Raw genomic sequence first — 230,686 nt, 5'->3', positions numbered from 1 at the left:
GTACTGTTCGCGCAGTTGCCGGACCCGTTCCTGCTGCTCTTCATTCAGGCAGCCGCTGTCGCGCTCCACCAGACGAAAATGCCAGGGCATCTCCCGATGCAGATTCAGGTGCGCGCGGATCAATTGGTTGAGTCTGTCGCGTTTTGCCGGGGCCGCGTGTTCGATGCGCCCCAGGGTGGCTAGCAGCTCTTCGTAGAACTCCTCGATCAGGTCGAGCAGCATGTGCTGCTTGCTGGGGTAATGGTGATACAGCGAGCCCGGGGCGAGCCCCAGGCAGGTCGCGAGCTCACGCATGCCGACTTGGCCGAAACCCTTGCTGGCAAAGAGCTCCAGCACCTTGTCCCGGTATTCGGCGAAGCGCGAGCAACGCTCAGGCGTAGGCATGGAAGCCACGCCCTGTTTTGCGTCCCAGGTAGCCGGCGGCGACCATTTCCTTGAGCAGTGGAGCGGGGCGGTATTTGCTGTCGTTGAAGCCGTCGTAGAAGGCTTCAAGGATTGCCAGCACAGTGTCCAGACCGATCAGGTCCGCCAACGCCAGCGGGCCGATCGGCTGGTTGCAGCCCAGGCGCATGCCGGCGTCGATGTCTTCGGCGCTGGCCAGGCCTTCCTGAAACACCAGGATCGCTTCATTAATCATCGGGACCAGAATCCGGTTGACTACGAAACCCGGACGGTTGCCGGCGGTGATCGCGGTTTTGCCGAGTGTGGTCGCCATGTCCAGCGCCAAGGCGTGGGTAGCATCGCTGGTTTGCAGGCCACGAATCACTTCGATCAGGCCCATGACCGGCACCGGGTTGAAGAAATGCAGACCGATGAAGCGCTCAGGCTGACTGACACTGGCAGCGAGTTGAGTAATGGACAGCGACGACGTGTTCGAGGCAATCACACAGTCGGCGCTGACCTGCGCGGCGATTTGTTGCAGCACGCGCAGTTTCAGGTCGAGGTTTTCGGTGGCGGCTTCGATCACCATCTGCACGTTTTGCAGGCTGTTGTAATCGGTACTGGTGCGAATCTTGTCGAGGGCAGCGAGCTTTTGCTCATGGGTCAGCGTGTTTTTGGCGACCTGCCGATCGAGGTTTTTATCGACGGTCGCGATTGCCTTTTGCAAAGCACTCTCGCAGATGTCGATCAACGTCACATTGATGCCGGCCAGGGCGCAGACTTGTGCGATGCCATTGCCCATGGTGCCGGCGCCGATGACGCCAATGTTCTGAAGATTCATGCGCATGTCCTTATCAAACCCGTTCGAACAACACGGCGATGCCTTGGCCGCCGCCGATGCACATGGTCGCCAGGGCATAACGGCCTTGGCAACGATGCAGCTCGTGAATGGCTTTGGTGGCGATGATCGCGCCAGTGGCGCCCACCGGATGGCCCAGCGAGATGCCCGAACCATTGGGGTTGACCTTCTGCGGATCGAAGCCCAGTTCTTGCGCTACGGCACAGGCTTGGGCCGCGAAGGCTTCGTTGGACTCGATCACATCAAGGTCGGCAACGGTCAGGCCGGCGCGCTTGAGCACCAGACGGGTGGCGGGAATCGGTCCCAGCCCCATCATCGAAGGTTCCACGCCGGCGTGGGCATAACCCACCAGTCGGGCCATTGGCTTGAGGCCTTGTTCCTGAACAGTTTGGCCCGTGGCCATGATCAGTGCGCCGGCACCATCATTGAGGCCAGATGCATTGCCGGCGGTGACGCTACCGTCCTTTTTGAAGGCGGGTTTCATGCGGCTCAATTGCTCGACGTTGACCTCGGCCCGTACATGCTCATCCGTCGCAAAAGACACCGTCCCTTTGCGGGTCGCTATTTCGATCGGCACGATCTGCCCGGCAAAACGCCCTTCGGCAATCGCTCGGGCAGCACGCTGCTGGCTGAGAAGCGCCAATTCATCCTGGGTCTGGCGCGTGACGCCATAGTGCTCGGCGATATTTTCAGCGGTGATACCCATATGGAAACCGGCAAACGGGTCTTGCAGGGCCCCAAGCATGTAGTCGACGGCCTGCATGTCGCCCATGCGTGCGCCCCAGCGCGCCTGCGGCAACAAGTACGCGCCTCGGCTCATGGACTCGACGCCACCTGCCAGCGCAGCGCCCGCATCCCCCAGCATCAAACTTTGCGCGGCACTGACAATCGCCTGCAAACCCGAACCACAAAGACGGTTGACGTTGAAGGCGGGAGTCTCTTTCGTCAGGCCGGCATTCATCGCTACGACCCGGGAGATGTAGGCATCGCGCGCCTCGGTCGGGATCACATGTCCCATCACCGCATGGCCGATGTGCTCGGGCGCCAGGCCTGATCGTTCGATAGCGGCGCGGCAAACGTCGGTTGCCAACTGAATAGGCGGCACATCCTTGAGTGAACCGCCAAAGCTGCCAATGGCAGAACGGACGGCGCTCACTACAAAAATATCGGAATGGTTCATGTTGGCTCTCTGAATAGGTCTTTTTTGTTGAGCACGAGTCTAGAATCAGCAGCGCCACAGGCCTATGCCAAAACTGTTCAAGGGTGATGGCGTTTTTTGCCATATTCAGATGTGACGAGAGAGGCATTCAAATGCGGGAAACGGATTCAGTGGCGGTTTACTTCATGTACCCCATGATCCATGCGCTACGTGAGGAACCGCAGCGCCTGCGGACAGTACTTGAGCAGGTGGGAATTGATCCGGCACTGATGGATCAGCCGACGGCACGGGTGCCGGCCACGGCTTTCGCCGCGTTGTGGCTGGTGCAGATTCGTGAGTTGAACGACGAATTTTTCCGGTTGGACTCCCATGGAATGCCACCAGGCAGTTTTGCCTTGATCTGTCGGGCATTGATTCAGGAACCGACACTGGAAAAAGCCATGCTTCAGTGCCTGGCCAATTTCGCTCTGTTCCTGCGTGATTTTCGCGGCACGTTGAGTGTGCGTGGCAAGCGCGCGGTCATCAGCTTGCAGACCCGTTCGCAGAACAGCGAGGTCAGCCGGTTGGGCGAAGAAACGTTTCTGGTGTTGATGATCAGTCTGCTGTGTTGGCTGGGCGGGCGGCGCATTCCTATCGATCGTGCGGACTTTCGTCATCAGCGTTTGTCGCTGCGAGATGATGCCATGCTCTGGGGCCCCAACCTGACCTTCGGCACCGAACGCACCGAAATCGAGTTCGCCAGTCACTACCTGCGGTTGCCGGTGGTTCAAGACCTTGCCTCGCTGAAAGTGTTTTTACGCACCGCCCCGCAATGGCTGGTGATCCGTTTCCGCAACCAGCATGGGATGGCGTCGCAGGTTCATCAGCGCTTGCGCCACAGCCATTACAGCGAATGGCCGACCTTGCAGGCCTTCGCCCAGGAGCAGCACCTGAGCCCCAGCACCTTTCGCCGGAAACTGGGACGCGAAGGCTGTTCGTATCAGGAAATCAAGGATGAAGTGCGGCGCGCGGTGGCGTTTGAACGGTTGCGCCAGAGCAAGGCGAGCATCAGCGATATTGCCGAACAGTTGGGATTTCAGGAGCCGAGCGCGTTCCATCGGGCATTCAAGAAGTGGACGGGGGAGAGCCCGGGGCGGTATCGGGCGCGGTTTCAGGAGGGTTCTGAATAAGCCCTGCTCGATAGGTCACGGCAAGACTTTATCAGCCCCGAAAAAGTAGTTTTTCAGTGCCGAGCCGTGCAAGGAAGGAGCGCAGATCGCCGCAGATTGGGTTCGGTGATCATATGACTATGGTTGAGCAAGATACCTGGCGTCACACCGGGAGAGTTGGAAGCTCGCCGACCCACATAGCCCTGGTTATCTGGATTAAATCAGAATCTAGGCGAGTGACCTTTGAGACAGACGGCCATTTCTCAGATTGACAGCGCGGTATTGGAGTCGATATAAAAAGCACAGTTGTACGACGACAGACGATTTATCGACTGCTCAACCCTAAAAATAAAAAAGTGTCGGCCCCATCATGAATTCATCCCGTTTACCCATCTCCCTAAACGCCCATTCCAAAGCTGCGATCTTGGCTGCTTGCCTTGGCGCGGCCTCAACGCGTTTCGACGATGCTCTAAGACCCAATTGATCTCGTTTAAAACCGAGAGATCATCACCCTAATCCAACAATAAAGTGATGCCATGAATCTGAACGAGCCCATCAATGCTCAGCGAGTCGGCCAGGCCGTCGGCAAATATCGCTGGACGATCTGCGCGCTGTTGTTTTTTGCCACCACCGTCAATTACCTCGACCGCCAGGTATTGAGTCTGTTGGCGCCGGACCTATCGACGCAATTTGGCTGGAGTAATAGCGATTACGCGAACATCGCCTCGGTCTTTCAGTTTGTCTACGCGATTTCCATGCTGTTTGCCGGCCGGGTGGTCGACAAGATCGGCACCAAGACCGCCTATGTAGTAGCGATCGGCATCTGGTCGACTGGCGCGATCATGCACGCCTTTGCGGTGCCGATGGGTGAGGGGATTGGTGCCGTGTTCAGCGCGTTCGGCATTGCCATGATTCCGGTTTCGATCGCAGGTTTCATGGTGTCGCGCGCCGTGCTGGCGATAGGCGAAGCGGGAAACTTCCCGATCGCAATCAAGGCCACCGCAGAATACTTCCCGAAGAAAGAGCGTTCCTTTGCCACCGGCATTTTCAATTCCGGTGCCAATGTGGGCGCGATCCTGGCGCCGATCTGCGTGCCGCTGATTGCCAGCCTATGGGGCTGGGAAGCGGCTTTCATCGTAATCGGTATGTTGGGCTTCGTTTGGGTGGGTGTATGGATTGCACTGTACGAGAAGCCGGAGCAGCAAAAACGCCTCTCGGCGCAGGAACTGGCCTACATCCGCAGCGATCAGGTCGTGCAGGTGGTCACCCGCCCGGTACCGGGTGTCGCCGATAAGAAAGTATCGTGGTTCAAATTGCTGACCTACCGTCAGACTTGGGCTTTTGCTTTCGGTAAATTCATGACCGACGGTGTGTGGTGGTTCTTCCTGTTCTGGCTTCCCACCTATCTATCGGCGCAATACGGCATGAAAGGCGAGGCCATCGTGATGCCGCTGGCCGTGTTGTACAGCATGACCATGGTCGGCAGTATCGGCGGCGGCTGGTTCCCCAGCTATTTCATGTCACGCGGCGATGCGCCGTATGACGGTCGCATGAAAGCCATGCTGGTGATCGCTTTCTTCCCGCTGCTGGTGTTACTGGCGCAGCCATTGGGTTACATCAGTTTCTGGGTGCCGGTGCTGTTGATTGGCGTGGGCGCATCGGCGCACCAGGCATGGTCGTGCAATATTTTCACCACCGTGTCGGACATGTTTCCGCAAAAATCCATCGCTTCGGTGGTCGGTATTGGCGGTTTGGCCGGCGGCTTGGGCGGTGTAGTGATGACCAAGATCGGGGGTTGGGTGATCGATCACTACAAACTGATCGGTGATATTCATACCGGCTACATGATCATGTTTGCTATCTGTGCGTTGGCTTATCTGGTGGCATGGAGCTTCATGAAGGCGCTGGTACCTCGCCATAAGGAAATCACCGATCTGTAAATGACTAGCCCCCGTCAGTCAGCGAGCGCTACGCACTGCGATGGATTTTGTCGCAGTGCGTGGGCTTGACTGCCTTCCTCTGAGCCTCCGCAACCCGCTGAACATGTTGATTTGGTCGACGAAGTACGGCCTGTCGGTGCCGACCATCGGATTGCCATAAGTGAAGGAGGGCGCACGACCAAAGCAGCGCTTGCCTGGAAATCCTGCTGTTTGGCCGGTAACCCTGCACCAGAAACCTCTCATCAGCCCGCGATAAGGGCGACAGCTCGTCAGAGCGCATCCTGGCCTCGTCGCCGATAGCTTGGCGCTCCTCACCGCCGGGTAGTTGCAGGGGGAGGTGATCCGGCCGATGGCTACACACAGTCGTTCGGCATGATCTAAGCTCCAAAAGATGGTTTTTGCGAGCAGGGGTTTCAATGCGAAGCACACCTGAAAACAGCCTGAAAAATGCGTTGAAAGCCTGTAGAGATAGTTTTATTTCTGTTGGTTTTTTCAGCTTTTTCATCAACGCGCTCATGCTCGTGCCTACCTTCTATATGCTTCAGGTGTATGGGCGAGTGATGGCCAGCGGAAGCCTGACAACCCTGGCAATGCTGACGCTGATCATGACCGGGCTGATTATCACGCTCGGTTCCCTGGAGTGGATTCGTTCGCGCATCATGGTTCGGGTCAGTACCCGACTGGATGTGTTGCTCAGTCGCCAAGTCTATAAGGCCAGTTTCAAACGGGCTCTGGACAGTGGCGGGATGGATGCCTCGGCCCAGTCGCTCAACGACTTGACGGGCTTGAGACAGTTTCTCTCCGGTAACGGTTTGTTCGCCTTTTTCGATGCGCCCTGGTTGCCTATCTATATCGCCGTGATGTTTATGTTTCATCCCTGGTTTGGCTGGGTAGCGACGGGCAGTGCGCTGCTGTTGTTATTGCTCGCGTTTATCAATGAGAGGCTGACGGGGCCGGCGCTGGCCCAAGCGAACAAGGAACATATTGGCGCGACGCTCTACACCACGAAAAATCTGCGCAACGCTGAAGTCATCGAATCCATGGGCATGCTTGAAACCCTGATGGACCGTTGGGGACTTCGTCAAAGAAACGTTCTGTTGCTGCAGGCCGAGGCGAGCGACAGAGGCGCCATAATCAGCACGCTTTCCAAGACCTTCCGGATCCTGGTGCAATCACTGATCCTTGGCCTGGGGGCGTACCTGGCCGTGGACCATCAAGTGGGGGCTGGCCTGGTGTTTGCCGGGGCCGTGCTGCTAGGGCGCGCATTGGCCCCCATCGATCTGATCATCGGCAGTTGGCGGGGCTTTATTGCGGCCCGCTCGCAATACCGCCGTCTCAACGACATCCTCGACAAACAACAGGCTCAGCCCGAGCGTATGTCATTGCCGGCGCCTCAGGGGCACGTGCAGGTGGAGAGTCTGGTTGTTGCGGCACCTGGCTCGAAAACGCCGATCATCAACAACATAAGTTTCAGCGTACCTGCCGGCTGTGTTGTCGGAATCATCGGTCCAAGTGCCGCGGGCAAGTCCACGCTGGCCAGGGCACTGATGGGGGTATGGGTGCCGCTGCATGGTGTGGTCCGGCTCGATGGCGCGGACATCAGCGCGTGGGATAAACATGAACTGGGGCCGTATATAGGTTACTTGCCCCAGGACATTGAGCTATTCGAAGGCAGTGTCAGCGAGAACATTGCCCGCTTCGCCGAGGTCGACTCGGCAAAAGTCATTCAGGCTGCGAGGACCGCTGGCGTTCACGAAATGATTTTGCTGTTGCCCGATGGCTACGACACCGTCATTGGCAGCGAGGGCCTCATGCTGTCGGGTGGGCAGCGCCAGCGCATCGGGCTGGCCCGTGCCCTGTATGGCAACCCGCGGCTGATTATTCTCGACGAGCCCAATTCCAATCTTGACGAAGTCGGTGATCGCGCCCTGGTGGCTGCCATCCAGCAGCTCAAGCAGACCGGCGCGACCCTGTTCGTCATTACTCACCGAACCAACATCGTGTCGCAACTTGACCGGCTCATGGTGATGAACGCAGGGGTTATCAGTCTCTACGGGCCACGCGAGCAGGTGCTCGCCGAACTCAACGCGCAGAGACAACAGGCGCAAAAGCACGCCATGTCGGCAGGCGCCAGCATGGCTTCGGTCAAAACCAGCAAGGGCGATGCCGATGAACCCTACGATGCCCAGTCGTCAAATTGAAAGCTTCGCCGGCCTGCCGATATCTGATCGTAAAGCACGCCGCCTGGGCATTGGTATTGTAGGGGTGACCTTCGGCCTGTTCGGCACTTGGGCGGCGCTCGCGCCCCTCGACGGTGCCGCTTACGCGCCGGGAGTGGTCACCGTGCAGACTTACCGCAAAACGGTCCAGCACCCTGAAGGGGGCATCGTCAAAGCGGTACTGGTCCATGACGGTGACATCGTCAAGCGCGGTGATCCGCTGATCATTCTTGATGATGCCCAGTTGCGCTTCGAATACGAGATAACCCGAGGCCAGCTGGTTGCGACCAGAGCCATGGAGGCAAGGCTCAGAGCCGAGCGCGACACACTGTCGGCGATCAGCTTTGGGGAGATAGCCGATTCCGAGAGTCTGCGAGGAGTGGAAGCGCGTCAGGGCGAGACCCAGGTATTCAACGCCCGGCAGGGCTCGCGGCTGGGCCAGATCTCGGTGTTGCGCGAGCGCATTGGCCAGTTGAATCAACAGATCAAGGGGCTGGAGGCGATGATTGGCGCCAAGGTTCATCTGGAGAAATCCTACAGCGGTGAAATCGTTGAATTGACCGACCTGCTCAAGCAAGGGTTCGTTGACAAACAACGTCTGCTCGAGCAGGAACGCAAGCTGGGGATGCTCAGGTCGGAGGTGGCTGATCACCGTTCAGCTATCAACAAGACTCGTCTGCAGATCAACGAAACACAGCTGCAGATTCTGCAAATCGACAAGGATTTCAGTACCGAGGTGGTCAAGGAGCTGGCCGAGGTGCAGACCAGGATGTACGACCTGCAAGAGAAAACCTCCTCCCTGGAAGACCGGCTCAGTCGTATCGTCATCCGCGCACCCGACGCGGGCATGGTGATTGGCATGACAGTGCACACCATTGGGGGGGTCGTGAGCCCGGCGACGCCGCTGCTGGATATCGTGCCCTCGGTTTCCGAGCTGGTCATAGAGGCCCAGGTGGCGCCGGTGGATATTGATCGTGTCGCCATCGGCAAGCGTGCCGATATCCGTTTCGGCGCGTTCAATAGCTCGACCACTCCGGTGATCGAAGGCGAGGTCAGCAGCGTATCGGCTGACCGGCTGGTCAACGAAAAGGCCGGGACGGCCTATTACCTGGCGCGGGTGCGGGTAACCGAGGAGGGTGCGCGCACCTTGGGTGAGCGCAAGTTGTTGCCGGGGATGCCGGCGGACGTATTGATCATCACCGGGCAACGCACGTTGTTGCAGTACTTGATGCAGCCGGCTCGCGATGCCATGGCTCAATCGATGATCGAGGAATAACCATGAACGCATCGGCAGTTCTGCTGGGCGGTGCGTTCATGCTTGCAGCGGGAGCCGCCCTGGCGCAAACCCCTGCAGCCACGCCAACCGGGGTCAGCGCCTCGACGTTTTCCACCGACCTCATGCAGTTGTATCGTGAGTCACGGCTGGAGGATCCGCGGGTGTTGGCCTCCTATGCGCAAGCGCAGGCGGGTAAGGAACATCAGCGCGAGGCTATGGGTGCGCTGTTCCCGCAAGTATCGCTCAACGCCGGGAACAATCGGATTCATCAGGAGAGCGACTTGGTGCAGCGCAGTTACGACAGCGAAAACTACAGCCTGGTGCTGCGTCAGTACCTCTACAACAAGGCCGCGTGGGAGAACTACCAAAAATTCAAAAGTCTGGCCAAGCAGTCCGAATCGCAAGCGCTGGACGCCCAGGCCGAAGCCACGGTGGACTTGGCGCAGCGTTACTTCACCGCGTTGGCGGCCGAAGATGAACTGGAGTTAGTGAAAGCGGAGCGTCGAACCACGCAAAAGAGTCTGGACCGAGTCAATGCGTTGTACGAAAAGCAGCTGGCAATGATTACTGATCAGCTCGACCTCAAGGCCCGGGTAGATTTGCTGGCGGCGCAGGAGCTGGATGCCCAGAACCAGGCCAGTATCAGTCGCGAGGCACTGGCGGAGATCGTCGGCCGGCCGGTCAAGGAAAAGCTCAACCGGATTCGCGATGACGTGCAACTGCGGGTTTCAGCGCAGAGCCTGGAAACCTGGGTCCGCGACGGTATAGCGCTAAACCCGGCGCTCAAGGCCAACGAGAGCAGTGTGGAAGCCGCGGGCGCAGCGTTGCGTAGCGGCAAGGGCGGGCACTATCCGACCCTGAGCCTTACGCTGAGCGCGCAGCAGACCAACGAGGGCTACAACAATACCCTGCAGCCGCGCACCGACAGTTATGTCGCCGGTATCGGCGTGCAGGTGCCGCTGTACAGCGGCGGCTCGACCTCGGCGCGGGTCCGTGGGCTTTACCAGGATCAGATTACCGCTGAGCAGGAGCTGGAAGCGATCCGGCGCCGGGTGGTCAAGGAGATCACCAGCGCTTACCTGACCGCCAATTCGAGCGGAGAAAAAATCAATGCGAGCCGCAATGCCCTGGCCTCGGCACAGCTGTCCAGAGTGGCGGCAGAGAAAGCCCTCGATTACGGAATGGTCAATGCCGTCGATGTACTGACCAGCGTACGCAACGAATTCCGGGCTCGTCGTGACCTGCTCAAGGCGCAATACGAGTTCGTCACAAATGTCCTTACTCTCAATCGCTGGGCGGGAAAGCCGCCTGCCGAGGGTGTCGAAAGCGTTAATGCCTGGTTGAGTCCCGGCAGCTCTAGCCAAAGCCTCACATCCCACTGATTCTGCCGCACTATCGATCCCCGTCCCGACTTGCTCCCTCATTTGGACCATAACCTCCAGCAGTTCAGGTGTTGGTTGCTATGTGTTGTCGCCAGAAAATCGAGCACCGCAGTCATGTGGCTACCCAAGCGCACTTGGTAGGTAAAACCAGCGGCAAGACCTGGAACTGCAAGCATTATCATGGATCGAGGAGGCGAGTCTCGCCGATAAATTGACGCCAGTGTTACGGTTGTTCTTGTACGCAAACCATTTGTCGGTTAATTGACGATTTTGATCGCTGTCAGACGTTGGTCGGAGGTCGCCCTTGGCGCTCATAAACCATTGAATTTATAGGGAGTATTTATCCTTTTAAACATCGGCCGAACGACTTGCATCAGGCTTGAATCGACGACTGGCGGATGTGCAGGCTGGCAGCGCCTTGGGCTGGCCTAGACTCAGTTGAACAGCTCGAGGGAGCACATCAATCATGCGCAAGCTATTGATGATTATTCCTATTTATGTTGCCTCGATGGCTTTGCCCGGTTTTTGGAAACGCCTGCAGTCTCTGTCGGTGAAGCCAGTGGAAGTGTTGCCCGAGTGGGCACGGTGAAGGCCTGCCAGCGTTCGCATCTGTCCTTCGATCACGGTGGTCAGGTGAGCGAGCTGCTGACCCAGGAAGGCCAAGGGAGGGAGGTCAGAGTTAATTCTTCAAGGGAGTCAGGAAAGTAATGACGACCCACAGAAAAACAATACGCGTGATGCTGATCGATTGTCGTCCCCTCGTTCTCATGGGCCTTCAAGATTTGATCAATGCCAGGAAGCCTCAGATGGAAGTGAGCGGCCAGGCCACCACCTATACCAATGCGCTGGATCTTGCCGATCAGTTGCGTCCCAATGTGATTTTTTTCAGTTTCTTTCCAGATGCGCTGAACCCACTGGAGGTCGTTGCGGGGCTCACCCGCAACGCCGAAATGAAAGTGCTGGTGCTCAAGGGCCTGTACGAAGCCGTCCCCGTTGCCCAGGCAATAGAGGCGGGCGCACGGGGTATCGTGCTGGCGGAAGATCCGACGGAATCGATCATCCAGGCCATCATCACGGTCCACCACCGCGACACCGGAAAGGATAGAGCCTGGGCCGGTGGGCTTTCCGGCTATTCCGCGACTGAGCATATACACTTGAAATGCAATCTGGAGCAGGCGAAACAGGCGCGGCTGACGCTGCGCGAGAGGGAACTTATTCGCGCCATTGTGGGGGATCCGTCCGCCAAATACATGAGCATCGCCGGGCGCCTGGGCATCAGTGAACACACCGTGCACAACCACCTCAGCAACATTTATCAAAAGCTTAATCTGATCAACCGTATCGATTTGCTGATGTATGCGCTGAAGCACGGGCTCACCAACAACGAAAAGCCACCCGAGTCCTCGTGGGTGGAACTGGATTTGGTTTCACGTCAAAAAAAGACGCTCTGACATCCTCTGGCGCGCTTGGGCCGACACTGTATCGCCGTCCTTGTCGGTGGCTTGCCACTGGGTACCCAGGTTGATGCGAGCGTGCGGATCTCCTATTGGAAGTGCAAAAAAATGCGAGGGTGGCTTGCGCCACCCTCGCATCTTTTTACGCGCGTTTCTCAGACGCTGCCGTAAACAATATCGCTACTCAGAAGATCGACCCCGACCAAGGTGATGGTCGTGACTTGTCCGCCCGTTTCGGCAACCGTCACGATGCTGTCTGCACCGCTGATGTCGATCGATTGGACAACCGCGCTCTGGTCGCCGTTGAGCACCAGGGCGTCTCGCAGGTTTGCGCTCGCATCGAAGCCAGTGACCTGGTACAGGTTCTCATCGACTGACAAATCGATGTTGAAGGCATCACGCTCACCGCCTGTGCCCACCAGCGAGAAGTCGAAGAGGGCATCCTCCGAGTCGTTGGCGAACAGGTTGGCGTCGAAGGTACTCGTCGCCGAGTCCCCATCCTTGTCCGTCAGCGTCGCGTTGAACGTCAGCTGGACATCGCTGGCCAGGCTCTCGCTCTCCTGAATGAACTGGATCGTCGGGATCTTGATCTCGCCTCGGGCCATCGTGAGCTGAACAGCGTCAATCAGATTCGTGCCATCGCTCTCAATGAGGAAGGATACCTGTCCGCCTGCCTCCGGAGTCAGGGTGTTCACTTCGATGAGGTTCGAGAACGTGCCATCCTCGTAGAAGGCCCTGTAGTACAGGTCCTCGGTCGCCGTGTTGTAACCTCCCACGGAGTTGTCGATAAAGACCCTCATGCCCGTCAGCAGGCTCTCTGGATTGATGACGAAACTTTCGTCGTCAACGCCGATTGCCGCCAGGTTATCTCCCTGGAACAGGTTATTGGCGACGCCGATGCCGGCCGTGCTGACGTTCATGGCCGACGGGTCGATGTACGAGGGCAGGGGGTTGGTCTGTAGCGTGGCTTCGGTGGGGTCGGGTTCTCCGAGCCCGATACCGGTCAGGATGTCCGAAGTGGACGCAAGCGCCTTCGCGGAGAAGAAGACAACCTCCTCAGATGGCGAAGGAATAGTCGGCGGATCCTGCTCCGGAATTAACAAGGTGCGCACGGGATCCGGGCCGCCGGCGCCGAGCGCGCCGTCGGCAGTGCTGAGCACGATCTCCGAACGGAAGCCTTGCACCAGATCCAGTGCATAGCGGCCATCGGCATAGGCAGTCAGCGTGTAGTCGACGCTGGTATCCGCGGTTGCGGCGTTGTTGTCGAAATCACCCGTCAACGTCCCTGCGAATTGGTACGCGCCGTTGCCGTCCGGTGAGGGCGACTGCTCGGTGAGCGTGGCGGTCCCGGTGGTGGTCGTGTTGTCTGGCCTGACGAGGGTGAACTGGCTATTCACAGAGATATCCAGACCAGCCGCACCCAACCCGTCGGCGCCCGCCGAATTGTCCCAGAACCCGAATTGCGGCAGGACGCTACCGGTGCCGATCAGGTTACCGAATGCAAGCGATGGACCGTCGTCCTTGAATATCAGGTTCTGTCCGATGTTGAGGGTCGCCTGGACGCTATCGCCGTCCTTGTCGGTTGCGGTCCCTATCAGCGTCACCAGGTTGTCCGCCGACAGCGTCGTCGAATCATCTGGATTGGTGGCGTCGGGATGCACCACTGCGCGGAGCTGGTCGAGTGTGACGTCACCATTGGCGGCGACGCTGGCCGTGAACACCAGCAGGTTGGTCGTGGCCGTGCGGCCTTCCACCACGCCACCGTTGCGTGACAGGTTGACCGCCTCGCCGGTGGCCGTGTCGGTCAGCCCGGAGGCCCCCGCCACCACGCCCAGCGCGTAGGTCAGCGTACCCGCACCATCAGCACCAAATGCGGAGCTGAAGTTGGCGGCAAAGTTCTGGGTGGCGTTGGTTGCCAGCACCGTTTCGTCCACCGTCAGCGTTGGCTCGGTGCCGGTGGTGCTGATGCTTGGCCCGTCGTCCTTGAACACCAGATTCTGGCCAATGTTGAGGGTCGCCTGGACGCTATCGCCGTCGCCATCAGTTGTGGTCGCCGTCAGCGTCACCAGGTTGTCCGCCGACAGCGTCGTCGAATCATCTGGATTGGTGGCGTCGGGATGCACCACTGCGCGGAGCTGGTCGAGCGTGACGTCACCATTAGCGGCGACGCTGGCCGTGAACACCAGCAGGCCGGTCGTGGCCGTGCGGCCTTCGACCACTGTGCCGTTGAGCGACAGGTTGACTGCCTCGCCGGTGGCCGTGTCGGTCAACCCGGAGGCCCCCGCTACCACGCCCAGCGCATAGGTCAGCGTACCCGCGCCATCAGCGCCAAACGCTGAGTTGAAGTTGGCGGCAAAGTTCTGCGTGGCGTCGGTCGCCAGGAATGTTTCGTCCACCGTCAGCGTCGGCTCCTCGCCAGTGGCGCTGATGCTCGGTCCGTCGTCCTTGAACACCAGATTCTGCCCAATGTTGAGGGTCGCCTGGACGCTGTCACCGTCGCCATCGGTTGTGGTTGCCGTCAGCGTCACCAGGTTATCCGCCGACAGCGTCGTCGAATCATCGGGATTGGTGGCGTCGGGATGCACCACTGCGCGGAGCTGGTCGAGCGTGACGTCACCATTAACGGCGACGCTGGCCGTGAACACCAGCAGGCCGGTCGTGGCCGTGCGGCCTTCGACCACTGTGCCGTTGAGCGACAGGTTGACCGCCTCGCCCGTGGCCGTGTCGGTCAGCCCGGAGGCCCCCGGTACCACGCCCAGCGCATAGGTCAATGTACCCGGGCCATCGGCGCCGAACGCCGAGTTGAAGTTGGCGGCAAAGTTCTGGGTGGCGTCGGTGGTCAGGACTGTTTCATCCACCGTCAGCGTCGGCTCCTCGCCGGAGGCGCTGATGCTTGGTCCGTCATCCTCGAACACCAGGTTTTGCCCGATGTTGAGGGTCGCCTGAACGCTATCGCCGTCGCCATCGGTGACGGTCGCCGTCAGTGTCACCAGGTTATCCGCCGACAGCGTCGTCGAATCATCGGGATCGGTGGCATCGGGATGCACCACTGCACGGAGCTGGTCGAGCGTGACGTCACCATTAGCGGCGACGCTGACCGTGAACACCAGCAGGCTGGTCGTGGCGGTGCGGCCTTCGACCACTGTGCCGTTGAGCGACAGGTTGACCGCTTCGCCCGTGGCCGTGTCGGTCAACCCGGAGGCACCTGCCACCACGCCCAACGCATAGGTCTGCGTGCCGGCGCCATCAGCGCCAAACGCCGAGTTGAAGTTGGCGGTAAAGTTCTGCGTGGCGTTGGTTGCCAGCACCGTTTCGTCTACCGTCAGCGTTGGCTCCTCGCCGGTGGTGCTGATGCTCGGTCCGTCGTCCTTGAACACCAGGTTCTGCCCAATGTTGAGCGTTGCCTGAACGCTGTCGCCGTCACCATCGGTGGTGGTCGCCGTCAGCGTCACCAGATTGTCCGCCGACAGCGTCGTCGAATCATCGGGATCGGTGGCATCGGGATGCACCACTGCGCGGAGCTGGTCGAGCGTGACGTCGCCATTAGCGGCGACGCTGGCTGTGAACACCAGCAGGTTGGAGGTGGCCGTGCGGCCTTCTACCACGCCACCATTGAGCGAAAGATTGACTGCCTCGCCCGTGGCCGTGTCGGTCAGCCCGGAGGCCCCCGGCATCACGCCCAGCGCATAGGTCAGCGTACCTGGGCCATCAGCGCCAAACGCCGAGCTAAAGTTGGCGGCAAAGTTCTGCGTGGCGTCGGTCGCCAGCACCGTTTCGTCTACCGTCAGCGTCGGCTCCTCGCCGGTGGTGGTGATGCTCGGGCCGTCATCCTTGAACACCAGGTTTTGCCCGATGTTGAGGGTCGCCTGAACGCTATCGCCGTCCTTGTCGGTCACGGTTGCCGTCAGCGTCACCAGATTGTCCGCCGACAGCGTCGTCGAGTCATCGGGATCGGTGGCATCGGGATGCACTACTGCGCGGAGCTGGTCGAGCGTGACGTCACCATTAGCAGCGACGCTGGCCGTGAACACCAGCAGGTTGGTCGTGGCCGTGCGGCCTTCGACCACTGTGCCGTTGAGCGACAGGTTGACTGCCTCGCCGGTGGCCGTGTCGGTCAACCCGGAGGCACCTGCCACCACGCCCAGCGCATAGGTCAGCGTACCCGCGCCATCAGCGCCAAACGCCGAGTTGAAGTTGGCGGCAAAGTTCTGTGTGGCGTCGGTCGCCAGTACCGTTTCGTCTACCGTCAGCGTTGGCTCCTCGCCACTGGCGGTGATGCTCGGGCCGTCATCCTTGAACACCAGGTTTTGTCCGATGTTGAGCGTTGCCTGAACGCTGTCGCCGTCGCCATCGGTTGTGGTCGCCGTCAGCGTCACCAGATTGTCCGCCGACAGCGTCGTCGAATCATCGGGATTGGTGGCATCGGGATGCACCACTGCCCGAATCTGATCGAGCGTAACGTCGCCATTGGCGGCCACGCTAACCGTGAACACCAGCAGGCTGGTCGTGGCCGTGCGGCCTTCGACCACTGTGCCGTTGAGCGACAGGTTGACTGCCTCGCCGGTGGCCGTGTCGGTCAGCCCGGAGGCCCCCGGTACCACGCCCAGCGCATAGGTCAGCGTACCCGGGCCATCAGCGCCAAACGCCGAGCTGAAGTTGGCGGCGAAGTTCTGTGTGGCGTCGGTCGCCAGCACCGTTTCGTCTACCGTCAGCGCCGGCTCGCTGCCGGTGATGCTGATGCTCGGGCCGTCGTCCTCGAAGATCATCTTGGAGCCGATTTCGGCGATCGAAGTAGAGGCTTGGCGCAGCGTGAAGCCGCCGATATCAAAATCGGCGTGGTCATTGCCTCTGGCGTCAATGGCCGCCCCGTTCTCGATGAGCACGCGGTTGTGGTTCGACGTTGTGGTGTATTCAATCTGGTAACCGGCCAAGACGCCGGTGATGGTTGCAACCCCGGCAGCAGAAAAGCTGATGGTAATCGCCGGATCATTCACTGTTCCGTCTGAATTCTCGATCACTAGCCCGGTGCTATTGTTGATGACGCGAACATTGGTGATGGCAACCGGCGTATCGTTCGCATAGCCGTTGATGAAGTTCACGCCAGGTTCAGCAGCGGTACTGAATGCGCTGATTTTTACCACGGCACTCTTGCCGCTTTGCAATTGCACGACGTCGAAATTGGCCGAGGTCGTATTGTAGACGCTGGTAAAGTCAATGTTGGACTCAACGTCTGCTTCGGTCTGACTAAGGTTGGGAACGGTCACATCCTGCCTGGCGCCTGTGACGAACGAAAAGCGGATGCCTTCCTGTTCCACAATCATCTGATTGTTGGTGCCGATGGTGGTCGAGCCACCCCCCTGGCTGGTATTGACCGTGTCGCCAGTATTTATATTGGCACCGCTTGACTGGTCTGCGGGGTCCTTACCGGTGGCGATGATGGTGGGAACCGTGATCCGCACGACACCATTGACAGTTTCAGTTGTCGGGTTCGCTTTCGTGAACATCAGGAACAGGTTCTGACCGGAGGGCGCACCGGCAAGACTGAAATCCAGGTCCTGAGTGGCTCCGATGAACACCTTATCCAGCAGATTGAGCGAATCATCGGGGTTCGTAGCATCTGGGTGCTTGAGGGGTTGGTACTCCACGGTCCAGATCTTGCCGCCGGTGACCGGTGATCCGGTTTCTTCAATGTAGGCAGCGAACACGATCGCGCCATCCGCGCCTCCGGCTCGGCCCAGAAGGATGTTGTTGTTCGTGTCCGTATAGAGAAGGATGCTGGTGCCATCAAGGGTGTCCAGTCCGCTGTCCACGCCATTGAGGGGGGCGCCAGCGCTGTCGACGAAGCGGATATCGGTAATGCTTCCGCCGCCGTTGATGGTGAACGCATTGCTGCCCGTGTTGCCCGCGACACCGGTGTAGCCACTCAAGGCCGCACCCGTTGCGGTACCTGCTCCAAGTGCGGTCAAACGGGTAGAGAAGGAAGAGGGCAGGGATGCCACCAGAATGTCGTTGTCGTCAGCGTCTCCTGCAGGGGTTGGCGTGGCGGTGGCGTTCTGTAACCCGGCCGTTTCGTCTAGCACAACGTCCTCGCCGGTGATTGCAATAGCCATGATTTTTCTCCCGAGCAATTGCGGTCATGAGGTCTGACCATTGACCTCTACAACTATGACCAAGCGCCGGGAATTGCGCATCGGCCGAAACTCCCAAGCGGGATGGGAGTTTCGGCCTAGTCGTATTCGTAGGAGGTCTGTCGCAGGGTGCCCAGGTTGATGCGAGCGTGCGGATCTCCTATTGAAACTGCAAAAAACAATGCGAGAGTGGCTTGCGCCACCCTCGCATTTTTCACGCACGCGACGCCTCAGACGCTGCCGATAACGATGTCGTTGCTAGTTAGAAGATCGACCCCGACCAGGGTGATGGTCGTGACTTGTCCGCCCGTTTCGGTAACCGTCACGATGCTGTCTGCGCCGCTGGTGTCGATCTGGACATCAGCAGTCTGGTCGCCGTTGAGCACCAGAGTGTCTCGCAGTCCGTCCGCATCGAAGCCGGTAATCTGGTACAGGTTCTCATCGAATGACAAGTCGACGTTGAAGGCATCAAGCTCACCGTCCGTGCCCACCAGCGTGTAGTCGAAGGCGCCGGTCAAGTCGTTAGCGAACAGATTGGCGTCAAACGTACTTGATACCGAGTCCCCATCCCTGTCCGTCACCGTCGCGTTGAACGTCAGCTGGATATCGCTGGCCAGACTCGCGGTCTCCTGAATGAACTGGATCACCGGGATCTTGATGTCGCCTCGGCCCATCGTAAGCTGAACAGCATCGATCAGCAGCGAGCCCTCCTGTTCAATGAGGAAGGACACCTGTCCACGGGGCTCTGGCGTCAGGGTGTTCACCTCGATGAGGTCCGAAGTTGAGCCGTCCTCGTAGTAGATCCTGTAGTACAGGTCCTCGGTCGCTGTGTTGTAACCCGCCACGGAGTTGTCGATGAAGACCTTCATGGCCGTCAGCAGGGTTTCCGGATTGACGACGAAACTTTCATCGGTACCGCCGATTGCCACCAGGTTGTCTCCCTGGAGGACGTTATTGGCGACGCCGATGCCGGACGTGCTGACGTTCATGGCCCTCGGGTCGATGTACGAGGGCAGGGGATTGGTCTGTAGCTGGGCTTCGGTGGGGTCGGGTGCTCCAAGCCCGATACCGGTCAGGATGTCCGAAGTCGACGCAGTTGTTTTTACGGAAAAGAACACAACCTCCTCAGATGCCGAAGGAATAGTCGGGTCATTCGTATCTGGAATTAACAATGTGCGCACCGGGTCCGGACCGCCGGCAGCGAGCGAGCCATCGGCACTGCTGAGCACGACCGTTGAACTGAAACCTTGCACCAGATCCAGTACATAGCTGCCATCGTCAAAGGCGCTCAGCGTGTAGTCGATGGTGGTATCCGCCGTGTCGGCGTTGTTGTCGAAATCGCCGGTCAACGTCCCGGCGAATTGGTACGCGCCATTGCCGTCCGGTGAGGGCGATTGCTCGGTGAGTGTGGCGGTCCCGGTCGTGGTGGTGTTGTCTGGCCTGACGAGGGTGAACGGGTTATTCACCGAAATATCCAGACCGTTCGTATCCAGCCCGTCGGCGCCGGCTGAATGACTCCAGTAGCCGGTTTGCGGCAGGACGCTACCGGTCCCGATCAGGTTGCCGAAGGCGAGTGCTGGGCCGTCATCTTCGAAGATGATCTTGGAGCCGATTTCGGCGGTCGTAACAGCAGTTTGGAGCAGTGTGAAACCACCGATGTCAAAATCGGCGTGGGTATTGCCCCTGGCGTCGAGGGCCGCCCCGTTCTCGACGAGCACGCGGTTGTGATCCGAGGCTGTGGTGTATTCAATCTGGTAGCCGGCCAAAACGCCGGTGACGGTTGCAACCCCACCAGAAAAGGTGATGCCAATGGCCGGATCATTCACCGATCCGTCTGAATTCTCGATCACCACCCCGGCGCTGTTGAAGACGCGAACATTGGTGATGGCAACCGGCGTATCGTTCGCATAGCCGTTGATGAAGTTCACGCCAGGTTCAGCAGCGGTGCTGAATGCGCTGATTTTTACCACTGCACTCTTGCCGCTTTGCAACTGCACGACGTCGAAGCTGGCCTTTTTCGCATTGACGACGTCGGTAAAGTCGATGTTGGACTCAACATCTGCTTCGGTCGGACTAAGGTTGGGAATGGTCACATCCTGCCTGGCACCCGTGACGAACGAAAAGCGGATGCCATCCTGTTCCGTAATCATCTGACTGTTGGTGCCGAAGGTGGTCGGGTTAGCCGCCTGGCTGGTAATGATCGTGTCGCCAGTGTTTATATTGGCGCCGCTTGACTCGTCTGCGGGGTCCTTACCGGTGGCGATGATGGTGGGATCCGTGATCCGCAAAACGCCACCGACGTCGACTACTGTCGGGTTCGCCTTCGTGAACATCAGGAAGAGGTTCGCCCCGGAGGGCACACCGGCCAGACTGAATTCCAGGTCCTGACTGGTTCCGATGAACACCTTATCCAGCAGATTGAGCGCATCATCGGGGTTCGTATCATCTGGATGCTGGAGCGGTTGGTACTCCACGGTCCAGATCTTGCCGCCGGAGACCGGTGATCCGGTTTCTTCGATATAGGCCGCGAACACGATCGCGCCGGTTGCGCTCCCGGCTCGGCCCAGGAGAATGTTGTTGTTCGTATCTGTATAGAGAAGGATGCTGGTGCCATCGAGGGTAAACAGTCCGCTGTCCGCGCCATCAAGCGGTGCGCCAGCGCTGTCGACGAAGCTGATATCGGTAATGCTTCCTCCGCCGGTGATGGTGAACGCATTGCTGCCCGTGTTGCCCACGGCACCGTTATAGCCACTCAAGGCCGCACCTGTTGCGGTACCTGCCGCAAGTGCGGTCAAACGGGTAGAGAAGGAAGAGGGCAGGGACGCCACCAGAATGTCGTTGTCGTCAGCGTCTCCCGGAGGGGCTGGAGTGGCGGTGGCGTTCTGTAACCCGGCCGTTTCGTCCAGCGAAACGTCCACGCCAGTGATTCCAATAGCCATGATTTTCTCCTGAGCATGCGGTCATCGAGGCCTGACCGTTGACCTTGGCCGTCACTATGGATAAGCCCCGGGGATTGCGCATCGGCCGATACTCCCAAGCGGAATGGGAGTTTCAGACTACTTGGATGGGGGAACAGCACGAGGGCGTGAAGGAACGGTGCCGCCTATTCCGTTTGTGAATGAGGACATGCCGCAAGGCTCGTCTGGCCTTGGCTCAGGGACCGCAGTGGCCCAATAAAAAAACGGCCTGACCCCTTGTGGGAGCCAAGCCGTCCTGTCTCGCGCGTTTACTCTTCTTAGCGGATCAAAGCACCAAATCTGTCGGTGCCAAGTTAGTAACTCCCACCAGTTCGACCACGACAGGATTTTCGATATCAATCGTCTGGACAGCGGTGAAATCGCTATCTCTATCGACGACCTGGAAATCCAGTTCTAGATCAAGGGTAGCGGGTGTAGTCGTGGTGGTGGAGAAACCAGCATCGATGATCTTCAGCGGATTCGTACTCGTATCCTCCGCAATCGTGTTTCCAGGCCCGACGAGACCACTGACCGGCTGTGCGGAAGTGCTGCTTGCGCCATCGGCACCGACATCGCGATTCAGATTTATCGCGCTGCCCGTAAGGCCAGCATCATTCGAAAGAATCTGAATACCCTTGATGAGCCAGTTATCACCGGTCTGAATGTTGAAATCATTACTTTCAACAATCAATAGAGCATCATTATTGTCCAGGAACGGGTCGTTCGGATCGGCTGGGTCGTTGACGATAAGGGCCTCGTACTTGGTTCCAACAAGATCTGTATTGACCGTATCGTTCTCGTACACATCGCCTTGGTCGACGTAGATGGCACGTGTTGTAGTGATGGAAGGATCATTTGCATCAGCAAGACTGACGATAAGCAAAAGATCATCGCTTTCAGTCTCATATCCATCGAACTTGATAAAGAAATCGGTCGCGTAACTAAAATTGTCGGCGCCCAGATCTCCTTTCGGATCAGTCTGGAAGAAATTGATGTTGGCCGCTTCACCTGCCTGGATCGTATTTCCGGAGACGCCCAGAGCAGTGCTGGACAAGGTTACAGGGGCCAGCGTGCCGCTCACAAGCTCACCATCCGTCACAACAGTATTGCCGTCGGCACTCAGTGGTGCCTCGAAGCCCGTGATCTGGATGAAGAAACCTTCCCCAAGCTTCCCAGTGGCCACATTTGATGGGCCACTGGAAGGGCTCGTACCATCCACGTCATACGTTTCGTATCCAGTGCCTTCGCCCAGCGTGACGTCTTGCGTCGTTTGCAGCGCATCTATCTCGAAGGTATAGGTGTCATTGACTTTGTCAAACACCAGCGTGCCTTCCACCAGTTCAGGATCGGTGGTAGCGTTCCGATCGTGATCGTATTTGAACGACACGTTAAACGTGGCACCGTCGGGATCCTCTGAATCCCAGATGACCGTTGGATCAACGATCGCAACATCGTTCGCCAAGCCAGAGAGGGCGAGTTCGGCAAAATCACTGTCCGCTGCCGAAGAGTAGGTCGGCCCGCGCTTGTCCGCACCTATCGAGTAGGCGAAGTCACCCGAAAAGGTCCATGACGTCGCACCCAAAGTGGGGTCGACATCCTGCACAGGGGCTGTCCCTATAACGGGCGTATCGTCGTCGACGTTGATCCCCAGCGTGCCATCGGCCGTATCGCCATCACCATCGGTCACCCGGTAGTTGATGGTGAACGCCTGGTTGTTCTCGGTCAGGCCTGCCGCATGGAGGATCGGGTTGTTTTGCGTCACCGTGTAGGCGCCCGTTGTTGCGACCATCGTCAGCGTCAGCACCGTGGTCGTGCCCTGTTTGACCAACAGATTGGCGCCGTCGGCCACATAGGTGAAGCCTGTGGGCGCTCCGCTGGTCAGATAGGCCACCGTGCCGGCCCCGTCCTGCCCAAAGTCGTGACCCAGAGTGCCGCTTAGGTTAGCCGAGTCTACATCGTCGTCCGTGCCGCCAGGATTGCCACCCGAGAGCGCATCGTCGTCGAGCAGCACCGTGCTGTTGGCTGACACCCCCGGTCCGTCGTCGTCGAAGTTGATGTCGTCGCCGATGCCGACGCTGTCGGTGCTGGTGTCGCCGTCGCCGTCGGTCACCGTCACCACCGCGTTGATCAGGCCCGCCAGATCAACGCGGTCGTCGTAGGCTGCCGCCGAGCTGCCGGCGGTGGGGTGCTTGAGCGAGACATATTGCGCCACCGCCACATTGCCATCCTGCTGCAGCGCAATCGCGAACGCCGCCGGATCGTCAACCGTGACCGTGCCATTGGCCACGTCATACCGGCCGACAATCAGATCGCCTTCCTTGAACAGTTTGATGTCCTTGCCATCGGTGGTGTCGAGCAGCGAGTCGGTGCCGTCGCCGCCGACAATCGCCAGCGACAGCACTTTCGTTGCACCCTCCTGGTCCTGGCCAAAGCTGCTGAGCGCCGTGGAGACCAACGACGTGGTACTGATCGCGTACTCCGTTGGATTCAAGTCCGTGCCCTTGTTCACCACTTCCGTGTCGAACAGTGCCAGAACCGCCGCCGCGTCGCTGTCGTTATCCTGGTTGCCGGCCGTCTCGTCGATCGTCACCGCGCCGCCGCCATCGGCCACATCCGCGCTCGGCCCGTCGTCGTCAAAGTTGATGTCGTCGCCGATGCCCACACTGTCGGTGCTGGTGTCGCCGTCGCCGTCGGTCACTGTCACCACCGCGTTGATCAGGCCCGCCAGATCGATCCGGTCGTCATAGGCCGCAGCCGAGCTGCCGGCGGTGGGGTGCTTGAGCGAGACATACTGCGCGACCGCCACGTTGCCGTCTTGCTGCAGCGCAATCGCGAACGCCGCTGGATCGTCGGCCGTGACCGTGCCATTGGCCACGTCATAGCGGCCGACAATCAGATCGCCTTCCTTGAACAGAATGATGTTCTTGCCATCAGTGGTATCGAGCAGCGAGTCGGTGCCGTCACCGCCCACAATCGCCAGCGACAGCACTTTCGTCGCACCCGCCGCGTCCTGGCCAAAGCTGCTGAGCGTCGTGGTGGCCAAAGGTGTGGTGCTGATCGCGAACTCCGCTGGATTCAAGTCCGTGCCCTTGTTCGTCACTTCCGTGTCGAACAGCGCCAGAACCGCCGCCAAGTCGCTGTCGTTATCCTGGTTGCCGGCCGTCTCGTCGATCGTCACCGCGCCGGCGCCATCGGCCACGTCTGCGCTTGGCCCGTCGTCGTCGAAGATCATCTTGGAGCCGATTTCGGTTGTCGAAACAGAGGCTTGGACCAGCGTGAAACCACCGATATCAAAATCGGCGTGGTTATTGCCCCTGGCGTCGAGGGCCGCTCCGTTCTCGACGAGCACGCGGTTGTGATCCGACGTCGTGGTGTATTCAATCTGGTAGCCGGCCAAAACGCCGGTGATGGTTGCAACCCCACCAGAAAAGGTAATGCCAATGGCCGGATCATTCACCGATCCGTTTGAATTCTCGATCACCACCCCGGCGCTGTTGAAGACGCGAACATTGGTGATGGCAACTGACGTATCACCCACATAGCCGTTGATGAAGTTCTCGCCGGGTTCAGCAATGGTACTGAATGCGCTGATTTTTACGACGGCACTCTTGCCGCTTTGCAACTGCACGACGTCGAAGCTGGCCATCTTCGCGTTGAAGACGCTGGTAAAGTCGATGTTGGACTCAACATCTGCTTCGGTCGGACTCAGGTTGGGAATGGTCACATCCTGCCTGGCACCCGTGACGAACGAAAAGCGGATGCCGTCCTGTTCCGTAATCATCTGGTTGTTGGTGCCGAAGGTGGTCGGGTTAGCCGCCTGGCTGGTAATGATCGTGTCGCCAGTGTTTATATTGGCGCCGCTTGACTGGTCTGCGGGGTCCTTGCCGGTGGCGATGATGGTGGGATCCGTGATCCGCATAACACCACCGACGTCGACAACTGTCGGGTTCGCCTTCGTGAACATCAGGAAGAGGTTCGCACCGGAGGGCACACCGGCCAGACTGAATTCCAGGTCCTGACTGGCTCCGATGTATACCTTATTCAGCAGATTGAGCGAATCATCGGCGTTCGTAGTCACTGGATGCTTGAGCGGTTGGTACTCCACGGTCCAGATCTTGCCGCCGGAGACCGGTGATCCGGTTTCTTCGATATAGGCCGCGAACACGATCGCGCCGGTCGAGCCACCGGCCCGGCCCAGAACGATGTTGTCGTTGTTCGCATCCGTATAGAGCAAGATGCTGGTGCCGTTGAGGGTATCCAGTCCGCTGTCCACGCCATTGAGCGGTGCGCCAGCGCTGTCGACGAAGCTGATATTGGTAATGCTGGCGCCGGGGTCAGCGGTGACGGTGAACGCATTGCTGCCTGTGTTGCCCACGGCACCGGTATAACCACTCAACGCTGCACCCGTTGCGGTACCTGCCCCCAGTGCGGTCAAACGGGTAGCGAAGGTCGAGGGCAGGGAGGTCACCAGAATGTCGTTGTCGTCAGCGTCTCCCGCAGGGGTTGGAGTGGCGGTGGCATTCTGCAATCCGGCCGTTTCGTCCAGCGAAACGTTCGCGCCGCTCGCCACGACGCTCATAGCGCTGGCCGTAATCGATGAATTTTGCTCAATAGTCATGACTTTTTCCTGGGCAGTTGCGGTCATCTAGGCCTGACCGTTGACCTTTGGTCGCAACTATGGATAAACGCCGGGGATTGCGCATCGACCGATACTCCCAAGCGGGGTGGGAGTTTCAGACTACTTGGGAGGAGGAGATGGAACGGCGCGAAGGAGGGAGTGTCATATTCCGTTTTTAAATTGTTCAGGCCTGAGATAAATCCCAACGAATAAGCGGTCAACGAACAGGCACGTATAGCTCTGTAACTGTCCCTGGCGGAGTGGTCTTCTCGCGTTTAATGATGCGTGTTTAAAGACACTCCGTGTTACTTCCCGAAGGGCTACAAGACCTTGCGCCGTTACCTACGGTTAAGACAGAATCCGCCGGCTTGTGCGCCGATGGCCCGGGCTCTATCGTTTCCCTGTCACTGAAATCAGTGATCGGGTTTGGTAGCCCGGTTTCGTATCACGGCGCATCGCGTCACCTATTATGGTGGTCATGCGCGGGGCCCTTTCGAGGGCGCCGGGAACTGATACGACCGGTCTACCAACCCGCGTATGGCCACCACCTTCGTTTGGTAGCGAGCGTGATGGCTCTTTTTAATAAACTCGTATCAGGAGTTTGATTTATGTTCAAAGTTACACCCAACCCACCGGACACCGATCCGGCATCCCCGTACGAATCCCTCGATTCAAAAAAGCTCAACGAAGCCGCCGAGCGCGCCCTCGATTTTTACCTCAACCCGGCAGCGATCATGAACAACACCCCACGCAAACCCAGCACCATGTACATGGTTGCGCCGGATGTCGACCATGAAGCCTTGCTGGTGCAAACATGCGAGAACCTGGCGTCGGCCAGTGTCATGGCCAGCGACATTGCTGCATTGGTGGAAGGCACCCACCGCAATACCCTGCTGGCGCTTCAGCAGGTCATCATGCTGGGGGAGCTGGCGGTGAATCGAATGCTGGATAACTTCGTTCCGCCTAAGTAATCACTCAGCAAATCGGACCTGTAGGAGCCAGCGGTGCGGCGATCCGACTTACCGCACCGCTGGCTCCTACGAAAAGCGGTTTACTTACGCAGAATCTCGATGGGCGGCTCGATTAACTGCGGTTCGAGCGCACCCGAGGCTGGCACGAAGCGCGGGCCAGTGCTTTCAGGCGTTGCCCGCAATCTCCAGGTGCGCTGCACCTTCGCCAGTTTGGCGACTCCTGATGCCACGGACCAGCGCCGGCAGACCTTCTCCAATTTGAGCGGGTAAAGGGTGAGTTGGTCGCCTTTGAAGTGCATGCGCAGGAAGCATTTGTGGTCGGCGATGCACTGCGAGGAAAAAACCGCCTCGCTATGTAGCCCCCAAAAAGTGTTGCCCATCACCATCCATGCGCCGAACAACAGGCCTCCCAAACTGCCGCCGAGCACCAGCGTCTCCGCCAGGAACAACAAAACCTGGTGCAGGTTTTCTACCTCGAGCTGCAAGTAGTGGATGTTGACACGGCCCATCAGCCACAGCAGTCCGATTGCCAGTCCCAGATGAAGTACCCCGTGAGCCGCTCCAATGGCATAGGCGAGCTTTCGGGTACGCTTGACCCCGGCGGCTGAGAACACTGCGCAACCCAGCACAATGATCACGGCGAACATCACCGACGAAGGACTGTGTGACAGGACCAAGAGCAGGTGTCGCCAAACTTCGCTGATGTTGGGAATAGACGCTTCGAGGTCAGACAACACGTCCATCAGGCTGCGGTTGCCTCGTGCCGGGTGGGGCACCGTGCTGGCGCTTTGTACCATCCAGTCGAACAGCAGGTACAAAATGGCCAGCATGCCGCAGAACGAGCGATTGCGGGTAGGTAGCCGCCATGCCCGGTTACGCAGTTGCTCGGAGGTCTTTTTGTCCGGGTAGACCGCCGCCAGTTCGTAGTGCTGCCGGGTGCCGCCAACGTTGATCGGCTTGGGCGGATCGGGAAGCTGATGTGTGGCATTCAAGAAGGCGCCACCGCCTCCGCAGGTGATGCGCTGCGGCGCCTGGGTGCCAGCTTTTGGCTGGTAGCGCGCGTAGTGGTGCGAGTCTCCGGCCAAGACTACCGCGAGGTGGTCACCCAGGAGTTCCTCGATCTCGCGCAGGCTGCGAAAGCGCGGCGTCTGGGTTTCGATCGAGGGCAAGGCCTTGCTCTCCTCGCGTGCTAGCCGTTCGGCTTCGTCCACCCAACTCGGCTCGGGCGTGCAGAGGATCACGCGATCGCCGGGCTGCAATTTGGCGTGCATCTGCTCGAAGTATTGCTTCTGCTGTCGGTCGATCATGGATTCAAACTGCAGATCCAGGCCCCAGATCCACCAGCCATTGGGCAACTGCAGCACGTAGTAACCGGTGCGCTGGCGGGTTTCCCAAGCGCCGATGGGCTTCTGCTCGCAAAACAGTTGGGAGAAACCGCGCAGACCGTCATACCAATCGTGGTTGCCGGGCGTCGCCAATATCCACGGTGCACCCGGCTGCCGCACGGGCTGGTCCTGGTCATTAGGGCGCTCCTTGGGTACCGGCGCGGGAAATGCGGCGCGGAAGGGGTCCAGGAAACGGGTGCGATAGCCGTTGCGGGCCGGTGTGGGATAGACCTGATCGCCGCCGAGCAGCAGCACGTCGCCGCGCGGCAACGAGAGCTGGTGTTCCGGCAACTCGACAGCATGGCTGACGCACAGCGCCATCGAGTAGGTGGAGTCCCAGCCATCGCCGGTATCGGCCAGATAGTCGATCCACACGTCACCGTCGGCAACCACCTGGATAGGCGGGTTAGAGTCCCGAGGGTTGAGCATGGCCAGCACCTCACGTGGGTCCGCGAAGGCACCCATCGTGGTGGCGACAGCCGTTTGTAAGCCCGTGCGCATTAGCTGCAGCGGGCCTAGCCAGTTGACCATTGCCTCCTGGGTATAAAGCTCGATGCGGCTATTGAGCGTGGGAGAAGGGGTGGAACGGGTCATGGCGAGGGGCGCAGAGTGCGGCGTAGGCGCCTCTCCAGCGCGAAACTCAATCGATTGCTCCTTCATCATCCAGCCTCCATTGCTGTAACGAGTTCAGGTACCTCAAAAGGGTGATCTTTTGTCGGTCGATTCAGAATAGGTCAGTTAGGCGATAGCCGCCGGTTCATAGCCTGAAGGAGAGGCTGTCGTGAACAGTTCCCGAAAACGTTGTCTCTACCGGCCCGATGAGAAAGACAGGCCCCACGCCATCCCATTGAACCGTTACGGTTCCGCCATCACATTCAACCTCAACGCGAGGGTCTAACAAACCACGACGAATTCCGTTAACAGCGGCGCCACACGAGCAGGAACCGGAACCGAGCGCAATACCACCCCCGCGCTCCCAAATGCGCAATCGAATGTGCTTTCGGTTAATGATCTGGACGAAATGCACGTTCGTCTTGAGGGGGAATAGAGGGTTGGTTTCAATGATCGGTCCGATGGTCGCTATATCAACGGCGTTCAGATCATCTACAAAATAGGTGCAGTGCGGATTGCCCATGCTGGTAGCTGCTGGGTCACCCGCCAGTGGTAAAACAGCAGTATCCAGTTCCAGGGCCAGGGGAATATCCGACCAGCCGAAAAGCGGTTCCCCCATGTTGACGGAAATCGCACCGGTTGAGGTTCGTTCACACGTGAGTAGGCCACGATTGGTTCGCAGCGCTATCGAAGTCATATTTGATTCGCGCATCAGCATATCCGCGGCACCGCGCGTTGCGCTGCCACACACATCCAGCGTGGAGCCATCTGCATTCCAGAACATCAAGCGCGCAACGGCATCATCGCAATCGAGCACTACGGCGAGTTGATTGAATCCGACTCCTCGGTTTCGATCACCCAATCGCCGAGCCAAGGTGCTTGTCATTGGATTGGCCGAGTTTCGCAAGTCCACAACAACGAAGTCATCGCCATTGGCGTGCATTTTATGAAAGCTCAGCGGCATCAATAGATCCTGATAACGAGTGAGTTGACGTTCGCATAGAAGCGGACCCGCCAGAATAGCGGGTCCGAAAGGGGGAGATCAGAGTTTCGGCAACTGCCCTATGCGCCCGAACATTTCGGTCACGATCTGCAGGTCCAGCAGGAACTGGTCGACGGTCTTGAACTCGTTGTCGTTGTGGCCGGTGTATTTGACCTCGGGCCTGGCCAGGCCGAACTGCACGCCATTGGGTAGCTCATGGACCGAAGTGGCGCCGGCAGAGGTGCCGAACTTGTGTTCCATGCCGAGGTTTTCGCTGGCCACGGCTAGCAGAGCCTTGACCCATTCACCCTCAGGGTTGCGGTGCATTGGCTCGGCGATCGAGTAGTCGAAGGCCGGCTCAATGTGGGTCTTCTTGCTCCAAGCGCCAATTTTTTCCGCGATTTCGGTCTTGAGCACTTCTGGGGATTTGCCCTTCGGTACGCGCAGATTGACGGCGAGCTTGAAGGCTTTTTCATCCATCCCGACATAGGTCAGGGAGGTGGTCAGCGGTCCCATGAAGTCATCGGAAAAGCCGACCCCCAATTTGCCACCCAGGTAGTCCAGCCCCCAGTTGTCAGCGGCGTAACGGGCGGCGTCGGTAATGTGGTTGTGCTTGAGCGCGACCTTGCCGTCGAGGCTGTTGATGAAGTCCAGCATTCTTGCCACCGGGTTGACGCCTGACTCGGGCTCGGAGGAGTGGGCGGATACGCCGGTGACCGTCAGCAAGACGTCCTTGCCGACGACCTTGGCGATCACCTCGAAGTTGCCACCATTGCGCTTGGCATAATCGCTACCTGCCTTCTGCAGGCTGGCGGCCAATTCAGCGGGCTTGTCAGTCACCAGGGTGGCGACTGACGTCGATGGGATCTGATTGGTTGCCAGGCCGCCGGTCATTGAGATGATTTCGGCGCCATTGCCTTCTGCCTTACGCCGGGCAAAGTTCGCCATGACAGTGCCGTAGCCTTTCTCGGCAATCACCACCGGGTAGCCGCCATCCAGCGCCAGGTTGTAGTTGGGTGTCGGGTTGTGTTCGAAGTAATAGGGGATGGCGTCGCCGGTGGTTTCTTCAGTGGTGTCTACCAGCAGCTTGAAATTCCTGGCTAGCGGCAGCTTCTCTTCCTTGATGATCTTCATGGCGTAGAGCGCCACCACAATGCCGTTCTTGTCATCCTCGGTGCCCCGGCCATACAGGCGGTCGCCGACCAGGGTGACCTTGAACGGATCGAGTCGGGTGCCGTCCTTCAGGACCCAGTTCTCTGGTGTCACGGGCACCACATCGGCATGCGCGTGAATGCCTACGACTTCGTCGCCGTTGCCTGCGAGGGAGATTTCATAGACCCGGTTGTCGATGTTGCGAAAGTTCAGGTTGAAGGCCTGGGCAAGGCCCTTGAGCTTGTCGGCGATCTTGATGAATTCGGGATTGTCGTGCTGAGCAACGCCGTCCACGCGGAAGGTCGGGATTGCCACCAGTTCGCGCAGGGTCTCAGTGGCAGCACTGCCGTATTTCACCCGTGCATAGAGGCCAAGCAGGCGATGGATCTCGTTCTGCTGTTCAGGGGTAAGGGTCTTGTTGCTCTGGAAGGCACTGATTGCCGGGCCGAGGTCGTTGGTTTTGGCAAGGTCGCTCTTGGCCAGGCGACTCAGGAACTGCCGGAAATCGGTTACCGATGCGTCACTGAAAGTCTTGAGGATGGTGGCGCTCTGTTGCGGGGTGATGTTGGCGTGCGCTGACGTGGTGAACGACGAAAGGCTGGCCAGCATCAGGGTTGTCGCGGCCAGGTGCTTGAGTGATAAATCCATTGTTGGGCATTCCTTTGCAGGCGGTTTGTGAGAAATTTCTGGTCGATTAGTCAGAAATGTTTCCAAATTAACATGCCCAGAGGCACCTACCAACGCAACACGAAGGCATTTTTCGCGCCCGGATGGATGCTGCTGCCCAAGCGTGCGCACTCGCGAGAAAGGGTGTCGTGCAGCCATTGACGGTCATCCCCTTCGGCGCGAGAGAGGCGAAAGCGACAGAGGCGGGTGGGTATCAGGTCCAGCGACTGCAAATGCCCGCTCGGTTCCAGCGAGGCAAAGTACAGAAGCCCCAGGTCGCCGCGAAAATCTGTGTGGCCCTCGATGCCTTCATAATCGTTCAGCAGATCACCGCAGCCATAAAGAATCAGGCGTTCGCGGTACACCTCGATGCCCTTGATGTGGTGCGAGGAATGTCCGTGCACCAGGTCAACTCCAGCCTCGTCGATCAAGGCATGGGCGAACCGGACTTGTTCGCGCGGGATATCGAACCCCCAGTTGCCGCCCCAATGAATGGAGGCGACCACCAGATCCCCCGGTTTTTTGCTCTCGAGAATCCGTTTGGCCACAGGACGCAGGCTTTGCATCGTCAGATCTTCCAGCCGCGCCACGCCCGCGCGCCTATCCGTGGCGGCCCAGTCCGACGGAATGCCGCTGTCGGGCGCGCCGAGGCCAAACACCAGCAAGCGCCGCCCGCCAGGCTGTGGCAGCACGGCGGGTGCTTCGGCAGATTGTCGGTTGTGGCCGGCACCGGCGCTGCACATGCCGTTGCTCGACAAGGTGTCCAGCGTATCGGCCAGGCCGGCTGCTCCCCAGTCCAGCACATGGTTGTTGGCCAGCACGCAACAGTCGATGCCGGCTGCGCTGATGGCCGGGAAGTTCTCCGGGGTCATGCGGTAATTGATGCCCTTTGGCTCTGGTCGTCCACGGCGGGACACCGCCGTTTCCAGATTGATGATGCGTGCGTGTGGCTGGCGAAGTTCAAACTCATCCAGCGCAGCGCCCCAGACATAGGTGAAATCGACGGGGAGGGGAATCGGGCCATTGAGTCTTTCCGCCAGCCGGACGTAAACGCCGGCATTCTTGACGTAGTCTTCGTAAAGCCGCGGATCGCCAGGATGCGGCAGTACTGAATCGATGCCGCGGGCGGTCATGACATCGCCTGCGAGAAACAGCGTCAGTGTATCGGTAACAGTTGCCATGGCACCCTCCAGGATCAGGAGTAAGCATCTGTTTTAAAACAAATATATTTTTGTGTTGGCCTTCCCAGACGAAGCGAAAGTTGATAAATTCCCGCCCGTTCTTGCAGAGGCCCTTACAGGGGGCTTGTAGCGCAAGGACTCAGCATCTCGATGTTGCTCGCAGCAACAGATACAGGGGCGTCGCCAAGCGGTAAGGCAGCAGGTTTTGATCCTGCCATGCGTTGGTTCGAATCCAGCCGCCCCTGCCATTTTCCTTATACTCATCCAAGTATGGCCTCCGCCGGCAGGTAGTGCGGAAGTCCCGGATGATTGTCTTTACAGAAAACGCCAACGCCGATCCGGCCCGGCGTTTTTTTATGCCTGTAAATTCCTCTTGGTCACACCTTTAACATTCAGCCGTCTTGCGAGCGCAGCGAGCGCGGCGCCGTAGCGGCGCGCTCGCAAGTCACTCAGTGGGGCGCGCGAGGGATGGTCTTGAGCAGGTCTTCAGGGCTGATGTGGCCGACGACTTGCTGCACCACGCTGCCCGGTTGAGGCAGGTCGAGGATGTGCCCCTTCATCTTGCCGATCACGTGCATCTCACAAGGCTTGCAGTCGAACTTCAGCGTCAGCACCTAATCACCGTGCACCAGTTGCATCGGCGCGACCTTGGTGCGCACGCCGGTGACGCCCTTGGCCTGCTTGGGGCAGAGGTTGAAGGAGAAACGCAGGCAGTGCTTGGTGATCATCACCGGCACCTCGCCGGTCTCCTCGTGAGCCTCATAGGCCGCGTCGATCAGCTTGACGCCGTGACGGTGATAGAAGTCGCGGGCTTTCTGGTTGTAGACGTTGGCGAGGAACGACAGATGCGACTCCGGGTACACCGGAGGCGGCTCGGTTTCGGCCTTGCGACCACCTCGTGGGTGGGCTTTGATGCGGGCTGCGGTCAACGCTTCGATGACTTCTCGGCGCAAGGCCTTGAGCTGCGAGTTGGGGATGAAATACGCCTGCGGTGCATCCAGCTCGATCGCCGTGGCGTGGTACTGCGTGGTGCCCAGTTGGCCGAGCAGGTCGTGCAGTTGCTCCAGGGCCTGTTCCGGCTTGTTGGCCAGACCGAATGGACCGTCCAGGGCAACACTGGCGCTGACACCTTCCTCGCTGGTGGCGGTCAGCTCCAGGCGATCCTCACGCAGGCGAGCGACCCAGGCAAGACCCACCCGGCGCTCGGCGGAGGTCTTGACCAGGGCCTGTTGCCAGTTGTGGTCAAGGTTGCGGCTCAGCGGGTGATTCGGGCGCAGCTGGTGCAACCCCTTCGGCATCTCATTGGGCTCCACGCGATAGCGGTAGCGCTTTTCCCCGTCCTCTTCGAACTCGCCCTTCGGCTCGGCGATGTTGGTGCGCCAGCCCACCACTTCACGCTTGACCAGCACGTTTAGACCGTCGCCGTTGGACAGCGGTTCGTGGGTGACTACCAGCAGGTCGCGCTTGCCGACTTTCTCCACCACGCCCACCGGCAGGCCGGTGAAGGTGGGTGTGTCGAAGGCGCCGATGTCGATCTTGCGATCGCTGACGAAGTAATCGGTGCTGCCGCGGTGGAAGGTCTTTTCCGGATCGGGCACGAAGAAATGCGCGGTGCGGCCGCTGGATGCGCGGGCCAGGTCCGGGCGATCTTCGAGGACCTCGTCCAGGCGCTGGCGATACCAGGCGGTGATGTTCTTCACATAGCCCATGTCTTTGTAGCGTCCCTCGATCTTGAACGAGCGCACGCCGGCTTCAACCAGCGCGCGGATGTTGGCGCTCTGGTTGTTGTCCTTCATCGACAGCAGGTGTTTTTCGTAAGCGATCACACCGCCTTTTTCATCCTTGAGGGTGTACGGCAAGCGGCAAGCCTGGGAGCAGTCGCCACGGTTGGCGCTGCGGCCGGTCTGCGCGTGGGAGATGTTGCACTGGCCGGAGAATGCCACGCACAGCGCACCGTGGATGAAGAACTCGATCGCCGCATCGGTTTCGTCGGCGATCGCGCGGATTTCCTGGAGGTTCAGCTCGCGGGCCAGTACCAATTGGGAGAAGCCGGCCTGGTCGAGGAACTTCGCCCGCGCCAGGGTGCGGATGTCGGTCTGGGTGCTGGCGTGCAGTTCGATCGGCGGGATGTCCAGTTCCATCACGCCCAGGTCCTGGACGATCAGCGCGTCGACACCGGCATCGTACAGTTGGTGGATCAGCTTGCGGGCCGGCTCCAGCTCGTTGTCGTGCAGGATCGTGTTGATGGTGGTGAACACCCGGGCGTGGTAGCGACGGGCGAATTCCACCAATTGGGCGATATCGCTCACCTCGTTACAGGCGTTGTGGCGAGCGCCGAAGCTCGGGCCCCCGATGTACACGGCGTCGGCGCCATGCAGGATGGCCTCGCGGGCGATGGCCACGTCGCGGGCGGGGCTGAGCAGTTCCAAGTGATGTTTGGGTAGGGACATTTTTTTTAGTCTGGCTTGTCACGGTCAAGGTGCGCATTGTAGCGGCGAAACGTTTGACCGGCACCCGTGTGGTGCCCGATGGCGAGCGGGGCCGCCGGATGAAGCTGTGGCTAGCCCCTGCCAGGCATGTCGATGTCATGTTGATGCACCCGTCGATACAGCGTTGCCCGGGAGATGCCCAAAGCCTTGGCCGCGGCAGTGGGTTTCCAGCGATGACGCACGAGGGCATCGATGAGTGCCTGGCGTTCCGGGCTGGCGCAGTGTTCCACGGTGTCAGCTGAAGCCGGATCATTGAGTCGATGGCCGAGCAGTTGCTCAGGCAAGTCACTCAACAGAATCAAATGGGTCTCGCACACCGCGCAGGCGTAACGCAGCACGTGCCGCAGTTCGCGCACATTTCCCGGCCAGCGATAGCCGAGCAGGCATTCCAGTGCGGCGCTTCCCAGTTGCATCTCCATTGCGCAGCTCGACGATTCTTCTTCGAGTATCCGGTTGATCAAGGCCAGTCGATCACTGCGTTCGCGCAACGGCGGCAATTGGAATCGCGCGCCACTGAGGCGAAAGTACAGGTCCTCGCGAAACTCACCAGAGGTCACCCGTGCTTCCAGATCGCGGTGGCTTGCGCAGACGACCTGAATGTCGATCGCTTTGCTTCGTGACGCCCCCAGGGGCGCCACTTCGCCCTCGGCTAAAACCCGCAACAGACGGGTTTGCAGAGGCAGAGGCATATCGCCGATTTCATCGAGAAACAGAGTGCCGCCATCGGCCTGTTCCAGCAGACCTCGCATACCTTTATTCGATGCACCGGTGAAGGCGCCGGCCACATAACCGAACAGCTCGCTTTCGATCAGGTTTTCGGGAATCGCTGCGCAGTTCACCGCGATAAAAGGCCGCTCACGGCGCAGACTAGCCTGATGCAACTGGCGGGCGAAGACTTCCTTGCCAGAACCGGTTTCACCCTGGATCAGCACGGGTAAATTGCGATCTTTGACCCGCACCGCAAGGCGCAGGCTTTCTTCCAGTCGCGGGTCGAGTTCGGCGGGTGACAGCACCCGGCGCGCAGGGTTGCGTTTGACCCGCCGTGGCGCGCTGAGTCGTCCATGCAAGGCATGACGGCCACCTTGGCCGTGAAGCAGGCAGAGCGATTCGTCCCTGGCCCGATGCAATAACTGCTGATCGAACACTTGGTCGATGTGTTCCGGCAGCTGGCCAAAGCTTTGCAACAGCCACTGCCGCGCCGCGGGGTTCAGCGCCTGCAGTCTTCCGTCATCGTCCCAGGCGAGCAGGTAATCGGGTTGGCTGTCGACATAGCCCGGGCTGTTGTGGGCCCGCAGCACCCAGTAACCCTGGGCACTGCTCATGAAAAACGCTTGTTCTATTTCCCGTGCGCTCTGCACCACCATCTGCCGGATCAGGTGTTGCGAACGACGGTCGTCCGGAGAGCGCACCGCGGACACATCGAGCACCCCGAGCAGTTCGCCCCGAGGGTCGAAGACTGGCGCTGCAGAGCAGGTGAGTCCGATAAAGGCGGCGCGGAAGTGATCTCGCTTATGCACCGTGACCGGTGTTCGTGCGGTCAGCACCGCGGCCACCCCACAGGTGCCTTCCTCGCCTTCAGACCAGCAGGTGCCCAGGTACAGACCGGCTTTGCGGCAGTCATTGCGGATCGAGGTTTCCACGCGGTAGTCGATGGTCTGGCCCTGGGCATCGGTGAGCAACACGCAGTAGTCGGCATCGCGCACGCGACCGTGGAGGCGGGCGACTTCTTCGCTGGCGATGCGCAGGAACAGTTCGGAGCGTTCTCGACATTCCTTCAGCACATTCTGCGAAAGGATCCGTGGCCCTTGTAATGAGCCGGGGTCCAGGTGGTGTTGCTCCATGGAGCGACGCCAGGAGTCCAATATCAAGTCCGACACAGGCAGTTGCGGCAGGTGCGCTGCGTTCTTCAAAACACGGCTGACGCAATCCACGTGCGCCTTCGAGTGTGCGGAAAGCATTTAAGGTCTCCGGTTCGATCTTCTTTTAGTTGTGCGGCTATTAAGCGCCGTTCATCGATGGTCGACAAGCGTCGATTCACTCACGGCGAAGGTGAGACGCGACGTCTCAAGGTCTCACCACAAACCCGTGCAGGCTGACATGAAACGTCTCAATCGAGCGTAATTCCAACCCTCATAGGCTCAGGTCATGGCCGCTCTGGAACAGGCGTTCTGGCGCTTTTGTGCGGATCTGGCACCGGCCTTGCTCTAGCCCCTGCAACCAGTGCGACTGGCAACCCGATAATAAAAAGAGGTGCCCTATGTTCTCCTGCCGAGGCCTTTTCCTTGTTCTACCTGTGGGGGTGACATGAGTCGCTTGCCCCTGACCGTCGGCATCATTGCCAACCCGGCGTCCGGCCGGGACGTACGGCGCCTGACGGCGAATGCCGGGCTATTTTCCAGTACCGACAAGGTCTCGGTGATCCAACGGTTGCTGGCGGCTTTTGGCGCCACCGGTGTCGAGCGGGTGCTGATGCCCACCGACATGACCGGCATCGCCGCTGCGGTGTTGAAGAACAGTCGTGGCCGCCAGGCGCGTGACAGCCACTGGCCAACCCTGGAGTTCCTGGACCTTACCTTGCGCCAGAGCGTGGCGGACACTCGCCAGGCCGCGCGCTGGATGGCTGAACGCGGCGTGTCGCTGATCGCCGTGCTCGGCGGTGACGGCACCCACAAAGCGGTGGCCGCAGAAGTCGGCGACATTCCACTGCTGACCCTGTCCACGGGCACCAACAATGCCTTCCCGGAACTGCGTGAAGCCACCAGCGCCGGGTTGGCCGGCGGGCTATTCGCCAGCGGGCGGATTCCACCCGAAATCGCTTTGCGCCGCAATAAACGCCTGCTGGTGCGGATTCCGAGCCGCGACCTGTGCGAAGTGGCATTGGTGGACGTGGCGGTGTCCTCGTTGCCCTTTATCGGCGCCCGTGCAATCAGCCGTGGGATCGATCTGGCGGAGGTGTTTGTGACCTTCGCCGAGCCTCAGTCCATTGGCATCTCGGCCCTCTGTGGCTTGTGGTTTCCGGTGTCGCGCCAAGCCCCCAACGGCGCCTGGATGCGCCTTGATCCGCACTCTTGCGAAGCCTTGCTGGTGCCACTGGCGCCCGGCCTGTTGCAAGGCTGCGGCGTGCTCGCCGCCGCTAGCCTTGAACCCGGCGTTGCCCATCGTCTGTGCCTGAGCAACGGCACCCTGGCCCTGGATGGCGAGCGGGAGATCGAATTCAGCGCCCATGACTTACCCACCGTTACCCTCGATGCCGGCGGTCCGTTGAGCATCGATGTCAATGCGGCGCTGGCCTATGCAGCGCAAGAGCGGCTGCTGGCCATCGGCCGTGAACATCCGCAACACCCTCTGAACCTTGAGTATCAAGACACCCTGGAGAATAAAAATGTCGACACAACTGACCGCTGATCAATTGCTGCATGCCTATCGGGTGATGCGCACCATCCGCGTTTTTGAAGAGCGCTTGCACGTGGAGTTCGCCACCGGCGAGATTCCCGGTTTCGTCCATCTTTATGCCGGCGAAGAAGCCTCGGCCGCCGGTGTCATGGCTCACCTGGGGGATGATGATTGCATCGCATCCAACCACCGAGGCCACGGTCATTGCATCGCCAAGGGCGTTGATGTGTACGGGATGATGGCCGAGATCTACGGCAAGAAAACCGGGGTCTGTCAGGGCAAGGGCGGCTCCATGCACATTGCCGATTTCGAGAAGGGCATGCTCGGCGCCAACGGCATCGTCGGTGCCGGTGCACCACTGGTGGTCGGGGCGGCCCTGGCAGCCAAGCTCAAAGGGACCGACGGTGTCGCCGTGGTGTTCTTCGGCGATGGCGGCTCCAACGAAGGGGCCGTGTTTGAAGCGATGAACATGGCCTCGGTGTGGAACCTGCCATGCCTGTTCATTGCCGAGAACAACGGCTACGCCGAGGCCACGGCCTCCAACTGGTCCGTGGCTTGCGATCACATCGCCGACCGCGCAGCCGGCTTCGGCATGCCCGGGGTCACCGTCGATGGCTTTGACTTTTTTGCTGTTCACGAAGCCGCCGGTGCCGCAGTGGAGCGGGCCCGCGCCGGTGAAGGACCGTCGCTGATCGAGGTCAAGCTGACCCGCTACTACGGCCACTTCGAGGGCGACGCCCAGACCTATCGGGCACCGGACGAGGTCAAGTATTTCCGCGAGCACAACGACTGCCTGATGCAGTTTCGCGAACGCACCACGCGCACTGGTTTGATTGATGCCAGCCAGTTGGACCAGATCGATAGCGAAGTGGACCTGCTGATCGAAAATGCCGTGCGCAAGGCCAAGTCCGACCCCAAGCCGAGCGCGGCCGACCTGCTCACCGACGTCTACGTTTCCTATCCCTGAACGCCCCCTATAACAAGAATCGAGACCTTTATCATGGCGAGAAAAATCAGTTATCAGCAGGCAATCAACGAAGCCCTGGCCCAGGAGATGCGCCGCGACCCCAGCGTGTTCATCATGGGGGAAGACGTTGCCGGCGGTGCCGGTGCTCCCGGTGAAAACGACGCCTGGGGCGGCGTGCTGGGCGTGACCAAGGGCCTCTATCACCAATTTCCCGGACGCGTGCTGGACACGCCGCTGTCGGAGTTGGGTTATGTCGGTGCCGCCGTCGGCGCAGCGACCTGTGGCGTACGCCCGGTGTGTGAATTGATGTTTGTCGACTTTGCCGGTTGCTGTCTGGACCAGATCCTCAATCAGGCGGCCAAGTTTCGCTACATGTTCGGTGGCAAGGCCTCCACCCCGTTGGTGATTCGCACCATGGTCGGCGCGGGCCTGCGGGCAGCCGCCCAACACTCGCAAATGCTCACATCGCTGTGGACCCACATCCCCGGGCTGAAAGTCGTCTGCCCGTCATCACCTTATGACGCCAAGGGCCTGTTGATCCAGGCTATCCGTGACAACGACCCGGTGATTTTCTGCGAACACAAACTGCTCTACAGCATGCAAGGCGAGGTGCCGGAAGAGCTCTACACCATCCCGTTCGGTGAAGCCAACTTCCTGCGCGATGGCAAGGACGTGACCCTGGTCTCCTACGGGCGCATGGTCAATACAGCGATGGACGCAGCCCGCAGCCTGGCAGGGCGAGGCATTGATTGCGAGGTCATCGACCTGCGCACCACCAGCCCGCTGGACGAAGACAGCATTCTCGAAAGCGTTGAAAAGACCGGACGCCTGGTGGTGATCGACGAAGCCAACCCGCGCTGTTCCATGGCCACTGACATCTCGGCCCTGGTGGCGCAAAAAGCCTTCGCCTCGCTCAAGGCGCCCATCGAGATGGTCACGGCGCCGCACACGCCGGTGCCATTCTCCGACGCCCTGGAAGACCTCTATATCCCTGACGCGGCGAAGATCGAAAACGCCGTTCTCAAGTTGATCGAGTGGAGCAAGCGTTCATGAGCCAGATCCATACCCTGACCATGCCCAAGTGGGGCTTGTCCATGACTGAAGGCCGGGTCGATGTCTGGCTCAAGGAGGAGGGCCAGGCGATCGCCAAGGGCGATGAAGTACTCGACGTAGAAACCGACAAAATTTCCAGCAGCGTCGAAGCGCCGTTTTCCGGTGTGCTGCGTCGACAGATCGCGCGCCAGGATGAAACCCTCGCGGTCGGTGCGTTGCTCGGCATCGTGGTTGACGGCGAAGCCAGTGAGGCCGAAATCGATGCGGTGATCGAGCAGTTCCAGGCTGCGTTCGTGCCGGGTGACGGCGCTGAGGAAGACAGTGGGCCGAAGCCGCAGAAGGTCGAACTGGACGGGCGGCTGATCCGTTACTTTGAGCGCGGCGAAGGCGGGGTGCCGCTGGTGCTGGTGCACGGGTTTGGCGGTGACCTGAACAATTGGATGTTCAATCATGAAGCGTTGGCCGCCGAACGCCGGGTCATAGCTCTGGATCTGCCGGGCCATGGCGAGTCGACCAAACAGCTGGAGCGTGCAGATCTGGATGAGCTGAGCGGGGTGCTGCTGGCGCTGCTCGATCATCTGGATGTTCCCGTGGCGCATCTGGCAGGTCATTCCATGGGCGGTGCGGTGGTGCTGAACACTGCGCGTCTGGCGCCCCATCGGGTGCGTTCCCTGAGCTTGATCGGCAGCGCTGGTCTGGGCGCGGAAATCAACGGCGATTACCTGCAAGGTTTTGTCGATGCAACCAGTCGCAATGCCCTCAAACCACAACTGGTGCAACTGTTCTCCGACCCCGAACTGGTCAATCGGCAGATGCTCGAAGACATGCTCAAGTACAAGCGCCTGGAAGGGGTGGACACAGCCCTGCGCCAGCTGGTTTCGGGGTTGTTCAAAGAAGGGCGGCAACAGCTCGATCTGCGCGGCGTGGTGCAAGACGGCCGGCAGCCGGTGTTGCTGATCTGGGGCAGTGACGACGCGATCATTCCTGCGACCCATAGCGTTGGCCTGACAGCCCAAATCGAAATCCTGCCGGGCCAGGCGCACATGGTGCAGATGGAAGCGGCCGAGCAGGTCAATCGGTTGATCCTGGACTTTGTGCAACAACACTAATGCTCCCTTGGCGACCATTTGCAGGTCGCCAAGGCCAACGACTTCAAGGAGATTCCAGCATGAGCCTTTTGATCAACCCGACCCGCAGCATGCGTGCCGCTGTCTGGCATGGCCGTCACGATATCCGTGTCGAAGACGTTCCGTTGCCCGTGTCGCCACCCGCGGGCTGGGTCCAGATTCGTGTGCAATGGTGCGGTATTTGCGGCTCCGACCTGCATGAATACGTGGCCGGGCCGGTGTTCATCCCGGTGGATGCGCCGCACCCGCTGACCGGAATCAAGGGGCAGTGCATTCTCGGTCACGAGTTCTGTGGCGAGATCGTCGAAATCGGCGCCGGTGTCCAGGGGTTCAACGTTGGCGAACCGGTGGCAGCCGATGCCTGTCAGCACTGTGGCACGTGTTATTACTGCACCCATGGGTTGTACAACATTTGCGAGAACCTGGCCTTCACCGGGCTGATGAACAACGGTGCGTTCGCTGAGTTGGTCAACGTGCCGGCCAATCTGCTCTACAAGTTGCCGGCCAACTTTCCCGCTGAAGCCGGGGCGTTGATCGAACCGTTGGCAGTGGGCATGCACGCGGTGAAAAAGGCCGGAAGTTTGCTGGGGAAAAATGTGGTGGTGGTTGGCGCGGGCACTATCGGCCTGTGCACCATCATGTGTGCCAAGGCTGCTGGAGCGGCGCAGGTCATCGCCCTGGAAATGTCAGGAGCGCGCAAGGCCAAGGCTCTGGAGGTAGGGGCGAGCCATGTGCTAGACCCCAATGAATGTGACGCTCTGGCAGAAGTGCGGCGGCTGACCGGTGGACTTGGGGCGGATGTCAGCTTCGAATGCATCGGCAACAAACACACGGCCAAGCTCGCTATCGACCTGATCCGCAAGGCCGGCATGTGTGTGCTGGTGGGCATCTTCGAGGAACCCAGTGAGTTCAACTTCTTCGAGTTGGTCGCCACCGAAAAACAGGTGCTGGGTGCGCTTGCCTACAACGGTGAGTTCGCCGATGTGATCGCCTTTATTGCCGACGGCCGGCTGGACATCACACCGCTGGTAACCGGGCGCATTCAGCTGGAACAGATCGTCGGGCAGGGCTTTGAGGAATTGGTCAACAACAAGGAGCATAACGTGAAAATCATCGTGTCACCTGCCCGAATCTAAGGCCACCTGAAGCGTGCTGCCACGAAAACATACGTGTGAGGCCCACTCTGGACTACGCTTTGGCATCCAGGCTGGACGATCAGGCCCTTTCAGGGCACTGAAGAAACCTGATCGTTCGCCAAGTGCTACAGGGAGTTATCACCATGATGTTTTTGCATTGCACGCAGACCTCCTCACATCCCCGTTGGGCCAGTAACGACACGCTGCCAGGCAAGAAAACTCGGATGCAGCGCGATAGGGGCATTCTCGCCCGTATCGGCATCCTCAGTGTTTTTTCGCTCAGTCTGTTACCCACTCCGGCTATTTCAGCTACCTCCACTGCAACCTTCACCGTTTCCGCAAGCATCGTGGCCGGTTGCGGGATCACTGCCTCTCCTTTGGCTTTCGGCGCCTATACAGGTGTGCAAGCCGATGCCGAGTCCAGTCTATCGGTCAACTGCACCAACACGACGGCCTATAGTGTCGGCCTCGGTGCCGGGACGAGTGGCGGCACCGCGACAGCCCGGCAGATGTCCGGCACTCCCGCAGGCATTCTGTTCTATGCGCTGTACTCGGACGTCACTCGGGCGACCAATTGGGGTGACACCGGTGGCACCGGTCTCATCACTGGAACCGGCAGCGGCGCCGTCCAGGTCATCCCGGTCTATGGTCGGGTGGTGGCGGGGCAGCTTAGTCCGCCGGGCACCTATGCCGACACCATGACAGCCACCGTCACCTTTTGACCTTGAAGACCGTGGTCAAGCACGGTTTTTTCCTTCTGAAATCCTGCCGATACCCTGATAAACACGAAATATGTCCCTTCGTCGCAAAGGTGCGGATTTGACGTATTGTTTCCCCCTTGAATGCTAACCTCAGCCTGCGAATAACCCCTTAAAGGGAATGGGAATTTGAACGGACTCGGGGTTTTGGCAGTCATGAGCACAATGCTCAGTGCGACAGCGCTGGCGGCGCAGCTTCAGGTTGAGGTCCGGGTCAATGTGCAGCGCGGTTGCCAGTTGGTTGGCCAACAGCGTGAGGCGGGTATCGAGCAATTGGGCGTCCTCGACTTCGGCACCACCGCCCGCCTGGACGATCCGGCAGGGCCATTGAGTGCCGCATTGCTTGATACACGCCTGCCACGTCTGGAATGCAATCCCGATACCCCATACCAATTACAGGTCGACGGCGGCCTGCATGGCGGCGTCGGCGAGGTCCGCTATCTGGCGGGCAGTGCAGAGCACAGTAAACCCATTCCTTATCGCCTCTATCAAGACGCCGCACGGCAGATTCCGCTGCCGGTGAATGTGCTCTTGAGTGGGCGGGTGCCGGATTCAGGCACGGTGGATTTGCCTCTGTATGCCCGTATCGAACGGCTGGCCGAGATCCCCCGCGTCAGCCGTTATTCCGATCTCTTGAAAGTGACCGTGAGCTGGTAGCAAGGCAGCAAGGCATTGAGTGACACCTGCCCGATGGATTCGGGCAGCACAAGGAACGTCGTTCGCAAGCGGACGGCCAATGTTTGAATCCTGATGGAATTAGGATCGGTGCAAGACGATGAAGAGTTGGGTGGTAATGACCCTTGGCACAGTTTTACTACTGGCTGAGGAGGCGCAAGCGGCGATCAGCGGTCAGATTGATGCGCGGCTGACCATCATCGCCAGTTGTGCAGTGACCAATGACATTACCAACAGCGCCGGCAGTCCGGTCGGTGATTTCAGCCTGTTGGATTTCGGCTCGCAAGGTCCGACCTGGACCAACCCGATCAACGCTAACCTGAGTGATGCCGGCAACGGCACGCTGGAAGTTTCCTGCAACCCGTCGGTCACCGGTTTCACCGTGACCATCGATGGCGGCACCCATGGCGACGGCACCACGCGGCGCCTGAGCAATGGTACCCAGACCATCCCTTATCAATTGTTCCTCGATGCTTCCGGTGGCGACAGCTACAGCATCGGTCAACAACGCAATTTCGCGGTTACCAATGAAGGTCAGGTACCAATCCCGGTATTTGGTTCGGTGGTCGCGAATACCCGCGCGGTTCCGGCAGGGGTGTATACCGACACCCTGACGGTCACGCTGGATTGGTAAACCCAGAGGATGGACATCATGCATAAGCTCGTATCAAGGATTGGTTTATCAGCGCTCGTTCTGGCGCTGGCCGGCAATGCTCAGGCAGCCACATCTGCCGGCCAGATCACCACCAGCATGACGCTCAGCAGCAGCTGTGAGATCAACGGTGCCCCCGGCGGGGCTACCGGGGTGGACTTCGGTGTGCTGGACTTCGGCACCACCGGCAGTCTGTTCACCACCGCGAACGGGGCGGTGCTCGCTGGCGGCGGTGGCGCACTGTCGATTCTCTGCTCCAGCGGCACCTTACCGACCGTCACCGTCGGTGCTGGCGCCAATGACGGCGGATCTGTCGGTGGCACCCGCGCACTGACCGATGATGGCACCAACTTCGTGCCTTACGACCTGTACACCGATTCTGGTCGTACGCAGGTCCTGGCGATCGACGGAGTGATCACACTCGCAGAAAGTACCGGGGTAGCGCAGACGGTGAATATTTACGGCAAGGCCGTGGGCAAGGCCGGCCTGCCCGCAGGCGTCTACTCGGACGCTGTCGCCGTTGTATTGACCTTCTAGTGCAATGGAGTCCTGCCGCGCTGATCCTGATCGGCGCGACTGGTTTGCCTCTGCCGCTGGCGGCGGGCACCAGTCAGAGTTTTCAGGTTAGCGCGACAGTGACAGCGGCATGTCAGGTGATGGGCGGGGTTTCCACTTACGGCAACCTCGATTTCGGCACTCAATCGGCGTTGGCGACCAACACTGTTCAAGTGCAATTGAGCGACGGCGTGCAGTTGCAATGCACGCCGGGCGTGAGCCTGAACATGAGCGTCGATGGCGGCCAGTACAACAGCAACGGGCGGCACCTGCAGCTTGATGACGGCAGTGCCCGTGTGGCCTATCAATTATTCAGTGACGCCACCTTGAGTGAGAGCTTGGGCATCGGTCAGAGCGTGGCCGTGGCCTATAGCGATGCGAACAACATCCGATTGCCTATTTACGCACAAGTGCAATTACCGGGTGATCAGCCCGGAGGAATTTATAGCGACGTACTGCAGGTGCAGCTGTCGTGGTAGCTCGGTCGTTCGGGCATAAGGAGTAGGGCCTATGTATTCACCTTTGCGCAGGTTACCGGTCGCGCGTTGCGCTGTGCTGGCGATGGTATTGCTGGGCGGGGTCAAGGTGCAGGCGGCCAGTTCGGTGCTGATCTGGCCGATCGATCCGGTGCTGGAGGCCGATCAACAGGCGAGTGCGCTGTGGCTGGAAAATCGCGGCAACGAGACGGCGAATCTGCAGATCCGGGTGTTTGCCTGGAGCCAGAGTGGTTTCAGCGATCAGTATCAGAACCAGCGCGATGTCATTGGCAGCCCGCCGGTAGCGAAAATCGAACCCGGGCACAAGCAACTCGTGCGCCTGACCCGTACCCGCGATATACCGCCGGGGCAAGAGTTGGCCTATCGCATCATTATCGATGAAATCCCGGCGGCCCGACCGGTGACGGCCGAGGATGGCAAAACCGCTGCGGCCATCCGGTTTCAAATGCGCTATTCGGTGCCGCTGTTTGCCTATGGCGCGGGTCTGTGGAGCAAGGAAGACATGAACCGTAAACGCGACCCCAAAGGCGCCGGTGTGCCTGATCTGAGCTGGCGCAAAGTGGCGGTTGATGGCCGTTCCTACCTGGAGGTGCGCAATCAGGGCGCGGTGCATGCCCGGCTGACCGATGTCGCGTTCAAGCAGGGCGGTCAGACACGGCCGCTGGTTGAGGGATTGCTCGGTTATGTGCTGCCGGGGGCGATCATGCGGTGGCCGACACCGGGACCGATCAGTGCGGATCAGGCCTTGCAAGTACGGGTCAATGGTGCGCCGCAGGTTCAGAGTATTGCGCCGGCGCGGTGATAGCCCGGTGATGGGAACAGTGTGGCGAGGGAGCTTGCAAGCGCCCTAGCCACAGGTGTTGTGCGCGTCTCTTGATCGCCACAGTAAGGAATGTCCATTGACGGACGTAAAGCGGTGATGAGCCAGGATCGGGCTCGTGGTATCAAGCGTCCGCTGTGGGCCGCGATTGGAATGTGCTGTCTGGTATTCGCCCGCCACGGCTTGGCGGGAGACCTGCCGGCGGCCCCCAGCGGCATGGAGGCGATTGTCGATGCGCAATTGTTTCTGGAACTGGTCGTCAACCAAATGAATACCGGGCGTGTGGTGGCGGTGGAGCAGCGCGGCGGTCGCTTCTTTATGCCGGTCGCGGTGTTACGTGAAATTGGAATGAAGCTGCCGGAAAACCTTAGCGCCGAGGTCGCCCTCGACAGTCTGCAAGGTTTGCAAAGTGACTATGACAGTCAGGGGCAGCGGCTGTTATTAACCGTCCCGCCGGACTGGTTGCCGGAGCAGTTTGTCGGCAGCCGTGAGGCGTATCCACGCACCGTGGCATTGAGCAGTTTCGGCGCCTTGCTCAACTACGACCTGTACCTCAACGACACCGATGACAGCGGCACCTACCTCGCGGCCTGGAACGAGGTGCGGCTATTCGATAGTTGGGGCACGTTGTCCAACACCGGGCAATACCGACGCACGATTTCCGGAATCAGCAACGGCACACTGAACAACGGTTATCGGCGTTACGACACCACTTGGCGTTACTCCGATGACGAACGTCTGCTGACTTACGAGGCGGGCGATCTGGTCAGCGGCGCCTTGCCCTGGAGCAGTTCGGTGCGCCTGGGCGGTGTGCAAGTGTCGCGCGATTTCGGCGTGCGCCCAGACCTGGTGACCTACCCGTTGCCGCAGTTCGCCGGGGAAGCGGCGGTACCTTCATCGGTCGACCTGTTCATCAACGGCTACAAGTCCAGCAGCGCCGAGTTGCAGCCCGGTCCCTACACGCTGACCAACATTCCGTTCATCAACGGTGCGGGCGAGGCGGTGGTGGTCACGACCGATGCCCTCGGCCGACAGGTCTCGACCACCGTGCCGTTCTATGTCACCAGCAACCTGCTGCAAAAAGGCCTGATGGACTTCTCGGTGGCCGCCGGTAGCCTGCGCCGTGACTTCGGGATTCAGGATTTCGGTTACGGCCCGGGTGTGACCTCCGGCAGCCTGCGTTACGGTCTGAACGACAGTCTGACCCTCGAAACCCACGCCGAAGCCTCGGACGCGCTGGCCCTTGGTGGCGTTGGCGGCAACCTGCGCCTGAGCAATTTCGGTGTGCTCAACACGGCGGTCAGTCAAAGCCGGTTCGACGGTAATAGCGGTCAGCAAGTCAGCCTTGGTTATCAATACAGCAGCCAGCACTACAGCGTTTCTTATCAGCGCATGCAGCGCCGCGACCAATACGCCGACCTGACTGTTGTCGACAGCCCTTATCTCAGCCTCAGCCAGCGTAGCGAGCAGTTGACCCTGAGCGTGAGTCTCAACGGCTGGGGCAGCCTCGGCGCGGGCTATTTTGATGTGCGGGCGGCGGATGATTCGCGCACCCGGTTACTCAATCTGACCTGGAGCAAGCCACTGTGGCGCAATACCAGTTTTTACTTGTCGGCCAATCGCGAGATCGGCGATAGCGACTGGGCGATGCAGGCGCAACTGGTCATCCCCTTCGACCTGCGTGGCACCTTGAGTGTGAGTGGCGAGCGCAGCAAGACCGGCGTAAGCCGCCAGCGCGTCAATTACAGTCGTGCTGTGCCCAGCGCCGGCGGCGTGGGCTTCAACCTCGGTTATGCCCACGACGAAGGCCCGGATTATCGTCAGGCCGACCTGACCTGGCGCCTGCAATCGGTGCAGTTGCAGGCTGGGGTTTACGGCAGCAGTGATGCCCAGACCCGCTGGGCCGATGCCAGCGGTTCGCTGGTGTGGATGGACCATCAAGTGTTCGTCGCCAATCGTATCGATGATGCCTTTGTCGTGGTCAGCACCGGTGGATTTGCCGATATTCCGGTGCGTTACGAGAATCAACGGGTGGGCCAGACGGATAAAAACGGTCATCTGCTGGTGCCGTGGAGCAGCGCCTACTATCGCGGCAAATATGAAATCGATCCACTGAACCTGCCGACCAATGTGCAGAGCTCGAATGTTGAACAACGCGTGGCGGTGCGCCGTGGCAGTGGCTACCTGCTGGAGTTTCCTCTGAGCCGGATCATTGCCGCGAGTGTTGTATTGGTGGACGCGCAGCAACACGAATTGCCCTTGGGCAGCCGCGTGCGGCACGAGCAGAGCGGGACGCACGCGGTGGTCGGTTGGGACGGGCTGGTCTATCTGGAAAACCTGGAAGCGCATAGCAGTTTGCAGGTGACCCTGGCCGATGGCCGGACTTGCCAGGCGCAGTTCACGCTGGACATGCAACAGGATCAGGTGCCGTTGATCGGGCCGCTGCTGTGTCAATGAATCGCCAATAGAACAGGGAGATGGGTGTGCAATTTTCTGATGGGTGGCCGGGTAAAGTGATCAGGCTGATGGCGATTTTTCTGCCGTGTGAGGCCTATGCCTTGTGCGAAGTGGCCAGTACTTCACCGGCCGGTTTTGGCTCGCTAAGTTCGATCGCGGTGCGTACTACTTTGCAAACCAGTTCCACCTCCCATGCCGGTTTGAGTTGCACCGGTTCGCTGGCGTCGTCATTGGTCAGCGATGATCATTTTTACGCCACCATTACGTCGGCCACTGCAGGAGCGGTCGGGCCAACCAGTGATGTGATTGGTTACACGCTGTTTGCCAACAACAGCACCAGCTATCCGATCACTCGCGGCGTAGCGTTCGACTTTGCCCGACACTCGATCATCGATGCCCTCGGCCTGCTTTCCAATCCAGCGGTTGCCAAGGCCGCACCGATCTACCTGAATACGATTATCGGCAGCAACGTGGCGGCCGGGATCTATTCTGAAACCCTGAATATTTTCTGGAGCTGGGATTATTGCCATGACTACGGTGGCGGTGGCAGTTGCCAGGGGCGAGACATCAACAGCGGTTCCACCAGCCTGACTGTGAATATGACCGTGGACAACGACTGCACGATCACTGCGCCGAACATCAGCTTTGGCAGCGCTTCGGTAATCAGCTCCTTCGCCACCGTCACCGGCCAGACGATCAACCTGGCCTGCACCAAGGGCAGTGCGTACACGGTGGGGCTGGACGATGGTCAACATGCTGACGGCGTGGGCGGGCGCAGGCGGATGATCTCAGGCAGCAATTACCTGGCTTATGACCTCTTCAAGAGCGCCGGAACCACCCGTTGGGGCAGCGTCGGCACGGCCCGTCGCACCAGTTCCGATGCCGAGGTCAACCCCGGCAACGGCTTGGGCACGGGCAGTCAGATCTTCAACTACAACGCCAAAATCTACATAGACCAGAGCACGCCGTCACCGGGAACCTATCTGGACAGTGTGGTGCTGGATGTGGGGTTTTAATCCCTGCTCCAGGTATAAAAAAAGGACCTCTGAAAAGAGGTCCATTTGTTTTCCATGCAACGATTGCTTAGTTCTTCACTGTTTCTTCAAGAGAGAAACGTCCCAGCGGATTCTGCTGGAAGTTTTCTATGTTCTTGCGCGAAATGTTGATGTACGGGCTGTAGTAAAGGTCGATCCAGTTGACGTCCTGTTTGGCGACCTTCTGTAGGTCGACGTACATCTGTTCACGCTTGGCCGGGTCCGCTTCCACTCGGGCGGCTGACACCAGATTCTTGACCTTGTCGTTCTTGTAGCGGGTCATGTAGTTCATGTTGGTGTCGTGGCCCAGAACGAAGGTGGTCTTCTGGTCCGGGTCAAGGATGTCGTTGGTCCAGTACATCACAGACAGGTCGTAGTCACCGTCGACCAGCATCTGCCAGCTCTGGGTGGGGTCGACCTTTTGCAGGGTGGCGGTCACACCGACGGCCGCCAGTTGCTGTTGAACCAGCACGGCAATTTGCTCATCGGCTTCGTTGCCGGCGTTGACCACGTAATTCAGCTTCATGCCCGCTGCGCCGGCATCGCTCAGCATCTGCTTGGCTTTGGCCGGGTCGAATGGACGCTTCAAGTTGTCGGCGTAGTGGTAAAGCGAGCCCTTGGGAATGTAGGAGTAAGCCTCCTGACCATGGCCGAAGGTGACGGTATCGACCACCGATTTTTTGTTGATCGCCATGTCCAGTGCCTGACGTACTTCAGGCTTGCTCAGCAGACCGTGCTCATGGTTGATCAACAGGTGATCTTCCCGAGTAGAAGGGTCGGAGTGGATAGTCAGATTGGGATCCTTGCGCAGCGCATCGACTCGCGAAAACGGTACGAAGATCGCTGAGTCCAGCTCACCTGCCTGCACCTTGAGCATCCGGGTATTGTCGTCAGGGATGGAAATCCACTCCACGCCATCCAGGCTGACTTTGTCGGCCTGCCAGAAATGCGGGTTCTTCTCCAGCTTCACGCGGTCGCCGCGCAGCCACTCTTTGACAAAAAATGCCCCTGAGACCACAGGCTCTTGCGCATAGGCATCTTCGCCCATACGGGTCATGGCCTTCTGCGAGAGAACCGACACGGTCGGCGAGGCCAGTTGCGAGAGGAACGGTACCGACGGGGTGGTCAGGGTAACGACCAGGGTACGCGGGTCGGCCGCTTTCGCCGTGTCGATCAGTTTGTAGGCATCGCTCCACAGCGAGGCCTTGTTATCGCGAGTGCGCAACAGACTGAATGCCGCATCATCGGCCGTGATCGGCGAGCCATCGGAGAACTTCGCCGCGCGCATTTTGAAGGTGTAGGTCAGGCCATCGTCGGAGACTTTCCAGCTTTCAGCCAGGCCGGGTTCCATCTTGCTGCCGGCCTTGTCGACCCGGATCAGTGTGTCGTAGACATTGGAAAACACCCAGGTATCGCGGTTTTGCGCGCTCTTGATCGGGTCGAACGTGGTGCTTTCTTCACGGCAACCGATGGTGAGTACACCGGCCGCCTGAGCAATGCCGCTGGCAAGGGTGCAAGCCGTCAATGTGGCCGCGGCGAGCAATTTCAAATGCCTGGATCTCATGGTCAAACTCCTTCTTGATGAGTACGTGGTTTTTTAAAACAGAGGCTCCTCGAGCACGCAGTCATAACGGCGAGCTTCGAGTTGACGGGTAGGGGGCGCCACCTGGCTACAAGCGGGACGAACGTAGCGACAGCGCGGGTGAAAAGCGCAGCCGGATGGCAGCTGCAAAGGGCTGGGCGGTTCTCCGGGCAACGGGTCGATGGGTAGCGCCCGGGCCGGATCGATTTCCGGAATCGACTGGATCAGCGCGGCGGTATAAGGATGTCGCGGGGCGCGAAATACTTCCTCCACGGGGCCTTCTTCGACGATCTTGCCCAGGTACATCACCGCCACCCGATCACAGAGCCGGCGAACGATCGCCAGATCATGGGCAATGAACACAATCGCCAGGTTCATGCGCTGGCGCAGCTCCAGCAGCAGGTTGATGATCTGCCCCTGGATGGACACGTCCAGCGCGGCCACGCATTCATCGGCGACGATCAGGCGCGGCTCCACGGCGAGCGCGCGGGCGATCCCGACACGCTGGCATTGGCCGCCGCTCAAGGCGTGCGGTTTGCGGGCGGCCAACTCGGGACGCAGGCCGACCAGGGTCAGCAGTTCATCGACTCGGGCGGCAATCAGCGATTGTGGCACCTTGCGTTGTACCCGGAGCACTTCCGCAAGGGTCTCACCGATGCTCAGGCGTGGGTTGAGCGCGGCGTAAGGGTCTTGAAAAACCATCGCCGTCTCATGACGCAGCCGCTCGATATCGATCTTCCCGGCATGGGCCATGTCGATGCCGTCAAACAGCACCTGCCCGGCGTAGATCTCGTTAAGGTGCAGAATCGCCCGCCCCAGGCTGCTTTTACCGCTGCCCGACTCGCCGACCAGCCCGAGCGTTTCCCCGGCCGAGAGGGTCAGCGAAACGCCGTTGACGGCTGTCAGCCATTGCCGGTTCATGCCCAGCAGACCAGTGCCCGGCGCCGCGAAGCGAACCTGCAGATCCTTGACCTTGAGCAGGGTCATGAGCGGTCTCCGACGGCCAAGGGGTAATGGCAAGCGATGCGGTGTCCATGGCTGACGGGCTGCAAACTCGGCATCAGTGATGTGCATTGGCTGCCGGTTTGCTGGCAGCGCGGATTGAAGCGACACCCTTGGGGCAGGGCATCAAGCAGGGGCGGTTGCCCGGCGATGGTTTTGAGCAATGCGTGACCGTGACTGGTGGCCGGCTGACAGTCGATCAATCCAGCAGTGTAAGGGTGGCGTGGATGGGCCAGCACCTCGTGTTTGTTGCCGTGCTCGCACAAGCGTCCGGCGTACATCACGGCAATCGAGTCGCAGGTCTGGGCAACGACCCCCAGGTCATGGGTGATCAAGATGATTGACAGGCCACGCTGGTCACGAAGATCGAGCAGCAGGCGCAGGATCTGCGCTTGCACCGTAACGTCGAGGGCGGTGGTCGGTTCGTCGGCGATCAGCACGTTGGGGTTGCAACCCAGTGCCACGGCGATCATCGCTCGCTGACGCATACCGCCGGAAAATTCGTGAGGGTAACAGTCGACTCGTTGCTGCGGATCGGGAATGCCCACTTGCCGAAGTACGTCGATGGCCTGGGCGCGGGCTTCGCGCTTGCTGGCGCCTTGGTGCAGACGAATACCCTCGCCAATCTGCTCGCCGATGCGCATCAACGGGTCGAGATGGCTACTCGGGTTCTGGAAAATCATCCCTAATTGGCGCCCACGCATGCGGCGCATGCCGGCCTCGTCCAGATGCAACAGATTTTCCCCGGCCAGTTGCACGGTTGTGCCTTCGACTCGCAGGTTCGGCGACGGCAGCAGCCTCATCAAACCGCGACAAGCCATGGTTTTGCCGGAGCCGCTTTCCCCCACCAGTCCGAGTACTTCACCCTCGGCCAGGTCAAAGGACAAGCGATCCACCAGCGTTACCTCGTGCTCACCCTTACGGGCGATGACGCTGAGCTCTTCGACCTTCAGCACAGGCGCACTCATGAGCGTTCACCCAGATGTTCGGCAACAGCGTCAGCCAGCAGGCTGAAGCCCATGGCCAGGGTGACGATCGCCAATCCCGGAAAGGTGCAGATCCACCAGGCGGAAGTAATGAAACTCTGGCCTTCGGCGACCATCGTGCCCCACTCGGCAGTCGGTGGTTGAACCCCGAGGCCGAGGTAACTGACCGCCGCGCCGTTGAGCAATACCAGCACCGCATCGGACATGGAAAACACGATCGAGCCGAACATCGCGTTCGGCAGCAGGTGCCGAAACAGAATGCGCCCATGACTGAAGCCGAGGCTTTTGGCGGCCAGGGCGAAATCGCTTTCCTTGAGGATCAGGATCTGCGAGCGGATCAACCGCGCGTAGGACACCCAGCCCACTAGGGCCATGGCGATGTAGAAACTCATCAGGCCGGGGCCGAGGATCGCCATGATCGCCAGCATCAACACCAGGAACGGGAAGGCCAGGATGATATCGATCAGGCGCATGCAGAACGTATCGAAACGCCCGCCAATATAGCCGGACAAGGCCCCGACACAGGTGCCGATCAGAAACGGAAAAATGACCCCGATCACTGCCAGCTGCAAGTCGATGCGGGCCGACCAGATCACTCGAGACAAGACGTCTCGGCCAAAATTGTCGGTGCCGAACGGGTGGGCCAGATGCGGGGCCAGCAGGCGAATATCGGTGTTCTGGGCGATGGGATCAAAGGGCGCGATCCAAGGCGCGAAGATCGCCAGCACTAGCCAACCGAGCAGGATTGTCAGGCCCAATCCCATTGCCAATCGAGGGTTGCGCAAACCCAGGCGCAGGTTCAGTCGGGGAACCGTCGTTGCCTGACTGCTCATCGGATTTTTACCCGTGGATCGATGGCTACCGTGATCACATCAGCGAGGAAGTTTACCGCCACGGTGGCGCAGGCCAGCACCATCGCCACGCCCTGGACCACCATGTAGTCACGAGTAAAGATACCTCGGACCAACAACTGGCCGATCCCGGGAATGGCGAACAGACTCTCGATGACCACTGTGCCGCTGATCAGCCAGCCGATGTTCACCGCCAGCAGGTTGACGGCGGGTACGAGTGAGTTGGGCAGCACATGCCGACGAAACACCGCGTCTTCAGACAGACCGCGAGCCCGGGCTGCCGTGACATGGTCGGCTTGCAACTCCATCAGCATGCTTGCCCGCAGATTGCGTACCAGCACCGCCGATAACGCCAGGGCAATGGTCAGGCAGGGCAGGACCATGTGGTGCAGTTTGTCCAGCCAGGAGCGGCCGTAGCCGGAAACCGGGAACCAGCCCAGTTGCACACTGAATAGCAGGATCAACATGATCCCCAGCCAGAACGCCGGCATGCCGAGCCCGGCGGTGGTGAACAGGCGGATCAGGTTGTCGCCCCAGCCACCCTTGTTGCGGGCCGCAACGGTGGCCATCGGTACCGCGATCAACATGGCCAGCAGCACACTGCCAAGCACCAGAAACAGCGTGGGCTCGATGCGCGTGCTGATCAGCTTCAAGGCATCGACTTTGTACAGCAATGACTGGCCAAGATCGCCGTTGAACAGGTTTTTCAGGAAGTAGAAGTACTGCATCCACAGCGGCTGATCGAGGCCGAACTGAGCGCGAACCCTGAGCAGCCCTTCCGGCGTACTGCGCGAGCCGAGCAGCGCGCGCGCCGGGTCGCCGGGAATCGAGCGCACCAGCACAAACGTGATGAGACTGATGCCGAACAGCACCGGCAGCAGCTGCAGGGGGCGTGACAGGATGAAACGGTAACGCGACAGATTCATCGACTAACCTCGGTGCCGCTGGAGGAAATCCAGCAACACCGGAAAGTAGGCGTGAGGTTCTTCGTAGAAGGGCATATGGCTGCTGTTGGGGAACACATGCAGCGCAGCATCCTTGAGCGCCATTTTCATGCGCATGGCACAGGCGGGTGTGAGTTCGTCGTGTTGGCCGGTGGTAATCAATACCGGCATGGTGAAGTCGGCCATTTCCTGCAGACGGTTCCAGTTTTTCAGGTTGCCGACATAGAGAAACTCATTCGGCCCCTGCATGGTTGTGTAGGGCCCCATGTTCCAGTCGCCCAGAGAGCGCGTGACCGGTGCCGGCCACTCGTCCAGGCGGCAGACGTGGCGATAGTTGAGGAGGGTGATCGCCGCTTGGTATTGCGGGTGATCGAGGGTGCCCATGGCTTCATGGCGCTGCATCATGGCCACGGTTTCGCTGCCCAGCGCGCCACGCAGACGCTCCAGTTCCTGAGACAGGTGGGGGATATCGCCTACCGTGTTTTCCAGAATCAGGGTTTTGAGTGCGTGAGGGTGGTAAATGGCGTATTCGATCGCCAGCCAGCCGCCCCAGGAGTGCCCCAGCAAGTGCACCCGGCCCAGGTCGAGGGCCTGACGGACGGTTTCCACCTCAGCGACATAACGGGTGATGTCCCATAGGGACGGGTCTTCGGGTCTGTCAGATGCCCCGGTGCCGAGTTGGTCGAAGGCGACAACGCGCAACCCCTTGTCCTTGAGCCAGCCATGGGCGTCACGCAGATAATCGCAGGGAAGCCCCGGGCCTCCATTGAGGCACAGTAGGACCTCATCGCCCTCGCCAAAGCTATAAACCACCAGATTGTGGCCATCGACCTTGACGTTATAGTGCTGGTCCGGCTCGATTTCACGCCACATCGCAGCTCTCCCTTTATGATGCTGACCGGTTCGCAGGCAAACTAAATGGCCTACCTTACTGAGTAAGTCATGTGCCCAAAAGCTAGTATTTGTTATAGGTTTGGTCTGGCAGTCCCTCGCCGAGGCGTGGCATTCTACGTGCTGAATTTCAGGATTGAAATTAATTAGGGAGGGCAATGGATGCAGACGAAGCTATCAGACCTCAATCCCCGTCTGTTGTCGGGCAAGAGCCTGGATGAGCTGATGGACAACGCCTTGCTGTTGGCCGAAGAGCTGGGCTTTGAGGCCTTGGTGTACGACTACAGCCCGGTGCCGCTGGACCATGAAGGCAAGTTGATCACGCCCGCGGTGCTCAAACTGCGCAACACACCAGCCGATTGGCATGCGCGTTGGTGTGCAGAGGGTTACTACCAGATCGACCCTGTCCAGCAGGTAGCACTCAATTGTGTTTCACCCTTTGTCTGGTCTTACAAACCCGGGACTGACACCGTGCTGGAGCCGGTCATCAGTCAGTGCCATGCGCCAGTGGTGAATTATCTGGAAGACGCGCAGATGACCTGTGGTGTGTCGGTCCCGATTCATCTGCCCAGAGGCGGCTTTGCCTCCTTGACCGGGCTGCGTACCGCCAGCAGCAGTGTCCTTTGCGATGCCCGGCGGACCCTGGCGGATTTCAGCCTGATTTCCCATGCCTTGCAGGAAGCGGCCTATCCGTTGCTTGGCAAAGAGGCTCACACGCCTCCCATTCACCTGACCAAACGTGAACGCGAGTGCCTTAAATGGGCGGCTGAGGGCCTGACCGCCGCCGAGATTGCCAGTCATCTGAATCGCTCATTGGCCACCATCAGCCTCCACCTGACCTCGGCCATGCATAAACTCGGGGCCAAGAATCGGGTCCAGGCCGTGGTTCGGGCTACCCACTATCGATTGCTCGATAGCTGAAATAGGGCAGAAACCTATTTGTTTCTCTAGTTATTTCGAAAATCTGATCCCGGTATCGTGTGCCGTACGGTTTTTCAGGGGCGGCAAAGAGAAATGGAATCTATCGGAATACGTGAAGGCTTCGCACCTTTTGGTCCTTATCAGACCTGGTACCGCGTCACGGGTCACTTCGACGGTAAAAACACGCCGCTGGTGATTCTGCATGGCGGCCCGGGCTGCACGCATGATTACGTCGACGCTTTCAAGGACATCGCCGCGAGTGGCTATCCGGTGGTTCATTACGATCAACTGGGTAACGGTCGCTCGACCCACCTGCCGGAAAAAGATGCCTCGTTCTGGAACGTAGCGCTGTTTCTCGATGAACTGGACAACCTGCTGGATCATCTGGAAATCAGCGACAATTACGCGCTGCTGGGGCAATCCTGGGGTGGCATGCTCGCCAGTGAGCACGCCGTACGGCAACCTGCGGGGCTGCGGGCCTTGATTGCCGCCAATTCCCCTTCGGATATGCGCGTCTGGGTTGAGGAAGCTAACCGTTTACGTCAATTGTTGCCTGTCGGCGTACATGAAACGTTGCTTGAACACGAACGGGCAGGGGATTTTCAAGCGGTCGCCTATCAGGAAGCTTCGAGGGTCTTTTACGACAACCATGTGTGTCGCGTCCTTCCCTGGCCGGACGAAGTCGCGCGTACGTTTGCCCAGGTCGATGCCGATCCCACCGTTTACCATGCCATGAGCGGGCCGACGGAGTTTCATGTGATAGGCAGCCTGAAAAACTGGACCATTGTCGACCGCTTGCGGCACATCAACGTGCCGACGCTGGTGATCTCCGGTCGCTACGATGAAGCAACACCGACGGTGGTCAGACCTTATCTGGAGCAGATCCCGAACGTGCGTTGGGCGTTGTTCCAGAACTCCAGCCATATGCCTCATGTCGAGGAGCGGGTCGCCTGCATGGGGACGGTGGTGAGGTTCCTGGATGAGTGTATGCACGGGGCGATGGTTGGCAATCGCAAGCTTGAAGCGCTGATGCCCTGACCCGGGTGCCGTTACTGCAGACCAAACAAGCGCAGGGCGTTGCTGCGGCCGATTTTCTCCCATCGTTTTCGCTGATCAGCGCCTGGTCGGCCCCATTGCCGGATCGAGTCCAGCGGCCCTTGCTGTGGAGATCGCAGACACCATTCGTCAATTGCGCTGCACTCTGGCACTGACAGTGTCTCCAAAGAAGTTCCATTACCTCGTATTGGAGACTGATATGAAACCCGATCCTTCTACCACCAAAGATGAGCCCACCGAGGATTTGAGCAACCCCAATGACGACGGCTGCGTGCTCGGTACCGCTGGCCGCGATGAAGACCCGAACACCACCACAGACTGGGACAAGGAAAGGAACGCTGAAGACCATCGCCAAGGCCCGAGTGACGCCCGAGGGATGCCCGGTTACCCGCGTGAAGCGCCTGATGTACAGGCGCCATCGACTACCAAAACCCGGCCACAAACAAGCGAAGTAGAGCCCGGCATCGAAACGCCAGAACAGGACAACGACAAGGCCGGTTGATCTGCGCAGTGATCTTAAGCCGCAGGTGCCGCTGCAACTTCAGGTTCACTCATCTCCACTGAAGACCCCGCAACCACAGCCTCGCTCTTACGGGAATTGGATCAAACCGAGCGCAGCCAGCGGCAGCGGGATCCACGCGGTCGCACGATGATCACGTGCATCGGAAATAAAGAACTCCTGAGCGCAAACGGAGCCATAGCCTTAAGAACGTGAATTTTGGAATCCGGCGATGGCGCAGATCTTCAGCCGCTCGGCCGATACCTGGCTGCGCCTGGGGTTGCTGGTGCTGTTCGTCGGTCTCACGGGAGGCTTGCTCGTGGCATTGGCCCTGGACCGCTCCGACTACCGAACCGGCCGTAACTGGGTGGTCGAGCAGCCGCTGCCGTTCAGTCACGCCCACCATGTCGGCGAGCTGAAAATCGATTGCCGTTACTGCCACAGTTCCGTGGTGTCCTCTGCGATGGCCAGTCTGCCGCCCACCGAAACCTGCATGACGTGCCACTCGCAAATCTGGAAAAACGCCGACCTGCTCGAACCTTTGCGAAAAAGTCTGCGTGAATCACAGCCGTTGCATTGGCGGCGGGTGGTCGAACTGCCGGATTACGTGTACTTCCATCATGGCGTGCATGTGAATGCGGGCGTGGGCTGCAGCGAATGCCACGGCGCGGTGGACCGCATGCAACTGATGTTCAAGGCCGAACCACTGAGCATGGGCCAGTGCCTGGCCTGTCACCGCGATCCGGCGCCGCACTTGCGCCCCGCAGGGCAAGTGACCCGGCTGCAATGGCACACCGATCAGGATCGTCGGGCGCTGGGTGAGCAATTAATGAAGGATCGACGAATCGATCCCCGAGGCCTGAGCGATTGCGGGATCTGCCATCGATGAGCGCCTCCTCGCTGGACTTCGCCGCATGGCGCGAGCAGCTCGCCGGGCTCAAAGGCTCCGCGTACTGGCGTGGCCTCGAAGCGCTGGCGGCGACGCCCGAGGCGCAAGCGCTGATCGAGGCGGAGTTTCCCGGCGCCGCGCCCTTGTTGGACCGCCGACATTTTCTGCAATTGATGGCGGCGTCCTTGGCCATGGCAGGCTTGGTCGCGTGTGGCAAAACCCCTGAGCAAGCCGTGCCGGCGATCCGACAAGCCACGCAACTGACGCCCGGCGTTGTGAGCTGGTATGCAACGGCCATCCCGTTTTGTGGCATCGCCCAACCCGTGCTGGGCAAGACGCTTGCCGGGCGCCCGATCAAACTCGAAGGCAATCCGCAGCACCCGATGTCCGGTGGCGCGTGCGATGCCTTTACTCAGGCGGCAATCCTGCAACTGTATGACCCTGACCGTTCCCAAGCGCCGCGCTTCAAGGGTCGGGAAACCAGTTGGGACGAAGTGCGTGGCGCGCTGGCTCGACAACGCCTGACGCTGGACACCACGCGAGGCAAAGGCCTGCATATCGTCTGCGGGGCCAGCAGTTCGCCGACCCTCGGGCGGCAACTCGAAGCGCTGCGTCGGCGCTGGCCCGAAGCGCAGCTGTATCACGCCGAACCGTTCGCCGAGACTCAGGCTCTACGCGTCAGCGAGCGGGTATTCGGTCAGCCGCTGAATGCCCGGCGTTATCTGGAAAACGCTGAGGTGCTGGTTTGCCTGGAAGACGATCCGCTGGGTAGCGGCCCGCGCCAGACGCTGTTGCAACGTGGCTGGGCAGAGCGTCGACGGCAGGCGGCGCAAGGGCAGGGCGCGGCGTTGTCGTTTGTCGCCGAAAGCATTCCGACGCTGACCGGGGCTGCGGCCACGCGACGATTGGCGATTGCCCCATCGCGACTGCCTGATCTGGTGCTGGCGCTGAGCCGCGCCTTGGGTGACAACGTGGCCGACCAGCCGCGCCTGAGTGCGCGACAGCTCGACTGGGTCGATGAAGCCGCCTCGGCGCTCAAGGCTCATCCCGGCCGTGGCCTGATCTGCGTGAGCAAGCAAGCGGCAGAAGATGTGCAGGCGCAGGTGATGCGGCTCAATCAGCGGCTGGGTGCGCACGGCCAGACGCTGGATTGGCAGACGCCGACGTTGCTGGGTTACGAACGCGGACAGTTCTGGGCGTCGCTGGAGCAACTGAGCCAGCAATTGGCGGGTGGCAACGTCAGCCAATTGTGGCTGCTCGATTGCAACCCGTTGCACACCTCGGCGCCGGATCTGGGGCTGGAGGGGTTGCTGCAGAAAGTTCCGTTCCGACTGCATGCGGGGCTTTACTACGACGAAAGCGCCGCGCACTGCCACTGGCATTTGCCGCTCAATCATGCGCTCGACGGCTGGAGCGATACACGCGCGGCGGATGGCAGTGCCTGCATTGTGCAGCCGCTGATTGAGCCAATGTACTCGACCCGAACCCTGCATCAAATTATCGAACTGCTGCTGACCTCCGCCGACAGCGACGCCCTGGATCAGGTGCGCATCACCTGGTCCCATGTTCCGCAAAGTCAGTGGCGCCAGGCCTTGGCCGATGGCTGGATCGAAGCCTCAGCACCGGCGGTGGATGTCGCTGAAGCGGCGACATTGGTGCTGAACCTGATCGATATCGATGGCCTTGAAGCCGTGGTGCGCCCGGACCCTTGCGTATGGGACGGGCGTTTCGCCAATCTGGGCTGGTTGCAGGAATTGCCCAAACCCATCAGTACCCTGACTTGGAGCAACGTGGTCGGGCTGTCGCCACGGTTGGCGGAACAGGTGGGCGTGCGCAATGGCGACGGCGTTGAAGTGGCGCTGCCGGGGCAATTATTGCGCGGCGCGGCGTGGATCGAGCCGGGGCAGGCCGATCAGGTCATTGCGCTGTACACCGGTTACGGGCGTAGCCGCGCCGGGCGGGTCGGTAACGGTTTGGGTTATGCGGTACGGCCGATCCAGTCATCGTCGGTAAGTGCCTCGGTACGCTCCAGTGGCGAGCACCATACCCTGGCCGTTACTCAGACTCATCACCAGTTACCGGACGATGAGGCACCGCCGATTCGTGTGGTGCAACGCCGGGCTCCGCAGTTGCCAGCGCAGCAGATTCCGGCATCGCTCTACAGCCCGGTCGTTGACAGCGGCCCGCAGTGGGGCATGGTCATCGACCTCGACTTGTGCACCGGCTGCAATGCCTGCGTCACGGCGTGTCAGGCGGAAAACAACATCGCCGTGGTCGGTGCCGAACAGGTGGCCAACGGGCGCAACATGCACTGGCTGCGCATCGACCATTACTATCAGGGATCACTGGATGCGCCACGCTCGCGTTTCCAACCCTTGCCGTGCATGCACTGCGAACAGGCGCCGTGTGAAACCGGTTGCCCGGTGAATGCCACGGTGCACAGCCGCGATGGCTTGAACCAGATGGTCTACAACCGCTGCATCGGCACCCGCACCTGCGCCTCGTATTGCCCGTACAAAGTACGCCGCTTCAACTGGCTGGACTGGAGCGCCGACGCCGCTCCGTCGATTCAGGCCCAACGCAACCCCGAGGTCACCGTGCGTGCCCGGGGGGTGATGGAAAAGTGCACCTATTGTATTCAGCGCATCAGCGCCGCGCGCATCGAAGACAAGCAACAGGGCACCGACTTCGACACCACAAAAGTGCTCACCGCCTGCCAGCAAACCTGTCCGAGCCAGGCGATCCGTTTCGGTGACATTGCCGATCCCGCCAGCGCGGTCAGCCATGCCCGCAAGGATCCACGTCATTACCGTTTGCTCGAAGCCCTCGGCACGCGCCCGCGCACCACCTATCTGGCGCGGATCGAGGAGGGGGAGAGCAGCGATGAGGCCTGAACCGCTGCTGCACGATACCGGGCATTTTCTGCCACGGGACCTGAGCGATCAGCAGGTGTCGCGGCAGGTATTCGGCCCCCTGCAACAGTTTCCCCGGCGGGTGGCGTGGCGCTGGTTATTTGGAATCGCCATCACGCTGTTGCTGATGTACCTGGCCTCGGCCACGGTACTGCTGGCCAACGGCGTGGGCATGTGGGGCAACAATCAGCCGGTGCACTGGGGCTTCGGCATTCTCAACTACATCTGGTGGCTGGGCATCGGCCACGCCGGCACCTTCATCTCCGCGTTGCTGTTGCTGATCGAGCGGCCGTGGCGACACACCCTCAATCGCCTGGCAGAGTTGATGACACTGATGGCGGTGATCTGCGCCGCGCTGTACCCGATCCTGCACCTGGGGCGGCCCTGGCTGTTTTACTGGATCTTGCCGTACCCGAATGAAATGGGCCTGTGGCCGCAGTTCAAGAGCCCGACGGCCTGGGACATGTTTGCGATCCTGTCGTATTTGACAGTGTCGCTGCTGTTTCTGTTGGTGGGGGCCATTCCTGATTTCGCCACGGCGCGGGATCGTGCCCAAGGTGCGCTGAGGCAAACGCTGTATGGCCTGATGGCGCTGGGCTGGCGCGGTTCGCAGCAGCATTGGGCGTTGTGGCGACGTACCACCCGCGTGTTGGCGATGCTCGCGATCCCATTGGTGTTCGCCGTGTCCAGCGGCTATTCGTTCCTGCTGACCATGGGCCCGCAAAGCGGTTGGCATTCGACGCTGTTCCCGCCGTACTTCGTGGCCGGCGCGGTGTTTTCCGGATTTGCCTTGGTGGCGTTGCTCGCCATCGGTGTGCGCTGGTTGCTGCACATCGAAGCGCTGATCACTTTGCGTCATCTGGATATGCTCGGGCGCCTGCTGTTGGCCACCGGTTGGCTCACCGCCTATGGCTATCTGATGGATCTGTTCATACCGTTTTACAGCGGCGATACCCATGAGATCGAGGTCTTATTGACACGCCTGAGCGGCCCTCACGCCTGGAGTTTCTGGCTGGCCATCGTCTGCAACGTCGGCGTGCTCCAGGCGTTGTGGTGGCGTTCGGTGCGCCAGCGTCCGGGTGTATTAGCAGCCGTAGCGCTGGCGGTGCTGGTGGGCATGTGGGCCGAGCGTTTCATGCTGGTGATCCCGCCGCAGACCCGCGATTTTCTAGTCTCGACCTGGGGCGGCTACACCCCGACGATTTGGGACTGGACGTTGTTCATCGGCAGTTTCGGTGTGTTCCTGCTGCCCTACAGTCTGTTTCTGCGCTACGTGCCCATGGTCTCGGCGTTCGAGGTCAAGCAGGCGCTGCATCAGGAGCGCGGCGATGACTGAATCCCTGGGGTTGCTGGCTGAATTCGATGCGCCGCAGCCGTTGGTTGAAGCCAGCCTGCACGCCTGGGCCATCGGCTATCGACGCCTCGATGCGTTCGCGCCGTTTCCTCTTGAGGCGCTGCAACCGTTGTTGAAACCCAAGGCTTCCAGGGTATCGAGCATGGTCTGCATCGGCGGATTACTCGGCATCGGCCTGGCTCTGTTGATGCAGATTGGCTCGGTGTGGAGCTATCCGCTAAACGTCGGCGGTCGGCCGTTGATCGCCCTGCCGTTGCTGATGGTGGTGACCTTTCTATTCGCCGTGGTCGGGGCGGCGATCGCTGCGGTATTGACGCTGCTGGTCAGCAGCCACCTGCCACGTTTGCATCACCCGTTGTTTGGCGCTGAGGGTTTCGAGCGGGCCAGTGACGATGGGTTTTTTCTGTTTATCGAGGCCGGTGACCCGCTGTTCGACGCGCAGGCTACCCGAGCCTGGTTGGCCGAACGAGCGATTAGCGTGCGCGAGGTGCGGCCATGAACGGCTGGCGGTGCGCGCTGATAATCGCCGTGTTGTGCAGCGGCTGCGATGACATGTCGCGCCAGGCCAGGATTGAGCAACAACGGGCCGGAGCCTTGTTCGAAAACGGCTTGAGTAGCCGTCAGCCACCCGTCGGCACCGTCGCTCGCGGGCAACTGGAGCGTGAAGCGATTTTGCAGCAGCGCCCACCATTGACCGATGCGTTGCTCACCCGCGGCGAAGCGAGCTATCAGACATTTTGCACCCCGTGCCATGGCTTGAGCGGGCGAGGCGATGGTCTGGTGGTCGGCCGTGGTTTTCCGGCACCGCCGGCGTTGACCGAACCGCGGTTGCTCGGCGCCTCTGACGCTCAGCTGATGCAGGTCATCGCTCAGGGCAAAGGCCTGATGTACGGCTATGAATCACGCATCCCGCCGGCAGAACGCTGGGCCATCGTTGCTCATGTGCGCTTGCTGCAGTTAAGCCAGCACGCGCCTCTGGAGGGCCTGCCAGCCGAGTTGCGTCAGGCGTTCGAGGAGAACAACCAATGAGGCGGTTGTCGGGAGCCTTCGCCATCGGCGCCGTCGGCGTCATCCTGCTCGGGGTTTGGCAGCCGGCCTGGGTGGGCGCCGGGGCGTTGGCGGCCGCGATCAACGGCAGCAACATCGTGTTGGGCTGCCTGCTGCTGGCGCTGCTGACACCGTTGATTAGTGGCCGCTGGCAAATACTGCTGGCGCCGGGCAGCGGACTGGGTCGCAGCGCGGTGGTGCTGATTGTGCCGATGCTGTTGCCGGTGCTACTCGCCATGGCCTGGCTGTACCCGTGGTTCCACGTCGACGCGCCAGGGTTTCGCGGGCTGTGGTTGTCGCCGTGGTTTTTCGTGGTGCGCACGCTGCTTTACGCTGGGCTTGCCCTGGCTCTGCTGTGCTGGTCGCAACGTCCGGACGCCGAGCGCAGTGCCCCGGGGCTGATCCTGTATGGGCTGATGGTCAGCCTGGCGGCGGTCGACTGGTTGATGTCATTGCAGTCGGGGTTTGTGTCCAGCCTGTTCGGTGTACTGCTGATCGCCCGGCAGTTGCTCGATGGCCTGGCGTTTGCCGGCCTCTGCGTGCTGTGCTGGAACCTTGTGCCGCTGCCGGCTCCACAGCGTCAGGTGCTGCGCGGATTGCTGGTCAGTGCCCTGGCGTTCTGGGCCTACGTGCATTTCATGCAGTACCTGATTATCTGGTCGGTGAATCTTCAGCATGAAACCCAATGGTATCGCGTGCGTGAGGGAGGCATCTGGGGCGGGGTCAGCGGGTTGCTGATGGCAGGGCAGGTGGCGTGTCTGCTGGCGTTGGCCTCTCCTTGGGGCGGTCGACCACAGGTTCTGATTTGGGGGTGCACGGCTATTCTGCTACTGGGCAGTGTCGAGTCGATCTGGATGAGCTTGCCGTCGATCTTCCCCGACGTTGAAATCGGAGCCGGCCTGATGGCCGTGCTCTGCCAAGGGGTTTACGGTCTCGGCCTGTGGGCATGGTGGCGTTGGCAATGGCAACGGAGGCGCCATGAAATCTGAAAAACCGCTCGGCTACGAACCCAACGAGGTCGACAGTGGCAAAGTCTGGAGTCTGGTGGCGCTGTTTTTGGCGGCGGTTCTGCTGTGCCTCACCGGCGTGGCCTGGTGGCTGATCAGCTATCAGAATCGCGCAGAATCGCGGCAGCCACCCTTGAGTGCCCTGGAACGCGAGCGCCTGCTACCACCGGCCCCACGCTTGCAATCTCAGCCTCGGCAGAACGCCGAACGACAGCTCGCCGCCGAGCGTATTCACCTCGACAGCTTCGGCTGGGTCGACCGCGAGCGCCGCATCGTACACTTGCCACTGGAGCAGGCGCGGCAGGTGCTGTTGGAGCAGGGCTGGCCAACACCCGAGGACGCCCCCCCATGAACCGTGAACGGATCTCGCTGGTGCTGGCGTTGCTGTGGCTGATGACATTGCAACACAGCGTCGCGCAGACGTTCGACCCGTTTTCCGCCGCCGGAATCGACACGGCCCAGGTCGGCCAACGCTTGGCACTGGACACACGATTTACCGATCAGCACGGCCGCTCGGTACGCCTCGGCGATTTGCTTGGCGGCCAGCCAACGCTGTTGGTGCCTTTGTATTACCGCTGCCCGAACGTCTGTGGCGCGGCGCTCTCGACGCTGTTCAGTCAATTGACCCATCAGCCTTACCGCTTGGGCCGGGATTTTCAGGTGATTGCGTTCAGTTTCGATCCGCGGGAAGACAGCCATGCCGCCCGCGAGGAGCTGGCCAAACTGAGTCAGCATTGGCCGTCGCTGGCGGTTGAGCCGGGCTTGTATTTGCTGACCGGCGACGCTGCTGCGGGTCAGGCCCTGGCCCGCTCACTGGGCTTCGGCTATCGCTTCGATGAGCAACAGCAACAATATGCGCATAGCTCGGCGGTGGCGGTGTTGACCGGCGATGGACGCCTGTCGCGCTGGCTCTACGGCCTCGGTTATCAGGCCAGCGATGTGCGCCTTGCATTGACCGAGGCGGGGCAGGGCAAGCTGGGCGCATTCAAGGAACAGCTTCTGCTGCTGTGTTACCACTACGACCCGCAGAGCGGCACCTATAGCAGTCGGATCATTGTTTTGCTGCAAGTGGCGGGGATGGCGACCGTGCTGGTGTTGGGCCTGTTCATTGTTCTGGCGTTGCGCCGCGATCGGCAGAGGCCGCCATGAACGAACACTTCCTGCGCTTGTGGCCCGTGCAGGGCTCGGACTATGCCGTCTCGGTCGATTGGCTGGTGATCGGCTTCACCGGAATGATGGCGTTGTTTGTAGTGCCAGTGTTTGTAGCGCTATGGATGTTTATATGGCGCTATCGACGCGGGCGCGAGGCGGATCGGGATCATCGGGCGCAGAGCAATCTACCGATCGAACTGGCCTGGATCATCTTGCCGTTCATTGGCTCGCTGGTGATTTTTCTGTTTTCGGCACGGCTGTTCTTTTTCGCCCGCACGCCTCCCGCCGATGCTTTGGAAATCCAGGTCACGGCGCGGCAATGGATGTGGAAGTTTCAGCATCAGGGCGGGCAGCGTGAGATCAACACCTTGCACGTCCCGGCACGACGCCCGGTGAAGCTGACGATGATTTCCGAAGACGTGATCCACAGCCTGTTTTTCCCCAGCCTGCGGATCAAGCAGGACGTGTTGCCGCAGCGTTACAGCATGCTCTGGTTCCAGGCCGAACACAGCGGCACCTATCAGGTGTATTGCGCCGAATACTGTGGCACCGATCATGCGGCGATGCTCGCCCGGCTGGTGGTGCTCGATCCGGGAGACTATCAACATTGGCTGCAGGACAACGGCAGCGCCGCCGACCTGATCAGCCAGGGCGAGACCTTGTACCGACAATACGGCTGCGGCAGTTGTCACGATTCCGGTAACGCGCCGCCCTTGGCTGGCGTGTTCAATCGAACGGTGCGTCTGGCCGACGGCGGCCAGGTTGTGGCGGACGACGCCTACCTGCGCGACAGCATTGTGTTGCCCCAAAAACACCTGGTGACGGGTTACCTGCCGATCATGCCGACTTACAGCAATCTGTTGGACGAAGAAGCCGTGCAACGCCTGGTGGCTTACCTGCGCTCGTTGCCTGCCACGGCTTCCGGGGATCCGAAATGAGCGCACCCAGCTATTTGCATCAGCAAGGTTTGCTCTCGTGGTTTCTGACCCTGGACCACAAGCGCATTGCTGTGCTGTACATGGTCACGGTGACCTTCTTCTTTTTCGCCGGCGGGTTGGCCGCGACCCTGATCCGCATCGAATTGGTCACGCCCCAAGGCGATCTGTTGACCGCCGACGGCTACAACCGTGCGTTCACTCTGCACGGGGTGATCATGGTCTGGTTTTTCCTGATTCCGTCGATCCCCAGCGTGTTCGGCAACTTCCTGGTGCCGATCATGATCGGTGCCCGGGACATGGCGTTTCCGCGTCTTAATCTGTTCAGTTGGTACCTGCTGCTCGGCGGTGGGTTGTTCACGTTGCTGGCGCTGCTGCTTGGCGGGGTCGACACCGGCTGGACCTTCTACACGCCGCTGTCGACGATGTTCAGCAACGGCCACGTGGTGGCGGTGATCTGCGGTGTGTTCATCGCCGGGTTTTCCTCGATCTTCACCGGCATCAACATCATCGTCACCGTGCACACCTTGCGCGCGCCGGGCATGACCTGGATGCGTCTGCCGCTGTTCATCTGGGCGATCTATGCCACCTCGATCATTCTGGTGCTGGCGACGCCGGTGCTGGCGATTACCTTGTTGCTGGTGGCCGCCGAGCACCTGTTCAACATTGGCGTATTCGACCCGCGCCTGGGCGGTGATCCGTTGCTGTTCCAGCACCTGTTCTGGTTCTACAGCCACCCGGCGGTGTACATCATGATCCTGCCCGCGATGGGGGTGGTCAGCGAGCTGATCACTGCGGCGGGGCACAAGCGCATCTTTGGTTATCGTTTTGTCGCCTGGTCCAGCGTGGCGATTGCGGTGATCGGTTTCCTGGTCTGGGGGCATCACATGTTTGTCGCCGGGCAGTCGATGTATGCCAGCCTGGTGTTCTCGCTGCTGAGTTTCCTGGTGTCGATTCCGTCGGCGATCAAGGCCTACAACTGGAGCGCGACCCTGTACAAAAGCGACTTGACCCTGCATGCGCCGTTTCTGTTTGCCCTGACCTTTATCGGGTTGTTCATTATCGGCGGAGTCACCGGGTTGTTCCTGGCGCTGCTCGCCGCCGACCTGCATGCCCATGACACCTATTTCGTGGTCGCGCATTTCCACTACATCATGGTCGGCGCGGCAGTGGCCGGGTACTTTGGCGCGCTGCATTTCTGGTGGCCGAAAATCACCGGGCGCCTGTATTCGCAGCTGTGGGGCAAGATCACTGCGGTGCTGGTTTTTTGCGGTTTCAACCTGACGTTCTTTCCACAATTCCTGCTCGGGTATCTGGGCATGCCCCGGCGTTATCACGCCTATGACCCGGATTTTCAGTTCCTCAACGTACTGTCCTCGGCCGGGGCCTCGATTCTGGCGCTGGCCTACGTATTGCCGTTCTTTTATTTGCTCGGATCCTTGCGCTGGGGCGAGCGGGCGCCGATGAATCCCTGGGAGGCGGCCGGCCTTGAGTGGCGCGTGCCGTCACCGCCGCCGCTGCACAACTTTGAGGAACCGGTGACGGTGGATTTCGAAGCCTATGATTATTCTCCCGAGGCGCGCCGTGATCCGGTCTGACGAGAAGCCCGCCGAGCCCTTCGTGGCCTGGGCGCAGCAGCGTGAGGCCGCGAGGCTGGGTATATGGCTGTTTCTGGCCACCGAAGCGATGATGTTCGGCAGCCTGATCATGGTGGCGTGGTTGTACCGACTGCAGCACCCCGACGGCGTGGCGGAAGCGGTGGCGGGTTTGCACTGGCAGCTGGCAACGGCCAACACGTTCATGTTGTTGACCAGCAGTTTGCTGATGACCCTGGCGCTGGCGGCCAGCGAGCAGGGGAATGCGCTGCGTCTGCGCCGCTGCCTGCTGGGCGCGGCGTTGCTGGGAGTGCTGTTTCTGGCCTGCAAAGGCGTGGAATACGGTCTTGAATACCGCGAAGGGCTGCTGCCGGGTTTCGCCGAGGATTCACCACTGCATCTGCCGTCAGCGCACTTATTCATGAACCTGTATTTCATCGCTACGGCGCTACACGCTGTGCACGTACTGGTGGCGGTCGGTTTGGGGCTGTGGCTCTACATGCGACTCGCACCAGACAACCTGTCAGCGCGTGGGACGCGTACGCGTCTGGAAATGGTCACCCTGTACTGGCATCTGGTGGACGGGATCTGGATCCTGTTGTTTCCAACCCTCTACCTGGTGGGGCGCTGAGATGAGCACGGCGAACGCATTGAAAGTCTACGTCGGCTTGCTGCTGCTTCTGGCGGTAGAGGTGCTGGTCGCGCTGTTCTGGCCGCGCAACAGCAGCCTGATCATGCTCGCCGCTGCCGGGCAGTTTTTGCTGCTGTTGATATTTTACCTGGGCCTCTATCGCCATCAGGGCTGGGTGCGGCTGTTCGGTTGGCTGTATCTGCTGTGGCTGCTGATGATGATGGTGTTCATCCTCGGTGAAACAGCAACTCGCTGAGATCAAATGTCGTCATCATTCCTCAGCCGAAACCTGCGGCTGATGGATTGAGTGCTCAGCTGATAAGAGATGCTCAGGGTACTCAGCCATGATTAATCGCAAGTGCTCGATGGCTTCCAGGTATTTAAGATCGGCCTGCTTTCTTTTCTTCTGATACAGCGTGAACTTTTCTATGTCCATGTGGGGCTGATCTAGAAGATCAAGGGCGGCGTGGCTCAAGTGATAGGCTTCGCTGAACAGTTGTTTATTACGTTCAAGCGCCAGGTTTAGGCAGGCTATCGCTTGATCGGAAGTCATCGTACCGTTCATTGCTGCGACCTCTTTTATGGGTGTGTTTCTGGATTTTGGGTAATACCAGGCGCCTGAAAAAAGTGGCTGGCGGCTATTTACCGCGGCGCCAAACCTTGAGGTAGTCCACGCGGAAGGTGGAGGGCAGATCGGCGTCGTCGACAACGCCGAACCAGTTCCACATGGCCTCGCTGTCAAAGTTGATCTGCATCGGGAAAAACCAGTGGGTGTTCTTTGCCTCGCGCACCAGGACGCCATCTACGTACCAGCGCAACGTGTCGGGCTGCCAGTCAAAACCGTAGACATGGAAGTCGCTGGCCAGCCGCCAAGGGCTGATCCAGTTGCTGCCATCGCTCAAATGCTCGGTGCTGTGCGGCGTGGCCCAAACGTGGGCGTTCATGTTGTACATGCGGTCGAAGGAGGCGTTTTTGGTTTTGCCGCCAATTTCGAAAATGTCGATTTCCGTGGCGTTATCGGCAAGCCCCGTCCACGCGAGCCAGAAGGCGCTGGAACCTGCCGAGTCCATCGGTTTGGCGCGGGCTTCGTAGTAGCCGTAAAAACTGCGCTCGATCGTGCGCACCATCGCCGAGCTATAGCCTTCATAGCCGAGTCGTACGTATTTTTGCGGCAAGGTTTCCTTGCGGAAAACGATGTTCAGATGGCCATCGCTCAAGTAGGCATTGTCCGGCTTGAACAGTGCCGGCTTACGCCCGAGCGATTCAGTGCCTATGGCATTGTTGACGTGCCAGCGATTGGCGTTGAGGGTCGCGCCATCGAAGTCATCGGAAAATCGTGGGTCCAGCCGCCATTGGCCGACATTGCCTTGATCGGACAGCGGCAGGTGGGCGTTGATCTGTTTCGGTGTTGTGCCCAGGGGGCCGGCACGGGTCCAGGAATTGGCAGCCTTGGGCATGGCGACAGACCACTTGTTCGCCAGGTACTGAAACACGCGCTGCCGTTCCTCGAGCGAGGCCAGGTGGCGGTCGTACACCAGTACTTCGGCGATGTCGCCGCGCAGGTCTTCGACGCTGCCGACCACGTTGCGCCCAACCGCATAGGGGCCGATAGGCACGTCGTTGAGCTCCAGAAAAAACAGGGTCGGATCGTAAGCGGTGGTCTGTTGCACGCTGATCGCGAAATTCGGTGCCACATTGTCGTTATCGACGATCTGCGGGCGCGAGCTGAACAGTCGCTGCCAGGTCTCACTGCTGCTTTGTTCGGTCAGTCTGCGTGATACGACCAACACGGTAACGGGGCCTTTTGCCGCGCGAATGGTCTTGCCGAGGAACGCCGAAGCACCACTGAAACGCACCACCGCATGGCCATTCATGGCGTTTTCCACGCGCAACGGCAGCGAGGCGCTTGCTGCATCGTCTACGGCAGCGTCGTTGGCTTTGCCGGATTTGTCATGCCAGCGCAAGGGACGGGCGTGGGCATCGAGGGTCATTTTCGAAGCGTCGGCAGCGTCGAGCCACAGCACCAGACCGTCGGCAAGCGGCTGATTCTGGGACGCGCCAGGTGCGTTGCAAACAACCGCTGCCAGGACGATTAGCAGCACATACCTGGACATGGGCCTTTTGCTCATACCCGTTGCTTTGACGTAACTGATGCCAGTGAATCGGACTGGGCGTGGTATCCATGCGGATTACGCAGCTGCCATCGCCAGGTGTCGATGATCATCCGCACCAGGTCGCGCTGTGCGTACCAGCCCAGATCACGCCCGGCCTTGGTGGGGTTGGCCCAGCATTCAGCGATATCGCCGGCGCGGCGCGGCGCGAATCGGAAGGGGATGCTAATGCCGGTGATGTCCTCGAAGGCGCGGATGATCTGCAGAACGCTGTAGCCAATACCGGTCCCCAGGTTCCAGGCATGGATGCCGTTCCTGTTCTGCAACGCTTGCAGTGCTTTGAGATGGCCATCGGCAAGGTCGACCACATGGACGTAATCGCGCACGCACGTTCCGTCGACAGTGGGATAGTCGCTGCCGAACACAGTGAGTTCGGGCACTCGCCCCATCGCGACCTGGGTCAGGCAAGGCAGCAGGTTATTGGGCCGGCCATTGGGGTTTTCCCCGATCAGCCCGCTCTCGTGCGCGCCGATCGGGTTGAAGTAGCGCAACACAGCGATGTTCCAGCGCGGGTCCGACAGGCACAGGTCGGTGAGCAATTCTTCGGTCATGAGCTTGGTGCGACCGTACGGACTGACCGGTTTGCCGGTGCCCAGGTCTTCAATGATCGGTATCTGCCGGGGGGCGCCATACACGGTGGCCGATGAGCTGAACACCAGTTTGAAGACTTCGTGTAGGGCCATCGCATGGCAGAGATTGAGTGTGCCAACCACATTGTTGGCGTAATAATCCAGCGGCTTTCGAACGCTTTCCTCGACGGATTTGAGGCCGGCAAAATGCATCACGGCATCGATGTCGTAGCGGCTGAAAATATCGTCGAGCAGCTTCGTATTGCGAATATCGCCTTCAATGAAATCGACCTGTGTAAGGGTCAAACGCTCGAGACGCGTGAGCGATTCACGGCAGCTGTTACACAGATTATCGAGGACCAGCACCTGTCGACCGGCGTCAATCAGGGCAAGGGTGGTATGGGAGCCGATGTATCCGGCCCCGCCGGTAATCAACGTGGTTTTGTGCATGATGAGGCGTTCCTGTCACAAGGAAATTGCACGAGTCAGGAGAATGTGATCCGGGAAGGGAAAAGGTTGTCGGGTGCGTCCTCTCAGCGGGTGGTGAAAACCGATTTGAATTCTTGCAGCCAGCGCGGATGCATCACGCTATACGCCACGGCATAACTCAGCGCGCCAACCACGATGCTGCAGATCAGGTGTAAGTAGCCCTGAACACCCAGGCGGGAAGAAACCATCAGGACGATCGCTGCCATGACGAACGAAGCAATCACGCTGCGATAATTGGTTTCGAAAAATCGCCGCCAGCCATAGCCGATTGCACTGTTCAACCCGCGGATTTGCAGTGGCGTGATGATCGCCATCCGGGCCAGCAGGGCGAGGGCGGCGGCCATGCCGCCATAGAGGCTGCCGAAGCCATAGACCAGCGCCAGTGCCAATACGGTGGTTGCCACTTCGGCCTTGATGGTCAGGTGGCTGCAATTGACCGCGACCAGTGCGGTCGTGGCGTACATGGCGGTATTACCGATGGCTGCCGTGCACGCAAGCACTTGCAGCAGGGGAATGGCCTCGGTCCATTTGGCGCCGAAGATCAACAGGATCAGGTCGTGCGCCGTGAGTGCGATGCCGATGAACAGGGGCGTCAGCAGGAAGCAGCTGACGGCGGTCGAATCGCTGATGATCGCGCGCAACCGCGATGGATCGGCGCTGCGTCGGGCAAACACCGGCAGCGCATAGCTGATCAGGCCGTGATAGATCGCCGTGCGGGGCAGATCGATGATGCGCATCGCCATGTTGAACATGCCAACCGCGTTGGTGCCGGCCGTCATGCCCAGGATGACGGTGACCCCGCGCTGTAGCGTTTGCGAACTCAGCGCGTTGACGGCAACCGGTGCGCCGGCTTTCAACAGTTCGCGCAAGAGCGGGCCGTCAATGTAAAAGGCAATGCGGCGCGGGTCTGCGCGCATCAATACGATAATGGACACGAACTCCATGATCAGTGCCTGGGCAATGACCGCCCAGGCGCCCAATCCCCAGAGCGCGACAGCGATGCCGCCCACGCCACCACACACCTTGCCCAGCAGCGTGCGTGACGCCAGCATCCTGAAGTTGCCGCTACGGCGCATTTGCGCCACATAGACCCGCGCCATCATGGTGAACAGGATTTTTACCGAGGCCACCGCCGTCATCCATTGCAGAATCGGGTCGGGCGCGTACAGAATCGCTGCGCCCGAGATGACGACGATGGACGCCAGGCTGACGAGTACCGACGCCCAGAAGGCTGTGGCGATGTGTTTGTCTTCCAGCCGCTCGAGTCGTACCAGCGGGTCTTCCAGAACCGAGGAATAAATCATGCCGATCAACTCGACGATGGCAATGATGACCGTGCCCACACCCAACTCTGTGGGCGACAGCAGCCTGGCATACGCGACAAAGGTAATCATCGACAGGAAAATCAGGCCGAATTTTTCCGTGAAAATCCAGATCAATTTAACCAGTCGGTGATTGGCCATGGCGGATACCGGCTCAATGAGCGGTGGTTGACGCAGCTGGCTTGCGCAATGATCGGACGCACGCGTAGAGGAAGCGCAATGTCGGTTTGCCGTTTCTGAAGATCAGCGTTTGCCAGGAATACTCCAGCATTCGCCGGTACACACCGATCACCTGGGCATGCTCGCCTCTGCGGGAAAACAGTTCGAGAAAGTCGCTGTGGCTGCCCAGCGCGAAATCGATCCGTTGCTGCTTGCTGAGCTGCGCGCCATAGAGGGCGAGGAACGCTTCGATGAACCTGATCTTGTACGGGTAGTACCTTGTCGGTTGCGCGGTCATGTTGGCGCTGTTGACCATGCGCTGCAGCAGCACCTCCGGCACCGTGTGGATCTCCCAGTGTTCGGCGATCCGGGTCCACATGAAGCGGTCTTCGGAGTAACGCAGGCTGGCATTGAAGCCGCCGAGTTGCATGATAACGTCGCGTCTGACCATCGCGGAGGACACGCCATTAAGGACATTGGCGCGGATGAAATCGTCGAAATGCCTACCGTTTTTTTGCCGGTTTTCCAGTATTCGCTTGCCGTCGCTGTAATCGTTATGCACGTAGCAATCGACCAGCCCCACCGGCCGTCCCTGACGACTCAGTTCGTCAAACAGTGCCACTTGTTGCTCCAGTTTTTGCGGATACCATCTGTCATCGGCATCGAGAAACGCCACAAAAGTCTCTTCAGAGTGCTGCAGTCCGTGGTTGCGGGCGCTGGCCTGGCCTTCGTTGGCTTGGTGCAACAGCGTCAGGCGAAACGGCGCCGCGAAGTCCTTGACCCGTTGGGGGCCATCATCGGTGGAACCATCGTCGATGACGATGACGTGATCGGGCAGTCGCGTTTGCCCGGCCACGGACGCCAGTGTTTGCTCAATGCTGTCGGCGCCGTTGTACATCGCGATTATGACGCACACTGAATGGGGTGAAGGGAGGGCTTGGTCTGGCACGGTTATTTCTCCTCTTGTTACGCCTTGGCCGAGTCGCGTGGTAATGCCTTGCCAGGCGGACGTTGACGCAGGGTTGCCGGTGACAACTGGGGGTATGTCACGTGGTGATGCCGGAAGGACAGGGCCAGGACACAGAACACCATGAACTCTGCCGAGCGGTAATTGGGAATGACATACGCCACATAGTTGGTGAGCATGAACGATCCGATGATGATCATTGCGCTGGCGTGAAACCGTGCCGACTGATCCGCCACCACGGCCCGGTAGTGTTTACTCAGCGCTTCGATCAGCATCAGGATCAGAGCCGTGAGCTGAATGACACCGCCGTTGAGCAAGGTCTCCATGTAGCCGCTGTGGGCATTGCCGATGTAACCCCAGCGGTTGATGAATGTCTCGGCGCCCGGGCTGGACCAGAAGGCGCCGAAGCCGTAACCCTTGAGGAATTCGGCGTCGATCAGCGGTGTGAGCAGCTCCCAGATCAGCGTGCGATCGGTAAGTGACGCGTCACGACCCATCAGCTCCAGCAGCAGCGTGTAATTGCCGTATAGAAACAGGCAAATCAGAAAATAGATGATTGTCGTACCGAGGAATGCTGTCAGTGAGCGGTTGATGTGCAAGCGGATCAGTGTGAGGAAGTACCAATAGCTCACTGCGCCAGCAACAATCAGCGCTACTGCCGTGGCAGATTGGGCCAGCGCAATCGCGATCAGCGAGAATAACGAGCAGATGATGGCCCAGGGATTGCGCTGACGGATCATCGGCAGCAGTAACAGAATGGCGATCGCGTTGAGCCGGGCACCGGCATTTTTTTCCGGGAAAATCCCCTTGAACGCACCATCGCGAATACCGCCGTCAATGAAGGCGATGTCCGGCCTTACCAGCGCGAATATCAAGCCGAAAAACGCGGCGGCACCGATGGTGCAGCCGAGCATGAAGGCGATTTTCTCGAGGCTGTAGTTGTAGGCGATGAACCCTGCAAAGAACACCATGCTGATCAACGCCACAAAACGTTTGAAACTCAACATCGGGTCGTAGGACCAACTGATCGATACGGCCAGGCTGAGCATGAATATCAGCAGGAAGGCGTTATTCCTGTAAAAGCTTTTGCTGATGAAGACCCTGTTGCGGATGAAGAAGAACAGCGGAACCAGCAGGGTGATCAGGCCGCAGATCTGGTTGACCACGTTGCCTTCGAGATCTTTTTCGGCTGCGCCCAGATTCGACGTATCCGCCAACCCGAAAAAAAATCCGATGACCTGGATATAGAACAGCACGCCGAACAATGTAAAGGCGTCGCGCAGGGTGGTGTACCTGACTTCCAGTTTGTTCATGACGACTGGCTCCCAAGTAACGCATCGAGATAGGTCTTCGCCGCGCAGGCGCTCACAAAACGGGCAGCCGCATCGATGCGCGCCTGACGGTTTGCATTACGCGACAACGTCAGTTCTACAGTGATGGCCTGTGCCAGTGCGTCAGGGTCGTCGACCGCCACCAGCGGGGCGATCGCGCCATTGTCGAGAATCTCTTGCGGGCCATAGGGGCAGTGGGTCGATACCACCGGGGTGCCCGTGGACATGGCCTCCACCAGCGCGTTGGGGCTGCCCTCGAAACGCGACGACAGCACAAAACAATCGGCCGCTGCCACTTCCGCCAATGGGTCGCTGGTATAGCCCGGCAGATCGAAGCGGTCGGCCACGCCCAAGGCGACTGCTTGCTCGAGCAACTCGGTTCTGAGCGCGCCTTCGCCGAAAATGATCAATCGGACCCTGGGATCGGCTAATCGGGCAAAGGCATCGATCAATACATCAAAGCCTTTTTGCCGTGCCAGACGACCTACGGCGACAATCACCGGGGTGGTTTTTTTCGACAGCCAGCGGTGCTTCGGACGTCCCGGCGCCTTGTCGCGAAAATCGTTGTCGAGCACCGGGTTGTCGGCGATGGTGACATCCTGCGCACGGGTGATGGTGGTATCGACCAGGTCCTGGGCGACACCGCGCGAGACGCAGATCACCGGATTGGGGATGAGTCGATACAGCAGCGGTGCCAACAGATACGCGGTGCGCACCGCCAACGCGGGGTTGACGTGTTTGTCATGAGAAAACGCATTGCGCTCACTGACATGCAGGCGCGCCAGAGTACCGGACAGCATGGCCGCGGCGATGGCCACCACGTTGACGTGGGTGAGGGCAGCCAGTAGCGCGTCAAAGCGGTTTTGGCGAAGAAAGCGTGCCAGCGCCGGCACCGCCCTGGAGCTGCGCGCACTGTGCAACTCGACGCGCTTGACCCTTGGGTCGATGCACGCCGAGTTCACACCTGTATCGGTGAGCATCAGTAAGGTCACGTCATTGCCTGCATCAGTCAGCGCAGTGGCGAGGCGCACCATCATTTTTTCGGCGCCACCCCCGCGCAAGTCCTGCAGGATAATCAGCAGCCTTTTCATTGATTCCATACCTGGTAGTACGCCTGCGCGGCGCATTGGCTGGTGTACTGTCGGACAGCGTCAGCGGCCACTTGGCCGCTTGGCGCAGCATGGCGTTGCGAGGTCACGCTGCGCAGCATCCCTTCGGCCAGCGCCGGTACGTCATTGACCTTGACCAGATCGCCGAGACGACCGTTATCAAGCAGCTCCCTGGGCCCTGTTTCGCAGTCGCAGGCTAACACTGGCGTACCCAGCGCCAGGGCTTCGATCAGGACGGTCGGCAAGCCTTCATGAAACGAGCTCAAGATCAGCAGTCGTGCCTGCCTGATCAAAGGGTATGGATTGCTCAGAAAACCGGTGAAATGCACTCGGTCCTCGATGCCCAGGCGACTGGCCTGTGAGGTCAGCGCGGCGAGTTGCGGGCCATCGCCGATGATCACCAGATCCGGCAGCGCGGCACTGCTTGAGGCCATGGCATAGGCGTCGAGCAGCAGGTGGAAACCCTTCGGCTCCACCAGCCGTCCCACCGCTAACCAGAAATCGGCTGGCAAACCGGTGAGCATGGGCGTCTGTGCGGCACTGAGCAGTTGTTCGGTGACCACCGCATTGGGGCAATAACGGATGCGCTCGCGACCCCAGGGCACCAGCTCGGCGAGGGACTGACGCAAGCCGTTGGAAACCGCCACTACCCGACCGTTGCCACAGAGGTACAACGCATAGAGCAGACGCAGGGTGGTGGGGGTTATTTTTTGCTCGCCGCAATCGAGTGCCGCGTGACGGGTGTAGATGACCTTGCATGGGCTACCCAAGGTGGCAAACCAGGTGCAGAGGTTGGCTTGTTCCTTGGCGGCGATGAGGTGGGTCACCTGTTCGCGACGAATAATCCGGCGTAGCAATACGATGGACTTGATCAGACCGACGATTCCATTGCCGCCGCCATTGAGCGTGGCAGCTCCTTCATCGCCCGGCGTATCGCCGTTCATGACGAAATAACTGACACGCTGGCCATCCTTGAGAAACTGCCTGGCCAGGCGTTGCTGAACACGCTCGAGGCCACCATCGGGCTTGAAGTCCTTGAGGATGAACAGGATATGCATGGTCGTTGCTCGGTGCTGGATGCTCAGGGATAAGTGATATTGATGGTCACTTCCCGCCGAACGATCTTCACCAATAGATGAACAAAATTGGTCGGGTAGTCGATCAGGTAACGTTTGATGGTGTGCGGTTCGCGGTACATCCGATAGAACGCGCGCAGATGCAGGCGGTTGATCAGCTCAGGGTAATAGTGATGAGTGGCCGTGGCCTCTTGGCGAATGAAACCGCCACAGGTAAATGCCGCCCCGGTGAAGCCGGCCCGCAGGGCATCCTGCTCGAACTGCTCCTGCAGCCCGGCGCCCAAACCTACGATCAGGATGTTCGCTTCGCTGTGGCAGATGTCTGCCTGGATGCACGCGGCCTGTGCTGCATCGAAATAGCCATTGTGATGACCGGCAATAATCAGCGCCGGGTAGCGAGCCTTGATCTTATTGAGGAACAGGTCTAGTTCGGCTTGTTGGGCACCGACAAAATAGAGGCGTTTGCCTTGTTTCTCGGCGCAACTGAACACAGCGTCGGCGATGGACGTGAAGTCGAAGCTGACCCGGCCGACCGTGCGGCCGGTGATGCGCGACATGAAGGTCGACATCAGCATGCCGTCGCAAAAATAGGCGATGGACGTCGGGTCCCGGTCGAACAGACTGCCGACGGACGCAAAATTGATGAAGGAAAATGCCTTGTTGGCATCCAGCAAATTCGGTGCGTAATGCCCGATTAATTCCAGGTCGATCATTGCCTGACTCCTCAATAAGTGTCTTTTGAGAACAACGTGAAAGGGGTCTTGACGAGAATCTTGATGTCGAGCCACAGCGACCATTGGTTGATGTAGTTGAGGTCTTGGGCGACGCGCTGCTGCATTTTTTCCAGCGTCTGTGTTTCACCACGATGCCCGGTGATCTGGGCCAATCCGGTGATTCCCGGCTTGAGGCGATGACGGGCCATGTAGGCGCGGACCTTGCCGGTGTAGTAGATGTTGTGCGTGACCGCATGCGGTCGCGGGCCGACCAGGGCCATTTCGCCGCAGAGCACGTTGAACAGTTGCGGTAGTTCGTCGATGGAACTACGGCGCAAGAAACGCCCAAGCGGGGTGACGCGGTCGTCCTCGCGGGTGGCCTGACGGACTTCGTTGTCGTCGTGCACACGCATCGACCGGAACTTCCAGACCTTGATCACCTCAGCGTTACAGCCGTAGCGATTTTGTTTGAACAACACCGGGCCGGGCGAGGAAAGTTTGATGGCTACCGCCACGATCAGCAGCAAGGGGCTGAGCACAATAATGCCCACGGCGGCCAGGCTACGTTCGAACAGCTCTTTGCAGAGCAGGCTGCCGGGGTGCGAACTGATGAGGCTTTCATTGAGGTAGATGGCCGGCATTCGCTCTATTTCCGAGATCGAATGATTGAGCAGCACCATGCTGCCGAAATCGGGGATCCAGACCACGTCGACATTCATGTCCAGAAGATCGATGTACAGCGCTTCGATGATGGCGGCTTGTGCCATCGGCAAAACGATATAGACGCGACGTATATTCAGGCGGGTGATGATTTCGCGAACCTCGTCGATGCGCCCCAGCAGCGGCAGAATGCTCGGGGCCGGGCCGGTATGTTCGGCGGTTGCAATAAAACCCAGCAGCGGTACGCGATTGCGTCGGGACAGTTTTCTCGCCAGCGTATGTGCGGTCGGACACGTCCCGATGATCACCGCGCGGCGCTCGTTGCAGAGCTTGTGCGAATGCAGTCGGGCCAGGTAATGCAGGGGCAAAAAGCTCGCCGCCTGGACCAGGTATCCCAATACGGCCCAGACAATGATCACCTGACGCGAGAAAATCACGCTGGTCTGGGTGACGAAGGCAATGCTGATCAGAACGGCCAGCAAGATCATCCAGGCTGCCAGCAGCCGAGCAAGCCCTGACAACCACTCATGACGCTTGTGGTAAACCTGCATGACGCTGTAGATCGGCACCGAACCGAGAACGGTAAGAATCATCAGAACGCGGTATTCACTGGTCAGGCTGCCGACTCGCCCGTACACGAGCAACATCAGCAGCAGGTTGACCAGGGTGAGTGCGCACAGCCATTGGCCCCAGAAGGTCAGACCTCGGCGGTGCGTCATTTGAGCGGTGTAGAGCGATGTCATCGGCGCAACCTCCGGGCATGGGTTGGACATCGGCGCCGAATAGTGCACGCCCTCGTTCCCGCACGCTGGTATAGCTCGACTGGGATGAAGCAGCTTTTGGTAGATGTTTGGAGGGAACTACGGATGAGGCAGACGCAAGGTTTTACCGGGACATGTAGTCGTAGTTCTGAAACGTATCGGAATGGCTGTAGCCCTGTTTGCGGGCCTTGCTCAGGTCAACCTGGTTGAGCACCACACCGAACACCGGCGCATGACTCTGCTGCAGTATCGCAAGGCACTTCTGTACCTGGCTGACAGGCGTGCTTTCGGCCTTGATCACGTAGATCACCGCGTCCGAATGCTTGGCCAGCAACAGTGCATCGCTGACCATTTGTGCAGGCGGGGAGTCAATGATGATGCGTTGATACCGCGACTTCAGCGCCTCAAGCATGGGGGCCAGGCGCGACGAACTGAGCAGATCCAGCGGTGGCGGCGACAGCTTGCCGGCCGGCAGCATGTCGAGATTGCCGACAGAACGGATACAGTCTTCGAGCCGCGCAGTGCCCGCCAGGACGTTGGCCAACCCCGGGCCGTCAGCCGGAAAATCGAAATTGAGCGACAGGCTGGGTCTGCGCATGTCGGCGTCGATCAGCAGCACACGTTCCAGCTTGGCGAGTGAGTAGGCCAGGTTGTTGGCGATGGTGCTTTTACCTTCATCGGCCATGGTCGAGGCAACGAGTACCACGTGTGACGGCGTGTCGCCGCTGTGCAGCATCAACCAGGTGCGCAGGTTGCGGATGGTCTCGCAAAAACGCGGATGGTCGTTGTCGTCGAACAGTCGCGCCAGTTGTCGGCGGCTTCTCTTGGTGACCAGCGGCACCACGCTGAGCAGAGGAACATCAAGTGTGCTTTCGATCGCTTCGTCGGTCTTGAAGGTTTTGTTCAGGGTTTCGGACAGCAATGCCAGTGCTACACCGATCAGCGCAGCCACGACGGCGACAATCGCCAGAATCAGTGTTTTACGTGGCTTGCTCGGTTCCAGAGGAACAATCGCAGGGTCGACGATGCGTGCTTTGGTGGAGTCCATGTCGGACGTGGCTGCGGTTTCCTTTAAACGGGTGACGAAGGTTTCATACAGCGCGCGGCTGCTGTCAACTTCACGCTGGAACTCACGCAGTTGAAACTCCTTGCGCGAAATATCCTGTAGCTGCGCCTTGTTGCTGTTGAATGATTTACGCAGTGAGTTTTCATTGGCCCGGGATAGCTGGTACTCATGTTCAATCCCGGCAACCACCTGCTGAACCTGCACACGCAAACTGTCGGTGGCCATTCGCAACTCGGCGCGAGCGGCGGCAAGGGTCGGATGTTTTGGACCGTAGCGCCCCGACAACTCTTCGACCTTGGCTTGAGCCTTGGCCTGTTGAGCCTGGAATTTCTGCACCAAAGGGTTGCTCAAGACGGCCGGCACACTGGAAAGGTTGCTCAAGTTGCCATTGCTCAGGGCCTGGACCTGACGGAACTGGCTCTCGGCCTCTGCCAGATTACGGCGGGCATCGATCATGCGATTGCCGGTCAATTCCAGTTCATTGGCGCTGATGGTGGCGACACCGCCGACGTCGACCAGGCCTTGAGCTTCCCGGTAGCCCTGAAGTTTGTTTTCGGCACTGCGCAGGTTATTGCGCAACTCGATCAGGCGTGAGTTCATCCAGCTGGTATTGGTCAGCGAGGACTTCAGGTTGTTGTCGAGCTGGCTATCGATGAAGCCCTGGGCAATCGCATTGGCGGTAGCGGCCGCCAAACCAGGGTCGGGCAGCTCCACCTCTATTTTGATCAGCTGGCTCTTGCCGACGAATTTGACGCTGGTACGCCGCATGAGGTTCTGCGTGACTTGATTGAAGATCTCGGCTTCGGAGGGCATTACCTCGATGGGTGTCAAACGGCCTAGTACTGGCAGCCATTGGCCTAGCTCAAGCGTTGCCAACCACTTGCGCGGCGTGAACCACGACTTCGGTTGCTGGCGCGGATCGGTCACCGGGTGCGTGGTCAGGTTCAGCTTTCTGACTGCCCGCTCTGCGAGGTCCCGCGATTGCAGGAGTGCCAGTTGCGTTTGCAAATAATCGACGGTACCGGCGCTCGAATCCGTGACTTGCTGAAAGGTCAACAACGGTGGCGTTTTTTCTTTGATCAGCAGCGTGGTGCTGCCGATGTACTGCGAGGGAATGAACGACAGCGTGGCCATCGCCAGCGCACAGCCAAGCAGTACCAGCCAGCCGATTTTCCAATGGGCGCGCCAGATCACCCTCCAGTATTTGAGCAGGTCAATGGTGTCCTTTTCCTCGCTGTACGGCTGATGCTGCGGCACATGCGGCTGGAGTGGACGTTCGACATATAGGCTAGGGCTGTTGTCCATGATTAGAAAAAGCCTTGTGCAATGGAAATGGTGTCACCGGGGGCGATGGCGGTGCTGCGCGTGACCGTGTCGGTCAGTGGTGGGGAGCCATCGCCGCGCACGATGGTCACCCGCTTGATCGAGGCTCGCTCGGTCAGGCCGCCGCCCAGAGCGATGGCTTTCTCCAGTGTCAGCCCGGGCTCGAACGGATAGCTGCCGGGTTTCTGTACCTCTCCATTGATGTAGAACGAGCGGTAGGCAATCAGGTTGAGGCTGACCTTGGGGTCGACCAGGTACCCTTGCTTTAGCCCGTCGACGATGATCTTTTCCACCTGATTGGGAGTGAGCCCCTTGGCGGCAATATCACCCAGAAATGGATAGGAAAACATTCCGGCATCATTGAGACGGATTTTCTCGAAGCTCAGATCCCGCTCACCGAACACGGTGATGCGCAATACATCGCCGGCTGCCAGTTTGTACTGGGCACCGGTGTCTGCTGCAAAAGTCACGGGCAACAGCCACGGCACGAACAACAAGCCAAGCATTCGCGAGTTCATGGGGAAAACCTCTTAGAGACTTACGTTGAAGCTGAGCAGGAAGATGTTGCGTTCAAAACTCTGATCGTCCGCATCGGAGTCATCGTTGCGGTAGCGATAGCCCAGTTCGATATCCAGCCAGCGGCGCATTGCGTATTCCACGGCGAGGTTGTAATCACGAAGGTCATCAGTGCGCTCCTGCCCTTCGTACTCATAGCGGGCCAGCCCGACTTCGGCCACCGTGGTGATGCGTTCGGTCCAGCCATGACGCCAGCCGACCAGGGCCGAGGTGGTTTTGACGGCATCAGCACCGTCGTCGCCCTCGGCCATGGCTTGGCGGGCAACAAACGAGAAGGTCGAATAGGTTCGTGGTTTCCATCGCAGATCCACCCGCCAGGTCGGGTTACTGAGGTCATCGACACTGCTGTCATCGAAGTTCTTGCGCTCATAACCCACACGGACTTTGCCGGAGGTGCGTGCGGTGAAATCCCATTCGGCACCGGCGAGGACCGCATCGGATGTGCTGTTGAGACGGTTGTTGGACCGGTAATCAAAGTCGGTATGGTCGTATTCCAGCAATCCACGTGTGTTGCTGCCGATGCGGTGGTACCAGGTGCTGGTCAGGCCAGTGGTATCGCGCTCTTTGTCGTCGTTGATGCCGCCTGAATTGTCGTAGCGAAGTTGAGCGTAACTGGCGCCCAGATCGATCTGATTGGCAGCGCTCCTGGCGCCGTAGGTATAGAGACCATTGACGCGGTTACTGCGAATCTTGTCATTGATGCCATCGACTGCGGTCGACGTCGTACGCTCGTATTTACGTGCTTCCGCTTCAAGTTTCAGTCGATGGCGATCGGTGAATTCCATGATGCTGTTCAGGCGCACGCGTTGTGCCGTATTCGAGGCATCCGAATCGTCATGATAAATGTACCGTGTAGGCTGCCAGATAAGTCGGGTGGCACTGTTGCGGTCTTCCGCCTTGAGTTCGAAAGTGGGTGCCACTTTTGTCACCATGGAAGACTGCGCCCGCTCCAGTTCGCGGAAATTGTCATCATAACTTTCTGAAAACAGCAGGGTGGGAGTGAAGTCGAATCCATAGATATCAATGGACTGGGGATCAAGACTCCAGGCCGTTCCGGGACATAAATAGATCATGAACAGTGCGAAAGGGCCACGGGTCTTGAGAGTCATATTATTGCTCCTGGGGGTGAGTTCAATGACTATAGACCGGAAAAAAAGTGGGTGAATGTGGTTGTGTAACGCCGATAGCTATCAATAATTTGTTCATGGGGAGGAGTTTATAAGTTCAATCAAATAGCTGTGCAGAGTGCAATAATTCAAAAGAGTGCTGGCAATAACGGCGATGTATTTGGAACTGTACAGATTGTTGCAAGGCGCGCTAGTTAAAAAAGACAATGATTTATTTATAAATTAGGCCGGGGCCGCTCAATGTCAGTCAATGGCACGCGAACCTGATGTTCTCTATTCAAGAAGTGCAGAAGAATCATGACGCGTTCGTCACCTAACATGCTCAGGAAAATACCTTCAAGTGTCGATAATGGTCCTCGGGTTATTTGCAGCGTTTCCCCAGGCTTGAACGGTTGGGGTGTGTGCAATTCTGGTGGTTTGAAACACCGGATACGCAGATGCTCGATGACGTCGTCCGGGACCGTTGCCGGGCCATGATTGAAATCGACGATGCGGCTGACCCCGCGGGTAGAACGCAACGGAGCCCATTTGTCGTCACGGCTCAGCTGAATGAAAAGATACCCGGGGAACAGAGACTCAAGCGATTGATGGGGTTTGCCATGAATCAGGCGCTCGCTAATGATTTGCGGGCAAAATATGACGTAGTTTTGTCGCAATAAATTGATTTGTGCCCGTTCGTCCTGACGCGGCTTGCACTGCAAAAGATACCAGTTGGAACCTTGGGTACTCGTCAGCATTCTGGCAGGCTCCGAAATATTGGTTAAACATGCCTGTTCGCGCTTCAGCAATGCCACTGCGCTTCCAATGAACTCTATAGAGAATGTGGAATCGCGAAGGTGTTAAGTCATTGGAACAGGTGTATTAATAATGAAGCATGTAATGCACAAGTAACGATGACAATAAAGGTTGAGTCAATAATCTGGCGTAGGCGCTGCCTAGTGCGGGAAGATTCTCTTGTCGGGGCTGCGCTCAATCAAAACTCTTGATAGAAAGTGTAAACGTTACTTAACGCTATAAGTGATGTCGTCGTGTCATCAGAGGAAGGGTGTTCTTTTGCGATGGCCAAAGCTACCGCAGGGTCCGAACGCACGGTCCTTTGAAAAACAAGCACTTTCGATCGTGAACTTAAACGCAGGGGCAGCGTATATCTATTAATGGAGTTACATCTTTTGTTATACGTCGACCCACTTAGGTATCGACCACTCCAGACGGCCTGTCAAATGTCACTAGTCAAAAATATAGCCTTCTGTCCAATAATCCACTCGCTGACTTCAATCTATTGTTTTTAAAGTGTTTTATTGAATCTGAATTGGCGCGCGATTTGGTAAAGGGCAAGGGGATTGCCCACTACCGCGTTGCCTCCAGAGCGTAAGCGCCTCAGGTTACGAATGGAATGCGTCAATCGCTTCATAGCGACGCCCTGACCACCAATGGACAATCGACTGGCTGAGCTCCCGATTCTTCGAGGGCCTCGATCAGGTGCAGGGCCGCATTGCGACCGATCTCGTAGTACGGCAGTTGCACGGTGGTCAGCGGCGGGATGAACAGTTCGGCGATGCCGATCATGTTGTCGTAACCAAGCACGGCGACATCGTCGGGAATTTTCAGGCCACGGCCCAACAACAGCTGATAGGCACAAAAGGCAATGCGGTCGTTGCCACAAATCAGAATGTCGAATTCTGGGCGACCGTCAATAATGTGCCGGTCGAGGATGGCTGCGGTTTCACCATAGGCATCATGATCGGAAAGGTCGTATTGCAGGAGTGCGTCAGGCGCAAGGCCGAATGCCTGACAGGCACGCAGCAAGCCCTTGTGTCGCAGGTCCCAAGCCAGACTCTGTTTTGGCAGATTGATACAAAGAGGGCGCCGATAGCCTTGGCTCAACGCGTGATGTACGGCGCGATACTGCCCCGTTTCGTCGTCTGGCACATAACTGACCAGGCGACTGTCATCCGCCAGGCAATTGGCGAGTACCAAGGGTTTGCTCTTCAAGCGCTCGGGAATGCTCACCTGGCGAAACCCCATGGCACTGAAGATCAACCCGTCGGGACGGTGCGACAACATCAGGTCGATGTTCTGGTCGGTGGGCGGGTTGCTCAACAGGTTAAGAATGAACACATTCCAGCCAGCCTGCTGCGCGGTCTGTTCGATGGACAGCAGCAGTTCGACCGCGAACGGTGTGGTCGCGGTGTCCAGTGCGAACACACCGATGGTGCGCGACTGGAGGTTGTCGCCGCGCATCTTGCGCGCCGACAGGCTCGGTACGAATTGCAGTTCGTCAATGGCGCGACGCACCCGCTGAAGGGTTTCGGGGCTCAGTTTTTCCGGATTATTGAGCGCTCGAGAAACCGTCATCAGGGACACGCCGGCCAGCTGTGCAACGTCTTTCACTGAAGTCATGCGAGGCGAGGCCGGTCAGGTTGACGCAGGATCATGACACAGGGCCCGGGCTTCTCGCGACACGAATGACGCCGCTCATAGCCATCCCTCGCTCATAACCATCCAGAATCGAGAGGCCATGCCTTGGGAATCGAGACACGCCCGCCACTCCCGCTGGCAAACAGCTTCACCCCCAGACTGTCTGGCCGCGGATAGAGGCGACTGCTGAGGCTGAAGCGCCCGTTTTCGTCGAACACCTCGATGGACGAGCGATCAAGAAACACGCGCAATTCCAGTCGCTCTTGTGTCGGGTCTATCAACACGCTGCGTTGACCGGCGACTTGCGCACCCGACCGGTTGCGGTCGAGCACCAGTCGCTGCAGCGACGCATCGTAGTAGAGCAGGGTTTCTTCATGGTCATCGTCGCTGCAACGCAAGGCGATTCCGAGGTGGCCATCGGTGCAGCCGCGCAAATCCAGATGCACATGGATTTCGAGCATGTCGCCATTCACTTCCGGCACGCACCGGGTTCCCGACTCATCCCACCAGGATGTGCCCGGCAATGGCGCCATGCGCAGAGCGGTGAGCTCCCGTGCCGGGTACACGCAGAGGCGATCGGCGTGCAGTTCAAGTTCGCGCGGCAAACCGAGCATGCCGCACCAATGATGGGCCTGGCTCGGCATCGGGCTTTCCCACATGTCGAGCCACGCCCACACAAGGCGCCGGCCATCGGCGGCCAGGAGCGTTTGCGCGGCATAGAAATCGTGGCCGTTATCCAACTCGATAAAAGGCCCGCCGGTGAAGTGCCATTCGCTGTCGAGTCGGCCCACTCGATAACCGGTCTGGTACTTGTTGAGCCGTTCGTAACCCTCGGGTTGCATGCCCTGGGGGGAGTACAGCAGCACATCGCGTCCGTTCAGTCGGAACAGATCCGGGCACTCCCACATATAGCCATCGCCCGCGCTGCCGCTGGACACATAGTCGAGGAATTCCCAGCTATGCAGATCCGTGGAACGGTACAGCGGCAGCAACGGCACATCGCCTAGACGTGCGCCGGCAATCAGGTACCAATAGTCATCCTCCTGCCATACCTTGGGGTCACGAAAGTGCATGATCGTGTCTTGCGGCGCGGTGTCGATGACGGCGCCATGCTTGACGAACCGGATGCCGTCGGTGCTGGTGGCCAGGCACTGGACTTGACGGATCGAGCGCTCGTCCCCCACGTCCCCCAGCCAGGTGTGCCCGGTGTAGATCAGTGCCAGGGTGTCGCCACACACCACCGCGCTACCGGAAAAACAACCATCGCGGTCGAAGTCATCGCCGGGCGCCAACGCAATGGGCAGATGCTGCCAATGGACCAGATCGGCGCTCTTGGCATGCCCCCAATACATCGGGCCCCATTTCGCGTCGAAGGGGTGGTGTTGATAGAACACGTGGTATTCGCCACCAAAGTACACCACCCCGTTAGGGTCGTTCATCCAGCCCGCTGGAGGGGCAAGATGATAACCGGGCCGATAATCATCGATGACGCGAGACAGGCCATCACTCAGCGCACACTGCGCAAGGTCAAGGGCGCAAGACATTGGGTCGTTCATGGGATTCAAATACACAGTCATAGGGCGCTTGCTCGTGCCGAGCGCAGAGGGACGCCATCCGGCAGGGTTTCAATGGCGTGTGGATGACGGTTCAAGGCCGCGCCGTCGGCGTCGAACAGGTGCAGGTTGTCGATGTCCAGCAGCAGCTCAACCCGATCGCCCGCCTGCCAGCCGGCGCTGACTTCGCAACGACAGATCAGTGGCTCGTCCAGACGTGTATCGAGGTGCACATAGGTTTCGCTGCCCAGGTATTCGACCGCGGTCACGACGACGCCGGCGGTTCCCTCCGCCGCCTTGAGCGACACGTGCTCCGGGCGAATCCCCAGGGTCAGCTGCGTGCCTGCCGCCAGATTCGAGCTGTCGAAGGGGAGGGAGGTGATACCCCATACGAGGGTGTTGACCAGGCTGGTTTCGCCTGGCGTCTGCAGGCGCACTGGCAGAAAATTCATTCTGGGCGAACCGAGAAAACCCGCGACAAAGCGGCTGGCCGGGCGTTCATAGAGTTCGCGCGGTGAGCCGACCTGTTCTACGCGACCGCCATTGAGCACGACAATTTTGTCGGCCAGGGTCATCGCTTCAACCTGATCGTGGGTGACGTAGATCATGGTCGAGCCGAGTCGATCATGCAGTCGGGCAATTTCGTTACGCATCTGCACCCGCAAGGATGCATCCAGGTTGGAGAGTGGTTCATCGAACAACAAAATGTCCGGTTCCCGCGCCATGGCTCTGCCCATGGCCACACGCTGACGCTGCCCTCCGGACAGTTCCTTTGGCTTGCGTTGCAGCAGCTTGTCCAACTGCAGGATTTGCGCCGTTTTCAGTACGCGCTCGCGCAGGCTGGTCTTTTCCGTCTTGGCCAGTTTGAGACCAAAACTGATGTTGTCGTAGACGCTCATGTGCGGGTACAGCGCATAAGACTGAAACACCATGCCGACGCCACGCTCGCGTGGCTCCAGGTCGTTGACCCGACGCCCGTCGATCAGCAGGTCGCCGCCGCAGATCGAGTCCAGTCCGGCGATCAGTCGTAGCAGGGTCGATTTTCCGCAGCCCGAAGGGCCAACGAACACCACGAATTCACCCGCCGCGATTTCCAGGCTGACGTCGCGAAGAATCCGCGCGCCGCCCAATTGTTTGTTCACGTTGTCCAGTTTCAATTTGATCACGATGCTGTTCCTTGTCTTTGTTGGGCATCAACCCTTTAACGCGCCGGCAGTGAGGCCGGAAACGATTCGGCGCTGGAAGATCAGCACCAGAATCACCAGTGGGACGGTGACCAGCACCGATGCGGCCATCAATAACCCCCAAGGCAACTCATGGGGGCTGCCGCCGGAAATCAAGGCGATGGCGACCGGCACCGTGCGTTGGGTGTCGGTGAGGGTGAAGGTCAGCGCAAAGAGGAACTCGTTCCACGCTGCGATGAAGGCCAATAAGCCGGTGGTGACCAGTGCGGGCCAGAGCAGCGGCAGCAGCACTCGGGTCAGCGTGACCCACGGTGAAGCGCCATCCATGATTGCCGCTTCCTCCAGTTCGTGGGGCAGTTGCCCCATGAACGTGGTCAGCACCCAGACGGTGAAGGGCAGGGTGAAAATCGTGTAGCTCAGGATCAACGCCCAGGACGTGTTGTACAGACCCAGGGCGCGGATCACTTCGAACAGCCCCGACAGCACCGCGACCTGAGGAAACATCGACACGCCAAGGACCATCATCAAGACCGTGCCACGCCCACGAAACTTCACCCGGCCCAAGGCATAGGCGGCGGTCAGGCTGAGGAACAGCGCCAGTGTTACCACGCACAGCGCAACCACCAGCGAATTACCGATAGCCCGCAGGAATGAAGCTTGATGGAGTACCGCCGCGTAATTGGAGAAGTCGGGGTTATGGATCCAGTAGCTCACCTCGAACAAGGCGCTGGACGGCTTCAGCGAAGTCACGATGGCGTAGTAGAAAGGGAAAACCGCATACAGCAGCAACACCCCGATCAGACACCAGAACCCGAGGCGCAACAGTGCTTTTTTCAGTAGACGAGGGCTCATGAGCGGACCTCCAGTTGACGGCGTCCGAGGTAGAGATAAAGCAGGGCGATGACCGCAACCACCAGAAACAAAAGCGTCGAGGCCGCGCTGCCGTAACCGACGTCCTGGAACTCCACGAGGTGTTGGCGGGCATACACCGACATACTCATGGTGCTCGACGAGTTCGAGGTCAGCACATAGATCACGTCGAATACCCGCAGGGAGTCGAGGATGCGGAAGATCGCCGCCACCAGCAATGCGGGCATCAGCAGGGGAAGCGTGACACGCCAGAACACCTTCAGCGGATGAATGCCATCGACCCTGGCAGCTTCGTAGCAATCATTCGGCAACATCTGCAGGGCAGCCAGCATCAGCAGCGTGACAAACGGGACGGTCTTCCAGACGTCGACGATGATCACCGCCCACATCGACAGGTCCGCATCTGCCGTCCAGGCCAGGGGCGCGTCAATCAGGCCGAGGCTCAGCATCAGGTGATTGATGATGCCGAACTGGTCGTTAAGCATCCATGACCAGATCTTTGCCGAGACAATGGTCGGAATCGCCCAGGGAATCAGAATCAATGCACGCACCAGGGAGCGTCCGGTGAACTTGATGTTCAGCAGCAACGCCACCAGCAGTCCCAGTACGACTTCCAGTCCCACCGACACCACGGTGAAATGCAAGGTGTTGCGCACCGCGTTCCACCATTGTGGATCGACCAGAATGCCCGACCAGCTGGAACCGTTGTGGAATAGATAATTGCTAAAACCTATGAAGGTTCCGCCACCGGTGTCCGCCAGGTTGGCGTCGGTCAGGCTGAACCAGAATGTGCGCAGTAGCGGCCAGGCTGCCACCAGGGCCAGACACAACAGCATCGGTGTCAGAAACAGCCAGGCGGCGCGTACTCGGCGACGTTGTACGGGCGTTTCCCTGGTGAGCAGAAGCTCCTCACAGGGGGCATGGGTAGAAGAGACAGACATGGTGATTTCCTTCCTTGTGACTTACCAGTTCCGGCGTTTGATGCGCGTGAGTTCGCTTTCCAGTTCCGCCAGCGCTTGATCGACAGGCAACTCGCCCGCCAGCACGCCATGCACTCGATCGAAGAACGCATTGGAGACCCGTGGATAGCGATCGGCAGTGATGGAGGCGGGGCGCATCACCCCATCGTTGAGAATGCTGTGCAGCTGAGCGTAATAAGGCATTGCCGCGAGCAATTCGGGGTCTTGATACAGCGACTCGATAACCGGGTTATAGGCGCCTATCAGGGAACGACGTTTTTGCTCTTGGGCACTGGTCAAGTAGCTCACCAGCTCTGCGGCAAGTTTTGGATGGGCGCTATAACGCGATACCGCCAGGCCCCATCCACCGAGGGTGGATGCATGGCTGCCGGTCTCGCCGCCGCGGGGCAGGGGAGCGACCCCGACCTTGTCTTTTACCGCACTGTCCTTGCCTTGCACCAGGGCCCAGACATAAGGCCAGTTACGCATGAACAGCGCATTTCCCGACTGGAATACGCCACGACCTTCTTCCTCGGTGTAATTGAGTACGCCACGCGGGGAGATGTCTCCCACCCAGCTTTTCGCCAGGGTCAAAGCCGTTCTTGAAGCCTGACTGTTGACCACGATGTCGCCTCGTGGATTGACCAGTCCGCCTTCCGGCTGGCTGCTGATCCACTCCAGCGCATTACACGTCAGGCCCTCGTAGGCGCGTCCTTGAAAGATGTAACCCCATGCATTGGGATTCCCGGCAGTGCGCTCGGCCTGTTGAATATTCCTCGCGGTAGCGGTCATTTCTTCCCAGGTCTGGGGAACCTGCTCGTTGTACTTCTCGAGCAAGTCCTTGCGGTAATACAACAGGCCCGAGTCGGTGAACCACGGCATCGTCACCAGCCGTCCGTTCACCGTGGCGTTATCCACCTGTGCCTGGAAGTAGCCCTGGGTCGCGTTGGCGGGAAGCACCTCGCGCAGATCCATCAAATGTTTGGCCAGCATCCCCGGCCACACCATGTCGATTTGAATGATGTCGATGTCGCTGGACTGCGCACTGAGGATCTGTTGATAGAACGACAACCGCTCGGTCGCCGAGTTAGGCGTGGAAACCACCTCGACGTTGTTGCCGGTCTGTTTCGACCACGCCTCGACAGCCTCTTTGCAGAGTTGTAACTCCGCACCCACCGCCCCACACGAGATCGTCAAATCGGCTGCGCTCGAGAGGGATGGAAGCCCGGCACAGAGGGTTAGCAGTGCTGCTGGAAGGAGAGATTTCAGCTGTTTCATAAAGCCCTCTTTATTTTTGTTTTTAGAAAAGTTAACGTTAACATCGTCAATGTAGCAGCGTATTTGCGATGAGGCATCCTTTTTTTTGTCGATTTTGGCAATCCGCGAAACACGGAAAAAAGGCTCGGCCACTGGAACAAAACAATAAAAACAAAACAGGAAATCCCCCATGCAGAAAGCATCAAGCTGGCTACTCGCAGGCGTGCTCGGCACCTCGGCGGCGACCACTCAGGCCGCTACTCTGGAAGAGCGCATGGCCGCGTTTGAAGCCCGTGCCAGCGCAGCGGAAAAACGCGCCGCCGCAGCCGAACAGCAAACCCAGGCACTCGCCAGGGAATTGCAGCAAATCAAACTTTCCACTTCCGCCTTGCAGCCCGCTGCGTCTACTGCAGCAGCCATGTCGGCGCCTGCTTTGGACACCCGACTGGCAAAACTTGAAGCCCGTCAGCAAAGCATGGAAAAGCAGGGCAGCAGCGGACACCTCACTGACGGTTTCAGCTTCAAGGGCTACGCCCGTTCCGGATTGCTGATCAACGATGGGCTGGGTGGTGGTCGTGGCGGCCCTTATACAACACCGGCCGGTTCAGTCGGTGGCGCCGTCGGGCGACTCGGTAACGAAGACGACACCTACATGCGCATAGACCTGTCGAAAGAAGCCTACGCGCAGAACGGCACCCGTTCCAAATTCACGGTGTCCATCGCCGATGGGGTGGAGAGTTCCAATGACTGGACGGCGGACGAGAGCAACCTGAATGTGCGTCAGGTATTTACTGAACTCGATCATCTCGCCGCCTTCAAGGGCAATTCAGTGTTCGAAAATTCCACCCTGTGGGCAGGCAAACGATTCGACAGGGACAATTTCGATATCCACTGGCTGGACTCGGACGTCATCTTTCTGGCCGGCACCGGGGGTGGTATCTACGATGTGCAGATGAACAAGAACTGGCGCTCGAATTACTCCTTGATCGGGCGTAACTACGGAGATTTCAGTGAGGGCGGTGTCAACGCCGATGTGGAAAGCTACATCCTGACCTCCAACCAGTTCTTCGATAATGGTCAGTGGCAGTGGATGTTCAATGGCATTGGCTCGAAGAAAAACGACTTTGGCACTCGCACCAATGAAGCGGGCCTGACGCCTGCGGATTCCGGCTTGCACAGCATGCTGGCCAATCACCAGAAAAACTTTTTCGGCAGGGAAGGCTTCTTCAAAACGGCGCTGCTCTATGGGCAAGGTTTGGGGGCAGAGGTCAAGAACATCGGTTCGGATGGCGAACTGATCGACGACGCCCGGGCTCTGCGTCTGGCCCTTTATGGCGAGACACCCATTGCACCCGGCTGGCGCATCGGCCCCAGCTTGTTGGCCGAACAGAGCAAGGACAGATACGTCAAGGGTGACGACTACCGCTGGATGACCCTGAACGTGCGGTTGGCCAATGAAATCAACAGCAATTTCGAGATGGCCTACGAAATGAGCTGGCAAACCATGGACCTCGATCCCAAGGGTTACATGCAACGTAATGCGGTGGACGGTAACTTCTGGAAATTCACGGTCGCTCCGACATTCAAGCCTGACTTTGGAGACCTGCTCACACGCCCCGAATTGCGAGTGTTCGCAAGTCTCATGAACTGGTCTTCAGATCTGGACAGATACAGCTCCACAGACAACTTCGGCAAGACGGACTTCAACGCCGGCGGTGTATGGCAGTACGGCATACAGATGGAAACCTGGTTCTGATATCTGCTTCATCACTACCCGCTCCACGCATTAAAAAATGGATCCCTGAAAAGAGATCCATTTTTTTTGGCCAGCAGCACGGTAGTGCTGTCCTGGAACATTAAGCATCAGGAACATGCGCGGGTTCGGTAAGGTGTTGGTGGATACCGGAATCGGCGCCGTTGTCTCCGATATGCTGCGTACCACCGGTCTGCCGGTACCCGCCCAGGGCTTTCTGCTGACCCTTGCTCGGCACGTTGGGTTTCGGTATTACCTTGTTGATCTGGCCGTTTGTCTAACCTTCTATCCAAGGAGCTACCATGCCTCGTTTTGCTGCAAATCTCAGCATGCTCTACCCGGAACATGAGTTTCTGGACCGCTTCGCCGCCGCTGCCGCCGATGGTTTCGAAACCGTGGAATACCTGTTTCCCTACGATTACAGCGCTCAGGAACTCAAACAGCGCTTGAGCGACAACGGCCTGGTGCAGGCACTGTTCAACGCACCGCCCGGCGATTGGGCGGCGGGCGAGCGGGGCACGGTGTCGTTGCCGGGGCGGGAGAGTGAATTTCGTAGCGGTTTCGATCGCGCGCTGGAATACGCCGCGGTGCTGGGCAACTCGCGCATCCATGTGATGGCCGGCTTGCTGCCGTCGGAAAGCGATCGCCCACGGCATCACGGCGTGTACCTGGAGAACCTGGCTTACGCCACCGCGCAGGCCGCCAAGGCTGGCATCACGGTGCTGCTGGAGCCGATCAATACGCGGGACATGCCGGGCTTTTTCCTCAACCGGCAGGATCAGGCCCAAGCCATCTGCAAGGAAGTGGGCGCCAGTAACCTGAAGGTTCAGTTCGACTGCTACCACTGCCAGATCGTCGAAGGTGACCTGGCGACTAAACTGCGTCGGGACTTCGACGGCATCGGCCACATCCAGATCGCCGGCGTGCCGGATCGACATGAGCCGGACCTGGGAGAAGTCAACTATCCCTATCTGTTCGAGCTGATCGATCAGTTGGGTTATGACGGCTGGGTAGGGTGCGAATACCGGCCGCGTGGTAACACCTCGGCCGGCTTGCAGTGGTTGCGTGACTGGAAGGCGCGCTAACGCCCTACGCTATTCAGGCTCCAGAATGAAGAAATCCGCCAACAGGGAAAGCGGGGCAAACATAGTCGCGAATCTACGGCCAACGGACGAGTTGTTGCGGACCGTTATGGCGACAAATAGCTCTGCTGGATACGCGCCAAAGTGCCGTCATCGCGAAGCGTTTCAACCGCCTCGCGCAGGTCTTGCACCAGTTGAGCGGAGCAAAGCCTGGAGCAAGCCAGATAGAGCTCCGCTCTGTTCATGACGGGGCTCATGAACAGCTTGCGTTCAGACATTTTCGGCCAGATGTATTGACTCTCGGGAACACCGTTGAACCAGGCATCAATGCGACCTTTCAAGAGCATCTGTGCGGGATTGTCGCCAATGGTCAGCGGGTAAATCTGTTCGTCGCTGAAGCCTTGTGCACGCAGGATTTCCTCCTGTGCACTACCGAGGCCGACGCCGATCACCCGGTAGGTTTTTTTCGCTTGGGCGAAGCTGCTCACTGGCCGGTCGAGGCTGAAGAAGGCGCGCTCCATGGGCATGATCGACGCGATCCAGGTGAAGCGATCTTCGCGTTCCGGCGTGCGAGACAAGGGGGCTATCAGGATATCCTGCTTCTCGCTGACGTGTTTCTGTGATCGAGCCCAAGGAAGCACGTGGACATGAGCGACATAGCCGGCGTTGGCAATGGCCGCCAGGACGGCTTCTCCGACCATTCCATGACCCTTGGAGTCATCGACAAACGTCAGTGGCGGCGCGTCAGGGATATACAACTCAAGCGGCAATGGCGCGCCTGAGGCGTTACCGGCAATAAGCAACGATACCGACAGACAAAACCTGCAAAGCACTTTTGTATTGGCAATTAATACCCATGAACTCTCGCTCATGGTTGATAGGTCAGGCATTGAACGTAGAAGGGCGCCACAAGTCACCAGTGGTGTTGATCACAAGGATGATGAGTCTGCCGACCGTTTTTTGTTATTGAATTCAGTATCGACACGGCATTCTACGCAAACTTGAAGTCAGGACACATCTTCCCCCAGGTGCCGAAGCAGGAAGGCGCTGATCTGGTCCAGTGCCCTGCGGGCTTCTTCGAGTTGATCGCTCATGGTCTGGAAGACATGAATCATTCCCGGCCAGACGTCCAGGTGTACCGCCACTTCGGCGCTGGCCAGGCGGCTGGCGAGCCGGGTTGAATCATCCAGCAGGCATTCCCGGCTGCCCACCTGGATCAGTACTGGCGGCAGACTCCTAAGGTCGCCGTATAGGGGGGAGGCCAGCGGATTCAGTGGTTCGGCGCCCTGCAGATAGGTGTCGGCCATAAGGGGCTCGCCAGCAAGCGGGCCGAGCAATGGATCTCGAGCTTTCTGCAAATTCCAGGACTCTCCTGTCTGAGCCATGTCCACCCAAGGCGACATCACTACCGCAGCCGCGGGCAGCGGCAAACCAGCGGCCTTGGCAGCCAACATCAGCGCCATGCACAGACCGCCGCCGGCACTGTCGCCGGCCAGCACCAGGTGCTCGGCGTTCACACCGTTTTCGAGGAGTACACGGTAAACATCCAGAGCGTCCTCTACGGCGGCCGGGAAAGGGTGTTCCGGGGCCAGGCGGTAATCGATGCACAGGGTACGAATCCGGCTGCGGGCGGCCAATTGGCTGGTGAGCGGGCGATAGGCCCGGGCACTGCCGAATGAGTAGCCTCCGCCATGCAGATACAGCAACACGAAGTCAGGCCGGACATCTGTGGGAATGGTCCAAAGCCCGCTGACGCTGGCCAGATTGGCGGCCTCAAAGGTCACGCCCTCGGCACAGGAGCCGGCGCCGAAGAGTAGTTCGGCCTGTTGACGCTGCTGATCGACAGTCAGCGAGCTGAGGGGAGGTAGTTGGGCGAGTTGTTCTATGATGCCGTCGATGTTGTTGTTATTGGGCATGTGGACTCCGGGGCGCGTGTTATGGGGAAAACAAGTTAACTTCAAACATAGTTAATTGTCATAACTATATTGGCAAGATAATTTCGTTTCATCCTCATCTACGACGGGTCGTCGTTGCTACGCTAACCTCCGTGCCTCAACAAGAACAGGGCTGCTCCTATTGAGGTGGGCCTGCATTGACTCAGCCTGAGTCAGGCCGATGCCTGTCGGTACTTCTTCAGTCGGTAGGCAAACTGCGCACGACTTAACCCCAGCAGTCGCGCGGCGGCGGCGAGGTTGCCTTCGCTCTTTTGCAGCGCTTCGTCGATCAAACGCGACTCCAGACCTTCAATGGAGAAGCCGTGTTCCAGACGAGCCAGGGTTTCCAGCAAGGCTGGACGAGGCTGCGTGTTGGCGGGGCTCGGGTCAGTGGCTGCGAGGCTGCCATTGCCGTCCAGAGAGTACGCCTCCTGTGGCATGGGTTCGTTGCGAAACAGGTGGACCAGATCGATGGCTTGACCGTCTTCGCTGGCGATCAAACCGCGCTCTACCAGGTTCTGCAATTCCCGCACGTTGCCGGGAAAGTCATAGCGCAACAGCACTTTGAGCGCGCGCATGGTCAGCCCGGCGGGCTTGCGGGCGTAGGCCTGACAGAAGCGCCGCAGGAACGCGTTGACCAGCAACGGAATGTCATCACGACGTTCGCGCAGTGGCGGCAACGTGATGGGGTAGACGTTCAGGCGGTAGAACAGGTCCTCGCGAAAGTCTCCGGCCGCCACGGCTTTGCGCAAGTCGACATTGGTTGCCGCCACCACCCGGACATCGACCCTGATCGGCTGGCTTGCACCGATGCGCTCGATCTCACGCTCTTGCAATGCACGCAGCAGCTTGCCTTGGCCCGGCAGGCTGAGGCTGGCGATTTCATCGAGAAACAGGGTGCCACCGTGAGCCCGTTCGAAGCGTCCAGGACGCGAATGGGTCGCGCCGGTATAGGCGCCGCGTTCGACCCCGAACAGTTCGGCCTCGATCAGATTGTCCGGGATCGCGGCGCAGTTGAGGGCCACGAAAGGTGCTTGATGGCGTGGGCTGAACTGGTGCAACTGACGGGCGAACAATTCCTTGCCGACTCCGGACTCGCCGCTGAACAGCACTGTGGCCGGCGTCGGCGCAACCCGCTGCAAGGCGAGGGTCGCGGCGTTGAAGGCGGCGCTGGCGCCAATGGGTTTTTGCCCGCCGGGTAATTCGCTGTCGTCGTCCTGGGGCGCCGGCGCCGGGGCCGGGCGCTGCTTGGGGGCGACGCTGGATGGCGTGGCGGTGAGATAACTCAGGTCCTGTTCGACATCGCCCCATTGCTCGGCGGTCTTGCCGATCACCCGGCAGCACTCATGACCCATGCCTCGGCATTCGGTCTCACGGAAGATCACCAGGCGGCCGAACAGCCCGCTGACGTAACCGATGGCGTAGCCCAGTTCGGTCCAGCACACCGGATCCTGGCCGATCCCGTGGGCGGCGATATGTTCGTCGGCCTCACAGGAGTGGTGCCAGAGGAATTCACCTTCATAGAAGCCCGAGTCGGCGTCGAATTTGAAGTGCAGGGGTTCGACCTTGGTCATGCCTTCGAGTGTATGCAGACGAGTGCCGGCCGAGAAAACCGCCGCGGCATCGGCGTCTGGCCAGCGCTCGCGGATCAATCGCGCATCACGTGCACCGGACAAATAGCCGGTGCGGGTAAACAGGCCGCGGGTCTGTTCCAATCCCTGGCGCTCGATAATCTCCCGCCGCAGCGCGCCGAAGGATGAACTGTGCAATAGCAGCATGCGCTGGTCGTTGAGCCAGATACGTCCGTCAACCGGGGAAAAGAACAGGCATTCGGCTAACTCGGCCAGGGTCGGTGAGTTGCCCTCGGTCAGTTGAGTGCTGTCTCCTCGGGGCGAAAAATGTTCCTCCTGCACCGCGAGATGAGGAAGCAGCGAATGGGGATTATTCATTGTTATATGCCCCTGAGCGAGTCGACTGATCGAAATGATCAATTAGCAAAACAGTTATTAAACATAACTTTATCATTTGGACAAGTGGCCGGGTGTCGGCCGAGCGCCAAACGCCTTGCCCTATTCGTCGGTGCTTCTCTCAAACCTTCAGACCAGAGCCTTCGCCACCTAAAGCGCGTGGCAACGGAAGAAATCGGCACAGCCCTTGCTCTAGTGCTTTCACGACGCTGCATCGTTTTCGCGAGGCTGCGTCAGGCAATTACAAACACAAGAGCCGGGAGACTGAAATGTCGGTAAGTGAACCATCTGATTTTCTGCGGGACGCACTGTGGTGCGAACGCATCTTCAATGGCGACTGGATACGCCCATTGGGCGGCGTCAACAGAGTCATCGAGCCGGCCACCGGCGAAGTACTGACCGTCACCGGTTTAGCCGATGCGGCGGACATCGCATTTGCCACCCTGACCGCCGCCCGTGTTCAACCGGCCTGGGCGGCATTGGGGCCACGGGAACGCGCAGAGATCTTTCGCAAAGCCGCAGACCTGACCCAGCAACATTTTGCCGAACTGGCGCTGTACATCGCTCGGGAAAGTGGCGGCAGCCTGTTCAAGGGTGAACATGAGGTCCGTGAGGCGATCGTCTTGCTGCATCAGGCAGCCGGTCTGCTGTCGCAACCCCATGGTGTGGTTCTCCCAAGCGAAGCGGGGCGTTTGTCCTATGCACGCCGGTTGCCCCATGGCGTGGTCGGAGTGATCTCGCCCTTCAACTTTCCCCTCGTGCTCTCCCTGCGTTCGGTGGCACCGGCGCTGGCGGCCGGTAATGCGGTGGTGCTCAAGCCCGATCCGCAAACCCCGGTCAGTGGCGGTTTCATCATTGCCCGGTTGTTCGAGGCGGCCGGTTTGCCAAAAGGGTTGCTGCAGGTTTTACCGGGCGCAGCAGTGGCCGGTGAGGCCCTGTGCCGCGATCCGCATGTTCGGATGATCGCGTTCACCGGTTCTACCGCAGCCGGGCGCAAGGTTGCGGAGGTGGCTGGGCGTCATCTGAAAAAAGTCGCTCTGGAACTGGGCGGCAAAAACTCGTTAATCGTGCTCGAAGATGCCGATCTTGAGTTGGCGGCGAGCAATGCTGCCTGGGGGGCCTGGCTGCATCAGGGGCAAATCTGTATGGCCACCGGACGCATTCTGGCCCATGAATCGATCGCTGAAGAACTGGTCCGCCGGCTGGCAGAGAAAGCCCGGGCGATCACGGTCGGCAATGCCGCTCGTGGCGAGGCGGTATTGGGGCCTTTGATCAACAAGCGACAGTTGCAACGTGTGCATGAAATCGTCACCGAGAGTGTGACGGCCGGGGCAACACTGCAAGCCGGTGGCGAGTTTGAACGGCTGTTCTACCAACCTACGGTGCTTTCCGGTGTGCGCCCGGGCATGCGCGCATTTGACGAGGAGATCTTCGGCCCGGTCGCCACGGTGGTGAGTTTTACCAGCGACGATGAGGCCATCGACCTGGCTAATCGCACCGAATATGGCTTGTCCGCAGGGATCATTTCGCCTTCGGTCGGGCACGCGATGGCGATTGGCGAGCAACTCAATTGCGGTCTGCTGCACATCAATGATCAGACGGTGGCCGACGAATGCATCAACCCGTTCGGTGGGCGCGGCAGCTCGGGCAATGGCGGCAGCGTGGGCGGCCCGGCCGACTGGGACGAATACACCCAATGGCAATGGGTGACGATCAAGGATAAGGCGCCACGCTACCCGTTCTGACGGAAGGACCAGACCGACGAGGTCGGGCGAGTACACAAAAATAATAAGAGGACTCAACATGAAACTCGACAACAAGATTGTGCTGGTGACCGGGGTCTCCTCGGGTATCGGCGCCGCTACTGCAAGCCTGTTGCGCGCCCACGGCGCCCACGTGATTGGCGTCGATCTGAAGGCCCCGCACATGACCCTGGACGGTTTTGTCCAGGGCGATCTGAGCAGTGCCGAGAACATCGACCGGCTGTTGCCGCAGTTACCGGCACGGATCGACAGCCTGTGCAATATCGCCGGGGTGCCGGGCACGGCAAACCCGCAACTGCTGGCGAAGGTTAATTACCTGGGGTTGCGTCACCTGAGCAGCGCGCTGCTGCCACGTATTAGCGCTGGCGGCAGCATCGTCAATATCGCCTCGATCCTCGGCGCCGAGTGGCCGTTACGTCTGGAACAGCACAAGGCGCTGGCACGCATCGAAGGTTTCGCCGCCGCGCAAGCCTGGCTGGCCGAGCACCCGGTACCGGACGCGACCTGCTACCAGTATTTCAAGGAAGCCTTGATCGTCTGGAATTACCTGCAGGCTCAGCCCTGGTTTCTCGAACATTCAGTGCGCATGAACAGCGTGGCGCCGGGCCCGGTCTTCACCCCCATCCTCGGCGACTTCGTGAGCATGCTCGGTGAAGCACGAACCCAGGCCGATGCCCATCGCATGAAACGCCCCGGTTATGCCGATGAGGTGGCGGCGGTGATCGCTTTCCTGTGTGCCGACGAGTCGCGCTGGATCAACGGCGTCAACCTGGCAGTCGATGGCGGATTGGCCTCCACCTACATCTGAAACGCACACCTATAGACAGCGGCGCAAGCCGCTACCTGAGCATGCTGGCTGGTGCCATGCGTGCAAAGCCATGCCAAAAATAAAAATAATGAGGAGCGTCCATGGACAACGTTAAACGTTGCTTTCGTTTCAAGCATTGCGCCCTGTTTCTGGCGTTATGCAGTGCCGGCGTGATGATCGAAAGGGCCGAGGCCATGCAAATGGACCTGGGGGATTCGGACTGGAAACTGCGTTGGGACAACACCATCAAGTACAGCCAGGCTTGGCGTCTGCAAGGTCAGGACAGCCGATTAGTCAACGCACCGACCGCCAATGGCCTGTACCCCTCGATCCAGAGTCAGGGCGATAAAAACTTCAGCCGCGGTCTGGTCTCCAACCGTCTGGATCTGTTTTCCGAAATGGACCTCAGCCGGCAAAACTATGGGCTGCGTGTGAGCGGCGCGGCCTGGTACGACGATATCTACAACCAGGACATCGACAGCCGCGAGCAACCGCATTTCCTCAGCGAAACCCGCAAGCTCCACGGTCGCGACGCTGAAATTCTCGACGCCTTCGTGTTTCTGCGCGGTGACCTGGGCGAAGACTCCCAGGGCGTGGCGCGTCTGGGCCGGCACAGCCTGATTTACGGTGAAAGTCTGTTCTACGGTGGCAACGGCATCGCCAATGCCCAGGGCCCGACCGATGTGGTCAAGTTGCTCAGCGTGCCGGGGACTCAGTTCAAGGAGATCCTGCGCCCGGTCAATCAGATCTCCGGGCAGTTGCAGATCAACCCGCAGTTGTCGGTGGGCGCTTACTACCAGTTCGAGTGGGAACGTTCCAATCTGCCAGGCGCCGGCAGCTACCTGAGTGATGTCGATGCCATCGGTTATGGCAGCGGTTCGCTGCGCGAAGTGTTTGGCAACGACACCGTGAATGGCGGCGATCTGAAACCGAGGAACTCGGGGCAGGGCGGCATGCAGATTCGCTTCAAACCGACCGGGACCGAACTGGAGCTGGGTTTCTACGCCGCGCAGTATCACGACAAAGCCCCGATCGGCCTGTACTCCTACCTCGACGGTGCAGCCGCGGCGACCACCGGGCTGCCGATCCTGAGCTCCTATCGTCAGGTCTACGCCGAAGATATCAAGACTGCCGGCGTCAGCTTCTCCACTGCCTATGGGCCGTTCAACTTTGCCGGTGAAACCTCCGTGCGCTGGAATGCGCCGCTGGTGAGCAACCTGCAAGTGGTGACCCCAGGCATGGAGGCCGATGGCGGCGATGACGCACTGTTTGCCCGGGGCAAAACCGCTCACGTCAACCTGTCGGCGATTTACCTGCTATCGCCTGGTGCTTTTTGGGATGGCGGCTCGGCACTGGCCGAACTGGCGTGGAACCGCACCCTGAGCGTCACCGAGAACGCCGCGGCCCTGGATTCCAACACCACCCGCGATGCCACTGCGTTGCGGGTGTTGGTGGAGCCTGCGTACTTCCAGATTGTCGACGGGATCGACCTGACCGTGCCGATCGGCATGGGCGTGGTGCTCGATGGGCGTTCTTCGGCCGTCAACAAATCGGGCTTCGGCAATACCCATGCCGGCGACTGGAGTGTCGGGCTCAAGGCGACCTATCTGCAGCGCTGGGATGTCGGCCTGAACTACGTGAACTTCTTCGGGGCCCCGAAAGCCGGACTGCGCGAGGACGGCAATTTCAGTTACGGGCAGTCGCTGGCCGACCGTGACTTCGTCTCGCTCTACGTGAAAACCTCATTCTAATAAGGTGGATTCGCCATGCAGAACAACGCTTTCCTGAACACTTGCGTCCTTACCCTGGCCCTGGCTGGCATCAGCCTGGCGCAGGCAGCGGTGTCGCCTGAACAGGCTGCACGTTTGAAGACCGAGCTGACGCCCCTTGGCGGCGAGCGCGCCGGCAATGCCGATGGCAGCATCCCGGCCTGGGACGGCGGTTACACCAAGGTAGCTCCCGGCTACAAACCGGGTGACAAACGTGCCGATCCATTCGCCGGTGAGAAACCGCTGTATTCGATCAAAGCCTCGAACCTGGAGCAGTACGCCGGCGTGCTGGCCGAAGGCTCCAAGGTTCTGTTGAAGAAATACCCGGACTATCGCCTGGACATATACCCGACCCATCGCTCGGCAGCGGCCCCGCAATGGGTGTATGACAACACCGGCAAGAATGCCACCCGTGCCACGCTGGATGTGGAAACCGAGAAAGTCGCCAGCGCCTATGGCGGCATCCCGTTCCCGATCCCGGACAACGGCGCGCAAGTACTGTGGAACTACCGGTTGTCCTGGCAGGGCGGCGAGACCATCAGCTCGCCGTTCGATACCTGGCTGATGACCGCCGGTGGCAAGAAGGTCCAGGCGACCCGAGCCCTGTTCAGCTATCAGTTTCCCTATTACTCCGAAAGTGGCAGCCTGGCAAATTTTGCCGGCAAGTACCAGGTTGGCAAGCTGCTGACCGAACTGCCGTCATCCAAGGCCGGCGAAGGCTTGATGACCCATTGGGACATGGACCCGGCCAACCGTGCGGCCTGGCAGTATCTGGTCGGTCAGCGCCGGGTACGCCGAGCGCCGAACATCGCCTACGACACCCCGGACTTCGTCACCTCTGGCGTCGGTCTGTTTGACGAAGCGTTCATGCTGTTCGGGCCTACCGACCGCTACGATCTCAAGCTTGCGGGCAAGAAAGAACTGATCGTCCCCTACAACAATAATCGTGCCGGCCTGGCCAAGAGCGACGACCTGGTCAAACCGAATTTTCTCAATCCTGATCTGGTGCGCTGGGAGAAGCATCGGGTCTGGGTGGTCGAGGCCACGCTCAAATCCGGCAAGCGCCATGTGGTGCCGCATCGGACCTACTACGTCGACGAGGACTCCTGGCAGATCCTGATGGTCGACGGGTATGACGCCCAGGGCAAACTGGGACGGCAGATGTATTCGCTGACGCTGCTGGCGCCAGACCTGCCGGCGCTCACTGCGCAAGTCATGTGGGGCAGTTACAACCTCGATACCGGCGCCTACTTCCTTAACTCTTCGAGCAACGATCTGGCGGTCCAGTACCAGACGATCGCAAAACCTTCAGCTTCCTATTACACACCGGATGCCATGGCCAACGAAAACATGCGTTGAACCATGGAGCGCCGTGACGAGCGAAAAGCTCGTCGCGGTCGCTGGCGATTTTCCAGGCGGGATAAAGACATGAACGTTGAAAAAATCTTTGCGAGTTTTGGTCTGCGATGGAGTGCCTGCGCGCTGGCGTTGTGTCTGTTGGCGAGCACGTCCATGGTTGCGCAGGCTGCGACGTTTGCTGTGCTGCAGCAGCCGGCACTGCCTACCGCCAAGGCCGCGCGTGCGGTATTGCTTGGGTTGGCCCGGGCTGGCGAACGCCTGGTGGCGGTCGGCGAGCGTGGCATCGTGCTGCTCTCGGATGACTCTGGAATGACCTGGCGCCAGGCCCGTGTGCCGGTCAGCGTCAGCCTGACCGCGGTGCAATTTGTCGATGCCGAGCAGGGCTGGGCGGTCGGTCATCTGGGCGTGGTGTTGCACACCGAGGACGGTGGCGAAACCTGGTACAAGCAACTCGACGGTGAGCGTGCCGCCGCGCTGGCGGTGCAGGCCTCGGAGCGCGATGCCGATCAACCGGGTGGCGCCAGCAACCTTGCGCAGGCACGGCAGATGGTGGACGACGGGCCGGATAAACCGTTTCTCGACCTGTACTTCACTGACCGCCTGCATGGCTACATCGTTGGCGCCTACAACCAGATTTATCGCACCGACGACGGCGGGCGAAGCTGGCGGCCGTGGATGCAGCATGTGGACAATCCGCAGGGCCTGAACCTGTATGGGATCCGCGCTTCGGGTAACGACCTGCTGCTGGTGGGCGAGCGCGGCTTGCTGTTGCGTTCGACCGATGCCGGGCATTCGTTCCAGCCTCTGAAATCACCTTATGAAGGCAGCTTTTTCGGTCTGCTCGGCACCCGCGGCGGAGCGTTGATTGCCTATGGATTGCGCGGCAACGCCTGGTGGTCCGAGGACCGTGGCAGCAGTTGGCGACGCCTCGACACCGGCATCGAATCAACACTGGCGACAGCCATCGAGCTGCGTGACGGCAGCCTGCTGTTGGCCAGCCAGAGCGGTGAGTTTTTGTTCAGCCATGACCAGGGTCGCAGCTTCGACAAGCGCCAGAGCCGCAGCGGCGGGACGGTCGCTGCCGTGCAACAGACAGCCGACGGGGGGCTGGCCAGCGTCGGTTTGAGTGGCGTGGCCACTGACCAGGACCCACGGGCCTCCGCCAAACCTTGAAACTTCACGGTGTAGCGCTATCGGGCCATGGCCCGTGCAACAGGAGTCAGACTTTGAAAGACGACAAAACCCAAACCGTGATCGGCCGCCTGGAAGACTTCGACCAGGCGTCGGGAAATTTCGCCGAGCGAATGATCTTCAACCATCGACCGCTGGTGATCCTGCTGTGTCTGCTGGTGACGCTGGTGCTTGGTTGGCAAGCCACGCGCATCGGTATCAATGCCAGCTATGAGAAAACCATCCCTACGGGGCACCCCTATGTCGCCAACTTCCTGGAGAACCGCAGCGAGTTGAGCGGTCTGGGCAACTCGTTGCGGATCGCCGTGGAGGTCAAACAGGGCAGCATCTTCACCAAGGATTACCTCGACACCCTGGCCAGGCTCAATGACGAGCTTTATCTGCTGCCGGGTGTCGACCGGCCTTACATGAAGTCGTTATGGACCCCGACCACGCGCTGGACCGCTGTGACCGAGGAGGGGCTCGATGGCGGTACCGTGATCCCCGATGACTACGACGGTTCGGCGGCCAGTATCGAGCAGGTGCGAACCAACGTCGCCCGCTCCGGTGAGGTCGGCCAATTGGTCGCCGGTAACTTCAAGTCCAGCGTGATCTTCGTGCCGTTGCTCGAAGTCAGTCCGCAGACCGGCAAAGCCCTGGACTACGGTGAGTTCTCCCGGCAGCTGGAGGCGCTGCGGGACAAGTACCAGACCGATGAACTGCGCATCCACATCACCGGTTTCACCAAAATCGTCGGCGATCTGATCGAGGGGCTGACCCAGGTCTTGTTGTTCTTCGTGATGGCGGTGTTGGTGACCGTGGTGGTGCTTTACGGTTACACCCGCTGCGCGCGCAGCACTCTGGTGGTGGTGACTTGTTCGTTGGTGGCGGTGCTCTGGCAGATGGGCCTGCTCGCGATACTTGGGTATGAACTGGACCCGTACTCGGCGCTGGTGCCGTTTCTGGTGTTTGCCATCGGCATGAGCCATGGCGCGCAGAAGATGAACGGCATCATGCAGGACGTCGGTCGTGGCACCCATCGGGTAGTGGCCGCGCGTTATACCTTCCGCCGACTGTTTGCCGCCGGCATGACCGCTTTGCTCTGCGATGCGGTGGGCTTCGCCGTGTTGCTGCTGATCAATATCCGGGTGATTCAGGACCTGGCGATCACCGCCAGCCTCGGCGTGGCGGTGCTGATTTTCACCAACCTGATTCTGCTGCCGATCCTGCTCAGCTATATCGGTGTCAGCCCGACAGCGGCGCAACGCAGCCTGAGTTCGGAAACCGCCGAGCTGCAAGCACAGATCAAGCATCCGTTGTGGCGTGTGCTCGATTTGTTCACCCAGCGGCGCTGGGCCATTGGCGCCATGCTGGGCGGCCTGCTGCTGGCAGCGTTCGGTTTTGCCGTGAGCCTGAACCTGAAAATCGGTGATCTCGACCCTGGCGCGCCGGAGTTGCGGGCCGACTCGCGCTACAACCGCGACGCGCTGTTCATGACCCAAAACTATGCGGCCAGTTCGGATATTTTTGTGATCATGATCAAGACGCCGGAAGATCAGTGCACGCGCTACGCCAGCCTGTCTGCGGTGGACGCGTTGGCCTGGCAACTGGAGCAATTGCCTGGTGTGGAGTCGACCACTTCAATGGCGGCGATGAGCAAGATCGCCACGGCTGGTTACAACGAAGGCAACTTCAAGTGGTATGAGCTGATCCCCAATGACGGCGCGCTGGGCGCCGTGCAGACCCGGGCTCCGCGGGAACTGTTCAATCAGGGCTGTTCGATGCTGTCGCTGTACGTTTACCTGTCCGATCACAAGGCCGATACCTTGAATCGGGTGGTGGAGGCGAGCGAGGCCTTCATCGCTGCGCATCAGGTGCCAGAGGTCAAATTCATGCTGGCCGCCGGCAGCGCCGGCATCGAAGCCGCGACCAATATCGTGGTGAAAAAATCCATGCACGAGATGCTGTTCTGGGTCTACGGCGCAGTCAGCCTGCTGTGCCTGCTGACCTTCCGTAGCTGGCGTGCAACCCTTTGCGCGATGCTGCCGCTGATGCTCACCTCGATTCTTTGCGAGGCGCTGATGGTGGGTCTGGGCATGGGCGTAAAAGTGGCGACACTACCGGTGATTGCACTCGGGGTGGGGATCGGCATCGACTATGCACTCTATGTGTTGAGCGTGATCCTGGCGCGAATGCGTGCCGGTGACACTCTGGCCCAAGCCTATTACCAGGCGCTGTTGTTCACCGGCAAAGTGGTATTGCTGACCGGCATGACACTGGCGGTCGCGGTATCGACCTGGGCCTTCTCGCCGATCAAATTCCAGGCCGACATGGGCATCCTGCTGGCCTTCATGTTCCTGGTGAACATGCTTGGCGCCTTGATCCTGCTGCCGGCTCTGGCCTGGCTGCTGCTGCCGCAGAAGGTCTTCGCAAAAAAGCCTGAGGCGAGCGTGCTTGTGCAGTGGGTCAAGGAGGGCTGAAGAGCTCGGCACGTTGGACCCTGTGGGAGCGGGCTTGCTCGCGAAGGCGGAGTGTCAGACGACATCAATGTTGCCTGTGCCGCCGCCTTCGCGAGCAAGCCCGCTCCCACAGGTCTCGCGTTAACTGACAGGCATCAGGCTTTGGCCTTTTCCATCGATACAGTCAGTGGGGCTGAACGGGCAATCACGCTGATGATGGTCAGTGCTGCAATCACCAACCCGGGGGAGGTCGCCAGCAATACCCCGGTGGTGCCGGCTCCGGCTGCCAGAATCTGCCCCGCAGCCAAGGGCCCGGCGACTGACCCCAAGCGACCGATGGCCACTGCCGCGCCGACGCCGGTGGCACGCACCGAAGTCGGGTACGACGGCGGTGCCAGCGCGTAAAGCACCAGTTGCGCAGCCATCACAAACAACCCCGCGGCAAACCCGGCGATGCCCATCGGAACAATGCCCACCGACAGGCCGACCCCGGCCAGCGCCACCAGCAACCCGGTATAGACAAACAGCACCACCTTGATGCCGTTGCAGCGATCCAGCAGCAGTCCGCCGAGCAGGGAGCCGAGGGCGCCGCCGAAATTGAACAGCATCTGCACCAGGCCTGCCTGAGGTTTGCTGAAACCCTGTTCCAGCAGCAGTGATGGCAGCCAGTTGAGCAGCATGTACATCACGGTCAAGGTGAAGAAGTAGCTCAACCACAACGCCAGGGTGACGCGAGCCCGGCCTTCGCCGAACAGTGCCTGGCCGGTTGAGGCGCGCGCCACGTTGACGGTGCCTTGTTGCTGGCGAAAGGCGCTGGACTCGGGCAGCAGCAGAACCATCAGCGGCACCACCAGCAACGGCGCGAGACCGCCGATGATGAAGGTCGCCTGCCAATGATCGGTGAACAGCATGGCGACCACCGCCGCCAGCGCTCCACCCAACGGCACGCCGGCATACATGATGCTGATGGCAGTACCTCGGCGCTGCTCACCCACGGCTTCGGCGCACAGGGCGATCAGGTTGGGCAGGGCGGCGCCCAGGCCCAGGCCGGTCATGAAGCGCGCCAGCAGCAGGCCGGAGAAAGTGCTGACATAGGCAGTGCTGAGCGAGAACACGCCGAACAGCAACACGGCGCCGATGAGGATTTTCTTGCGACCGATGCGATCGGCAATCCAGCCGCCGAAGAAGGCGCCCGGCAGCAAGCCGATGATGCCGGCACTGAACACCCAGCCCATCATTTTCGGGTCCAGGGCAAAGGTCTGGCGCAGGCCCGCGGCGGCAGTGCCGGCAGCTTGCAGGTCGAAGCCTTCAATCAGTGCAACGATAAAACACAGGGCGATGGTCAGCGTCGTACGACGTGATGGGGTGTCCATGGCGAACCTCATTATTGTTTTTGTTGGTGTGCTGACGGGGGAACGCGAGCCTGCTCGTCTCAAGCGATGACAGGCTGGAATTAAGATTAACAAAGATAACTAAAAAATGAACGACCAAGGTTGTTGGCCAAAAAATGGCATTAATCTCATTAAAATCAACGTCATGACTCATTGAGTAAGATGGATCTAAAAAATAGATAATAATATTAATGTTCGGTTATCGGTCATTGTGGATTGACGCCACCCCTCGGCTGTTTCCATTCTCTGGCCTGAGATCCTTGGAACAACCCTGGCGATCCCGTTCAAAAAACAACAACAATAAGTGGACATCGAACATGCCAAAGCTCCCTTGGAACGCCCTTGCGGCGACTTCAGCCTTACCTGTTCGCGCACCTTGCCTGGTCCTGTTGGGCTTGAGTGTGATTGCCACCCCGGCGCTGGCCGAAGGCTTCATCGACGACAGCCACGGCACCTTCACCTTGCGCAATTACTACCTGGATCGCGACTACAAGGATGACGGAGCGAAAACCGCGGCCAGGGAATGGGCTCAGGGTTTCATCATGAATGTGGAGTCGGGCTTCACCCCGGGAACTGTCGGCTTCGGCCTGGATGCCCGCGGACTGATGGGGGTGAAGCTGGACTCGTCGCCGGACCGTAGCGGCACCGAGTTGCTGCCGGTGTCCAGCAGCGACAAGCGCGCAGCGGACGAATATTCGCGCCTGGCCATGACCGCCAAGATGCGTTTTGCCCAGACCACGGTGAAGTCCGGTGATGTGTCGATCTTCCTGCCATTCGCTTTCGCCAGCCCGTCGCGGCTGTTGCCGCAGACTTTTCGCGGCACCACCCTCAGTTCCAAGGACATCGACGGGCTGACCCTCAACACCGGTTACATCGATCGCATCAACAAGCGTGATTCCACCGACTACCAGCCGATGAGCATCGCCTCGCCGAACCGGCGTTTCAATGGCGCGGCCACGTCATCGCACATGGCCTATGTTGGCGGCGATTATCAGGTGAACAAAGACCTCAGTCTGCGTGCCTATCACGCCGAAGTGGCGGACCTGTACCAGCAGAACACCCTGGCCTTGCTGCACAATCTGCAGGTGGGCGAGGGCACGCTGACCACCGATCTGCGCAGTTTTTTCAGCGACGAAGATGGCAGCGCCAAGGCCGGCAAGGTGGACAACCGCAACCTGTCGGCGCTGTTCGGCTATCGCTTTGGCGGCCATCGCCTGAGCCTGGGCTATATGCACGCCAGTGGAGATACAGCGACACCTTATGTGTCGGGTACCGAGTTGATGGGCATGAGTGAGCTGACCATGAGTTCGGACTTCCTCAATGCCAAGGAACGGACCTGGCAAGCGATGTACGACTATGACTTCACCGCCGTCGGGGTGCCTGGCCTGAAGAGCCGGCTGCGTTATGTGCGCGGTGACCATATCGAGCTGACGGCGCTGAATGCCGACGACCGCAAGGAGCGAGAATTCCAGATGGAGCTGGGGTATGTGATCCAGAGTGGCCCGCTGAAGAACGTCGGGCTGATGGCGCGCAAGTCGATCTATCGCAATGACTTCCCCGCCGGCGCGGCATTTCGCGATGAAAACCAGACCCGCTTTCTGGTGCTCTACACCGTGCCGATCTGGTAAGTCGTTTACCTGTCATGAAGCCGGCCGTTCCCCAGGAACGCGCCGGCGTTGGCGTTTCAGGCCTGATAGACCTTCTTCAGCAGCCTGAGCAGGTCTTCGCGTTCCTGGCTGTCGAGGTTGGACGTTGCATCCATGTCGCTCTCGGCAGCGATCAGTTTCAGCTCCTTGAGCAGGGCCTCGCCGGTCTTGCTGAGAAAAATCCCATAGGAGCGCTTGTCCGGTTTGCAGCGCACCCGCACCGCCAACGCCCGACTTTCCAGTTTGTTCAGCAGTGGCACCACTTGCGGTGGCTCGATGGTCAAGGCCTTGGCCAGGTCGGCCTGCATCAGCCCGGGGTTCTGATCGATGATCGCCAGCGCCGAGAACTGGGCCGGTCGCAAGTCGTGGGCCGAGAGCCGACCAATGAGATTCTGGAACAGTTTCAGCTGCGCCCGGCGCATGGCGTAACCGATCAGATCGTCCAGGGCGGAATCCAGCGGCGCCTGGGTTTCGGCGCTGTCGACAGGGGCCTCGGGGGCGGCGGCAATCTTGGAAGACTTGGCCATTACAGGGTGAATCCTCGGCTGGCGGTTAAGAAGACTATCTAGTTTGCCGAGATTGGCCGGGGATAGCCATGACCTCTTTCAGATCTCTGGGCGTTGCGCCTGTTTTCGTGACGAAAAACATTTGGTTAATTTGATTAATAGTTAATTGACATAACTAATATTCGGGTTTAGTTTTTACCCATCGTCAAGCCAAGAACAAGAGAGCAACGCCATGAGCAATTACGAAGGTCGCTGGACAACGGTCAACGTGGAAATCGAGGAAGGCATTGCCTGGGTCATCCTCAATCGCCCGGAAAAACGCAACGCCATGAGCCCGACATTGAACCGCGAGATGATCGACGTTCTGGAAACCCTGGAGCAGGATCCAGACGCCGGTGTGCTGGTGCTGACCGGTGCGGGCGACGCCTGGACCGCCGGCATGGACCTCAAGGAATACTTCCGCGAAGTAGACGCCGGCCCGGAAATCCTTCAGGAAAAAATCCGCCGCGAAGCCTCTCAATGGCAATGGAAACTGCTGCGCATGTATGCCAAGCCAACCATCGCCATGGTCAACGGTTGGTGCTTCGGTGGCGGTTTCAGCCCGCTGGTGGCCTGCGACCTGGCGATCTGCGCCGATGAAGCGACCTTCGGCCTGTCGGAAATCAACTGGGGCATTCCGCCAGGCAACCTGGTGAGCAAGGCCATGGCCGACACCGTGGGCCATCGCCAGTCGCTGTACTACATCATGACCGGCAAGACCTTTGGCGGGCAGAAAGCCGCCGAAATGGGCCTGGTCAACGAAAGCGTACCCTTGGCGCAACTGCGTGAAGTAACGATCGAACTGGCGCGTAACCTGCTGGAGAAAAACCCGGTGGTGCTGCGGGCGGCCAAGCACGGCTTCAAGCGTTGCCGCGAACTGACTTGGGAGCAGAACGAAGATTACCTCTACGCCAAGCTCGATCAGTCGCGCCTGCTGGACACCGAAGGTGGCCGCGAGCAGGGCATGAAGCAGTTCCTCGACGACAAGAGCATCAAGCCCGGTTTGCAGGCTTACAAACGCTGAACCCCGGCATTGAATCAGGGCGAGCTGGCCGGGCGATCGAGCGTCCGCCAGTTGTTCGCCCCGGCGCCCAGGCGCTACTGTGAGCCCCTCGAATGTATTCCCGATAAAGACAATAAAGAGGAATCACCATGCTGGACGTGCCCCTGCTGATCGGCGGCCAGTCGTGCCCCGCCCGAGACGGACGAACCTTCGAACGGCGTAATCCGGTGACCGGCGAAGTCGTGTCGCGGGTTGCCGCCGCCACCCTGGAAGATGCCGACGCCGCCGTGGCCGCGGCCAAAGCGGCATTCCCCGCCTGGGCGGCCTTGGCCCCCAATGAACGACGCACCCGGTTGTTGCGTGCGGCCGAGCAGTTGCAGGCCCGCAGCGCGGAATTCATCGCGGCAGCCGGCGAGACCGGCGCCATGGCCAACTGGTACGGTTTCAATGTGCATCTGGCGTCCAACATGCTGCGCGAAGCCGCGTGCATGACCACTCAGATCACTGGCGAAGTCATTCCCTCCGATGTGCCCGGCAGCTTCGCCATGGCCTTGCGTCAACCCTGCGGCGTGGTGCTGGGTATCGCGCCCTGGAACGCTCCGGTGATCCTCGCCACTCGCGCCATCGCCATGCCGTTGGCCTGCGGCAACACCGTGGTGCTCAAGGCGTCGGAACTGAGCCCGGCGGTGCACCGGCTGATCGGCCAGGTGTTGCAGGACGCAGGCCTCGGGGACGGCGTGGTCAACGTCATCAGCAATGCGCCCCAGGATGCCGCGGCGATTGTCGAGCGGCTGATCGCCAATCCGGCGGTGCGTCGGGTCAACTTCACCGGCTCGACCCATGTCGGGCGCATTGTCGGTGAATTGTCGGCACGTCATCTCAAACCGGCGTTGCTGGAACTGGGAGGCAAGGCGCCGTTCCTGGTGTTGGAGGATGCCGATCTGGATGCAGCGGTGGAGGCTGCAGCCTTCGGCGCCTTCTTTAATCAGGGGCAGATCTGCATGTCTACCGAGCGCCTGATCGTCGATGCCAAAATGGCCGATGCCTTTGTCGCCAAACTCGCGGCGAAGATCGCCACCTTGCCCGCCGGCAACCCCAACGCCGAAGGTTCGGTGCTCGGTTCACTGGTTGACAGCAGCGCCGCTGAACGCATCAAACTGTTGATCGACGATGCCCTCGACAAGGGTGCCACCCTGGTCACGGGTGGCCAGCTGGAGGGCAGCATTCTGCAGCCGACCTTGCTCGACGGCGTCACCGATGCCATGCGCCTGTACCGCGAAGAGTCCTTCGGCCCGGTGGCGGTGGTGTTGCGCGGCGAGGGCGATGAAGCACTGTTGCGCCTGGCCAACGATTCCGAGTTCGGTCTGTCGGCAGCGATTTTCAGCCGCGATACCGGGCGCGCTCTGGCCTTGGCCCAGCGAGTCGAGTCGGGCATCTGCCATATCAACGGCCCGACCGTGCACGACGAGGCGCAGATGCCCTTCGGCGGAGTCAAGTCCAGCGGCTATGGCAGTTTTGGCGGCAAGGCGTCCATCGAGCATTTCACCCAGTTACGCTGGGTGACCTTGCAGAACGGACCGCGGCACTACCCGATCTGAGTATCCGCCGCACTGTCGGGCGAGCGAACGCTTGAAAGCAATCGCTGCCCGGTGCAGGCAGACATAACAATAACAAGGCTGCAGCCACAGGCTGCCATGCCCCGGTTGAACGCATTGCTGCGAGCCGGTGGCGTGCCTTGACGGAGGACAAGCACGTGAGTTCCGAATTCAGATCGCCACCCCAGACCGAAGCCAATGCGCCGCGCTATCGCCAAGTGTCCATCGGTCATCCTGCGGTCGAGGTCAGCGAAGAGCAGGGCATCCTGCACATGCGCTCCCTGGAACCCTTGGCCAAGTTGCCTGTACGTTTGCTGGATCGCCTGGTGCATTGGGCCCATGTGCGCCCGCAGCAGACCTTTATCGCTGCTCGCCAGAACGGCGGCGACTGGCGCCGGGTGAGTTACGCCGAGATGCTGACCAGCGTCCGCGCCATTGCCCAATGCCTGCTCAGTTATGGGCTTTCGGCCGAACGACCGCTGGCGATCCTCTCGGGCAACGACATCGAGCATTTGCAAATTGCTTTGGGTGCCATGTACGCCGGCATCCCCTATAGCCCGATCTCACCGGCCTATTCGTTGTTGTCCCAGGATTTCGCCAAGCTGAAGCATGTCTGCAATCTGTTGAAGCCGGGCCTGGTGTTTGTCAGCGACGCTGCGGCCTATCAGCGGGCGATCGATGCGGTGCTGCCGGCCGAAACACCGCTGATCACCGTGCGCGGTCAAATTCCTGGCCGCCATCAGGTGAGCTTTGCCAGTCTGCTGGAACAACCCGGCGGTGCCGAGGCCGATTGCGCTTTCACGGCTACCGGGCCGGACAGCATCGCCAAGTTCCTGTTTACCTCAGGCTCCACCAAGCTGCCCAAGGCAGTGATCACCACCCAGCGCATGCTCTGCGCCAACCAGCAGATGCTGTTGCAGACCTTCCCGGTGTTCGGCGAAGAACCTCCGGTGCTGGTGGACTGGCTGCCGTGGAATCACACCTTCGGCGGCAGCCATAACGTCGGGATCGTGCTGTACAACGGCGGCACCTTTTACCTGGACGACGGCAAGCCGACCGTCCAGGGTTTTGCTGAAACACTGCGCAACCTCAAGGAAATATCGCCCACCGCGTACCTCACCGTGCCCAAGGGCTGGGAAGAACTGGTCAACGCGCTGGAGCAGGACGGCGAGTTGTGCGAACGTTTCTTCTCGCGCATGAAACTGTTCTTTTTCGCCGCCGCCGGCTTGTCCCAACGCGTTTGGGATCGCCTGGACCGGGTCGCCGAACAGCATTGTGGCGAACGCATTCGCATGATGGCCGGGCTCGGCATGACTGAGGCGGCACCGTCCTGCACGTTCACCACTGGGCCATTGTCCATGGCCGGCTACATCGGCCTGCCGGCACCCGGTTGCGAAGTGCGGCTGGTGCCGGTGGACGGCAAACTGGAGGGGCGTTTTCGCGGGCCGCACATCATGCCGGGTTACTGGCGTGCGCCACAGCAGACCGCCGAAGTGTTCGACGAGCAGGGCTTCTACTGTTCCGGCGACGCGTTGAAACTGGCCGACGCCCGCGATCCGCAACTGGGGTTGATGTTTGACGGGCGCATCGCCGAGGACTTCAAACTGAGCTCCGGTGTGTTTGTCAGCGTCGGCCCGTTGCGTAATCGCGCGGTGCTCGAGGGCTCACCCTATGTTCAGGACTTGGTGGTGGCCGCGCCGGACCGCGAGTGCCTGGGTGCGCTGGTCTTTCCCCGTCTTTACGAATGCCGACGTCTGGCCGGTTTGAGTGCGGACGCCAGCGATGCCGAAGTCCTGGCCAGCGCGCCGGTGCGTCAGTGGTTCGGAGATTGGCTGCAACGGCTCAATCGCGACGCTACTGGTAATGCCAGCCGCCTGGAATGGATCGCGCTGCTCGACGAACCCGCCTCCATCGACCGCGGTGAAATCACCGACAAGGGCTCGATCAACCAGCGCGCGGTGCTGCAGTGGCGCGCCAACAAGGTCGAGGCGCTGTATCGCGGCGAAGAACCTTCCATCTTGCGTGCCGGACCTCTGCCGTGAGCGGTGCGGGGCAGTATTCGAGCTTTGACGATGTGGCCATTTTCGAAGCACTGCGCACGCCTTGGGTCGATCTCGGCGGGGCCTTGGCCCAGGTTTCGCCGATCGACCTGGGAATCAAGGTGGGGCGCGAGGTGCTGGCCCGCGCTGCTATCGACCCATCCTCGGTCGATAGCGTGCTCGCTGGCTCCATGGCTCAAGCCAGTTTTGACGCCTACCTGCTTCCCCGACATATCGGCATTTATAGTGGCGTGCCGCAAGGGATCCCGGCACTGGGTGTGCAGCGCATCTGCGCCACCGGTTTCGAACTCTTGCGGCAGGCCGCCAGGCAGCTGGATGACGGTGTGCAGTTGGCCCTGTGCGTGGCGGCCGAATCCATGTCGCGCAACCCGATTGCCGCCTACACCCACCGAGGTGGCTTCCGGCTCGGTGCGGGCGTGGAATTCAAGGACTTTCTCTGGGAGGCCCTCTACGACCCGGCCCCGGGCGTAGACATGATCGCCACCGCCGACAACCTGGCCCGGCGGCATGGCCTGAGCCGCGAAGAGGTGGATCGCTTCGCCCTCGACAGCCATCAATTGGCGCTGCAGGCCCAAGCTGAGGGCTGGTTTGAACCGGAGCTGGTAGCGCTCGGCAATGAGCGCTTTGAACTGGCCGGCTATCAGCCACGCAGTATCCGGTTGCCACGGGGCGTAGACCGCGTGACTCGCGATAGTCATCCGCGACCCACCGATCTGGGCACCTTGGGTCGGTTGCGGGCGGTGCATGTCGGCGGTGTGCAAACGGCCGGCAACAGTTGTGCGGTGGTTGATGGCGCGGCAGCCGCGCTGGTGGGGCGAGCGTCTGCCGCCCGGCGTCCGGCGTTGGCCCATTTGCTGGCCAGTGCCGTGGTAGGCGTGGCACCGGAATTCATGGGGATAGGGCCGGCGCCAGCCATCCAGTTGCTGTTGCAACGCAGCGGGCTGGCCCTTGGTGAAATCGGCTTGCTGGAAATCAATGAGGCCCAGGCCGCTCAGGTGCTGGCTGTGGCTCAGGTGCTTGAATTGGACGGTGACCGGCTCAACCGGCGGGGCGGTTCGATTGCTTTGGGACATCCTTTGGCCGCCACGGGTTTGCGCCTGGTGCTGACCCTGGCCAGGCAATTACGTGAGGGTAATCTGCGTTATGGCATTGCGGCCGCGTGTGTCGGTGGCGGCCAGGGCATGGCTCTGCTGATCGAAAACCCGGCGTATCAAGGCTGAAGCAGAACCCCAAGGTCTTTGCTGCAGTCAGCCTAATCCTTGCGTCACTGTCTTGCGTTACTATGCAGACCCACCTTTTCTGGAAATTGCCTGGATGAGTAAGCCCGGTCAAACGGTGCTGGTCGCGTTGCGCAAGATGATCGCCTCGGGCGAGCTGGCGGCTGGCGAGCGCTTGATGGAAATTCCCACGGCGCAATTGTTCGGTGTTTCGCGAATGCCGGTGCGCATGGCGTTCCGCACACTGGAGCAGGAAGGCTTGCTGGTGCGCTTTGGCGGGCGCGGGTTTCAGGTGCGCTCGGTCAGCCCCGACGACATTGCCGGTGCGGTTGAAGTGCGGGGTGTCCTTGAAGGCCTGGCGGCGCGTCAGACCGCCGAGCGCGGGCTATCGGACGAGGCCCGCGCGACCCTTGAACAGTGCCTGATGCAGGGCGATCAGCTGTTCGACAAGGGGTTTGTGACCATCGAGGACCTGGAGGTCTATCACGATCTCAACATGCGTTTTCACGAAGTGATTGTTGAAGGCAGCCACAACCCGGCGATCGCCGATGCACTGGCGCGCAATGATCATTTACCCTTCGCTTCGGTAACAGCTCTGGCAGTGGACCGCAACGACATGGTCCGGGAATACCGACGCTTCAACTACGCCCACATGCAACACCATTCGGTGTTTGACGCCCTGGTCAACCGCCAGGGTGCGCGTGCCGAAGCGATCATGCGCGAGCACGCCAACGCCACGTTACGTTATGCCGAGATCTTCGGCTCGGCGACGGCCGAAGAGCGGATGAAGGTCATTCTCCGCTCGGAATAGGCGCGATTCTTTCAGATATCCAGCACCAGCAGCGGCGTTTTCGAGCGCGAGCAGCAAGGGGTGAATTGGTCGTTACAGGCCTGTTCATCCTCGGTGAGGAACAGGTCACGGTGCTCCGGCACACCCTCCAGAACCCGAGTCAGGCAGGTGCCACAAATACCCTGTTCGCAGGAAATGGCGATCTCGATGCCCTGGTTTTGCAGCACCTGAACCACGCTCTTGTCGGCCGGCACCTCGAAGACCTGGCCGCTGCTGGCGACCTTGATCGAGAAACTGCCATCGGCGCCTGTGTCGACGGGATTGGCGGCGAAGTACTCGCGATGCAGGCATTGCTCCTGCCAGCCTTTGGCCTTGGCCGTGTCCAGCACATGCTGCATAAAACCACCGGGGCCACACACATATAAATGAACGTCATTGTGTGGCGTGGCCAGGACCTTGGCCGCGTCCAACGCAGTGTCGGGCTCCTGATCGAAATGCAGGAACACCCGGTGGGCAAAAGCCGAGTGTTGCAGGCGTTCGACAAAGGCCGCGCGCTCTCGCGAACGGGCGCAGTAGTGCAGCTCGAAATCTGCGCCGCTGTGGGCCAGGCGCTCGGCCATGCAGAGGATTGGGGTAATGCCGATACCGCCGGCGAAGAGCAGGCTGCGCGTGGCTTCATGGGTTAACGGAAACAGGTTGCGCGGCTCACTGATAGACAGCCGCGTGCCGGGGTGGATCTGCTCGTGCATGGTAAGTGAGCCACCGCGAGAGGTCGGGTCCTTGAGCACGCCGATCAGGTAGCGATGACGTTCTTCGGGGTGGTTACACAGGGAATATTGCCGGATCAAGCCGCCAGGCAGATGCACATCGATATGCGCGCCGGCACTGAAGGTCGGTAGCGGTCGATCATCGACACTGGCCAGCTCGTAGCTGCAGATGTCCTGGGCTTCGTTGTTGCGGGATACCACCAGCACTTCGATCATGCCATTGACTCCTGCGGCGTTTGTTCCTGGGCGATAAGGCGCTCCAGAACACGGCGCGACTGCACGCCGCCGGCGTCGATATTGAGCTTGAGCAAGTTGCGCTGGGGATGGCTGAGCAGGTTTTGTTGCTGGCGTTCGAGCATCTCCAGGTCCTCGCTGAAAATCTTGCCCTGACCCTCGCGAATGCTCGCGGTCAAGGCTTCATCCTGCGGGTTGAAATTGCGCGCCATGCCCCAGAAGTACCAGATCGAGGTTTCGGTTTGCGGCGTGATGAAGTCGACGACGATGCTCGACGCCTTGAACGGTTGAGGGGCGTGATAACCACCTTTTCCGGCATGGGCCACACCGACTTCGATCAGCACATGACTGGGCGGGGTGAAGCGGCAGATCTGCCAGCGGTCCACCGGTACATCGTCGGCCAGATTGTTGCCGCGCAGGGCCATGCGCCAGAAGGGCGGGGCCATGATGTTTTCCATGTGACGGGCAGTGACTACCTCGTCGCCGTCGACCGTGGTCACCGGCGGTGCTTCGTCGATTTCCTTTTGGCCGATGCTGGACGCGTGGACGTAGGTTTCGTGAGTCAGGTCCATCAGGTTGTCGATCATCAGGCGATAGTCGCACTGGATGTGGAACAGGCCGCCGCCATAGGCCCACTCATCGCTCACCGCCCATTCCAGATGATGGATCAGCACCGGGTCGGCCAACGCCTGATCGCCGGGCCAGACCCAGATAAATCCGTAACGCTCGACCACGGCGAATGTCTTGTTGCACGGAAAGCCACGAACCCGTTGCCCGGGCATTTCCACGGTCTTGCCGTCGCAGCCCATCACCAGGCCGTGATAGCCGCACACCAGATTTCCGTTTTCCACATAGCCCAAAGACAGCGGTGCGCCGCGATGGGGGCAGAAGTCCTCGACAGCTGCCACCTTGCCTTCATGCCCGCGGTAAAAAACCATCTTCTCACCACAGATCTGACGGCCAAGCGGCTTGTCGGCGATTTCATCGGGCGTACAGGCGACGTACCAGGTGTTCTTGGGGTACATGGAGATTCTCCAAGGCTGTTTGTTGTTATTTAGTGGATCCATTAATGGTGATTTATAGGGTGTTTGTCAAACTGATTCTGTTTGTTAACGATTTAGTGGATCCATTGGTCGGCTTGTGACGATTGGTCGGTCGATCAGATGGATACCGCAGAGGAAGGTTGTTTTTTTCGGCACGGGCCTTGTCGAAAAACGCTCCGGGCTTGAGTTGATGCTGACGGTTGGTGACTCACAAACCATCATCCAGGGGGCGGATTAATAACTCGTTAGTTAATAATACTGAGGGTATTTACTGGAAATACGTCGCATCATACAATGAGAATCATTACTACTAACTCATTGAGCGCGACGTCTTGAGCCATCCTCACCCCTTTGCCCGCCGCAAGGTCTTCATGAAACACGCGTTGCCAACACTCTCCTGCGTCATGTTTGCCAGTCCTTTATGGGCACAGGAAGCCATCGAACTGCCGACCACTGATATTCAGGCGAGCCGCGTCAGCCAAGACACTAGCTACACCACTTCTCAAGCCAGCACGGCGAGCAAAAGCAATGTGCCGATCAAGGAAGAGGCGCAATCGATCAATGTGGTCACCCAGCAGACCCTGGCCGACTATCAGGTGCGCTCGCTGGCCGACGCCATGAAGTTCGTCAGCGGCGTCAGTCAGGGCAACACTCTGGGCGGCTCCCGGGACTCGCTGGTCAAGCGCGGTTTTGGTACCAACGATGACGGCTCGATCCTGCGCGATGGCGTGCGTTCCAATCTGGGGCACAACTTCAGCGCCACGACGGATCGTGTCGAAGTGCTCAAAGGGCCTGCTTCGATGCTGTACGGTGCGCTGGAGCCCGGCGGATTGATCAACGTGATCAGCAAGAAGCCTGAATACACCCAGAGCACGACCCTGAGCGGCTCGGCCTATAGCGAAGGCGGCGGCACCATGGCGGTGGATACCACCGGGCCGATGGGAGATACGGGCCTGGCCTATCGCCTGATTACTGAACGCGGCCATGAAGATTACTGGCGCAACTACGGCGTGAATGAGAGCACTTTGGTCGCACCGTCGCTGAGCTGGACCGGCGACCGTGCCAGCTTGACGCTGAGCTACGAGTACAACGAATACTCCAATCCCTTCGACCGCGGCACCGTGTTCACCAACGGTCATCCGGCGGACATCGACTACGACAAGCGCCTCGACGAAAAATGGGCCAAAAGCGTCGGTATTCGTGAAGTGGCCACCGCGCGTTTCGAGTATCAGTTGAATGACGATTGGAAAACCCGCGTTACCTACGGCTGGAACAACGACCGCTACAGCCTCTCGATTGCCCAGCCGAGTTCGTTGACCGGCAACAATCTGCGACGTGCTGCCAACGGCGCTCACTACGACGATGAGACCCGCTACGCCAGTTGGGATTTCATCGGTCAGCAGGAACTGTTCGGCCAACGCCATGACCTGCTGGTCGGCGCGGATACTGAAGCGTCCGACCAATTCCGCGGCAAAACCTACCGTAATACGGCTCGGTCAGGCTTCGACATCACATCGCCGGTTTATGGTCGTCTGGCCGAGCCCAGTCTCGTCAGTGCTGCCCAAAGCGACTTGAGCAACCAGCTGACCTCAAGCTCCGTGTACTTCAAGGATAACTGGCACCTCGATGACCGCTGGATCCTGGTCCTCGGTGGTCGCCAGCAACATTACGATCAGTACAGCGATCAGGGCCGTGGCAGCAGCTACACCGTGAACCGTGACGATAACGGAGATGCTTTCGTTCCGTTTCTGGGCCTGGTCTACAAAGCCACCGATACCTTGTCGCTGTACGGTAACTACAGCCGTTCATTCAAGCCCAATACCGATGTCGACGATGCCGGCCACACCTTCGATCCGGAGGAGGGCCGCAGCTACGAGGTCGGCGCGAAGTACGACCCGCTGCCGGGGCTGAACATCAATCTTGCGCTGTTCGACATCGTCAAGAAAAACGTCGTGACCAGCCAGACGATCAATGGTGTCAGCCTCTCGGAGGCGGCGGGCAAGGTCGGTTCGCAGGGCCTGGAACTGGACATCACCGGGCGTGTGGCCGAGCGCTGGGACCTGATCGGCACCTACGCTTACACCCACACGGAAATCCTCGACGATCCAGATGACGAAGGTCACCGCCTCGCCAACGCGCCGAAGCACACCGCGAGCCTGTACCTCACGCATCACCTGAACGTCCCTGCGGAATTCGGAGCCTGGCATACCGGTGCTGGCGCGCGTTACGTCGGCGAGCGTGCGGCGAACAACGCCAACGATTTCTGGTTGAGCAGCTACACCGTGGCCGATGCCTTCGTGCGTTGGGAATCGCCGATGTTCGGGTACAAGACTTCGCTGCAATTCAACGTCGACAACCTGTTCGACAAACAGTACTACCCGTCCTCCACCGGCAGCCAGTTGCAGGTTAATGTCGGCGAGCCGCGCACGGCACGCCTCAGCGCCAGTGTGACATTCTGACCCCTGTGCATTGACGGCGATGCTTGGGCTGTGTGTCGAGCCCAAGTAGCCGGCGCAACCCAATTCAAAATGTGGGAGCGGGCTTGCTCGTGAAGGCGATGTGTCAGTCACCATCAGTGTTGGCTGACCTGACGCTTTCGCGAGCAAGCCCGCCCCACAGGTTCCGTACCATCAGGCTTCGACCTCTTCTTTCGTTCCGGTGACTCAGAAGTTGATCGAGGCACTCAGCCGCGCGGTCAATGGCGCGCCCTGGAACAGGTAGCCATCGCCCATGTACTCACCGGCATCACGCCAGTAGCGTTTGTCGAACAGGTTGTCCACGGTCAGGCGGAACACCGTGTCGTAACCGTCGATGCGCGTGCTGTAGCGGCTGCCGATGTTGAAGATGGCGTAGGCGCTGGTCTGCACTTCACCCTGGCGGTTGGCGTACTTGCTGGCGCTGTACTGCACTCCGCCGAGCAGCGCCAGGCCGTCGAACCAGGGCAGGGCATAGTCGCCGTAGAGGCTGGCGCGCAAGGTCGGAACGTTGATCGTCTGGTGGCCTTCATAAGCTGGCGTGCCGCTGTCGGTGACCCGCGCGCGGATCGCCGCGACACTGGCAGAAATCTGCAGACGCTGGCTGGCCCAGCCATTGGCCGAGAGCTCCAGCCCGGTGTTCTTCTGTTCGCCCTGTTGGGTGAACGTGAACGTGCCGTCGTCATTCGGTCGCGAGTACTGATAGGCCTGACGGATCTGGAACAGCGCCGCGGCCAGGCTGATGCGCTGCCAGTCGTATTTGATGCCGGCCTCGATTTGTCGCGACACGGTGGGCGCTAGGATTTCAAAGGCATTGGTGGTGAACCACGCCGCTTCGCCGCCCAGGGACAGGCCCTTGCTGTAGCGAGTGTACAGCGACAGGTTTTGCAGCGGCTTGTAGATCAGTGCGGCCTGGGGCAGGAACACATAGCGCTGGGTGTGCCGGGTGGTGTCGCCCTGGCTGTCGAAGGTCTCTTCATCCAGGCGCACTTCGCGCCCGCCGAGCACGGTTTGCCATTGCTCGTTGAAGCTGATCCGGTCATTGAAGAACAACCCGTACTGACGGCTGTCCAGACGTCGATAGGAATCGTTGAGCGGCCCGTCGTAGCGAGCAAAATCAGCCGGCTCGCTGTTGATGTTGGCACTGCCGATCATCTGGTTGATGGCGTCGCGTTTGTCCACCACGCGGCGGAACGCGCTGGTCCCGACGCTGAGTTCATGGCCCAGGCCGGCGGTTTCGAAGCGGCCGCTGAGGGTGGCCTGCACCTCGTCGTTGCGGCGGGTATCGTCGGGGCTGCGGAAATCGTAAATGTCGTAGTCGCCCTCGGGGCTGAAGTAGTTCGGCACTGCCGCGCTGGCGCAAGTGGCGGAGCCATAGCAGCCCCAGGCGAACGAACTGTAGTCATCGATCACCACCCGGCTGCGCGAAGCGCTGAGATTGCCTTTCCACTGGTCGCTGAAGCGGTATTCGAAGTTGCCGTTGAGGTTCAGCGCGTCGGTGGTAACCGGCTCCGAACCGCTCTGGTGTGCCAGCAGCTTCTTCGGCGAGGCATGGTGCGGCAGGCTGGAACCGCCGAGCAATTGATAACCCGGTGCCGAGCGCTGTTCCTTGGTCTGGTACTCGGCATCCAGTTGCAGCAGCGCATCGGGGCTGATGTTCCAGTCGAAGGCCAGCGAGGCGAAATCGCGCTGGCCATTGGTGTGTTCGACGTAGGAATGCAGGTCTTCATGGGCCACGTTGGCACGCAGGCCGAACTGTTGTTCGCTGCCGAACCAGCCACCGACGTCGGTGGCCAGGTAACCGCTGCCGCGATCATCGGTGGATACGGTGACCGAACGCACATCAGCGGGCCGCTTGGTCACATAGTTGACCAGCCCGCCGGGCTCGCTGACGCCGCTTTGCAGGCCGGAAAGGCCCTTGAGCACCTCCACCTGCTGTTTGTTTTCCAGCCCGACGTTCTGCTCGCCGGTGATGGTGCGGCCGTTGATCTTGTAGCTGCTGGCGGAGTTGAGGGAAAAACCGCGCACCACGAAGTTTTCGTAGTAACCGACCGGCGCGTAGCTTTCACCCACCGAGGCGTCGTTGCGCAGAACTTCGCTGAGCAGGCGCGCTTGCTGATCCTTGATCAAGGCTTCATTGACCACCGAAATCGAGGCCGGCGTATCGAGCAATGGCGCCGCTTCGAAACCACCGACCGAAGCGCTTTCGACCTGATAACTGGAGGTGTCTTCGCCGGTGACGGTCACCGCCGGCAGTTCGGTGGCGGCCCAGGCCGAAGGCATCGCGCTGGCCAGCAGCAGGCCCAGGTTCAGGGGATTGAACGCGAACCGCGGGGCGGGCACTCCCTCGCGGGAGGTCCGGTAAAGCATATCCATGAAAACTCCTCGACGACTGCGCTCCCGGGCTGGCGAATACCGGGCATAGATGCCCGGGTGCGCTTCAGGAAAGAGTCGGTTAAAACTGGAAAAGGCGATGTGTGCCCTGGGGGCTGGTAGTGCATGGCCCCTGGCGCATACGGCAATTATCGCGCAGGGGCGCTTTACGGTGGGTCAATGTTCTTTGGCTTTCCTGATCCTGATCAAAATAAACAGCAGGACACAGAGCGCGATCGGGGTCATGGCCAGCATGGCGTCTCTCGCGGAAATGTCCGCGCCCATGACGTGCAATCCCGAGTAGAGCAGCTTGAACAGGCTCAACAAGTAATAGGTGATGGCGATAATCGACAAGCCTTCGACCGCGCGCTGGATTTTGATTTGAGTATCGGCGCGGGCGTTCAGGCTCTTCAGGATTTCCGAGTTCTGCTCTTCCATTTCGACCTGCACACGGGCCTGCAACAAGTCCCCGAGGTTGGCCACGCTTTCGGCCAGTTGCTCCAGGCGTTGTTCGGTGACGGCGCAGTATCTGACCGTGGGTTTAAAGCGTCTTTCGATGAAGATACCCAGTCGCTGGCAATCACCCACGTGGCTTTCGCGCAGTTCGCCCAAACGTTCGAAAACCAGTTGTGCATAGGCTTGGGTGGCGCTGAAGCGGTGTCGGGTTTTTGCGCTGCTGCTGACCACCTGCGCTGACAGGTTGGCAATGTCGGTCAGCAACGCTTTCGCATTTGCGGTATCGGGGCCGGCGTTACGTTCCGAGAGGTTTACCAGAGTTTTGTCGAAGACGTTGAGCTGAGTGCTCAAGGCTTTCGCGGTGATGAGTGAAAGCGAAGCCATCATTCGGTAGGTTTCGATTTCCAGCAGGCGGCGGATCATCCGTCCCAGCCGATACGCATTCAGGCGTTTGTTAATGAACAGGAAACGGTTGGTGCCGTCGGCGCTCAGGCGAAAATCGCTCCAGACCGTCGCATCGCCACCACCGATGCAAGAGCCGCTAGGATCTTTGAATCCATAAACAGACAGATTGCCAGAGAAGGATGTATCGGTGCGCACCACAATCTGCACAGCGTTGATCATGTGCTGCATGAAGGGTTCGACCCGGTCCATCAAGGCTCTGGGTGGCGGGCTCCAGCATGGCTCGTGACTGGAGGAGGGCACCACCAGCGTCAGCGTCAGGAACTCCGCGTGCCGCTCCCACTTCAAGGCATGGCCCTCCAGCTCGGTGATGCCCTGGGCCGCATCCGGGTCGACCGGGCCGGGGCAGCAGCGACTCAGCAGAGTGTCGCACTGCCCGTCATTCGCCAGAAACGCCATATGAAATACATGGGCGGGCTCGTCGAAATACAGAGAAGGGCGCGCGTGCAACTCGTTGTGCAGGATCAGTCTTTGCGGATGCATGCTGTTTGGGCCATGTTGGAGTTGTTTGTTCTTGGGACAGGATGACGAATACCTGAGTCACAAACAAAACCTGGCGGTGCCCAATGCCAATCAGCCAAGCACGGAACCTGTGGGAGCGGGCTTGCCCGCGAAGGCGGAGTATCCGCCTACATCAGCGGTGCTACCTTTTCAGGCGAACGGCCATCACGGATGAGTCCGGCACGAGATGCACAGCACCGTTGTGAACTATTCTTCTCAAGTGGCCCCTGCAATGCCTCATTCAAGGAATTGATATAAATCAACGCTTAAGAGGCTTTAATGGCGGAGTCTGGGCCTGATGCTGGATTCTCGAGCCGGCGTCGAGGATCAACCTGTCTGGAGTCAGATCATGAGCCAGTATCAACGGTTATTGCTGATCATCAACCCGCTGCTGCGCCATTCGCCTGCGATAAACCATGGCGCCGCCCTGGCCAAGGCCAGCGGGGCGAGCTTGCACATTGCCGGCCTGATTCCCTCGTTGGACATTCTGTCGCTGCTCGAAGAAGGCGACCGCAAAATGGCCCGGGCGACCTACCTGCAGGAGCACCGCGACTGGCTCGATGAGCAGGCGGAAAAGATGCGAGGCCGGGGGATCGAGGTGACAACCGAAGTCGCATGGGCCGATAACATGCGTCAGGACATCCTTGACCACGTCACGCAAATGCAGCCCGATCTGTTGATCAAGCAAGTGCAGCATGAACCCGTGCTCAAGCGCGCGTTCTTCACGCCGCTGGATTGGCGTTTGTTGCGCCATTGCCCGGTCCCGGTTTATCTGGTGGGGGGTGAATGCCATGCCTTGCCGCAGAAAGTGGTGGCCGCGGTTGACGTGTCAGACACCGAGCCTTCGAACAATGAACTCAATGACCGGATCATCCTGCAGGCGTCGAGCCTTGCGCTGCAGTGCAATGCCGAACTGCATCTGCTGTACGCGTGTGACATTTCGGCAGCCTTTCTGGCGGATATGGACGGCGGTCTGACGCTCGCGGAGCTTACCCGAGAGTTGCGCAGCGACCTGGAAAAGTCTTTTCTCCAGTTGGCCGCTCGGTTCGGTGTGACCGCTGACTGTCGGCATTTCATCATGGGGAACCCTGTCTCAGTACTGAGCGAATTCACCAATGAGCATCAAGTGGATGTGATCGTGATGGGCAGAGCTCAATACCGTGGTCTGGAGCGGCTGCTTGGCAGCACGACGGAACATATTCTGTACCAGGTGCCTTGCAGCATTCTGGCGGTCTAGGGGCGGACGTCCCTATTGGAATGATGGCCGCCGTCAAACGAACGCCCGTTTTTTGGGGCTCCCGCCCCAGGGAGGTTTTCAAATGACTAGTCCTTCATTGCAAACCATCTTGCATGACCGGGTTGATGCCGGCCGAGGCCTGGTGGAACCGTTGCTTAAATACGCTAAAAGAGCCGATGTCATCGTCCTTGCCTTGCCCCGTGGCGGCGTTCCGGTCGCCTATGAAGTGGCCACGGCCCTGGAGGTTCGCCTGGACCTGATGCTGGTGCGCAAGCTGGGAGTACCGTCTCATCAGGAACTCGCCATGGGCGCGATTGCCAGCGGCGACATACGAATTGTCAATGACGATGTACTGAGGGCGAACGGTATCGATCAACGCACGCTCGATGGTGTTACTGCACGAGAAACCCAGGAATTATTGCGTCGCGAGCGTATATACCGGGCATCGCGCGCACCTGTGGCGCTCAAGGATCAGGTGGTGATTCTGATCGATGACGGCCTGGCGACGGGGGCTACGATGATGGCCGCGATACAGGCCGTGCGCCTGCAAGCGCCTTCTCGCATCGTCGTTGCCGTGCCGGTGGCACCTCTTGAGACGGCAGAGGCGTTGCGCGACGAAGTGGACGAGCTGATCTGCCCGCTGATCCCTGATTGGCTGATTTCGATCGGCTATTGGTACACGGATTTTTCGCAGACATCGGACGAAGAAGTCATCGATCTTCTGCATCGGGCGTGGCAAAGAGAGTCCGGTTCGGGCGACTCATTTCAGAACGGTTCCGGTATTTGAGCCGTTGCCTGGCGTGGAATAAACCACGTCAGGCTTTCAAGTAATCCTGACGTTCACGAATTGCCATGGATCGGATTCATCGGTCTGCTCGGGCATCAGTGAGTGACGTCCGGTAAGCGGCGTCCAGTCGGAATAAATGCCTTCTACAGTTCCCAGGTAGGGCAGGCAAATCTGCAGAATTTCCCTGAAGGGCAATTCATCCGGTTCGACAATGCCGCGTTGAGGATTGCGAATCGCCCAGATCACGCCGGCCAGCACTCCCGCCGTCACTTGCAGGCTAGTGGCGCTGTTATAGGGGCATAGAGCCCGGGCTTGCTGGATCGATAGGCGCGAGCCATACCAATAACTGTTTCTGGCATGCCCCATCAGCAGCACGCCGAGTTCGTCACTGCCGTCGAGGATTTCGTCGTCGAGCAGGCGCTCGCCGCTCTGGGGGTTCCAGTTGCGCTCGGCAAGTTCATACATCGATAGCAAGGCATCGTCACAGGGCCGATAGGCGTAGTGGACGGTCGGACGGTAAGTCGGCTGCCTTCCCTGGCCAAGGGTGAGGTAGTTGGCAATCGACAGGGCTTCGTTGTGGGTCACGAGCAGCCCATGGGTTGGTCCCGTCGAGGGTGTCCAGGTGCGAACCCGCGTGGAGGCACCGGGGCGTTGCAGATAGATCCCGGCCTGGCACCCGAAGGCGTGGTAATAGCCGTCCTCGGGAAGCGCCTTCTCATGGCTGCCCCAACCCAACTCCGCCGGTTGGCTGCCTTCACTGATGAAACCGTCCACGGACCAGGTGTTGACGAATTCATCGGCGATTTTATGTTGCGATGAATACTGCGAATCGCGTTCGGCGATGTGGATGCAGCGGATATTCAGTCGGCTGGCCAGTTGCGCCCATTCTTCACGAGAAGCGGGCAGGGGCGTTGTGTCACCCAAATCTTCAGCGAGGTTGACCAGTGCCTGTTTGACCAGGTGGGACACCAGCCCCGGATTGGCACCGTGGGTCAACATGGCGGTGGACAGACCTTGCGCACTTTCACCCCGAAGCTGAAGCGCCGCTTCCCTCAATGCATAGTTGGATCTTTCGGACAGGGATTTATCGGGGTCGACATAACCGCCTTCCCACGGCTCGATACAGGTGTCCAGATACAGCACACCTTTACGTTGGGCGAACTGAATCAGGGACAGGCTCGATACACCTACCGAGAGGTTGAGCAGGAAATCGCCAGCGCTCAAAAGAGGGTCCAGCACCGCCTCGTAATTGCTCTGGTCCAGTTGCTCGGCTTGGTGGGAGACGCCAAATTCCTGCGCGAGCAAACGTCCATCGTCATCGGGGCTGAGGATCAACAGTCGCTGCGGTTCAATCTCAAGATGGCGCAATAGCAGCGGGAGTACGCCTTTTCCGATACAGCCAGAGCCGATCATCACCAACCTGGCATTAAAGGGCTGAATGACATGCTCAAGATCTGACATCGATGCCTCCACCGCCTGACCGCGCGTTCGCCGCAAATGACCTGTCGATAACCACGCCGCTCTCAATCTAGAGACTGCAAGGCTCGGTTAAAGCTCAAAAAAGTTTCGGGCACCGTCAAGAAGACTCTGCTGTGCCGATCGAGAACAAAAAAACAGATGAGAATGAGGCGAACTGCTGGCCCCCCGATGTCCGTTTCGTTGTCAAACTTGCTTTCTTTTCAGAAGGTTAGGCATTGGCGATATGCGGACTTTGGTATGGATGGCTGCAACGTTTGTCCTGGTGACTCTCTCGCTTGAGGCTCAGGCAAAAGACCTGAGCAAGAACAGTCGTTTCGTCTGCAGCTGGGGCTCGGACATAGCTGCCGGCGCACAAGCGTCAAAGCTTTCCGGGCTCACGCTTTACGGGGCACGCAGGAAACTGCAAGCGCGCAAATTTCCCCGGCCGTGGATGCGCATGACAGCCATGGGGATCACGGAACAAACCTATAACAGTCCCTCACGCCTCAAGCCTTCCGACATCAAGCAAACGTATTACGAGCAATGCATCAAGCATGAACTGGCGCAACGGTAGCCTGGAGGGCGGCTAATTTGTAGGAGCTGCCGAAGGCTGCTCCTACGGGGGGTCCCTCGTAACATACGCCGACAACTCACAATCCCCACCCCTCTCTGACAGCTTTTCGAATCCCCTCCAGCAACATCGCAAACGCCGGGTTGTCGTTGTTCTCGCGCCAGATCAAGTGCAGCTCACTCTGCACGCCTTCCCCCAGATCGATATCGCGAAACACAACGTTCTTGAACACGACACTGGTGGCGCAACGCGGCACCAGGGCCAGGCCCATTCCGGCGTTCACCAGAGCCAGGATGGTCAGGGACGAGCCGAGCCATTGCACATATTCCGGGGCGACGCGGGCCGAGCGGAGCATGCCGGTCAGCAGTTCGTTGAACGGCGGGTAAGCCGCATGGGAGTACATGAGGAAGGGTTGTGCGTCCAGGTCTTTGACGGACACGGTTTCGGCGCTGGCCAGCCGATGATTGTGCGGGACGGCCAATACGAAGGGTTCACGCACCAGGCATTCGGTGGCATAGCCCGGCTCCAGCAACGGCGCGCGAACGATGCCCAGATCGATCCGGCGGGCGCGAAGGGCCTCGTGCTGCTGGTAGGTGTTCATCTCCGACAGATCGATTTTGACCTGAGGCTGTTTGAGCCGGGCTTCAGCGATGACCTTGGGCAGGAATTCGTACACCGCGCTGCCGACGAAGCTGATATTGACCGTACCGATGTCGCCTTCGGCGAAACGCCGGGCAGTCACGGCGGCTTGCTGAGCGCGCTCCAGCAGGTTCTGCGCTTCGATGAAGAAGGCGCGACCGGCGGCGGTCAAGGCGACGCTGCGCGTGCTGCGGGTGAACAACTCGACGCCCAGGTGGTGCTCCAACAATTGAATCTGGCGACTAAGAGGCGGTTGGGTCATGTTCAACCGTTCGGCGGCTCGGCGAAAGTTGAGTTCGGTGGCCACGGTGGTGAAGCAGCGCAGTTGCGTCAGTTCGAACATTGATCTAATCCGGGTATCAATCGAGTGCCAAGTTAGATTAGACGGGATCAATAGGCGCGTCCATGATCGGTTCTCCCCTAAAAAAACAATGAACGGGAGTCGCCCCTTGAATACCCATCAGAGTCCGCCGGACCCGACAGTCCTCGCCCGAGCAGCGGCCAAGGTCAAGCGCCATGTGCTGCCGCTGTTTGTGGTGATGTTCATCGTCAACTACATCGACCGGGTCAACATCGGCTTCGTGCGCAGCCACCTGGAAACCGACCTGGGCATTGGCGCCGCGGCCTATGGCTTGGGCGCCGGGCTGTTTTTCATCGGTTACGCGATCTTCGAAGTACCGTCCAATATGTTGCTGCAACGCTACGGTGCCCGCGCCTGGCTGACGCGCATCATGTTCACCTGGGGCGCGGCGGCGATGGCCATGGCCTTCGTGCGTGGCGAAACCAGCTTCTATGTACTGCGCTTCATTCTCGGCGCCGCCGAGGCGGGGTTTTTCCCCGGCATCATTTATTACTTCACCCAATGGCTACCGTCGACCGAGCGGGGCAAGGCCATGGCGATTTTCCTCAGTGGTTCGGCCATTGCCTCGGTGATTTCCGGTCCGGTGTCCGGTGCGCTGCTGCACGTCAGCGGTCTCAGCCTACATGGCTGGCAGTGGATGTTCCTGATTGAAGGCTTTGCTTCCATCGTGCTCTGTGGGTTTGTCTGGTTCTGGCTGCAATCCCATCCACGCGAGGCGAAATGGCTGAGCGTCGAAGAAAAGGACGCACTGGTAAGCGCCATTGCCCTGGAACAGCAGGCTCGCGAAGCCGTGCAGACGGTCAAACCGTCGATGTTCAAATTGCTGGCCGACCGGCAGATTGCCCTGTTCTGCTTTATCTACTTTTCCATCGCCCTGACGATTTATGGCGCCACGTTCTGGCTGCCCAGCATGATCAAGAAGATGGGTAACCTGGGCGACTTCCAGGTCGGCCTGTTCAATTCGATCCCGTGGATCATTTCCATCCTGGCGATGTATGGCTTCGCCGCCATGGCCAGTAAATGGAAATACCAGCAGGCCTGGGTGGCCGTGACGCTGGTGATTGCCGCGTTCGGCATGTTCATGTCAACCACCGGCGGGCCGATCTTCGCCTTCGTCGCCATTTGTTTTGCGGCCATCGGTTTCAAGGCGGCTTCGGCGTTGTTCTGGCCGATTCCCCAAGGCTATCTGGATGCGCGCATCGCTGCGGCAGTAATCGCTTTGATCAACTCCATCGGCAATCTCGGCGGCTTTGTGGCGCCAACCGCGTTCGGGTTCCTGGAACAGACCACCGGTTCTATCGAAGGCGGTTTGTACGGCCTGGCGGCCACTTCGCTGGTCGCGGCCGTGGTGATCTTTTTTGCCCGCACTGCACCACGTGGCGACACGCGCAGTTCGCTCACCGGTGAACCGGTCGACGCCGCGGCACCGAAAAAACCTGTCAGTCATCAAGCCTTGAATACCGAGCCAAAGGGAGCTGCCTCTTGAAAATCAAACGCGTCACCGTCACCCCCATCGCCTTCCGTGATCCGCCGCTGCTCAATGCCAGTGGCATTCACGAACCCTTCGCGCTGCGCTCGATCATCGAGATCGAGAGCGACAACGGCTACATCGGCTTGGGCGAAAGCTACGGCGACGCCCCGGCGCTGGCGATTCAACAGCAATTGCAAAATCAGCTGATCGGTCTCGACCCGTTCAACCTCAACCAGTTGCGCGCCATCGTGCAGGCCACCGTGGCGGCAAACAAAACCCCGAGCATCGCCGGTGCGGAACTGGCGCCCGGTTCTCACGCCAGCAAAGCAGTAAGCAACGCATATTCGGCGTTCGAAGTGGCGTTTCTCGATCTACAGGCGCATTCCCTGAATGTGCCGCTGGTGGACCTGCTGGGCGGGGCGATTCGTGATGAAGTGCCGTTCAGTGCCTATCTGTTCTTCAAGTACGCGCAACACATCGATTCACCGTACAAACCGGACAGCTGGGGCGAAGCACTGAACGAAGAGCAGATCGTCGCCCAGGCTCGGCGCATGATCGAGGCCTACGGTTTCAAGAGCATCAAACTCAAGGCCGGGGCACTGCCGCCGGAGCACGAAGTGTCGTGCATCAAGGCGCTGAAAAAAGCTTTTCCCGGTTATCCGCTGCGCATCGACCCGAACGGCAACTGGTCGCTGGAAACCTCGATTCGCATGGCAGAACTGCTGGGCGATGACCTGCAATATTACGAAGACCCGACGCCGGGCCTCGACGGCATGGCCGAACTGCACAAACGCACCGGTCTGCCGCTGGCGACCAATATGGTGGTCACTGACTTTGATGAGTTCCGCCGCAGCGTGGCCCTGAACAGCGTGCAGATCGTGCTCGCCGACCATCATTACTGGGGTGGCCTGCGCGACACTCAGGCGCTGGCGAAAATGTGCGACACCTTCGGCCTTGGCGTGTCCATGCATTCCAATTCGCACCTGGGCATCAGCCTGATGGCCATGGCGCATGTCGCCGCCTCGGTGCCCAACCTCGATTACGCCTGCGACACCCATTACCCCTGGCAGGAACCGGACGAAGAGGTGATCAAGGGCGGCAAGCTACCCATCGTCGATGGTTGCGTGAAAATCACTCGTGCGCCAGGGTTGGGTCTTGAGCTGGATCACGATCAATTGGGCAAACTTCATGATCAATACCTGACGTGCGGCATTCGTCAGCGCGATGACGTGAAGCAGATGCAGCGTTACAAGCCGGACTGGAAGACGATCAAACCGCGGTTTTGATCGCGCATTCCCGAACAAATCGATGACTGTCCTTCGCGCTTCGAGCCGACTGGTATCAGGCGCGAAGGCTATGGATCGCGGCTCATGCGTTGTCCGGCGCCTGGCGAAACCGCTGCTCAAGGGCCTCCGCAAACGGATAGAACGAAAACCACGGCCTGGCTTCGTCAATCACCCGCTGAAATGACCGTCTCTGTACCAATCTCTCGAAATAGGCGTTCAAGTGGCCGTAGTCGTCAGGGAATGGCACGAGCGTCCTGGCATAAAAAAGTGCCGGGGCGGCGGCGCAATCGGCCATGCTGAACTCCAGGCTGGCCACCCAGGTTCTGGACGCCATCCGGCGATCGAGCATGCCGTACGCCGTTTCCAGCGTGGACCGCTCTCTGCTCAAATCGCCGTTGGTCGCGTGTAGGCGATCACTGACAATCTGTTGCAATGGCACTTGTACATAATGGTCGAAGAAACGATCCCATAACCGGACCTCCAGCGCGCTCTCCCAATCGTCTGGAATCAGTCTGTGCGTGCCTGGATACAGCCGATCCAGGTACTCGATGATGATGCTGGACTCCGGCAGATCCCGCTGGTGTGCATGGTCACGAATAATCGGGAACTTTCCGATTGGCCACAATGCCTGAAGTTCTGCGCGGTCGGCAGCGTCCCCCAGATCGATGATCCTTCTCTCGAATTCGGTGCCGTTTTCGTAGAGCGCGATGAGTACTTTGTGGCAGAACGATGCCAGCGGATGGTAGTAAAGGGTCAGTGACATCTTCCAACGCCTCGATGGATGGAGGGGGAAATGAACAATCATAGACGGATGTCGGCAGGGCGTCAGGGCCGCCACTTTCAAGCTAGCCTACTTGCAGACGAAAGAATCCCTGCTTAACTGTGGACCACTGGTCGGTTTGTGACTTGTTGGTCATGGCGTTCATCTCAGCGCCCTTGTACCGTTGTCGCTGGTTCTTGCTGTCAGGCTTGCCCGGAGGAAGCCGGATAGTCATTCACGCTGTGTGTTGATCCAATTGTTCAAGGAAGAGAGTGACATGATGCTGAAAACTGCGATCGTCGAGATTAGTAAGAAGTACAAGGTTTATACCGAGCATTATCTCAACGCCACCGCCGACAAGACCATTATTCTGGTCAATGGCTCGCTGGCAACGACCGCATCTTTTGCCCAGACAGTGCGCTACCTGCGGCCACGCTTCAACGTAGTCCTCTACGATCAGCCCTACGCCGGTCAATCGAAACAACACAACCAGCACGACCAGCCGATCCGCAAGGAAGACGAGGCCGCAATCCTGCTGGAGTTGATCGAGCACTTTCGCGCGCAGCATGTGATGTCCTTTTCCTGGGGCGGGGCGGCGACCTTGCTGGCGCTGGCGCAGCATCCGCGCCGAATCGAAAAGGCAGTGATCAGTTCATTCGCCGCACGGATCAACACACCGATGCGTGATTATCTGGAGAGCGGCCGGAATTTTCTTCAAGCCTGCGATCGGCGCAATGTCGGGCGCTTGATCAACAGTACTATCGGCAAACATCTTCCGTCGCTGTTCAAGCGTTTCAATGAGCGCCATGTCAGCAGCCTGGACGAACACGAGTACCGGCAGATGCATTTTCACGTCAATGAGGTGCTGACCCAGGACACTCACTGCTACGTTTCCTGTGCCGATGCCATCGAAGTTCCGCTGCTGTTTATCAACGGCGAACGGGATGAATACACCTCGGTGGAAGACGCCCGTCTTTTTGCGGCTCATAGCCGTCAGGCTCAATTTCAGACCATCAAGAACGCCGGGCACTTCCTCGATATGGAACATCCGACGGCCTGGAATGACACCCAGCAGGCCTTGCTGGGCTTTCTGCAGCCGGTCGCCAAAATACCCAGCCAGCCCCGTGACCTGACATTCAGTAGCAAAGCGTCAGTGATTCCGCCCCTTCAGTCAGCTAACTGGGTGCGGCTTTAACTGGCGCAGCAACTCGATCTGATCTGCCGGGACCAGGGTGCGCAGGGCTTTATACAGCGCGCGGGTTTCAAGCAGGTTCCAGACGCGCAGCATGGTTTCCAGGGCATCCAGTGGCTTGCTGATGAAGTCTTTGGCGCCCAGGGCCAGCGCGCGCAGCCGGGTGTCGCGGGTGGCGTCAGCGGTTAGCACGAGGATCGGCAGGTATTCGCCGGTCGGGATGCGCCGGTTGAGTTGTTCCAGCACGGCAAAGCCGTCGAACTCCGGCATGTGCAGGTCGAGAATTACCAGGTCAGGTTCGAAGCTGTTAAACAGGTCCAGGGTTCGCAGCGGCTGAGTGCTGCTCAGTACATTGGTCAGCCCTTCGCGGACAAGCAGTTGCTCCATCAAATCGAGGTTGGGCCGTTGGTCGTCGATGATCAGAATACGCAGGTCGGTGTTCACACGGGCTCCGGTAGGTGCTGGTCAAGATGGGCGAGGAATGAAGGGATGTGAATCGGCTTGGTCAGCACCGCCGTCGCTCCCGCTTCCAGTAACGCCAGATGAGTGAGGTCGCTGGCATCGGCGGTGATCATCAGCACCGGAATGGCACGGGTGATGGACGACTGGCGCAAGCGTTGCAGAACATTGAAACCATCCAGATCCGGCAGCGCCACGTCGAGCAAAATCAGCTGCGGCGCATGTTGACGAGCCAGGTCCAGACCCATTTGCCCCTGCATGCTTGAGAGCAATTGGATGTGCGGCCGTCGTTGCAGCAGGGTTTCGATCAGGGCCAGGCTCGAGAGATTGTCTTCGATGCACAGCACTTTACCCTGATAATTAGGAGCGCTGAGGGCGGCCGTGACCGCTGGGTGGCTGATTCGTGCAACCGGTGGCTCGGTGACTGGCTGCAGGCGCACGAAGGGCAGTTCCAGGGTGAAACTGGAGCTTGCGCCGGGCTGGCTTTTGACGGTCAGGCTGCCGTTCATCATTTCCAGCAGACTCTTGCTCAAGGCCAGGCCAAGGCCGGTGCCTTCCACGTTTGGATCGGTCTCCAGGCGCTCGAACGGCTTGAACAGTTGCTCCAGTCGATCGGCCGCAATGCCCTTGCCGGTATCGCAGACCGACACGGCAATTCGCTGTTGAATGACCCTGACTTCGATGTGCACCTGACCCTGAGGCCGGTTGTATTTGATCGCGTTGGACAACAGGTTCAGCAGCACCTGAACCAAGCGTTGCCGATCAGCGACGATCCCGCTATCAGCGGCCAGCATTGGCAACTCAACCAGCTGAATGCCGGCGTCGCAGGCCATGGGAGAAACCAGCGTCAGGGCTTCTTGCAGCACCACCGTCAAGGGAACGGCTTCAACATTCAGCGGCAGGCGTCCGGCCTCTATCTTGGCGATATCCAGCACCTCGTTGATCAGGGTCAGCAGGTGTTGCCCGGCCCGCAGAATGTGACCGATCTGCGCCCGCTGTCCCTTGGGCGAGTCCATGTCCAGCAGTTGTGCGAAGCCGAGAATAGAGTTGAGCGGGGTACGCAGTTCGTGGCTCATGCGCGACAGGAATTCGCTTTTGGCGCGGCTGGCGCGTTCGGCTTCTTCCCGTGCAGTGCTCAGTGCTATCTCGGCCACACGGCGATCAGTGATGTCGCGGGTGATCTTGGAGAATCCGCGCAGGGCGCCACTGCTGTCGTATTGCGCGGTAATCACCACGCTGGCCCAGAAGCGGCTGCCATCCTTGCGGCAACGCCACGCCTCTTCCATGTAATGACCGTCGCGAGTGGCCTCGCGCAGCGCCATGTCGGGATGCTGCGGGCATTCTTGCGACAGATAAAACACCGAGAAATGCTGGCCAACGATTTCCTGCTCCGTGTAGCCCTTGATCCGTTCGGCGCCCGCATTCCAACTGGTAACGAAGCCCCGTGTGTCGAGGGCGAAAATACCGTAGTCCTTCACCCCGTCGATGATCAGCCGCAGGCGTTCTTCGTTGTCGCGCAACGCCCGTTCACGTTCGGCCAGCAACAGCCCGGCTTCGACCAGACGAGTGCCCAGTTGACCAATCTCATCGTTCTCCGGCGGTTGCGGCAGTAATGGCTGACCGAGTGCCAGCCGTTGCGCGTTGCCCTGGACCTGTTTAACCCGGGCGACGATGCCTTTGGACAGAAACAGTACCGCCACAATGGCGCCAAACAGTCCGCAAGCAGCGGCCAGCAGGGTGGAGAACAACAAACGCTGTCGAGTGGAGGCGGCCGCTGCGGTGCGCTCGGCCAGCAGCGTGTCTTCAAGGGTGCGCATGGCGCTGATGCGTTCGCGCAATTCGTCGAGGATGTGCTTGTTATTGATCAGGATCGTGGTGATCGACTCGGGTGTGGCGTTGCGATCATCGAGCAGCTCAACCAGGCCCTCGACCTTGGTATCGATCAGCGGCGTGATGACCGCCAGATGTTTGCGCACCCGCTCATCACGAACGTTGCTGTCGAGCCGTCGCAGGGCGGACTCGATCAAGGGCTTGGCTTGTCGATAACCCGGCAGGAAATCCTCGCGGCGGGTCAGCAGATAACCGCGCACGCTGGCGGCAGCCTCGGCGAGCAGCGTGTGCACCGCCTGAATGTCGCCTTGTACCAGCAGCACCCGGCGCACGTCCTCTTCCGCGCGTGCGGTCTGACGCTCGGTGATGTAGATCAGCACCAGCGAGAGCATCAGGATCACCAACGGCAGGGAAATCACCACGAGGGCTTTGCCGCGTAACGGCAGATCGGCCCAGCGTCGAGCGCTTGAAACCTTCATGACTGGGTCACCAGACCCAAGGCGATGCCACGGACAGCGGCCTGGGTTCGGTCGGCGGCCCCGAGTTTACCGATGACCCGTTCCACGTGGGCCTTGGCCGTTCCCGTGGTGATGCCGAGCTCTTCACCGATTTCACGGTTGCTGAAACCGCTGGCCACCAATCCGAGGACCTGGCGTTCGCGGGCAGTCAAGGTTTCGGCAGGGGCGGCGCCACTGGCGTTGCGTTCGGTCATGCGCCGTAGCAGACGGGCGCTCACGGCGCTATTGAGGGCTTCCTCACCCGCGGCGACGCGTTGCAGGGCGTTGATCACTTCATCGCGGCTGGCGTCTTTGAGCAGGTAACCCACGGCACCGGCATTCATCGCCGCTTCCAGGTGATCCGGGCTGTCGTCCATGGTGAAGATCACCACTTTCAGGGCCGGCAGCCGCTGCTGAAGAATCCGCGCCGCGCCCAACCCGTTGAGCACGGGCATGCGAATGTCGAGGATGACGATGTCGGGTAGCAGACGTTCGCACACGTCTACCGCTTCCTGGCCATCGCGGGCCTGGCCGACCACTTCGAATTGCGGATGACCCGCCAGCAGCGCGACGAAGCCGGTTCGGGTGACCTCATGATCGTCCGCCAGAACCAGACGTAAAACTTCAGTCATTGAGCTGTTCCATTGAGGTCGGAAGGGACGGTGGCGCGCAGTTGTGTTCCGCGGTGCGCATGGCTGACGCAGGTGAAATCACCGCCCAGCAGGCTCGCACGTTCCTGCATCGCCGCGAGCCCGAGGTGCCGGGCGCCGCAGGTGTCGAGTCGTTGTTCCATGGCAAAGCCTTTGCCGTTGTCGTCCACCCGCAGCGAGGCCTGTCCTTCGTGCAACTCCAGCGCCAATACGACGTGGCTGGCCTGTGCATGTTTGAGAATATTGTTGATGCCTTCCTGGGCGATCCGGAACAGGGCGATCTCCACCTGGCTGGGCAGGCGTGCTTCACAACGCGTGCTCCAGTTCACTTTGATCCCGGCGTCACGCAGGCGATCCGCTTCTTTGTCGACCGCCTTCAGCAAGCCAAAGTCGTCGAGCACCGTGGGGCGCAGGCCGCTGATCAATTGCCGGCCTTCACCGACGCAATGCTGGGCCAACGCAAGAATCGTTTGTAGGTCCGCGCCGAGTTCGTCGGGCAGTGGCGGGCAGCGGCCGGCAAAACCTTGCAGGCGCTGATGCAGCCCGGCGAGGGTTTGCGCCAAACCGTCGTGCAGGTCGTAAGCCATGCGTTTGCGTTCGTCTTCCTGAGCTCTGAACAGCCGATGCACCAGATCGGACATGGTGCGCTCGCGGGCGACCAAGGCGTCGAGTAACCGCTGGTTTTCCAGGTGCGCGGCCAGCAGGGTGGCGAGCAATTGCAGGGATTCGATGTCCTCGGTGTCCGGTGCACTGATGCTGACGCTGTTGGCCAGCACCAACGCACCGAAGGCCGCGCCATCGCCATCGCGCAAAGGCACCCGCAGCACATTGGGCAGGATCGCGCTCGGCTGTTCCTGCCATTGCGGAGTGCGCATCGCGGTATCGGCGAGGTGTTCGAGACTGTTTAAACGATCACGGCTGCCATGACTGGCGGTGGTCCTGACCTGCGCATCCACACCCCATTCCAGCAGTAGCGCGTGGTCCATCGCGAGGAAGGCACAGGCCCGTTGCAGCACACGTTGGCGCATGGCCTCGGGGGCCAGTTGCGTCAGTTCCTGGCCGGTATCCACCAGCAGCCGCAGCCGTGCCGCGCGACTTTGCGATTGCCGATATTGGGTGCGAATGGCCAGGGCGCTACCGGGGTCGTGATCAGGGTTTTGCATGGACAGATTCCGGCGCAGACACGCCCGTTCGGGCAGGGGCGTCATTAAACCTTGTTGACGGGGCAGGGCGCTATCTGCCGAATGGCATAGGCAAATGACTCCGGTTGGCCGATGGCGGACGGCGTTTCGAGCGGCACAGTGTGGCCATCGACCACCATTGGAATAGCGCAATGAAATTCAAGACCTCAACCATCGCCCTGTTGTTCGCCCTGACCGCCCCGTTGGCCCAGGCGTTAGAGGCAGTGCCTTACGTTTACAGCAGCGTGGCCGAACAGCCCGGTAACGTGAAGGATCGTGAAATTGCCGCGTTGTTTGATCAATGGAATAGCGCATTAAAGAGCGGCAATGTTCAAAGCGTGGTCGATCTGTACGCGCCGAACGCCGTGCTGCAGCCGACGGTTTCCAATAAGGTGCGCACCACGCCGGCGCAGATCAAGGACTACTTCGATCACTTCATGGCGCTCAAGCCGGTGGGGCAGATCAACTACCGTGAGATCCGTCCATTGGGCACCAACGTGGCCATGGACAGTGGCGTCTACACCTTTTTCCTGACCGAGGCCGATGGCAAGACCCGTCAGGTGCAGGCCCGTTACACCTTCGTCTATGAACAAGTGGGCGGTCAGTGGAAGATTCTCAACCACCACTCTTCGGCGATGCCGCAAGCGCAGGTGCTGCACGCCGGGAAATAACTACGTCTTCGACGCCTGATCGTGGTTAAGCACAATCCCTGTGGGAGCGGGCTTGCTCGCGAAAGCGGTGTATCAGTCAAGATTGATGTCGACTGACACTCCCTCTTCGAGAGCAAGCCCGCTCCCACAGGGTCCGTGTCTTAACTGACTGATTGTGTGCTCAATTCAACGCCAGGTCGTCCACAGGCTGCTGCCCGCGGGCTAGCGCGGCACGTTGCAACTGGCTGGCGATCAGGGTGTTTTTCAGCAGATAGGCAATGGTCATCGGCCCGACGCCACCGGGCACCGGGGTGATCGCACGGGCGACGGTGCGGGCGCTGGCGTAATCGACATCGCCCACCAGACGGTTGCCGGACTCGCTGGCGATGCGGTTGATGCCGACATCGATCACCACCGCACCGGGCTTGAGCCAGCTGGCGTCGATCAACTCTGGTCGGCCCACCGCCGCGACCACGATATCTGCCAACCGGCACAACGCCGGGGCATCGACGCTGCGTGAATGCACCACGCTGACCGAGCAATTGGCCTGCAACAGCAAGGTTGCCATCGGCTTGCCGACAATGTTCGAACGGCCGATAACCACCGCGTGCAAACCGCTCAAGTCAGCACCGCAGGTTTCGCGCAGCAGGCGCATGCAGCCGCTGGGCGTGCACGGGGTCAGAACCTCGAAGCCTTGCACCAGCCCGCCGACGTTTTCCCGATGAAAACCATCCACGTCCTTGATCGGGTCGATGGCATGAATCACTGCTTGTTCATCGATAGCATCCGGCAAGGGTAGTTGCACCAGGATGCCATTCACCGTGGGATCGGCATTGAGTTGCGCAATCAATTCCAGCACCTGGGCCTGGCTGGCGGTTTCCGGCAGACGGTATTCAAGGGAACGGATGCCGACTTCCTTGGCACGCAGCAGTTTGTTGCGCACATAAACGTGGCTGGCCGGGTCGTCGCCGACCAACAGGACCGCCAGGGCGGGATAGATCTGCTGGCCGGCCAAGGCCAGAACCTCTTCCCGGACCTCGTCGAGAACCTGGGCAGAAATGGCTTTGCCGTCGATATCGCGGGCAAATGCAGGGGGGCTGCTGATCAAAAGAGTCACCGTTGTCTTGATTGAAAGGGGTGAAGTGATCACCGCGTCTTCGCGCGCCGATGATCCATCAGAGACATGCAGGCAAGGGGGCTCAGATTATCAGGTGAGGGCAGGCGAATACGACAAAAGATCGCATTCGGCCGCTACAGGGATCGCATTTGATCCTCCTTGCGGGTCAAGATCAGACTCAACAGCACCGAAGTCAGAATGATCCCGCCAACAACGGCCAGCGACCATTCAACCGGCATGTGAAGCCACGGTATCAGCGTCATCTTGGCGCCAATGAACACCAGCACGATCGCCAAACCGTATTTGACCAGGTGGAAGCGGTCAGCCATGTCGGCCAGCAGGAAGTACAGGGCACGCAGGCCCATGATCGCGAAGATGTTCGACGTGAACACAATGAACGGATCGGTGGTGATGGCGAAGATCGCCGGGATGCTGTCGACCGCAAACATCAGGTCGCTGGCCTCGATCAGCACCAGCACCAGAAACATCGGCGTCACCCAGTGCCGACCGTCTTGCACCACAAAAAAACGTTCGCCATGAAACTCATTGGTGACGCGCAGATGGCTGCGTATCCAGCGTAATAAAGGGTTTTTATCGAGGTCTGGCTGCTGATGGGCGAATGTCAGCATTTTGATCCCGGTGATGATCAGGAACACACCGAACACATACAGCAGCCACGCGAACTGCGACACCAGCCACACGCCGGCGAAAATCATCGCCCCCCGCATCACGATTGCCCCAAGCACACCGTACAGCAACACTCGGCGCTGCAACTCTGGCGGTACGGCGAAGTAGCCGAAAATCATCACGAAGACGAACATGTTGTCGATCGACAGCGACAGCTCGATGAAATAACCCGTGAGGAATTCCAGCATTTTGCGCTGGGCGATTTCGGGCCCGAACTCGCCATTCAAGTACCACCGGAGCAATCCGGCGAAGACCAGCGCCAGCGCGCACCAGGCAATTACCCAGCACGTCGCCTCGCGCACCGATACCCGATGCGCCTTGCGCCCGCCGAAGACAAACAGATCCAAAGCCAGCATGGCGACGACGAAGACGATGAAGGCGACCCACATCCAGGGTTCACCAATGTTCAGGGGTTGCATGTCGTTCTCCCTGTCTGGAGGTGTTCTGGAGCCGACGGAGTCATGCTAACGGGGAGATTGCAGCGAAGAAAAATCGAATATTCCTTACCAATAATTCGTTATTTACGAAGTGTCGCTGATGATTCTCAGCGAGATGCAGCTTTGCTGGCGGAAAAGTGGCGAGGCTGCTGGGGTGCAAACTCGCCGCGAGCGCTGACCGCCGCATGCACTTTTAAGGAGCCATGCCTGACAACTTGCACCAGTGCGAAGCGGTTTCCTGAGCTACTCCTTCCTTTTGTTCCAACGTCTGCCCACCCGCTCGCGGGGGCCTGCAAAGTTGACTCGCGCCTGATGAGACCCGCCTGGGGCGCGGTCTTTATCACCTTCTCCCATCGTTCAGAGGTCGGTTTTCCCGAACTGAGGAAGTCATACACCGCAGTCTGGCACAAAGGCTGCATTCTCCCTTCAGCAACATCTGAAAAAGATGGGCAGCCCACTCGATCAACGGAGATCGACCGGCCGAGCAGGTCGTGGGCAACATCGGTGGATCAGGCGAAGGCGCCAGGTCGAACACCGCGAAGAACAGGCAAAGACGCCTGAAACCGAGAGGTTTCAGGCGTTTTTTTTTGCTTTTTTAACCGTGATTGGCTTTGGCTGGGTGCTTACTATGAATTCCAATGTTGCCGCGTTGAACAAACTGCAAACACTGATCGTGATCGGCAATGGCATGGTCGGACATCATTGTGTCGAGCAGCTCATCGAGCGCGGCGCCCTTGACCACTATCGCCTGCATGTCTTCAGCGAAGAGCCGATGCGTGCCTACGACCGTGTGCATCTGTCCGAGTATTTCGGTGGTCGCGATGCCGAGTCGCTGGCTCTGGGCGAAGCCTCTCTGTACCAGACGCCGGGCGTCACCCTGCATTTGGGCGTGCCCGTGCTGGAAATCGACCGGGCGCGACGCCAGGTGATCACCGCACAAGGTTGCGTCGCTTACGACAAACTGGTTCTGGCCACCGGCTCTTATCCTTTCGTGCCGCCTATTGAAGGTGCGGCAGGTGATTCGCGCCTGGTCTATCGCACCCTTGAAGACCTCGACGCGATTCGTGCCGCGGCGGCCAATGCCCGGCGCGGCGTGGTGGTCGGCGGTGGCCTGCTCGGTCTGGAAGCGGCCAACGCCCTGAAAAGCCTGGGCCTGGAAGCGCATGTGGTGGAATTTGCCCCCCGCCTGATGCCGGTGCAGCTGGACGAGCAGGGTGGCTTGGCGTTGAAAGCGCAAATCGAGCGACTCGGCGTGGGTGTGCATCTGTCCCGTGGCACGCAGTCGATCAGTGCCGGCGAGCAGTACCGCTACCGGATGAATTTTGGCAATGATGAATTCCTCGAAGCCGACCTGATCGTGTTCTCCGCCGGCATCCGCGCGCAAGACGCGCTGGCCCGCCAATGTGCGCTGGACATCGGTCCGCGTGGCGGCGTGGTGATTGACGATCAGTGCCTGACCAGCGATCCGAATATCTATGCCATCGGCGAGTGCGCCGCCTGGAATGGCAGCCTCTTCGGTCTGGTCGCCCCCGGTTACCAGATGGCCCGGGGCGTCGCGTCCCTGCTGTGTGATCAAATCGCGGAGCCATTCCAGGGCGCTGACATGTCGACCAAGCTCAAACTGCTCGGCGTCGATGTCGGCTCCATCGGCGATGCTCACGCCCAGACGCCGGGTGCGCGCAGCTATCAGTTCATCGACGAAGCGACGGCCAGCTACCGCCGCCTGGTGGTGGATGCTGACAGCAAACGCGTGCTCGGCGCGGTGTTGGTCGGCGACAACAGCTATTACGACACCCTGTTGCAATACATGCAGAACGGCATTGCTTTGCCGTCGGAACCGGCCAGCCTGATCCTGCCATCGTCCACCGGCGCGCCAACCCTGGGCCCGGGCGCGTTGCCTGAGGCGGCGACGGTGTGTTCGTGCCATAACGTCACCAAGGGCTCGATCTGCTCGGCCATCGACGGTGGCTGCACCGACCTCGGCCTGCTCAAGTCGCAGACCAAGGCTTGCACCGGTTGCGGTGGTTGCGCCGGGCTGCTCAAGCAAGTGTTCGAACATGAATTGATTGCCCGTGGCGTCAGTGTCGACAAGAGCCTGTGCGAACACTTCGCTTACACCCGTCAGGAGCTTTATGCGCTGGTGCGGGTAGAAGGGGTGATCACCTTCGAAGAACTGCTGGCCAAGCACGGTCGCGGCCACACCGGTTGCGACGTGTGCAAACCGGCGGTGGGCTCGATTCTCGCCTCGTGCTGGAACCAGCCGATCATGGACGCCTCGCTGGTGCCGTTGCAGGACACCAACGACACCTTCATGGCCAACATGCAGAAAAACGGCACCTATTCGGTGGTGCCGCGCATCGCCGGGGGCGAGATCACCGCCGACAAGCTGATTGCGATTGGCGTGGTGGCGAAGAAATACGACCTCTACACCAAAATCACCGGCGGCCAGCGGATTGACCTGTTCGGCGCGCAGTTGCATCAGTTGCCGGACATCTGGTCCGAGCTGATTGAGGCCGGTTTCGAAACCGGGCATGCCTATGGCAAATCGACCCGCACGGTGAAGTCTTGCGTGGGCAGCACCTGGTGCCGTTATGGCGTGCAGGACAGCGTGAAAATGGCCCTGACCCTCGAGGATCGCTACAAAGGCCTGCGCTCGCCGCACAAGCTCAAGTTCGCGGTCTCCGGTTGCACCCGTGAATGTGCCGAGGCGCAGAGCAAAGACGTGGGCGTGATCGCCACCGAGAACGGCTGGAACCTCTACGTGGCCGGTAACGGCGGCATGCGTCCGCGTCATGCCGAGCTGTTCGCCACCGACCTCGACGATGAAACCCTGATCCGTTACATCGACCGGTTCCTGATGTTCTACATCCGCACCGCCGACAAATTGCAGCGCACCTCGGTCTGGCGCGAAAGCCTGGAGGGCGGCCTGGATTACATCAAGGACGTGGTCATCAACGACAGCCTGGGCCTCGGCGCGGAACTCGAATCGCAGATGCAACTGGTGGTCAATCGCTACGAATGCGAATGGGCCAACACCCTCAAAGACCCGGAAAAACTTAAGCGCTTCCGCACCTTCGTCAACGATCAACGCCCGGACCCGGACATCCATTTTGTTCAGGAACGCGGTCAACGCCGGCCGATCATGGCCGCCGAACTCAACCTTATCCCTGTCACCGAGGAGAATGCCTGATGAGTCAGTCCAATACCCAGCGTGTCAACGCGCTTGCCACGGCGGCCAATGCTCAAGCCTGGCAGGCGGTGTGCAGCGAGCAGGATCTGGTCAGCAACTCCGGCGTCGTCGTCTGGCTCGACGGCGCGCAGGTGGCGCTGTTTTACTTGCCGCAGGCCGAAGGTCGCACTCTCTACGCCATCGACAACCATGATCCGCAATCCGGCGCGAACGTCATTGGCCGCGGACTGATCGGCAGCCTCAAGGGTGATCTGGTGGTGGCGTCGCCGATCTACAAACAGCATTTCCGTCTTGAGGACGGCAGTTGCCTGGAGTACCCGGAACAGCGTTTGCGCGTATGGCCGGTGCGCCTGAACGCCGGCGTCGTGGAAGTCGCGGCGGCTTGACTGCCGCCCTGAACCGTATCGGAGAACGTTGATGAAGACAGCCGCACAGTTGCTCAAACTGAAAGTCGTGCAAAACCAGCAGGTGCACAGCATTGCGCCGGATCAGATGGTCCTCGACGCCCTGAAAATGATGGCCGAGAAAAACGTCGGCGCGTTGCCCGTCATCGAGGATGGACAGGTGGTCGGCGTCATCAGCGAGCGCGACTATGCGCGCAAGGTGGTTCTACAGGGCCGTTCTTCGGTCGGTACGCCAGTGCGCGAGATCATGAGCGCGCCGGTGGTGACCGCCGACAGTCAGCAGAGCATCGAGCGCTGCATGGCGGTCATGACCGACAGTCATTTGCGCCATCTGCCTGTGCTGGAGAGCGGCGAACTGATCGGGCTGCTGTCGATCGGCGATCTGGTCAAGGAAGCCATCGTCGAGCAGGCCGATTTGATTCGGCAACTGGAGCATTACATTCGCGGGCACTGAGAACTTTGCGTTGCCGAATGACAAGACCAACGCGATAAGGCATACCACAGGTCGCTTAAAACGGCTTGAGTGGAAATAGGCCTAAGTGGAAATGATTGCCGGCATGTCCGAAGGCAACAGCAAGGTCATCAACCAGACCGCCTCGACCACCGATGAGCTGTCCACTTTGGCGGGCCAGCTTTCGCAGTCGGTGGATCGGTTTCGCCTTTGAGGCATGGGCTGGCCCCTGGATTGAGCGTAAGAAGGCCATGTCTACGGTGCAGTAGACATGGCCTTTTCGGTACAGACTTTAAGTCGGGTTCAATGCCCGTCAGCTCATCCAGTTGCCGCCATCGACGTTATAAGTTTGCGCCACGATGTACTCGCTCTCGGCCGATGCCAGGAAGATCGCCATACCGACAAGATCGTCTGCCGTGCCCATGCGTCCGTACGGGACTTCCTGACCCGCCAGCTTTTTCTTTTCCCCGAGCGGCCGGTTTTCATATTTTGCGAACAGCGCATCGACGCCATCCCAATGCTCACCGTCCACCACACCCGGTGCGATGGCATTCACATTGATCTTGTGGGGAATGAGATTGAGACCGGCCGATTGCGTGAGGCTGATCACCGCTGCTTTGGTCGCGCAATACACCGCGACAAGCGCTTCACCGCGCCGACCAGCCTGACTGGCCATGTTGATGATCTTGCCGCCATGACCCTGGCGGATCATCTGTTTGGCCGCGGCCTGCAGCGTGAACAGGGTGCCAGACACGTTGATCGAGAACAGCCGTTCGTAGCTCTCGCGAGAAATCTCGGTAATAGGCGCGAGATCAAACAGCGCCGCGTTGTTAATCAGGATATCGAGCTTGCCTGCGGTGGCGATGACCGTCGCGATGGCGCCGTCGATTGACTGCTGATCAGTCACGTCCATCTCGACCGCATAGGCATTCGGCCCCAGTTCGGCCGCGGTGGTTTGCGCGCGTTCCAGGTTGATGTCTGCGATCGCGACCGTAGCGCCTTCGCGGATATAGGCTTGCGCGAACGTTCTCCCGATGCCTCTGGCAGAACCGGTGATCAGGGCGCTTTTTCCTTCCAGACGTTTCATTTTTCCATCCATTCATTAGAGCTATAGAGACGCCCCCGTTGAGGGCATGGCAAGTCTGCGGAGAACCTATGTGGGAGCGGGCTTGCTCGCGAAGAGGCCGGCACATCCAACATTGATGCCGTCTGACACACCGCCTTCGCGAGCAAGCCCGCTCCCACAGTGATTGCACCAAGTCGTTACTACTTGGGGTAACCAGCGCGCTTCATCTCGCGATCGGTGGTTTGCTGGGCCGAGAGCAGGGCCTGCTCCACCGGCATCTGCCCGGTGAGCGCCGCAGAAAGAAGCTTGCCAACCGAGGTGCCGATGGCCTGGAACTCAGGAATGGTCACGTACTGGATACCGACGTAGGGCACGGGGTGGATTGACGGGTGCGCAGGGTCGGCGTTCTGCATCATTTTCAGCGTGACACTGGCGAAGGGCGCGGCCTGCAAGTAGGCGTCGCTGTAGGTGGACATCCGTGTGCCTGGCGGGACGTTGGTGATGCCATCCTTCTCGGCGACCAGTTGGATGTATTCCTTGGAGGTCGCCCAAGTCACAAAGGCTTTAGCGGCTTCCTTGTGTTTGGACGTCGCAGGGATCGCCAGCGACCAGGCATAGAGCCAGGACGAGCCCTTATCGGTGACTTGCGTGGGCGCTGCGACGAAGCCGACGTTGTCAGCCACTTTGCTTTGGGTTTTGTCGGTGATGAAGGAGCCGGCGACGCTGGCATCGACCCAGATCGCGCATTTGCCGCTGTTGAACAGGGCCAGCGTCTCGTTGAAGCCATTGCTCGAAACACCCGGCGGGCCGTACTGCTTGAGGGTGCTGACGTAGAAGTTGGCGGCGGCAGTCCATTCCGGCCCGGTGAGTTGCGGCTGCCACTGCTCGTTAAACCAGCGCGCGCCAAAAGCGTTGGACATGGTGGTCAGCAGGGCCATGTTTTCACCCCAACCGGCCTTGCCGCGCAGGCACATTCCATACTGCTCTTTATCCGGCTGATGCAGCTTGCCAGCGAACTCGCCGAGCTGCGTCCAGGTCGGGTGCTCGGGCATCGTTAGACCGGCGTCCTTGAACAAGTCGGTGCGGTAATAGGTGATGGTGCTTTCGCCATAAAACGGCAGGGCGTAGAGCGTGTCGTTGACTGACAGTCCCTGACGAACCGAGGGGAAAACATCCTCGAGATCATAGCTGGCGGGCAGATCTTTCACCGGTTCCAGCCAATGCTTGGCGCCCCACAGCGGTGTTTCGTAAGTGCCGATGGTGAGCACGTCGAATTGACCGCCCTGAGTGGCAATGTCAGTGGTCAGGCGCTGACGCAATACGTTCTCTTCGAGTACCACCCAGTTGAGCTTCACGTCCGGGTGCAGCTGTTCGAATGTTTTGGACAGCCGCTGCATGCGGATCATGTCGCTGTTGTTCACGGTGGCGATGGTCACCGTTTCGGCAGCCTGGCAGAGCAGGGCAGAGGACAGGCCGGCGGACAGAAAAAACGCGCTTGGAATGATCTTCATCGTGTTCTCCGCTCTGCGCCTTGGGCGGCAGAGACTCTTATTGTTGTTGTAATCCACGGTGCGAGTCATCGCCGCAGCGGGGATGACCACAGGATTACAGCAACCCAAGCGGTGAACAAATGAACGGCATACGCGGCACTGATACTTTTTTAACCGCGCAGGACCATGGAAAAAAAGTATCAGTGGCCGCCATACAGCGCGCTAGGCTTACTGTCCGTTTAGGGTGAGTCTGATAACAGCGCCGTAGCGTTTCGAATCAGCTTCGACTCGTCCCGGGCTTCGCGGTAGCCTTGATAAAACCAACAAAAATGGAATCGCCAAGGTGATGAACCATCACGTAACCGCAGACAAGCCGCCCGCGCTTGAAGTCATTTTGAACGAGCCCCAGCACAGCTTTCGTTGGTATGAGCATGACTATCCCTTCGACCTTGCGCGCTGGAACCATCATCCGGAATTCGAGATCCACTTGATCCGCGAAGGCAGCGGACGGCTATTGGCCGGTGACTACATCGGCCTGTTCGAGGCCGGCCACGTCGCTCTGATCGGTCCAGGCCTGCCTCACGACTGGATCAGCGACCTGGGCAAAGGGGAGGTGATTGCCGGCCGCGACGTCGTGTTGCAATTCGATGGACAGATGCTGATGCAACTGCACGACAAGGTCCCTGAACTCAGCGAATTGCAAAGCCTGTTTCGCCAGGCAGCCCAGGGCATCCAGTTTCATGGCGTTACCCGCAAGAAAGCGGCCCGACTGCTGGAAGAGATCGGTCAATGCCAAGGATTGCAGAGGCTGTGCCTGTTCCTGTCGTTGCTGCAGTTGCTGGCATCGGCCCCCGACAGCGAGCGACAGACGCTCGCCAGCCTGCAATATGCTCCGATGCTCGATGCATTGACGGCCCAGCGCATGAGCATTGCCTTCGACTACATCCTCAACGATCTCGCGGATGAGCTGCGGATGTCTGTCATTGCCCAGCGCCTGGACATGAACGAACCGGCCTTCTCCAAATTCTTCAAGCGCGCCACTGGCCATACCTTTGTTGACCTGACACGCAAACTGCGCGTCCAGCGTGCTTGCCGTTTGCTGGCGCAAAGTAGTTTCAGCGTTGCGGATATCTGCTTTGAGGTGGGGTATTCCAACCTGTCGAACTTCAATCGACACTTTCGGCATGAAATGCAGGAGACGCCCAGTCAGTATCGACAGCGGTTGCAACGGGTGGTGGCGGTCAGTCATTGAAGGGCACAAAAGCCGACACTTATCTCGCGATAGGTAGCGTTTTCTGTGGCGCTGAAGTGTTAGGCTCGAAAGCGACCGGGTATTGGCCATCGCGCATCTCGAATTATTTTCCTCCAGTTCTTGACATGCCTTTCGAACCAGTCCAGAATTGCGTCCATTCCTGCTTAGGGAACACGAAAACCCCTTAGATTTCAAAGGGTTGGATACTAGATTAGAATCTTGTTTCCAGATACGAGTTTACACGTTTGATGTTGTGCTACTGACATCAGATGTTTGAGGCCGAATAGCAAAATGGTTATGCAGTGGATTGCAAATCCACCTACGCCGGTTCGATTCCGACTTCGGCCTCCACTTTAAACGAGCTCCGTAGATCCATGATCTACGGAGCTTTTTTATTTTCGCAGTCCTGCAAGATTTAGTCTTGAAAAGGATCTTTGCGAACTTGCTTCACCGGGGCGGGATGTATATATTTCCCCCCTCTGTTGCACAAGCGTCAGAACTGCCAGATCGTTATTGGTCAGTTTTCAGACTGCTTTACCGCGCTACCGCCCGAATGGCGAAACTGGTAGACGCATGGGACTTAAAATCCCCCGCTCGTAAGGGCGTGCCGGTTCGATTCCGGCTTCGGGCACCATCTTGCATTCCATAGAGCGCTTTTGAGTTCTTTGGAAGCCTTGAAAAACCTGCCTTCTGGCGGGTTTTTTCGTTTTAGCATTCCGTCGGAATCTTGCCCATTCTTCTGGAATCCAGTCATTTAGAGGGTAAAGTTAGGGGTAGTCTTTGGTTCGATTAAGGATAGTACCCTTATGTCGCGCACAACTGCTCCGCTTACCGACACTGCTTGCCGTTTAGCCAAGCCAACAGACCGTCCCTACAAGCTTTTCGACGGCGACGGTCTCTATCTCCTAATCCAACCCAATGGCCGTAAAGGTGTAGTGGTCTAATGAAACCGGACACCCATTTAGGCGAGAATGCTCGCCAGATCGAGGTGTCAGATGACCAAACAACGCCGTTCCTTTTCTGCTGAATTCAAACGCGAGGCTGTCGACCTCGTCCTCAAGCAAAATTACAGCTACATCGAAGCCAGCCGTTCACTGGGTGTCGGTGAGTCGGCCCTGCGTCGCTGGGTTGATCAGGTTCAGCAGGAGCGCCAAGGCGTCACTCCGCAGAGCAAAGCCCTGACCCCGGAACAGCAGAAAATCCAGGAACTGGAAGCTCGTATCGCTCGGCTTGAGCGAGAGAAATCCATCCTAAAAAAGGCTGCCGCGCTCTTGATGTCGGAAGATCACGAGCGTTCGCGCTGATTGACCAACTGAGTGTCCACGAGCCGGTTGATTGGCTGTGCAAGGTGTTTGAAGTCACTCGCTCGTGTTATTACGCCCAGCGTCTCAGGCGCCGGACTCCCGACGTTGAGCGGCTTCGGCTGCGCAGTCGGGTCAATGAACTGTTCACGCAAAGTCGCAGTGCTGCGGGCAGTCGCAGCATCTTGTCGATGCTGCGTGAAGACGGTGAGCAGCTCGGAAGATTCAAAGTGCGCAGCCTGATGCGCGAGCTTGACCTCGTCAGTAAACAGCCCGGATCACATGCCTATAAACGAGCGACGGTTGAACGGTTGGATATCCCGAACATCTTGAATCGGGAGTTCGATGTTCCGGCACCCAACCAGGTCTGGTGCGGCGACAATCACCTACATCTGGGCCCAGGGGGAATGGCATTACCTGGCTGTCGTGCTGGATCTTTGTACGCGCCGAGTGGTGGGCTGGGCACTGTCGGAAAAGCCGGACGCTGATCTGGTTATCAAGGCGCTGGATGTGGCTTACGAGCAACGAGGAAGACCTCAGGGCCTGCTGTTTCACTCGGATCAAGGGTCGCAGGGCGAATTCAACCGGTCGTCGCAACACTGGATTGTTGGACAGATTTTAGATACTCATTCAATGCTTCGGCAGGTGTTTTCCAACCGAGTGTTTTCCGGGGTCTCGTGTTCAGCACAATCAAAGCCGCCGCTGAGCTTATAGCGGGAGCGAAGCGCATCGTGGTGTTCACCGGTGCCGGCATTTCCGCAGACAGCGGGATTCCCACTTTTCGAGATCCATTGACCAGCATCTGGGCCCACTATGATCCGGAGAAGCTTGAGACGGCGAATGCTTTCCGGGAAAACGCCGCACTGGTGTGGGGATGGTACTTGTGGCGAAGAGCACTTGTCGCCCAAGCCAGCCCAAGCGCTGCTCATCTTGCCGTTGCACAACTGGCCCAAACTGGCCGAGAAGTGACCGTGGTCACTCAAAACATCGATGACCTGCACGAACGGGCAGGATCGTCCGGGGTGATCCATTTGCATGGTGCGCTCGACCTGCCTAAATGCTTCGCTTGTCACCGAACTCCAGCTTCCGTGTCTCTGGATCACCAGTTTGTCAGCGAGGGCTTAAGCGTTGAACCACCCCGCCGCCCGCGTTGTAACGGGAAGCTGAGACCTGGGGTCGTGTGGTTTGGGGAGGATTTGCCTACCGCCGTTTGGAAACGGGCGGTTCAGGCAGCGCAGGGCTGTGATGTGCTGCTGTCTATCGGCACTTCAGGCGTGGTATTCCCGGCGGCAGAGATCCCAAGAATTGCGCTCAAGTCAGGCGCGCGCGTAGTGCATATCAATACTACGGAGACTCCCCTTGAGAGCCCTCTGGAAATGTCCCTAGTTGGCCGCGCAGCGATTTGTGTCCCCGCAATCGTCTCCCCGATCGCAATGCCCGGCGAAGTTGTTTAATGGAATTATTTGGCTGTTGTTCGGGATTCAATGATCTTCAGGGACGAGCACTGAGCCTGCCCACAACCTCTGCACAGACGGACGCAGCCCTGTGCTTAGCGAATGTTTCAAAAACTGTCTCCAGCGGTGAAAGTCGGTGCCGGGATCATCACTTATCTAGGAAGCATCGCGAGCATCATTGCTGCGATCCCGATCATTCACCCGTTCACGAACTTTAACTCCAACGTTGTGAGTCATTGGGAAAGCCACTACTCCTACCCCATTACAGGCGGCAGGTGAAGCTTCAAAGGGAAAATTGCGTTAGTTAAAAATCGCGCATATTAATCTTCAGCAATTCCCCAGTTCGCCGATGAGCATAATTCAGGGCTCAAGAATTGAGTCTTTGAATAACTAGGGGCGATTCAACATGCCCGAACGATCATGCCTTTGGTCAACGATCTATCAACCAACGGTTTCGGGAACGGTGTTATTGCGGAGCTTTTGATCAGATGCTTGAGTGTTCTCATACCCGATTGAATGATCAGGGTTTGATTAACCATGGAAACATGGATGATCGACTCCACTGCCGTATGAGTAGCTCAGGTCTCATAAAGCGCAGGGAAAGAGGGGGGGGAGGAACCTCATAATCACGCGCTCGGGCGGAGCCAAGGCATGTTTAGCTGGCTGAAGGAGAGTCGTATCGTGAAGCGCTTCGACAAGCTCGCAACAAGCTTTGCAGCGATGGTCTCATTGGCCTGCGCGGTGCGGTGCTTGCGACAGTACTCTTCGTACGGAGCCTGGTCATGCTGGGATAAAACCCGGAAGCTTGTGGCACACCTGGTTTTATCTATAAATGTCCTCGTCGGACGAATTATATTCCAATCATCAACGGTAGTTGACTCTGGTTTTTCAATTCACGCAGCGTGATATTCGATTGAATGGCTTTAACGATAGGAAGCTTTCGCAACACGTCCTCAATGAACGACATGTAATCGTCCATTGTCCGAGCGATGACTTGAATAACGAAGTCAAAATTACCTGTCACGTTATGAAACGCTAAAACCTCAGCACGGGAAAGAATGAGCTTCTCAAACGTCCGCGTTTCTTGCTCCGTATGCACAGATGCCTCGATCAAGATGTGAGCATGAATATCATAGCCCAATAATCGTCGATCAAGCCTTGCGTGATAGCTTGTGATGAATTTTCGTTCCTCCAAATTTTTCAATCTTCTCCAGCAAGGCGTAGAGCTAAGCCCGACATCTACTGACAGTTCAAGATTGGAGATTCTGCCCTTGTGCTGAAGTACGTTGAGGATTTTTAAGTCCACAGGCTCTAGCGGCCTGGATGAAATTAAATTCTTCACCTTGCTATTCCTTAAGCAATTTATTTTCAGTAGAAAAAGAAAAAGAAAATCATTTTCCTCCAGCGCACGCTAGCATGACTTTCTTCAAAACTGAAACGATTTTGCTTCATATAGTTATGCCGAACAGGAATAAGGCGCAGTGTCGCCACGGAGCGTTTGGCCGCTCTATTCGTCACTGGAATGTAGAAGAAAAGACTGGGGCCTTGCATGATGGCAAATGACTGCGAGTGTGGCCAGCATGGCGCTGGCACATACCAGGCAAAGCCTATGCTTTTAGGAAAAAGACCGTGTTGGTGTATGAGTACAGCTAAATGAAAAAGCTACTGATCGTGGAAATCGTCAGCCGACGAGAAGCGTTTTACTACCGATACGACATATTCCGAACCCAAGGGTACGATCTTTACTATTTAACGACCAGCGACAGGTTTGGTGACTATCCCTTCCAGGGATATCAGCAAGCGCCGTCCAGACAGATTGAAGATCTTCTTCGCGCTGCACAAACATGGCATGCCATAGAGTCTTTTGACTGCGTACTGACGACCGATGAAGCTTCGGTGATCGGGACAGCCATCATCAGCCGTGCGTTAGGACTTCCAGGGTTGGGCGAGCACGCAGCAAAAAGTCGCAATAAGTGGTTGATGCGCCAGGCGCACCAACGTTTTGGCGCCCCGCATCCCGCATTCAGCAAATGCGATACGCTGACTGAAGCATTGGAGTTTGCGGAGAAAACTGGCTACCCCGTGGTGTTGAAGCCAACGCTTGGGGGAGATGCCGAGCATGTCTACAAAATCAATAATCAAGAAGAGTTAGCGCACTATTACCCCTTGGCGAAACAGGGTAACGATACACACTCTCACCGCTTCATCGAAGCGGAGTGCGCTGACATGGGGCCGCATACGTTACTGGTCGAAAGCTTTTTGAACGGTAGCGAGCACTGTGTCGAAGCGATTATCTCTGGGGATAACGTCTATATCGGTTCCATTGCAGACAGGCTCTCCATCGAGCTGAATACCTTTGACAATGATCTTTATTCAACACCCACAGCGCTTTCCCAGCCCCATATAGATGCGCTGACTGAAGCCGTTCGTTTGGGCGCGATTGCTCAAGGGATTGCTCATGGGGTTCTTCACGCAGAAGTCAGGTTCCATGATGGAAAACCCTACATTGTAGAAATTGCAGCCCGGCCTGGCGGCGGTTCGCTTCAGTATATGGCGAAGATCAGCTACGGATATTGTCCGATCGTTGCCGCCTTGCGAGTCGCAGAGGGGCGTTTGCCAGAGCAAACCGGCATGCAAAACACAGGACGCATTGCCGTGGGGCTGACGATGCTTTGCGACGGCGGTGTATTGAAAAGCATATCGCTGCCAGAAGCCCTTGCGGATAACCCTCAGGTGTTCAATCTGAAAATCCTTCCGCGCATAGGTGACAAGGTAGTCAGGCCACCTCACGGCAACGACATTTTTGGTTTCCTGGGAACGACGGGTGCCACCGTCGACGAGGCGCTTGAAGTCGCACACAGTATCTATCATCAACTCAAAATCGAGATAGGTGCTTTGTGATTATTACCGGCGCTCAAATCAAGCACCTTAAAAAGGCGGGTCATATCGTCATTGAACCTTACGATGATGACTACATTGAGCCGAACTCGTATGGTTTCCATCTCGGGGATACGCTACTTGAATATGTAGAATCGGTCGACGCCAGAAGTTCGCCCATTGCCAAGACCATTACCATTCCTGAGGATGGCTACATCCTGCATCCGAAACGGTTCTACCTGGGGCATACCCTGGAAAAAATTGGTGGGGTGACGGTTGCATCTGAACTTTACGCTAACCATTCGACCGCAGCATTGGGTATCTGGGTACAAACCAGTGCGCCCCTTGGCCATGTCGGGGCTGTTATCAACTGGACGCTGGAAATTTGTGTTGCGCAAAAAACCCGTGTCTACCCAAGGATGCGCCTGGGGAAGATTTGCTTTTGGTTAAACAAAGGTGAAATTGCGCCTTACAGCGGACGTTACACCAACTCTGACTCTGTTATAGCCTCTCGAAGCTTCATGGATGCCCTATGATATTAACCGGCGACGAAATCACCAAACGAGTCAATAATAAAGACATCACGATCGAACCGTTCATTCCGTCAAACGTCAATCCGAACAGCTACAACTTTCGGTTGCATCACACGTTGGTCGTCTATGATGAAGAGATCATCGACCCAACGAAAAAACTGAAGACACGAAACATCGATATTCCCGCCGAAGGTTTGGTGCTGAAACCCCATCGGCTTTATCTGGCATCGACCGTGGAAGTCATGGGGAGTCGGCAATATGTACCCACCTATGCGGCCCGCTCATCGATTGCACGGCTGGGCATGTTTATCAATTTATCGGCACCCTTGGGTGACATTGGCTTCATTGGTCGCTGGACGATCCAGATTTATTGCCTTCACCCGGTAAGAGTCTATGCCGGCATGAACATTGGCCAGATGATGTTCTGGGTAGTCCACGGTGAGGTCAACCTCTATGACGGAAAGTATCAGTCCGCCAACGGCGTTATAGAGTCATTATTGTACAAAGACTTCAAACAACGGTTGGGCGCTCAGCCTTATCCCGGCCAGCCCATTGCATTAGCCAACGTGGCGTCTGCTTAAAACGATTTTCTTGTGCTCACCGTGCGCAACACAAAAGCCTAGTCCCCAACAACCGGCGTGCCCTTGGGCATGGCCCGGTCGTTGTCAGAGCGTCAGACATAATGAACAGTAAATATTCGACCTTAGCGACACTGCGATCCGATTATAATGTTCCAGCGCTAACCTGTATTGATGCAACGCAACTTCGTCGTTTGTGGACAAACTATGAAGCAATGACAGTCATTGCGGGCAAAGTGTTGTCCGAGATTGGACTGACGTCGGCAGCTTTCATAGATGATCATGTGGAAGCGCTACGTCAACTTCCGCAACCTCAATGGTCAATGAATGCTCAGATGATCATTGATTCGCTCTTGGCGTCTATCGATAGCTCGCCCTCGACTCTTTTGGCCATTCGTTCTTCCAGTGAGATTGAAGACGGCAAAGACCAGAGTTGCGCTGGTATTTTTGCGTCTTACCTGAACGTCTCCGGTTTTGTCGACATTCAAAACGCCATTGTTGCTGTATGGCAGTCGGGGTTCAGTCGAGCCGCCGTCATGGAGGGCGTGCGTTCGAATATCAATCTCGAAAACCTGATGAACGTGAATATCATCATGCAACGTATGGTGACACCCGTGTGGGCCGGTGTGGCGTTCAGTCATGATCCAGTCACAGCAGAGCGACAAATCACAATCGAAGCGGTACCAGGACTTGCAGAGTCCCTGGTGTCGGGAGAACAGAGGGGCGCGAGCGCTCGTGTGGTGGACGGTGAGGTGATCGTGGACACCTCATTAAAGGATGAGCGAACAATGCTGGGTGAGGTCGTTGCTTTGGTGCAGCGCGTGGCAGCGACGCTGGAGGCGCCCGTGGACATCGAATGGGCCTGGGACGGAGACCAAATGTGGTTGATTCAGGCCCGGCCAATTACAAGCTTCGTGGAAACCGTTCAGCAGGCTGAACCGACATTTGAGTTCATCGATCTGTATGTAGAAGATGATTCGGCCCTGGACGCCTTCAAGCCACTGCCGGATTTTGCACAATACTTCCGTACGAAACGAAAACCGCTCGCCGCACTCGCGCAGTCTTGTGGAGTGAAAGGCGGATCTGCGTTGCTCATTCGCGCGAACACAAAAGGGCTGCTGCAGGCTTCACCTGACGCGCTGTCGAGTCTTTTTTCGCACCCTCAAGTTGTTATGGACATCGCCAAGAATGTTCGACAATTGATCATCCCGAGAGAACAACTGCTGGACCGTCTCTCTGAAGTGCTCGGCGAAAAAACCAGCACGTTCGTCGTACGCGATTACATTCGCGGTGAGGCCGGGCTGATTACTCAAAAACTTGACCCTGCTTCAAACATAGGCGTCATCTGCGAGTGGTCGCTCGATGGCCTGCTGGCGATTAACCGGGGCACGGCAGATGCTTCATCGTGTGTCCTTTCTGTCACCGACACGGAGCTCCCTGATGACAACGGGCTTGACCAGTTACTGACCGTTTCACAGGCACTACAACTGGTCAACGTGACGGAGAAAGCGTCAGATATTTTCGGCAACATCCAGCTTGAGTGGGTGACGGCCGATCAGAAGTTGTGTCTCATCGATTTTTCGCTGCTTAATTCGTTTGCCGATTCCACTTATTCCGAGAATGCCCGGACGATTTCACCTGGTTTCGCAACAGGGCAGCCGTTAGTGATAGCCCAAGGCAGGGAAATAGAAGAGCTCAGTATCGCGGCCTCTGTGTCGATCAACGATATTCCTGAGCCGAGTCTGTTAGGGCCGGTGTTACAACATATTTATGAAACGCTTCGCAACGCGTCGGGGCCGGTAATTATCGCATCCCCTCGACCCTATGCAGCATTGGCCTCTTTGGCGCCGTTCGTCGCGGGATTTATTTTCGAGCAGGCTTCTATTTTATGCCATCTGGCGATCATTCTCAGGGAGCATGGCATCCCTGCGGTCGAGAGCAAAGAGCTCTTTCTGCAAGCAAGTAACCAAAAAACAATTGCAATAGAGCAGTTCTAATCACTCCTTATTAAATGGACAGTCAATATGTCTTCAACCGTCTCAGTATGCCTTTTCCGTGCGGGCGATCATTGTGCGCCTGTCAGTGTTCCTTACGATCCTCTGGTCCGTTTGAAGGGCAGTGTTCAGGACCTAAGTTATGGCGAAAACGGACTGTTTATAAGTGAAACCGGTTTTTATGTGGAGGCCATAGAGACTGCCACAGGGTGGGTGACAGACTTTGAGCCCTTTATCTATGAATTTCGATATTTTAACAAGCGTCAAAGGGCTGATAGCGAGCGATCCAACGAAACACTGAAGGCGCTACTGCTCAACGCTGGCGTCGAGGGTTTGCCGTCAACCCCGGCGTTGGTACCGATGGTCGTCAGCGTCGTCGAGAACGGCGTGGAAACGTTCTACCGCTATATGCAGCAAGGAAATAGCGGCGCTGTTTTTCTGAACTACCATGTTGATGAGGCTGCACAGCCGTACCAGTGGTCGTTGCTGCTGCAGCAGTTGAAAGACGGCTTTAAAAAGTTGAAAACCGCTTGGCCATTGTTGAACGATGACTGTTGGTATTCCAAGTGGTTGCCTGAAATGGAAATTGAGCGAAAGTTTACTTTTTCTCAGGTCGAAGACACCTGGGCGCTCAACTATCGACTCTACAATGAAATTCTGAATGGTCAACTGACCGGGTTTTTTCCGGAGCTGGACCGTGAATTTCAGGTGTTCGATTACGAGTCACATGTTTTCGAAGTTATCGGTGAGCCCAGTGAGCAGGGGTACATTTCCTTTATTCCCCAAGCAGACGGGCTCGTTACCGTCAAACGCAAATGGTTTATCGAAAACGCGGAAATACGTCGAGAAACGCTGGATGCGAATCAAGCTATCGCACTGACGGACTTCGCTCAGCATGTGGCATCCCTGACAACCGCTACTACCCGACAGCTGCCTACGTTCCGCAGAAAACGTTTCGACGTCAACTTTGAATCGCTGGCAACCGGGAATATTTACGGCGTGTACTTTGACATCTGCCGTACACAAAATCCCGAAACTGAATTCTCTCAATGTGAAGTTGAGTATTGCCGGACTCGAACGTTCTCTGATCTTAACCATGTCATGGAAGAATTTGAGTCAGTGGCCAGTTACGTTGAAGCATTTCTCGCCAGAAACAATATTAAATACACGCATGACATGTACTCGAAACTGGACTTCGTGCGCCAGGCTGATTCGATGGCTACCCTGGCACTGGAGAATTAATATGACTCACTATATCGTCTTTGGAAGCTGGAAAATTCGGCACAATGAGCCGTTGAGAGCACATGAGAAAAGTCTTCGTCTGTATGCCCACGACGCCATTGACTCACGCGAACACTCCATATATCTGGACTTGCGTACCCGGTATACCGATTGTCTTGAGTTGCACGAAGGAACGCTGGCCGAAAAGCATTTTTCGGTGGATGAAGTATTGGAGAACATGAGTGAAAACGTTCTGCCTCTCGCCATCGTTTCAGGTACGGATAATCAATGGACGATCAGCCATTTGACCACCCGCTTGGAAAAGCACGTGACGCACTTGATAAAGGTTCCTGACGGGTCAATCGCTGCTACGTCGGACAACTTACTGAGCCAGTTGACCGATGCATTCGATTCTCACCATATCAAGATGAACAACTTTGAATGCTTTTATATTAAAGGCATGCCCGATACAGAGCTGGAGCAAAAATTCGATATCAAGGGCGAGTATGACTATCACCTGCTTAACAAGCTATGGTATGCGGCGCTGGACAGTGGTGAATTAAAAGGTCTGGCACCTCAACTGGGCGATGAAATTGAACACTGGAGCTACGACAACGATTTCTGCAAAATTCTTCCCAATGCCGAGAAAATGGCGGGCTATCTGTCAATCATGCATTGGAGCCGACTGAAAAAAACCAACTGGGATCAACCGGTGGTGACGTTCAAGAAAAAGCTTTATGACGAAGATGCCCTCGAACGGTGGGAGCGTAATTACGCCGGTCAGTTCATTGAAGGCACGCCTGAAGAGTCGTTGGCCCGATACTTTAAGCTGCCATTGTGGACCCTGCCTTCGTGGCGTCGAACACGCTATGACATTGCGTGTGAAGTGCTCGCAACAGGCAATATCTTTATGGTTAATTTTGAAGACAGCAGAGTTCGGGACGATCGAAGCGAAAGCGGGCGGCTTCAACAATGCGAAATCGAATACCTGAAGACGCGTGGTACACCTGATGAGGCGTGCATATACAAGGACCTTGAAGCAGTTTCAAGACAAGTTGAGGCGTTTATGTCTAATTTTGGATTGAGTGCCGAACGCTCCAATTATTCTAAGTTGACGTTTCTTGAGAATTATGTGGCTGTCAAGGGCCTCTCCAATCCTGATTTGTCGGAAGTGAGTTCATGAATTCACAACAGATCAGTAACGGAAAAGTTAACGTCTTGTTGCGCTATGTTTCAGAGACTGCGGAACTGGCAGAACAGTTGATGGCGTTCATCGCTCCTTATTTCAGCACCCAGGCAGCGGCAGGTCATGCAGACTATGAGCTGTGTCTCCAGCCTTCCTCGGATTTTACTGCTGCTATGCGCGCTCAATGCGAGGAACCCGTTCAAATCCGTGTCAGTACTGCCGAGCAATTCAATCTCGGCGTTCGGGTAGGAGGCCGTGACGGGGTACTGCTCGCCTGGGACGATAAGCGTGAAGTGGGTTATGTAATGAACGCACAAAAAAATTATGTTCGATTTTTTGGTGGCGCCTCTTCGTTCATACACCTTATCGAGTTCTTCAGATATTACGGTTTGCTCATTGAGCAATCAAAAGGTAGCGTCGTCCTTCACAGTTCGGCAGTCATCGACTCCGCGCATCGAAACGTCATCGCATTGGTCGGGCGCAAAGGCAGTGGTAAAACCACAACACTGCTGGCGTTAACGGAATCCGGACAGTACGAATATTTTACCGGCGATAAATTGTTGCTCGATATTGTCGACGGTCAAATTCGGGCCCGTGGCTGGCCGGATTATCCACACGTCGGGATTGGAACGCTCACACAGCACCCCTCGTTAGCCAGATCTCTGAACGTTGATCTTCATGAGGCTGACGGATCGAAAAAACCAGACTCACACAAAGTCCTCATCGATCCTATGCTGTTCCGTCAACACGTAAAAATTGCGAACGCCGGTGTGGGTCGCTTGAGCAAAATAATTTTGCCCGATGTTTTAAGTGCCCCCGGCATTCGTAAGCTTGAAGATAACGACAAGAAGTCGATCTCGCATCAAAATCTTTTTGAATGGCCCCATGAATTTGTAACGGCGACGTGGCATGCGCTTCGCCCCACGGGAATAACGTCCGATAAGGATGTTCCTGACGCTCTTGCTTTTTTGCTCTACGCATTGCCTTGGGAGCAACATTCTGGTGGCGCGATCCTTTAGCGCTAGATGGGAGTTTAATGGTTTCAATGGACGTTGAATAATGAGCGAGCAAACAAGAATTTGCCTGGTGGGGCCTAGTGGCTCTGGAAAGTCAACAGTTGCCTCACTGATAAAAAAGAAGGCTGAGAAACAGAAAAAAACGGTGGGTGTACTAAAGTTGGCCGAACCGCTCTACAAAATACAGGAGTTATTCTATCAAGAGAGTGGATTGCAGATTTCCGCCTATCAACAAGACCAGCAACTGCTCGAAAAAATCGCTACAGAAATGCGGAAGATTTCATCCGTATCGTTAATTGACAACTTTTTGGGCCGGCTGGCCGTTACTTCCCATGATCTTTTGATCAATGACGATTTGCGAGACCATCTGGTGGACTGGCCTCGGATGGCCGCTGCGGGGTTTATTGTTATTCGCGTGGTCACCGACCCTTCGATTAGGCATTCAAGGCTCAAGAGCAGAGATGACATCACTCTGGTTGAGAAAAGCCAGCTCAACCAGCAAATTGCGTTGATAAACAGCACGTTTGTGCTGGTGAATAACGGAAATCTTGAGCATCTCGACGTTCAGGTAAATGGCGTTATGCCTTTTTTGCTCAAAGCCCAGGATGCAAGCGTAAATGTCTGACTCTTTGCCACCTGTGTTGTGGATTCTGGTAGATGGTCTTTCGTGCAATCTTCTGGCTCGATTTACTGATACTTATCCCGAGAGCGCACTGGGATCGTTAGTATCGATGGGACGAGCAAGGCCCTTGGCACCGTTAAGTCCGAATTGTCAGACTCCGCCGTCACTTTTTTCCATTTGGAGTGGTAAGGACGTTGATGAGCACAAACTAACGGGGTACGACGTTCCTGTTGAGGTCGGGAGTGATCCAACCGCCTACGCTAACGCGTTCCATTCCTGGCCAAGACACATCCCGATGATTTGGGACCGTTATGCTCAGGCAGGGCACGCTTTAAGGTTGTGTTCCATACCCTTCGTTCAGCCAGAGCGGTTAGGTCAGTATCTGCTTTCATCTTCAGCGACCTATGGGACGCCACTGTTACAACCCACATTGGTTTCGCTGGGGGACACATTCATTTCTGTTGCACTCAATTTGGAGTTTACCCTTACCGAAGTAAATAACACCTTGCTCCTTGAGCATCGATCAGGACGCACCACAACGGTGCCATTAGGCACTTCCGTCGACTTATCGTTGACTGAAACCAGCGCTATCGACCCGCACCACTACTACCGAGCAATGAAGGTCACGGCGATGACCCTTGACGGTCAGATAAAACTTTTGCTGCATGGCTATTCGCAGGTCGAGATTTCGGGTTCAGCCGTCAGCGCAATGTATGAGGAGCAAAAGGATTCCGCTTTTGTTTCGATGAACCCGGCAAAACTGTATCAAGTCGGCTTGTTGGGACGGCGCTTGAGGGACGGCGGAGGGGGAAGCGCCGAGTCGATCCTTGCCAACCTCATGGAACCATTGCATGCGAGTTTCACTGACGAGATTACAAGGGCGGTGAAGGCCAACGATGCACAGCTGATCATCGGCTATTACCCGGTTATCGATCTGCTGTCGCATCAGATACTGGCAAACGAATTCCCCACAGCTCCTGAAGACCGTCCAGGATCTCAGCATCTGTTCAATGTATTGCTTGAGTTCGACCGGTGGCTAACCGACCTGCTTCCTTTGGTCAATACCAATACACGAATCGTTATTCATTCTGATCATGGAATGACACCGCTGAAATGGGATGTCTATCCCAACCGTCATTTACTCGATGCGGGCTGGATGGCGTTGAAGCAGGATGGCAGCCTTGACGCTGATCGTAGCGTCGCCTTTTTCCATCCTGCCGAAAATGGTCTTTTGGTCGTTCACTCAGAGCGTGCGCATGCACGCGGTTTTGACGTTGATGTCGAGATTGCGGTGCTGAACAAACAATTGGCTCAGTCTGGTCTGTCGAAGATCTCATTGCTTCAGGCGATTTCCGCTGAGATTTCCGATCCGTGGAAAGCAAGTTACTACCTCCAACCACCTGACGAAGGACGGTTGCGATTCGGCCATTCAGAAACACTGGTCTGCCGAAGTTGCAAGGGCGGCGATCACACTGTTTACCACCCTGCACCCTGGCTCAGGGGAGTATTGGTAGACGCAAGCCAGACGGCATTTATATGTTCATCGGTGGGCGAATTGACCCTGCCTTCAATTATCGAAACCGTACTAAAATCCGAGGGACTGGAAGAATGATCCTGATTATCATTGCAATTATTTCAGTTGTGCAGTCATTATTTGGCGTAGGTTTGTTGTTATTCGGTACACCGATAATGCTTTTCATGGGTTACACGTTCCCCGTCGCGCTGAGCATACTATTGCCCGCGTCATTGACCATCAGTGTTCTGCAACTGTTGATAGACAAATCGGTAGGTCGCGCAAACCTTCGATCTTTTGTATTCTTCGGTCTGCCGTTCCTCGCGCTCGGGCTTATTGCCAACCTGAGCGGACTGTTGAAGTTGAACATTGAGGTGATGGTGGCCTTGCTATTGATTTTGAGTAGCGCGCTCAGATTATTCAGCGGCCCTAAACGGTGGCTGTCCGCCGTGTTTTCAAAACATGCCCATGTGGCTCTGGCAACTACCGGGTTATTGCACGGGTTGACAAACATGGGGGGGAGTCTGCTGTCGATCTATTGCTCATCAGCATTTGAAGAAAAAAAACTCGTGCGGCAAAATATTGCTTTGGGGTACGCCTGTTTTGCAGCGACCCAATTGTTGATTCTGGTCGCAACAGGTACTTTTGAGCCAAGCCTGACGCCGCTGTATTCCGCCGCTATCGCAGCATTGGTGTATTTGTTTATCGGGCAGATGCTGTTCCGCAGGGTTAATGCGTCAGGCTATAACTTTCTATTCAGTGGCTTCATGGTCGCTTGCGCTGGCTTGATGCTGTCAAAAAAATATTTATTTTAAGAGGCTAAACCATGAAACCCAAAGGTCTTTTGATCGATATCGACGGGACATTAGTACACCAGGGGATCGCTATTCCTGGCGCCGTAAAAGCGATTGAATACGCCCAGGACAGCGGGCTAAAGTGCCGTTTTCTGACCAATATAACCGGTCGGACCCCTGAGGCGATTGCGACTGATTTACAAACGTTGGGCTTTCCTGTTGTCGCGCAACAGATTCAGACGGCCACCACGGCATGCGTTGATTTTCTGAAAGAAATGCCGGGGCAGACAAGCCATCTGCTGGTGCCTGAAACAGTGCGTCCACTTTTCGATGGCATCGCCATTGATAACGAGCGACCTGATAACGTTGTTATCAGTGATATCGGCCGAGCGTTTTGTTTTGACAATCTGAATGAAGTGTTTTTGATGCTTCGAAACGGCGCCAGACTTATTGCGTTGCAGAAGAATCTGTTCTGGTATGACGTCGACGGACCGAAGCTGGATTGCGGTGCATTCATTGCCGGCCTTGAACTGGCCACTCAACAGACTGCCGAAGTGACCGGAAAGCCTTCACGGCTGTTTTTTGAAATGGCCCTCAAGGCTATCGCGTGCAGCGCTGAAGAGGTATGGGTCATCGGTGACGACCCGAGCACTGACCTCGCAGGGGCGAACGCCATCGGCGCCAGATCAGTGCAGGTTCTTACCGGAAAGTCTGCGAATGGATCAATGTCTGTCGAGCATCATGGTACCCATTGCCTGTCCTCTATCGCTGATTTGCCGCACCTGCTCGATAACCTTTTAATTCGCTACCCTTGAGGTACCTGTCATGTCATTAGGCTCAACCTCCACATCGACGCGAAGTCTTTACGTGATAGGTGCTATTGCTGTGTTTCTTGCCGTGTTGATGAGTGCGGCAAAAACCGTATATGTCTCTTCATTGGTCAGTCACTTGAACCCGGCAGTGTTGATTGTCTGCACATTCATCATTGCTGCAGGCTACTTCAATATACAGGCCGCGATTACGTCCAGGTCGCTGCCGGACTTTATTTCGTCCTGGCGAGATTTGCTTCTGCTGAATGTGTGCAGTGCAGTGGCGTGGATTGCTTTTTATTTCGCGTTGAAGTTTATTGCGCCGACGATTGTCAGTTGCCTTATTACCGGAATAGGTCCTCTGACGGCATTGATCATGGACCGCTTCATCAGAAATAATCGTCAATGGTCACTGATTGACATTATTGTAGGTTCAGGCATTTTGGCCGTGACCGTGCTGCTCAGCCTTTCAAGCGTTTCGGGAACGTCGAATGAATCCGTTGCCGGCATATGGACCGGTCTTGCGCTGAGCATTGCCTCGGGCATAGGTCTGACGGGCGTTACGATATACAGCAAGAAACTCTATAGTAACAATTGGAGTTCCGTGCAAGTTGCCGCCCACAGGTTTTATTTGTTGATTGTCCTCTGCTTTGTCTACGCCGTTGTATTCCTGTCATCGGCAGAGATAACTGCTTGGCGGTCAAGCATCCCTGCGATTATGACCATTGCGGTCGTTGGTATAATCGTTCCAACTCTGTTGATTCAATTTGGCATCAAAAAATGTGTACCTGTTACGGTCAGCACGGTATTGGCAATGGGGCCGGTGCTCACTTATATAGCGCAGGTGGTCGATGGCCGTAGCCCCATGACCACGGCCGCAAGCATTGCAGTCAGTGCGATCACCATCCTGGTCTTATTGAACACTTACAATCATGTTCGCCGGGCACCTGAAATCGTCAAAAATCCAATGGAGAGCTCTCGTTGATGACCACCCTGAACTTTACTGTCGAAGAACGAGCGCTTAGAAATCCTTACAGCTATGCACGCTCGACGATTGCGGTCCAAGAAGTCATTGTTGTTGAAGTTTTTCGCCACGGACACGTCGGGCGCGGCGAGTGCTCACCTTACAGTTCATTCTTTGAGCGACCCACTCAAGAAGTCATCGATCAGATCAGGCGAGTCCAGGCGCATATCAGCGATTCGTTTGATCGGGTCGAGTTGATGAAACTTCTTCCCGCCGGTCCTGCACGCTGTGCGATCGATTGTGCACTCTGGGACCTTGAGGCCAAGGTGGCAGGACGTCCTGTTTACGAACTTGCGGCGCGCGCCCGGCCTCTTGCTGTATCAATTGCCTATACCATAGGCCTGGATAGTTTAGATGTGGTGCAAAAGACTGCAGAGCTTGCCGCTCACCTGCCCATTTTGAAAATTAAAGGTGGTCTTGAAAACGATGCTGAGCGCGTACAAATCGTGCGACAGGCTGCCCCTCTTGCACGTCTTACCATTGACCCGAATGGAGGGTGGAGTGTCGGTTTTTTAAAACGCATCATTCCGGTCTTGGAAGCATGCAATATCGAAATGCTTGAGCAGCCGTTACAGCGCGGTGATGATCACCACCTTGCTGAAATTTCGACGTCGATTCCCATTTTTGCCGATGAATCTTTTTCCGATGACAATGACTTCGGCATTGCTGCGGCCCATTACGACGGTATTAACATCAAGCTGGACAAGTGTGGTGGACTCACCGCGGGCTACGACCTGGTCGATAAAGCCAGACAAGAAGGTCTCAAAGTCATGGTGGGCTGCCTGGGTGGCACTTCACTCTCGGCGGCGCCTGGGATGTTGATTGCGGCGTATGCCGATTTCGTCGACCTGGACAGTCAGTTATGGCACCTGAATGATCGTGAGCCGGCGCTGCCTTACAAAGACGGCGTTTTAAGTCCCGGGACCATGGCTGACTGGGGAGGTCACTCTTCATGATGGCGCTTCTTGTCCTTACCTTTCGTTTTCCAGAGGGTCGTGTCGGATGCTGATCGCCCAAGTGACGGACATTCATATTGGCGTGCGCAGCGACTGCGCAACAGCCAAGATTGCCAATATCGAACGCCTGGCTAATACATTTCGCCAGATTTCGAAGCTCCAACAGCAACCGGATCTTATCGTCTTCACAGGCGACATTACGGAGAGCGGATCGATCGCGGAGTATCGGGCCTTCGCTGAAAACCTGTCGGCGGATATTCCATGTATCGTTTTGCCTGGTAATCATGACCTGATTGAAAATATGCGCGTTGTACTTGAACCGCGCGGGATCGTGAGCAATACCCATTTTCTAAGCCGGGGTGATACTTCGCTTTTGGTCGTCGGTCTGGACTCATCGGTACAGGGCGAGTCACACGGCTTTTTGTCCGGGGATGAGCTTTCCCGGCTTGCATCGACTCTCCGTGAACACTCGTCTACGCCTACGCTTCTTGCTCTGCATCACCCGCCGATCAATTGCGGTGTCGACAGACTGGACAGGATCAATCTGACAAATGCTGTTGAGTTGGCAAATGTCATAGCACCGCACGATCAGGTCGTCGGCATCATGACGGGGCACTACCACAGGGCGATCTTTGCCAAGTGGAATACCACAGCAGTTGCTGTGTGCCCGTCGGTTGCTCGCCCACTGGCTTTGAATCTGGTCTCTGGTGATATTTGCTACGCCAATGGCGCACCGGGCTTCATGCTGCACCGTTGGGACGGCGAATGTCTGGTGAGTGCAGTGGTAGAGGTTGAACTGGAGGGCTCACTCCCGCGATGCTGAACCAGTCTCTTATCATTCACTGTTCCATAAGCTGCAACGTGTGACTTGCCACCGGCCTGGCCTCCCGGGACAGCACGGTATAAATCGCAGGCAGAACGAACAGCGTGAACAGGGTGCCTGTCATCATGCCGATGCCGATGCCGATGCCGATCACGAGGCCCAGGCCGAAGCGTCTGTTGGCGCCAGCGCCCGAAGCAAATAGCAGCGGGATCAAGCCCACAACCATCGCGGCGACGGTCATCAGAATGGGGCGCAGCCGGATGCGCGATGCCCGCACGATGGCCTGGGCAGAGGTGCCGCCGCTGAGGGTGCGCAGTTCGTTGGCGAATTCCACCATGAGGATGCCGTGTTTGCTGATCAGTCCGATCAGTGTCACTAGTCCGATCTGCGTGTAGATGTTCAGGCTGGCGAGCCCCATCGCCAGAGGGATCAATGCGCCGCAGGTTGAGAGCGGTACGGTGATCAGGATGATCAGCGGGTCGATCAGGCTTTCGTACTGGGCCGCCAGCACCATGTAGATCACGATCAGAGCGAAGAGAAACGCATAGAGCAGAGCGTTGCCTTCGTGAATGAACTGTCGGGCTTCGGCTTGCCAGTCGTGGGTGAATCCGGTTCGCAGCGCCGCGCTCTGTTCCTGAAGGAACGCGACTGCCGTGCCGATGCTCAGTATCCGATCCACGAACCCCACATTCCAAGCCGATAGCTGACGCCTGATGCTGCGCTCCCGATTTCTTTCAGGAGCCAGCACCATGATGCGTCCCAACGCCAGCGTTGAAAAAGTGTACCTCTACCCGAAACCAGTCGACTTTCGGAAGTCTATCGATGGCCTGGCTGCGCTGGTCGAGTTGGATATCAAAGTTGCCGTGTTCGACCCCGTACTTTTCGTCTTTCTCAATCGCCATCGCAACCGCGTCAAAGTGTTGTACCGGGAGCGCAACGGCTTCTGTCTCTGGCTCAAGCGCCTGGAGTCTGAACGTTTCAAAACCTCGCCGGATGAGGTCGACGTGTTGGCGCTGACGCGATTTTAACCCAGGCTGCTGATTTTGACTGACCTATATGCGGTATCTGAAATTCTGCGCAAAGACTTCGTTCGCTGAGTGTTTGGGTAGGTCAATGAATTCCGGCAGCCTGGGTTAAAATCGCATCAGCGGCAACAGAATCCATACGCGGCGCCCCACTGCGTTCCAGTCGTATCATTGGAACCCCAATGAGGGTACACATAGAGGTACAGGAATTTTCGAACTTAAAAATTTCCTTTATTTTCAGCGACAACGAGGAAGGTTCGATTCCGGCTTCGCACCATATTTATCAAAGGTCTGCATGAGGTTTCTCATGCAGGCCTTTGTCGTTTCTGCCTCCTCGATGCCAGTCGGTTAAGCATTTCAGCCCCGACGCACGCGTTGCAGCTGCTACAGATCTACATCAAACACCTACTTCTCCGTCCATTTCCCACCACCGGTTTCGCAATCGATCTTGGCCTGCGGCAGGTTCTCGATGCTGTAGTAATACGTGATGACCTGGGCATTGTCGGGGATGTTCAGCGGTTTGCTGTTCTTGTCCTTGCTGATGGACTGAGGGTTGGCCAGCGCCTCTGCAGTCAATGTGCCCAGGCAGGTGGCCCGATAGCGATCGCCGCACTGTGCGACTTTTTTCTTGGTGCTGGTCAGCATTTCCTTGCTCTCGTTGCTGCAGGACCAATCTATAGAGTCCACGGGCATGCCTTCGTATTCATAGCAGGAGTGTGTTTCGATCACGGGAACTGAAGGGCTTTGGGATCGGGTTTTGACGTCGCACCCTTGCGCCATCACCCACGTGGGGCACAGGCAGACGATCAGAAGCAGAAAAAGTCTGTTCATCGGTATTTCCTCTCCTATAGCGCCCCGTTTTGGGGTTCGGGAGTCAGCTACACGAATGGCTGGCCGGTGAAACCGCGCGGCAGTCTTTGCAAACCGGGCATTTCGATCAGTCGCTGGGTCCAGGCTGCGCGCCAGTCAGTGGCAGTGTGGGCGACTTTGGCCTTACGTGCGGCGCGACGGGCAGCGTTGCGTTCGGCTTTGCGTGCTTCTTTGAACGCATCGGTGTTTCGGCAGCTTCTGCATTTCACGCGAGTCAGTATGGTGCTTGAAGTCAGCTTGCTGCCTTTGTGTCCGCAGGCAAGATGCCCGCCGACTTTGAAGTGAGTGACCATGGGACATCTCCTTCGTGATGTGTAATCGTTCGACAGACGGGCGAGGGCGTTCGTTCGCTATAAAGCAGGCAAAAAAAAGGCCCGCATGCGGGCGGGCCAGGGGATTTCTTGAAAGGAGTGGATGCACTGTAGGGGATGAATTGTGAAGGCCGTGTGAAATGGGAAAAGACACAAACAAAAAAATCCCGGCAAATGTGGCCGGGTGGGTGTGTAGTGCATGACAGGCAGGCAGGTATAAGCCTGGTGACGATTGTCACCGTTCAGGTGCCCTGAATGGGGCTTTTTGCCTGGCTCAAGTACTTGGGTCGACTCATCTGAAACGAGGCAGCGGCGGCTCGACAGGTTTGAGTGAAGACAGCGCGCTGCGAATCTGCGGCGTGTCTTTCTCGATGTCATTCAGACGATCGCGAATCCTGAGGGCTGTCGGATGCCCCCCTTGATTATCAACCCAATCGGCGATTTCCTTGCATGCAGCGGCAAGGCGCGCCTGACGGGAGTCAAGCAGGGTAAGCAGGGTGGTGATGGACTCTTTCTCGGACATGACATACACCTCCGTTCAAAGAAATCGGGCAAAGGGCAACAAAAAGCCCGCGAGGAGCGAGCTTTCTGCCGGTGGGGTGCTGATCCTTCAGCTCCTTTGAGTATAGACCCGGAAATAAAACCGGTCAGCTTCAGGCTTGCCGGGACTTCGGCGAGCTGACCGCGTTAAGCCGTCGACATTCGCGTGCGGCGTCCTCTTCAAGATCGAAGCCGTCACCGATGAAGCCGCGAGTGCGGGTATCGGCGATGCGATACCAGACGGCAGCGTCGGGTGGCGGGTGATCGGGTTCTCCGGCCCGGCGACCATGAATGATGATCTTGTTGCAGCGTTTCACAACGAAAATGTCTTCCATGGCGTCACCCAAGCTATTCGTATTCAGGTCAAGCATAGAAGCCCTTTGCAATCATGCAAAAAAATGGGCAGGTCAGCTCGTCGGTTAGTTCGCCTCACGATGTTTCGGCCGTCTCGATCAGTTTGTCCAGAAGCACCGCCAGCGCGACTTCTTCGGCCCTGAGCCTTTTACGTCCCCTCGATCGCGGCAACTCGGACAATGCGCCCCGCATGAAACCATCGACGACTGCGGGGTGGATGTAGCACTTGCGGCAAACCGCCGGAGTGTTGCCCAACTGCCGGGCGACGTTTTTGACCATTTCCACCACATGCCGCTTCGCGTCGGCTTCCGACTCCCATTGCAGCTCGCGCAACACCGCCAACGCCAACGCACTGCCGGCCCAGGTGCGGTAGTCCTTGGCGGTGAAATCGGCGCCGGTCAGCGTCTGCAAGTAGGCGTTGACGTCGGAGGAGCTGATGGTGTGCCGCTCACCGTTTTCGTCCAGATACTGAAAGAGGTTTTGCCCGGGGATTTCCAGGCAACGTTTGATAATCCGTGCCAGGCGCCGGTCTTTTACGGTGATCTGGTGCTCGATGCCGCTCTTGCCGCGAAACTGGAACAGGATCGCGCTGCCGTTGACCTCGACGTGACGGCTGCGCAGGGTCGTCAGGCCATAGGAACGATTGTCCCGGGCGTATTGCGTGTTGCCGATCCGGATCAGCGTCGCATCGAGCAAGGTAATCACCGTGGCCATGACCTTGTCGCGGCTGAAGCCGGGCGCGGCCAACAGAGTTTCAAGCTGTTTGCGCAGTTTCGGCAGGGCCTGGCCGAAGTCCCGCAAGCGCGAATATTTGTCGGCATCGCGTACTTCCCGCCAGCGCGGGTGATAACGGTATTGCTTGCGGCCGCGAGCGTCGCGGCCGGTTGCTTGCAGATGGCCGCACGGGTCGGGGCAAATCCATACATCGGTGTAGGCGGGCGGCACCGCAAGTGCATTGAGGTGTTTGATTTCATCCGGATCGGTAATGCGTTGCCCCGCCGGGTCGAAGTAGCAAAATTTGCCGCGCAGGAGCTTGCGGGTGATGCCGGGCTGGCTGTCATCGACGTAATGCAGGTCGGGCGGCAGAACATCGGGCAACGCGGTATCTGGCATGGCGGGCAATCCTGGGCGACGAATCATGGGGCGTTAAGCCATTGACCGCGTACCGTTGCCGGGGTGCCGACAGATTTTATGCCAGCACCGCCACCGCTTTGATTTGCGCCCAGAGTTGCTGTCCGGGGTGCACGCCCAATTGATCCCGGGAATAGCGGGTGATTCGCGCCAGCAGCGGTGTGCCGGCCGCGTTCAGGCGGATCAGTACATGCGCGGCGTTATCGGCACCGATTTCACTGATCACCGTGACCGGCAGGCGATTGAGGATGCTGCTTTGCTCGACGCCTTGCAGGCTCAGGCTGACGTCCCGCGCCTGTACCTTGCAGCGCAGCGCCTGGCCTTCAGCCATCGGCGAATGGGCGACCCGAATGCTCAGCTCCGTGTTGGGCAGTTGCAAGGTTAACAACTGATAGTCAGCGTCATAGGCGCTAACGTGTCCTTCGATCACCACACCGGCGTCGTCGCCCAGCGCCAGCGGCAGATCGAGCCGGGCCAGGGTTTCGCCGATGGGGCCGCTGGCCAACGCCTTGCCATCGCTGAGCAGGACGAGATGGTCGGCGAGTCGTGCGACTTCATCCTGGGAATGGCTGACGTACAGCACGGGGATGTCCAGCTCATCGTGCAGCCGTTGCAGATACGGCAGGATTTCGTTTTTACGCTGGGTATCGAGCGCCGCCAGCGGTTCATCCATCAGCAATAGTTTTGGGCTGGTGAGCAGGGCGCGAGCGATGCCGATTCGCTGGCGCTCGCCGCCAGAAAGGTTCTGCGGATCGCGGTCCAGCAAATGGCCGATCCCCAGCAACTCAGTGGCATGTGCCATGTCGACCCGGCGCTGTTGACGAGGGATACGTCTGAGGCCGAACTCCAGATTGGCCTGCACCGACAAATGCGGGAACAGGCTGGCTTCCTGGAAGACGTAACCCAAAGCGCGTTTATGCGGCGGGATGAAAATCCCCTTGTCGCTGTCTTGCCAGACTTCATCGTTGATTTGAATAAAGCCCTGCTCGGCCTGCTCCAGGCCGGCAATGCAACGCAGACAGGTGGTCTTGCCCGAGCCGGAATGGCCGTAAAGCGCCGTCACTCCGCGGCCAGGCAGTTGCAGGTCCACATCCAGCGAGAATCCCGAATAATTCAGTTTCAAGCGCGTATGAATCATCGATCAGCTCCAGACCGCTTTGGTTTTACGGCTGGAGTAGAGCGCCAGCAATACCACAAAGGAAAACACCAGCATCGCCCCGGCCAGCCAATGAGCCTGGGCGTATTCCATGGCTTCGACGTGATTGTAGATCTGCACCGAGACTACGCGGGTCTTGTCTGGAATGTTGCCACCAATCATCAGCACCACGCCGAACTCGCCGACGGTATGGGCGAAACCGAGAATGGCCGCAGTGATAAAGCCGGGACGGGCCAGCGGCACAATCACGCTGAAGAACGTGTCCCAAGGATTGGCGCGCAAGGTGGCAGCCACTTCCAATGGGCGAGTGCCGATGGCGGAAAAAGCATTTTGCAGTGGTTGGATCACGAACGGCATCGAGTACAGCACCGAGCCGATCACCAACCCCGCAAAACTGAAGGTCAGGGTGCCAAGGCCCAGCGATTGGGTGAGCTGACCGATCCAGCCGTTAGGGCCGAGTGCCAGCAACAAATAAAAACCGATCACCGTGGGCGGCAGCACCAGAGGCAGGGCGACGATCGCCCCGACCGGGCTGCGCAGCCAGGAACGGGTGCGCGACAGCCATAACGCAATCGGAGTGCCGATGACCAACAGGATCACAGTTGTCAGGGACGCCAGTTTCAGGGTCAGCCAGATGGCGGAATAATCGGCACTCGATAGCGTCATTTAGAGTTGGTAACCGTAGGATTTGATAAGCGCGGCGGCTTTCGGACCTTTGAGGTAGTCAACCAGTGCCTTGGCGGCCGGGTTGTCCTTGCCCTTATTGAGGATCACCGCGTCTTGTTTGATCGGGTCATGCAGATCGGCCGGAACGATCCAGGCCGAACCGCTGGTGACTTTGCCGTCTTTGTAGATCTGCGACAAGGCCACAAAACCGAGTTCGGCATTACCAGTGGAGACGAACTGGTAGGCCTGGGTAATGTTCTGACCTTCAACGAGCTTGTCTTTGACCTTGTCGGTCAGGCCCTGCTTGGCCAGCACTTGGGTGGCGGCCAGGCCATACGGGGCGGCTTTCGGGTTGGCGATGGACAAATGTTGATACTGATTGTCGCTCAGTACCTTGCCCTTGGCATCGACGTAACCGTCCTTGGCCGACCACAGTGCCAGGGTGCCGATGGCGTAGGTGAAGCGCGAGCCTTTGACCGTATCACCTTCGGCCTCGAGTTTCTGCGGGGTGGTGTCGTCTGCCGAGAGGAACACTTCGAACGGCGCGCCGTTCTTGATCTGGGTATAGAACTGGCCGGTTGCGCCAAAGGAGGTGACCAGTTTGTGCCCGGTGTCTTTCTCGAAATCGGCCGCGATGGCCTGGATCGGCGCGGTGAAGTTGGCAGCAACCGCGACCTGGACTTCGTCCGCCTGTGCGGAGCCGAAAGCGAACACAGTGAACAGGCACGCGGGGGCAAAACGTGAGGCACGAATGATCATGAAACGGCTCCGTGGCAGGCGAGATGAAACGCTATATAGCGGAATATATAGCGAATTGCCTGTAAACGGAACTTGTCGGGTGCAGAGAGCGGGTTGGCACTGAATGCTGCTAAGTGCGGAAACTGTGGGAGCGGGCTTGCTCGCGAAGGCGGTGTGTCAGGCGACATCAATGTTGACTGTACCGTCGTCTTCGCGAGCAAGCCCGCTCCCACAGGTTTTGTGTCTAGTGAGTCAATTTGGCCAACGCCTCATCCGCCAAACGCCGAGTCAGCTCTGCCGAAGTCAATTCAACGCCCAGCGTGAACGCCTGACCCGCCCAAAGGTTGCTGAAATCCGCTTCCCCTTTAGGCCGCAACGGCATCAACGCACCGCCCGCCAACGGGAAGGCCGGCGCTTTGGCGCTCATCGGTCCCAGTTCACGCATCACCCGATTGAGAATCCCGCGTGCCGGGCGGCCGGTGAAAATGTTGGTGACCGCCGTTTCGCTTTCCTTGGCCGTGCGCAACGCCTTCTGGTGAGAAGCACTGACCTTGGCCTCCGGCGTGAACAAATAAGCCGTACCCACCTGGACCGCCGACGCGCCCAGCAGAAAAGCTGCCGCGACGCCCCGCGCATCTCCAATCCCGCCCGCCGCAATCACCGGCACTTTCACCGCATCGACGATTTGTGGCACCAGGGCAAAGGTCCCCACTTGGCTACTCAGGTCATCACTGAGGAACATTCCCCGGTGGCCGCCGGCTTCGTAACCCATGGCGATGATCGCGTCGCAACCATGCTGCTCCAGCCAGACGGCTTCTTCGACCGTAGTCGCCGAAGAGAGAATTTTCGCCCCCGTAGCTTTTACCCGATCCAGCAGGGACTTTTCCGGCAGGCCGAAGTGAAAACTCACCACTTCAGGACGAAACTCTTCGAGCACTTCGCAGGCCGCATTATCGAACGGCGCGCGATTGGACACTGGCGTCGGCGCGTCGAAATCGACCCCCAATTCCCGATAGTACGGTTCCAGCAGGTCCTTCCAGTCCTGGGCGCGCTGCTCATCGGGCGGTGGAGGTTGATGGCAGAAGAAGTTGACGTTGAACGGGCGCTGGGTGTGTTGGCGAATCGTTTTCAGCTCCTCGCGCAATTGCTCGATGCTCAGCATCGCGGCGGGCATCGAGCCCAGGCCGCCAGCATTGCTCACCGCAATCACCATGGCCGACGTCGTCGCGCCAGCCAAGGGGCCCTGGATGATCGGCAGTTCGATCCCGAGCAGGTCAAGAATGCGGGTGTCTGGCCATTGACTCATGTGCAGTGTTCTCCGACGTCGGTAGAAGCGAATTTGTATCAGTAATGAACGACACAAGGCCAGTCGAGTTTGAGGATTGGCTTAAAGTCGGCTACGGCGATGTGTTTTCATGTGCTATTTCAACAGCACGACAACTGAGCGATTCCATCGGGAGGCAGTGATGTTCAAAGGCATTTTGATCGACAAGGACGACAGCGGTTACCGGGCCACGTTGCAAGAGATCAATGACGATAAATTGCCTGAAGGCGATGTGACGGTGCGTGTGGCGTACAGTACGTTGAACTTCAAGGATGGCCTGGCGATCACCGGCAGTAGCCCGGTGGTGCGCAAATTCCCGATGGTGCCGGGGATCGATCTGGCGGGCACTGTCGAAGTCAGCAGTCATCCGGACTACAAGGTTGGTGATCAAGTCCTGCTCAATGGCTGGGGTGTGGGTGAAGGACATTGGGGCGGATTGGCGCAGAAAGCTCGCCTGAATGGCGACTGGCTGATCCCGCTGCCCAAAGCATTCACCGCTGCGCAAGCAATGGCCATCGGCACGGCCGGTTACACGGCGATGCTGAGCATCCTGGCGCTGGAGCACAACGGCGTGAACCCCGAGCAGGGCGAAGTGCTGGTGACGGGCGCCAACGGTGGCGTAGGCAGTTTCGCCATCGCGCTGCTGAGCAAGCTCGGCTATCGCGTGGTGGCATCCACCGGTCGTACCTCCGAGCACGAATATCTCAAGCAATTGGGCGCCAGCGAAATCATCGACCGCGCTACGTTGTCCGAACCGGGCAAACCGTTGGCCAAGGAGCGTTGGGCGGCGGTGATCGATTCGGTCGGCAGCCACACACTGGCCAACGCTTGCGCAAGCACTCGGGCCAACGGCACCGTCGCCGCCTGCGGTCTGGCACAAGGTATGGATTTCCCGGCCTCCGTCGCGCCGTTCATTTTGCGCGGTGTGACCCTGGCCGGCATCAACAGCGTGACCCAGCCCAAAGCCAAGCGGATACTGGCCTGGAATCGCCTGGCCAAGGATCTGGACTTCGCCTTGCTGCCACTGATCAGTCACGAAATCGGCTTGAGCGAAGCCATCGACGCCGCGCCGCGCCTGCTCGCCGGCCAGTTGCGCGGCCGGGTGGTGGTCGACGTCAATCGTTGATCGTCTCGGCGCCAATCAAACAGACACACTGTAGAAACAAGGAAATAGCGACAATGGATGTAAAGCTACGTGAAGTGCAGCCCTTTAGCGTCTCGGGTTTGCAGGTGCGAACCCTCAATGTCGCAGAGCAGCAGCCAGATACCGCGCGTATCGGCCCTATGTGGGAACGATTTTTCGTTGAGGACGTTTTCGACAAGATCGCCCACAAACAGCCGGATTCGTTTATGTACGGCGTCTATTCCAACTACGAGTCCGACGCTTCGGGCCACTTCGATGTGACCGCGGGCGCAGCGGTCACCGCGCCCTTCGAGGACTTTGCGCAGATTCAAATTGAGGGTGGCGATTACCTGGTGTTCAGCGCCAAAGGGCCGATGCCCGACAGCGTCATTCAGACGTGGGGTCTGGTCTGGGCTTACTTCGAGGATAACCCGCAGGTTCGCCGCAAGTTCGCCACGGACTTCGAGGTCTACACCGGTCCGGAGTCCGTGGCGGTCTACATTGGCATTCAGGACTCAACTGCGTTTTCGCGTTCCAGCAACTGACGCTTGCGCTCCACGCCCCAGCGATAGCCCGACAGGTTGCCATCGCTGCGCACCACGCGATGGCAAGGGATTGCCACCGCCAGGCTGTTCGCGCCACAGGCCTGGGCCACGGCACGCACGGCTTTCGGTGCGCCGATGCGCTGAGCGATATCGGCATAACTGGCAGTGCTGCCGGCGGGAATCTCCCGCAGGGCTTGCCACACCCGCTCCTGAAACGCCGTGCCGCGTACATCCAGCGGCAAGTCCAGGCCGAGTGCCGGTGCTTCGATAAAACCCACCACTTTAGCGATCAACTGCTCGAACTCATGATCGGCGCCAATCAGGTTGGCGCGCCGAAACTTGTCCTGCAGATCACAGACCAATTGATGCGGGTCGTCCCCCAGCAGAATCGCGCAGACGCCGCGATCACTTTGCGCCACCAGAATCGCCCCGAGGGAACACTGGCCGACAGCAAAACGAATGTCGTTGTTCTGTCCCGCCGCACGATAATCGCCGGGCTTCATGCCCAGCACTTGATCCGCGGCCTCATAGAAGCGGCTGTTGGAGTTGAATCCGGCGTCATACAACGCGTCGGTGACCGTGCCGCCGTCCGCCAGGCGTTCGCGAACCTTGCGCGAACGGTGGGCTGTGGCGTAGCCCTTGGGCGTCAGGCCGGTGATGGCCTTGAACACGCGATGGAAGTGGAAACTGCTCAGGCCGGCCGCGTCCGCCAGTTCATTCAATGCCGGCAAGGTCTCGGCGGATTCGATGTGACGGCACGCAGCGGCTACGGTTGTGGCGTGTTGTGCGGCGACGTCGCTTTGATCTTTCGCCGCTCGTTTGCTGGGACGATAACCCGCCGCCTGGGCCTGCTCGGCTGTGTCGAAGAACTCGACATTCTGTGGCTTCGGCAAACGCGCCAGGCTGCTGGGGCGGCAGTAGATGCCGGTGGTTTTCACCGCATACACAAACTGCCCGTCGGCGCGGGGATCGCGCGCGACCACGGCAGCCCAGCGAGGATCGTTTTCGGTAGCGATTTTTGTCGATTGAGTTGTCATGGCTTCATGTCCGTTGACCCGTTTCATGCAGATTAACCAGCCGGCAGAGACGCCACACTCCGGGTCTTGCGGTTGAATTCAACGGTTTCATCCCGCGGTACGAAAGGTGAAGTTGATCCGCTGTTCGCCCAACTGAGGGTGATAACCCTCCTTGATCGGCAATACGCCGTGATAACGCAAACGGTCCACGCCGCCCCAGACCACAATATCGCCGTGCAACAGCGGCACCCGCTGGCTTTTGGCGCTGCGTTCGAAGCCACCGAACAGAAATGTCGCTGGCAACCCCAAGGACACCGACACAATGGGCGCCGCGTAGGAATCTTCGTCTTTGTCCTGATGCAACGACATTCTGGCACCAGGGACATAGCGGTTGATCAGGCAGGAATCCGGTAAGAAATCCATAAACCCTGCCTCTCGCGCCGCCGCTTGCGCCAGCTCGAAAAACACCTCGGGCATCTCGGGCCAGGGCAGGCCGGTCTGCGGATCGTTGCGGGTGTATTTGTAGCCGCTGCGGTCAGTCGTCCAGCCCCAGGTGCCGCAACTGCTCAGCGCCACCGACATGGTAAAGCCGCCGGGCGTGACCATCTGCCGAAAGGGCGCGGCTGCCAGAACCGCCTCCAGCGCCGGCAGCAACCGTTCGAGCCAAGGCAGGGCGAAGCCTTTAAGCACGTAGGATTGTTCTCCGATTTGCTCGCGCCTGGGTTGTTGCTCGGGTTCGGCATCGGCAAACAAATCAAGGGTGATCGGGCTCATGGGGTCATAGCGCATCGTGAAAGATGATTCCAAGGGTATGCCGTTTTCCACTGTGCAGGCGACTCACCCCGTGACGCATGGTCACTCGGTAATAGCCGCGAACACCTTTTACCGGGCGCTGATTCACGGCAAAAATCAACGCGTCGCCTTTCTTCAGGCCGATGACTTGCGGGCGTGACTGCATCCGTGGGCGTTGTTCGGTCAGCACAAATTCACCGCCGGTGAAATCTTCCCCCGGTTCTGACAGAAGAATCGCCACTTGCAGCGGGAAAACGTGTTCGCCGTACAGATCCTGATGCAAACAGTTGTAGTCCTGCGGGCCGTATTGCAGCAACAAAGGTGTCGGGCGTTCCTGACCGGCGGCATGACAGCGTTGCAGAAACGCTTCGTGCGATTCGGGGAAACGGGTCGGCAGGTCCATCGATTCGTACCAGCGATTGGCGATTGGAACCAGTCGAGGGTAGAGCGCGCTACGCAACCGGGCCACCGGATCCGGCAGCGGGTACTTGAAGTATTTGTATTCACCACGGCCAAAACCGTGGCGAGCCATCACCACTTTCGAGCGAAAGGGTTCTGGCCGGTCGTACAGGGCGCTTATTTCATCGCAGGTCTCAGGGCTGAAAAACGACTTGATGACTGCGCAGCCATCCTGATCGAGTTGCTGCGCAAGCGCGCCCCAGTCGAGGGCGTCGTTGTGAATCGGGTCGGTAAACAAGGGTTCTGACTCCTTGACCAAAAGGTCGAGGCGGCCAGTTTAGTGAGCGTCGCGGGAGTGGACACTCCGGCGCTTGCGGTCGAATTCGAAAGGGGAGCAGACGTCCATGTTGTCGCTCCAGATCGCTTTAGAGCGCTTTGCTCACGCTGATCTCGCTGATGACATCTTCAGTCTGGCCATGAATAACGTCCAGTGCAGCCCTGGCTTCTTCTTCGGTGCCGTTTTCAAGCTGGGCGAATTCAAAGCGTCGCTCGCCGTTGAGTTTGTATTTGATGACGTACTTGGTCGTCTGAGCCACGGTCATTTACCTGCCTGTTTTGGTGTGGGCTTAGCTCAGCTTCGAGCTGGAGCGGCGGATGATTTTGATCGAGTGCGTCAGACTCGGTTTGCGAGTCACGCTGATCGGACGGCGGGTGACCATGTCGATGGTGATGTTCCAGAAACCGGTGCTCGGCGCAGTGATGCGGGCCGGGAACGTGTCGAATGCGCCGCCGTGGTAAGTATGACGGCCGCCATTCTTGAAGCTGCGGAAGTTGGCGTCGTTCATCAAGCGGATGTTGCACATTTGGGAGCACTGGATGACGACGATGTCGTCTTCGTTGAGGTGCTCGCGCTGGTGGATAAATTTCATGAGGCGCCTCCAGAAGGGCTTTTTCTACAAAATCAAAACGATAGCATGGGCGATTGACGCAGTTTATCAGCCCGAACAGGTTATTATCCGGCTCTCGAGGTGCGCTTTGACAATTAAAAACAGTTATACGGAATTCTATGAGCGATAAAAGCAGTGAGCCTCGGAGAAAACCAGCGTTTGAGCTGTCGGAAGGTCTTTATCGGAGGTTTTGTATGAAGTGGGGTGTTCTGGTCATGCCGTTGGCATTGGCAGTGGGTGGATGTGCGAGTGTCTCGGACATCAATGAGTCGCTGCCCACTATGAGCGTGATTTCAGGCAAGAAACCCCATGAGTACGCGCAATGCCTGGTCGAAAAACTGGCCGAAAGCCGTGGAGCCCTGCAAGTCGAGCCGCACAAGGAAGGCGTGCGGGTTATCGTGCCGCAGAAGTTCTCGTCGGGGCCGGCGGCGGTATTTGAAATTGAAGACCGCTCCGGCGGCAGCAGCATCAAGCTGCATGAACGCATCTCCAATGTGCCTTTGCGCCCATGGGATGTGCGCAATGCCGCCACCGCGTGCATATCCGGCTGATAAACTACCCCCAGTCAGCATCGATGCCGTCAAAGTCGCGCTTTGACGGCATTGTCATTTCTGGAGTTAAGCATGAAGCGAGAGCAGGTGCGGGAGCGCCATGCAGAGGGTCATATCTCTGCCACCCACGTGATTCAGAACCCGGCAAATCCGGGGGAGTGGATCGTGTTTTTCAAGAAAAGCGCCGGGCGCAGTTTTTTCCTGGTGGATGACAACGATGAAGTCGAGTCCTTCAGTCGCCTCGACGATTTGATCGAGACCGTGCGCGGGCTCGGGATCAAATTTGCCGAAATCCACATGTAGCTACTTGCAGACCACTACCACGCTGCGATTTTTGTAGTTGCCGACGTCGACGCCCAGGGTCTTGTCGCTTTCCTGGGGCGACGGTGTGCCGTCGGTACCGACAATCCGATAGCCGGTGCCGGCGCAAGAGGCATCGGCTTTTTCGTAGCAGGTGGCCCAGGAATTGGCCTCGCCGGAGCAATCGATGGTCAGCCCCTGTTCACCATTGTCCAGGTAGGTTTTTTCAGCCGAGGCACAGCCCGCCAAGGCCAGAACTGCAAACAGCGCCAGTATCGTTTTCATGAAATCAGTCATCGGGAGGGGAAGGGCTGGCGCGAGGGTATAGCGAATGGCCATTTCGGTACAGATAAACCAAACCCATCACCGAGTCCCCGTTCAATGCTCGAACGGCATTTGCCGGGGCCGGTCCTGGTCATTTCTTGCGGCGGGGGCTCCGGGCTGGCGCTGCTTCACGGGGCGCGGTCGGGGCAGAGCGGTCGTCCTGGAACACCGCAGCCACTTCCACCGCCATCGCCTTGCTGGGCAATGGGCCGGCGACCTGTTCGCCGTGGTAATTGACTATCCACCACTGACCGTCCTCGTCCTGGCTGACCGAATAACCGTTTGCGTTTTGTGCTGCCGACATATAACTGCCTCGTTGGCGGAATCAAGACGGCCATGATACGTCAAATGCACGCAAACGGCGCTCATGGGCGTAGAGTGGGACCGCTCGATCCGTCGAACCGGAAGGCGATTGAACTATTCGCCGGTTTATTTCTCTATGATGGCATCGGTTAGCCAGTGCGGGGCATTGTAAGGTGCTCGCCGCCTGATTAGACTGCGCCGAAACTCGAACACACAGCCCTTTCAAGGACTTATATGATCAAGAAATGCTTGTTCCCAGCAGCCGGTTACGGTACTCGCTTCCTGCCAGCGACTAAAGCCATGCCCAAAGAAATGCTGCCGGTGGTAAACAAGCCACTGATCCAGTACGGCGTCGAAGAAGCACTGGACGCCGGGTTGACCGAAATCTCCATCGTTACCGGTCGCGGCAAGCGCGCCCTGGAAGACCACTTCGACATCAGCTACGAGCTGGAAAACCAGATCAAGGGCACCGACAAAGAGAAATACCTGGTCGGTATCCGCAAGCTGCTCGACAACTGCTCCTTCTCCTACACTCGCCAGACCGAAATGAAAGGCCTGGGCCACGCGATTCTGACTGGCCGTCCGCTGATCGGCGACGAACCGTTCGCCGTGGTACTGGCGGATGACTTGTGCGTAAACCTGGAAGGCGACGGCGTACTGACCCAGATGGTCAAGCTGTACAAGCAGTTCCGCTGCTCGATCGTGGCCATTCAGGAAGTCGATCCGCAAGAAACTCACAAGTACGGCGTGATTGCCGGTGAGATGATTCGCGACGACATCTACCGCGTTCACAGCATGGTTGAAAAACCAAAGCCTGAAGATGCGCCGTCGAACCTGGCGATCATCGGTCGTTACATCCTGACCCCGGACATCTTCGACCTGATCGAACAAACCGAGCCAGGCAAGGGCGGCGAAATCCAGATCACCGACGCCCTGATGAAGCAGGCGCAAAACGGCTGCGTCATGGCCTACAAGTTCAAAGGCAAGCGTTTCGACTGTGGTGGCGCCGAAGGCTACATCGACGCAACCAACTTCTGCTTCGAGAACTTCTACAAGACTGGCAAGGCTTACTGATAGCGCCTGAGCTGCTTGTATTGAAAAGCCACCTTCGGGTGGCTTTTTCATTTTCCGGCCCCAAATAGTTTGCAGCGCTTGCCCAAAGGCCGCCCGCAGGTATGCTGGTGACCTGCCAAGGAGATAGAAATGGCCTACGATTTTGACTTATATGTGATTGGCGCCGGTTCCGGCGGTGTACGGGCTGCGCGGTTTGCGGCCGGTTTTGGTGCGAAAGTCGCCGTGGCCGAGAGCCGCTACCTGGGCGGTACGTGTGTGAACGTCGGCTGCGTGCCGAAAAAATTGCTGGTCTACGGCGCGCACTTCGCGGAAGACTTCGAGCAGTCGCAAGGCTTCGGCTGGGCCCCGGGTGAGGCGAAGTTCGACTGGGCGACGCTGATCGCCAACAAGGATCGCGAGATCAATCGCCTGAACGGCATCTACCGCAACCTGCTGGTCAACAGCGGTGTGACCTTGCATGAAGGCCACGCGAAAATCGTCGATCCCCATACCGTTGAGTTCGATGGCGAACGCTACACCGCCAAAAACATTCTGATTGCTACCGGTGGCTGGCCGCAGATCCCGGAGATTCCGGGGCACGAGCACGCGATCAGTTCCAACCAGGCGTTCTTCCTTAAAGAGCTGCCAAAGCGCGTTCTGGTGGTTGGTGGTGGTTACATTGCGGTGGAGTTTGCCGGGATTTTCCACGGGCTGGGTGCCGAGACCACGTTGCTGTATCGCGGTGACCTGTTCCTGCGTGGCTTCGACGGTGCGGTGCGCAAGCATTTGCAGGAAGAGCTGACCAAACGCGGCATGGACCTGCAATTCAATGCCGACATCGAGCGCATCGACAAGCAAGCCGATGGCAGCCTGAAAGCTACACTCAAGGATGGTCGCGTACTGGAGGCAGACTGCGTGTTCTACGCCACCGGTCGGCGTCCGATGCTCGATAACCTGGGGCTGGAAAACACCGGCGTCAAACTCGACAAGAAAGGTTTTGTCGAGGTCGATGAGCAATATCAAACCGCAGAACCATCGATCCTGGCCCTGGGCGATGTAATCGGTCGAGTGCAATTGACGCCGGTCGCGCTGGCCGAAGGCATGGCCGTGGCGCGGCGTTTGTTCAAGCCCGAGCAATATCGCCCGGTGGATTACAAGATGATCCCGACCGCCGTCTTCAGTTTGCCGAACATTGGCACTGTCGGCCTGACTGAAGAAGAGGCGCGAGAGACCGGGCACGATGTGGTGATCTTCGAAAGCCGTTTCCGGCCGATGAAGCTGACCCTGACCGAGTGCCAGGAGCGCACTTTGATGAAGCTGGTAGTGGACGCCAAGACTGACAAGGTCTTGGGCTGCCACATGGTGGGTCCGGATGCCGGCGAGATTGTTCAGGGGTTGGCTATTGCGCTGAAAGCGGGCGCGACCAAGCGTGATTTCGACGAAACCATCGGCGTGCATCCGACCGCCGCCGAAGAGTTCGTCACCATGCGTACGCCGGTCGCGGGTTAATCGTCCTTACGCGAGGCTGATGCGTCTGGCCCTGTCGCAACGACAGCGGCCTGACGCACGCTTTCATCCAGGCTTGCCTGCAACTTGATCAGTTCAACTTCCAGCGCTTTGTTGATGTGCGACTGTTCATCGATGTTCTGCTTGAGTGACTGGCTTTCCAGCATGGCAATGCGCAAGCGTTCCTGGAGGAGGGTGCGTTCGCTGTCGATACGGTTGACCTGTTCCAGCAGTTGATCCTGTCGGCTATTGGTGTGCTTAAGTTGCTCTTGCGACAGGCTCAACTCGCGCAGCGTTCCGCGGTTTTCCGTCAGCAAGCGCTCGTTGTCGCGATGCAGTTGGGTGATTTCATCCTGACGAACCAGCGCGCTTTGCTGCGCTTGACGCAACTCCATCTGAATCTGCTGCACCTGACCTTCGTGACGGCGCTGTTCCTGCTCGCGCTGGTCTTTGACGGCGTTGCGGTAGTGTTCCAGTGCCTCGCGGGCGTGCAGGTGCTTTTCTTCCAAAGAACGGATCTGCTCGTCCTTGTCCTGCAAGCGTAATTCGAAATCTGCCAGCGCCTGGTTCAGCCCGGCGTTGCGGGTTTGCTCGCTTTGCAGCGTGGAGCGGGTGTCTTGCAGTTCTGCCGACTCCTGGGTCAGCGCCAGGCTTTGAATTTCGTATTGCTGGTGCAATTCGGTATTGGCCTCGCGGGCCTCATGCAGTTGGGTTTCCAGCTCTTTTCGTTGTTGCTCGAACTGTGCGCGTGCCTGATCGATGGGTTCTTGCGCCTGTTCTTTCAGGCGTTGCGCCAGACGCGACACCAGGCTTGTGAGCTCATCGTCAATAGGTTCGGAAGGCGCTTGCGCGGGCTCGGCGCCGTCATCGAGCTCCTTCATATAGCGATGGATTGTGGTTTTTGAACCGGTATTGCCCATCTCGATCCGCACCGCGTCGATGCTCGGGTGTTCGCCCCGGGCGAGGATTGCCGAGCGTGCCGCCTGCACCAGTGCCTTGTTTACGCCGCCACGTGCCATGTGTTCTCCTACGATTTGATACTGTGGTACGTACCACTAATATAAGCAATGTACCATGATATGAATAAAGTTTAAATTCGGTGATTCATCATGCGGGATATACTGGTATTACCCCGTGTGATGCGCTGTAATCCGGGTTTCGCCCGCCTGAGCGGTACGTTTTCGAGAACTGAGCCCATGACTGATCTGGATCGCTACCTGCAAGCCGCCACGCGCGACAACACCCGTCGCAGCTATCGCGCGGCCATCGAGCATTTCGAAGTCAGTTGGGGCGGGTTCCTGCCGGCGACCGGCGATAGCGTGGCGCGCTATCTCGTGGCACACGCAGGTGTGCTGTCGATCAATACCTTGAAGTTGCGCTTGTCGGCGTTGGCGCAATGGCACAACAGTCAGGGGTTCGCCGATCCCACCAAGGCACCTGTGGTGCGCAAAGTGTTCAAGGGCATTCGCGCGCTGCACCCGGCGCAGGAGAAACAGGCCGAGCCGTTGCAGCTTCAGCATCTGGAGCAAGTGGTGGCCTGGCTGGAGCAGGAAGCGCAAACCGCCAAGGCACAGGGCGATCAACCGGGATTGCTGCGGGCCCGGCGTGACACGGCGCTGATCCTGCTGGGCTTCTGGCGCGGTTTCCGTAGCGATGAGTTGTGCCGCGTGCAGATTGAACATGTGCGGGCCAGCGCCGGCTCAGGCATCACCCTCTACCTGCCTCGCAGCAAGAGCGACCGCGAGAACCTCGGCCAGACCTACCAGACGCCGGCATTGCAGCGCTTGTGTCCAGTGCAGGCCTATATCCAATGGATCACTGAAGCGGCATTGGTCCGCGGGCCGGTGTTCCGGGGTATCGACCGCTGGGGCCATTTGAGCGAGGAGGGCTTGCACGCCAATAGCGTGATTCCGTTATTGCGTCAGGCCCTGGAGCGCGCCGGTATTGCGGCCGAGCACTACACCAGTCACTCCTTGCGTCGTGGCTTTGCCACCTGGGCTCATCAGAGCGGTTGGGATTTGAAGTCGTTGATGAATTACGTGGGCTGGAAGGATATGAAGTCCGCCATGCGCTATGTTGAAGCCAGCCCGTTTCTCGGGATGACCCGTATCGCTGAAAAGCCGTTGGCGCCGTAGATCACGTTTTCTTCTATTAATACTGTCGGCTAATAGCGAAAACCAATCAGCAGCATCAGGTTTGCCAATGAGCCAACCGGCGATCGACTGGGTAGGATTCACCTCATCAACTTCTTAACCCCTGACGGAGAGTCATCGATGCCTATCATCAACAGCCAAGTTAAACCGTTCAAAGCTGACGCCTTTAAAAATGGCGACTTCGTAAAAGTGTCGGACGCTGACCTGAAAGGCAAGTGGTCTGTCGTGTTCTTCTACCCAGCTGACTTCACCTTCGTTTGCCCGACCGAGCTGGAAGACCTGGCTGACAACTACGCCGAGTTCCAGAAACTGGGCGTCGAAATCTACAGCGTTTCCACCGATACCCACTTTGCCCACGCTGCCTGGCACAACACTTCGCCAGCGATCGGCAAAATCCAGTACACCATGATCGGCGACCCGACTCACGCTATCTCCCGCAACTTCGACGTGTTGATCGAAGAAGCAGGTCTGGCTGACCGTGGCACCTTCGTGATCAACCCTGAAGGCCAGGTCAAAATCGTTGAACTCAACGACGGCGGTGTAGGTCGTGACGCTTCCGAGCTGCTGCGCAAAATCAAGGCTGCTCAGTACGTTGCTGCTCACCCAGGCCAGGTTTGCCCAGCCAAGTGGAAAGAAGGCGAGGCCACTCTGGCTCCGTCCCTGGACCTGGTCGGCAAGATCTAAGTCTGTGACGCGCTTCATCAGGGCGGCACTCCGCACCTCCTAAGTAAGCTGCACCGCCCTTAAAAAACGCCCGGGCGAGATTCGCTCGGGCGTTTTTTGTTGACTTCTTTTTATCAAATACATGGAAATCGCCCGTATGTTGGACGCCAATCTTAAAGCCCAGTTGAAATCGTACCTGGAACGGGTCACCCAGCCGATCGAGATCGTTGCCTCCCTCGACGACGGTGCGAAATCCCAGGAAATGCTCGCATTACTCAAAGACGTTGCCAGTCTTTCCACCCAGATTACGTTGCTCGACAACGGTAACGATGCGCGTAAACCATCGTTCTCGATCAACCGCCCAGGGGCCGATATCAGCCTGCGTTTCGCCGGTATCCCGATGGGCCACGAATTCACTTCGCTGGTGCTGGCCCTGCTGCAAGTCGGTGGCCACCCTTCGAAGGCCAGTATCGAGGTGATCGAGCAGATCCGCTCGATCAAAGGCGAGTTCAACTTCGAGACTTACTTTTCGCTGTCCTGCCAGAACTGCCCGGACGTGGTCCAGGCATTGAACCTGATGGCTGTACTGAACCCGAACATTCGCCACGTCGCCATCGACGGCGCGCTGTTTCAGGCTGAAGTCGACGAGCGCCAGATCATGGCCGTGCCAAGCATTTACCTGAACGGCGTCAACTTCGGCCAGGGCCGCATGGGCCTGGAAGAGATACTCGCCAAGATCGACACCAGTGGCATCGAGCGCCAGGCCGAGAAAATCAGCGCCAAAGAAGCCTTTGACGTACTGGTCGTCGGCGGTGGCCCGGCCGGTGCTTCGGCGGCGATCTACGCTGCTCGTAAAGGCATTCGCACCGGTGTGGCGGCTGAACGTTTTGGTGGCCAAGTGCTCGACACCATGGCCATCGAGAACTTCATCTCGGTGCAGGAAACTGAAGGGCCGAAACTGGCCGTGGCGCTGGAAGAACACGTCAAGCAGTACGACGTGGACATCATGAATCTGCAACGCGCCGACAAGCTGGTGCCGGGCAAAAATGGCGAACTGCACGAAATCCATTTCGCCAGCGGCGCCTCTTTGAAAGCCAAGACCGTGATTTTGGCGACCGGCGCCCGGTGGCGTGAAATGAACGTTCCCGGTGAGCAGCAATACCGCAACAAGGGCGTGGCGTACTGCCCGCACTGTGACGGTCCGCTGTTCAAAGGCAAGCGTGTGGCGGTGATTGGTGGTGGTAACTCCGGCGTCGAAGCGGCCATCGACCTGGCCGGTATCGTGTCCCACGTGACCCTGCTGGAGTTCGACGTACAACTGCGCGCCGACGCGGTGTTGCAGCGCAAGTTGCATAGCCTGCCGAACGTCACCGTGATCACCAGTGCGCAAACCACTGAAGTGACCGGCGACGGTCAAAAGGTCAACGGTCTGCGCTACAAGGATCGTCAGTCGGACGAGTTGCGCACTGTCGAGTTGGAAGGGATCTTTGTGCAGATCGGTCTGTTGCCTAACACCGATTGGCTCAAAGGCACCATCGAGCTGTCGCCACGCGGCGAGATCATCGTTGATGCCCGCGGTGAAACGTCGATGCCCGGCGTGTTCGCGGCCGGTGACGTGACCACCGTGCCGTACAAGCAGATCGTGATTGCGGTGGGTGAGGGCGCCAAGGCTTCCCTGAGCGCATTCGATCACTTGATCCGCACCTCGGCGCCTGCATAAACGCCGACGCTGAAAACACAAAACCCCATGAGCGATCATGGGGTTTTTTGTGTCTTGCACATTCCCAATTGTGGGAGCGGGCTTGCTCGCGAAGGCGACCTGTCAGCCAGCATCACTGGTGAATGACACACCGCTTTCGCGAGCAAGCCCGCTCCCACAGGGGATCTGTGGTGGGGCTTACATCGGTGCAGGCTGAATGATCTCGACCCAGTAACCATCCGGGTCCTTGATGAAGGCCAGGCTTTTCATGCGACCGTCGTTCAGGCGTTTCTGGAAATCGCACCCCAGCGCTTCGAAGCGTTCGCACGCGGCGCGAATGTCCGGCACCGAAATGCAGATATGGCCGAAGCCGCGTGGGTCAGTATTGCCGTTGTGATAAGCGAAATCCGCGTCATTCTCGGTGCCGTGGTTGTGGGTCAGCTCGAGAATGCCGGGGATCGATTTCATCCACTCGGTGCGGGCTGCGGCATCGGCCGGGATCTGGTTTTTATCGACCAGCGCCAGGAAATACAGGCTGAACTCGGCTTCCGGGAAATCACGCTTTTCCACCAGCGAGAACCCCAGGACGCGGGTGTAGAAATCCAGCGACTGGGTAATGTCCTTGACCCGCAGCATGGTGTGATTGAAGACGAACTTCTGGGTAGCGGTGTCGGGTTGGGCGGTCACACCGGGAAATGTATTGAGTTCGTGCAGGCTCATGGGCCCTCCGGAAAATAAGTGGGGCTAGAGGCGTTGAGAACGCCCCCCTAATGCTCACAATGATACGCAAGGGCCCCAGCATCGCCAAACCAAAACCGCAGGCTTGCCTGACAGCCAGGTGAGGCTCAGACTTTACGGCTCAATTCGTGAGTATTCATTGCAATGACCCGATTCTGTCAATCGATGTTGGTCCTGATGTGTCTGCTTTCAGGTATTACCCCCGCTTATGCAGAGGCTCCGGTCATGACTTGGCCAAGTGGATGGACCGTCGAAGTCGTTCCGCAAGACGAGGCCAAACCGCAGGTGTCCCGGCAGCGCGCAGTAAAAAACGATCAGGAGGGTACGCCGGTGATGGTGATGGAGCTGACCATGACTCAAGTGGAAAGTGGTCACCAGGTGAACCTGGAAGGTGTGTTGCTGGAAATGCGCAAGTCGGTGCAAAAGGACTTTTTTCAGAGTGGGTATCAGAGCGTTTGCACTAAAATTCACCCGACTACCTTGAGCCGGCTATCGGCGCTGGAAACTACCTGTACGATTACGCAGAATGGTCGACATATGCTGTCTCAAACATTGGTCGCTGCGGTAGATGCCGATAAGGCCTATGTTCTTTCCTATGCGGGGCAGGCAGAGGTTTATAAGGCAAGTCAGGACGACATAACGGCTGCTCGAAACAGCTTGAAACTTTAGTTTGAGGTTTGCGTATCAGTAGATTTCAGCGTGTTCGGCATTTTTTAGATAGCCAAAGGGATTAAGCATAAAGTTGGACGATATGTAACAAATTGATCGGCGACTATCGTTGCATTTAGACGCTACCCAAGAAAAAAGCCCTGCATTGGCAGGGCTTTTTTATGATCGCGAGTGCTTAGCCACGCAGCCAGGAATCCACGGTGGCGGCACCGTATTGTTCCTTCCAGGCTTTCAGGCCGCGGTGGTTGCCGCCCTTGGTTTCAATCAGTTCACCAGTGTGCGGGTTCTGATAGACCTTGACCACGCGAGCGCGGCGGGTTTTAGGCGCTGCTGCCTGCTGCAGGCCGGATTTCGCCGGGTTCGGATCGAGGATGGCGATGATGTCGCGCAAGCTCTTGCCGTAGGTTTTCATCAGCCCCTGGAGCTTTTCTTCGAATTCGATTTCTTTCTTGAGCCCGGCATCGTTTTTCAGCGATTCCAACTGCTTGAGCTGTTCTTGAAGGGCCTTTTCAGCTGCACGGAATTCAGCGAGTCTGGACAATATCTTTACTCCAATAGTGTGTTTGGCTGATACCAACCGCAAACAAAGCTATAAGCCAAGAGCCTTGAAGCGACTCGGTGATAATGGCTCACCTGCCAGTTCTGCACAGGTATGAAAAATTGTAGTAGTTAATTGGCCAAGAGTAAATCCTGACTTTTTCTTCATGTAACAAGAGTAGTCTTTTGATTCAATTTGGTGCGTATCATCATGATCTCGGTGCTTAAAGTGGTTAGTTAATGATCACTTAATGCTCTAATGAAGTCTGCGCCGGGCATCGGCCGACCAAACAGATAACCTTGCAGAAAGTTCACGCCGTGGGCGGTCAGATAGTCACTTTGTTCTAGGGTTTCCACGCCTTCGGCGACGATACCCAGATCGAGTTTGGCCGAGAGCTCAATGATGCTGTCCAGAATGTGCCGGGAGAGGGCGTCGACACCGATCATGGCGACAAAGCTCTGGTCGATTTTCAGGAAATCCACATTGAATTGACGCAAATAACCCAGGCTTGAGTGACCCGTGCCGAAGTCATCGATCGCGATCATCACGCCCATTTCGTGAAGCTGTTCGAACAATTGCAGGGTGATGGCTGTCGGCTCGATGAGTTCGCGTTCGGTCAGTTCCAGTACCAGGTTGATGCTGCCCGGGGCGAAAGCGCTGAGGAATTCACGGCAGTCTTCGACCAGCTCCAGATCCCGGCAGTGATTGGCGGTGATGTTGATACCGATGTGAAACGGGCCATCGAACGACGCCGACAAGGGTGCCAGCAGTGCGGAGGTCTGTCGCATCAAGGAGCGAGTCATCGGCACGATCAACCCGGTATGTTCGGCAAACGGGATGAACAGATCAGGGCGAACCAGGCCTTCCTTGGGGTGTTGCCAACGCATCAATACTTCGGCGCCGGACCACTGCTTATTGTCGCCATGCACCACGGGCTGAAAGTAAGGGATGAACTCTGCTGCCTCCAACGCACGCTGCATTTCACGACTAGGCGACGTCGAACGCTTCTGCAGGACATGCCCGATCGAGCCTGACACCACACCAAAGAACATCAACAGACTGAACAGCGGCGGGTACTCATTGCGCATGTAACGCCAGGTTTCTCCTTCGGGGAAACCGGCGGCCACGGTAAAGGCATAACGCGAGGACGTCAGCGTATTTTGCGCCACGGGCAAGGCGGGCAGGGCATCGTCGTGGACCTTGCCGTCGGCCGACAACCAGTGGGGGCCGACTTGCAGCAACAATAATGTTTTGCGACCGATCAGACGCAGCACGTTACTCAGGTGATAACCGTCCAGTGTGGTCAATGCGCCCTGGTTTCCTTCGCTCAGCCGATACACCAACAACGCAGTATTGGGCGTGACCGGGTTGCCGTTCATGAGCCATAGCTTGCCTTGGGTGTAATCGCCGGGATTGATCTTTTCCTGATATTCACCGAACAACGAACTGCAATAGAGGTTGGTGTTCCATACAAGATTGGTCGAGCGCACGAACGGCCGGCGGGTGACTTGTTCGCGCAAGGCTAGTTTGACGTCGTTGCAGTTCTGGCCGGCCAGCGGCAACAGCTCTTGCGCCGCTTGCGCCGTGTTGTCGAGCATCAGCTCGAATTGGCGAACGGCTTCTTCGCCAGTCAGTTCGGTACTTTGCTTGAGTGTACGTTCAGCCTGTAGATAGAGAATGGCGACTCCCAGCAACACCGGAAGCAATCCGCTCAAAACAGTCACAACGATCCGGGTGCCACGCTTGCGGCGGCTTATGACGTTCAGTGGCATTCGCAAATCCATCGCGATAAAAGAGGGCTCTCAAAGGCTGGCAGGGCGACACGCCTCCCAGAAGAGTTCAGCCATGATAGTTGGCCGATGGCGCTTATGCCGCTCAACGTTCATTCAGGCTTGAGGCCAGTTTGATGAAGGCCAGTGTCGCAGGTGATGACTGACGCTGATCGAGCACCGCCAGCCCGACCTGGCGGCTGACCGGCGGCGACAGCGGTTTTTTCACGTAACGGTTGTCGTTGTCGTCAGGCAAAGAGCCTTCGGCGACAACGGTCAGGGCATCGCCACGGCCTACGGTGTCCAGCGTGCTGAGCAACTGCGAGCAGCGATACCGAATGTTCGGCGTCAACCGCGCCGCATTAAATAAGCGCGAGACCAACTCCGAAGAGCCGGCTTCGGTCAGCACAAAAGGGTCGTGGCATAAATCGCTCAAGCTCAAACTGTCGCGACTGGCCAGCGCATGGTCGGCAGGTAACAGCGCGACCATCTGGTCTTCGACCAGCCTGAAAGTGTCGAAACGCTCCAGGGGCAACACCACGAAGCCGATATCAATACGCCGTTCTTCCAGCCACTGGATCACCTGGCGATCGGGACCTTCGTCGATGTGAACCTCGATGCCCGGGTGGGCGGCGCGGTAATGCTGCAGGATTCTCGGCAGCAGTTTGATCGATGAAGTCGGACCGAACGAGCCAATGCGCAGGGTGCCGCGTTTCATTCCGCGGGCATCCGCCGCTTCCTGGCGCAAGGTGTTCGCCAGGCCGAGCATCGCCCGAGCGCGCAATAATAGCTGTTGGCCGATGTCACTCAGCTCGACCTGGGACTGATGCCGGCGCAGCAGTTCAACGCCCAATTCCTGTTCCAGCGACTTGAGCGCGTGGGACACCGCGGATTGGGAAATCTCCAAACGATGGGCCGCCGCCGTGAAGCCGCGCAGTTCGGCCACCAACGAGAAAATCTCGAGTTGCGTGAGGGTCATGAGTATTTACTCATTTTACGATGATCTGGGATTAGTCGAATGATACGCCATGTGCCCGATTTCTGATGGTGGAGACTTATGACGACGTGTGAACAGACCCTGGCGAGTTCCTCGGATGTACCGGTTTATCTGAAACTGGCAGCGGTCACCATGATCTGGGGCGGGACGTTCGTCGCCGGGCGATTTCTGGCCGACAGCCTCAGTCCGTTATTGGCCGCGAGCCTGCGGTTCTTGCTGGCGAGCGTGGCGTTGCTGCTGTTTCTGTTGCTGGCGCGCGTGCCTTTGGTGCGCCCCAGCCCTCGGCAATGGATGCAACTGACGCTGCTGGGTTTTTTCGGAATCTATTTCTACAACCTGTGTTTCTTTTACGGACTGCATTACATCAACGCGTCACGGGCGTCCTTGATCGTGGCCCTAAATCCGGCGGTGATCGGCCTGGCGTCGTGGCTGCTGTTCAAGGAACGACTGAGCGGGTCGAAAGTGGCGGGTATCGCGATCTGCATTGCCGGCGCCAGTCTGGTGATTGTCAGCCGCAATCCGCAATTGCTGGCCGGTGGTACTGATGCCTGGATCGGCGATCTGTTGATCTTCGGCTGCGTGCTCGGTTGGGGCATTTATTCGCTGTTTTCCAAAGGCCTGAATCAGACGCTGGGGCCGGTGCAGACGGTGACGTACTCGATTTTGCTGGGCACGCTGATGCTCTGGGTGACCAGTGCCGTGCGTGGTGAGCTGAGTATCGCGGCGCTGGCCGAACTCGGCACGCAACAATGGTTGAGCCTGATGTACCTGGGCGTGCTGGGGTCGGCATTGGCTTATATTGGTTATTACGACGGTATCCGCAAAATCGGTGCGACACGTTCAGGTGTGTTCATCGCCTTGAACCCGCTGACCGCCGTTCTGTTTGGCGCGTTGTTGCTGGGCGAGCAATTGACCTTGGTGATGTGCTTGGGCGGCGGGCTGATCCTGGCGGGGATTTTTCTGTGCAACAAACCGCTTGCACAGGCTGCGAAAAGGGGGATTTTATAAGAAGGATGGACAACTGATTTACGCTGTGTAGAATCGGGTTACGCATATAAGAATAATCGTCTTCTGGCAGCAGAAGCCTCGCCCGTAATAGCCTTGGGTCGACAATGAAGATATTTGGGTTTCAATTGATCTACGGTGACTTCCTCGCCCGCAGCGTGCGGGGCATCTCCTGTGCGCCACCCGCCGATCTCAGCATTGCTAGCAACTAACGATCCGTTAATTGATAAGAAATGATGAGGCGCCACAATGGCAGATTTATACGAAAACCCAATGGGCCTGATGGGCTTTGAGTTCATCGAATTCGCATCGCCGACCCCTAACACCCTGGAGCCGATCTTCGAGATCATGGGCTTCAGCAAGGTCGCGACCCACCGTTCCAAAGACGTGCACCTGTATCGTCAGGGCGCGATCAACCTGATCCTCAACAACGAACCCAACAGCGTGGCATCGTACTTTGCGGCCGAGCATGGCCCGTCGGTATGTGGCATGGCGTTTCGCGTCAAGGATTCGCAAAAGGCCTACAAGCGTGCCCTGGAACTCGGCGCCCAACCGATCCACATCGAAACCGGCCCGATGGAACTGCATCTGCCAGCGATCAAAGGCATCGGCGGCGCGCCGCTGTACCTGATCGACCGTTTCGGCGAAGGCAGTTCGATCTACGACATCGACTTCGTGTTTATCGAAGGCGTTGACCGCAACCCGGTCGGGGCCGGCCTGAAGATCATCGATCACCTGACCCACAACGTGTATCGCGGTCGCATGGCTTACTGGGCCAACTTCTACGAGAAACTGTTCAACTTCCGTGAAATCCGTTACTTCGATATAAAAGGTGAATACACCGGCCTGACCTCCAAGGCCATGACTGCCCCGGATGGCATGATCCGTATCCCGCTGAACGAAGAGTCATCCAAGGGCGCCGGGCAGATCGAAGAGTTCCTGATGCAGTTCAACGGTGAGGGCATCCAGCACGTGGCCTTCCTCAGTGATGACCTGATCAAGACCTGGGATCACTTGAAAAGCATCGGCATGCGCTTCATGACGCCGCCGCCAGACACCTACTACGAAATGCTAGAAGGCCGTTTGCCGAACCACGGCGAGCCGGTCAACGAATTGCAAGCGCGGGGCATTTTGCTGGACGGTTCGTCCGAGTCGGGCGACAAGCGCCTGCTGCTGCAGATCTTCTCGGAAACCCTGATGGGCCCGGTGTTCTTCGAATTCATCCAGCGTAAAGGCGACGATGGTTTCGGCGAGGGCAACTTCAAGGCACTGTTCGAATCCATCGAGCGTGATCAGGTTCGTCGGGGTGTACTCTCCACCGATTAAGCCGTTTCAGATGTAAGAAAGCCCGGTCAGCAGTAATGCTGGCCGGGCTTTTTTTTGGACAATTACATCGGCCGGCGTCGTTGCCGCACCAGATGCTTGAACCCTTCAAACACCAACACCAACACCGCCAACCAGATCGGAATATAAGTCAGCCATTCGCCGGCCTTGATACTTTCCCCCAGCAGCAAGGCAACGCCGAGCAACAGCACCGGCTCAACGTAACTCAACAACCCGAACAGGCTGAACGGCAGCAGCCGACTGGCAATGATGTAGACCACCAGCGCCGAAGCGCTGATCACGCCGAGCAGCGGAATCAGCAGCGACAGCCACGGATACTGGTCGAAGACGCCAAAGCCTTGTTCACCACCCTGCACGAACCAGAACGCCACCGGCAGCATCAACGCCATGTCCAGCCAGAGCCCGCCAAGGTTGTCCGTGGCCAGGCGTTTGCGCAGGATGAAATAGATCGGATAGCCGACCACCACCAGCAAGGTCGCCCAGGAAAAACCGCCGACCTGATACAGCTCGTTGAGCACGCCGAGGCTGGCGAAGAACACGGCTATTTTCTGCAGATAGGAAAGACGCTCGCCATAGGCGATTCGTCCGGTCAGGACCATGGACAGCGGCAACAGGAAATACCCCAGCGATACGTCGAGGCTATAACCGTTGAGCGGTGCCCACATGAACAACCAGAGTTGCAGGCCCAGCAGCACTGCAGATCCAATCAGGCCGACAATCAGCTTCGGCTTGCCAGCCAGCCGCCGAACAATCTCGACCACGCGTTTCCATTCACCGGACACCACCATGAACACAGTCATGCACGGCGCGGTCAGCAGCATTCGCCAACCGAAGATCTCCACGCCGCTCAAAGGTGAGAGCAACGAAGTGTAGTAATACATGACGGCAAACAGCACCGAGGCCGAAACCGATAAAGCGATACCTTTAGACAAACTGCCCTCGCGTGACATTGATTGAGCGTGAAGCGGGCGCAGAGGATACGTGGTTTTCGAAGCGAATATTGTCCGAACGATCAACACCCAACGAGTGTGGCAGAAGCACAGGCAAATGGTGGATGCAAAACCGCCATCGCGAGCAGGCTCGCTCCCACAGTTGGCCGGTGTTGTACTCAATGTTTGCGGTCCACACAAAATCCCTGTGGGAGCGGGCTTGCTCGCGAAAGCTGTCTACCAGCCAATATCAATGTTGAATGTGAAACCGTCTTCGCGAGCAAGCCCGCTCCCACATTTTGATCGATGCCGTACACATTATTTGCGGTCGACACAGAACCCTGTGGGAGCGAGCCTGCTCGCGATTAATCTCAAGCCGTGCGCGGTTTACGCCCCGACACAAAGTGGCTCACGTCATTGAACCCTGGCGTCGATGCATGCCCCGGTGTCACCAGCGAATCGATAAACGCTTCATCTTCCGCCGTGATCTTCACCGCCTGCGCCTTGGTGTACGCATCCCACTGTTCCTCAGTCCGAGGCCCGACGATGGCCGAAGTCACCGCGCCATTGTTCAGCACCCAGGCAATCGCGAACTCGACGATGCCCACGCCACGGCCCTGAGTGTATTCCTGGATCTGCTGGGCAATGCGCAGCGACTCAACCCGCCATTCGGTTTCCAGGATGCGTTTGTCCTGACGCCCCGCGCGGCTGTTGGCGTCTGGCGTCACGTCGGGCGCGTACTTGCCGCTGAGCACACCGCGAGCCAGCGGGCTGTAAGGCACCACACCCAGGCCATAGTTTTGCGTGGCGGTGATCTGCTCGGTTTCCGCCTGACGGTTGACGATGTTGTACAGCGGCTGGCTGATAACCGGTCTGTCGACACCAAGTTTGTCGGCCACACGAATCACTTCAGCGATGCGCCAGCCACGGTAGTTCGACAGGCCCCAGTAGCGGATCTTGCCCTGGCGGATCAAATCGCCAATAGCCGACACCGTGACTTCCAGCGGCGTGTCGTGGTCTTCGCGGTGCAGGTAATAGATGTCCAGATAATCGGTGCCCAACCGCGTCAGGCTGGCGTCGATGCCGTTGAACAGATGCTTGCGGCTCAGGCCGGTGCGGTTCGGCACACCGTCCACCGGGCCGTAACCGACTTTGGTGGCGAGCACCCATTCGTGGCGGTTGCCGGCAATCGCTTCGCCGACGATCTCTTCGGAGCGGCCGTTGGTGTACACGTCCGCGGTGTCGATGAAATTGATGCCCTGGTCCCAGGCCTTGTCGATGATTCGCAAGGAATCTTCGGTGCTGGTCTGTTCGCCGAACATCATGGTGCCCAATGTAAGGGTCGATACCTGTAAACCCGAATGACCCAGCGTGCGATAGCTCATGACGAAATCCTTTTACCGGTCAGAAAGCCCTAATCAAATACCAGAACCCTGACTGGGAGCAATCGGAATATTGACTCAGTCCCCCTGTGGGAGCGGGCTTGCTCGCGAAGAGGGCGTGTCAGTCGACATTGATTTTGCCTGACACACCGCTTTCGCGAGCAAGCCCGCTCCCACATTGAGTCGGTGGCAATAAACAGCAATGTTTAAATGGCGTCGATGGATGCTCTCGGAGGCTACACATCCTTGCGCCGTTGCCTACGACTACGCCAGAATCCGCCGGCTAGTGCGCCTTGAGCCGGAGCTATATCGTTTCCCTGTCGCTGAATTACAGCGATCGGGTTTGGTAGCCCGGTTACCTGTCGCATAACGCAACGTAATGCAGAGATTTTTTTCGTCTTCTGTTTTATGGCGGTCATGCGTAGGGCGTCCTCGGATGCGCCGGGTTTTTGCACCAGGTAACCGGTCTACCAACCTGCGTATGGCCGCCACCCTTCGTTTGGTAGCGAGGGTGATGGCTCCTTAATGTCTTACCTGGAGCTTCTTCTATGTTCAAACCAACACCCAACCCGCCGGAATCAGATCCGACATCCCCCTACGAATCCCTCGATTCGAAAAAACTCCACGAAGCCGCCGACCGGGCCCTCGATCATTACCTCAAGCCACCCAAAGAACCTGCCCGAAAACCCAGCAAGATGTTCATCGTTGCGCCCGATGTCGATTCGGAAAGCCTGCTGGCCCACGCCTGCGAATCCATGAAATCGGCGAGCGTGATGCTCAGTGATTTCGCCACATTGGTGGGCGAACCCTATCGCAGCACGATGCTTGGGATTCAACAGGTCGTGATGAACGGTGAACTGGCGGTCAATCGAGTGCTGGATAATCTCGATCCGCAGGGCTAGTACACATCTGTGGTTCGGAGCTTGACTGTGGCGAGGGGGCTTGCCCCCGTTGGGTTGCGCAGCGACCCCAAAACCATTCAACCCGGGTGCATCAGATAAACCGCATTCGCTGGTTTTACGACTGCTTCGCAGCCGAACGGGGGCAAGCCCCCTCGCCACAACAGCATCTGTGCGCTCATGAAATGAGAAACGGCCCTTTCGGGCCGTTTTTGTTTTCGCAGAACCTTAAACCCGCAACGTCCGCGTCATGCGCAACGCCAGCAAACTCCCACAAACAATCACACTCGCCAGCAGATACAGCGCCGCATCGGTCGACCCGGTGCTGTCCTTGACCCAACCCACCAGGTACGGGCTAAGAAAACCCGCCATCTGCCCCATGGAGTTGATCAACGCCAACCCACCGGCAGCCGCACCCGCGCTCAGCATTGCGGTCGGCACCGGCCAGAACATCGGCAGGCCGGTGAGGGCGCCCATGGTGGCGATGGTCAGGCCGAGGATGGCGATGGCCGGGTTGGCGGCGAAGTTCACCGCGATCAACAGACCCACCGCGCCCATCAGCATCGGCACCACCAAGTGCCAGCGGCGTTCTTTGCGCAAGTCCGCCGAACGACCGACCATCAACATGAACACCGCCGCCAGCAGGTACGGAATCGCACTGAGCCAACCAATCACCAGGTTATCGCTGAAACCGAGGTTCTTGATGATCGATGGCAGCCAGAAGTTGATCGCGTAGACACCGCTCTGGATGCAGAAATAAATCAGGCCGAAGGCCCAGATCGCCGGGTTCTTGAACACCGCCAACAGTGAATCAGTAGCGGTTTTCGGTTTGCTGGCCAGGTCTTCAGCGTGATCGGCCTCTAGTACCGACCGCTCGTAAGGGGTCAGCCATTTGGCGTTGGCGTAACTGTCGCTGAGCAGGAAGTAGGCGAGGGCGCCGAGGATAACGGTCGGAATACCTTGCAGCAGGAACATCCACTGCCAGCCGGCCAAACCGGCCTGGCCCGCGCCGAAGTGGTTGAGGATCCAGCCGGAAAACGGACTGCCGAGCAGGCCGGACACCGGGATCGCCGACATGAACAGCGCCATGATGCGACCACGACGGAACGTCGGGAACCATTGCGAAAGGTAAAGCACCACGCCCGGGAAGAACCCGGCTTCCGCCGCACCGGTAAACAGGCGCAGGGTGTAGAACTCGGTCGGTGTGGTGACGAACAACAGGCAAGTCGACAGCGTGCCCCAAGTGATCATCATCAGTGCGATCCAGCGTCGCGGGCCGAATTTGGACAGGGCCAGGTTGCTCGGTACGCCGCAGAGTACGTAGCCGATGAAGAAAATCCCGGCGCCGAGTCCGTACACGGTTTCGCTGAATTTCAGTGCGTCGAGCATCTGCAGTTTGGCAAACCCGACGTTCACCCGGTCGAGGTAATTGAACAGGTAGCAGATGAAGATGAAGGGGATCAAACGCAGGGTAATGCGTTTGTAGACGGCGTTTTTGTCGTCAGCGGTGGCCAGGGTAGCTGCGGCGCTCTGTGACATGGCGGGCTCTCTCTTTATTATGATTTTTTGCGACGCAAGGGTAACGTTGATCGCCCAGTGAGTCTCGGCCACCCCTTGGGTGGTTGTCTTTGTGCCTGAGCACAGGGTTTGCGACCAAGGCCTGTGCGGGTGAACAACCCGTTCCATCACGTTTTCAAGGAATCGCGCTATGTTCGAACTCGATCACGACCTGGCCCAGGACATCGTCGACCGGGCGATGGCCATCCTGCCGTACAACGTCAATGTCATGGACAGTCAGGGGCTGATTCTCGGCAGCGGCGAACCGGAGCGCATCAACACCCGCCACGAAGGCGCGCAATTGGTGTTGGCCAACGGGCGCGTGGTGGAGATCGACGCGCAGACCGCGATTCATCTCAAAGGTGTGCAACCGGGGATCAACCTGCCGCTGTTGCTCGATCAGCGTTTGATTGGGGTGCTGGGCATCACCGGCGAGCCTGAACAATTGCGCACCTACGCCGAACTGGTGCGCATGACCGCCGAGATGTTGGTGGGTCAGCGCAATCAGCAGGCCGAGCAGCAATGGCGGCGCCAGCGTTGCGATGATCTGTTGGCGCTGCTGCTCAGCGAGGCGGGGGATTCGCCGCGGTTGCTGGATGAAGCGCAGCAACTGGGGCTTAAACCGCAGTTGACGCGAGTGCCGTACCTGTTCGAGTTGGGTATGGAGCACGGCCCGGGCCAGACCATCGAAGCGCTCAGTGCCTGGCTGATGTCGCGCTACCCGGACAGTTGGTGCGTGAGCTCGGCCAAGTCTTCGTTGCTCTGGTGTCGACCGGCGACACCTGCAATCGAGAACGAGCGGCTGCTGGAGAAGCTCGATGGCCTGGGCTGGAATATTTTGCGCATTGCCGTGGGCGGGCAGGCTGATGGATTGTCGGGGTTGCGGCGCTGCTATCGACGCGTCGGTGATTTGCTCGCCTATGGACGCGATGTGTTGCCGAATTCGCGCTTGCTGACGCTGAACCGTTATCGATTGCCGGTGATGCTCTGGCGGCACCGCAATGACGATGCGCTGGATGAACTGCTGCGGCCGCTGCGCAAAGTCATCGCCAAGGATGGCAATGGCCAGCTGCTGGCGACCTTGCGCAGTTGGTGCGAACACGACGGCCAGAGCCAGGCCTGCGCCGATGCCTTGGGTATCCATCGCAACAGTTTGCGCTATCGCATGGAGCGGATCGCCGAACTCAGCGGCGTCGATCCGCTAAAGCTGGATGGGATGCTCGCACTCTACCTCGGCGTCCAGCTCCTCCCCCAGACAGACGCCAACCCGTGAATCACACAAATCACTGTGGGAGCGGGCTTGCTCGCGAAGACGGCGGCACAGTAAACATTGATGTTGCCTGACCCACCGCTTTCGCGAGCAAGCCCGCTCCCACAGTGATTTATGGTGGGGCACAGATTTGTGAACGACGCTGCTCCCGCCGGGTTTTGTGGAAATGAACAATAATCCTCTTGGGCGCTTGTGCAGCGGACCGGCGTTATTGTTCATGGCGGCTGGCAGCATGGACGCATTGGAACTGGAGAATTCGCATGAAAATCGTCATCGCCCCCGATTCGTTCAAGGACAGTCTGAGTGCCCAAGGTGTGGCCGAGGCCATTGCGCTGGGGTTGGCGGAAGTCTGGCCGGATGCACAATTGCTCAAGTGCCCGATGGCTGACGGCGGAGAAGGCACGGTCGAGTCGATTCTGGCCGCGTGCGACGGCGAACTGCGCCGCACCCATGTTCGCGGGCCGCTGGGCGCCACGGTCGTTGCCGCCTGGGGCTGGTTGCCACAGAGCCACACGGCGATCATCGAAATGGCCGAGGCCAGTGGTTTGCAACTGGTTCCGCCAAACCTGCGCGATGCCTGCACCAGCAGCACCTACGGCACCGGTGAATTGATCCGAGCCGCACTGGATGCCGGCGCGCGACGGGTGATACTGGCGATTGGCGGCAGCGCCACCAACGACGGCGGCGCCGGAGCGATGCAGGCTTTGGGTGTGAAGCTGCTGGACGCTCAGGGCCAAACTCTGGTGCCGGGCGGTCTGGCCCTGGCGCAACTGGCCCGCCTCGATCTGAGTGAGATCGATCCACGCCTGGCCAAGGTGCGCTTCGACATCGCCGCCGACGTTAATAACCCGCTGTGCGGCCCTCACGGTGCCTCAGCGATTTTCGGCCCGCAGAAAGGTGCGTCGCCCGAGCAAGTCGAGCAACTGGACCTCGCCCTTGGCCACTTTGCCGAACTCTGCGCGCAAGCGCTGGACAAAGACGTGCGCGACGAACCGGGCAGCGGCGCGGCGGGCGGCTTGGGGTTTGCCGCCAAGGCGTTTCTCGGTGCGCAATTTCAGGCCGGGGTGGAAGTGGTCGCCGAATTGGTGGAGCTGGCCGAGGCGGTCAAAGGCGCCGACCTGGTGATCACCGGTGAAGGTCGTTTCGATGCCCAGACGTTGCGCGGCAAAACTCCGTTTGGCGTGGCGCGCATTGCACGCCAGCACGGCGTGCCGGTCATCGTCATCGCCGGGACCTTGGGCGAGGGGTACCAGGCGTTGTACGAGCATGGCATCGAGGCGGCCTTTGCCTTGGCCAGCGGACCGATGACATTGGAGCAGGCCTGCGCCGAAGCGCCGCGCTTGCTGCGCGAACGCGCCCGTGATATTGCGCGGGTGTGGCGGGTGGCGGCCCGCAAGGCCTGACCAATGCCCGTCAGTTAAACGCAATCCATGTGGGAGCGGGCTTGCTCGCGAAAGCGGTGTGTCAGGCAACATCATTGTTGACTGTGCCGCCGCCTTCGCGAGCAAGCCCGCTCCCACAGGTTCTGCATTTAAGCTAACGAGTGTTTCACCACTGAAACACTCCTGCCTCCCTCGAAAAATATTTCTCCAACCCCTGCAACAAACCTCAACCCCGGCCGATACAACGTATAGGCGCACACAAACCAACTACAACAGTGGCGCCAAACTGCAAGGTGCCCGCGCCATCGCCCGCCCGAACAGTGATCACCGCAAGGATGCTCGCCGCCTCAATTACCGAGATCATCCTATGTCACTGCGTAATCTGAAAATCGCGCCTCGAGCTTTCCTGGGTTTCGCCTTCATTGCCTTGCTGGTGATCGTGCTGGGTGTGTTTGCCGTCAACCGCATGTCGATCATCCGCCAGGCCTCTGTCGATATGGAAAGGACGCAGTTACCTAGCATCGGGTTTCTGGGCAACTTGACGGAAAACGTCCTGCGGATGCGGATTCTCTCGTTCCGGGTGCTGGTCAACCGTGATCCGGCGGCGTTGCAGGAGGCTCAGACCCGCATCGGCGTGCTCGTCGATAAGGCGCGCAGCGCCCAAGCCAGTTATGCCGCCTTGCCGGCCAACCCTGAAGAAGCCGCGCTGTACAACACCTTCGCGACAACCCTCGACAATTACCTGCAAGCACAGAGCCAGATGCTGGACCTGTCGCAGCAGAACAAACTGGAGGAGATGCGCGCCCTGATCAATACGCGGATCAAGGAAGGCACCGATCAGATGGGCGAGCAACTGAACAAACTGGTGGCACTCAACGCCGCCGATGCCAAAGCCGCGTCGGCCAAGGCGGGCGAGCACTACAGCGAAGCCTTTATCGGCATCGTGACGGTGGCGGTGATGGCTTCGTTGCTGACCGTGCTGCTGGCCTGGCTGCTGACCCGCAGCATTCTCACGCCGCTGAACCGTGCGGTGCTCGCCGCCGAAACCATTGCCGGCGGCAACTTGAGCAAGGTTATCGAGGTCGACGGCAACGACGAACCGGCGCGGTTGCTCGGCGCCTTGGCCGCCATGCAGAGCAACCTGCGCAAAACCATCGAACAGATCGCCGGCTCCGCGACGCAACTGGGCGCCGCCGCGGAAGAACTCAGCACCGTGACACAAGAAGCGTCCCGCGGCCTGCAACAGCAAAACAACGAAATCGAACAGGCGGCCACCGCCGTCAACGAAATGACTGCCGCCGTGGAAGAAGTGGCGCGCAACGCGGTGTCGACGTCCGAAGCCTCGAACCAGTCGACCCAAGCGGCCCGCGAAGGTCGTGACCGGGTGGTGGAAACCGTCGACGCGATCCAGACCATGACCCACGACGTGCAAAACACCGCGTTGATGATCGAGGGCCTGGCGGCTCAGGGCCGCGACATCGGCAAAGTGCTGGACGTGATCCGCGCCATTGCCGAGCAAACCAACCTGCTGGCCCTCAACGCCGCGATTGAAGCGGCCCGTGCCGGGGAAGCCGGGCGAGGCTTCGCGGTGGTGGCGGACGAGGTCCGGGCGCTGGCTCATCGCACCGCACAGTCGACCCAGGAAATCGAGAAAATGGTCGCCGGCATCCAGAACGGCACCGGCGAAGCGGTCTCGTCGATGCAACAAAGCAATCAGCGCACCCAAAGCACCTTGGAGATGGCTCGCGCTGCAGGTATCGCTCTGGAACAGATCACTCAATCGATTCAACTGATCAACGAACGCAACCTGGTGATCGCCAGCGCCTCGGAAGAACAGGCTCAGGTGTCCCGTGAAGTCGACCGCAACCTGGTGAACATTCGCGACCTGGCCACTCAGTCCGCCGCCGGTGCCAACCAGACCAGTGCCGCCACCCACGAATTGTCGCGATTGGCGGTTGATTTGAACGCGATGGTGGCGCGTTTCGTGATTTGAGATAGGGTTGAAACTGGAACTCGCGCGTTAGGAGAAGTACATGCGCTATTCAGCCTTGACCCAACGAATCGCCGGTGACGGAGCGGCAGCCTGGAAGATTCACGATCGAGCGCTGGAATTGCGAGAGCAGGGCGTCGACGTGCTGTTGCTGTCGATCGGCGATCCGGATTTCGACACGCCGCTGCCCATCGTCCACGCCGCCATCGATAGCCTGTTGGCCGGCGACACCCATTACTCGGATGTACGCGGCACCCGCACACTGCGCAGCAGCATCGCCAGCCGTCATCAGCGGCGCAGCGGTCAGGAGGTGGATGCCGATCATGTGATCGTGCTGCCCGGTGCGCAGTGCGCGGTGTATTCGGTTGCCCAATGCCTGCTCGATCCTGGCGACGAAGTAATCGTCGCTGAACCGATGTACGTGACTTATGAAGGTGTGTTCGGCGCCTGCGGGGCCAGCGTGGTGCCGGTGGCGGTGTGTCCGGAAAACGGCTTTCGGGTCGAACCGGCAGATGTCGCGGCGCTGATCACCCCGAAAACCCGCGTCATCCTGCTCAACAGCCCGAACAATCCCTCCGGTGCCAGCCTGTCGTTAAAAAGCTGGAAGGCGTTGGCGGCGCTATGCGTGAAGCATGACCTTTGGCTGATCAGTGACGAGGTCTACAGCGACCTGTTGTATGAGGGAGAGCACATCAGCCCGGCCAGCCTGCCGGGCATGGCCGAGCGCACCGCGACGATCAACAGTTTATCCAAGTCCCATGCCATGACTGGCTGGCGGGTGGGCTGGATGATCGGCCCGAAACCGTTGGCTGAGCACTTGATGCATCTGTCGCTGTGCATGCTGTTCGGCCTTCCGGATTTCGTCCAGAACGCCGCGCAAGTAGCGCTCGATAAAGACTTGCCGGAAGTGGCGCTGATGCGCGAGGAATATCGCCAGCGTCGCGATCTGGTGTGCGCGAGGCTAAGCGGTTGCCCGGGCATCCGGCCGATCAAGCCCGATGGGGGGATGTTCGTGATGGTCGATGTGCGCCAGACCGGGCTCGGTGCGCAAGATTTTGCCGAGCGCTTGCTGGAAGACTATGGCGTGTCGGTGCTGGCCGGCGAAGCCTTCGGGCCGAGCGCGGCGGGGCATATTCGCATTGGCCTGGTGGTGGATCAGGGGAGGCTGGCGGATGCGTGCCGGCGGATTGCGTCGTGTGCGGCGGATTTGCTGCAGGTGCGGCGGGCCTGATGGATTTGTGTTGTTTGGGCTGGCCTCTTCGCGAGCAAGCCCGCTCCCACATTGGTTCTATGTCGGGTACAAAATCTATACCCGACGCAGATCAAATGTGGGAGCGGGCTTGCTCGCGAATGCTATCTGACAAACACCAAAATCCCTTAACCCTTCCAAGCCCGCCCATTCACCAGATTCGCCGGCCGCTGCCCAGCCAACGCTGCCAACAGATTCTCCACCGCACACCGGGCCATCGCCTCCCGCGTCTCATGCGTCGCCGACCCCATGTGCGGCGTCGCCACCACGTTGTTCAACTGCAACAACGGCGAATCATGTCCCAACGGCTCACGTTCGAAAACATCCAGCCCCGCAGCGCGAATCCGCTTCTGTTGCAATGCTTCGATCAACGCCGCTTCGTCCACCACCTTGCCCCGGGAAATGTTGATGAAGATCGTCTCGGGACGCATCAGGGCGAACTGTTCAGCACCAATCAACCCCTCGGTTTCAGCGGTCAGGGGTAACGTGAGGCAAACGAAATCGGCCTGCTGCAGCAATTCGCTCAAACTACGATATTGCGCGTTGAATCGCTGCTCCACCGCCGGTTTCGGCGAATGGCTGTGATACAGAACCGGCATGCCAAAACCGAAATGCCCACGTTGCGCCAAGGCTTCACCAATCCGCCCCATGCCAATAATGCCCAGCGTCTTGCCATGCACATCGCTGCCGAAATGCGCCGGGCCGATGTTGCGGTTCCACTGGCCGGCGCGAACCATATTGGCCAGTTCCACCACGCGCCGGGCGGTGGCGAGGATCAGTGCGAAACCGGTGTCGGCGGTGGTCTCGGTCAACACGTCGGGGGTGTTGCTGAGCAGGATTCGTCGCTCGGTCAGGTAGTCGATGTCGTAGTTGTCGACACCGACGGACACGCTGGCAATGGCTTCCAGATTCGGCGCCAGATCCAGTAACCCGGCGTCCAGTTTCAGACTGGCGCCGAGCAACCCTTGGGCGCGGGGCAGGGCCTGGCGCAGCTTTGCCAGGCCCTCGGCGTCGAGGTTGTCGATCAGCGTCACCTCGGTCTGCTCATGCAGGCGAGCCATCAGCAGCGGCGAGAGTTTCTTGTACAGCACAACCTGCTTTTTCATCGTCGTCATATCAACATCCATTCAGGAATGAGCCGCCACTGAGCGGGGCACAGCGGGCTTGGCCACCACCCGATCACTGGCACCGGGCTTGAGGAAAATCGTCAGCACCACCGACAGCAGCAAGGCGCCGCTCATCAGCAAATAAGATGCACCGGGCGATCCGGTAGAGCTGTTCAGGTAACCCACCAGATAAGAACCGCCAAACGAACCGAGTGCGCCCATGCTGTTGATCAACGCCATGGCGCCACCGGCGACGTTGGCCGGGAGGATTTCCGGGACGATGGCGAAAAATGGCCCATACGGGGCGTACATGCAGGCGCCGGCAATCACCAGCAGTGTGTAGGACCACCAGAAATGTTCCGCGCCCAAAACGTACGAGCCATAGAACGCAATCGAGGCGATCAACAGCGGTGGCCACACGAAGCGTTTGCGCTTTTGCAGTTTGTCCGAGCCCCAGGACACGAGCAGCATGGCGATCACTGCGGCCAGGTACGGCAACGACGACAGCCAACCGGCTTCGATCATGTCCATTTGCGCGCCGGCCTTGAGGATCGACGGCAGCCACAACACGAAACCGTAGACACCAATGCTCCAGCAGAAAAACTGCAACGCAAGGATGATCACTTTCGGCGAGCGGAAGGCTTCGGCGTAGTTTTTCACCGCTTTGATACCGACCTGTTCGGCGGCCAGGGCGCTTTCCAGATCCTGTTTTTCCTGGTCGCTCAGCCACTTGGCCTGAGCCGGACGATCATCGGCCAGACGCCACCAGATAAACGCCCACAGTACCGCCGGCAAGCCTTCGATGATGAACATCCAGCGCCAGCTGAAATGCTGGATCAGGTAGCCCGAGACCACCGACATCCAGAGCATGGTCACCGGGTTGCCGAGGATCAGGAAGGTGTTGGCGCGCGAGCGTTCGGCCCGGGTGAACCAGTGGCACAGGTACACCAGCATCGCCGGCATCACTGCGGCTTCGACCACCCCGAGCATGAAGCGAATCACGATCAGCCAGTAGGCGTTGGAAACGATCCCGGTCAAGGTCGCCAGACCGCCCCAGAGGATCAGGCTGACAAAAATCAGCTTCTTCACGCTGTGCTTCTGGGCGTAGATCGCGCCGGGGATCTGGAAGAAGAAATAACCGAGGAAGAACAGCGCGCCGAGCAGGGACGACAGCCCGGGGGTGATCATCAGGTCTGCGGCCATTCCGGAGGCGGCGGCAAATCCATAGTTGGCGCGGTCCAGATACGCCAGGCTGTAGGTGATGAACACGATGGGCATGATGTACCACCAGCGGCGGGTGGCCAGTGTTGCGGTTTTCATAGTGATGCTCCTGAGCTTGTTGTTTTTGTCGCAGCAGGTAACGGTTTTGAATCAGTTTTTTGCGGTGAATGTTATGGCCTCATCGCGAGCAGACTCGTTCCCACAGGGGATCTGTGTTTGAACCCGATCCAATATGGGAGCGAGCCTGCTCGCGATTGGCGGCGCCGAATTCGGCATACAGTTCGGCCCGATCAGGCAACCCCTCCATATCCCCACGGCTCTGCACCGCGCGGCTGCCGATCCAGTTGGCACGCTGCACGGCTTGGGCAACGCTGTGGTTTTCCAGCAGCGCGCTGATCAGGCCGACGGCAAACCCGTCACCGGCACCGACCGTATCGACCACCGTTTCCACGGGTACGCCGGCAACGAAACCTTCATCCAGATGGGTGCGGTAATACGCGCCGTGCGGCCCGAGTTTGATCGCCACAATGTCAGCGCCCTGGTCGAGGTAAAACGCGGCGATGTCAGCGGGGTCTTCGAAACCGGTGAGCAAACGCCCTTCGCTCAAACCCGGCAGCACCCAATGGGCGAGGGCGGCGAGGCGGTTGATCTCGGTGATCATCTGTTGCTCGCTGGCCCACAGACTCGGGCGCAGGTTTGGGTCGAACGACACGCTGCGCCCGGCATTACGCATGCGGGTCATCAGCTCGAAGGACATTTCCCGGGCCGAGGCAGACAGCGCCGGGGGAATGCCCGTGGCGTGCAAGTGCCGAGCCTTGAGCAATGGCGGGGCAATGGACTGCACCGACAAATGACTGGCTGCCGAGCCACGACGGTAATACTCGACAACCGGATCGCTGCCATCGTCAGTGCGGGACTTGAGTTGAAACCCGGTGGGGTGCGCCGGGTCGATGTCGACGTGGCTGCAATCCAGGTCTTGTTTTTCCAGCGTATCGATGACGAACCTGCCGAGCGAGTCCGCACCCACCCGGCTTAGCCAGGCGACGTTAAACCCCAACCGCGACAAGCCAATGGCGACATTGCTGTCGGCCCCGGCAATGCGTTTGTGGAACTGGCTGACGTCGGCCAGATCACCGCTCTGCTCGGCAACGAACATCGCCATGGTTTCACCGAACGACAGAATATCGATCTCAGACATGAGCAGTCTCCAGGCGGGATTGACCGAGGCGGGCGAGGGCGGCGACATGCTCGGTGGTCAATTGCACCAGGTCATCGCCTTGCAGCGGATACTCCGCCGCGCGCATCACGCCATGATCCATGTGCCGCAACAGTTGGCCCCACAGATGCAGGTCGCTGGCAGCCGGAGGCACCGCCACCAGTTTGCCGTCGGCCCGGCGTGCCACCGCTTTGCAGTGCACGTAAGCGACATGTCGACCGAGCAACCGCGCGGCGCTGGCAGCGGGCTGGTCCTGCCATTGCCAGTTACCAATGTCGAACGTCATTTTGATCGGCAGGTTGTGTTGCTCGACGTCGGCGAAGAAGCGCTGGAACGGTTCGATGCGGCCGCCGTGCAGCGTCTGGTCGTTCTCCACCAGCAGTTGCACTGGGCTCTGTTGCAACTGCAGCGCCAGTGTTTGCAGATCATTGTTGTCGGTGAAATAACCCAGAGAGACTTTCAGCCATTTGGCGCCGCATGCCTCGGCGCGCTTCAGGGTCGAGGCCAGTTCAGGATTGGGTGTCGAATGCCCGGCCAGCCACAATTCCATCGGTGAGGAATAGATGCTTTCCAGACCTTGGGATTGAGTGTCCTCGGCCAGTTGTTGCGGGCTTTCATGGGTCAGCAATTCTTCGCGCCATTCAATGCGCGTGGCACCGGCGGCGGCCAACACATCGATAAAACTGCCTTGGCCGCGTTGGCGTACAAGGTCCGCGCCGTAGCTGGACAGGCTGATGGAAACGGGTGGTTTGTTCATTGTTATTCACCTCTGAAACCGGTTTCATTTTTGGTCAAAAAAATATTGATGTTGAGTTGTGGGGTGTTCTTTAGGGCCTCTTCGCGGGAAAGCCTCGCTCCTACAGGGATCTATGGCGTTCACAAAACCTGTGGGAGCGGGCTTGCCCGCGAAGAGGCCCGAACATTCACCGAAGATTCCCCAAGGTCGACCCTCGAGCAATCAGCCGCGCCGAAAAATCCAACGTCCGCACCGGCCCGTCATCCCCACGCAGTCGCTTGAGCAAACATTCAAACGCACTCACGCCAATCTCCGCCGTCGGCTGGGCGAGGGCGGTGATCCCGCTACCCACCAGTGGATACCAATCCAGATCATCCAGGGCAATCAGCCCGACATCCTCAAACAGATTGCACTTCAACTCACGCAACGAATGAGTGCTGGCCAGCGCGGCGATACCGTTGGCACAGAACAATGCTTTCGGGCCAAGGCCGGGAGTTTGCACAAAGGTGTTCAAACGGGCGGTCAGATCGCCGCCCGTTTCAACCACCGCGCCCGAGAGCGCCGGACGCTGCTCGATCTGCGCCTTGAAACTGTTGACCCGCTCGATCCGTGAACTGGTGCCGTCATAAGGTTCGGTGACCATCAGCACATCGCGATAACCGCGCTCTTCAAGGTGGGCAACGGCCATCTCGACAGCGGCCGGATTATCCAGCCCCACCAGATCGCTATCGAGCTGATCGACCTTGCGATCCACCAGCACCATGGGCATTTCCTGATGCAGTTCGCGCAGCTCATCGCGGTGATGGCCGAGGGTGTTCACGATCAAGCCTTCGATGTTGTACGAGCGCAGCAACGCCAGGTGCTGACGTTCCTGCTCGTCATCGCGATCGGTGTTGCAAATCACCAGGCTGTAGCCGTGCTGACGGCAGGCGGTTTCCACCCCGTGCATCACGGCAATCGAATAAGGGTTACGGATATCGGCCACCAACATGCCGATCAGGCGCGTGCGCCCACGTTTCAGGCCGCGGGCCATCTGGTTCGGGCGATAACCCAACTCGCTGATCGCCTGCTCGATGCGCAAGGCAATGGCGTCGGAGAGCAGGGCGCGGTCATCGCCAATGAAGCGCGAGACACTGGCCTTGGAGACGCCTGCGTGTTCGGCGACGTCGAGCATGGTCACGCGGCTGCGTTGGGCGGCGGAGAAGTCGTTCACGGTGGTAGACCTTATTATTGGCTTCGTTACGGTTCTGTACATCAAGTTTCTGAAACCGGTTTCAGGGAACACCATCGATACCATTGCAGTCAACCGAATTGTGCTGAGTGAGAGGCCAGATACCTGATAATTTCCGACAGACGGTGGCTTTACCTGTCAGATCTGACAGTAGCCAACACCCGGATGCGGGCGCTTAATTTCTTGCACTAGAGGGCGATACAAGAAAGCGAGAAATTATTCATGTCAGCACCTGATGACCCACTTGCAGCAAGGAACGCCTCCGATGCGGGTGTACTACTTGACCCTCTTCGGGTACAGGGAGTCGATCCAGCGGATCCTGCCGGGACATTACCGGACGATGCGAAACAAAATGGCATTGTTTGCATCATTCTCCGCTGGCCAGCGTTCCCGACAGACGCGCGTATTGACCGAGTCGAAATCTTCATAGTCGGAAAATTCGATCCGATTGTGTGGCGCGACTATGGCGCTGCCGATGATGCAGCGGAGTTTCTCATTCCGATAGGGCCGACATTACTTCCGGATCTGCCTACGTTTGAAATCATGTACACGGTTCGTTCGGTTAACAATACGACGTCCCCACCACGACGCCTGACGTTCGCATTTGTTGCGCCACCAAAAGTTCTCAAAGAAGCGACTTTTCCCGATGCAAACCCTTGGGGCTATATCGTCTGCACTAAACATAACCCTCAGGATCCTGATTCTTTATATGTTTGGGAGGGGATACGCATCCTCATTCCGTTCGACGATCGTTTTCAACTGTTGGATGTTATCGAACTGGTCTGGCAGGGGTGGGACTCTTTAAACGGGTCAGGGACTGCTTTGACACCGGAAGTTACGTTCACCGGGACGGTAACAGATGTAACCAACAAACAACCGGTTTCGATCGTTATACGCCCGTTTATCCCTCATATCGAACCTATGCGTGACAAGGATTCTGCGACCGCAAGTTATTTGCTGTTGCGCAATGGGGTTCCGATCTTCAGCTCCTTTCAAGGGCTTGTGAAAATAGACAGGGTAATTCCGGGTAACAGTGGTTTTTGCTCGGATGCAAGTTGGATGAAGTAAGAGCATTGCTGTAACTGAAAAGCTACAACGACGGATGTTAGCGCTAAACGCTGTTGTCGATGATGTAAGGATTGATATTCAATATTTTCAGCGCAATGGAGAAAGCACATGACAATTTATCAAACTGAGACAGCGGGACAGGGAAGTGGAATACTGGTTGCTCCTACTCCTGAATTACCGGATGGTCGCGGCCCCGACTCCGATATTATTCCTTTGGCCGCAATTCCTGTGGGTGGCGATCTCACGCTCTTACTGGATACAAGCGTCTGGGCGACACCAAATAATGCTGATCAGGCGGCGTTGGAGTTCACACGAACCCAGCCATCCGCCACTCCACTCCCCTCAGAGTTCACAAGGCTTCCACGTGTTTTGCTCGGTGCCGTAGCGACCAGACCTCCTAAATTTCCGGTCACATTACCTGCCCAGCATCTGGGAGAGGATGCAACGCCAGATGGCCCGACACCGATTTGGGTGAGATGCATTCTTTTTGAGCGGGGTCTCAACCCGCTGACATCGCCTGTCATGCGGTTGTTCATTGACCGTACCGCGCCTTGGCAAGCGAAACCGGTGCAGACGGGCTCCAATCCCGGACAAACACCCGGCGCCAAAACTATTCCGCCGGCGACGTTTCCCAATGCCCCCGGCGACCTGGACGACACCTGGGCGAATCTCCCGGGAAGCTCAATGGGATTGAGGGTATTGATTGACACCACTTATCCCAATGCTCAACCAACAGACCGCTTGCGACTGTATGTGGCAAATCAACGAACCAATCCTCCTCAGGTAGAACCCTTCTACGATGACGTTATGCCTAGCGATGGTGAGGTAGTGATTCCGACTGCCGAACTGAGAAAGATAACCAGCGGTAGGGCTTTCATCTGGTTCATTATTACTGATGATGCAGGTAACGAAAGCGCGTGGGGAGTGTATTTCAAAAACACTCGTTTTCTGCCGCTACCCAAATTGGGTCCATTGGTCGTCCCGGCAAACACCGATGGTCTGATCGATCTGAAGGATGCCCGTGCAGCTGTAACGGTGGAAGTGGATCGGCCGGTTGACGCACTCAACGACGACGAGGTGAGTGTCAAGTGGGGAGCCCAGCCGGCGCAGGACTTACCGTTCGGCACCCTCACCAAGCTGATTTTCACCATTCCCTGGGCGGATCTGAGCAAACAGTATTTCGATAATCAGACCGGCACGGATTACGAGCAGGATGTTCTGGTCAGGGCTGACTTGATGCGTGCCAATGTATCTGTCAGCGATGTGGATACAACCGTAAACACGGATTTCTCAACGAACCCTCCCTATATCGTCGATCCACTCATCCCGCCTCCTGAGGTCAATCCCGAATTCAAGGAATTGATTGTGCGGGGACAGGAACCTGTCACGGATAACGTGCTAGGCCCACACGACGTCAATGAAACGGCTACGGCACACATCGATGTTTCGCCCGCAAGTGGTGGTACATTCCCAGACCCGGAACCGGGTGACCTGTTAACCCTGATGTACCTTGGCGATCAGGGCGAAGTGGTCGTAAGTTCAACGCCGTTGAACGATTCAAATATCAATACAATCATTCCAGTTGATTTGCCTTATAGCGTTGTCGGTCCAGGCGGTCTGGGGTTAAAAAAAGCATGGTGGGTATATGAAAATCCCGGTCGTAACAACACTCGAGCGGCGATCAAGACGTCTGTGACAGTCAACACCGTAGTCATCAAACTTGATCCACCGGAGTTCGTACGGCCACCCGCAGATGGCACTGCCCCTGAGTTCATTATTTGCGACAGTTTGACGGGTACGGAGCATGTGGCGAGATTCCGGATTCCGCCCAATACCCACTTCGTCGTGGATATGGATATCACCTTCAACTGGCGGGGATTCCGCACGGATGATTATGTAACGCCGGCGCCGGCTGATACTGAGTTCACCGAAACCCGGAAAATTACCCTCGCCGAACTGACGGACGGGATGATTTTCGATGTGGGTGATTATGACCCCGTTATCCGCAATGTACCTGTGCCTCCGGATAATCCTGCGGATCCAGCCGAGTTTTATGCCGGATATGTGAGAGTCTGGTATTCGACACCGACTGTTCCCACATCAGGTGTAACTGAAATGACCGTTTACTTGCTCAATGCCGACCACAAATACTGTGAGTCGGAACCGGGTTGGGACCCCGCGCCATCGCCATAACCATCGCTTAAGTGTGTAGAACTGCGTTCGCCGGGAGAGTTTACCTCTCCCGGCAGTGCTATCGCTGTCTGTCGTCAAAAACACAGAATGTATTTCGTGTGCAAGGGATAAATCCCCCTCATAAAAGGAATAGTCCTACATAGAAGGTTCGAAGTTGTAGGTACTCTCCGACGCCGCCAACGACGGACGTCTGATGGAGCATCTCTTTGAACCGTCTCTCCTTCCGTCCCGACAAAACTCAGAGAGTAGTGATCATGAAGTTTGAAAAGATACTGGGACTGACAGTTATGAAATTTACAGGTGTGCTCTCTTATGCAATGGTCATAATGGCCATTTCAGAGTCCGCCTATTCGCGAAATCTTTTGCCGGGAGAGGTGGAAACCGTTTCCAGTGGTGCAACGCCAGAAGCGTGGTTTATCCCGGCAACGGCAACCCTTAATATTAACGGTGCCGGCGCGCTGAATATCGAGGTCGGTGGTGGAACACTCAACGGCGACACCGCTGCCACATCACAGATAGATGCATCTTCAGGTGCCCGTATCAATCTGGCCCGGTCCGAGGTGACCAGCACGGGTTTTGATACCGCACTCGCATTGACTGACAGCTCGGCCACTGTCACAGGCAGTACGTTGACCAGTCAAGGCAGGGCAATGTCCTTGGCTCGGGATCTGCTGATACCGGTGGGATCAACAGCAACCGTGTCCAGCAGCACTTTACTCGGCGGCATATCCGGTGCCGCGGTTACATCGCTCAGCACTCTGAACCTGGTCGATACTCGGGTGGAAGGGACGGATTCGGATGGCATTGGTCTGGAACTGTTCGGCGGCCATGCCAATGTCAGCGCAGACAGCCAGATCATCGGCGGGCTCAATGGCGTCATGTTCGGGGACGACACTGTACTGAACCCCGGCGATGTGACGGGGCAGAGCCGGTTGACGGTGGATGGATCAACCGTGCAAGGAGGTACTGGCGCTGCGATCAGTGTCAATTTCGCTACTCCGGCCGGCCAGCCGGTCTTGATCGAAGTAAACAACGGTTCCAGCGTGATCGGAGGCAACGGCAATATCCTGGAGGTGATCGATGGCGCCGCTGCGCGGTTCCAGGTCGACAACAGCAAGCTGTCTGGCAACATTGAAGTCGCTGTGGGTGGAGACGCCAGCGTACTGTTGCGAAACGCAGCGAGCCTTGACGGCAATCTGATCAACGTTGAATCGGTTACGCTCGATACCCGCAGCTCCCTGACCGGCAACATTGAAGGTTCCGGAGCCGGCGTGGTGACACTGGATAATAAAGCGGTCTTCCATGGCGCCGTCACCGGTGTCAGCAACATGTCGATCAGCCGTGGTGCAGAGTGGAACATGGTGGGTAGCAATGCTCTCACCAGTCTTGACATGCAGGGCGGCAGCGTACGCTTTGGGACGAATCAGCAGTTCACTCGCCTGGACATTGCCAACCTGTCAGGCAATGGTCAGTTCTTCATGGACACGGACGTTGCCACCGCAGAGACTGATTTTTTGAATGTCACACAATCCGCATCCGGCCAGCATGAACTGGTGGTGGCTGCTACCGCCAGCAAACCGGTCAGTGGCGCGCCGGTCAAAGTGGCCAACATCGCCGCAGGGGATGCGCAGTTTTCCTTGAGAAATGGCCAGGTGGATGTCGGTGCTTTAGCCTACAAGCTGGTGAAAGAAGGCGAAGGGCTGTTCCTGCAACCTGATGCGACGAGTCCGAGCACGGGGTCGAAAACAGCCATGGCAATTGCCGGTACTGCTCCGACAGTGATTTATTCTGAAATGACTACCCTCAATACTCGTCTCGGGGATCGCCGCATGGCCGGTACCCAACCTCGGGCGCGATCCGCCGCGGCTCTGGATTCGGATACTCAAGGTTCGACATCCGGTGTCTGGATACGTACTTACGGGAATCAGTACAACGTTAAAAACGCATATGGTGACGGTTATAAACAAAATCAGACGGGTGTCTCCGTGGGGGTGGACACGGCACTGCCTGTGGGTGACGGCCAATGGCTGATCGGTGCTTTTGGTGGTTACAGCACCACTCGCCTGAATCTGGCGCGTGGCAGCGCTGGCACGATCGACAGCGTTTATCTGGGTACTTACCTGACCTGGTATGACGAAGAGAGCGGGTATTACGTTGATACCGTCGCCAAGGTCAACCGCTTCAATAACGACGTTAAAGTCACATTGAGTGATGACACTCGTACAAAGGGTAACTTCGACAATGTGGGCGTGAGCGGATCTGTCGAGGTCGGCAAGCACATCGTTTTGAACAAAGGCTATTTCATCGCGCCTTCTGCACAACTCGGTGTGGCGGCTGTGGAAGGTAAAACGTACCGTCTGGACAATGGATTGCATGTGGACAGCGATGAGACCCGCTCTTTACTCGGCAAGGTCGGTATGACCGTTGGCCGTGAATTGGTTCTAGACAACGGCAGCAAGCTTCAACCGCGACTGCATGCCGCCGTCAGCCATGAGTTCGTCAACAGTAATCGTGTGAGTGTGGATGACACTGACTTCAACAATGATTTGTCCAGCACCAGCCTGGAGTTGACCGGCGGACTGAACTGGATACCCGCAAACAATAAATGGCAGGTGTATGCCGAGGTCGGAACCAGTCGTGGCACTAAAGTTGACCAGGAACTGGGGGGGAGCGTGGGGTTGAGTTTTAATTTCTAAGTAGAGTGACTGCGTAAAAAAGGAAGCTTGAACGCTTCCTTTTTTATTACGTGCTGTAGGAGATTTATTTTCGGCGCTGGCTCAGATTGACGTTGACAAGAAATTCTCCTTTGATCGGAAACAGACTGTTGCCATCTGGCCCGCCATGATCAAACAAAGCGCTCCACATCGCGGTCAGGGTTTGTTCGATTTCATCATATTGAAACGTGATGCTACCGCTCTCGGCTACGTGTAAATCACCGTTCACAGGATTTGAGTTGTAGGTCACTCTGATATCTTCTATATCCTTGGATATTGAAAAGGTTCCCGTTCCAGGTCTTGCGAAAAAAACAAACTCGATCGTTTGGGTCATGCCATTTTCAGTGTGTCCAGCTCTTAACCAGTAATGCTGGCCATCGGGGAAATCCTTCAGCTCGATTGAAGGGATAGAGGTAGAGCGAAACTCCTTGAATGGGGGGATTTTGACGTGTTTGAAATTTGGATTGGAATCGCCATTGATGGTGGCGGACAAGTATGCTTGTGCTGAAAGAGTTGTCGCGTAGGCCCGGGCTGCGAAGCTCATGAGTTTATCTCCATACATAATGGTTAGAGGCATCCAAAGACTGAGCAGTCCTAATCCTGGATGTTGTATGGAAGCTTAAATATGACGCAGCTGTAAACTGCCAGAGTTGGCAGTTTACAGCTGCGGAATTTTGTGAGTTTTTAACCCTGCGTGACGTTCTTGTCTGGCACTTGACCCTACAAGACCGTAAGTAGCGTCAGATGTAAAGATTAATCAGTTATAACGCCTGAGCAGCGAGACACAAGCAACAGAACACCGATGAGTTGGTAGAACTCTTTCTGTCGCTTGCAGGGGGGCGTCGATCAGGTCATGGCCTTCGTCGTACAGGCTTTTGGTGAACCCGTTGATCAGGATCGTGTTCTTCGCCGACAGACCGATGATGGTAATCAGTTAAGGCTGCGGCATGTCAGGTCGAAAGTTTATACGGGAAGGGCAAAACCGTCACCCTGAGGCTGACGGTTTATTGAGGCGGTGGGCATCAGGATTTGGGGACGTTGTCTTTAATACTGAACTCACCGTTTACCAGAATCTCCTTCCCGTCCTCGTTAAAATACGCAATCAACGTACCTTCGGCATGGCCTGTTCCGGGCAGCGATTTGAACAAGAGGCTGCCCCTGATGGCTCGAAAGAACCCGCCGTGGTGTGGCCTGAAGTAAGTGACCCAAACGTCATTGTTGTCCTTTAACTGGTGCTCTTTCCCCTCCACGTTTGTTTTGATAAATAGCGCAATATGGGATTGGGTCGGTGGGATGGCATCGTCGATGCTCATGCGGCCGACGATCTCCCAGTAACCGACTGGATCAAAGGGGATCTCTTTATATTCAATGCTCACTACGTCGGCATTGAAGGGTCCCCACTCCTGGCTGGCGGCCTGGAACGTTCCGCTACCGGTGAGCGTGCCATTGTACTTGACGCCGTCGGTGATCCCCGTCAGATCGAACTCACCGGCACTGACCTCGATCGCTGGGGAGCCAGCTCTGGACTCGAACTGAAAGTCACCTTCCATTTGGGCCGTTTTCCAGTTGTAACTCATTCTGAGTTGGCCGGACGCTGACCCCCATTGGCTTCCGCCTTCAGGCGAAAATTGTTCGTAGTTTGCCCGGGCTTGAGTATCTGGATCCGGATTCATCACTAATGACAAGTCAAACTTCGATCCATCATCGGGAATGCTGGCGGGTAAATACATCGAAATGTATCGCCAATTACCATCGGGCAGGTCCATACGTGCCTTGACATAAAACCGCTCAGGGTACTTCACGATGGCGAAGTCACTCGATCCTTCGAAATGTTCGTCGAAGTAGTCAATGCTGGCCGACAGGGTGCCGGTTGTCTGGTGGGAGGTTTTGTTGTCCATCACTCTGTGCTCCTTGGCCCTTGAGCCGTCTGGTAATCCACTGAAACCAGTGGAAACCATAGCGTATGAGCTATGAGCAACCAGCGTAACTGTCAGAGTTGATAGGTGTGACTGCTGCTTTGAAGCTTGCATAAAATCAGTTTCAGCCAAATAACCCCGCTGCGATGTTGATCGAAAACCCCAAAATCGCCGTATTGAACACAAACCCGATCAACGACTGCGCCAGTACGATCTTGCGCAGATCCCGCGTTGCCACTCCGACGTCGGCCGTCTGCACCGCCACACCGATGGTGAACGAGAAATACAGGAAGTCCCAATAATTGGGGGTTTTCAGATCTTCGGCAAAACGCAGCGCCGGTTCCTTGCCGTTCCAGGTGTAATACAGCCGGGCATAGTGCACGCTGAAAATCACCCCGATCAGCAGCCATGAACCGATTACGGTCAGCGCGGTGAAACCGTAGCGCAGCAGTTTGCGGGTGGTTTCCAGGTCTCTGCTGCCGGCGAGTTCGAAAGTGATGGTGCCCAGGCTGGCCAGTGCCGCGATGCACACCAGCAGCAACACCAGACCGGCGTTTTCGTCCTCGACCTCGGCAATGCGTTTGACGTCCGGGGCCTTGGCCCGCATGGTGAGCCAGAGCATCAGCACCAGATAGGTCCAGACGCCGGCGTTCCAGCCGATGAGGATTTTGCCGAGGATCGAATCGGCCGGAGCCAGAATGCCTACCGCGACGCCGAGTGTGGCAGCGGCGGACAGGCGAGGGTGGGTGCGGGCGAGTAGGGGCATGGGAACTCGATGGGCCAGGGTGTGCAAACACCTTAGCCCAGCGTTGTCCGTTGTGACCACAAAGCTGAATCCAATGGGATCAAATGTGGGAGCGGGCTTGCTCGCGAAGGCGGCGTGTCAGTCAACATCAATGTTGAATGTGACGGCCCTTTCGCGAGCAAGCCCGCTCCCACAGGTGATTGGTGTTGTTGGTTAGATGTTCTTGCGTTTGCGCACCAGCTTCATCACCACCACAAAGAACACCGGTACGAACACCACTGCCAGGGTCGCGGTGATCATCCCGCCGATCACGCCGGTGCCGATGGCTTGCTGGCTCGCGGAGCTGGCGCCGGTGGCAATTGCCAGCGGTACCACGCCGAGGATGAATGCCAGCGAGGTCATCACGATGGGGCGAAGACGCAGACGTGCGGCCTGCAATGTGGCGTCGATCAGGTCATGGCCTTCGTCGTACAGGCTTTTGGCGAATTCGATGATCAGGATCGCGTTTTTCGCCGAGAGACCGATGATGGTGATCAGCCCGACCTTGAAGAACACATCGTTGGGCATCCCGCGCAAAGTCACCGCCAACACTGCACCGAGTACCCCCAGCGGCACCACCAGCAGCACCGAGGTCGGAATCGACCAACTCTCGTACAGCGCCGCCAGGCACAGGAACACGATCAGCAGCGACAGCCCGAGCAGAATCGGTGCCTGGCTGCCGGACAAGCGTTCCTGCAACGACAACCCGGTCCATTCTTGGCCCAATCCGGCCGGGCCTTGCGCCACCAGCCGCTCGATTTCCGCCATGGCTTCGCCGGTGCTGTAACCCGCTGCCGGTTCGCCGGAAATACTGATAGCCGGGTAACCATTGTAACGGGTCAACTGCGCCGGACCCTGGGTCCAGTTGGCCCGGACGAAGGCCGACAACGGCACCATTTTCCCTGCGTCGTTGCGCACGTGAATCTTCAACAGATCGTCGACCTGACTGCGTCGATCACCTTCAGCCTGAACCACCACCCGTTGCATCCTTCCCTGATTGGGGAAGTCGTTGATGTAGGCCGACCCGACCGCCGTGGACAATACGTTGCCAATGTCGGCAAACGAAATGCCCAAGGCATTGGCTTGCTTGCGGTCGACTTCCAGTTGCACCTGCGGCGCTTCGGCCAAGGCGCTTTCGCGTACGTTCATCAACACCGGGCTGTTCTCGGCGGCGGCCAGCAATTGGCTGCGTGCCTGCATCAGCGTGGCATGACCGAGGCCGCCACGGTCTTGCAGGCGGAACTCGAAACCACTGGAAGTGCCGAGGCCATCGACCGGCGGCGGCAATACCGCAAAGGCCATGGCGTCCTTGATCTGACTTAGTGCGATGTTGGCGCGGTCGGCAATCGAACTCGCCGAATCGTCGCTGCCGCGATCCGACCAATCCTTGAGCGTGGTGAACGCCAGCGCGGCGTTCTGCCCGCTGCCGGAGAAGCTGAAGCCGAGAATCACCGTGCTGTCGCCAACGCCCGGTTCAGTGGCGTTGTGCGCTTCGATCTGCTCGACCACCTGCACCGTGCGATTCTTGCTCGCGCCCGGTGGCAGTTGAATGTCGGTAATGGTGTAACCCTGGTCTTCCACCGGCAGAAACGAGGAGGGCAGACGACTGAAGCACAGCCCCAGACCGATCAGCAGCACGCCGTAGATCAACAGGTAACGACCGGTGCGTTTCAGCGCGTAGGCGACCCAGCCCTGATAGCGCTCGGTCAGTTGTTCGAAGCGTCGGTTGAACCAGCCAAAGAAGCCGCCCTTGGCGTGATGCTCGCCCTTGGCAATCGGCTTGAGCAGTGTCGCGCACAGCGCCGGGGTCAAGGTCAGGGCGAGGAACGCCGAGAACAGAATCGACGTGGCCATCGACAGTGAGAACTGCCGGTAAATCACCCCGACCGAGCCCTGCATGAACGCCATCGGAATGAACACCGCCACCAGCACCAGGGTGATGCCGATGATCGCCCCGGTAATCTGCTTCATCGCCTTGCGCGTCGCGTCCTTGGGTGACAGGCCCTCGGTGGCCATGATCCGCTCGACGTTCTCCACCACCACAATCGCGTCGTCCACCAGAATGCCGATGGCCAACACCATGCCGAACATGGTCAGCACGTTGATCGAGAAACCCAGCGCGAGCATCGTCGCGAAAGTGCCCATCAGGGCCACCGGCACCACCAGCGTCGGAATCAGCGTGTAGCGAATGTTCTGCAGGAACAGGAACATCACCGCAAATACCAGCACCATCGCCTCGACGAGGGTGTAGACCACTTTGGTGATCGAGACTTTGACGAAGGGCGAGGTGTCGTACGGAATCTTGTATTCGACGCCGGCCGGGAAGTAGCGCGCCAGTTCATCCATCTTCGCCCGCACCAGGGTCGCGGTGCTCAGGGCATTGGCGCCCGGCGACAGTTGCACGCTGACGGCGGTCGACGGTTTACCGTTCAGGCGGGTGGAGAATTGATATTCCTGGCTGCCGATCTCGACCCGCGCCACATCGCCGATGCGCACCGTGGAGCCGTCAGGGTTGGCCTTGAGGACGATGTCGGCGAACTCTTCAGGCGTCGACAATTGACCTTTGACCAGAATGGTCGCGGTGATTTCCTGTGTGGTGCGAGTCGGTAGGTCGCCGATGCTGCCCGCGGAAACCTGAGCATTTTGCGCAACGATGGCAGCGTTGACATCGGCCGGGGTCAGGTTGAAGCCAATCAGTTTCTGCGGATCGATCCAGATCCGCATCGCCCGTTCGGCACCGTACAACTGGGCCTTGCCGACGCCGTCCAGACGCTTGATCTCGTTCATCACGTTGCGCGCGAGGTAATCGCTGAGCGCCACGTCGTCGAGCTTGCCGTCACTGGAGGTGAGAGTGATCAACAGCAGGAAACCGGCGGAGACTTTCTCCACCTGCAAGCCCTGTTGAGTCACCGCTTGCGGCAAGCGCGACTCGACAACCTTTAGACGGTTTTGCACATCGACCTGCGCCATTTCCGGGTCGGTGCCCGGCTGGAACGTCGCGGTGATGGTGGCGCTGCCGAGGCTGCTCTGGGATTCGAAATACAGCAGATGATCGGCGCCGTTGAGCTCTTCCTCGATCAGGCTGACCACGCTTTCGTCCACGGTCTGCGCCGAAGCGCCCGGGTAGGTGGCATAGATTTCGACTTTCGGCGGCGCAACGTTCGGGTACTGCGCCACCGGCAACTGCACAATCGCCAATGCACCGGCGAGCAGGATGAACAAGGCGATCACCCAAGCGAACACCGGGCGGTCGATAAAGAACTGCGGCATAAAAAAGCGTCCTGCTTACTGGCCAGAAACCTGGGCAAGTGGAAGAGGGGTGTCATCTATCTGGACTTTTTCACCGGGGCGCGCATGTTGCAGGCCTTCAGTGACGATGCGGTCGCCGGGCTTGAGACCGTGGGTGACGATCCAGCGATCGTTCTGCACCGTGCCCAGTTCGACCGGTTGCTGGCCAACCCGCTGCTCGGCGTCGAGCAGCAGCACTTGGGCGATACCGGCGCTGTCACGCTGGATGGCCCGTTGCGGCACGCTGATGCCTTGCTGATTGAACGCTTGCTCCAGACGCACACGAACGAAGCTGCCCGGCAGCAAGTCGAGGTCCGGGTTGGGGAACTCGCTGCGCAGAATGATCTGACCAGTGCCCGGGTCGACGGTGATGTCGGTGAACAGCAATTTGCCCGGCAATGGATAGAGGCTGCCGTCGTCCTGAATCAACGTGGCTTTGGCCTGACCTTGGCCCACTTCCTTTAACTGGCCGGAACGGAACGCGCGACGCAGGTCGTTGAGTTCACGGGTCGATTGCGTCAGGTCCGCGTGGATCGGGTTCAACTGCTGAATCAGTGCCAGCGGCGTGGTTTCGTTCTGCCCAACCAGCGCGCCTTCGGTCACCAGCGCTCGGCCGATGCGCCCGGAAATCGGTGCGGTGACAGTGGCGTAACCCAGGTTCAGTTTCGCCCGCTCCACGGCGGCTTTGTTGGCGGCGACATCGGCGGCGGTCTGCCGGGCACTGGCGCGAGCATTGTCGTAATCCTGGCCGCTGATGGCGTTGCCTTCGATCAACTGGGCATAGCGCTGCTCTTGCAGTCTGGCCTGGAACGCATTGGCCTCGGCTTTGCGCAATGCGGCTTCGGCGCTGTCCAGGTCTGCCTTGAACGGCGCCGGGTCGATACGGAACAGAACGTCGCCTTTTTTTACATCGCTGCCTTCACGGAAGGCCTGCTGCAGCACCACGCCGGCCACACGGGCGCGCACTTCGGCGATGCGTGGCGCGACAATCCGCCCGCTCAGTTCGCTGCTGATCGACAGCGGCCGGGCCTGGATAGTTTCGATCCGCACGGTGGCCAGCGGCGCCTGTTCTTCGGCGGTCGAGGACTGGTCACAGGCGCTCAGCGTCAACGCCAGTGCAATCAGGCTGAGCCGGGCAAGCAGATTCTTTGACATGTAAATACCCCAATAATGACCTCCCGTATCCTACGGGGGGCCGGCGAGGCAAGCGGTGAAGCTTTGTAGGCGCTGTGTGAAATTGTGTAAGGGTTTTGCTCGCGCGAGCGTGAGGGCGTATATCCTTGGCGGCTTGATTCCTTTGCGCCTGTCATGCCGCCTTCGCGAGCAAGCCCGCTCCTACACTGGATCTGTGTCGCACTGAAGATCAAATGGGAGCGGGCTTGCTCGCGAAGAGGCCCTGACAGGCGCCACTGCACTTTCTGGAAACACCCCATGCCCAACATCCTCCTGGTCGAAGACGACACTGCGCTCTCCGAACTGATTGCCAGCTACCTGGAACGCAACGGCTATTGCGTCAGCGTGATCAGCCGTGGCGATCATGTGCGCGAACGGGCGCGGGTCAATC

The 230,686-nt window shown here is 58.5% G+C and carries 191 protein-coding genes, 3 tRNA genes and 4 pseudogenes (2 of these 198 cut by a window edge); 104 read left to right on the top strand and 94 right to left on the bottom strand.

Annotated elements, in window-relative coordinates; genetic code table 11:
- The 3 genes in view from AB7M29_RS19870 to AB7M29_RS19860 are tightly spaced (at most 13 nt apart) and all read right to left on the bottom strand, a layout consistent with a single transcriptional unit that may run on beyond the window.
- Positions 1–384, bottom strand: partial view of a TetR/AcrR family transcriptional regulator gene (locus AB7M29_RS19870; RefSeq protein WP_454247638.1) — the 5' portion only. It extends 276 nt beyond the left edge of the window; the window shows 384 of its 660 coding nt (coding positions 1–384); the start codon lies at positions 382–384; its stop codon lies beyond the left edge, outside the window.
- Positions 371–1,222 (bottom strand): 3-hydroxybutyryl-CoA dehydrogenase, encoded by an 852-nt coding sequence (locus AB7M29_RS19865; protein ID WP_123722434.1) that lies wholly within the window; start codon positions 1,220–1,222, stop codon positions 371–373. Before AB7M29_RS19865 ends, AB7M29_RS19870 begins: the two co-directional genes overlap by 14 nt.
- Positions 1,223–1,235: 13 nt before the next feature.
- On the bottom strand, positions 1,236–2,420 hold the full coding sequence (locus AB7M29_RS19860; protein WP_454247637.1) for an acetyl-CoA C-acyltransferase family protein: 1,185 nt from the start codon (positions 2,418–2,420) through the stop codon (positions 1,236–1,238).
- Between the two features lie 131 nt (positions 2,421–2,551).
- Between AB7M29_RS19860 and AB7M29_RS19855 the strand changes: the two genes are divergently transcribed.
- The 7 genes from AB7M29_RS19855 (at position 2,552) to AB7M29_RS19825 (ending at position 11,815) form a co-directional block, all read left to right on the top strand.
- The gene (locus AB7M29_RS19855) at positions 2,552–3,568 is read left to right on the top strand and encodes an AraC family transcriptional regulator (protein WP_454247636.1); all 1,017 of its coding nucleotides are present in this window, start codon (positions 2,552–2,554) and stop codon (positions 3,566–3,568) included.
- 515 nt (positions 3,569–4,083) lie between these two features.
- Entirely contained in the window at positions 4,084–5,487 is a 1,404-nt protein-coding gene (locus AB7M29_RS19850; protein ID WP_454247635.1) for an MFS transporter, read from the top strand.
- 416 nt (positions 5,488–5,903) lie between these two features.
- Complete coding sequence (locus AB7M29_RS19845) at positions 5,904–7,688, top strand: type I secretion system permease/ATPase (protein ID WP_454248739.1); 1,785 nt, start codon at positions 5,904–5,906, stop codon at positions 7,686–7,688.
- Positions 7,669–8,982 carry an HlyD family type I secretion periplasmic adaptor subunit gene (locus AB7M29_RS19840; RefSeq protein WP_217856147.1) on the top strand — a complete coding sequence of 438 codons (1,314 nt, stop codon included), beginning with the start codon at positions 7,669–7,671 and terminating at the stop codon, positions 8,980–8,982. The genes AB7M29_RS19845 and AB7M29_RS19840 overlap by 20 nt, the downstream gene beginning before the upstream one ends.
- A gap of 2 nt (positions 8,983–8,984) precedes the next feature.
- Positions 8,985–10,364, top strand: coding sequence for a TolC family outer membrane protein (locus AB7M29_RS19835; protein WP_217856145.1), 1,380 nt, complete (start codon positions 8,985–8,987; stop codon positions 10,362–10,364).
- Between the two features lie 466 nt (positions 10,365–10,830).
- Entirely contained in the window at positions 10,831–10,953 is a 123-nt protein-coding gene (locus AB7M29_RS19830; protein WP_264082251.1) for a hypothetical protein, read from the top strand.
- A gap of 118 nt (positions 10,954–11,071) precedes the next feature.
- Positions 11,072–11,815: a response regulator transcription factor gene (locus AB7M29_RS19825; RefSeq protein ID WP_123722444.1), complete on the top strand. Its 744-nt coding sequence runs from the start codon at positions 11,072–11,074 to the stop codon at positions 11,813–11,815.
- A gap of 158 nt (positions 11,816–11,973) precedes the next feature.
- Here the strand turns inward: AB7M29_RS19825 and AB7M29_RS19820 are convergent, their stop codons facing one another.
- The 3 genes from AB7M29_RS19820 to AB7M29_RS19810 form a co-directional block, all read right to left on the bottom strand.
- Positions 11,974–17,928, bottom strand: coding sequence for a DUF5801 repeats-in-toxin domain-containing protein (locus AB7M29_RS19820; RefSeq protein WP_454247634.1), 5,955 nt, complete (start codon positions 17,926–17,928; stop codon positions 11,974–11,976).
- Between the two features lie 248 nt (positions 17,929–18,176).
- Positions 18,177–20,885, bottom strand: coding sequence for a DUF5801 repeats-in-toxin domain-containing protein (locus AB7M29_RS19815; protein ID WP_454247633.1), 2,709 nt, complete (start codon positions 20,883–20,885; stop codon positions 18,177–18,179).
- A 304-nt stretch (positions 20,886–21,189) separates the two neighbouring features.
- Positions 21,190–25,521 (bottom strand): beta strand repeat-containing protein, encoded by a 4,332-nt coding sequence (locus AB7M29_RS19810; RefSeq protein ID WP_454247632.1) that lies wholly within the window; start codon positions 25,519–25,521, stop codon positions 21,190–21,192.
- 608 nt (positions 25,522–26,129) lie between these two features.
- Between AB7M29_RS19810 and AB7M29_RS19805 the strand changes: the two genes are divergently transcribed.
- The gene (locus AB7M29_RS19805) at positions 26,130–26,492 is read left to right on the top strand and encodes a DUF6124 family protein (RefSeq protein WP_454247631.1); all 363 of its coding nucleotides are present in this window, start codon (positions 26,130–26,132) and stop codon (positions 26,490–26,492) included.
- An 80-nt stretch (positions 26,493–26,572) separates the two neighbouring features.
- Here the strand turns inward: AB7M29_RS19805 and AB7M29_RS19800 are convergent, their stop codons facing one another.
- The 4 genes from AB7M29_RS19800 to AB7M29_RS19785 form a co-directional block, all read right to left on the bottom strand.
- Positions 26,573–28,537, bottom strand: coding sequence for a preprotein translocase subunit YajC (locus AB7M29_RS19800; RefSeq protein WP_454248738.1), 1,965 nt, complete (start codon positions 28,535–28,537; stop codon positions 26,573–26,575).
- A 97-nt stretch (positions 28,538–28,634) separates the two neighbouring features.
- A complete protein-coding gene (gene dapF / locus AB7M29_RS19795) occupies positions 28,635–29,453 on the bottom strand; it encodes a diaminopimelate epimerase (RefSeq protein ID WP_454247630.1) in 819 nt (272 codons plus the stop codon).
- 78 nt (positions 29,454–29,531) lie between these two features.
- Entirely contained in the window at positions 29,532–31,271 is a 1,740-nt protein-coding gene (locus AB7M29_RS19790; protein WP_454247629.1) for a dipeptidase, read from the bottom strand.
- An 86-nt stretch (positions 31,272–31,357) separates the two neighbouring features.
- Positions 31,358–32,470, bottom strand: a complete 1,113-nt coding sequence (locus AB7M29_RS19785; protein WP_217856134.1) for a CapA family protein — start codon at positions 32,468–32,470, stop codon at positions 31,358–31,360.
- Between the two features lie 173 nt (positions 32,471–32,643).
- On the opposite strand from AB7M29_RS19785, the gene AB7M29_RS19780 reads away from it, so the two are divergent.
- Positions 32,644–32,718, top strand: a tRNA-Gln gene (locus AB7M29_RS19780).
- Between the two features lie 201 nt (positions 32,719–32,919).
- Here the strand turns inward: AB7M29_RS19780 and AB7M29_RS19775 are convergent.
- Positions 32,920–34,920, bottom strand: a pseudogene (locus AB7M29_RS19775) (peptidase U32 family protein).
- Positions 34,921–35,030: 110 nt separating this feature from the next.
- Positions 35,031–36,917, bottom strand: coding sequence for a sigma-54-dependent Fis family transcriptional regulator (locus tag AB7M29_RS19770; RefSeq protein WP_454247628.1), 1,887 nt, complete (start codon positions 36,915–36,917; stop codon positions 35,031–35,033).
- A gap of 346 nt (positions 36,918–37,263) precedes the next feature.
- Here AB7M29_RS19770 and AB7M29_RS19765 point away from each other — a divergent pair, with 346 nt between their 5' ends.
- The 13 genes from AB7M29_RS19765 (at position 37,264) to AB7M29_RS19705 (ending at position 50,065) form a co-directional block, all read left to right on the top strand.
- Positions 37,264–38,364: an ATP-NAD kinase family protein gene (locus tag AB7M29_RS19765; RefSeq protein ID WP_454247627.1), complete on the top strand. Its 1,101-nt coding sequence runs from the start codon at positions 37,264–37,266 to the stop codon at positions 38,362–38,364.
- Positions 38,342–39,319 carry a thiamine pyrophosphate-dependent dehydrogenase E1 component subunit alpha gene (locus tag AB7M29_RS19760; RefSeq protein ID WP_123721745.1) on the top strand — a complete coding sequence of 326 codons (978 nt, stop codon included), beginning with the start codon at positions 38,342–38,344 and terminating at the stop codon, positions 39,317–39,319. Before AB7M29_RS19765 ends, AB7M29_RS19760 begins: the two co-directional genes overlap by 23 nt.
- A gap of 33 nt (positions 39,320–39,352) precedes the next feature.
- Positions 39,353–40,372: an alpha-ketoacid dehydrogenase subunit beta gene (locus tag AB7M29_RS19755; RefSeq protein WP_123721746.1), complete on the top strand. Its 1,020-nt coding sequence runs from the start codon at positions 39,353–39,355 to the stop codon at positions 40,370–40,372.
- Positions 40,369–41,481 (top strand): acetoin dehydrogenase dihydrolipoyllysine-residue acetyltransferase subunit, encoded by a 1,113-nt coding sequence (locus AB7M29_RS19750; RefSeq protein WP_454247626.1) that lies wholly within the window; start codon positions 40,369–40,371, stop codon positions 41,479–41,481. The genes AB7M29_RS19755 and AB7M29_RS19750 overlap by 4 nt, the downstream gene beginning before the upstream one ends.
- A gap of 89 nt (positions 41,482–41,570) precedes the next feature.
- Positions 41,571–42,635, top strand: a complete 1,065-nt coding sequence (locus AB7M29_RS19745) for a 2,3-butanediol dehydrogenase (protein ID WP_454248737.1) — start codon at positions 41,571–41,573, stop codon at positions 42,633–42,635.
- A gap of 143 nt (positions 42,636–42,778) precedes the next feature.
- A complete protein-coding gene (locus AB7M29_RS19740; protein WP_454247625.1) occupies positions 42,779–43,357 on the top strand; it encodes a Csu type fimbrial protein in 579 nt (192 codons plus the stop codon).
- 192 nt (positions 43,358–43,549) lie between these two features.
- Positions 43,550–44,050 (top strand): Csu type fimbrial protein, encoded by a 501-nt coding sequence (locus AB7M29_RS19735; protein ID WP_454247624.1) that lies wholly within the window; start codon positions 43,550–43,552, stop codon positions 44,048–44,050.
- Positions 44,051–44,168: 118 nt separating this feature from the next.
- Positions 44,169–44,702, top strand: a complete 534-nt coding sequence (locus tag AB7M29_RS19730) for a Csu type fimbrial protein (protein WP_454247623.1) — start codon at positions 44,169–44,171, stop codon at positions 44,700–44,702.
- A gap of 18 nt (positions 44,703–44,720) precedes the next feature.
- The gene (locus tag AB7M29_RS19725; RefSeq protein ID WP_217856116.1) at positions 44,721–45,257 is read left to right on the top strand and encodes a Csu type fimbrial protein; all 537 of its coding nucleotides are present in this window, start codon (positions 44,721–44,723) and stop codon (positions 45,255–45,257) included.
- The gene (locus AB7M29_RS19720) at positions 45,257–45,754 is read left to right on the top strand and encodes a Csu type fimbrial protein (protein ID WP_454247622.1); all 498 of its coding nucleotides are present in this window, start codon (positions 45,257–45,259) and stop codon (positions 45,752–45,754) included. Before AB7M29_RS19725 ends, AB7M29_RS19720 begins: the two co-directional genes overlap by 1 nt.
- 31 nt (positions 45,755–45,785) lie before the next feature.
- On the top strand, positions 45,786–46,574 hold the full coding sequence (locus AB7M29_RS19715) for a fimbrial biogenesis chaperone (protein WP_217856114.1): 789 nt from the start codon (positions 45,786–45,788) through the stop codon (positions 46,572–46,574).
- A gap of 117 nt (positions 46,575–46,691) precedes the next feature.
- Positions 46,692–49,049 carry a fimbria/pilus outer membrane usher protein gene (locus tag AB7M29_RS19710; protein WP_454248736.1) on the top strand — a complete coding sequence of 786 codons (2,358 nt, stop codon included), beginning with the start codon at positions 46,692–46,694 and terminating at the stop codon, positions 49,047–49,049.
- A gap of 68 nt (positions 49,050–49,117) precedes the next feature.
- Positions 49,118–50,065 (top strand): Csu type fimbrial protein, encoded by a 948-nt coding sequence (locus AB7M29_RS19705; protein ID WP_454248735.1) that lies wholly within the window; start codon positions 49,118–49,120, stop codon positions 50,063–50,065.
- Between the two features lie 67 nt (positions 50,066–50,132).
- Here AB7M29_RS19705 and AB7M29_RS19700 read toward each other — a convergent pair whose 3' ends face one another.
- Genes AB7M29_RS19700 through AB7M29_RS19675 form a run of 6 tightly spaced genes read right to left on the bottom strand, consistent with a single transcriptional unit; the run spans position 50,133 to position 56,321 of the window.
- Complete coding sequence (locus tag AB7M29_RS19700) at positions 50,133–51,647, bottom strand: ABC transporter substrate-binding protein (protein WP_454247621.1); 1,515 nt, start codon at positions 51,645–51,647, stop codon at positions 50,133–50,135.
- 33 nt (positions 51,648–51,680) lie between these two features.
- Complete coding sequence (locus AB7M29_RS19695) at positions 51,681–52,652, bottom strand: ABC transporter ATP-binding protein (protein ID WP_454247620.1); 972 nt, start codon at positions 52,650–52,652, stop codon at positions 51,681–51,683.
- Complete coding sequence (locus tag AB7M29_RS19690) at positions 52,649–53,635, bottom strand: ABC transporter ATP-binding protein (protein ID WP_454247619.1); 987 nt, start codon at positions 53,633–53,635, stop codon at positions 52,649–52,651. The genes AB7M29_RS19695 and AB7M29_RS19690 overlap by 4 nt, the downstream gene beginning before the upstream one ends.
- Positions 53,632–54,486 (bottom strand): ABC transporter permease, encoded by an 855-nt coding sequence (locus AB7M29_RS19685; protein ID WP_217856103.1) that lies wholly within the window; start codon positions 54,484–54,486, stop codon positions 53,632–53,634. Before AB7M29_RS19685 ends, AB7M29_RS19690 begins: the two co-directional genes overlap by 4 nt.
- A complete protein-coding gene (locus AB7M29_RS19680; RefSeq protein ID WP_454247618.1) occupies positions 54,483–55,430 on the bottom strand; it encodes an ABC transporter permease in 948 nt (315 codons plus the stop codon). Before AB7M29_RS19680 ends, AB7M29_RS19685 begins: the two co-directional genes overlap by 4 nt.
- A gap of 3 nt (positions 55,431–55,433) precedes the next feature.
- Positions 55,434–56,321 (bottom strand): proline iminopeptidase-family hydrolase, encoded by an 888-nt coding sequence (locus tag AB7M29_RS19675; RefSeq protein ID WP_217856102.1) that lies wholly within the window; start codon positions 56,319–56,321, stop codon positions 55,434–55,436.
- 180 nt (positions 56,322–56,501) lie between these two features.
- Between AB7M29_RS19675 and AB7M29_RS19670 the strand changes: the two genes are divergently transcribed.
- From AB7M29_RS19670 to AB7M29_RS19600, 15 genes are all read left to right on the top strand, one after another.
- Positions 56,502–57,260, top strand: a complete 759-nt coding sequence (locus AB7M29_RS19670) for a LuxR family transcriptional regulator (RefSeq protein ID WP_217856100.1) — start codon at positions 56,502–56,504, stop codon at positions 57,258–57,260.
- A 93-nt stretch (positions 57,261–57,353) separates the two neighbouring features.
- Positions 57,354–58,298, top strand: a complete 945-nt coding sequence (locus AB7M29_RS19665) for a proline iminopeptidase-family hydrolase (RefSeq protein WP_217856099.1) — start codon at positions 57,354–57,356, stop codon at positions 58,296–58,298.
- Positions 58,299–58,515: 217 nt separating this feature from the next.
- Positions 58,516–58,818 carry a hypothetical protein gene (locus AB7M29_RS19660; protein WP_217856098.1) on the top strand — a complete coding sequence of 101 codons (303 nt, stop codon included), beginning with the start codon at positions 58,516–58,518 and terminating at the stop codon, positions 58,816–58,818.
- Between the two features lie 229 nt (positions 58,819–59,047).
- Entirely contained in the window at positions 59,048–59,704 is a 657-nt protein-coding gene (locus AB7M29_RS19655) for a cytochrome c3 family protein (protein ID WP_454247617.1), read from the top strand.
- Positions 59,701–62,598, top strand: coding sequence for a TAT-variant-translocated molybdopterin oxidoreductase (locus AB7M29_RS19650; protein WP_454247616.1), 2,898 nt, complete (start codon positions 59,701–59,703; stop codon positions 62,596–62,598). Before AB7M29_RS19655 ends, AB7M29_RS19650 begins: the two co-directional genes overlap by 4 nt.
- A complete protein-coding gene (nrfD, locus tag AB7M29_RS19645) occupies positions 62,588–63,952 on the top strand; it encodes an NrfD/PsrC family molybdoenzyme membrane anchor subunit (protein ID WP_454247615.1) in 1,365 nt (454 codons plus the stop codon). The genes AB7M29_RS19650 and nrfD overlap by 11 nt, the downstream gene beginning before the upstream one ends.
- On the top strand, positions 63,945–64,469 hold the full coding sequence (locus tag AB7M29_RS19640; RefSeq protein WP_454247614.1) for a DUF3341 domain-containing protein: 525 nt from the start codon (positions 63,945–63,947) through the stop codon (positions 64,467–64,469). Before nrfD ends, AB7M29_RS19640 begins: the two co-directional genes overlap by 8 nt.
- A complete protein-coding gene (locus AB7M29_RS19635) occupies positions 64,466–64,999 on the top strand; it encodes a c-type cytochrome (RefSeq protein ID WP_454247613.1) in 534 nt (177 codons plus the stop codon). Before AB7M29_RS19640 ends, AB7M29_RS19635 begins: the two co-directional genes overlap by 4 nt.
- Positions 64,996–66,006, top strand: coding sequence for a hypothetical protein (locus AB7M29_RS19630; RefSeq protein ID WP_454247612.1), 1,011 nt, complete (start codon positions 64,996–64,998; stop codon positions 66,004–66,006). Before AB7M29_RS19635 ends, AB7M29_RS19630 begins: the two co-directional genes overlap by 4 nt.
- The gene (locus AB7M29_RS19625) at positions 65,996–66,376 is read left to right on the top strand and encodes a hypothetical protein (protein WP_217856084.1); all 381 of its coding nucleotides are present in this window, start codon (positions 65,996–65,998) and stop codon (positions 66,374–66,376) included. Before AB7M29_RS19630 ends, AB7M29_RS19625 begins: the two co-directional genes overlap by 11 nt.
- Complete coding sequence (locus tag AB7M29_RS19620) at positions 66,373–67,173, top strand: SCO family protein (protein ID WP_454247611.1); 801 nt, start codon at positions 66,373–66,375, stop codon at positions 67,171–67,173. Before AB7M29_RS19625 ends, AB7M29_RS19620 begins: the two co-directional genes overlap by 4 nt.
- Complete coding sequence (gene coxB / locus AB7M29_RS19615; protein WP_454247610.1) at positions 67,170–68,114, top strand: cytochrome c oxidase subunit II; 945 nt, start codon at positions 67,170–67,172, stop codon at positions 68,112–68,114. The genes AB7M29_RS19620 and coxB overlap by 4 nt, the downstream gene beginning before the upstream one ends.
- Positions 68,111–69,709 carry a cytochrome c oxidase subunit I gene (locus tag AB7M29_RS19610; protein ID WP_454247609.1) on the top strand — a complete coding sequence of 533 codons (1,599 nt, stop codon included), beginning with the start codon at positions 68,111–68,113 and terminating at the stop codon, positions 69,707–69,709. The genes coxB and AB7M29_RS19610 overlap by 4 nt, the downstream gene beginning before the upstream one ends.
- Positions 69,696–70,337 (top strand): cytochrome c oxidase subunit 3, encoded by a 642-nt coding sequence (locus tag AB7M29_RS19605; protein ID WP_217856077.1) that lies wholly within the window; start codon positions 69,696–69,698, stop codon positions 70,335–70,337. Before AB7M29_RS19610 ends, AB7M29_RS19605 begins: the two co-directional genes overlap by 14 nt.
- 1 nt (position 70,338) lies before the next feature.
- Positions 70,339–70,593 (top strand): hypothetical protein, encoded by a 255-nt coding sequence (locus AB7M29_RS19600; RefSeq protein ID WP_454247608.1) that lies wholly within the window; start codon positions 70,339–70,341, stop codon positions 70,591–70,593.
- Between the two features lie 15 nt (positions 70,594–70,608).
- Here the strand turns inward: AB7M29_RS19600 and AB7M29_RS19595 are convergent, their stop codons facing one another.
- The 20 genes from AB7M29_RS19595 to AB7M29_RS19500 form a co-directional block, all read right to left on the bottom strand.
- Positions 70,609–70,902, bottom strand: a complete 294-nt coding sequence (locus AB7M29_RS19595) for a hypothetical protein (protein WP_217856073.1) — start codon at positions 70,900–70,902, stop codon at positions 70,609–70,611.
- A 73-nt stretch (positions 70,903–70,975) separates the two neighbouring features.
- The gene (locus tag AB7M29_RS19590; protein WP_454247607.1) at positions 70,976–72,451 is read right to left on the bottom strand and encodes a LamG domain-containing protein; glycoside hydrolase family 16 protein; all 1,476 of its coding nucleotides are present in this window, start codon (positions 72,449–72,451) and stop codon (positions 70,976–70,978) included.
- 11 nt (positions 72,452–72,462) lie between these two features.
- The gene (gene galE / locus AB7M29_RS19585) at positions 72,463–73,527 is read right to left on the bottom strand and encodes a UDP-glucose 4-epimerase GalE (RefSeq protein ID WP_454247606.1); all 1,065 of its coding nucleotides are present in this window, start codon (positions 73,525–73,527) and stop codon (positions 72,463–72,465) included.
- A gap of 83 nt (positions 73,528–73,610) precedes the next feature.
- Complete coding sequence (locus AB7M29_RS19580) at positions 73,611–75,029, bottom strand: oligosaccharide flippase family protein (protein ID WP_217856067.1); 1,419 nt, start codon at positions 75,027–75,029, stop codon at positions 73,611–73,613.
- A gap of 13 nt (positions 75,030–75,042) precedes the next feature.
- A complete protein-coding gene (locus AB7M29_RS19575) occupies positions 75,043–75,996 on the bottom strand; it encodes a glycosyltransferase family 2 protein (protein WP_217856065.1) in 954 nt (317 codons plus the stop codon).
- 17 nt (positions 75,997–76,013) lie between these two features.
- Positions 76,014–77,327: an O-antigen ligase family protein gene (locus tag AB7M29_RS19570; protein WP_454247605.1), complete on the bottom strand. Its 1,314-nt coding sequence runs from the start codon at positions 77,325–77,327 to the stop codon at positions 76,014–76,016.
- Positions 77,324–78,436, bottom strand: coding sequence for a glycosyltransferase (locus AB7M29_RS19565; protein ID WP_454247604.1), 1,113 nt, complete (start codon positions 78,434–78,436; stop codon positions 77,324–77,326). Before AB7M29_RS19565 ends, AB7M29_RS19570 begins: the two co-directional genes overlap by 4 nt.
- The gene (locus tag AB7M29_RS19560) at positions 78,433–79,512 is read right to left on the bottom strand and encodes a glycosyltransferase (RefSeq protein ID WP_454247603.1); all 1,080 of its coding nucleotides are present in this window, start codon (positions 79,510–79,512) and stop codon (positions 78,433–78,435) included. The genes AB7M29_RS19565 and AB7M29_RS19560 overlap by 4 nt, the downstream gene beginning before the upstream one ends.
- A 23-nt stretch (positions 79,513–79,535) precedes the next feature.
- Positions 79,536–80,243, bottom strand: a complete 708-nt coding sequence (locus tag AB7M29_RS19555; RefSeq protein WP_454247602.1) for a WecB/TagA/CpsF family glycosyltransferase — start codon at positions 80,241–80,243, stop codon at positions 79,536–79,538.
- An 11-nt stretch (positions 80,244–80,254) separates the two neighbouring features.
- On the bottom strand, positions 80,255–81,646 hold the full coding sequence (locus AB7M29_RS19550) for an undecaprenyl-phosphate glucose phosphotransferase (protein ID WP_454247601.1): 1,392 nt from the start codon (positions 81,644–81,646) through the stop codon (positions 80,255–80,257).
- A 142-nt stretch (positions 81,647–81,788) separates the two neighbouring features.
- Positions 81,789–84,035, bottom strand: a complete 2,247-nt coding sequence (locus AB7M29_RS19545; protein WP_217856055.1) for a GumC family protein — start codon at positions 84,033–84,035, stop codon at positions 81,789–81,791.
- A gap of 2 nt (positions 84,036–84,037) precedes the next feature.
- Positions 84,038–84,571 (bottom strand): polysaccharide biosynthesis/export family protein, encoded by a 534-nt coding sequence (locus AB7M29_RS19540; RefSeq protein WP_123721779.1) that lies wholly within the window; start codon positions 84,569–84,571, stop codon positions 84,038–84,040.
- Between the two features lie 12 nt (positions 84,572–84,583).
- Positions 84,584–85,738, bottom strand: a complete 1,155-nt coding sequence (locus AB7M29_RS19535) for an outer membrane beta-barrel protein (protein ID WP_454247600.1) — start codon at positions 85,736–85,738, stop codon at positions 84,584–84,586.
- Positions 85,739–85,971: 233 nt separating this feature from the next.
- Positions 85,972–86,493 carry a transcription/translation regulatory transformer protein RfaH gene (rfaH, locus tag AB7M29_RS19530; protein ID WP_217856490.1) on the bottom strand — a complete coding sequence of 174 codons (522 nt, stop codon included), beginning with the start codon at positions 86,491–86,493 and terminating at the stop codon, positions 85,972–85,974.
- Between the two features lie 670 nt (positions 86,494–87,163).
- Complete coding sequence (locus AB7M29_RS19525; RefSeq protein ID WP_217856051.1) at positions 87,164–88,156, bottom strand: LacI family DNA-binding transcriptional regulator; 993 nt, start codon at positions 88,154–88,156, stop codon at positions 87,164–87,166.
- A gap of 92 nt (positions 88,157–88,248) precedes the next feature.
- A complete protein-coding gene (locus tag AB7M29_RS19520) occupies positions 88,249–89,751 on the bottom strand; it encodes a glycoside hydrolase family 32 protein (RefSeq protein WP_217856049.1) in 1,503 nt (500 codons plus the stop codon).
- Positions 89,748–90,893, bottom strand: coding sequence for an ABC transporter ATP-binding protein (locus AB7M29_RS19515; RefSeq protein ID WP_454247599.1), 1,146 nt, complete (start codon positions 90,891–90,893; stop codon positions 89,748–89,750). Before AB7M29_RS19515 ends, AB7M29_RS19520 begins: the two co-directional genes overlap by 4 nt.
- Before the next feature lie 27 nt (positions 90,894–90,920).
- Entirely contained in the window at positions 90,921–91,763 is an 843-nt protein-coding gene (locus AB7M29_RS19510; protein WP_217856045.1) for a carbohydrate ABC transporter permease, read from the bottom strand.
- A complete protein-coding gene (locus AB7M29_RS19505; protein WP_217856044.1) occupies positions 91,760–92,722 on the bottom strand; it encodes a carbohydrate ABC transporter permease in 963 nt (320 codons plus the stop codon). Before AB7M29_RS19505 ends, AB7M29_RS19510 begins: the two co-directional genes overlap by 4 nt.
- A gap of 21 nt (positions 92,723–92,743) precedes the next feature.
- A complete protein-coding gene (locus AB7M29_RS19500; RefSeq protein WP_454247598.1) occupies positions 92,744–94,018 on the bottom strand; it encodes an ABC transporter substrate-binding protein in 1,275 nt (424 codons plus the stop codon).
- A 169-nt stretch (positions 94,019–94,187) separates the two neighbouring features.
- On the opposite strand from AB7M29_RS19500, the gene AB7M29_RS19495 reads away from it, so the two are divergent.
- Positions 94,188–95,753, top strand: coding sequence for a carbohydrate porin (locus AB7M29_RS19495; RefSeq protein WP_454247597.1), 1,566 nt, complete (start codon positions 94,188–94,190; stop codon positions 95,751–95,753).
- 299 nt (positions 95,754–96,052) lie between these two features.
- Entirely contained in the window at positions 96,053–96,835 is a 783-nt protein-coding gene (gene otnI / locus AB7M29_RS19490) for a 2-oxo-tetronate isomerase (protein WP_454247596.1), read from the top strand.
- 104 nt (positions 96,836–96,939) lie between these two features.
- Here the strand turns inward: otnI and AB7M29_RS19485 are convergent, their stop codons facing one another.
- The 3 genes from AB7M29_RS19485 to AB7M29_RS19475 form a co-directional block, all read right to left on the bottom strand.
- Positions 96,940–97,704 carry a substrate-binding periplasmic protein gene (locus AB7M29_RS19485; protein ID WP_217856035.1) on the bottom strand — a complete coding sequence of 255 codons (765 nt, stop codon included), beginning with the start codon at positions 97,702–97,704 and terminating at the stop codon, positions 96,940–96,942.
- A 135-nt stretch (positions 97,705–97,839) separates the two neighbouring features.
- A complete protein-coding gene (locus AB7M29_RS19480; RefSeq protein ID WP_454247595.1) occupies positions 97,840–98,748 on the bottom strand; it encodes an alpha/beta hydrolase in 909 nt (302 codons plus the stop codon).
- Positions 98,749–98,939: 191 nt separating this feature from the next.
- A complete protein-coding gene (locus AB7M29_RS19475) occupies positions 98,940–100,715 on the bottom strand; it encodes a sigma-54-dependent Fis family transcriptional regulator (RefSeq protein ID WP_217856033.1) in 1,776 nt (591 codons plus the stop codon).
- Positions 100,716–101,002: 287 nt separating this feature from the next.
- Here AB7M29_RS19475 and AB7M29_RS19470 point away from each other — a divergent pair, with 287 nt between their 5' ends.
- From AB7M29_RS19470 to AB7M29_RS19445, 6 genes are all read left to right on the top strand, one after another.
- Positions 101,003–102,478 (top strand): benzaldehyde dehydrogenase, encoded by a 1,476-nt coding sequence (locus AB7M29_RS19470; protein WP_454247594.1) that lies wholly within the window; start codon positions 101,003–101,005, stop codon positions 102,476–102,478.
- A gap of 58 nt (positions 102,479–102,536) precedes the next feature.
- Positions 102,537–103,304, top strand: coding sequence for a coniferyl-alcohol dehydrogenase (locus AB7M29_RS19465; RefSeq protein ID WP_454247593.1), 768 nt, complete (start codon positions 102,537–102,539; stop codon positions 103,302–103,304).
- Between the two features lie 101 nt (positions 103,305–103,405).
- Positions 103,406–105,055, top strand: a complete 1,650-nt coding sequence (locus tag AB7M29_RS19460; protein ID WP_454247592.1) for a DUF1302 domain-containing protein — start codon at positions 103,406–103,408, stop codon at positions 105,053–105,055.
- A 15-nt stretch (positions 105,056–105,070) separates the two neighbouring features.
- The gene (locus AB7M29_RS19455) at positions 105,071–106,432 is read left to right on the top strand and encodes a DUF1329 domain-containing protein (RefSeq protein ID WP_454247591.1); all 1,362 of its coding nucleotides are present in this window, start codon (positions 105,071–105,073) and stop codon (positions 106,430–106,432) included.
- Between the two features lie 69 nt (positions 106,433–106,501).
- Positions 106,502–107,605 (top strand): WD40/YVTN/BNR-like repeat-containing protein, encoded by a 1,104-nt coding sequence (locus tag AB7M29_RS19450; RefSeq protein WP_454247590.1) that lies wholly within the window; start codon positions 106,502–106,504, stop codon positions 107,603–107,605.
- A gap of 53 nt (positions 107,606–107,658) precedes the next feature.
- Positions 107,659–110,082 (top strand): efflux RND transporter permease subunit, encoded by a 2,424-nt coding sequence (locus tag AB7M29_RS19445; protein ID WP_454247589.1) that lies wholly within the window; start codon positions 107,659–107,661, stop codon positions 110,080–110,082.
- 134 nt (positions 110,083–110,216) lie between these two features.
- Here the strand turns inward: AB7M29_RS19445 and mhpT are convergent, their stop codons facing one another.
- Positions 110,217–111,434 carry a 3-(3-hydroxy-phenyl)propionate transporter MhpT gene (mhpT, locus tag AB7M29_RS19440; RefSeq protein WP_454247588.1) on the bottom strand — a complete coding sequence of 406 codons (1,218 nt, stop codon included), beginning with the start codon at positions 111,432–111,434 and terminating at the stop codon, positions 110,217–110,219.
- A 335-nt stretch (positions 111,435–111,769) separates the two neighbouring features.
- On the opposite strand from mhpT, the gene AB7M29_RS19435 reads away from it, so the two are divergent.
- Entirely contained in the window at positions 111,770–113,080 is a 1,311-nt protein-coding gene (locus tag AB7M29_RS19435; protein WP_454247587.1) for an OprD family porin, read from the top strand.
- A gap of 56 nt (positions 113,081–113,136) precedes the next feature.
- On the opposite strand, the gene AB7M29_RS19430 is transcribed toward AB7M29_RS19435, so the two are convergent.
- Positions 113,137–113,625, bottom strand: coding sequence for a MarR family winged helix-turn-helix transcriptional regulator (locus tag AB7M29_RS19430; RefSeq protein ID WP_217856023.1), 489 nt, complete (start codon positions 113,623–113,625; stop codon positions 113,137–113,139).
- A 211-nt stretch (positions 113,626–113,836) separates the two neighbouring features.
- Here AB7M29_RS19430 and AB7M29_RS19425 point away from each other — a divergent pair, with 211 nt between their 5' ends.
- The 5 genes from AB7M29_RS19425 to AB7M29_RS19405 all read left to right on the top strand — a co-directional run bounded on the left by AB7M29_RS19425 (position 113,837) and on the right by AB7M29_RS19405 (position 120,329).
- Positions 113,837–114,667, top strand: a complete 831-nt coding sequence (locus tag AB7M29_RS19425) for a p-hydroxycinnamoyl CoA hydratase/lyase (RefSeq protein WP_217856022.1) — start codon at positions 113,837–113,839, stop codon at positions 114,665–114,667.
- Positions 114,668–114,795: 128 nt separating this feature from the next.
- Positions 114,796–116,244, top strand: a complete 1,449-nt coding sequence (locus tag AB7M29_RS19420) for an aldehyde dehydrogenase (RefSeq protein WP_454247586.1) — start codon at positions 114,796–114,798, stop codon at positions 116,242–116,244.
- Between the two features lie 155 nt (positions 116,245–116,399).
- Positions 116,400–118,283, top strand: coding sequence for a feruloyl-CoA synthase (locus tag AB7M29_RS19415; RefSeq protein WP_454247585.1), 1,884 nt, complete (start codon positions 116,400–116,402; stop codon positions 118,281–118,283).
- Positions 118,280–119,521, top strand: a complete 1,242-nt coding sequence (locus AB7M29_RS19410) for a thiolase family protein (protein WP_454247584.1) — start codon at positions 118,280–118,282, stop codon at positions 119,519–119,521. Before AB7M29_RS19415 ends, AB7M29_RS19410 begins: the two co-directional genes overlap by 4 nt.
- Positions 119,522–119,615: 94 nt before the next feature.
- Complete coding sequence (locus tag AB7M29_RS19405) at positions 119,616–120,329, top strand: GntR family transcriptional regulator (protein WP_038983134.1); 714 nt, start codon at positions 119,616–119,618, stop codon at positions 120,327–120,329.
- An 11-nt stretch (positions 120,330–120,340) separates the two neighbouring features.
- On the opposite strand, the gene AB7M29_RS19400 is transcribed toward AB7M29_RS19405, so the two are convergent.
- Together AB7M29_RS19400 and AB7M29_RS19395 are read right to left on the bottom strand one after the other, a co-directional pair.
- On the bottom strand, positions 120,341–121,291 hold the full coding sequence (locus tag AB7M29_RS19400; RefSeq protein WP_217856014.1) for a PDR/VanB family oxidoreductase: 951 nt from the start codon (positions 121,289–121,291) through the stop codon (positions 120,341–120,343).
- Positions 121,288–122,334, bottom strand: coding sequence for an aromatic ring-hydroxylating oxygenase subunit alpha (locus tag AB7M29_RS19395; protein WP_217856013.1), 1,047 nt, complete (start codon positions 122,332–122,334; stop codon positions 121,288–121,290). The genes AB7M29_RS19400 and AB7M29_RS19395 overlap by 4 nt, the downstream gene beginning before the upstream one ends.
- Before the next feature lie 389 nt (positions 122,335–122,723).
- Between AB7M29_RS19395 and AB7M29_RS19390 the strand changes: the two genes are divergently transcribed.
- Positions 122,724–124,811 (top strand): TonB-dependent siderophore receptor, encoded by a 2,088-nt coding sequence (locus AB7M29_RS19390; RefSeq protein ID WP_454248734.1) that lies wholly within the window; start codon positions 122,724–122,726, stop codon positions 124,809–124,811.
- 204 nt (positions 124,812–125,015) lie between these two features.
- Here the strand turns inward: AB7M29_RS19390 and AB7M29_RS19385 are convergent, their stop codons facing one another.
- Complete coding sequence (locus tag AB7M29_RS19385) at positions 125,016–127,202, bottom strand: TonB-dependent siderophore receptor (protein ID WP_454247583.1); 2,187 nt, start codon at positions 127,200–127,202, stop codon at positions 125,016–125,018.
- A gap of 174 nt (positions 127,203–127,376) precedes the next feature.
- Positions 127,377–128,600, bottom strand: a complete 1,224-nt coding sequence (locus tag AB7M29_RS19380) for a DUF3422 domain-containing protein (protein ID WP_217856009.1) — start codon at positions 128,598–128,600, stop codon at positions 127,377–127,379.
- A 367-nt stretch (positions 128,601–128,967) separates the two neighbouring features.
- Here AB7M29_RS19380 and AB7M29_RS19375 point away from each other — a divergent pair, with 367 nt between their 5' ends.
- Together AB7M29_RS19375 and AB7M29_RS19370 are read left to right on the top strand one after the other, a co-directional pair.
- The gene (locus AB7M29_RS19375) at positions 128,968–129,855 is read left to right on the top strand and encodes a universal stress protein (RefSeq protein ID WP_123721812.1); all 888 of its coding nucleotides are present in this window, start codon (positions 128,968–128,970) and stop codon (positions 129,853–129,855) included.
- An 82-nt stretch (positions 129,856–129,937) separates the two neighbouring features.
- The gene (locus AB7M29_RS19370; RefSeq protein ID WP_052963787.1) at positions 129,938–130,642 is read left to right on the top strand and encodes a phosphoribosyltransferase; all 705 of its coding nucleotides are present in this window, start codon (positions 129,938–129,940) and stop codon (positions 130,640–130,642) included.
- Positions 130,643–130,678: 36 nt separating this feature from the next.
- Here AB7M29_RS19370 and AB7M29_RS19365 read toward each other — a convergent pair whose 3' ends face one another.
- A complete protein-coding gene (locus AB7M29_RS19365; protein WP_454247582.1) occupies positions 130,679–132,103 on the bottom strand; it encodes a homospermidine synthase in 1,425 nt (474 codons plus the stop codon).
- A gap of 241 nt (positions 132,104–132,344) precedes the next feature.
- Here AB7M29_RS19365 and AB7M29_RS19360 point away from each other — a divergent pair, with 241 nt between their 5' ends.
- The gene (locus AB7M29_RS19360) at positions 132,345–132,674 is read left to right on the top strand and encodes a hypothetical protein (RefSeq protein ID WP_052963785.1); all 330 of its coding nucleotides are present in this window, start codon (positions 132,345–132,347) and stop codon (positions 132,672–132,674) included.
- A 76-nt stretch (positions 132,675–132,750) separates the two neighbouring features.
- Here the strand turns inward: AB7M29_RS19360 and AB7M29_RS19355 are convergent, their stop codons facing one another.
- Positions 132,751–133,653: a LysR substrate-binding domain-containing protein gene (locus AB7M29_RS19355; protein ID WP_123721814.1), complete on the bottom strand. Its 903-nt coding sequence runs from the start codon at positions 133,651–133,653 to the stop codon at positions 132,751–132,753.
- 106 nt (positions 133,654–133,759) lie between these two features.
- On the opposite strand from AB7M29_RS19355, the gene AB7M29_RS19350 reads away from it, so the two are divergent.
- Both AB7M29_RS19350 and AB7M29_RS19345 read left to right on the top strand, forming a co-directional pair.
- Positions 133,760–135,157: an MFS transporter gene (locus AB7M29_RS19350; protein ID WP_454247581.1), complete on the top strand. Its 1,398-nt coding sequence runs from the start codon at positions 133,760–133,762 to the stop codon at positions 135,155–135,157.
- Positions 135,154–136,428, top strand: coding sequence for a glucarate dehydratase family protein (locus AB7M29_RS19345; RefSeq protein WP_201062145.1), 1,275 nt, complete (start codon positions 135,154–135,156; stop codon positions 136,426–136,428). The genes AB7M29_RS19350 and AB7M29_RS19345 overlap by 4 nt, the downstream gene beginning before the upstream one ends.
- 82 nt (positions 136,429–136,510) lie before the next feature.
- On the opposite strand, the gene AB7M29_RS19340 is transcribed toward AB7M29_RS19345, so the two are convergent.
- Positions 136,511–137,191, bottom strand: a complete 681-nt coding sequence (locus AB7M29_RS19340; protein WP_454247580.1) for a glutathione S-transferase family protein — start codon at positions 137,189–137,191, stop codon at positions 136,511–136,513.
- Between the two features lie 274 nt (positions 137,192–137,465).
- Here AB7M29_RS19340 and AB7M29_RS19335 point away from each other — a divergent pair, with 274 nt between their 5' ends.
- Positions 137,466–138,383: an alpha/beta fold hydrolase gene (locus AB7M29_RS19335; RefSeq protein ID WP_448724311.1), complete on the top strand. Its 918-nt coding sequence runs from the start codon at positions 137,466–137,468 to the stop codon at positions 138,381–138,383.
- Here the strand turns inward: AB7M29_RS19335 and AB7M29_RS19330 are convergent.
- The 4 genes from AB7M29_RS19330 to AB7M29_RS19315 are packed head-to-tail and all read right to left on the bottom strand — an operon-like array spanning position 138,360 to position 142,979.
- The gene (locus AB7M29_RS19330; RefSeq protein WP_007901111.1) at positions 138,360–138,824 is read right to left on the bottom strand and encodes a response regulator; all 465 of its coding nucleotides are present in this window, start codon (positions 138,822–138,824) and stop codon (positions 138,360–138,362) included. The genes AB7M29_RS19335 and AB7M29_RS19330 overlap by 24 nt on opposite strands.
- A complete protein-coding gene (locus AB7M29_RS19325) occupies positions 138,821–141,148 on the bottom strand; it encodes an ATP-binding protein (RefSeq protein ID WP_454247579.1) in 2,328 nt (775 codons plus the stop codon). Before AB7M29_RS19325 ends, AB7M29_RS19330 begins: the two co-directional genes overlap by 4 nt.
- Positions 141,145–141,798 (bottom strand): response regulator, encoded by a 654-nt coding sequence (locus tag AB7M29_RS19320; RefSeq protein ID WP_217855995.1) that lies wholly within the window; start codon positions 141,796–141,798, stop codon positions 141,145–141,147. The genes AB7M29_RS19325 and AB7M29_RS19320 overlap by 4 nt, the downstream gene beginning before the upstream one ends.
- Positions 141,795–142,979 (bottom strand): sensor histidine kinase, encoded by a 1,185-nt coding sequence (locus tag AB7M29_RS19315; protein WP_454247578.1) that lies wholly within the window; start codon positions 142,977–142,979, stop codon positions 141,795–141,797. The genes AB7M29_RS19320 and AB7M29_RS19315 overlap by 4 nt, the downstream gene beginning before the upstream one ends.
- A 170-nt stretch (positions 142,980–143,149) precedes the next feature.
- Here AB7M29_RS19315 and AB7M29_RS19310 point away from each other — a divergent pair, with 170 nt between their 5' ends.
- Positions 143,150–143,668, top strand: a complete 519-nt coding sequence (locus AB7M29_RS19310; protein WP_454247577.1) for an SgcJ/EcaC family oxidoreductase — start codon at positions 143,150–143,152, stop codon at positions 143,666–143,668.
- A gap of 160 nt (positions 143,669–143,828) precedes the next feature.
- Here the strand turns inward: AB7M29_RS19310 and folD are convergent, their stop codons facing one another.
- Both folD and AB7M29_RS19300 read right to left on the bottom strand, forming a co-directional pair.
- Positions 143,829–144,755, bottom strand: a complete 927-nt coding sequence (folD, locus tag AB7M29_RS19305) for a bifunctional methylenetetrahydrofolate dehydrogenase/methenyltetrahydrofolate cyclohydrolase FolD (protein WP_454247576.1) — start codon at positions 144,753–144,755, stop codon at positions 143,829–143,831.
- A gap of 143 nt (positions 144,756–144,898) precedes the next feature.
- Positions 144,899–145,870 carry a TerC family protein gene (locus AB7M29_RS19300; RefSeq protein ID WP_454247575.1) on the bottom strand — a complete coding sequence of 324 codons (972 nt, stop codon included), beginning with the start codon at positions 145,868–145,870 and terminating at the stop codon, positions 144,899–144,901.
- Between the two features lie 646 nt (positions 145,871–146,516).
- Here AB7M29_RS19300 and nirB point away from each other — a divergent pair.
- Genes nirB through AB7M29_RS19285 form a run of 3 tightly spaced genes read left to right on the top strand, consistent with a single transcriptional unit; the run spans position 146,517 to position 149,936 of the window.
- Positions 146,517–149,078, top strand: a complete 2,562-nt coding sequence (gene nirB / locus AB7M29_RS19295) for a nitrite reductase large subunit NirB (RefSeq protein WP_454247574.1) — start codon at positions 146,517–146,519, stop codon at positions 149,076–149,078.
- Positions 149,078–149,464 (top strand): nitrite reductase small subunit NirD, encoded by a 387-nt coding sequence (gene nirD / locus AB7M29_RS19290; RefSeq protein WP_315865913.1) that lies wholly within the window; start codon positions 149,078–149,080, stop codon positions 149,462–149,464. The genes nirB and nirD overlap by 1 nt, the downstream gene beginning before the upstream one ends.
- Before the next feature lie 31 nt (positions 149,465–149,495).
- Positions 149,496–149,936 carry a CBS domain-containing protein gene (locus tag AB7M29_RS19285; protein WP_008071340.1) on the top strand — a complete coding sequence of 147 codons (441 nt, stop codon included), beginning with the start codon at positions 149,496–149,498 and terminating at the stop codon, positions 149,934–149,936.
- Positions 149,937–150,246: 310 nt separating this feature from the next.
- Here the strand turns inward: AB7M29_RS19285 and AB7M29_RS19280 are convergent, their stop codons facing one another.
- A complete protein-coding gene (locus tag AB7M29_RS19280; protein ID WP_217855983.1) occupies positions 150,247–151,020 on the bottom strand; it encodes an L-iditol 2-dehydrogenase in 774 nt (257 codons plus the stop codon).
- Between the two features lie 179 nt (positions 151,021–151,199).
- Positions 151,200–152,510 (bottom strand): ABC transporter substrate-binding protein, encoded by a 1,311-nt coding sequence (locus AB7M29_RS19275; RefSeq protein ID WP_454247573.1) that lies wholly within the window; start codon positions 152,508–152,510, stop codon positions 151,200–151,202.
- Between the two features lie 325 nt (positions 152,511–152,835).
- Here AB7M29_RS19275 and AB7M29_RS19270 point away from each other — a divergent pair, with 325 nt between their 5' ends.
- The 6 genes and pseudogenes from AB7M29_RS19270 to AB7M29_RS19245 form a co-directional block, all read left to right on the top strand.
- Positions 152,836–153,741: a helix-turn-helix domain-containing protein gene (locus tag AB7M29_RS19270; protein ID WP_454247572.1), complete on the top strand. Its 906-nt coding sequence runs from the start codon at positions 152,836–152,838 to the stop codon at positions 153,739–153,741.
- A 277-nt stretch (positions 153,742–154,018) separates the two neighbouring features.
- A tRNA-Cys gene (locus AB7M29_RS19265) sits at positions 154,019–154,092 on the top strand.
- A gap of 196 nt (positions 154,093–154,288) precedes the next feature.
- A tRNA-Leu gene (locus AB7M29_RS19260) sits at positions 154,289–154,375 on the top strand.
- Positions 154,376–154,736: 361 nt separating this feature from the next.
- Positions 154,737–155,615: pseudogene (locus tag AB7M29_RS19255) on the top strand (IS3 family transposase); the annotation flags it as partial.
- 104 nt (positions 155,616–155,719) lie between these two features.
- Complete coding sequence (locus AB7M29_RS19250) at positions 155,720–156,496, top strand: SIR2 family NAD-dependent protein deacylase (protein ID WP_454247571.1); 777 nt, start codon at positions 155,720–155,722, stop codon at positions 156,494–156,496.
- A gap of 403 nt (positions 156,497–156,899) precedes the next feature.
- Positions 156,900–157,273, top strand: a pseudogene (locus tag AB7M29_RS19245) (hypothetical protein); the annotation flags it as partial.
- Between the two features lie 73 nt (positions 157,274–157,346).
- Here the strand turns inward: AB7M29_RS19245 and AB7M29_RS19240 are convergent.
- Positions 157,347–157,838 (bottom strand): Lrp/AsnC family transcriptional regulator, encoded by a 492-nt coding sequence (locus AB7M29_RS19240; protein WP_454247570.1) that lies wholly within the window; start codon positions 157,836–157,838, stop codon positions 157,347–157,349.
- 311 nt (positions 157,839–158,149) lie between these two features.
- Here AB7M29_RS19240 and AB7M29_RS19235 point away from each other — a divergent pair, with 311 nt between their 5' ends.
- The 14 genes from AB7M29_RS19235 (at position 158,150) to AB7M29_RS19170 (ending at position 172,442) form a co-directional block, all read left to right on the top strand.
- Positions 158,150–159,397 (top strand): ATP-grasp domain-containing protein, encoded by a 1,248-nt coding sequence (locus AB7M29_RS19235; RefSeq protein WP_454247569.1) that lies wholly within the window; start codon positions 158,150–158,152, stop codon positions 159,395–159,397.
- A complete protein-coding gene (locus AB7M29_RS19230; RefSeq protein WP_454247568.1) occupies positions 159,394–159,909 on the top strand; it encodes a dCTP deaminase in 516 nt (171 codons plus the stop codon). Before AB7M29_RS19235 ends, AB7M29_RS19230 begins: the two co-directional genes overlap by 4 nt.
- A complete protein-coding gene (locus AB7M29_RS19225) occupies positions 159,906–160,487 on the top strand; it encodes a dCTP deaminase (protein ID WP_454247567.1) in 582 nt (193 codons plus the stop codon). The genes AB7M29_RS19230 and AB7M29_RS19225 overlap by 4 nt, the downstream gene beginning before the upstream one ends.
- Before the next feature lie 101 nt (positions 160,488–160,588).
- On the top strand, positions 160,589–162,481 hold the full coding sequence (locus tag AB7M29_RS19220) for a PEP/pyruvate-binding domain-containing protein (RefSeq protein WP_454247566.1): 1,893 nt from the start codon (positions 160,589–160,591) through the stop codon (positions 162,479–162,481).
- Positions 162,482–162,508: 27 nt separating this feature from the next.
- On the top strand, positions 162,509–163,720 hold the full coding sequence (locus AB7M29_RS19215) for a hypothetical protein (RefSeq protein WP_454247565.1): 1,212 nt from the start codon (positions 162,509–162,511) through the stop codon (positions 163,718–163,720).
- A gap of 1 nt (position 163,721) precedes the next feature.
- Positions 163,722–164,882: a hypothetical protein gene (locus AB7M29_RS19210; RefSeq protein WP_454247564.1), complete on the top strand. Its 1,161-nt coding sequence runs from the start codon at positions 163,722–163,724 to the stop codon at positions 164,880–164,882.
- Positions 164,879–165,904 (top strand): hypothetical protein, encoded by a 1,026-nt coding sequence (locus AB7M29_RS19205; protein WP_454247563.1) that lies wholly within the window; start codon positions 164,879–164,881, stop codon positions 165,902–165,904. The genes AB7M29_RS19210 and AB7M29_RS19205 overlap by 4 nt, the downstream gene beginning before the upstream one ends.
- A gap of 40 nt (positions 165,905–165,944) precedes the next feature.
- Positions 165,945–166,526 (top strand): AAA family ATPase, encoded by a 582-nt coding sequence (locus AB7M29_RS19200; protein WP_454247562.1) that lies wholly within the window; start codon positions 165,945–165,947, stop codon positions 166,524–166,526.
- Positions 166,519–168,135: an alkaline phosphatase family protein gene (locus tag AB7M29_RS19195; RefSeq protein ID WP_454247561.1), complete on the top strand. Its 1,617-nt coding sequence runs from the start codon at positions 166,519–166,521 to the stop codon at positions 168,133–168,135. Before AB7M29_RS19200 ends, AB7M29_RS19195 begins: the two co-directional genes overlap by 8 nt.
- Positions 168,132–168,851 carry a TSUP family transporter gene (locus tag AB7M29_RS19190; protein ID WP_454247560.1) on the top strand — a complete coding sequence of 240 codons (720 nt, stop codon included), beginning with the start codon at positions 168,132–168,134 and terminating at the stop codon, positions 168,849–168,851. The genes AB7M29_RS19195 and AB7M29_RS19190 overlap by 4 nt, the downstream gene beginning before the upstream one ends.
- Before the next feature lie 11 nt (positions 168,852–168,862).
- A complete protein-coding gene (locus AB7M29_RS19185; RefSeq protein WP_217855953.1) occupies positions 168,863–169,645 on the top strand; it encodes a TIGR01458 family HAD-type hydrolase in 783 nt (260 codons plus the stop codon).
- Positions 169,646–169,655: 10 nt separating this feature from the next.
- Positions 169,656–170,624 carry a hypothetical protein gene (locus AB7M29_RS19180; RefSeq protein ID WP_217855951.1) on the top strand — a complete coding sequence of 323 codons (969 nt, stop codon included), beginning with the start codon at positions 169,656–169,658 and terminating at the stop codon, positions 170,622–170,624.
- A complete protein-coding gene (locus AB7M29_RS19175) occupies positions 170,624–171,619 on the top strand; it encodes a dipeptide epimerase (protein WP_454247559.1) in 996 nt (331 codons plus the stop codon). Before AB7M29_RS19180 ends, AB7M29_RS19175 begins: the two co-directional genes overlap by 1 nt.
- Positions 171,620–171,665: 46 nt before the next feature.
- Complete coding sequence (locus AB7M29_RS19170; RefSeq protein ID WP_217855947.1) at positions 171,666–172,442, top strand: metallophosphoesterase; 777 nt, start codon at positions 171,666–171,668, stop codon at positions 172,440–172,442.
- A gap of 16 nt (positions 172,443–172,458) precedes the next feature.
- Here the strand turns inward: AB7M29_RS19170 and AB7M29_RS19165 are convergent.
- Positions 172,459–173,109 (bottom strand): annotated as a pseudogene (locus AB7M29_RS19165) (efflux RND transporter permease subunit); the annotation flags it as partial.
- 82 nt (positions 173,110–173,191) lie between these two features.
- On the opposite strand from AB7M29_RS19165, the gene tnpB reads away from it, so the two are divergent.
- A complete protein-coding gene (gene tnpB, locus AB7M29_RS19160) occupies positions 173,192–173,470 on the top strand; it encodes an IS66 family insertion sequence element accessory protein TnpB (protein ID WP_225922972.1) in 279 nt (92 codons plus the stop codon).
- Positions 173,471–173,872: 402 nt separating this feature from the next.
- Here tnpB and AB7M29_RS19155 read toward each other — a convergent pair whose 3' ends face one another.
- The 9 genes from AB7M29_RS19155 to AB7M29_RS19115 all read right to left on the bottom strand — a co-directional run bounded on the left by AB7M29_RS19155 (position 173,873) and on the right by AB7M29_RS19115 (position 180,539).
- Positions 173,873–174,298, bottom strand: coding sequence for a hypothetical protein (locus tag AB7M29_RS19155; RefSeq protein ID WP_217855945.1), 426 nt, complete (start codon positions 174,296–174,298; stop codon positions 173,873–173,875).
- A gap of 47 nt (positions 174,299–174,345) precedes the next feature.
- A complete protein-coding gene (locus AB7M29_RS19150) occupies positions 174,346–174,630 on the bottom strand; it encodes a hypothetical protein (protein WP_123358501.1) in 285 nt (94 codons plus the stop codon).
- 310 nt (positions 174,631–174,940) lie between these two features.
- Entirely contained in the window at positions 174,941–175,171 is a 231-nt protein-coding gene (locus tag AB7M29_RS19145) for a hypothetical protein (protein WP_008012835.1), read from the bottom strand.
- A gap of 130 nt (positions 175,172–175,301) precedes the next feature.
- The gene (locus AB7M29_RS19140) at positions 175,302–175,559 is read right to left on the bottom strand and encodes a hypothetical protein (RefSeq protein WP_454247558.1); all 258 of its coding nucleotides are present in this window, start codon (positions 175,557–175,559) and stop codon (positions 175,302–175,304) included.
- A 58-nt stretch (positions 175,560–175,617) separates the two neighbouring features.
- On the bottom strand, positions 175,618–176,655 hold the full coding sequence (locus AB7M29_RS19135) for a DNA topoisomerase IB (RefSeq protein ID WP_454247557.1): 1,038 nt from the start codon (positions 176,653–176,655) through the stop codon (positions 175,618–175,620).
- A gap of 76 nt (positions 176,656–176,731) precedes the next feature.
- Positions 176,732–177,811, bottom strand: a complete 1,080-nt coding sequence (gene modC / locus AB7M29_RS19130) for a molybdenum ABC transporter ATP-binding protein (protein WP_454247556.1) — start codon at positions 177,809–177,811, stop codon at positions 176,732–176,734.
- A gap of 3 nt (positions 177,812–177,814) precedes the next feature.
- Positions 177,815–178,495 (bottom strand): molybdate ABC transporter permease subunit, encoded by a 681-nt coding sequence (gene modB, locus AB7M29_RS19125; RefSeq protein ID WP_454247555.1) that lies wholly within the window; start codon positions 178,493–178,495, stop codon positions 177,815–177,817.
- On the bottom strand, positions 178,496–179,254 hold the full coding sequence (gene modA, locus AB7M29_RS19120) for a molybdate ABC transporter substrate-binding protein (RefSeq protein ID WP_454247554.1): 759 nt from the start codon (positions 179,252–179,254) through the stop codon (positions 178,496–178,498).
- A 223-nt stretch (positions 179,255–179,477) separates the two neighbouring features.
- Positions 179,478–180,539 carry an NAD(P)H-dependent flavin oxidoreductase gene (locus AB7M29_RS19115; protein WP_454247553.1) on the bottom strand — a complete coding sequence of 354 codons (1,062 nt, stop codon included), beginning with the start codon at positions 180,537–180,539 and terminating at the stop codon, positions 179,478–179,480.
- A gap of 160 nt (positions 180,540–180,699) precedes the next feature.
- Between AB7M29_RS19115 and acuI the strand changes: the two genes are divergently transcribed.
- Positions 180,700–181,683, top strand: coding sequence for an acrylyl-CoA reductase (NADPH) (gene acuI / locus AB7M29_RS19110; RefSeq protein WP_454247552.1), 984 nt, complete (start codon positions 180,700–180,702; stop codon positions 181,681–181,683).
- Between the two features lie 53 nt (positions 181,684–181,736).
- Positions 181,737–182,225: a GyrI-like domain-containing protein gene (locus AB7M29_RS19105; RefSeq protein ID WP_217855930.1), complete on the top strand. Its 489-nt coding sequence runs from the start codon at positions 181,737–181,739 to the stop codon at positions 182,223–182,225.
- Here AB7M29_RS19105 and ada read toward each other — a convergent pair.
- The 5 genes from ada to AB7M29_RS19080 all read right to left on the bottom strand — a co-directional run bounded on the left by ada (position 182,189) and on the right by AB7M29_RS19080 (position 185,361).
- Positions 182,189–183,262: a bifunctional DNA-binding transcriptional regulator/O6-methylguanine-DNA methyltransferase Ada gene (gene ada / locus AB7M29_RS19100; protein ID WP_217855928.1), complete on the bottom strand. Its 1,074-nt coding sequence runs from the start codon at positions 183,260–183,262 to the stop codon at positions 182,189–182,191. The genes AB7M29_RS19105 and ada overlap by 37 nt on opposite strands.
- A gap of 87 nt (positions 183,263–183,349) precedes the next feature.
- The gene (alkB, locus tag AB7M29_RS19095) at positions 183,350–184,030 is read right to left on the bottom strand and encodes a DNA oxidative demethylase AlkB (protein WP_454247551.1); all 681 of its coding nucleotides are present in this window, start codon (positions 184,028–184,030) and stop codon (positions 183,350–183,352) included.
- Entirely contained in the window at positions 184,020–184,730 is a 711-nt protein-coding gene (locus AB7M29_RS19090; protein WP_454247550.1) for a 2OG-Fe(II) oxygenase, read from the bottom strand. The genes alkB and AB7M29_RS19090 overlap by 11 nt, the downstream gene beginning before the upstream one ends.
- 127 nt (positions 184,731–184,857) lie before the next feature.
- Complete coding sequence (locus tag AB7M29_RS19085; RefSeq protein WP_176466905.1) at positions 184,858–185,028, bottom strand: hypothetical protein; 171 nt, start codon at positions 185,026–185,028, stop codon at positions 184,858–184,860.
- A 30-nt stretch (positions 185,029–185,058) separates the two neighbouring features.
- Complete coding sequence (locus tag AB7M29_RS19080; protein WP_038983189.1) at positions 185,059–185,361, bottom strand: DUF1883 domain-containing protein; 303 nt, start codon at positions 185,359–185,361, stop codon at positions 185,059–185,061.
- A 212-nt stretch (positions 185,362–185,573) separates the two neighbouring features.
- Between AB7M29_RS19080 and AB7M29_RS19075 the strand changes: the two genes are divergently transcribed.
- Together AB7M29_RS19075 and AB7M29_RS19070 are read left to right on the top strand one after the other, a co-directional pair.
- Positions 185,574–185,930 carry a hypothetical protein gene (locus AB7M29_RS19075; protein ID WP_052964646.1) on the top strand — a complete coding sequence of 119 codons (357 nt, stop codon included), beginning with the start codon at positions 185,574–185,576 and terminating at the stop codon, positions 185,928–185,930.
- Between the two features lie 72 nt (positions 185,931–186,002).
- Entirely contained in the window at positions 186,003–186,233 is a 231-nt protein-coding gene (locus AB7M29_RS19070; RefSeq protein ID WP_007935641.1) for a hypothetical protein, read from the top strand.
- On the opposite strand, the gene AB7M29_RS19065 is transcribed toward AB7M29_RS19070, so the two are convergent.
- Both AB7M29_RS19065 and AB7M29_RS19060 read right to left on the bottom strand, forming a co-directional pair.
- Positions 186,234–186,515, bottom strand: a complete 282-nt coding sequence (locus AB7M29_RS19065; protein ID WP_095053888.1) for a hypothetical protein — start codon at positions 186,513–186,515, stop codon at positions 186,234–186,236. It lies immediately after the preceding gene.
- A 130-nt stretch (positions 186,516–186,645) separates the two neighbouring features.
- On the bottom strand, positions 186,646–186,858 hold the full coding sequence (locus AB7M29_RS19060; protein ID WP_217855922.1) for a hypothetical protein: 213 nt from the start codon (positions 186,856–186,858) through the stop codon (positions 186,646–186,648).
- A gap of 233 nt (positions 186,859–187,091) precedes the next feature.
- Here AB7M29_RS19060 and galU point away from each other — a divergent pair, with 233 nt between their 5' ends.
- Together galU and gorA are read left to right on the top strand one after the other, a co-directional pair.
- Positions 187,092–187,931: a UTP--glucose-1-phosphate uridylyltransferase GalU gene (gene galU, locus AB7M29_RS19055; protein WP_010460715.1), complete on the top strand. Its 840-nt coding sequence runs from the start codon at positions 187,092–187,094 to the stop codon at positions 187,929–187,931.
- A 129-nt stretch (positions 187,932–188,060) separates the two neighbouring features.
- Positions 188,061–189,419 carry a glutathione-disulfide reductase gene (gene gorA / locus AB7M29_RS19050; RefSeq protein WP_454247549.1) on the top strand — a complete coding sequence of 453 codons (1,359 nt, stop codon included), beginning with the start codon at positions 188,061–188,063 and terminating at the stop codon, positions 189,417–189,419.
- Here the strand turns inward: gorA and AB7M29_RS19045 are convergent.
- Positions 189,416–190,435 carry a DNA-binding protein gene (locus tag AB7M29_RS19045; protein ID WP_454247548.1) on the bottom strand — a complete coding sequence of 340 codons (1,020 nt, stop codon included), beginning with the start codon at positions 190,433–190,435 and terminating at the stop codon, positions 189,416–189,418. The two genes, gorA and AB7M29_RS19045, sit on opposite strands and share 4 nt — an antisense overlap.
- 177 nt (positions 190,436–190,612) lie before the next feature.
- On the opposite strand from AB7M29_RS19045, the gene AB7M29_RS19040 reads away from it, so the two are divergent.
- The 3 genes from AB7M29_RS19040 to ahpF all read left to right on the top strand — a co-directional run bounded on the left by AB7M29_RS19040 (position 190,613) and on the right by ahpF (position 193,952).
- Entirely contained in the window at positions 190,613–191,551 is a 939-nt protein-coding gene (locus tag AB7M29_RS19040; protein WP_217855916.1) for a site-specific integrase, read from the top strand.
- A gap of 138 nt (positions 191,552–191,689) precedes the next feature.
- Complete coding sequence (gene ahpC, locus AB7M29_RS19035) at positions 191,690–192,253, top strand: alkyl hydroperoxide reductase subunit C (RefSeq protein WP_007900047.1); 564 nt, start codon at positions 191,690–191,692, stop codon at positions 192,251–192,253.
- Between the two features lie 136 nt (positions 192,254–192,389).
- Positions 192,390–193,952: an alkyl hydroperoxide reductase subunit F gene (ahpF, locus tag AB7M29_RS19030; protein ID WP_454247547.1), complete on the top strand. Its 1,563-nt coding sequence runs from the start codon at positions 192,390–192,392 to the stop codon at positions 193,950–193,952.
- Positions 193,953–194,129: 177 nt separating this feature from the next.
- On the opposite strand, the gene gloA is transcribed toward ahpF, so the two are convergent.
- Positions 194,130–194,651, bottom strand: a complete 522-nt coding sequence (gloA, locus tag AB7M29_RS19025; RefSeq protein WP_030131431.1) for a lactoylglutathione lyase — start codon at positions 194,649–194,651, stop codon at positions 194,130–194,132.
- A gap of 183 nt (positions 194,652–194,834) precedes the next feature.
- Here gloA and AB7M29_RS19020 point away from each other — a divergent pair, with 183 nt between their 5' ends.
- On the top strand, positions 194,835–195,338 hold the full coding sequence (locus tag AB7M29_RS19020) for a DUF4946 domain-containing protein (protein WP_437180790.1): 504 nt from the start codon (positions 194,835–194,837) through the stop codon (positions 195,336–195,338).
- 175 nt (positions 195,339–195,513) lie between these two features.
- Here AB7M29_RS19020 and AB7M29_RS19015 read toward each other — a convergent pair whose 3' ends face one another.
- From AB7M29_RS19015 to AB7M29_RS19005, 3 genes are all read right to left on the bottom strand, one after another.
- Complete coding sequence (locus tag AB7M29_RS19015; protein ID WP_008075430.1) at positions 195,514–195,879, bottom strand: histone-like nucleoid-structuring protein, MvaT/MvaU family; 366 nt, start codon at positions 195,877–195,879, stop codon at positions 195,514–195,516.
- A gap of 233 nt (positions 195,880–196,112) precedes the next feature.
- Positions 196,113–197,648 carry an EAL domain-containing protein gene (locus AB7M29_RS19010; RefSeq protein ID WP_454247546.1) on the bottom strand — a complete coding sequence of 512 codons (1,536 nt, stop codon included), beginning with the start codon at positions 197,646–197,648 and terminating at the stop codon, positions 196,113–196,115.
- A gap of 103 nt (positions 197,649–197,751) precedes the next feature.
- On the bottom strand, positions 197,752–198,624 hold the full coding sequence (locus AB7M29_RS19005) for a LysR family transcriptional regulator (RefSeq protein ID WP_217855910.1): 873 nt from the start codon (positions 198,622–198,624) through the stop codon (positions 197,752–197,754).
- Positions 198,625–198,702: 78 nt separating this feature from the next.
- On the opposite strand from AB7M29_RS19005, the gene AB7M29_RS19000 reads away from it, so the two are divergent.
- Together AB7M29_RS19000 and hppD are read left to right on the top strand one after the other, a co-directional pair.
- Complete coding sequence (locus tag AB7M29_RS19000) at positions 198,703–199,650, top strand: DMT family transporter (RefSeq protein ID WP_454247545.1); 948 nt, start codon at positions 198,703–198,705, stop codon at positions 199,648–199,650.
- A 246-nt stretch (positions 199,651–199,896) separates the two neighbouring features.
- On the top strand, positions 199,897–200,973 hold the full coding sequence (hppD, locus tag AB7M29_RS18995; protein ID WP_008012875.1) for a 4-hydroxyphenylpyruvate dioxygenase: 1,077 nt from the start codon (positions 199,897–199,899) through the stop codon (positions 200,971–200,973).
- Positions 200,974–201,035: 62 nt separating this feature from the next.
- Here the strand turns inward: hppD and rarD are convergent, their stop codons facing one another.
- Both rarD and AB7M29_RS18985 read right to left on the bottom strand, forming a co-directional pair.
- Positions 201,036–201,923, bottom strand: a complete 888-nt coding sequence (gene rarD / locus AB7M29_RS18990; RefSeq protein ID WP_217855905.1) for an EamA family transporter RarD — start codon at positions 201,921–201,923, stop codon at positions 201,036–201,038.
- 368 nt (positions 201,924–202,291) lie between these two features.
- Positions 202,292–203,305: an aldo/keto reductase gene (locus tag AB7M29_RS18985; RefSeq protein ID WP_454247544.1), complete on the bottom strand. Its 1,014-nt coding sequence runs from the start codon at positions 203,303–203,305 to the stop codon at positions 202,292–202,294.
- Positions 203,306–203,850: 545 nt separating this feature from the next.
- Between AB7M29_RS18985 and AB7M29_RS18980 the strand changes: the two genes are divergently transcribed.
- Positions 203,851–204,204, top strand: a complete 354-nt coding sequence (locus tag AB7M29_RS18980) for a DUF6124 family protein (RefSeq protein WP_217855901.1) — start codon at positions 203,851–203,853, stop codon at positions 204,202–204,204.
- A gap of 225 nt (positions 204,205–204,429) precedes the next feature.
- Here the strand turns inward: AB7M29_RS18980 and AB7M29_RS18975 are convergent, their stop codons facing one another.
- A complete protein-coding gene (locus AB7M29_RS18975; RefSeq protein WP_454247543.1) occupies positions 204,430–205,740 on the bottom strand; it encodes an MFS transporter in 1,311 nt (436 codons plus the stop codon).
- Between the two features lie 169 nt (positions 205,741–205,909).
- Between AB7M29_RS18975 and AB7M29_RS18970 the strand changes: the two genes are divergently transcribed.
- From AB7M29_RS18970 to AB7M29_RS18955, 4 genes are all read left to right on the top strand, one after another.
- Positions 205,910–207,031: a sugar diacid recognition domain-containing protein gene (locus AB7M29_RS18970; RefSeq protein WP_454247542.1), complete on the top strand. Its 1,122-nt coding sequence runs from the start codon at positions 205,910–205,912 to the stop codon at positions 207,029–207,031.
- A 257-nt stretch (positions 207,032–207,288) separates the two neighbouring features.
- On the top strand, positions 207,289–208,431 hold the full coding sequence (locus tag AB7M29_RS18965) for a glycerate kinase (protein WP_454247541.1): 1,143 nt from the start codon (positions 207,289–207,291) through the stop codon (positions 208,429–208,431).
- A gap of 346 nt (positions 208,432–208,777) precedes the next feature.
- Positions 208,778–210,403, top strand: a complete 1,626-nt coding sequence (locus AB7M29_RS18960) for a methyl-accepting chemotaxis protein (RefSeq protein WP_217855893.1) — start codon at positions 208,778–208,780, stop codon at positions 210,401–210,403.
- Positions 210,404–210,443: 40 nt separating this feature from the next.
- Positions 210,444–211,631: a pyridoxal phosphate-dependent aminotransferase gene (locus AB7M29_RS18955; RefSeq protein ID WP_454247540.1), complete on the top strand. Its 1,188-nt coding sequence runs from the start codon at positions 210,444–210,446 to the stop codon at positions 211,629–211,631.
- Between the two features lie 146 nt (positions 211,632–211,777).
- On the opposite strand, the gene AB7M29_RS18950 is transcribed toward AB7M29_RS18955, so the two are convergent.
- The 5 genes from AB7M29_RS18950 to AB7M29_RS18930 form a co-directional block, all read right to left on the bottom strand.
- Positions 211,778–212,755: a 2-hydroxyacid dehydrogenase gene (locus AB7M29_RS18950; protein WP_217856478.1), complete on the bottom strand. Its 978-nt coding sequence runs from the start codon at positions 212,753–212,755 to the stop codon at positions 211,778–211,780.
- Between the two features lie 21 nt (positions 212,756–212,776).
- Complete coding sequence (locus tag AB7M29_RS18945; protein ID WP_454247539.1) at positions 212,777–214,075, bottom strand: MFS transporter; 1,299 nt, start codon at positions 214,073–214,075, stop codon at positions 212,777–212,779.
- A gap of 79 nt (positions 214,076–214,154) precedes the next feature.
- A complete protein-coding gene (locus tag AB7M29_RS18940; RefSeq protein WP_454247538.1) occupies positions 214,155–215,174 on the bottom strand; it encodes a sugar kinase in 1,020 nt (339 codons plus the stop codon).
- Positions 215,167–215,949 (bottom strand): sugar phosphate isomerase/epimerase family protein, encoded by a 783-nt coding sequence (locus AB7M29_RS18935; RefSeq protein WP_454247537.1) that lies wholly within the window; start codon positions 215,947–215,949, stop codon positions 215,167–215,169. The genes AB7M29_RS18940 and AB7M29_RS18935 overlap by 8 nt, the downstream gene beginning before the upstream one ends.
- Positions 215,950–216,115: 166 nt before the next feature.
- Positions 216,116–217,141, bottom strand: coding sequence for a LacI family DNA-binding transcriptional regulator (locus AB7M29_RS18930; RefSeq protein ID WP_454247536.1), 1,026 nt, complete (start codon positions 217,139–217,141; stop codon positions 216,116–216,118).
- 240 nt (positions 217,142–217,381) lie between these two features.
- Between AB7M29_RS18930 and AB7M29_RS18925 the strand changes: the two genes are divergently transcribed.
- The 3 genes from AB7M29_RS18925 to AB7M29_RS18915 all read left to right on the top strand — a co-directional run bounded on the left by AB7M29_RS18925 (position 217,382) and on the right by AB7M29_RS18915 (position 223,116).
- Positions 217,382–218,227 carry a hypothetical protein gene (locus tag AB7M29_RS18925; RefSeq protein WP_454247535.1) on the top strand — a complete coding sequence of 282 codons (846 nt, stop codon included), beginning with the start codon at positions 217,382–217,384 and terminating at the stop codon, positions 218,225–218,227.
- A gap of 108 nt (positions 218,228–218,335) precedes the next feature.
- Positions 218,336–220,420, top strand: a complete 2,085-nt coding sequence (locus tag AB7M29_RS18920) for a hypothetical protein (protein ID WP_454247534.1) — start codon at positions 218,336–218,338, stop codon at positions 220,418–220,420.
- A gap of 206 nt (positions 220,421–220,626) precedes the next feature.
- Entirely contained in the window at positions 220,627–223,116 is a 2,490-nt protein-coding gene (locus tag AB7M29_RS18915) for an autotransporter outer membrane beta-barrel domain-containing protein (protein ID WP_454247533.1), read from the top strand.
- A 64-nt stretch (positions 223,117–223,180) separates the two neighbouring features.
- On the opposite strand, the gene AB7M29_RS18910 is transcribed toward AB7M29_RS18915, so the two are convergent.
- The 5 genes from AB7M29_RS18910 to AB7M29_RS18890 all read right to left on the bottom strand — a co-directional run bounded on the left by AB7M29_RS18910 (position 223,181) and on the right by AB7M29_RS18890 (position 230,277).
- Positions 223,181–223,678, bottom strand: coding sequence for a hypothetical protein (locus AB7M29_RS18910; protein ID WP_052964677.1), 498 nt, complete (start codon positions 223,676–223,678; stop codon positions 223,181–223,183).
- A 478-nt stretch (positions 223,679–224,156) separates the two neighbouring features.
- Entirely contained in the window at positions 224,157–225,032 is an 876-nt protein-coding gene (locus tag AB7M29_RS18905; protein ID WP_454247532.1) for a hypothetical protein, read from the bottom strand.
- A gap of 142 nt (positions 225,033–225,174) precedes the next feature.
- Positions 225,175–225,816, bottom strand: coding sequence for a DUF1345 domain-containing protein (locus AB7M29_RS18900; RefSeq protein ID WP_052964679.1), 642 nt, complete (start codon positions 225,814–225,816; stop codon positions 225,175–225,177).
- Positions 225,817–226,008: 192 nt separating this feature from the next.
- Entirely contained in the window at positions 226,009–229,104 is a 3,096-nt protein-coding gene (locus AB7M29_RS18895) for a multidrug efflux RND transporter permease subunit (RefSeq protein WP_454247531.1), read from the bottom strand.
- Positions 229,105–229,119: 15 nt separating this feature from the next.
- Positions 229,120–230,277: an efflux RND transporter periplasmic adaptor subunit gene (locus AB7M29_RS18890; RefSeq protein ID WP_454247530.1), complete on the bottom strand. Its 1,158-nt coding sequence runs from the start codon at positions 230,275–230,277 to the stop codon at positions 229,120–229,122.
- A 276-nt stretch (positions 230,278–230,553) separates the two neighbouring features.
- Between AB7M29_RS18890 and AB7M29_RS18885 the strand changes: the two genes are divergently transcribed.
- Positions 230,554–230,686, top strand: the start of a protein-coding gene (locus tag AB7M29_RS18885) for a response regulator transcription factor (protein ID WP_008012908.1). It continues 569 nt past the right edge of the window; the window shows 133 of its 702 coding nt (coding positions 1–133); its start codon is at positions 230,554–230,556; the stop codon falls past the right edge of the window.

This window comes from Pseudomonas sp. F-14 TE3623, assembly GCF_053629015.1.
The sequence above is the reverse complement of the archived record's forward strand: the minus strand, read 5'-3'. Positions and strand labels throughout refer to the sequence as shown.

What these genes read in the sequence shown, in the direction of transcription:
- AB7M29_RS19630 (WP_454247612.1), top strand. Translation starts at nt 64,996, where the DNA reads ATGAGGCGGTTGTCGGGAGCCTTCGCCATCGGCGCCGTCGGCGTCATC.
- AB7M29_RS18970 (WP_454247542.1), top strand. Translation starts at nt 205,910, where the DNA reads ATGTTCGAACTCGATCACGACCTGGCCCAGGACATCGTCGACCGGGCG.
- AB7M29_RS19005 (WP_217855910.1), bottom strand. Translation starts at nt 198,624, where the DNA reads ATGACCCTCACGCAACTCGAGATTTTCTCGTTGGTGGCCGAACTGCGC.
- gloA (WP_030131431.1), bottom strand. Translation starts at nt 194,651, where the DNA reads ATGAGCCTGCACGAACTCAATACATTTCCCGGTGTGACCGCCCAACCC.
- AB7M29_RS18960 (WP_217855893.1), top strand. Translation starts at nt 208,778, where the DNA reads ATGTCACTGCGTAATCTGAAAATCGCGCCTCGAGCTTTCCTGGGTTTC.
- AB7M29_RS19505 (WP_217856044.1), bottom strand. Translation starts at nt 92,722, where the DNA reads ATGTCTGTCTCTTCTACCCATGCCCCCTGTGAGGAGCTTCTGCTCACC.
- AB7M29_RS19525 (WP_217856051.1), bottom strand. Translation starts at nt 88,156, where the DNA reads ATGACTTCAGTGAAAGACGTTGCACAGCTGGCCGGCGTGTCCCTGATG.
- AB7M29_RS19725 (WP_217856116.1), top strand. Translation starts at nt 44,721, where the DNA reads ATGCATAAGCTCGTATCAAGGATTGGTTTATCAGCGCTCGTTCTGGCG.
- AB7M29_RS19195 (WP_454247561.1), top strand. Translation starts at nt 166,519, where the DNA reads ATGTCTGACTCTTTGCCACCTGTGTTGTGGATTCTGGTAGATGGTCTT.
- AB7M29_RS19710 (WP_454248736.1), top strand. Translation starts at nt 46,692, where the DNA reads ATGAGCCAGGATCGGGCTCGTGGTATCAAGCGTCCGCTGTGGGCCGCG.
- ahpC (WP_007900047.1), top strand. Translation starts at nt 191,690, where the DNA reads ATGCCTATCATCAACAGCCAAGTTAAACCGTTCAAAGCTGACGCCTTT.
- AB7M29_RS19325 (WP_454247579.1), bottom strand. Translation starts at nt 141,148, where the DNA reads ATGAAGGTTTCAAGCGCTCGACGCTGGGCCGATCTGCCGTTACGCGGC.
- AB7M29_RS18900 (WP_052964679.1), bottom strand. Translation starts at nt 225,816, where the DNA reads ATGCCCCTACTCGCCCGCACCCACCCTCGCCTGTCCGCCGCTGCCACA.
- AB7M29_RS19105 (WP_217855930.1), top strand. Translation starts at nt 181,737, where the DNA reads ATGGATGTAAAGCTACGTGAAGTGCAGCCCTTTAGCGTCTCGGGTTTG.
- AB7M29_RS19695 (WP_454247620.1), bottom strand. Translation starts at nt 52,652, where the DNA reads ATGACCCTGCTCAAGGTCAAGGATCTGCAGGTTCGCTTCGCGGCGCCG.
- AB7M29_RS19475 (WP_217856033.1), bottom strand. Translation starts at nt 100,715, where the DNA reads ATGAATAATCCCCATTCGCTGCTTCCTCATCTCGCGGTGCAGGAGGAA.
- AB7M29_RS19075 (WP_052964646.1), top strand. Translation starts at nt 185,574, where the DNA reads ATGAAGTGGGGTGTTCTGGTCATGCCGTTGGCATTGGCAGTGGGTGGA.
- AB7M29_RS19400 (WP_217856014.1), bottom strand. Translation starts at nt 121,291, where the DNA reads ATGATCGAAGTGCTGGTGGTATCCCGCAACAACGAAGCCCAGGACATC.
- AB7M29_RS18975 (WP_454247543.1), bottom strand. Translation starts at nt 205,740, where the DNA reads ATGTCACAGAGCGCCGCAGCTACCCTGGCCACCGCTGACGACAAAAAC.
- AB7M29_RS19495 (WP_454247597.1), top strand. Translation starts at nt 94,188, where the DNA reads ATGCAGAAAGCATCAAGCTGGCTACTCGCAGGCGTGCTCGGCACCTCG.
- AB7M29_RS19820 (WP_454247634.1), bottom strand. Translation starts at nt 17,928, where the DNA reads ATGGCTATTGCAATCACCGGCGAGGACGTTGTGCTAGACGAAACGGCC.
- AB7M29_RS19155 (WP_217855945.1), bottom strand. Translation starts at nt 174,298, where the DNA reads ATGAACAGACTTTTTCTGCTTCTGATCGTCTGCCTGTGCCCCACGTGG.
- AB7M29_RS19540 (WP_123721779.1), bottom strand. Translation starts at nt 84,571, where the DNA reads ATGAACTCGCGAATGCTTGGCTTGTTGTTCGTGCCGTGGCTGTTGCCC.
- AB7M29_RS19610 (WP_454247609.1), top strand. Translation starts at nt 68,111, where the DNA reads ATGAGCGCACCCAGCTATTTGCATCAGCAAGGTTTGCTCTCGTGGTTT.
- AB7M29_RS19425 (WP_217856022.1), top strand. Translation starts at nt 113,837, where the DNA reads ATGAGCAATTACGAAGGTCGCTGGACAACGGTCAACGTGGAAATCGAG.
- AB7M29_RS19550 (WP_454247601.1), bottom strand. Translation starts at nt 81,646, where the DNA reads ATGACATCGCTCTACACCGCTCAAATGACGCACCGCCGAGGTCTGACC.
- AB7M29_RS19830 (WP_264082251.1), top strand. Translation starts at nt 10,831, where the DNA reads ATGCGCAAGCTATTGATGATTATTCCTATTTATGTTGCCTCGATGGCT.
- modB (WP_454247555.1), bottom strand. Translation starts at nt 178,495, where the DNA reads ATGACGCTATCGAGTGCCGATTATTCCGCCATCTGGCTGACCCTGAAA.
- acuI (WP_454247552.1), top strand. Translation starts at nt 180,700, where the DNA reads ATGTTCAAAGGCATTTTGATCGACAAGGACGACAGCGGTTACCGGGCC.
- AB7M29_RS19860 (WP_454247637.1), bottom strand. Translation starts at nt 2,420, where the DNA reads ATGAACCATTCCGATATTTTTGTAGTGAGCGCCGTCCGTTCTGCCATT.
- AB7M29_RS19825 (WP_123722444.1), top strand. Translation starts at nt 11,072, where the DNA reads ATGACGACCCACAGAAAAACAATACGCGTGATGCTGATCGATTGTCGT.
- gorA (WP_454247549.1), top strand. Translation starts at nt 188,061, where the DNA reads ATGGCCTACGATTTTGACTTATATGTGATTGGCGCCGGTTCCGGCGGT.
- AB7M29_RS19135 (WP_454247557.1), bottom strand. Translation starts at nt 176,655, where the DNA reads ATGCCAGATACCGCGTTGCCCGATGTTCTGCCGCCCGACCTGCATTAC.
- AB7M29_RS19080 (WP_038983189.1), bottom strand. Translation starts at nt 185,361, where the DNA reads ATGAAATTTATCCACCAGCGCGAGCACCTCAACGAAGACGACATCGTC.
- AB7M29_RS19360 (WP_052963785.1), top strand. Translation starts at nt 132,345, where the DNA reads ATGCGGACTTTGGTATGGATGGCTGCAACGTTTGTCCTGGTGACTCTC.
- AB7M29_RS19535 (WP_454247600.1), bottom strand. Translation starts at nt 85,738, where the DNA reads ATGACTCTCAAGACCCGTGGCCCTTTCGCACTGTTCATGATCTATTTA.
- AB7M29_RS19500 (WP_454247598.1), bottom strand. Translation starts at nt 94,018, where the DNA reads ATGAAACAGCTGAAATCTCTCCTTCCAGCAGCACTGCTAACCCTCTGT.
- ahpF (WP_454247547.1), top strand. Translation starts at nt 192,390, where the DNA reads ATGTTGGACGCCAATCTTAAAGCCCAGTTGAAATCGTACCTGGAACGG.
- AB7M29_RS18965 (WP_454247541.1), top strand. Translation starts at nt 207,289, where the DNA reads ATGAAAATCGTCATCGCCCCCGATTCGTTCAAGGACAGTCTGAGTGCC.
- AB7M29_RS19320 (WP_217855995.1), bottom strand. Translation starts at nt 141,798, where the DNA reads ATGACTGAAGTTTTACGTCTGGTTCTGGCGGACGATCATGAGGTCACC.
- AB7M29_RS19225 (WP_454247567.1), top strand. Translation starts at nt 159,906, where the DNA reads ATGATATTAACCGGCGACGAAATCACCAAACGAGTCAATAATAAAGAC.
- AB7M29_RS19805 (WP_454247631.1), top strand. Translation starts at nt 26,130, where the DNA reads ATGTTCAAAGTTACACCCAACCCACCGGACACCGATCCGGCATCCCCG.
- nirD (WP_315865913.1), top strand. Translation starts at nt 149,078, where the DNA reads ATGAGTCAGTCCAATACCCAGCGTGTCAACGCGCTTGCCACGGCGGCC.
- AB7M29_RS19580 (WP_217856067.1), bottom strand. Translation starts at nt 75,029, where the DNA reads ATGGCCAATCACCGACTGGTTAAATTGATCTGGATTTTCACGGAAAAA.
- AB7M29_RS18895 (WP_454247531.1), bottom strand. Translation starts at nt 229,104, where the DNA reads ATGCCGCAGTTCTTTATCGACCGCCCGGTGTTCGCTTGGGTGATCGCC.
- galE (WP_454247606.1), bottom strand. Translation starts at nt 73,527, where the DNA reads ATGCACAAAACCACGTTGATTACCGGCGGGGCCGGATACATCGGCTCC.
- AB7M29_RS19750 (WP_454247626.1), top strand. Translation starts at nt 40,369, where the DNA reads ATGAGCCAGATCCATACCCTGACCATGCCCAAGTGGGGCTTGTCCATG.
- AB7M29_RS19185 (WP_217855953.1), top strand. Translation starts at nt 168,863, where the DNA reads ATGAAACCCAAAGGTCTTTTGATCGATATCGACGGGACATTAGTACAC.
- AB7M29_RS19835 (WP_217856145.1), top strand. Translation starts at nt 8,985, where the DNA reads ATGAACGCATCGGCAGTTCTGCTGGGCGGTGCGTTCATGCTTGCAGCG.
- AB7M29_RS19180 (WP_217855951.1), top strand. Translation starts at nt 169,656, where the DNA reads ATGTCATTAGGCTCAACCTCCACATCGACGCGAAGTCTTTACGTGATA.
- AB7M29_RS19115 (WP_454247553.1), bottom strand. Translation starts at nt 180,539, where the DNA reads ATGAGTCAATGGCCAGACACCCGCATTCTTGACCTGCTCGGGATCGAA.
- AB7M29_RS18955 (WP_454247540.1), top strand. Translation starts at nt 210,444, where the DNA reads ATGCGCTATTCAGCCTTGACCCAACGAATCGCCGGTGACGGAGCGGCA.
- AB7M29_RS19200 (WP_454247562.1), top strand. Translation starts at nt 165,945, where the DNA reads ATGAGCGAGCAAACAAGAATTTGCCTGGTGGGGCCTAGTGGCTCTGGA.
- AB7M29_RS19755 (WP_123721746.1), top strand. Translation starts at nt 39,353, where the DNA reads ATGGCGAGAAAAATCAGTTATCAGCAGGCAATCAACGAAGCCCTGGCC.
- AB7M29_RS19760 (WP_123721745.1), top strand. Translation starts at nt 38,342, where the DNA reads ATGTCGACACAACTGACCGCTGATCAATTGCTGCATGCCTATCGGGTG.
- AB7M29_RS19465 (WP_454247593.1), top strand. Translation starts at nt 102,537, where the DNA reads ATGAAACTCGACAACAAGATTGTGCTGGTGACCGGGGTCTCCTCGGGT.
- AB7M29_RS19510 (WP_217856045.1), bottom strand. Translation starts at nt 91,763, where the DNA reads ATGAGCCCTCGTCTACTGAAAAAAGCACTGTTGCGCCTCGGGTTCTGG.
- AB7M29_RS18950 (WP_217856478.1), bottom strand. Translation starts at nt 212,755, where the DNA reads ATGAAAAAGCAGGTTGTGCTGTACAAGAAACTCTCGCCGCTGCTGATG.
- AB7M29_RS19765 (WP_454247627.1), top strand. Translation starts at nt 37,264, where the DNA reads ATGAGTCGCTTGCCCCTGACCGTCGGCATCATTGCCAACCCGGCGTCC.
- AB7M29_RS18940 (WP_454247538.1), bottom strand. Translation starts at nt 215,174, where the DNA reads ATGTCTGAGATCGATATTCTGTCGTTCGGTGAAACCATGGCGATGTTC.
- AB7M29_RS19735 (WP_454247624.1), top strand. Translation starts at nt 43,550, where the DNA reads ATGAGCACAATGCTCAGTGCGACAGCGCTGGCGGCGCAGCTTCAGGTT.
- AB7M29_RS19405 (WP_038983134.1), top strand. Translation starts at nt 119,616, where the DNA reads ATGAGTAAGCCCGGTCAAACGGTGCTGGTCGCGTTGCGCAAGATGATC.
- AB7M29_RS19480 (WP_454247595.1), bottom strand. Translation starts at nt 98,748, where the DNA reads ATGCCCAATAACAACAACATCGACGGCATCATAGAACAACTCGCCCAA.
- AB7M29_RS19060 (WP_217855922.1), bottom strand. Translation starts at nt 186,858, where the DNA reads ATGTCGGCAGCACAAAACGCAAACGGTTATTCGGTCAGCCAGGACGAG.
- AB7M29_RS19340 (WP_454247580.1), bottom strand. Translation starts at nt 137,191, where the DNA reads ATGTCACTGACCCTTTACTACCATCCGCTGGCATCGTTCTGCCACAAA.
- AB7M29_RS19675 (WP_217856102.1), bottom strand. Translation starts at nt 56,321, where the DNA reads ATGTGGCGTGAAATCGAGCCGGACCAGCACTATAACGTCAAGGTCGAT.
- hppD (WP_008012875.1), top strand. Translation starts at nt 199,897, where the DNA reads ATGGCAGATTTATACGAAAACCCAATGGGCCTGATGGGCTTTGAGTTC.
- AB7M29_RS19715 (WP_217856114.1), top strand. Translation starts at nt 45,786, where the DNA reads ATGTATTCACCTTTGCGCAGGTTACCGGTCGCGCGTTGCGCTGTGCTG.
- AB7M29_RS19285 (WP_008071340.1), top strand. Translation starts at nt 149,496, where the DNA reads ATGAAGACAGCCGCACAGTTGCTCAAACTGAAAGTCGTGCAAAACCAG.
- AB7M29_RS19140 (WP_454247558.1), bottom strand. Translation starts at nt 175,559, where the DNA reads ATGCTTGACCTGAATACGAATAGCTTGGGTGACGCCATGGAAGACATT.
- AB7M29_RS19680 (WP_454247618.1), bottom strand. Translation starts at nt 55,430, where the DNA reads ATGAATCTGTCGCGTTACCGTTTCATCCTGTCACGCCCCCTGCAGCTG.
- alkB (WP_454247551.1), bottom strand. Translation starts at nt 184,030, where the DNA reads ATGCGCTATGACCCCATGAGCCCGATCACCCTTGATTTGTTTGCCGAT.
- AB7M29_RS18905 (WP_454247532.1), bottom strand. Translation starts at nt 225,032, where the DNA reads ATGGACAACAAAACCTCCCACCAGACAACCGGCACCCTGTCGGCCAGC.
- AB7M29_RS19175 (WP_454247559.1), top strand. Translation starts at nt 170,624, where the DNA reads ATGACCACCCTGAACTTTACTGTCGAAGAACGAGCGCTTAGAAATCCT.
- AB7M29_RS19210 (WP_454247564.1), top strand. Translation starts at nt 163,722, where the DNA reads ATGACTCACTATATCGTCTTTGGAAGCTGGAAAATTCGGCACAATGAG.
- nrfD (WP_454247615.1), top strand. Translation starts at nt 62,588, where the DNA reads ATGAGGCCTGAACCGCTGCTGCACGATACCGGGCATTTTCTGCCACGG.
- AB7M29_RS19670 (WP_217856100.1), top strand. Translation starts at nt 56,502, where the DNA reads ATGCAGACGAAGCTATCAGACCTCAATCCCCGTCTGTTGTCGGGCAAG.
- AB7M29_RS18925 (WP_454247535.1), top strand. Translation starts at nt 217,382, where the DNA reads ATGTCAGCACCTGATGACCCACTTGCAGCAAGGAACGCCTCCGATGCG.
- AB7M29_RS18935 (WP_454247537.1), bottom strand. Translation starts at nt 215,949, where the DNA reads ATGAACAAACCACCCGTTTCCATCAGCCTGTCCAGCTACGGCGCGGAC.
- AB7M29_RS19045 (WP_454247548.1), bottom strand. Translation starts at nt 190,435, where the DNA reads ATGGCACGTGGCGGCGTAAACAAGGCACTGGTGCAGGCGGCACGCTCG.
- AB7M29_RS19300 (WP_454247575.1), bottom strand. Translation starts at nt 145,870, where the DNA reads ATGCAACCCCTGAACATTGGTGAACCCTGGATGTGGGTCGCCTTCATC.
- AB7M29_RS19865 (WP_123722434.1), bottom strand. Translation starts at nt 1,222, where the DNA reads ATGAATCTTCAGAACATTGGCGTCATCGGCGCCGGCACCATGGGCAAT.
- AB7M29_RS19545 (WP_217856055.1), bottom strand. Translation starts at nt 84,035, where the DNA reads ATGGACAACAGCCCTAGCCTATATGTCGAACGTCCACTCCAGCCGCAT.
- AB7M29_RS19635 (WP_454247613.1), top strand. Translation starts at nt 64,466, where the DNA reads ATGAACGGCTGGCGGTGCGCGCTGATAATCGCCGTGTTGTGCAGCGGC.
- AB7M29_RS19065 (WP_095053888.1), bottom strand. Translation starts at nt 186,515, where the DNA reads ATGAAAACGATACTGGCGCTGTTTGCAGTTCTGGCCTTGGCGGGCTGT.
- AB7M29_RS19565 (WP_454247604.1), bottom strand. Translation starts at nt 78,436, where the DNA reads ATGAAAAGGCTGCTGATTATCCTGCAGGACTTGCGCGGGGGTGGCGCC.
- mhpT (WP_454247588.1), bottom strand. Translation starts at nt 111,434, where the DNA reads ATGGACACCCCATCACGTCGTACGACGCTGACCATCGCCCTGTGTTTT.
- modC (WP_454247556.1), bottom strand. Translation starts at nt 177,811, where the DNA reads ATGATTCATACGCGCTTGAAACTGAATTATTCGGGATTCTCGCTGGAT.
- AB7M29_RS19785 (WP_217856134.1), bottom strand. Translation starts at nt 32,470, where the DNA reads ATGGCAACTGTTACCGATACACTGACGCTGTTTCTCGCAGGCGATGTC.
- AB7M29_RS19800 (WP_454248738.1), bottom strand. Translation starts at nt 28,537, where the DNA reads ATGAAGGAGCAATCGATTGAGTTTCGCGCTGGAGAGGCGCCTACGCCG.
- AB7M29_RS19570 (WP_454247605.1), bottom strand. Translation starts at nt 77,327, where the DNA reads ATGAACAAACTGGAAGTCAGGTACACCACCCTGCGCGACGCCTTTACA.
- AB7M29_RS19395 (WP_217856013.1), bottom strand. Translation starts at nt 122,334, where the DNA reads ATGTACCCCAAGAACACCTGGTACGTCGCCTGTACGCCCGATGAAATC.
- rfaH (WP_217856490.1), bottom strand. Translation starts at nt 86,493, where the DNA reads ATGCTGACGAGTACCCAAGGTTCCAACTGGTATCTTTTGCAGTGCAAG.
- AB7M29_RS19190 (WP_454247560.1), top strand. Translation starts at nt 168,132, where the DNA reads ATGATCCTGATTATCATTGCAATTATTTCAGTTGTGCAGTCATTATTT.
- AB7M29_RS19815 (WP_454247633.1), bottom strand. Translation starts at nt 20,885, where the DNA reads ATGGCTATTGGAATCACTGGCGTGGACGTTTCGCTGGACGAAACGGCC.
- AB7M29_RS19370 (WP_052963787.1), top strand. Translation starts at nt 129,938, where the DNA reads ATGACTAGTCCTTCATTGCAAACCATCTTGCATGACCGGGTTGATGCC.
- AB7M29_RS19070 (WP_007935641.1), top strand. Translation starts at nt 186,003, where the DNA reads ATGAAGCGAGAGCAGGTGCGGGAGCGCCATGCAGAGGGTCATATCTCT.
- AB7M29_RS19660 (WP_217856098.1), top strand. Translation starts at nt 58,516, where the DNA reads ATGAAACCCGATCCTTCTACCACCAAAGATGAGCCCACCGAGGATTTG.
- otnI (WP_454247596.1), top strand. Translation starts at nt 96,053, where the DNA reads ATGCCTCGTTTTGCTGCAAATCTCAGCATGCTCTACCCGGAACATGAG.
- AB7M29_RS19810 (WP_454247632.1), bottom strand. Translation starts at nt 25,521, where the DNA reads ATGACTATTGAGCAAAATTCATCGATTACGGCCAGCGCTATGAGCGTC.
- ada (WP_217855928.1), bottom strand. Translation starts at nt 183,262, where the DNA reads ATGACAACTCAATCGACAAAAATCGCTACCGAAAACGATCCTCGCTGG.
- AB7M29_RS19385 (WP_454247583.1), bottom strand. Translation starts at nt 127,202, where the DNA reads ATGGATATGCTTTACCGGACCTCCCGCGAGGGAGTGCCCGCCCCGCGG.
- AB7M29_RS18910 (WP_052964677.1), bottom strand. Translation starts at nt 223,678, where the DNA reads ATGAGCTTCGCAGCCCGGGCCTACGCGACAACTCTTTCAGCACAAGCA.
- AB7M29_RS19700 (WP_454247621.1), bottom strand. Translation starts at nt 51,647, where the DNA reads ATGAGATCCAGGCATTTGAAATTGCTCGCCGCGGCCACATTGACGGCT.
- AB7M29_RS19355 (WP_123721814.1), bottom strand. Translation starts at nt 133,653, where the DNA reads ATGTTCGAACTGACGCAACTGCGCTGCTTCACCACCGTGGCCACCGAA.
- AB7M29_RS19470 (WP_454247594.1), top strand. Translation starts at nt 101,003, where the DNA reads ATGTCGGTAAGTGAACCATCTGATTTTCTGCGGGACGCACTGTGGTGC.
- AB7M29_RS19315 (WP_454247578.1), bottom strand. Translation starts at nt 142,979, where the DNA reads ATGCAAAACCCTGATCACGACCCCGGTAGCGCCCTGGCCATTCGCACC.
- nirB (WP_454247574.1), top strand. Translation starts at nt 146,517, where the DNA reads ATGAATTCCAATGTTGCCGCGTTGAACAAACTGCAAACACTGATCGTG.
- dapF (WP_454247630.1), bottom strand. Translation starts at nt 29,453, where the DNA reads ATGCCGCTGAGCTTTCATAAAATGCACGCCAATGGCGATGACTTCGTT.
- AB7M29_RS19850 (WP_454247635.1), top strand. Translation starts at nt 4,084, where the DNA reads ATGAATCTGAACGAGCCCATCAATGCTCAGCGAGTCGGCCAGGCCGTC.
- AB7M29_RS19375 (WP_123721812.1), top strand. Translation starts at nt 128,968, where the DNA reads ATGAGCCAGTATCAACGGTTATTGCTGATCATCAACCCGCTGCTGCGC.
- AB7M29_RS19650 (WP_454247616.1), top strand. Translation starts at nt 59,701, where the DNA reads ATGAGCGCCTCCTCGCTGGACTTCGCCGCATGGCGCGAGCAGCTCGCC.
- AB7M29_RS19855 (WP_454247636.1), top strand. Translation starts at nt 2,552, where the DNA reads ATGCGGGAAACGGATTCAGTGGCGGTTTACTTCATGTACCCCATGATC.
- AB7M29_RS19560 (WP_454247603.1), bottom strand. Translation starts at nt 79,512, where the DNA reads ATGCATATCCTGTTCATCCTCAAGGACTTCAAGCCCGATGGTGGCCTC.
- galU (WP_010460715.1), top strand. Translation starts at nt 187,092, where the DNA reads ATGATCAAGAAATGCTTGTTCCCAGCAGCCGGTTACGGTACTCGCTTC.
- AB7M29_RS19145 (WP_008012835.1), bottom strand. Translation starts at nt 175,171, where the DNA reads ATGTCCGAGAAAGAGTCCATCACCACCCTGCTTACCCTGCTTGACTCC.
- AB7M29_RS19450 (WP_454247590.1), top strand. Translation starts at nt 106,502, where the DNA reads ATGAACGTTGAAAAAATCTTTGCGAGTTTTGGTCTGCGATGGAGTGCC.
- AB7M29_RS19235 (WP_454247569.1), top strand. Translation starts at nt 158,150, where the DNA reads ATGAAAAAGCTACTGATCGTGGAAATCGTCAGCCGACGAGAAGCGTTT.
- AB7M29_RS19770 (WP_454247628.1), bottom strand. Translation starts at nt 36,917, where the DNA reads ATGCTTTCCGCACACTCGAAGGCGCACGTGGATTGCGTCAGCCGTGTT.
- AB7M29_RS19690 (WP_454247619.1), bottom strand. Translation starts at nt 53,635, where the DNA reads ATGAGTGCGCCTGTGCTGAAGGTCGAAGAGCTCAGCGTCATCGCCCGT.
- AB7M29_RS19600 (WP_454247608.1), top strand. Translation starts at nt 70,339, where the DNA reads ATGAGCACGGCGAACGCATTGAAAGTCTACGTCGGCTTGCTGCTGCTT.
- AB7M29_RS19460 (WP_454247592.1), top strand. Translation starts at nt 103,406, where the DNA reads ATGGACAACGTTAAACGTTGCTTTCGTTTCAAGCATTGCGCCCTGTTT.
- AB7M29_RS19790 (WP_454247629.1), bottom strand. Translation starts at nt 31,271, where the DNA reads ATGGATTTATCACTCAAGCACCTGGCCGCGACAACCCTGATGCTGGCC.
- modA (WP_454247554.1), bottom strand. Translation starts at nt 179,254, where the DNA reads ATGATCATTCGTGCCTCACGTTTTGCCCCCGCGTGCCTGTTCACTGTG.
- tnpB (WP_225922972.1), top strand. Translation starts at nt 173,192, where the DNA reads ATGATGCGTCCCAACGCCAGCGTTGAAAAAGTGTACCTCTACCCGAAA.
- AB7M29_RS19310 (WP_454247577.1), top strand. Translation starts at nt 143,150, where the DNA reads ATGAAATTCAAGACCTCAACCATCGCCCTGTTGTTCGCCCTGACCGCC.
- AB7M29_RS18945 (WP_454247539.1), bottom strand. Translation starts at nt 214,075, where the DNA reads ATGAAAACCGCAACACTGGCCACCCGCCGCTGGTGGTACATCATGCCC.
- AB7M29_RS18920 (WP_454247534.1), top strand. Translation starts at nt 218,336, where the DNA reads ATGACAATTTATCAAACTGAGACAGCGGGACAGGGAAGTGGAATACTG.
- AB7M29_RS19280 (WP_217855983.1), bottom strand. Translation starts at nt 151,020, where the DNA reads ATGAAACGTCTGGAAGGAAAAAGCGCCCTGATCACCGGTTCTGCCAGA.
- AB7M29_RS19740 (WP_454247625.1), top strand. Translation starts at nt 42,779, where the DNA reads ATGATGTTTTTGCATTGCACGCAGACCTCCTCACATCCCCGTTGGGCC.
- AB7M29_RS19655 (WP_454247617.1), top strand. Translation starts at nt 59,048, where the DNA reads ATGGCGCAGATCTTCAGCCGCTCGGCCGATACCTGGCTGCGCCTGGGG.
- AB7M29_RS19220 (WP_454247566.1), top strand. Translation starts at nt 160,589, where the DNA reads ATGAACAGTAAATATTCGACCTTAGCGACACTGCGATCCGATTATAAT.
- AB7M29_RS19170 (WP_217855947.1), top strand. Translation starts at nt 171,666, where the DNA reads ATGCTGATCGCCCAAGTGACGGACATTCATATTGGCGTGCGCAGCGAC.
- AB7M29_RS19845 (WP_454248739.1), top strand. Translation starts at nt 5,904, where the DNA reads ATGCGAAGCACACCTGAAAACAGCCTGAAAAATGCGTTGAAAGCCTGT.
- AB7M29_RS19365 (WP_454247582.1), bottom strand. Translation starts at nt 132,103, where the DNA reads ATGTCAGATCTTGAGCATGTCATTCAGCCCTTTAATGCCAGGTTGGTG.
- coxB (WP_454247610.1), top strand. Translation starts at nt 67,170, where the DNA reads ATGAACGAACACTTCCTGCGCTTGTGGCCCGTGCAGGGCTCGGACTAT.
- AB7M29_RS19380 (WP_217856009.1), bottom strand. Translation starts at nt 128,600, where the DNA reads ATGCATCCGCAAAGACTGATCCTGCACAACGAGTTGCACGCGCGCCCT.
- AB7M29_RS18985 (WP_454247544.1), bottom strand. Translation starts at nt 203,305, where the DNA reads ATGAGCTATCGCACGCTGGGTCATTCGGGTTTACAGGTATCGACCCTT.
- AB7M29_RS19275 (WP_454247573.1), bottom strand. Translation starts at nt 152,510, where the DNA reads ATGAAGATCATTCCAAGCGCGTTTTTTCTGTCCGCCGGCCTGTCCTCT.
- AB7M29_RS19685 (WP_217856103.1), bottom strand. Translation starts at nt 54,486, where the DNA reads ATGAGCAGTCAGGCAACGACGGTTCCCCGACTGAACCTGCGCCTGGGT.
- AB7M29_RS19520 (WP_217856049.1), bottom strand. Translation starts at nt 89,751, where the DNA reads ATGACTGTGTATTTGAATCCCATGAACGACCCAATGTCTTGCGCCCTT.
- AB7M29_RS19590 (WP_454247607.1), bottom strand. Translation starts at nt 72,451, where the DNA reads ATGTCCAGGTATGTGCTGCTAATCGTCCTGGCAGCGGTTGTTTGCAAC.
- AB7M29_RS19620 (WP_454247611.1), top strand. Translation starts at nt 66,373, where the DNA reads ATGAACCGTGAACGGATCTCGCTGGTGCTGGCGTTGCTGTGGCTGATG.
- AB7M29_RS18890 (WP_454247530.1), bottom strand. Translation starts at nt 230,277, where the DNA reads ATGTCAAAGAATCTGCTTGCCCGGCTCAGCCTGATTGCACTGGCGTTG.
- AB7M29_RS19270 (WP_454247572.1), top strand. Translation starts at nt 152,836, where the DNA reads ATGAACCATCACGTAACCGCAGACAAGCCGCCCGCGCTTGAAGTCATT.
- AB7M29_RS19705 (WP_454248735.1), top strand. Translation starts at nt 49,118, where the DNA reads ATGGCGATTTTTCTGCCGTGTGAGGCCTATGCCTTGTGCGAAGTGGCC.
- AB7M29_RS19215 (WP_454247565.1), top strand. Translation starts at nt 162,509, where the DNA reads ATGTCTTCAACCGTCTCAGTATGCCTTTTCCGTGCGGGCGATCATTGT.
- AB7M29_RS19420 (WP_454247586.1), top strand. Translation starts at nt 114,796, where the DNA reads ATGCTGGACGTGCCCCTGCTGATCGGCGGCCAGTCGTGCCCCGCCCGA.
- AB7M29_RS19010 (WP_454247546.1), bottom strand. Translation starts at nt 197,648, where the DNA reads ATGCCACTGAACGTCATAAGCCGCCGCAAGCGTGGCACCCGGATCGTT.
- AB7M29_RS19625 (WP_217856084.1), top strand. Translation starts at nt 65,996, where the DNA reads ATGAAATCTGAAAAACCGCTCGGCTACGAACCCAACGAGGTCGACAGT.
- AB7M29_RS19595 (WP_217856073.1), bottom strand. Translation starts at nt 70,902, where the DNA reads ATGAACGGTACGATGACTTCCGATCAAGCGATAGCCTGCCTAAACCTG.
- AB7M29_RS19150 (WP_123358501.1), bottom strand. Translation starts at nt 174,630, where the DNA reads ATGGTCACTCACTTCAAAGTCGGCGGGCATCTTGCCTGCGGACACAAA.
- AB7M29_RS19640 (WP_454247614.1), top strand. Translation starts at nt 63,945, where the DNA reads ATGACTGAATCCCTGGGGTTGCTGGCTGAATTCGATGCGCCGCAGCCG.
- AB7M29_RS19020 (WP_437180790.1), top strand. Translation starts at nt 194,835, where the DNA reads ATGTTGGTCCTGATGTGTCTGCTTTCAGGTATTACCCCCGCTTATGCA.
- AB7M29_RS19435 (WP_454247587.1), top strand. Translation starts at nt 111,770, where the DNA reads ATGCCAAAGCTCCCTTGGAACGCCCTTGCGGCGACTTCAGCCTTACCT.
- AB7M29_RS19665 (WP_217856099.1), top strand. Translation starts at nt 57,354, where the DNA reads ATGGAATCTATCGGAATACGTGAAGGCTTCGCACCTTTTGGTCCTTAT.
- AB7M29_RS19745 (WP_454248737.1), top strand. Translation starts at nt 41,571, where the DNA reads ATGCGTGCCGCTGTCTGGCATGGCCGTCACGATATCCGTGTCGAAGAC.
- AB7M29_RS18980 (WP_217855901.1), top strand. Translation starts at nt 203,851, where the DNA reads ATGTTCAAACCAACACCCAACCCGCCGGAATCAGATCCGACATCCCCC.
- AB7M29_RS19390 (WP_454248734.1), top strand. Translation starts at nt 122,724, where the DNA reads ATGAAACACGCGTTGCCAACACTCTCCTGCGTCATGTTTGCCAGTCCT.
- AB7M29_RS19040 (WP_217855916.1), top strand. Translation starts at nt 190,613, where the DNA reads ATGACTGATCTGGATCGCTACCTGCAAGCCGCCACGCGCGACAACACC.
- AB7M29_RS19730 (WP_454247623.1), top strand. Translation starts at nt 44,169, where the DNA reads ATGAAGAGTTGGGTGGTAATGACCCTTGGCACAGTTTTACTACTGGCT.
- AB7M29_RS19455 (WP_454247591.1), top strand. Translation starts at nt 105,071, where the DNA reads ATGCAGAACAACGCTTTCCTGAACACTTGCGTCCTTACCCTGGCCCTG.
- AB7M29_RS19485 (WP_217856035.1), bottom strand. Translation starts at nt 97,704, where the DNA reads ATGAGCGAGAGTTCATGGGTATTAATTGCCAATACAAAAGTGCTTTGC.
- AB7M29_RS19205 (WP_454247563.1), top strand. Translation starts at nt 164,879, where the DNA reads ATGAATTCACAACAGATCAGTAACGGAAAAGTTAACGTCTTGTTGCGC.
- AB7M29_RS19430 (WP_217856023.1), bottom strand. Translation starts at nt 113,625, where the DNA reads ATGGCCAAGTCTTCCAAGATTGCCGCCGCCCCCGAGGCCCCTGTCGAC.
- AB7M29_RS19000 (WP_454247545.1), top strand. Translation starts at nt 198,703, where the DNA reads ATGACGACGTGTGAACAGACCCTGGCGAGTTCCTCGGATGTACCGGTT.
- AB7M29_RS19840 (WP_217856147.1), top strand. Translation starts at nt 7,669, where the DNA reads ATGCCCAGTCGTCAAATTGAAAGCTTCGCCGGCCTGCCGATATCTGAT.
- AB7M29_RS19335 (WP_448724311.1), top strand. Translation starts at nt 137,466, where the DNA reads ATGATGCTGAAAACTGCGATCGTCGAGATTAGTAAGAAGTACAAGGTT.
- AB7M29_RS19555 (WP_454247602.1), bottom strand. Translation starts at nt 80,243, where the DNA reads ATGATCGACCTGGAATTAATCGGGCATTACGCACCGAATTTGCTGGAT.